The 192,839-nt window shown below is 64.3% G+C and carries 156 protein-coding genes; 76 read left to right on the forward strand and 80 right to left on the reverse strand.

The window, feature by feature from the left end:
* Nucleotides 1-59 precede the first annotated feature (59 nt).
* From Q4610_RS10590 to Q4610_RS10610, 5 genes are all read left to right on the forward strand, one after another.
* The gene (locus Q4610_RS10590; protein WP_304535915.1) at nucleotides 60-899 is read left to right on the forward strand and encodes an alpha/beta fold hydrolase; all 840 of its coding nucleotides are present in this window, start codon (nucleotides 60-62) and stop codon (nucleotides 897-899) included.
* A gap of 146 nt (nucleotides 900-1,045) precedes the next feature.
* Nucleotides 1,046-1,375, forward strand: coding sequence for a hypothetical protein (locus Q4610_RS10595; RefSeq protein WP_304535916.1), 330 nt, complete (start codon nucleotides 1,046-1,048; stop codon nucleotides 1,373-1,375).
* Nucleotides 1,376-1,433: 58 nt separating this feature from the next.
* The gene (locus Q4610_RS10600; RefSeq protein ID WP_304535917.1) at nucleotides 1,434-2,678 is read left to right on the forward strand and encodes a TolC family protein; all 1,245 of its coding nucleotides are present in this window, start codon (nucleotides 1,434-1,436) and stop codon (nucleotides 2,676-2,678) included.
* Nucleotides 2,675-3,820, forward strand: coding sequence for an efflux RND transporter periplasmic adaptor subunit (locus Q4610_RS10605; protein ID WP_304535918.1), 1,146 nt, complete (start codon nucleotides 2,675-2,677; stop codon nucleotides 3,818-3,820). The genes Q4610_RS10600 and Q4610_RS10605 overlap by 4 nt, the downstream gene beginning before the upstream one ends.
* A 3-nt stretch (nucleotides 3,821-3,823) precedes the next feature.
* Nucleotides 3,824-7,036, forward strand: a complete 3,213-nt coding sequence (locus Q4610_RS10610) for an efflux RND transporter permease subunit (protein WP_304535919.1) — start codon at nucleotides 3,824-3,826, stop codon at nucleotides 7,034-7,036.
* Between the two features lie 36 nt (nucleotides 7,037-7,072).
* On the opposite strand, the gene Q4610_RS10615 is transcribed toward Q4610_RS10610, so the two are convergent.
* Genes Q4610_RS10615 through Q4610_RS10625 form a run of 3 tightly spaced genes read right to left on the reverse strand, consistent with a single transcriptional unit; the run spans nucleotide 7,073 to nucleotide 10,171 of the window.
* The gene (locus Q4610_RS10615) at nucleotides 7,073-7,834 is read right to left on the reverse strand and encodes an SDR family NAD(P)-dependent oxidoreductase (RefSeq protein WP_304535920.1); all 762 of its coding nucleotides are present in this window, start codon (nucleotides 7,832-7,834) and stop codon (nucleotides 7,073-7,075) included.
* Between the two features lie 13 nt (nucleotides 7,835-7,847).
* The gene (locus tag Q4610_RS10620; RefSeq protein ID WP_304536070.1) at nucleotides 7,848-9,032 is read right to left on the reverse strand and encodes an acetyl-CoA C-acyltransferase; all 1,185 of its coding nucleotides are present in this window, start codon (nucleotides 9,030-9,032) and stop codon (nucleotides 7,848-7,850) included.
* Nucleotides 9,033-9,046: 14 nt separating this feature from the next.
* Nucleotides 9,047-10,171: an acyl-CoA dehydrogenase family protein gene (locus Q4610_RS10625; RefSeq protein ID WP_304535921.1), complete on the reverse strand. Its 1,125-nt coding sequence runs from the start codon at nucleotides 10,169-10,171 to the stop codon at nucleotides 9,047-9,049.
* Between the two features lie 70 nt (nucleotides 10,172-10,241).
* On the opposite strand from Q4610_RS10625, the gene Q4610_RS10630 reads away from it, so the two are divergent.
* Nucleotides 10,242-10,880, forward strand: a complete 639-nt coding sequence (locus Q4610_RS10630; RefSeq protein WP_304535922.1) for a TetR/AcrR family transcriptional regulator — start codon at nucleotides 10,242-10,244, stop codon at nucleotides 10,878-10,880.
* Between the two features lie 241 nt (nucleotides 10,881-11,121).
* On the opposite strand, the gene Q4610_RS10635 is transcribed toward Q4610_RS10630, so the two are convergent.
* The 4 genes from Q4610_RS10635 to Q4610_RS10650 form a co-directional block, all read right to left on the reverse strand.
* On the reverse strand, nucleotides 11,122-12,402 hold the full coding sequence (locus Q4610_RS10635; protein WP_304535923.1) for an alginate export family protein: 1,281 nt from the start codon (nucleotides 12,400-12,402) through the stop codon (nucleotides 11,122-11,124).
* A gap of 94 nt (nucleotides 12,403-12,496) precedes the next feature.
* Nucleotides 12,497-13,300, reverse strand: coding sequence for an ABC transporter ATP-binding protein (locus tag Q4610_RS10640; protein ID WP_304535924.1), 804 nt, complete (start codon nucleotides 13,298-13,300; stop codon nucleotides 12,497-12,499).
* Between the two features lie 17 nt (nucleotides 13,301-13,317).
* Entirely contained in the window at nucleotides 13,318-14,274 is a 957-nt protein-coding gene (ntrB, locus tag Q4610_RS10645) for a nitrate ABC transporter permease (protein WP_304535925.1), read from the reverse strand.
* A gap of 18 nt (nucleotides 14,275-14,292) precedes the next feature.
* Nucleotides 14,293-15,573 (reverse strand): CmpA/NrtA family ABC transporter substrate-binding protein, encoded by a 1,281-nt coding sequence (locus Q4610_RS10650; RefSeq protein ID WP_304535926.1) that lies wholly within the window; start codon nucleotides 15,571-15,573, stop codon nucleotides 14,293-14,295.
* A gap of 473 nt (nucleotides 15,574-16,046) precedes the next feature.
* On the opposite strand from Q4610_RS10650, the gene Q4610_RS10655 reads away from it, so the two are divergent.
* The 16 genes from Q4610_RS10655 (at nucleotide 16,047) to Q4610_RS10730 (ending at nucleotide 34,636) form a co-directional block, all read left to right on the forward strand.
* Nucleotides 16,047-17,003 (forward strand): chromate resistance protein ChrB domain-containing protein, encoded by a 957-nt coding sequence (locus Q4610_RS10655; protein WP_304535927.1) that lies wholly within the window; start codon nucleotides 16,047-16,049, stop codon nucleotides 17,001-17,003.
* Entirely contained in the window at nucleotides 17,000-18,382 is a 1,383-nt protein-coding gene (chrA, locus tag Q4610_RS10660) for a chromate efflux transporter (RefSeq protein WP_304535928.1), read from the forward strand. Before Q4610_RS10655 ends, chrA begins: the two co-directional genes overlap by 4 nt.
* Nucleotides 18,383-18,501: 119 nt before the next feature.
* Nucleotides 18,502-19,413 (forward strand): methylenetetrahydrofolate reductase, encoded by a 912-nt coding sequence (locus Q4610_RS10665; protein WP_304535929.1) that lies wholly within the window; start codon nucleotides 18,502-18,504, stop codon nucleotides 19,411-19,413.
* Between the two features lie 26 nt (nucleotides 19,414-19,439).
* Nucleotides 19,440-20,294 carry a formyltetrahydrofolate deformylase gene (purU, locus tag Q4610_RS10670; RefSeq protein ID WP_304535930.1) on the forward strand — a complete coding sequence of 285 codons (855 nt, stop codon included), beginning with the start codon at nucleotides 19,440-19,442 and terminating at the stop codon, nucleotides 20,292-20,294.
* Between the two features lie 125 nt (nucleotides 20,295-20,419).
* A complete protein-coding gene (locus tag Q4610_RS10675) occupies nucleotides 20,420-20,764 on the forward strand; it encodes a dihydroneopterin aldolase (protein ID WP_304535931.1) in 345 nt (114 codons plus the stop codon).
* Between the two features lie 120 nt (nucleotides 20,765-20,884).
* The gene (locus tag Q4610_RS10680) at nucleotides 20,885-21,538 is read left to right on the forward strand and encodes a TetR/AcrR family transcriptional regulator (RefSeq protein WP_304535932.1); all 654 of its coding nucleotides are present in this window, start codon (nucleotides 20,885-20,887) and stop codon (nucleotides 21,536-21,538) included.
* A gap of 209 nt (nucleotides 21,539-21,747) precedes the next feature.
* A complete protein-coding gene (locus Q4610_RS10685) occupies nucleotides 21,748-22,746 on the forward strand; it encodes an alpha/beta hydrolase (RefSeq protein WP_304535933.1) in 999 nt (332 codons plus the stop codon).
* Complete coding sequence (locus tag Q4610_RS10690; protein ID WP_304535934.1) at nucleotides 22,746-24,350, forward strand: carboxylesterase/lipase family protein; 1,605 nt, start codon at nucleotides 22,746-22,748, stop codon at nucleotides 24,348-24,350. Before Q4610_RS10685 ends, Q4610_RS10690 begins: the two co-directional genes overlap by 1 nt.
* Before the next feature lie 5 nt (nucleotides 24,351-24,355).
* Nucleotides 24,356-24,880 carry a DUF3237 domain-containing protein gene (locus tag Q4610_RS10695; RefSeq protein ID WP_304535935.1) on the forward strand — a complete coding sequence of 175 codons (525 nt, stop codon included), beginning with the start codon at nucleotides 24,356-24,358 and terminating at the stop codon, nucleotides 24,878-24,880.
* Between the two features lie 250 nt (nucleotides 24,881-25,130).
* Complete coding sequence (locus Q4610_RS10700) at nucleotides 25,131-25,598, forward strand: type II 3-dehydroquinate dehydratase (protein ID WP_304535936.1); 468 nt, start codon at nucleotides 25,131-25,133, stop codon at nucleotides 25,596-25,598.
* Entirely contained in the window at nucleotides 25,595-26,887 is a 1,293-nt protein-coding gene (locus tag Q4610_RS10705) for an MFS transporter (RefSeq protein ID WP_304535937.1), read from the forward strand. Before Q4610_RS10700 ends, Q4610_RS10705 begins: the two co-directional genes overlap by 4 nt.
* A 67-nt stretch (nucleotides 26,888-26,954) precedes the next feature.
* Nucleotides 26,955-29,894 (forward strand): TonB-dependent receptor domain-containing protein, encoded by a 2,940-nt coding sequence (locus Q4610_RS10710; RefSeq protein WP_304535938.1) that lies wholly within the window; start codon nucleotides 26,955-26,957, stop codon nucleotides 29,892-29,894.
* Nucleotides 29,895-29,960: 66 nt separating this feature from the next.
* On the forward strand, nucleotides 29,961-30,827 hold the full coding sequence (locus Q4610_RS10715; protein ID WP_304535939.1) for a shikimate dehydrogenase: 867 nt from the start codon (nucleotides 29,961-29,963) through the stop codon (nucleotides 30,825-30,827).
* A gap of 13 nt (nucleotides 30,828-30,840) precedes the next feature.
* Nucleotides 30,841-32,694: a bifunctional sugar phosphate isomerase/epimerase/4-hydroxyphenylpyruvate dioxygenase family protein gene (locus Q4610_RS10720; RefSeq protein WP_304535940.1), complete on the forward strand. Its 1,854-nt coding sequence runs from the start codon at nucleotides 30,841-30,843 to the stop codon at nucleotides 32,692-32,694.
* Between the two features lie 95 nt (nucleotides 32,695-32,789).
* Nucleotides 32,790-33,683 carry a dienelactone hydrolase family protein gene (locus Q4610_RS10725; protein WP_304535941.1) on the forward strand — a complete coding sequence of 298 codons (894 nt, stop codon included), beginning with the start codon at nucleotides 32,790-32,792 and terminating at the stop codon, nucleotides 33,681-33,683.
* Between the two features lie 278 nt (nucleotides 33,684-33,961).
* A complete protein-coding gene (locus Q4610_RS10730) occupies nucleotides 33,962-34,636 on the forward strand; it encodes a Ros/MucR family transcriptional regulator (RefSeq protein WP_304535942.1) in 675 nt (224 codons plus the stop codon).
* A gap of 125 nt (nucleotides 34,637-34,761) precedes the next feature.
* Here the strand turns inward: Q4610_RS10730 and Q4610_RS10735 are convergent, their stop codons facing one another.
* Nucleotides 34,762-37,191, reverse strand: a complete 2,430-nt coding sequence (locus tag Q4610_RS10735) for a TonB-dependent receptor (protein WP_304535943.1) — start codon at nucleotides 37,189-37,191, stop codon at nucleotides 34,762-34,764.
* Nucleotides 37,192-37,552: 361 nt separating this feature from the next.
* On the opposite strand from Q4610_RS10735, the gene Q4610_RS10740 reads away from it, so the two are divergent.
* On the forward strand, nucleotides 37,553-38,776 hold the full coding sequence (locus Q4610_RS10740; protein ID WP_304535944.1) for an acyl-CoA dehydrogenase family protein: 1,224 nt from the start codon (nucleotides 37,553-37,555) through the stop codon (nucleotides 38,774-38,776).
* Between the two features lie 39 nt (nucleotides 38,777-38,815).
* Here Q4610_RS10740 and Q4610_RS10745 read toward each other — a convergent pair whose 3' ends face one another.
* Entirely contained in the window at nucleotides 38,816-39,757 is a 942-nt protein-coding gene (locus tag Q4610_RS10745) for a LysR family transcriptional regulator (protein ID WP_304535945.1), read from the reverse strand.
* A gap of 182 nt (nucleotides 39,758-39,939) precedes the next feature.
* Here Q4610_RS10745 and Q4610_RS10750 point away from each other — a divergent pair, with 182 nt between their 5' ends.
* Both Q4610_RS10750 and Q4610_RS10755 read left to right on the forward strand, forming a co-directional pair.
* Nucleotides 39,940-41,337, forward strand: a complete 1,398-nt coding sequence (locus tag Q4610_RS10750; protein ID WP_304535946.1) for an aminotransferase — start codon at nucleotides 39,940-39,942, stop codon at nucleotides 41,335-41,337.
* Between the two features lie 57 nt (nucleotides 41,338-41,394).
* Nucleotides 41,395-42,582 (forward strand): MFS transporter, encoded by a 1,188-nt coding sequence (locus Q4610_RS10755; RefSeq protein WP_304535947.1) that lies wholly within the window; start codon nucleotides 41,395-41,397, stop codon nucleotides 42,580-42,582.
* A gap of 104 nt (nucleotides 42,583-42,686) precedes the next feature.
* Here the strand turns inward: Q4610_RS10755 and Q4610_RS10760 are convergent, their stop codons facing one another.
* On the reverse strand, nucleotides 42,687-43,490 hold the full coding sequence (locus Q4610_RS10760; protein WP_304535948.1) for an SDR family NAD(P)-dependent oxidoreductase: 804 nt from the start codon (nucleotides 43,488-43,490) through the stop codon (nucleotides 42,687-42,689).
* A gap of 13 nt (nucleotides 43,491-43,503) precedes the next feature.
* On the reverse strand, nucleotides 43,504-44,256 hold the full coding sequence (locus Q4610_RS10765) for a 2-keto-4-pentenoate hydratase (protein ID WP_304536071.1): 753 nt from the start codon (nucleotides 44,254-44,256) through the stop codon (nucleotides 43,504-43,506).
* 180 nt (nucleotides 44,257-44,436) lie between these two features.
* Between Q4610_RS10765 and Q4610_RS10770 the strand changes: the two genes are divergently transcribed.
* The 15 genes from Q4610_RS10770 (at nucleotide 44,437) to Q4610_RS10840 (ending at nucleotide 58,457) form a co-directional block, all read left to right on the forward strand.
* Nucleotides 44,437-45,939, forward strand: a complete 1,503-nt coding sequence (locus Q4610_RS10770; RefSeq protein ID WP_304535949.1) for an aldehyde dehydrogenase family protein — start codon at nucleotides 44,437-44,439, stop codon at nucleotides 45,937-45,939.
* Between the two features lie 34 nt (nucleotides 45,940-45,973).
* The gene (locus tag Q4610_RS10775; RefSeq protein ID WP_304535950.1) at nucleotides 45,974-47,008 is read left to right on the forward strand and encodes a WD40/YVTN/BNR-like repeat-containing protein; all 1,035 of its coding nucleotides are present in this window, start codon (nucleotides 45,974-45,976) and stop codon (nucleotides 47,006-47,008) included.
* Nucleotides 46,995-47,489: a VOC family protein gene (locus tag Q4610_RS10780; protein ID WP_304535951.1), complete on the forward strand. Its 495-nt coding sequence runs from the start codon at nucleotides 46,995-46,997 to the stop codon at nucleotides 47,487-47,489. The genes Q4610_RS10775 and Q4610_RS10780 overlap by 14 nt, the downstream gene beginning before the upstream one ends.
* A 71-nt stretch (nucleotides 47,490-47,560) precedes the next feature.
* Nucleotides 47,561-48,166, forward strand: a complete 606-nt coding sequence (locus Q4610_RS10785) for an amino acid synthesis family protein (RefSeq protein ID WP_304535952.1) — start codon at nucleotides 47,561-47,563, stop codon at nucleotides 48,164-48,166.
* A 19-nt stretch (nucleotides 48,167-48,185) separates the two neighbouring features.
* A complete protein-coding gene (locus tag Q4610_RS10790; RefSeq protein WP_304535953.1) occupies nucleotides 48,186-49,097 on the forward strand; it encodes an alpha/beta fold hydrolase in 912 nt (303 codons plus the stop codon).
* A gap of 20 nt (nucleotides 49,098-49,117) precedes the next feature.
* Nucleotides 49,118-50,683 (forward strand): acetolactate synthase large subunit, encoded by a 1,566-nt coding sequence (locus Q4610_RS10795; protein ID WP_304535954.1) that lies wholly within the window; start codon nucleotides 49,118-49,120, stop codon nucleotides 50,681-50,683.
* Nucleotides 50,680-51,465, forward strand: a complete 786-nt coding sequence (locus Q4610_RS10800) for an SDR family NAD(P)-dependent oxidoreductase (RefSeq protein ID WP_304535955.1) — start codon at nucleotides 50,680-50,682, stop codon at nucleotides 51,463-51,465. Before Q4610_RS10795 ends, Q4610_RS10800 begins: the two co-directional genes overlap by 4 nt.
* A 12-nt stretch (nucleotides 51,466-51,477) precedes the next feature.
* Nucleotides 51,478-52,035: a cytochrome b gene (locus Q4610_RS10805; protein ID WP_304535956.1), complete on the forward strand. Its 558-nt coding sequence runs from the start codon at nucleotides 51,478-51,480 to the stop codon at nucleotides 52,033-52,035.
* Between the two features lie 20 nt (nucleotides 52,036-52,055).
* Nucleotides 52,056-53,483 (forward strand): NAD-dependent succinate-semialdehyde dehydrogenase, encoded by a 1,428-nt coding sequence (locus tag Q4610_RS10810; RefSeq protein ID WP_304535957.1) that lies wholly within the window; start codon nucleotides 52,056-52,058, stop codon nucleotides 53,481-53,483.
* 290 nt (nucleotides 53,484-53,773) lie between these two features.
* Nucleotides 53,774-54,136, forward strand: a complete 363-nt coding sequence (locus Q4610_RS10815) for a DUF6152 family protein (RefSeq protein ID WP_304535958.1) — start codon at nucleotides 53,774-53,776, stop codon at nucleotides 54,134-54,136.
* Between the two features lie 168 nt (nucleotides 54,137-54,304).
* The gene (locus tag Q4610_RS10820; RefSeq protein WP_304535959.1) at nucleotides 54,305-55,138 is read left to right on the forward strand and encodes a hypothetical protein; all 834 of its coding nucleotides are present in this window, start codon (nucleotides 54,305-54,307) and stop codon (nucleotides 55,136-55,138) included.
* 97 nt (nucleotides 55,139-55,235) lie between these two features.
* The gene (locus Q4610_RS10825) at nucleotides 55,236-56,558 is read left to right on the forward strand and encodes a hypothetical protein (protein ID WP_304535960.1); all 1,323 of its coding nucleotides are present in this window, start codon (nucleotides 55,236-55,238) and stop codon (nucleotides 56,556-56,558) included.
* 128 nt (nucleotides 56,559-56,686) lie between these two features.
* Nucleotides 56,687-57,160: a hypothetical protein gene (locus Q4610_RS10830; protein ID WP_304535961.1), complete on the forward strand. Its 474-nt coding sequence runs from the start codon at nucleotides 56,687-56,689 to the stop codon at nucleotides 57,158-57,160.
* Nucleotides 57,157-57,846 carry a HupE/UreJ family protein gene (locus Q4610_RS10835; RefSeq protein WP_304535962.1) on the forward strand — a complete coding sequence of 230 codons (690 nt, stop codon included), beginning with the start codon at nucleotides 57,157-57,159 and terminating at the stop codon, nucleotides 57,844-57,846. The genes Q4610_RS10830 and Q4610_RS10835 overlap by 4 nt, the downstream gene beginning before the upstream one ends.
* The gene (locus tag Q4610_RS10840) at nucleotides 57,843-58,457 is read left to right on the forward strand and encodes a hypothetical protein (RefSeq protein ID WP_304535963.1); all 615 of its coding nucleotides are present in this window, start codon (nucleotides 57,843-57,845) and stop codon (nucleotides 58,455-58,457) included. Before Q4610_RS10835 ends, Q4610_RS10840 begins: the two co-directional genes overlap by 4 nt.
* Nucleotides 58,458-58,635: 178 nt before the next feature.
* On the opposite strand, the gene Q4610_RS10845 is transcribed toward Q4610_RS10840, so the two are convergent.
* Nucleotides 58,636-61,047: a TonB-dependent receptor gene (locus Q4610_RS10845; RefSeq protein WP_304535964.1), complete on the reverse strand. Its 2,412-nt coding sequence runs from the start codon at nucleotides 61,045-61,047 to the stop codon at nucleotides 58,636-58,638.
* 425 nt (nucleotides 61,048-61,472) lie between these two features.
* Here Q4610_RS10845 and Q4610_RS10850 point away from each other — a divergent pair, with 425 nt between their 5' ends.
* The 4 genes from Q4610_RS10850 (at nucleotide 61,473) to Q4610_RS10865 (ending at nucleotide 66,116) form a co-directional block, all read left to right on the forward strand.
* Nucleotides 61,473-62,756, forward strand: a complete 1,284-nt coding sequence (locus Q4610_RS10850; protein ID WP_304535965.1) for a hypothetical protein — start codon at nucleotides 61,473-61,475, stop codon at nucleotides 62,754-62,756.
* A gap of 111 nt (nucleotides 62,757-62,867) precedes the next feature.
* Nucleotides 62,868-65,171, forward strand: a complete 2,304-nt coding sequence (locus tag Q4610_RS10855; RefSeq protein ID WP_304535966.1) for a bifunctional salicylyl-CoA 5-hydroxylase/oxidoreductase — start codon at nucleotides 62,868-62,870, stop codon at nucleotides 65,169-65,171.
* A 40-nt stretch (nucleotides 65,172-65,211) separates the two neighbouring features.
* A complete protein-coding gene (locus Q4610_RS10860) occupies nucleotides 65,212-65,700 on the forward strand; it encodes a MarR family winged helix-turn-helix transcriptional regulator (RefSeq protein ID WP_304535967.1) in 489 nt (162 codons plus the stop codon).
* Entirely contained in the window at nucleotides 65,697-66,116 is a 420-nt protein-coding gene (locus Q4610_RS10865) for an acyl-CoA thioesterase (RefSeq protein ID WP_304535968.1), read from the forward strand. Before Q4610_RS10860 ends, Q4610_RS10865 begins: the two co-directional genes overlap by 4 nt.
* A gap of 77 nt (nucleotides 66,117-66,193) precedes the next feature.
* Here Q4610_RS10865 and Q4610_RS10870 read toward each other — a convergent pair whose 3' ends face one another.
* Together Q4610_RS10870 and Q4610_RS10875 are read right to left on the reverse strand one after the other, a co-directional pair.
* Nucleotides 66,194-67,108, reverse strand: coding sequence for a fumarylacetoacetate hydrolase family protein (locus Q4610_RS10870; RefSeq protein WP_304535969.1), 915 nt, complete (start codon nucleotides 67,106-67,108; stop codon nucleotides 66,194-66,196).
* Nucleotides 67,109-67,125: 17 nt separating this feature from the next.
* A complete protein-coding gene (locus tag Q4610_RS10875; RefSeq protein ID WP_304535970.1) occupies nucleotides 67,126-68,250 on the reverse strand; it encodes a cupin domain-containing protein in 1,125 nt (374 codons plus the stop codon).
* A gap of 115 nt (nucleotides 68,251-68,365) precedes the next feature.
* Here Q4610_RS10875 and Q4610_RS10880 point away from each other — a divergent pair, with 115 nt between their 5' ends.
* On the forward strand, nucleotides 68,366-69,304 hold the full coding sequence (locus tag Q4610_RS10880) for a carbon-nitrogen hydrolase family protein (RefSeq protein WP_304535971.1): 939 nt from the start codon (nucleotides 68,366-68,368) through the stop codon (nucleotides 69,302-69,304).
* A gap of 7 nt (nucleotides 69,305-69,311) precedes the next feature.
* Nucleotides 69,312-69,947, forward strand: a complete 636-nt coding sequence (locus Q4610_RS10885; protein WP_304535972.1) for a flavin reductase family protein — start codon at nucleotides 69,312-69,314, stop codon at nucleotides 69,945-69,947.
* A gap of 44 nt (nucleotides 69,948-69,991) precedes the next feature.
* Here the strand turns inward: Q4610_RS10885 and Q4610_RS10890 are convergent, their stop codons facing one another.
* The gene (locus tag Q4610_RS10890) at nucleotides 69,992-71,395 is read right to left on the reverse strand and encodes a serine hydrolase domain-containing protein (RefSeq protein WP_304535973.1); all 1,404 of its coding nucleotides are present in this window, start codon (nucleotides 71,393-71,395) and stop codon (nucleotides 69,992-69,994) included.
* A gap of 143 nt (nucleotides 71,396-71,538) precedes the next feature.
* On the reverse strand, nucleotides 71,539-72,945 hold the full coding sequence (locus tag Q4610_RS10895) for a hypothetical protein (RefSeq protein WP_304535974.1): 1,407 nt from the start codon (nucleotides 72,943-72,945) through the stop codon (nucleotides 71,539-71,541).
* Between the two features lie 271 nt (nucleotides 72,946-73,216).
* Between Q4610_RS10895 and Q4610_RS10900 the strand changes: the two genes are divergently transcribed.
* From Q4610_RS10900 to Q4610_RS10910, 3 genes are read left to right on the forward strand one after another with little or no spacing between them, the layout of a single operon-like run.
* Nucleotides 73,217-73,702, forward strand: a complete 486-nt coding sequence (locus Q4610_RS10900) for a DUF6644 family protein (RefSeq protein ID WP_304535975.1) — start codon at nucleotides 73,217-73,219, stop codon at nucleotides 73,700-73,702.
* Between the two features lie 40 nt (nucleotides 73,703-73,742).
* Nucleotides 73,743-74,243 carry a DUF6644 family protein gene (locus Q4610_RS10905; protein ID WP_304535976.1) on the forward strand — a complete coding sequence of 167 codons (501 nt, stop codon included), beginning with the start codon at nucleotides 73,743-73,745 and terminating at the stop codon, nucleotides 74,241-74,243.
* A 47-nt stretch (nucleotides 74,244-74,290) separates the two neighbouring features.
* Entirely contained in the window at nucleotides 74,291-74,881 is a 591-nt protein-coding gene (locus Q4610_RS10910) for a hypothetical protein (protein WP_304535977.1), read from the forward strand.
* A 57-nt stretch (nucleotides 74,882-74,938) separates the two neighbouring features.
* Here the strand turns inward: Q4610_RS10910 and Q4610_RS10915 are convergent, their stop codons facing one another.
* Nucleotides 74,939-76,009, reverse strand: a complete 1,071-nt coding sequence (locus tag Q4610_RS10915; protein ID WP_304535978.1) for an AraC family transcriptional regulator — start codon at nucleotides 76,007-76,009, stop codon at nucleotides 74,939-74,941.
* A 350-nt stretch (nucleotides 76,010-76,359) separates the two neighbouring features.
* Between Q4610_RS10915 and Q4610_RS10920 the strand changes: the two genes are divergently transcribed.
* The 3 genes from Q4610_RS10920 to Q4610_RS10930 are packed head-to-tail and all read left to right on the forward strand — an operon-like array spanning nucleotide 76,360 to nucleotide 79,384.
* Nucleotides 76,360-77,574, forward strand: a complete 1,215-nt coding sequence (locus Q4610_RS10920) for an ornithine cyclodeaminase family protein (RefSeq protein ID WP_304535979.1) — start codon at nucleotides 76,360-76,362, stop codon at nucleotides 77,572-77,574.
* A 53-nt stretch (nucleotides 77,575-77,627) separates the two neighbouring features.
* Nucleotides 77,628-78,050, forward strand: coding sequence for a Rid family hydrolase (locus Q4610_RS10925; RefSeq protein ID WP_304535980.1), 423 nt, complete (start codon nucleotides 77,628-77,630; stop codon nucleotides 78,048-78,050).
* A 41-nt stretch (nucleotides 78,051-78,091) separates the two neighbouring features.
* On the forward strand, nucleotides 78,092-79,384 hold the full coding sequence (locus tag Q4610_RS10930) for an NAD(P)/FAD-dependent oxidoreductase (protein ID WP_304535981.1): 1,293 nt from the start codon (nucleotides 78,092-78,094) through the stop codon (nucleotides 79,382-79,384).
* A gap of 84 nt (nucleotides 79,385-79,468) precedes the next feature.
* Here Q4610_RS10930 and Q4610_RS10935 read toward each other — a convergent pair whose 3' ends face one another.
* The 9 genes from Q4610_RS10935 to Q4610_RS10975 form a co-directional block, all read right to left on the reverse strand.
* The gene (locus tag Q4610_RS10935; protein WP_304535982.1) at nucleotides 79,469-81,010 is read right to left on the reverse strand and encodes an aldehyde dehydrogenase family protein; all 1,542 of its coding nucleotides are present in this window, start codon (nucleotides 81,008-81,010) and stop codon (nucleotides 79,469-79,471) included.
* 18 nt (nucleotides 81,011-81,028) lie between these two features.
* Nucleotides 81,029-82,519: an APC family permease gene (locus tag Q4610_RS10940; protein WP_304535983.1), complete on the reverse strand. Its 1,491-nt coding sequence runs from the start codon at nucleotides 82,517-82,519 to the stop codon at nucleotides 81,029-81,031.
* 146 nt (nucleotides 82,520-82,665) lie between these two features.
* Nucleotides 82,666-83,457, reverse strand: coding sequence for a cyclase family protein (locus Q4610_RS10945; RefSeq protein WP_304535984.1), 792 nt, complete (start codon nucleotides 83,455-83,457; stop codon nucleotides 82,666-82,668).
* A complete protein-coding gene (locus Q4610_RS10950; RefSeq protein WP_304535985.1) occupies nucleotides 83,454-84,644 on the reverse strand; it encodes an SDR family NAD(P)-dependent oxidoreductase in 1,191 nt (396 codons plus the stop codon). The genes Q4610_RS10945 and Q4610_RS10950 overlap by 4 nt, the downstream gene beginning before the upstream one ends.
* Entirely contained in the window at nucleotides 84,641-85,810 is a 1,170-nt protein-coding gene (locus Q4610_RS10955) for a thiolase family protein (protein ID WP_304535986.1), read from the reverse strand. Before Q4610_RS10955 ends, Q4610_RS10950 begins: the two co-directional genes overlap by 4 nt.
* A complete protein-coding gene (locus Q4610_RS10960; protein WP_304535987.1) occupies nucleotides 85,810-87,423 on the reverse strand; it encodes an AMP-binding protein in 1,614 nt (537 codons plus the stop codon). Before Q4610_RS10960 ends, Q4610_RS10955 begins: the two co-directional genes overlap by 1 nt.
* Nucleotides 87,424-87,565: 142 nt before the next feature.
* Nucleotides 87,566-88,048 carry a MarR family winged helix-turn-helix transcriptional regulator gene (locus tag Q4610_RS10965; RefSeq protein WP_304535988.1) on the reverse strand — a complete coding sequence of 161 codons (483 nt, stop codon included), beginning with the start codon at nucleotides 88,046-88,048 and terminating at the stop codon, nucleotides 87,566-87,568.
* Between the two features lie 83 nt (nucleotides 88,049-88,131).
* On the reverse strand, nucleotides 88,132-89,694 hold the full coding sequence (locus Q4610_RS10970; RefSeq protein ID WP_304535989.1) for an indolepyruvate oxidoreductase subunit beta family protein: 1,563 nt from the start codon (nucleotides 89,692-89,694) through the stop codon (nucleotides 88,132-88,134).
* Nucleotides 89,694-91,865, reverse strand: a complete 2,172-nt coding sequence (locus Q4610_RS10975) for a thiamine pyrophosphate-dependent enzyme (protein WP_304535990.1) — start codon at nucleotides 91,863-91,865, stop codon at nucleotides 89,694-89,696. The genes Q4610_RS10970 and Q4610_RS10975 overlap by 1 nt, the downstream gene beginning before the upstream one ends.
* Nucleotides 91,866-92,184: 319 nt before the next feature.
* Between Q4610_RS10975 and Q4610_RS10980 the strand changes: the two genes are divergently transcribed.
* From Q4610_RS10980 to Q4610_RS10990, 3 genes are all read left to right on the forward strand, one after another.
* Complete coding sequence (locus Q4610_RS10980) at nucleotides 92,185-94,158, forward strand: TonB-dependent receptor (RefSeq protein WP_304536072.1); 1,974 nt, start codon at nucleotides 92,185-92,187, stop codon at nucleotides 94,156-94,158.
* 121 nt (nucleotides 94,159-94,279) lie between these two features.
* A complete protein-coding gene (locus Q4610_RS10985; protein WP_304535991.1) occupies nucleotides 94,280-94,840 on the forward strand; it encodes a YybH family protein in 561 nt (186 codons plus the stop codon).
* Between the two features lie 76 nt (nucleotides 94,841-94,916).
* A complete protein-coding gene (locus tag Q4610_RS10990; protein WP_304535992.1) occupies nucleotides 94,917-96,203 on the forward strand; it encodes a PQQ-dependent sugar dehydrogenase in 1,287 nt (428 codons plus the stop codon).
* A gap of 55 nt (nucleotides 96,204-96,258) precedes the next feature.
* Here Q4610_RS10990 and Q4610_RS10995 read toward each other — a convergent pair whose 3' ends face one another.
* The 3 genes from Q4610_RS10995 to Q4610_RS11005 form a co-directional block, all read right to left on the reverse strand.
* Nucleotides 96,259-98,475, reverse strand: coding sequence for a TonB-dependent receptor (locus Q4610_RS10995; RefSeq protein ID WP_304535993.1), 2,217 nt, complete (start codon nucleotides 98,473-98,475; stop codon nucleotides 96,259-96,261).
* A 28-nt stretch (nucleotides 98,476-98,503) separates the two neighbouring features.
* Complete coding sequence (locus tag Q4610_RS11000) at nucleotides 98,504-99,703, reverse strand: serine hydrolase domain-containing protein (RefSeq protein WP_304535994.1); 1,200 nt, start codon at nucleotides 99,701-99,703, stop codon at nucleotides 98,504-98,506.
* A gap of 161 nt (nucleotides 99,704-99,864) precedes the next feature.
* Nucleotides 99,865-101,010, reverse strand: coding sequence for a helix-turn-helix transcriptional regulator (locus Q4610_RS11005; RefSeq protein WP_304535995.1), 1,146 nt, complete (start codon nucleotides 101,008-101,010; stop codon nucleotides 99,865-99,867).
* A gap of 249 nt (nucleotides 101,011-101,259) precedes the next feature.
* On the opposite strand from Q4610_RS11005, the gene Q4610_RS11010 reads away from it, so the two are divergent.
* From Q4610_RS11010 to Q4610_RS11025, 4 genes are all read left to right on the forward strand, one after another.
* Nucleotides 101,260-102,576 (forward strand): PepSY-associated TM helix domain-containing protein, encoded by a 1,317-nt coding sequence (locus Q4610_RS11010; RefSeq protein ID WP_304535996.1) that lies wholly within the window; start codon nucleotides 101,260-101,262, stop codon nucleotides 102,574-102,576.
* A gap of 386 nt (nucleotides 102,577-102,962) precedes the next feature.
* A complete protein-coding gene (locus tag Q4610_RS11015) occupies nucleotides 102,963-104,066 on the forward strand; it encodes an endonuclease/exonuclease/phosphatase family protein (protein ID WP_304535997.1) in 1,104 nt (367 codons plus the stop codon).
* A complete protein-coding gene (locus Q4610_RS11020; RefSeq protein ID WP_304535998.1) occupies nucleotides 104,066-105,238 on the forward strand; it encodes a TonB-dependent receptor domain-containing protein in 1,173 nt (390 codons plus the stop codon). Before Q4610_RS11015 ends, Q4610_RS11020 begins: the two co-directional genes overlap by 1 nt.
* 58 nt (nucleotides 105,239-105,296) lie before the next feature.
* A complete protein-coding gene (locus Q4610_RS11025; protein WP_304535999.1) occupies nucleotides 105,297-106,112 on the forward strand; it encodes a YncE family protein in 816 nt (271 codons plus the stop codon).
* Nucleotides 106,113-106,124: 12 nt separating this feature from the next.
* Here the strand turns inward: Q4610_RS11025 and Q4610_RS11030 are convergent, their stop codons facing one another.
* From Q4610_RS11030 to Q4610_RS11045, 4 genes are all read right to left on the reverse strand, one after another.
* Entirely contained in the window at nucleotides 106,125-107,297 is a 1,173-nt protein-coding gene (locus Q4610_RS11030) for a glycosyltransferase (RefSeq protein ID WP_304536000.1), read from the reverse strand.
* Between the two features lie 2 nt (nucleotides 107,298-107,299).
* On the reverse strand, nucleotides 107,300-107,821 hold the full coding sequence (locus Q4610_RS11035; protein WP_304536001.1) for a DUF2141 domain-containing protein: 522 nt from the start codon (nucleotides 107,819-107,821) through the stop codon (nucleotides 107,300-107,302).
* Nucleotides 107,818-108,762 carry a hypothetical protein gene (locus Q4610_RS11040; protein ID WP_304536002.1) on the reverse strand — a complete coding sequence of 315 codons (945 nt, stop codon included), beginning with the start codon at nucleotides 108,760-108,762 and terminating at the stop codon, nucleotides 107,818-107,820. Before Q4610_RS11040 ends, Q4610_RS11035 begins: the two co-directional genes overlap by 4 nt.
* Before the next feature lie 100 nt (nucleotides 108,763-108,862).
* On the reverse strand, nucleotides 108,863-109,600 hold the full coding sequence (locus Q4610_RS11045; protein ID WP_304536003.1) for a polysaccharide deacetylase family protein: 738 nt from the start codon (nucleotides 109,598-109,600) through the stop codon (nucleotides 108,863-108,865).
* Nucleotides 109,601-109,877: 277 nt separating this feature from the next.
* On the opposite strand from Q4610_RS11045, the gene Q4610_RS11050 reads away from it, so the two are divergent.
* A complete protein-coding gene (locus tag Q4610_RS11050) occupies nucleotides 109,878-111,467 on the forward strand; it encodes a S10 family serine carboxypeptidase-like protein (protein ID WP_304536004.1) in 1,590 nt (529 codons plus the stop codon).
* 62 nt (nucleotides 111,468-111,529) lie between these two features.
* Nucleotides 111,530-113,044, forward strand: a complete 1,515-nt coding sequence (locus Q4610_RS11055) for a S10 family serine carboxypeptidase-like protein (protein ID WP_304536005.1) — start codon at nucleotides 111,530-111,532, stop codon at nucleotides 113,042-113,044.
* 23 nt (nucleotides 113,045-113,067) lie between these two features.
* Here Q4610_RS11055 and Q4610_RS11060 read toward each other — a convergent pair whose 3' ends face one another.
* The 11 genes from Q4610_RS11060 to Q4610_RS11110 form a co-directional block, all read right to left on the reverse strand.
* Nucleotides 113,068-114,375: a spinster family MFS transporter gene (locus tag Q4610_RS11060; protein WP_304536006.1), complete on the reverse strand. Its 1,308-nt coding sequence runs from the start codon at nucleotides 114,373-114,375 to the stop codon at nucleotides 113,068-113,070.
* 61 nt (nucleotides 114,376-114,436) lie between these two features.
* Nucleotides 114,437-115,015 carry a TetR/AcrR family transcriptional regulator gene (locus Q4610_RS11065; RefSeq protein WP_304536007.1) on the reverse strand — a complete coding sequence of 193 codons (579 nt, stop codon included), beginning with the start codon at nucleotides 115,013-115,015 and terminating at the stop codon, nucleotides 114,437-114,439.
* A 100-nt stretch (nucleotides 115,016-115,115) separates the two neighbouring features.
* Complete coding sequence (locus Q4610_RS11070; RefSeq protein ID WP_304536008.1) at nucleotides 115,116-116,369, reverse strand: aromatic ring-hydroxylating oxygenase subunit alpha; 1,254 nt, start codon at nucleotides 116,367-116,369, stop codon at nucleotides 115,116-115,118.
* 100 nt (nucleotides 116,370-116,469) lie between these two features.
* Nucleotides 116,470-118,764: a TonB-dependent receptor gene (locus tag Q4610_RS11075; RefSeq protein ID WP_304536009.1), complete on the reverse strand. Its 2,295-nt coding sequence runs from the start codon at nucleotides 118,762-118,764 to the stop codon at nucleotides 116,470-116,472.
* Between the two features lie 70 nt (nucleotides 118,765-118,834).
* Nucleotides 118,835-119,017, reverse strand: a complete 183-nt coding sequence (locus Q4610_RS11080; protein WP_304536010.1) for a hypothetical protein — start codon at nucleotides 119,015-119,017, stop codon at nucleotides 118,835-118,837.
* 114 nt (nucleotides 119,018-119,131) lie between these two features.
* Nucleotides 119,132-120,130, reverse strand: a complete 999-nt coding sequence (locus Q4610_RS11085) for a dipeptidase (RefSeq protein ID WP_304536011.1) — start codon at nucleotides 120,128-120,130, stop codon at nucleotides 119,132-119,134.
* A 114-nt stretch (nucleotides 120,131-120,244) separates the two neighbouring features.
* On the reverse strand, nucleotides 120,245-121,117 hold the full coding sequence (purU, locus tag Q4610_RS11090; RefSeq protein WP_304536012.1) for a formyltetrahydrofolate deformylase: 873 nt from the start codon (nucleotides 121,115-121,117) through the stop codon (nucleotides 120,245-120,247).
* The gene (locus Q4610_RS11095; RefSeq protein ID WP_304536013.1) at nucleotides 121,114-121,665 is read right to left on the reverse strand and encodes a sarcosine oxidase subunit gamma; all 552 of its coding nucleotides are present in this window, start codon (nucleotides 121,663-121,665) and stop codon (nucleotides 121,114-121,116) included. The genes purU (Q4610_RS11090) and Q4610_RS11095 overlap by 4 nt, the downstream gene beginning before the upstream one ends.
* Nucleotides 121,658-124,633, reverse strand: a complete 2,976-nt coding sequence (locus tag Q4610_RS11100; protein ID WP_304536014.1) for a sarcosine oxidase subunit alpha family protein — start codon at nucleotides 124,631-124,633, stop codon at nucleotides 121,658-121,660. The genes Q4610_RS11095 and Q4610_RS11100 overlap by 8 nt, the downstream gene beginning before the upstream one ends.
* Entirely contained in the window at nucleotides 124,630-124,926 is a 297-nt protein-coding gene (locus Q4610_RS11105; protein WP_304536015.1) for a sarcosine oxidase subunit delta, read from the reverse strand. Before Q4610_RS11105 ends, Q4610_RS11100 begins: the two co-directional genes overlap by 4 nt.
* 11 nt (nucleotides 124,927-124,937) lie before the next feature.
* Nucleotides 124,938-126,194 (reverse strand): sarcosine oxidase subunit beta family protein, encoded by a 1,257-nt coding sequence (locus Q4610_RS11110; protein WP_304536016.1) that lies wholly within the window; start codon nucleotides 126,192-126,194, stop codon nucleotides 124,938-124,940.
* Between the two features lie 245 nt (nucleotides 126,195-126,439).
* Between Q4610_RS11110 and Q4610_RS11115 the strand changes: the two genes are divergently transcribed.
* Nucleotides 126,440-128,854, forward strand: a complete 2,415-nt coding sequence (locus Q4610_RS11115; RefSeq protein WP_304536017.1) for a GcvT family protein — start codon at nucleotides 126,440-126,442, stop codon at nucleotides 128,852-128,854.
* A gap of 45 nt (nucleotides 128,855-128,899) precedes the next feature.
* Nucleotides 128,900-130,237: a CapA family protein gene (locus Q4610_RS11120; RefSeq protein ID WP_304536018.1), complete on the forward strand. Its 1,338-nt coding sequence runs from the start codon at nucleotides 128,900-128,902 to the stop codon at nucleotides 130,235-130,237.
* 90 nt (nucleotides 130,238-130,327) lie between these two features.
* Here the strand turns inward: Q4610_RS11120 and Q4610_RS11125 are convergent, their stop codons facing one another.
* Entirely contained in the window at nucleotides 130,328-131,965 is a 1,638-nt protein-coding gene (locus Q4610_RS11125; protein ID WP_304536019.1) for a S10 family serine carboxypeptidase-like protein, read from the reverse strand.
* A 302-nt stretch (nucleotides 131,966-132,267) separates the two neighbouring features.
* On the opposite strand from Q4610_RS11125, the gene Q4610_RS11130 reads away from it, so the two are divergent.
* Both Q4610_RS11130 and Q4610_RS11135 read left to right on the forward strand, forming a co-directional pair.
* Nucleotides 132,268-133,566, forward strand: a complete 1,299-nt coding sequence (locus Q4610_RS11130; RefSeq protein ID WP_304536020.1) for a spinster family MFS transporter — start codon at nucleotides 132,268-132,270, stop codon at nucleotides 133,564-133,566.
* A gap of 31 nt (nucleotides 133,567-133,597) precedes the next feature.
* Entirely contained in the window at nucleotides 133,598-134,086 is a 489-nt protein-coding gene (locus tag Q4610_RS11135; RefSeq protein ID WP_304536021.1) for a hypothetical protein, read from the forward strand.
* A gap of 16 nt (nucleotides 134,087-134,102) precedes the next feature.
* On the opposite strand, the gene Q4610_RS11140 is transcribed toward Q4610_RS11135, so the two are convergent.
* The 3 genes from Q4610_RS11140 to Q4610_RS11150 form a co-directional block, all read right to left on the reverse strand.
* Nucleotides 134,103-136,424 carry a putative bifunctional diguanylate cyclase/phosphodiesterase gene (locus Q4610_RS11140; protein WP_304536022.1) on the reverse strand — a complete coding sequence of 774 codons (2,322 nt, stop codon included), beginning with the start codon at nucleotides 136,422-136,424 and terminating at the stop codon, nucleotides 134,103-134,105.
* The gene (locus Q4610_RS11145) at nucleotides 136,424-137,014 is read right to left on the reverse strand and encodes a cupredoxin domain-containing protein (RefSeq protein ID WP_304536023.1); all 591 of its coding nucleotides are present in this window, start codon (nucleotides 137,012-137,014) and stop codon (nucleotides 136,424-136,426) included. Before Q4610_RS11145 ends, Q4610_RS11140 begins: the two co-directional genes overlap by 1 nt.
* A 401-nt stretch (nucleotides 137,015-137,415) precedes the next feature.
* A complete protein-coding gene (locus Q4610_RS11150) occupies nucleotides 137,416-138,282 on the reverse strand; it encodes a LysR substrate-binding domain-containing protein (protein WP_304536024.1) in 867 nt (288 codons plus the stop codon).
* A gap of 297 nt (nucleotides 138,283-138,579) precedes the next feature.
* Between Q4610_RS11150 and Q4610_RS11155 the strand changes: the two genes are divergently transcribed.
* From Q4610_RS11155 to Q4610_RS11175, 5 genes are all read left to right on the forward strand, one after another.
* Nucleotides 138,580-140,259 carry an ABC transporter transmembrane domain-containing protein gene (locus Q4610_RS11155; RefSeq protein WP_304536025.1) on the forward strand — a complete coding sequence of 560 codons (1,680 nt, stop codon included), beginning with the start codon at nucleotides 138,580-138,582 and terminating at the stop codon, nucleotides 140,257-140,259.
* A complete protein-coding gene (locus Q4610_RS11160) occupies nucleotides 140,243-141,355 on the forward strand; it encodes an efflux RND transporter periplasmic adaptor subunit (protein WP_304536026.1) in 1,113 nt (370 codons plus the stop codon). The genes Q4610_RS11155 and Q4610_RS11160 overlap by 17 nt, the downstream gene beginning before the upstream one ends.
* Nucleotides 141,345-142,781 (forward strand): TolC family protein, encoded by a 1,437-nt coding sequence (locus Q4610_RS11165; protein ID WP_304536027.1) that lies wholly within the window; start codon nucleotides 141,345-141,347, stop codon nucleotides 142,779-142,781. Before Q4610_RS11160 ends, Q4610_RS11165 begins: the two co-directional genes overlap by 11 nt.
* Nucleotides 142,782-142,904: 123 nt before the next feature.
* On the forward strand, nucleotides 142,905-143,777 hold the full coding sequence (locus tag Q4610_RS11170; RefSeq protein ID WP_304536028.1) for a DUF3034 family protein: 873 nt from the start codon (nucleotides 142,905-142,907) through the stop codon (nucleotides 143,775-143,777).
* A gap of 19 nt (nucleotides 143,778-143,796) precedes the next feature.
* Entirely contained in the window at nucleotides 143,797-144,282 is a 486-nt protein-coding gene (locus Q4610_RS11175) for a group I truncated hemoglobin (RefSeq protein ID WP_304536029.1), read from the forward strand.
* Between the two features lie 287 nt (nucleotides 144,283-144,569).
* On the opposite strand, the gene Q4610_RS11180 is transcribed toward Q4610_RS11175, so the two are convergent.
* From Q4610_RS11180 to Q4610_RS11205, 6 genes are read right to left on the reverse strand one after another with little or no spacing between them, the layout of a single operon-like run.
* Nucleotides 144,570-145,313, reverse strand: coding sequence for an SDR family NAD(P)-dependent oxidoreductase (locus Q4610_RS11180; RefSeq protein WP_304536030.1), 744 nt, complete (start codon nucleotides 145,311-145,313; stop codon nucleotides 144,570-144,572).
* Nucleotides 145,310-146,644, reverse strand: a complete 1,335-nt coding sequence (locus Q4610_RS11185; RefSeq protein WP_304536031.1) for a DUF1254 domain-containing protein — start codon at nucleotides 146,642-146,644, stop codon at nucleotides 145,310-145,312. The genes Q4610_RS11180 and Q4610_RS11185 overlap by 4 nt, the downstream gene beginning before the upstream one ends.
* Nucleotides 146,645-146,647: 3 nt before the next feature.
* Nucleotides 146,648-148,768: a molybdopterin-containing oxidoreductase family protein gene (locus tag Q4610_RS11190; protein WP_336622867.1), complete on the reverse strand. Its 2,121-nt coding sequence runs from the start codon at nucleotides 148,766-148,768 to the stop codon at nucleotides 146,648-146,650.
* The gene (locus Q4610_RS11195; protein WP_304536032.1) at nucleotides 148,765-149,541 is read right to left on the reverse strand and encodes an SDR family NAD(P)-dependent oxidoreductase; all 777 of its coding nucleotides are present in this window, start codon (nucleotides 149,539-149,541) and stop codon (nucleotides 148,765-148,767) included. Before Q4610_RS11195 ends, Q4610_RS11190 begins: the two co-directional genes overlap by 4 nt.
* Nucleotides 149,541-150,797, reverse strand: coding sequence for a sulfotransferase family protein (locus Q4610_RS11200; protein WP_304536033.1), 1,257 nt, complete (start codon nucleotides 150,795-150,797; stop codon nucleotides 149,541-149,543). Before Q4610_RS11200 ends, Q4610_RS11195 begins: the two co-directional genes overlap by 1 nt.
* A gap of 57 nt (nucleotides 150,798-150,854) precedes the next feature.
* Entirely contained in the window at nucleotides 150,855-152,102 is a 1,248-nt protein-coding gene (locus Q4610_RS11205) for a cytochrome P450 (protein ID WP_304536034.1), read from the reverse strand.
* A gap of 100 nt (nucleotides 152,103-152,202) precedes the next feature.
* On the opposite strand from Q4610_RS11205, the gene Q4610_RS11210 reads away from it, so the two are divergent.
* A complete protein-coding gene (locus Q4610_RS11210; RefSeq protein WP_304536035.1) occupies nucleotides 152,203-153,300 on the forward strand; it encodes a helix-turn-helix transcriptional regulator in 1,098 nt (365 codons plus the stop codon).
* 115 nt (nucleotides 153,301-153,415) lie between these two features.
* Here the strand turns inward: Q4610_RS11210 and Q4610_RS11215 are convergent, their stop codons facing one another.
* Nucleotides 153,416-155,026: a DHA2 family efflux MFS transporter permease subunit gene (locus Q4610_RS11215; protein ID WP_304536036.1), complete on the reverse strand. Its 1,611-nt coding sequence runs from the start codon at nucleotides 155,024-155,026 to the stop codon at nucleotides 153,416-153,418.
* A 143-nt stretch (nucleotides 155,027-155,169) separates the two neighbouring features.
* Here Q4610_RS11215 and Q4610_RS11220 point away from each other — a divergent pair, with 143 nt between their 5' ends.
* Together Q4610_RS11220 and Q4610_RS11225 are read left to right on the forward strand one after the other, a co-directional pair.
* Entirely contained in the window at nucleotides 155,170-156,210 is a 1,041-nt protein-coding gene (locus Q4610_RS11220; protein WP_304536074.1) for a type III polyketide synthase, read from the forward strand.
* Nucleotides 156,207-156,713 (forward strand): isoprenylcysteine carboxyl methyltransferase family protein, encoded by a 507-nt coding sequence (locus Q4610_RS11225; RefSeq protein WP_304536037.1) that lies wholly within the window; start codon nucleotides 156,207-156,209, stop codon nucleotides 156,711-156,713. Before Q4610_RS11220 ends, Q4610_RS11225 begins: the two co-directional genes overlap by 4 nt.
* Nucleotides 156,714-156,803: 90 nt before the next feature.
* Here the strand turns inward: Q4610_RS11225 and Q4610_RS11230 are convergent, their stop codons facing one another.
* Together Q4610_RS11230 and Q4610_RS11235 are read right to left on the reverse strand one after the other, a co-directional pair.
* Nucleotides 156,804-158,261 carry an alginate export family protein gene (locus Q4610_RS11230; RefSeq protein WP_304536038.1) on the reverse strand — a complete coding sequence of 486 codons (1,458 nt, stop codon included), beginning with the start codon at nucleotides 158,259-158,261 and terminating at the stop codon, nucleotides 156,804-156,806.
* Nucleotides 158,262-158,328: 67 nt separating this feature from the next.
* The gene (locus Q4610_RS11235; RefSeq protein ID WP_304536039.1) at nucleotides 158,329-159,675 is read right to left on the reverse strand and encodes a dicarboxylate/amino acid:cation symporter; all 1,347 of its coding nucleotides are present in this window, start codon (nucleotides 159,673-159,675) and stop codon (nucleotides 158,329-158,331) included.
* A 211-nt stretch (nucleotides 159,676-159,886) separates the two neighbouring features.
* On the opposite strand from Q4610_RS11235, the gene Q4610_RS11240 reads away from it, so the two are divergent.
* The gene (locus Q4610_RS11240) at nucleotides 159,887-161,656 is read left to right on the forward strand and encodes a sensor histidine kinase (RefSeq protein WP_304536040.1); all 1,770 of its coding nucleotides are present in this window, start codon (nucleotides 159,887-159,889) and stop codon (nucleotides 161,654-161,656) included.
* The gene (locus tag Q4610_RS11245; RefSeq protein ID WP_304536041.1) at nucleotides 161,653-162,978 is read left to right on the forward strand and encodes a sigma-54-dependent transcriptional regulator; all 1,326 of its coding nucleotides are present in this window, start codon (nucleotides 161,653-161,655) and stop codon (nucleotides 162,976-162,978) included. Before Q4610_RS11240 ends, Q4610_RS11245 begins: the two co-directional genes overlap by 4 nt.
* A gap of 15 nt (nucleotides 162,979-162,993) precedes the next feature.
* On the opposite strand, the gene Q4610_RS11250 is transcribed toward Q4610_RS11245, so the two are convergent.
* The 8 genes from Q4610_RS11250 to Q4610_RS11285 form a co-directional block, all read right to left on the reverse strand.
* Complete coding sequence (locus tag Q4610_RS11250) at nucleotides 162,994-164,187, reverse strand: MFS transporter (RefSeq protein ID WP_304536042.1); 1,194 nt, start codon at nucleotides 164,185-164,187, stop codon at nucleotides 162,994-162,996.
* 14 nt (nucleotides 164,188-164,201) lie between these two features.
* A complete protein-coding gene (locus tag Q4610_RS11255; RefSeq protein WP_304536043.1) occupies nucleotides 164,202-164,732 on the reverse strand; it encodes a DUF3237 family protein in 531 nt (176 codons plus the stop codon).
* Nucleotides 164,733-164,797: 65 nt separating this feature from the next.
* Nucleotides 164,798-167,167, reverse strand: a complete 2,370-nt coding sequence (locus tag Q4610_RS11260; protein WP_304536044.1) for a TonB-dependent receptor — start codon at nucleotides 167,165-167,167, stop codon at nucleotides 164,798-164,800.
* Between the two features lie 68 nt (nucleotides 167,168-167,235).
* Nucleotides 167,236-168,486: an SGNH/GDSL hydrolase family protein gene (locus Q4610_RS11265; RefSeq protein WP_304536045.1), complete on the reverse strand. Its 1,251-nt coding sequence runs from the start codon at nucleotides 168,484-168,486 to the stop codon at nucleotides 167,236-167,238.
* Entirely contained in the window at nucleotides 168,474-170,228 is a 1,755-nt protein-coding gene (locus tag Q4610_RS11270; RefSeq protein ID WP_304536046.1) for a tannase/feruloyl esterase family alpha/beta hydrolase, read from the reverse strand. The genes Q4610_RS11265 and Q4610_RS11270 overlap by 13 nt, the downstream gene beginning before the upstream one ends.
* On the reverse strand, nucleotides 170,225-171,139 hold the full coding sequence (locus Q4610_RS11275) for an ROK family protein (protein WP_304536047.1): 915 nt from the start codon (nucleotides 171,137-171,139) through the stop codon (nucleotides 170,225-170,227). Before Q4610_RS11275 ends, Q4610_RS11270 begins: the two co-directional genes overlap by 4 nt.
* On the reverse strand, nucleotides 171,127-172,251 hold the full coding sequence (locus Q4610_RS11280; RefSeq protein ID WP_304536048.1) for a glycoside hydrolase family 68 protein: 1,125 nt from the start codon (nucleotides 172,249-172,251) through the stop codon (nucleotides 171,127-171,129). Before Q4610_RS11280 ends, Q4610_RS11275 begins: the two co-directional genes overlap by 13 nt.
* A 470-nt stretch (nucleotides 172,252-172,721) precedes the next feature.
* On the reverse strand, nucleotides 172,722-173,606 hold the full coding sequence (locus tag Q4610_RS11285; protein ID WP_304536049.1) for a LysR family transcriptional regulator: 885 nt from the start codon (nucleotides 173,604-173,606) through the stop codon (nucleotides 172,722-172,724).
* Between the two features lie 182 nt (nucleotides 173,607-173,788).
* Between Q4610_RS11285 and Q4610_RS11290 the strand changes: the two genes are divergently transcribed.
* A complete protein-coding gene (locus tag Q4610_RS11290) occupies nucleotides 173,789-174,913 on the forward strand; it encodes an MFS transporter (protein ID WP_304536050.1) in 1,125 nt (374 codons plus the stop codon).
* A 67-nt stretch (nucleotides 174,914-174,980) separates the two neighbouring features.
* Here the strand turns inward: Q4610_RS11290 and lldD are convergent, their stop codons facing one another.
* From lldD to Q4610_RS11365, 15 genes are all read right to left on the reverse strand, one after another.
* Nucleotides 174,981-176,114 (reverse strand): FMN-dependent L-lactate dehydrogenase LldD, encoded by a 1,134-nt coding sequence (gene lldD / locus Q4610_RS11295; RefSeq protein WP_304536051.1) that lies wholly within the window; start codon nucleotides 176,112-176,114, stop codon nucleotides 174,981-174,983.
* 16 nt (nucleotides 176,115-176,130) lie between these two features.
* Nucleotides 176,131-176,910: an FCD domain-containing protein gene (locus Q4610_RS11300; RefSeq protein WP_304536052.1), complete on the reverse strand. Its 780-nt coding sequence runs from the start codon at nucleotides 176,908-176,910 to the stop codon at nucleotides 176,131-176,133.
* Between the two features lie 405 nt (nucleotides 176,911-177,315).
* Nucleotides 177,316-178,953 (reverse strand): arylsulfatase, encoded by a 1,638-nt coding sequence (locus Q4610_RS11305; RefSeq protein ID WP_304536053.1) that lies wholly within the window; start codon nucleotides 178,951-178,953, stop codon nucleotides 177,316-177,318.
* Nucleotides 178,954-179,040: 87 nt separating this feature from the next.
* On the reverse strand, nucleotides 179,041-179,883 hold the full coding sequence (locus tag Q4610_RS11310) for a TauD/TfdA dioxygenase family protein (RefSeq protein ID WP_304536054.1): 843 nt from the start codon (nucleotides 179,881-179,883) through the stop codon (nucleotides 179,041-179,043).
* Between the two features lie 31 nt (nucleotides 179,884-179,914).
* Complete coding sequence (locus Q4610_RS11315; protein ID WP_304536055.1) at nucleotides 179,915-180,844, reverse strand: TauD/TfdA dioxygenase family protein; 930 nt, start codon at nucleotides 180,842-180,844, stop codon at nucleotides 179,915-179,917.
* A 49-nt stretch (nucleotides 180,845-180,893) separates the two neighbouring features.
* Nucleotides 180,894-181,658: an ABC transporter ATP-binding protein gene (locus Q4610_RS11320; protein WP_304536056.1), complete on the reverse strand. Its 765-nt coding sequence runs from the start codon at nucleotides 181,656-181,658 to the stop codon at nucleotides 180,894-180,896.
* A gap of 12 nt (nucleotides 181,659-181,670) precedes the next feature.
* Entirely contained in the window at nucleotides 181,671-182,507 is an 837-nt protein-coding gene (locus Q4610_RS11325) for an ABC transporter permease (protein WP_304536057.1), read from the reverse strand.
* The gene (locus Q4610_RS11330) at nucleotides 182,504-183,505 is read right to left on the reverse strand and encodes an ABC transporter substrate-binding protein (RefSeq protein WP_304536075.1); all 1,002 of its coding nucleotides are present in this window, start codon (nucleotides 183,503-183,505) and stop codon (nucleotides 182,504-182,506) included. Before Q4610_RS11330 ends, Q4610_RS11325 begins: the two co-directional genes overlap by 4 nt.
* Nucleotides 183,506-183,507: 2 nt before the next feature.
* A complete protein-coding gene (locus tag Q4610_RS11335) occupies nucleotides 183,508-185,838 on the reverse strand; it encodes a TonB-dependent receptor (RefSeq protein ID WP_304536058.1) in 2,331 nt (776 codons plus the stop codon).
* 614 nt (nucleotides 185,839-186,452) lie between these two features.
* On the reverse strand, nucleotides 186,453-187,550 hold the full coding sequence (locus tag Q4610_RS11340; protein WP_304536059.1) for a PLP-dependent cysteine synthase family protein: 1,098 nt from the start codon (nucleotides 187,548-187,550) through the stop codon (nucleotides 186,453-186,455).
* Nucleotides 187,547-189,568, reverse strand: coding sequence for a M3 family metallopeptidase (locus tag Q4610_RS11345; RefSeq protein WP_304536060.1), 2,022 nt, complete (start codon nucleotides 189,566-189,568; stop codon nucleotides 187,547-187,549). The genes Q4610_RS11340 and Q4610_RS11345 overlap by 4 nt, the downstream gene beginning before the upstream one ends.
* Nucleotides 189,569-189,579: 11 nt before the next feature.
* Complete coding sequence (locus Q4610_RS11350; RefSeq protein WP_304536061.1) at nucleotides 189,580-190,455, reverse strand: hypothetical protein; 876 nt, start codon at nucleotides 190,453-190,455, stop codon at nucleotides 189,580-189,582.
* Nucleotides 190,455-190,817 (reverse strand): thioredoxin, encoded by a 363-nt coding sequence (gene trxA / locus Q4610_RS11355; RefSeq protein ID WP_304536062.1) that lies wholly within the window; start codon nucleotides 190,815-190,817, stop codon nucleotides 190,455-190,457. The genes Q4610_RS11350 and trxA overlap by 1 nt, the downstream gene beginning before the upstream one ends.
* A gap of 4 nt (nucleotides 190,818-190,821) precedes the next feature.
* On the reverse strand, nucleotides 190,822-192,282 hold the full coding sequence (locus tag Q4610_RS11360; protein WP_304536063.1) for a metallopeptidase TldD-related protein: 1,461 nt from the start codon (nucleotides 192,280-192,282) through the stop codon (nucleotides 190,822-190,824).
* Entirely contained in the window at nucleotides 192,279-192,767 is a 489-nt protein-coding gene (locus Q4610_RS11365) for a metallopeptidase TldD-related protein (RefSeq protein ID WP_304536064.1), read from the reverse strand. Before Q4610_RS11365 ends, Q4610_RS11360 begins: the two co-directional genes overlap by 4 nt.
* Nucleotides 192,768-192,839: the final 72 nt, after the last annotated feature.

Genomic DNA, 192,839 nt, shown 5'->3' on the forward strand with positions numbered 1-192,839 from the left:
GCCTAAAGCCTGTTTCAGGGCCGGACGCAGACGGCATCATCCAACGACAGGAGCAGACCATGACCCAGTTCATCACCACCCCCGACGGCGTTGACATTTTTTACAAGGATTGGGGCAGCAAGGACGCCCAGCCGATCATGTTCCATCATGGCTGGCCCTTGTCGTCGGACGACTGGGATGCGCAGATGCTGTTTTTCCTGGCAAAAGGCTATCGTGTCATCGCCCATGACCGGCGCGGCCACGGGCGGTCGGCACAGGTCGATTCCGGCCATGACATGGCCCATTATGCCGCCGATGCGGCGGCGGTGGCCGATCATCTGGACCTGCGCGACGCGATCCATGTCGGCCATTCCACCGGCGGCGGCGAAGTGGCCGCCTATGTCGCCCGCCATGGCCTGCCCCAGGGTCGTGTCGCCAAGGCGGTGCTGGTCAGCGCGGTGCCGCCGATCATGCTGAAAACGGAACGCTATCCCGGCGGCCTGCCGATGGACGTGTTCGACGGGCTGCGCGCCGGGCTTGCCGCCAATCGCGCCAGCTTCTTCCATGATGTCGCGAGCGGTCCCTTCTACGGCTTCAATCGCGCGGGCGCGGACGTGAAGCCGGCGATCGTCGACAACTGGGTGCGGCAGGGCATGATGGGCAGCGCGCTGGCCCATTATGAAGGGATCAAGGCTTTTTCCGAAACCGACCAGACCGATGACCTCAAGGCGATCAGCGTGCCGACGCTGGTGTTGCACGGCGATGATGATCAGGTGGTGCCGTACGGGAATGCCGCCATTTTGCAGGCGGACCTGCTGCCCGACGCCACGCTGAAAATCTATGAAGGCTATTCGCACGGGATGCTGACCGTGAATGCCGATGTGCTGAACGCCGACATATTGGCCTTCATCCAGGCCTGACCGGCGCTGTCCGCGCGGGACGGGTGACGGATCAAGCGTCGCCCGTCCCGTCTGGCGGAGTACCGACAGCGGCATGGCCCCCGGCCGCTGCCTTAAAGCTGTCAGGGGCGTGACAGAAGGGTGCGGCTTCACTATGGTGCCGGTCCATGTTCCGCCACGCCGCCCTGCTGATCGCCCTGCTGATGATGGCGCTGACCAATGCGTCGGCCGTCCATGCGCAGGAACTGGCGGGCGCGATCGGCCTGGAATGTTCGGGCTATGTGCATAGCGATGGCGACGCCGACCAGACGCAGGGCGACGCGGATCGCGCCGCGCCGCATCATCATGGCGGATGCCAGGGCGGGGTGTCGCTGCTGCCGGCCAGGCCTGCCCAACCGCCTCTGCGCGCCACATCGGGCGCGCGGCTGACCTTTGCGCAGGCCAATGCGCTGGGGCGCTGGTCGCCCGGACCCGCGCTGCGCCCGCCCATCGCCTGACCGACACGTCACCGGCGGCCCGATGGCCGTCTGATGTCCTTCGATCAGGATTGCCTTCATGTTCAGGATCATTGCGGCCCTATGCGCCGCCACGTCCTGCGTCGTCGTGGCGCAGGCGCAAACCACCATCGTCACGCTGGAACAGGCGGTCGCGGCCGCCGGCGGCAGCGCGCCCGCCCGTGACGCCGCGCAGGCGGAGATCGACGCGGCGCAGGCGGCGCGCGCCGTCGCGGGCCTGCGTCCCAATCCCCAATTGCAGACGCAGATAGAGAATATCGCCGGCACCGGTCCCTATGGCGGCTTCGACCAGGCCGAAACCACGGTCGGGCTGGCCATCCCGATCGAGCTGGGCGGCAAGCGCGCCGCCCGGATCGGGCTGGCCGATGCCCAGAGCGGGCGGGCGCAGGTCGCCGCCGCGGTGGCCGAGGCCGATATCCGGCTGCAAGTCACCCAGCTTTATGTCGAGGCGGTCGCGGCGGAGCGGCGGCTGGCGACCGCGCGCGACCAGGACCGGATCGCGCAGGCGGCACGGCGCGCGGCCCAAATCCGGGTGCAGGCGGGGCGCGCATCGCCGATTGAGGAACAGCGCGCCGAAGTCGCTGCGCTGACCGCCGCGAACGGCATCGCGCAGGCGCAGCGACTGGCGATGGCGGCGCGCGCCAACCTAGCGCGGCGGGTGGGCCTGCCCGCTGACGCGATGCTGGACGATGCCGCGCTCGACCGCCTGCCGCCCGATCGCCATGGGCCGGCGGCTGTGACCGGGGCCGGGACTTTGGCGCTGGCGGCGGCGGACGCCGATCTTGGCATCGCCGACGCCGGCGTGACGCTGGCCCGGTCGCAGCGTGTGCCGGACCTGAATGTCGGGCCGGGCATCCGGCGGCTGGAAGCGAGCAATGATACCGCCGCCGTGTTCAGCCTGTCGGTGCCGATCCCGCTGTTCAACGCCGGTCGCGCCGCCGTGACGCAGGCGCGCGCCGAACGCCGCCGGGCGGAGGCGCAGCGGCGCATGACCGCGCTGGATGTCGAACAGGCGATCACCGACGCGCAGGCGCAGGCGGACAATGCCGCGGCGACCGCGCGCATGGCCAGCGGCCCGGCGCTGGCCGCCGCGCAGGAAGCCGCCCGCATCGCGCGGATCGGCTATCGCGAGGGCAAGTTCGGCCAGATCGACCTGCTGGATGCCGAACGCACGCTGGCCGACACCCGCATTGCCGCGATCGACGCACTCGCTGCCTATCATAACGCCAGGGCCAGACTGGAGCGCCTGACCGCGCCCGCGCCCGAACAGGGGAAATTCCAATGACGAGACTGACGATGATCGCGGCGACGCTGCCGCTGGCCCTGCTCCTGTCCGCCTGCGGCGACGCGGGCAAGGAGGCGGCGCCCACCGAAGCCCATGAAGAGGGCGAAGCGGACCATGCGCAAGAGGATATCGTGACCCTGTCGGCCGACCAGATCGCCGCCGCCGGCATCCAGATCGGCCGCCCCACGCTGGGCGGATCAGGCACGATCGAACTGCCCGCGACGATCGAGGGCGACCCGCAGGGGATGCAGATCGTATCCGCCGCGATCGGCGGGCGAATCGTGGCGCTGACCCGCAATCTGGGCGAGCGCGTGGACCGCGGCCAGACGCTGGCGGTGATCGAAAGCCGCGAGGCGGCGCTGCTGAAGGGCGAGGTGGAGGCGTCCCGCGCCCGGCTGGCGCTGGCCAACAGCAACCTGGCCCGCGAACAGCGGCTGTTCGCGCAGAAAGTGTCGCCGGAACAGGATCTGGTCGCCGCGCGCACCGCCGCGACCGAGGCACGGATCGCCTATCAGCAGGCGCAGGGCCAGATCGCGGCGGCGGGCGGCGGTGGCGGCGGCCTCAACCGGCTGGGCGTCATCGCGCCGCTGTCGGGGCAGGTGATCGGGCGCAGCGTCGTGCTGGGGCAGATGGTGGCGGCCGACGCGGAACTCTATCGCATCGCCAACCTGTCCACCGTGTCGCTGTCGATCAACCTGCAACCCGCCGACGCCGGCCGGGTGAAGCCGGGCAACAGCGTGACCGTGCGTGCGGCCGGGCGCGCGCGGGTGGCGCAGATCCGCTTCGTGTCGCCCGCGCTGGACGCGCAGACCCGGCTGGTGCCGGCGATCGCCACGCTCGACAATCGCGACGGCCAGTGGCGCGTCGGCGAACCCGTCACCGCATCGGTGCAACTGAACGGCAGCGACGACAAGGCGGTGCGCGTCCCCGCCACCGCCGTCCAGACGGTGGAGGGCAAGCCCGTCGTGTTCGTCCGCACCGCCACCGGCTTCCGCGCGACTCCGGTGACGCTGGGCGACAATGCCGATGGCGGCATCGTCCTGCGATCGGGCCTGAAGGGCGACGAGACGATCGCCACCACCAACAGCTTCACGCTCAAGGCCGAACTGGGCAAGGGCGAAGCCACCCATGAGGACCATTGAGCCATGATCGCCCCTATCGTGAACTGGGCGGTCGACCGGCGCTGGCTGGTCCTGACCCTCACCCTGATCGCCGCCCTGATCGGCGGCGTCGCCCTGTACCGGCTGCCGATCGACGCGGTGCCGGACATCACCAACAACCAGGTGCAGATCAACGTCCGCGCCCCGGCCCTGTCGCCCGAACTGGTCGAAAAACAGGTCGCCTTCCCGATCGAAACCGCGCTGGCGGGGATTGAGGGGCTGGACCATACGCGCTCGCTCAACCGCAACGGCTTCGCCCAGATCACGGCGGTTTTCGATGAAAGCACCGACATTTATTTCGCGCGCCAGCAGGTGGGCGAACGGCTGAGTGGGGTCGCGCAAAGCCTGCCCGATGGCGTCAGTCCCGAAATGGGGCCGATCGCGACGGGCCTGGGCGAAGTCTATATGTGGACCGTCCGGCTGGAACATCGCAAGGATGACCGGCATCTGCCCGGCGAACCGGGGATGCAGCCCGACGGCAGCTACATCACGCCCGAAGGCGAACGGCTGACCAGCGAAACCGACAAGGCGACCTATCTGCGCACCGCGCAGGACTGGATCGTAGCCCCCCTGCTCAAGACCGTGCCGGGGGTCGCCGGGATCGATTCGATCGGCGGCTTCGCCAAACAATATCAGGTCGTGCCCGATGTGCAGCGGATGGCCGCGTTGGGCATCAGCCTGACCGACCTTGCCACCGCGCTGGAGCGCAACAACAGCAGCGTGGGCGGCGGCTTTGTCGATCGCAATGGCGAAGGGCTGGCGGTGCGGTCCGACGCGCTGATCCGCAATGCCGACGAACTGGCGCGCATCGTCGTCGCGACGCGCGAAGGCGTGCCGATCATACTGGCCCAGGTGGCGAGCGTGAAGCTGGGCCAGGCGGTGCGGATGGGATCGGCGTCGGAAAATGGCACGGAGGTCGTGGTTGGCACCGCGATCATGCGAATCGGCCAGAACAGCCGCACGGTGGCAACCGCAGTGGCCGATCGTCTTGCGTCCATCAACGCATCGCTGCCGCCTGACGTTATCGTGCAGCCGGTGCTGGACCGCACCGCCCTGGTCAACGCGACGATCGCGACGGTGGCGAAGAATCTGGGCGAAGGCGCGCTGCTGGTCATCGTCGTGCTGTTCGCGCTGCTGGGCAATGTCCGCGCCGCGCTGATCGCGGCTCTGGTCATTCCCGTCACCATGTTGCTGACCGGATTCGGCATGGCGCAGGCGGGCGTGTCCGCCAACCTCATGAGCCTGGGCGCGCTCGATTTCGGGCTGATCGTCGATGGCGCGGTCATCATCGTGGAAAATGCGCTGCGGCGCATGGCGGAGCGGCAGCATCAGGTCGGGCGGACGCTCACGCGGGCGGAGCGGCTGGACACGGTCGCCGCCGCCGCGCGGGAGATGATCCGGCCGTCCGTCTATGGGCAGGCGATCATCATCCTGGTCTATGTGCCGCTGCTGATGCTGACGGGCGTGGAGGGCAAGACCTTCGTGCCGATGGCGATGACGGTCATCATCGCGCTGGCCTTTGCGTTCGTGCTGTCGCTGACCGCCGTGCCCGCCGCAATCGCGCTCTGGCTGTCCAACCGGATCGAGGAGAAGGACGGGCGGATCATGACCTGGCTCAAGGCCCGCTACGAGCCGGGGCTGGACCGGGCCATGGCGCGACCCAGGCTGACCATCGGCTTTGGCATCGGCGGCTTTGCCGTGGCGGTGCTCGCCTTCCTGTCGCTGGGGCAGGTGTTCCTGCCGCAACTGGACGAAGGCGACCTGCTGATCCAGGCGCTGCGCATTCCGGCAACATCGGTGCAGCAGAGCCAGGCGATGCAGGCGCCGATCGAAAAGATGGTGGCGCGCCAGCCCGAAGTGCGGTTCGTCTTTTCCAAGACCGGCACGGCGGACCTCGCATCCGACCCGATGCCGCCCAATGCGACCGACATGTTCGTGATCCTGAAACCGCGCGACCAGTGGCCCGACCCGTCGATCGGCAAGGCCGGGCTGGTCGAACGGCTGGAGCATGCACTCAATGCCATTCCCGGCAACGCCTATGAAATCACCCAGCCGATCCAGATGCGCTTCAACGAACTGATCGCGGGCGTGCGCGGCGACGTGGCGGTCAAGATTTTCGGCGACGACTTCACCGCCATGAACGCCACGGCGGAACGGATCGCCGGGGTGCTGCGCCGCACGCCGGGGGCGGTGGACGTGAAGGTCGAGCAGACCAGCGGCCTGCCGATGCTGGACATTCGCGTCAATCGCGACGCGATGGCGCGGCTGGGCGTCACCGCGCAGGATGTGCAGGATGTGGTATCGGCGACGATCGGCGGGCGGACGGCGGGCATGATCTTCGAAGGCGACCGGCGTTTCCCGGTGGTTATCCGCCTGTCCGAAGCGCAGCGCGCCGACTTCGCGCAATTGCACCAGATACAGGTGCCGGTCGCGGGCGGCGGCTTCGTCCCGCTCGCCAGCGTGGCGGAGCTGCGGATCGTGGATGGTCCCAACCAGATCAGCCGCGAAAATGGCAAGCGCCGCGTCGTCGTGCAGGCCAATGTGCGCGGGCGCGACATTGCCGGCGTGGTCGCCGATGCGCAGGCCGCCATCGCCGCCGATGTGCGCCTGCCCGCCGGCGTGTACCTCACATGGGGCGGGCAGTTCGAAAATCTCGCCTCCGCGCGGGCGACGCTGCAATATGTCGTGCCCGCCTGTTTCCTGCTGATCCTGTTGCTGCTGTACGGCGCGCTGCAATCGGTGCGGGACGCGGCGATCGTCTTTACCGGCGTGCCGCTGGCGCTGGTCGGCGGAGTGCTGGCGCTGTTCCTGCGGGGGATGGATTTTTCCATTTCCGCTGCGGTCGGCTTCATCGCCTTGTCGGGCATCGCGGTGCTGAACGGACTGGTGATGCTGTCGTCGATCCAGCAACTGATGCAGAGCGGCCTCGATCGCGCCGCCGCCGCGCGGGCGGGCGCGGTGCAGCGGTTGCGGCCCGTCGCCATGACGGCGCTGGTGGCCAGCCTCGGCTTCGTGCCGATGGCGCTGGGCAGCGGCGCGGGCGCGGAGGTGCAGAAGCCGCTGGCGACGGTGGTGATCGGCGGGCTGGTGTCGGCGACCTTGCTGACCCTGTTCCTGCTGCCGACCCTCTATGCGCGCTATGGCGGGAAGCGGCGGGTGCTGCAGGCGGAAGAGGCGCCGCCGCTGCTTGCCCACTGATCCGGGCGGGGCGGCCCTTGCGCCGCCCCATTCCGGTCAGCGCGGGGCCATGCGGATCGCGCCATCCAGACGGATGACCTCGCCGTTCAGCATCGGGTTGCGGATGATCGCTTCGACCAGTTGGGCATATTCGGCCGGTTTCCCCAGACGGCTGGGATGGGGCACCTGCGCGCCCAGCGCATCCTGCACATGATGGGGAAAGGATTGGACCATCGGCGTCAGGAAGATGCCCGGCGCAATCGTCATGACGCGGATCTTGTGGCTCGCCAGGTCGCGCGCGACCGGCAGGGTCATGCCGACCACGCCGCCCTTCGACGCGGCATAGGCCGCCTGCCCGATCTGCCCGTCATAGGCCGCGACCGACGCTGTGTTGACGATGACGCCACGTTCGCCGTCCACCGCATCGGCGGCGGCCAGGCGCGCGGCGAATTGCGCTATCATGGTGAACGTGCCGACCAGATTGACCGCAATGGTCTTTGCGAACATGTCGGCCGGATGCGGCGCATTGTCCTTGCCCACCGTCTTGGCCGCGGGCGCAATGCCCGCGCAGTTGACCAGGATGCGGGCGACGCCATGCGCCGCCTGCGCCGCGTCCAGCCCGGCCGCGACGCTGGCGTCGTCGGCGACGTTGACCGGGACATGGAGGCCGCCCAGTTCTTTCGCCGTCGCCTGGCCCGCCGCTTCATTCAGGTCGAAGATCGCGACCCTGGCGCCCTGCGCCGCCAGCATGGTTGCGGTCGCCTGCCCCAACCCCGAAGCACCGCCGGTAACGATGGCCGATAACCCATCGATATGCATATGTTTTTCCTTTTCAGATCAGTTCGATCGCCATCGCCGTCGCTTCGCCGCCGCCGATGCAGAGGCTGGCGACCCCGCGCCTCATGCCGCGCGTTTCCAGCGCGCCGATCAGCGTCGCCAGGATGCGCGCGCCCGACGCGCCGATCGGATGGCCGAGCGCGGTCGCGCCGCCATTGACGTTGATCCTGTCGTCCGGGATGGCCAGGTCGCGCGCCGCGATCATCGCGACCACGGCAAAGGCTTCATTGACTTCGAACAGGTCGACATCCTCGACCGTCCAGCCCGCCTTGGCCAGCGCCTTGCGCATCGCCGGGACCGGCGCGGTGGTGAATCTGGACGGTTCATGGGCGTGGCCGGCACTCGCCACCACCCGCGCCACGCTCTTGAGGCCCAGGCGCGCCGCGACGCTGGCGCGGGTCATGACCAGCGCCGCCGCGCCATCGGAAATGGAGGAGGCGTTGGCGGCGGTGATCGTGCCATCCTTGACGAAGGCGGGTTTCAGGCCCGCAATCTTCTCCGGCCTGGCCTTGCCCGGCTGTTCATCGGTGTCCACGATCATGTCGCCACCCCGGCCACTGACCGTCACCGGCACGATTTCGCGGACGAAGGCGCCACTGGCGATCGCCGCATTGGCGCGGGCGAGCGAGCGGATGGCGTAGGCGTCCTGCTCCTCGCGCGTGAACTGATAGTCGCGCACCGCCTCTTCGGCAAAGACGCCCATCGCCTTGCCAGGTTCATAGGCGTCCTCCAGCCCGTCCATCATCATCGTGTCGATGATGCGGTCATGGCCGATACGCGCGCCGGAACGATGCTTGGGCAGGGCATAGGGGGCGTTGGTCATGCTTTCCATGCCGCCCGCGATCACCACGTCCGCACCGCCGCTGGCCAGCGCCTCATAGGCCATGATCGCCGCCTGCATCCCCGATCCGCACATCTTGTTGACGGTCGTGGCCTGCGTCTGGAGGCCCAGCCCCGCGCCCAGCGCCGCCTGCCGCGCGGGCGCCTGGCCCAGCCCCGCAGGCAGGACGCAGCCCATATAGATGCGGTCGACGGCATCGGCGGGCAGGCCCGCCCGCGCGACCGCCGCCCTGACCGCCGCCGCGCCCAGTTCTGTGGCCTTGAGCGGCGAGAAGATGCCCTGGAAACCGCCCATCGGCGTGCGGGCATAGGATGCGATTACAACAGGATCATCCTGCATCTTCATATTCCTTCCTAAAGACTGCGCGCGATGACCATGCGCTGGATATCCGACGTGCCTTCGTAAATCTGGCAGACGCGCACGTCGCGGTAGATTTTCGCGACGCCATATTCCTCCAGATAGCCATAGCCGCCCAGGGTCTGCATCGCGCCCGACACGATCGCCTCGGCCGCTTCGGACGCGAACAGCTTGGCCATCGACGCTTGCGCCAGGCAGGGCGCGCCGGCATCCTTCGTCCGGGCAGCATGCAGGACCAGTTGCCGCGCCGCCTCCAGCCGGGTGGCAAGGTCGGCAAGGCGAAAGCCGACCGCCTGATGATCGATGATCGCCTTGCCAAAGCTCCGCCGGTCCTTGGCATAGGCGACCGCGATCTCCAGCGCGGCCTGCGCCATGCCCACGCACTGGGCGGCGATGCCGATCCGGCCCGTCTCCAGATTGGCGAGGGCGATGGCATAGCCCTGGCCCGGCTGGCCGATCAGCAGATCATCCTCCACGAACATGTCGTCGAAACGCAGCGCGCAGGTGTCCGACGCGCCCTGCCCCATCTTGTGTTCGACCTTATCGACGGCATAGCCGGGCCGGTCGGTGGGCACGATGAAGGCGGACAGCCCCTTCTTGCCCGCATCGGGATCGGTCAGGGCGATGATCATCGCCAGACCCGCGATCTTGCCGGAGGTGATGAACTGTTTCGCGCCGCTGATCCGCCAGCCGCCGTCGACCCTGATCGCACGGGTGCGGATGGCGGCGGCGTCGGAACCGGCATCGGCTTCCGTCAGGGCAAAGGCGCCGATGGTGCGCCCGCCGATCAGGTAGGGCAGGAAGCGCGCTTTCTGCGCGTCGCTCCCATCCTTGAGCAGGCCGGAAACGAGGATCGAATTCTGGATCGACACGATGGTCGAAAGGGCGCCGTCGCCCGCCGCCAGTTCCATCAGCGCCAGCGCATAGGACACCGAATCGGCCTCCGCCCCGCCAAAGGCTTCCGGCGCGGTCATGCCCCACAGGCCAAGGCCCGCCATGTCCTGGAACAGGGCGGACGGATAGCCGCCCTCCGCCTCGTAACGGGCGCTGTTGGGGCGGATGCTGTCCTGCACGAAAGCACGCACGGTATCGCGGATCGCCACCTGGATATCGGTCAGCACAAACCTCTCCGTCTAAATATTACTCACCAGTAACTTGCATCCCAATGCGTTTCTTGTCAAGAATGAACCCATGACCGCCGCCTTGCCCGACAACCATGTCCCGTCCCCTTTCCGCACGCGCGAACAGCGCAGTGCGGAGCGCGCGGAAAAGCGCGAAGCCGTGCTGCGCGCGGCGGTGCGGATGTTCAATGCGCGCGGTTTCCATGCAACGTCGCTGGATGATGTCGCCGCCAGCCTGGGGATCAGCAAGCCGACCATCTATCATTATCTGGGCAACAAGGAGCAGGTGCTGATCGAATGCGTCACCCGTGGCCTGGAATTGCTGAGCGTGGCGGCCGAAGAGGTGCGCGCCGCGCCGGGTGACGGCCTGACCCGGCTGCGCGCTTTCCTGCACCGTTATGCGCGATTGATGATGGACGATTATTGCCGCTGCGTGGTGCGGACGGGGGACGAATCCCTTTCGCCCGAAGGCGCGGCGCTGTTCCGCGCGCGCAAGCGGGGGATTGACCAGTCGCTGCGCGCGCTGATCGCCGATGGCGTCGCCGACGGATCGATCGCGCCGGTCGATGTGCGGATGGCGGCCTTCATGCTGGCGGGCGCGCTCAACTGGCCGGGGCGCTGGCACGATCCCGCCGGGCCGATGTCCCCCGAAGCGATCGCCGACGCGCTGGTCGATCTGCTGATCCGGGGGCTTGCGCCGCGCGCCTAGGCGCGGCCTTGCAGAAGGTGACCGGGCAAAAGGTGGCCGGGCAGAAAAATGCCCTCAGGATGGTCAAATCCCAAGGGCATAGTCACCCAGCATCCGGCATGAGGGTCATGCGGGATTTCTGGAGCGCGCTGCGTTTAACCGGACACAGGCCGCGCGCTCCGTTTTTCTGTTTTCGCATCGTTTCTGGCGGGGCCGGCGGCCAGCGCAGCTAAAAGCGGCTCCCCCTGTTCCGCACGATGCCCTAAAAGGCGTAGTCGATCTGCGCCCAGACTTTCCGCGTGTCGGCGTCGCCTGCGAAGCTGGCCGCGCCCTTGCGCTGATAGTCGGCATATTTGACCAGCGCGCTCAGCCGCTTGTTCAGCTTGAGCGTCACTTGCGCATTATATTCGTCGCCATAATGGATCGAAAGCCGGTCGCTGCTGAACCGATGATAGATGAAGGAGGCGACCAGCGGCCCCGCCTTGCCGACCTTGGGCAAAGTATAGGCGGCGGCGGCATAATAGTCCTGGATGCCGGTGCCCGGCGTGGTCAGGAACTTGTCGGCCCAGCCGTTGAACTTGTGCAAGGTGGCAAAGGGCGTCTGGAAGGCGAAGCCGCCCGCCACCCCGGTCGCCCCGCCATCCGACCCCAGCAGTTCATAGCCGCCGGTCAGCCTGAAGGCGGCCACGTCCAGCGCCAGTTCCGCCGTGGCGAAATCGGCCGAATAGTCGACCGGGCTGGTCGCATGGTCGCTTTGCCGCGCATAGCTGGCCAGATAGCTGAGCTTCACCTTTTTGGCCAAAGGCATCGCCCCGGCGAAGCGCAGGCCATAGGTCTGGCTGCTGTTGCGGCGCAGCGCGGGCACCGCTTCATCCTCGTCGATGACATAGGCAAAGCCGGTCAGCGTGCCATATCTGGTCTTGTAGGCGATGTTGGCGAACAGATCGTCGCCGTCGATCCGGGCCGGCCGGTTGGCCGCGCCGAACTTGCCGCCGTCCACGCCCCAGATGGTGTGGGCGGCAATGGCGTAGGTCAGGTCGATCTTCAGATTCTGGATGCCCATATATTCGACCCGGACCGCATCGAACGTCTGTTCATTCTGGCGCCAGGCGACCGACCCGACAAAGCGCTGGTCGTCCAGGTTGATGCGCTGGCGCCCCAGGGTCACGACCAGCGGCTTGGTGCGATATTGCAACTGGATGCGATTGAGTTCGACCGTTTCCGGGTCGGCGACGATCGGATAGAGCCCCTTGCCGTTGACGCCGCTATTATAGCTTTCGTCCAGCGCCAGCGTGCCTTCGCCTTCGACCAGCAGGGCAAATGCGCCCTTCGACACTTCGCCCCCCGCGCGCAGCCGCATGGTCACGGCATGGGCGTCGCGGTCGCTGGTCAGCGGCGCCGGCCCCGCCTGGTCGACCCCTTCGTAGCGCAGCCGCGCTTCGACGATTGGCTTGAATATGACATCCTGTGCCTGTGCCTGTGCCGGTATCAGTGCCGGCGTGATGATGGCTGCGGTCGACGCCAGCCAGTAAGTGATACGCATGGTCCCCCCTTTGCTCCCGATGGCTTTGCGCCTTTCAGGGCATCCTCTGTGATCGTGACTGGATGGGCCGGGTCTTTGCGCGCCGGCCCGGTTTTCAGGCGGCGAGCGTCGCCGGATTGCGGTAGCGCTCGTGCAGGAAATGGATGACGGCGGAGCGCGCACCGGCATAATCGGGCTGGTCGATCGCCTCCAGCCGGTTGCGCGGGCGCGCCAGATCGACCGTGCGATCCTCGCCGATGCGCGCCGCCGGCCCGTTGGTCATCATCACCACCCGGTCGGCCAGCAGCACGGCTTCATCGACATCATGGGTGATCATCAGCACGGTGTTGTTGAGCCGCGCCTGCAAATCCATGACCACATCCTGCAACGCCGCGCGAGTCAGCGCGTCCAGAGCGCCGAACGGCTCGTCCATCAACAGCACGCGCGGGTTCATGGCGATGGCGCGGGCGATGCCGACACGCTGCTTCATGCCGCCGGACAGTTCGCCCGGCCGCTTGGCGGCGGCATGGCCCATCTGGACGAGATCCAGATTGTGCATGACCCACTCCCTGCGTTCGGCCCTGCTCTTGCCCCCGGCGGTCTTGTCCACCGCCAGGCGGACATTTTCCTCCACCGTCAGCCAGGGCAGCAGGCTGTGGTCCTGGAACACCACCGCCCGGTCCGGTCCCGGCGCATCGACCACGTCGCCGTCCAGGAAGATGACGCCCCGGCTGGGCCTGACCAGCCCGGCGACGGCGTTGAGCAGGGTCGACTTGCCGCACCCCGAATGGCCGATCAGCGCCACGAACTGGCCCTTTTCGATCGACAGGTCGATGCGGTCGAGCGCGCAGAAGGGACCGGCCCTGGTCGGGAATTCGACGGTCACGCCCTCCAGCGCGAGATAGCTGCGATGTTTCATGCGCCTGTCCTTTCCTGTCAGGCCGTGCGGCCGATGATGCGGCCCGCAAGGGCGACGATGCGGTCGAGGGTGAAGCCGACCAGGCCGATCCAGACGAGGGCGACGATCGTGTCGGTCAGGAGCGCGCTGTTATAGCTGTCCCAGATGAAGAAGCCGACGCCGGTGCCGCCCTGCACCATTTCCGCCGCGACGATCGCCAGCCAGCTCATGCCCACGCCGATGCGCAGGCCGGTGAACATGTGCGGCACCGTGGCGGGCAGCATGATGCGGGTGAAATATTCGATCGGGTTGAGCGCCAGCACCCTGGCGACGTTGCGATAGGCGACCGGGATGGTCTGCACGCCGGCCGCCGTGTTCAGGATGACCGGCCAGATCGCGGTGATGAAGATCAGGAAGATCGCCGATGGCTGCGCCTGCTGGAAGATGGCGAGGCTGATCGGCAGCCAGGCGAGCGGCGGCACCGTGCGCAATATCTGGAACAGCGGGTCGAGCGCGCGGAAGGCAAAGACGCTCTGGCCGATCAATATGCCCAGCGCCACGCCGACCACCGCGGCCATGCCATAACCGATCAGCACACGGCTCAGGCTGGTCAGGATATGGCCGGCAATGCCGACATCGCCCGATTGCGCGATGCTGAAATGGGTAAGGCCCATGTCCACGCCCTTGAACGGATGGACGATCACCTCATGGCTTTGGGTCCATACCATGAGGGGGCTGGGGAAGGCCGCGTCGGGCGCGCTGCACAGCCATTGCCAGATGGCGAGCAGCGCGACGACCATCGCCAGCGTCGGCAACATATTGGCCGCCACGGCGCGGGCCTTGCGCGCCAGCGGGTGCACGGGCGCCGCGACAGGGGCAAAGCTGCGGCGCGCGATCGCCTCCTGGGGATAGGGCAGGATGACCCCCAGTTCGGGGGCAGCGCCGCCGGTCCTGGCCGGCGGTCCCTTCATGCTGCTGGATGATGGAGATGCCATGGGTCCGCTCCTTGCGTGTCAGACGCGCTTGATCGCCAGGCTGGCGAGATAGGCTTTGGGGTTGGACGGGTCGAAGCGCTTGCCGTCGAAGAATGTCTCGACCCCGCGACTGTCGCCCGCCGGTCCCTTGCCGCCCAGCATCGCGGCGGCCTTGCGCCAGATGTCGGCGCGGTTGACCTTGGCGATCAGCCCCCTGGTGTCGAGCGACATGGGCAGCTTGCCCCAGCGCTGGTTCTCCGTGAGGAACCACAGGTCATGGCTTTTGTAGGGGAAGGACGCATAATTGGCGAAGAACTTCATCCTGAAGGCGGCTTTGGGGAATGTGCGCCCGTCGCCCATGGTGAAATTGCCCTGCAGACGGTCGGCAATGTCGGTGACGGGGCATTTGAGATAATCGCGCCCCGCGATCGTGCTGGCCAGTTGCGTGGTGTTGGCCGGATTGTCGGCCCAGCGCTGCGCTTCGATGATGGCGGCGGTGATCGCGGCGGCCGCGCGCGGATATCTGGCCACCCAGTCGGCGCGCATCGCAAAGCTTTTTTCCGGGTGGTTCATCCACATCTGGCCGGTCGATACGGCGGTATAGCCCAGTTGCTGCGCGACGAGCTGGTCGTTCCACGGTTCGCCCACGCAAAAGGCGTCCATCGTGTCGGCCTTCATGTTCGCGACCATCTGCGGCGGCGGCACGGTGATGAGTTCGACATCCTTGTCCGGGTCGATCCCGCCCGACGCCAGCCAGTAGCGCAGCCACAGATCATGGGTGCCGCCCGGAAAGGTCATGGCCATGCTGATCTTCTTGCCCGCGCCCTTGCGCTGGGCGATCACCCCTTTCATCTTCGCGGCGTTGAGGTCGGCCTTGGCGCCCAGATATTCCTTCGACACCGAAATCGCCTGGCCGTTGACGTTCAGCCGGGCCAGGATGGACATGGGCGTCGCCTTGCCGATCGCGCCCAGGGTCAGCAGATAGGGCATAGGCGTCAGGATATGCGCGCCGTCGATGCCGCCGCCGCCCGCGCCCAGCACCAGATTGTCGCGGGTCGCCCCCCAGCTCGCCTGTTTCAGCACTTCGACGTCGGGCATCCCGTGCTTGGCGAAGAAGCCCAGTTCCTTGGCGATGATGAGCGGCGCGGCGTCGGTCAGCGCGATGAAGCCGAGCTTGGCGCCCTTGACTTCCGGCCCCGACCCGGCCGCGAACGCACCCGACGGAAAAGCCTGCTGCACTGCCGCGAAGATTGCCGCCGTGCCTGTGGTCCTGATCAGACCGCGCCGGCTGACGCCGTTATGATTGTCCCCCTCAGCCATGATATATGCTCCCCATGATTGATTTCAGGCGTGGCGGCAGGGCGCAAAGGCCCGCCGCCGGAAACGCCATTCCCGCGTATCGGATGTGAAGATGAAAGCCGCGCGCGACAGCCTTGCCACGGCGAAAAACCAATAAAAAAGCCGCCTGAACGAAGGTCTTTCGGACCTGTCCGGGCGGCGTCATTGCCTAGCGATCTTGTCGATCTGTGATGCCGCCTGCCACCATCGGCCGACTGCATCGAAAATGCCGAAGCGCCCCTGCTTCGACACAGGCAAAGCTGTCATCGATTCATCCGAGTCGCAAGCGAAATCTTTTGCAACGCACAAATTACCTGATGCCTATCCGCGCCCTGATGGCTGTTGCGCGTGCCCCTCGCCCTCCCGCACGCGCTGCCGGGCGGCAAAGGACAGAAGGGATTTCTTATCATGATATATATGTTTCCATGTTATGATTCATAAGATACATATGCATCATGGAATCGGCCGACCCCACCCCATGGCTTGCCCTGCTGCACCAGCTACCGGCGAAACCGCCCTATCTGCGCGTCAAGATCTGGCGGCGGTTGCAGGCGATCGGGGCGGTGCCGCTCAAACATGCGGTGCATGTGCTGCCGCAGTCGCCGGAAACGGAGGCGGCGTTTCGCGATCTGCTGGGAGAGATCGTCGCCAGCGGCGGGGACGCGACATTGATCGAGGCGCGATTGCTGGTCGGCCAGTCCGATGCGGACGTGCGCCTGCTGTTCGATGCCGCGCGCGACGCCGATTATGAGGAGATCGCCCAGGCCGCCCGCCGCCTGCTGGACACCGGGCCGGCAAGCGGCGCCGATATCGCGAAGCTCCAGAAGCGGATGCAGGATGTGGGCCGGCTCGATTTCTTCGGCGCGCATGGCCGGCAGGCGGCCGAAGCCGCGCTCGCCGACCTCGACCGCCAGCGCTACCGCCATCCCGATGTCGGTCGCACCGCACCTGCGGACCCGTCCGAACCGATCGACCTGACGGGCCGCATCTGGGTGACGCGCCGTGGCGTCCATGTCGATCGCATCGCCTGCGCCTGGCTGATCCGGCGCTTCATCGACCCGGCCGCGCGGTTCAGATTCGTCGACGGTCGCCATCATGATCCGGCCGACGGGGAATGCCGGTTCGACATGGCGGATGCCGAATTCACCCATGAAGGGGATCGGTGCAGTTTCGAAACGCTGCTGCTGCGTGCCGGACTGACCGATGATCCCGCGCTCGTCGCGATCGGCGAAATCATCCACGAACTGGATATTGGCGACGGCCTGTTCGCCCGGCCGGAAACGGCGGGTGTGGGCGCGATCCTGTCGGGCGTCTGCGCCTCGACCGACGACGACCTTGCGCGCATCGCCATGGCGAGCGACGCGCTGAACCAGTTCCATGCCTTTTTCAGCAACAGAAAGGTCGATCGATGAGTGCTGACCAGGCATCCACCGCGCCCGCCCATGGCATCCCCCTGCATGAAGCCACCCGCGTCTGGGCGCGGATCGCGGCGCTCAGCTTCGGCGGCCCGGCGGGCCAGATCGCGGTCATGCACCGCATCCTGGTCGAAGAAAAACGCTGGATCGGGGAAGAGCGGTTCCTGCACGCGCTCAATTACTGCATGCTGTTGCCCGGCCCGGAAGCGCAGCAACTGGCGGTCTATATCGGCTGGCTGCTGCACCGGACGAAGGGTGGGCTGATCGCCGGTGCGCTGTTCGTGCTGCCCGGTTTCCTCGCCATATTGGCGCTGAGCTATCTCTATGTCCTGCTTGGCCATGCGCCGCTGATCGCGGGCCTGTTCTTCGGCCTCAAGGCCGCGGTGCTGGCGGTGGTGGTGCAGGCCGTGGTCCGCGTGGGATCGCGCGCGCTGCGCAACCATGTGATGCGCGGCATCGCCGCCGCCGCCTTCGTCGCCATTTTTGTCCTCGACGCGCCTTTCCCGCTGATCATCCTGGCGGCCGGGCTGATCGGCTATGTCGGCGGGCGCAGCGGCCTGCCGTACTTCAGGGGCGGCGGTGGCCATGGCGCGGCGAGCGGCGCCATCGTCCATGATCGCGACACCGCCCTGGGCGAAGGGCTGCCCGACCATGCCCGGCCCAATCCGGCCTGGTCGCTGCGCATCTGCACGGTCCTGCTGCTGCTCTGGCTCGCCCCGGTGCTGGCGCTGTTCCTGACCTTGGGACCGGACGATGTGTTCACCCGCATCGCCACCTTCTTCAGCCAGATGGCGGTGGTGACGTTCGGGGGCGCCTATGCCGTGCTGGCCTATGTCGCGCAGGAGGCGGTCGGCAGCTTCGGCTGGTTGCGGCCGGGGGAAATGCTCGACGGCCTCGGCATGGCCGAAACGACGCCCGGCCCCCTGATCATGGTGACGCAGTTCGTCGGCTTCCTCGCCGCCTTTCGCGATGCCGGGCCGCTGGCGCCCCTGCTGGCGGCGACGCTGGGGGCGATCCTCACGACATGGGTGACGTTCGTGCCCTGTTTCCTGTGGATCTTCGCCGGCGCACCCTTCATCGAGCGGCTGCGGGGCAACCAGGCGCTGTCGTCGGCGCTGTCCGCGATCACGGCGGCAGTGGTGGGCGTGATCCTGAACCTCGCCCTCTGGTTCGCCATCCATACGCTGTTCGGACAGGTCAGGCCGGCCGCCACGCCCACCGGCGCGATCGACCTGCCCGTGCTGGCATCGATCCATGTTCCGGCGGCCCTGCTGTCGGCCGCCGCCCTGGTCGCCGTCTTTCGCTTCAGGGTCGGGGTGCTGCCGGTACTGGCTGCATCCGCCGCGATCGGCGCGGCCTATATAATATTGCGATAGGGCCACAGCCGCCCTGCCGGCCCGTTCGCACAGACGCACCGGCCCCCTGCACGCGCATCCATCTGCGCGCTTATCCATGAAAATTCATATCTATGAATTTTTCATCTATGCGAATTTTCATGGATGGGGTAGGAACAGGTGCGAACGACAATGCAGGGGAAGGCCATATGCCCGTCATCCACCCGAACTGGGAACGACCGCCCATCACCATGGTGGACGGCTACTCGCTGGAGATGACCGCAAAGGATATCGCGTCGCTGCAATCGGCCGCCGCCGCGATCGCGCCTGAAACGCCGATCGCCGTCACATTCCTGCCGGGCGAAGAAACGGCCGCCCGGATCGCCGCCACCCGCCTCGTGCGCCGCCTGGGCTTTGAACCCATGCCCCATTTTTCCGCGCGCCGGATCGGCTCGACCGACCAGTTCGAGGCGTATCTGGCCGCCGCCGTCGCGCAGGCCGGCGTGAAGCGCTGCTTCGTCATCGCCGGCGACCCGTCCGAACCCGAAGGCCCCTATTGCGACAGCAGCGCCCTGATCGCCAGCGGCGCGTTCGAACGGGCGGGGATCAGCGCGATCGGCATTGGCGGCCACCCGGAAGGCCATCCCAACATGGCAAGGGACCAGTGCTGGGCCGTGCTGGAGGACAAATGCGCGCAGATCGAACGCCGCGGCATGGCGCCGCTGATCGTGACCCAGTTCGTCTTTGACGCTGACGTGGTGCTCGACTGGCTGGTCGATCTGCGCGCACGCGGCATCGCCGCGCCGGTGCGGATCGGCGTGCCCGGACCGGCGGGGATCAAGACGCTGATGCGCTTCGCCGCCCGCTGCGGCGTCGGCGCGTCCGCCTCCGTGCTGGCCAAATATGGCATTTCGGTCGGCCGCCTGCTCGGATCGGCGGGGCCGGACCGGCTGGTCGAGCGGTTCGCGCGCGGCTTGGGCCCGGAGCATGGCCGGGTACGGCTGCATTTCTATCCCTTTGGCGGCCTGGAAAAAACGGTTGCCTGGATCAATGATTATGCCCACGCGCATTGACGCGAAGGGCCATGGGGAGGATTGACGTGACGACGACCATCTATGTTTTGCGACTGCAATGCGACGACAGGCCGGGGTTGGTGGCCAAGGTGTCGGGCTATCTGGCGGCGCAGGGCTGCAATATCGTCGATGCACAGCAATTCGACGATGCGATGAACAACCGCTTCTTCATGCGGGTCGCCTTCAAGCCTGGCGCGCCGCTCGCCGACCTGCAACAGGGGTTCGCGCCGATCGCGCGGGACGCGGGCATGGACTGGTCGATGACCGATCAGGCCCAGCCCAAGAAAGTCGTGCTGATGGTATCCCGATGGGATCATTGCCTGGGCGACCTGCTCTATCGCCAGCGGATCGGCGAACTGCCGATGGATATCGTCGCGATCATCTCCAACCACCCGCGCGAAAAGCTGCACACGTCGCTGATCGGCGACATGCCCTATCATCATTTCCCGATCACCAGGGATACAAAGGCGCAGCAGGAAGCGCGGATCAAGCAGGTCGTGACGGACACCGGCGCCGATCTGGTGGTGCTGGCGCGCTATATGCAGATATTGAGCGACGACCTGGCCGCTTTCCTGTCGGGTCGCTGCATCAATATCCATCACAGCTTCCTGCCCGGATTCAAGGGCGCGAAACCCTATCACCAGGCCTATGAGCGCGGCGTGAAGATGATCGGCGCGACCGCCCATTATGTCACCGCCGACCTCGATGAAGGGCCGATCATCCATCAGGATGTCGAAGTAATCGGCCATGCCGACGTGCCCGACGAGCTGGTACGGCGCGGCCGCGACATAGAAAGGCGGGTATTGGCGGAGGCGGTGCGGCTGCACTTGCAGGATCGCGTGTTCATGAATCAGTCGCGCACCGTTGTTTTCCGGGGCTGAACCGTGCGCGTCGGGATCGACACGCCGAACGATGCTCCATGCGGGCAGGCCATGTTGCCGCCACGGCCGCCCGGCCACATCGACCGGCAACCGGGTGCCGACCGTGGAAAGGATGGCGGACTGAGATGACGGTCATCACCAAGGTACGGGTCAAGGATCTGCCGCTGCTCGCCGATATCGGCATCAATCCCGACGAAATCGGCCGGCGCCAGCCGCTGGTCATCACGGTGCAATTGCTGCTGGAGGGCGGCGCGGTGGAAGCGATCGGCGAGACGATCGATTATCGCCGCATCGTGCGCGCCGCCGAAACCGTGTCGCAAGTGCATATCCCGCTGATCGAAACATTCGCGCATCGGCTGGGCATGGAATGCCTGGCCTGGCCGGGTGTGGTGGAAGCCTGCGTCACCATCGACAAGCCCTTCGCCCTGACGCGCGGGCTGGCGGGGGTGGAGGTGACGGTGCGGCGCTGAGCTGAGCTGAGCTGAGCCAGGCTTATACGATCCTGTTCGTTCGCTGGTCTTTTTCCTTTCCCCGACGCCTGTGCCGGCGCTAAAGCTGTCGTGCGGGTAACGGGATGAGAGGATCAAGGGGTGGCCAAGACGGTGCCGACCGGCAAAGAGAGTGCGGGACGCGCATCGGAGGCGGAGGAAACCCGGCTCAACATATTGGACGTGGCCACCGCCGAATTTGCCGACAAGGGGCTGAGCGGCGCGCGCATCGACGAAATCGCCGAACGGACCAATGCGTCCAAACGCATGATCTATTATTATTTCGGCGGCAAGGAAGGCCTGTATCGCGCCGTGCTGGAACGCGCCTATACCGCTGTCCGCGCGATGGACACCCATCATGGGCGTGACGGGCTGGCCCCGGACGCAGCGCTCCGCGATGTCATCGGCGCGACCTTCGACTATCATAACCAGCATCCCGAATTCGTCCGGCTGGTGATGAACGAGAATATATTGCGCGGCGCGCATGTCGGCGAAATTCCCGGTATCCGCGAACGCAACCGGGCCGTGGTCGAACATCTGCGCGGCATCCTGGCGCGCGGCGTCGCCAGCGGTCATTTCCGCGAAGGGATCGATCCGGTCGAACTGCATATGACGATCAGCGCGCTCTGCTTCTACAATGTGTCGAACCGCTACACCTTCTCCTATGGCTTCGAACGCGACATGAGTTCGCCCAAGGCGCTGGCGCGGCGGCGCATGGGGGTGATCGACGTGATCGAAAGCTGGTGCCGGCGGTAACGGCGCTCTGAAAGGCGCTCTGAAAGGCGCTCTGAAAGGCGCTCTGAAAGGCGCTCTGAAAGGCGCTCTGAAAGGCGCTCTGAAAGGCGCTCTGAAAGGCGCTCTGAAAGGCGCTCTGAAAGGCGCTCAGGCACCTTGCCCGATGATTGCAGCCTGTCTATATATGTACGAAATAGTTAGCTCATTAGATGGCAGGTCGGGAGAGAGAGATGGCGAAGCAGGCGCGCGCAATGATTTTAGCTGTCACTTTCGCTGTATCGCTTTGCGGTCCGGGCAGCGGTGCGATGGCGCAGATTGCCGCCCTCGCCACCGGCCCGGAACCCGCGCTGGGCGACCCCATGCCCGAACGCATCCTGACCCTTCGCCATGGTGTCAGGGTCAGCGCCGACATCCCCTTTTCCACCATCGCCGGTTATCGGCCGATCACGCTGGACCTCTATCGCCCGGCCAAGGCGGCAAGGCCGCTCCCGCTTGTCATCTATGTCCATGGCGGCGGCTGGATGGGCGGACATACCCGTCAGTCCGGTGCGTTCAGCGACTTCACCGCCGTCCTCGCCGACCTGTCGGCCCGCGGCTATGTCGTCGCGTCGCTGGAATATCGGCTGTCGGGCGAAGCGCCCTTCCCCGCCGCGATCGACGATGTGCGCAGCGCCATCCGCTTCCTGAAGGCCCATGCCGGGCGCTATGGCATCCACCCCGGCCATGTCGCCATCTGGGGCGGGTCGGCGGGCGGGCAATTGTCCGCGCTGGCCGCGCTCGATTGCGGCCGCGCGCCGACCGGGGCGGACCAGAATAATGCGGGGCAGAGCGACTGCGTACAGGCGGCGGTCGGCTGGTATGGCGTCTATGATTTCGCGACCATGCCGCCAGCCGCCATCCCGCGCGCCGAGAACCAGTATCTGGACTGCATGAAGGACGCCTGCCCGCCTGATCGCATCGCCGCCGCCAGCCCGGCCGCCCATGTCGACGCCAAAGACCCGCCGATGCTGCTGATCCACGGCACCGACGACCGGACCGTGCCGGTCACGCAGTCGCAGGAGCTGGCGGGCAAGCTGGTCGCGGCAAAGGTGCCGGTGACGCTGGAGATCATCCCGGCTGTCGGCCATAGCTGGATCGGCGCGGATGCCGCCGCGACACGTGCGGCGAGCCTGCGCGCGCTGGACCTGACCTTCCGCTTCTTCGACACGCATCTAAAGGGCGACCAGTGATGCGCCGGACCGGCCTGGCGCTGGGCCTGCTGGCGATGGCATCGGCGTTGCCGGCGCAGGTGGCGGACCGGCCGGCAGGGCAGCCGGTCCGCACCGACACGGGGCTGGTGGCGGGCAAGATGCTGACATCGGGCGTGCGCGCCTGGCTGGGCGTGCCGTTCGCCGCGCCGCCGGTGCGCGACCTGCGCTGGCGCGACCCGCAGCCCCGTGCGGCATGGCAAGGGGTATGGAATGCGGATCGCCCCGCGCCCGAATGCATCCAGCCGCTGCGGGGCCGCAGCATCAACCATTATTTCGGGGAGGAGGCGACCAGCGAGGATTGCCTCTACCTCAATATCTGGGCGCCGGCCACGCCGCCGCCTGTGGGCAAGCCCTATCCGGTGATCGCCTGGATCCATGGCGGCGGCTTTACTGTCGGGTCGGCCTCCATGGCCAATTATGCGGGCGAGGCGCTCGCGGCCAAGGGCGTTGTCTATGTCGCGGTCGCCTATCGCGTCGGGCCGCTCGGTTTCCTGGCGCATCCCGCATTGACGAAGGAGGGACAGGGCCATGCGGGCAATTACGGGCTGAAGGACCAGATCGCCGCGCTGCGCTGGGTCCAGCGCAATATCGCGGGTTTCGGCGGCGATCGCGCCAACGTCACGATCGCCGGCCAGTCGGCCGGGTCGATGTCGGTGTCGCTGTTGCAGGCCAGCCCGGCGGCGAGAGGGCTGTTCCACCGCGTCGTCGGCATGAGCGGCAGCGCGCTGGGCGGGCCGATGGCCCCTGCCCCGCTTGCCGAGGCCGAGGCGGAGGGCGTCGCGCTGCAACAGGCGCTGGGTGCGGCATCGATCGAGGCGATGCGCGACATGCCCGCCGACCGGCTGATGGCGCTGGCCGCGCCGGTCAAGCGCCGCCCGATCGTGATCGACGGGCAGGTGGTGACGCAGGCCCCCGATACCGTCTTTGCCGCCGGGCGACAGGCCGACGTGCCAATGATGATCGGCTTCACCAGGGACGAATATTTCCGGTCGCTGGGCCAGGTCGCCAGCGTCACTGATTATGAGACAGCGGTGCGGGCGGCCTTCCCCGCGACGGCCCCGGCAGTGCTGAATGCCTATCCGGCGCGCACGGTCGAAGCGGCGCGGCGCGCGGCGCGGGATGTGGCGCGGGATTCGACGCTGGGGGTGCAGATGGCGGATTGGGCGGGCGCGCAGTCGGCGCGGGGCAAGGCGCCGGTCTATGCCTATCATTTCACGCGGACCCAGCCCTACCGGCCCGGCGTCACCTTTGCCGATCATGATCCGGCGACTGCGGGCGCCTATCATACCGCCGACGTGCCCTATTGGCTGGGCACGCTGGAGAGCCTGAACCTGTTCCGGGTGACGCGCGACTGGACCGCCTATGACCGGCAATTGTCCGCTGAGATGATGGACCGGCTGGTCGCCTTTGCCCGCGACGGCAGGCCAGGGCGCGACTGGCCGGCCTGGACGGCGTCGAAGCCGCAGGTGCATGTTTTTGGCGAGGGTGGCGGCATGGCCGCGTGGCCGCACATCAGGGACTTGCCGCTGTTCAGGGACGCCGCGCCGGTTGTCCCTGCGGACCGGCCACGGATCAGGGATTGAACGCCATGGTCGATCTGGACAGACGTGGCCTGCTGGCCGCGGGTGTCGTGCTGGTGGCGTGGACGAGTGGCGCGGCGCGGGCCGTAGCGACCGACGCGCCGGGGCTGGCGTTCGTCTATGAGGCGATCGTCACGCTGGAACCGACGGTCGAGATCGGCCGGACGCCGATCGGCACCAGGCGGCGGGTGCCGATCACCGGCGGCCATTTCGCAGGGCCGCATATCCGGGGCAAGGTGCTGGGCGGCGGGGCGGACTGGCAGTTGCAGCGAGCCGACAACTGGACCGTGATCGAGGCCGATTACATGATGCAGGCCGATGACGGCGCGCTGATCCACGTCCGCAATGCCGGGCTGACCAACAGCCGGGTGCCCGATGCGCCGCAGCCCTACCTGCGCACCGTGCCCAGTTTCGAGGCGCCGGTGGGACCGCATGACTGGCTGAACCAGGCGATCTTCATCGGCACGATCGGCGCGCCGCCACCGGACGCACCCAGGCCCGCCGTCCGCATCCGCGTCTATCGCGTGACATGAGGCGGGCGGCGCTTTTGTTGGCGGTGCCGCTGCAAAAGTGACAGCGAGTGGTACAGCTAAATCGATTGTGCCATGCGGCTTCGCCTGAGGGATCGGCGCCTGCCAGGCCGGCCGGATCGCCGCCTGCCCTTGCTGTAAAATTGTATGAACTAGTTAGTACATTTTTCTTGCGGACCAGGTCGCGGCCGGGTAAGGACGAGTCTGCAAGATCGGGAGGCTTATCCCGGCGCGCAGCGGGAGGATGAGGCCAGTGGGCCAGCGTTTCATTCATGTCCTCAATGGACCCAATCTCGACCATCTGGGCGTACGCGAGCCGCATATCTATGGCCACCAGACGCTGGCCGATGTCGAGGCGGCGTGCCGGCGCGCACTGGACGGATCGGGCATCGGCCTGATCTTTCGCCAGACCAATGCCGAACATGAGATGATCGGCTGGCTGCACGAGGCAAGAACCGGCGCCATGGGGATCGTCATCAATCCGGCGGCCTTCTCCTATGCCGGCTATCCGGTGCTGGACGCGCTCAAAATGTGCGACTGCCCGGTCATCGAGGTGCATATCTCCAACATCCACCGGCGCGACGAGGCATGGCGGTCACACTCCATCATGAGCCGGTCGGTGACGGCGATGCTGTCGGGCATGGGCATTGACGGCTATGCGCTGGCGGTGCGCCACCTGCTCCAGATCGCCAGCCAGAACAGCCGGCGGACCGCGGCATGACGGCGGTCGCGACCCTGCTGCGCCCGACCAGGGCACGGCTTGGCGTGCTGGCGCTGATCAGCGTCGCCACCCTGCTCAACTATATGGACCGGGCGGTGATGGGCGTCGCCGCCCCGTCGCTGACGGCCGAACTCAAGATTTCGCCGGAGATGATGGGCTTCATCTTCTCCGCCTTTTCCTGGACCTATGCGGCGGCGCAGATACCGGGCGGGCTGCTGCTCGATCGCCTGGGCACGCGCATCACCTATGCCGGATCGCTGATCCTCTGGTCCTTCTTCACCCTGCTCCACGGCATAGCCGGAAATGTGGCAATGTTGTTCGGCTTCCGCCTTGCGCTGGGCGTGGCGGAGGCACCTTGCTACCCGTGCAACAGCCGCATTCTCAGCAGTTGGTTCCCGCAGGATGAACGGGCGCGGGCCAATTCGGTCTATGCCGTGGGGCAATATGCGGGGCTGGCCTTTTTCAGCCCGGTCCTCTTCTGGGTGGTGGGCAGTTTCGGCTGGCGCGCCCTGTTCCTGATCGCCGGCGCGATCGGCATGCTGTTCGGCCTGGTCATGTATGCCCGCTATCGCGATCCGGGCGAGAGTGTCCGCGTGAACGCCGCCGAACTGGACCATATCCGCGCCGGTGGCGGGCTGGCCGCGACCGGGCCGGGCGAGGCCGTCCCCTTTTCCTGGGCGAATGTCCGCAAGCTGATGGGCAAGCGGCAGATATTGGGCGCATCGATCGGGCAGTTCTGCGGCAATTCAACGCTGGTCTTTTTCCTGACCTGGTTCCCGACCTATCTGGCGACGGAGCGGGGGATGGACTGGCTCAAGTCCGGGACGTTCGCGGTGCTGCCCTATATCGCCGCGTCGGCCGGGGTGCTGCTGGGCGGGCAGGTTTCGGACCTGCTGATCCGCCGCACCGGATCCGCCAATATCGGCCGCAAGCTGCCGATCGTTGCCGGGCTGCTGCTGGCGTCGACCATCATCGCGGCCAATTATGTCCAGAGCAACATGCTGGTCATCGCCATCATGTCGATCGCCTTTTTCGGCCAGGGCATGGTCAATCTGGGCTGGACGCTGATTTCCGACGTGGCGCCGCGCCAGTTCATTGGCCTGACCGGGGGCGTGTTCAATCTGTGCGCCAACCTGGCCGGCATCGTGACGCCGATCGTGGTCGGCCTGATCGTGGGGCAGACCGGCTCCTTCTATGGCGCGCTGGCCTTTATCGGGGTGCTCGCGCTGGTCGGGGCGGCGGCCTATGTCTTTGTCGTGGGAGATGTGCGGCGGGTCGAGCTGGACTGAACAGCCACTTTCCGTCCGTCGCATGCAGAATAATGAACGAAACAGTTCGTGATAAAGGGAGGATCGGATGAAAACAGGTTTCCACATGCAGCTTCGTCTGGGCGGATCGCTGGCCGCGATGGCGCTGAGCGCCTGCATCAGCCCGCTCTGGGCGCAGGACCAGGCGACACCGGCCGAACAGGCCGCTGACGCCGCGACGGAACAGCCCCCCGTCGCCGATATCGTCGTCACCGGATCCCTCATCGCGCGGCCCAACAATGTCGCGGTCAGCCCGATCGTCACCGTATCCGACGAACTGGTGCAGCAGAGCGGGCAGATCACGCTGGAGGATTCGCTCAACCAGTTGCCCGGCTTCACCCCATCGGGCAATGCCGGCACCGGCGGCCAGGGCGGCGGCGGTCGCGCCACGCTGAACCTGCGCGCGCTTGGTTCCAACCGCAACCTCGTGCTGCTCGACGGCCGCCGCCTGCCGCTGTCGGATATCAACGGCAATGTCGATATCAACATCCTGCCGGAATCGATCATCGGATCGGTCGATGTCATCACCGGCGGCGCGTCGGCCATCTACGGGTCGGATGCGATGTCGGGCGTGGTCAATTTCAAGACCGGCACATATTTCGACGGCGTCCGCGCCGACATTCAGAATGGCAACAGCTTCCGCGGCGATTATGGCAAGTTCAACGCCTCGCTGGCGCTGGGCACCAGATTCGCCGATGATCGCGGCCGGCTGATGCTGGCGCTGAGCTATGGCCAGCGCGATCCGCTGTCGGGCGCGCAGCGCAGCTTCTTTGCCGACAAGGTGCCTTCCTCCTTCATCGGCACCGGCGCCTTCGTGCCCAATGCGCTGAACCTGCCGAGCCAGGCGGCGCTGAACGGCGTGTTCGCGCAATATGGCGTCACCAGCCCGATCAACCGCACGCTGAACCTGGGCTTCAACAATGACGGCACGCTGTTCGTCCAGACCGGCGCGATCAATTATCGCGGCCCCCGGACGGATGGCTATGCGGTGGTCGGCGGCAATGTGCGCATGCCGGTGGGGCCGCAGCTCCAGATCCTCAATGCCTTCGAACGCAAGTCGGCCTTTGCCAAGGGCGAGTTCGACCTGACCGAATCGCTGACCGCCTATGGCCAGTTCCTCTACGTCGATTCCACCGTCACGACCGAGAGCGGCGGCAGCCTGACGCAGTTTGCGCCCTTCACCACCATTCCCGTCACCAATCCCTTCATCCCGGCCGACCTGCGCACATTGCTTGGCTCCCGCGCCGATCCGGCCGCGCCGTTCCGCTGGAGCGCCCGCTATGTCGGCGTCGGCGACAAGGGATGGGACGAAAATTACAGGGTGCAGCAATATCTGGGCGGGCTGAAGGGCACGCTGGCGGGATCGTGGAAGTTCGACGCCTTCGCCGCCTATGACGAGACGGTCCACAACCAGTCGATGTTCAACGCGGTGCTCAAGTCGCGGGTGCAGACATTGCTCAACGCGGCCGATGGCGGCGCGTCGCTTTGCGCGGGGGGCTTCAATCCCTTCGGCATCGCCAATGCGACCCGCCTGTCGCAGGCATGCCAGGATTATATCACCGCCACGGTGCAGAGCCGCGAGCGGCTGACCCAGACGCAGGTGCAGGGCCAGGTCAACGGCCCGCTGTTCGATCTGCCCGCCGGGCCGGTGCAACTGGCGCTGCTCGCCGGCTATCGCAAGAACAGCTATGCCTTTGATCCCAGCCCCGACCTGGTGAACAACAATGTCGAGGCGGTGGTCGGGTCCAATCCGGCGCGCGGGCAGATCAGCGTCAAGGAATTCGCCGCGCAGATCGACGTGCCCCTGCTGTCGGACACGCCCTTCTTCCATGAACTGGGCGTGGGCGCGGCATTCCGTTATTCGGATTACAAGCCGACCGGCAGCGTGAAAAGCTATGAATTCGATGCGCGCTGGCAGCCGGTGGACGCGCTGCTGATCCGGGGCAGTTACCAGCGGGCGGTGCGTGCGCCCAATATCGGCGAGCTGTTCTCCCCCGTCACCGGATCGCAACTGGCGATCGGCACCCCGCCGGCCGCGATCGGCGATCCGTGCGACATCCGATCGACCGCGCGGACCGGCGCCAATGGCGCGAAGGTGCGCGACCTGTGCCTGGCCCAGGGGATACCGGCCGCCGCGATCGACGCCTATCAGTTCGCCACCACCGCGACCGGGGGCAATATTCAGGGCAATCGCGGGCTGACCCCGGAGAAGGCGAACACGTTCAATGTCGGTTTCGTGCTGAACCCGAAATTTTCGACCCCGTGGCTGTCCGGCTTTTCCCTGTCCGTCGACTATTACAACATCAAGATCCGCAATGTCATATCGACCATCAACGGCCTGACCGTGCTGGCGAAATGCTATAATCTGGACGGGTCCAACAGCAGCTATTCCAACAGCAACGAATTCTGCCAGTTGGTGCAGCGCGACCCGACCGGGCAACTGGTCGCCATCGCCCAGCCCTATCTGAACCTGGGCGCGCTCGACACCGATGGCGTCGATGTGCAGGTCAACTGGTCGCTACGCCTGTCGGAAGCCGGGATCGGCGACGGGTCGGGCAAGATCTACGCCTCTTCCGCGATCGGCTGGCTGAACCATTACAAGGTCCAGACCCTGCCGGGTTCGGCGGCGCAGGACTTCGTCGGCACCAGCACGCCGGGCCGTCCGCTGCCCAAGTGGAAGGCGCTGACCACCATCGGCTACAGTTCCGACATGTTCGGCATCGGCCTGCGCTGGCGCTACCAGGGCAAGCTGCGCGATATCAGCGCGATCACGACGCCGGCGGCCGAACAGGTGGGGGTGAAGCCCTATAATCTGTTCGATGTCTTTTCGACCGTCGACGTGACGAAGAATGTCCAGTTGCGTGCAGGCGTCACCAACCTGTTCGACAAGGCCATTCCCTTCGTCGCCAGTTCGCAGAACGGCACCGATGCGGGCACCTACGACATGGTCGGACGGTCCTTCTATGTCGGCGCGAAGTTCGATTTCTGACCTTTCCCCCTGCCGTCTCCGCCTGAACGGGCGGAGGCGGCCCCTTTCATCTTGGATCATGCGGCCTTGACCCAGTTTCGCTATCTTACCGGCCTTATCGGACGCGACATTCAGGCGTCGCTGTCGCCCATGCTGCATGAAAGCGAAGGCGATGCGCAGGGGTTGCGGCTGGTCTATCGCCTGTTCGACCTGGCGGCGGACGACATGGATGCGGGCGACCTGCCCCGCCTGCTCGACGCGCTGCACCTGGCCGGGTTCGCCGGGGTCAACATCACCCACCCCTACAAGCAGGCGGTGACGGCCCATCTGGATGAATTGTCGGCGCAGGCCGCGCGGATCGGGTCGGTCAATACGGTGGTGTTCAGTGAGGGCCGGCGGATCGGCCATAATACCGACATTCAGGGTTTCGCGGAAAATCTCCGCACAGGGCTGCCTTCCGGGTCGCAATTCGGGAAGGTCGTGCAGATGGGCGGTGGCGGCGCGGGGGCCGCCACCGCCCACGCCCTGATGGGCATGGGCGTGGGCATGGTGACGATTTTCGATCCCGACAGGATGCGGGCGCAGGAATTGTGCGCGACGCTTTGTACCCTGTATGGCGAGGGGCGCGCCATGGTGGGTCAGGGACTGTCCGACGCGCTGGTCGATGCGGACGGCGTGGTCAATGCCACGCCGGTCGGCATGGCGGGCTATCCTGGGTCCGCCATTCCCAAGGCGCTGCTGCGGCCCGATTTCTGGGTGACGGACATCGTCTATTTCCCGCTGGAAACCCAGTTGCTGCGCGAGGCGAAGGCGGCGGGCTGCGTCACGCTGGACGGCAGCGGCATGACCGTCCACCAGGCCGCCGGGGCGTTCGAACATTTCACCGGGCGCAAGGCGGATGCCGCGCGCATGGCCGCCAGTTTCCGGGCGGCGCTGACGGGAGACAGGCGGTGACGGGAGACAGGCGGTGACGGCCTTTGGCATCGCGACCGTGTCGCTGAGCGGCACGCTGGAGGAAAAGCTGCGCGCTGCGGCCGCCGCCGGCTATGACGGAGTGGAGATTTTCGAGAATGACCTGATCGCGTCGCCGCTGCGCCCGCGCGCGGTGCGGGCGATGCTGGACGATCTGGGCCTGGCCTGCATGCTCTACCAGCCGTTTCGCGATTTCGAAGGGATGCCGGGCGCGCTGCGGCAAAGGGCGATGGACCGGGCGGAGGCGAAGTTCGACCTGATGGGCGAACTGGGCGCGGACCGCATCCTCGTCTGCTCCAACTGTTCGCCGGCCGCACTGGGCGAGCGCAACCGGATCGTCGCAGACCTGCATGAACTGGGCGAGCGGGCGGCGGCGCACGGCATCATCGTGGGCTATGAGGCGCTGGCCTGGGGCCGGCATATATTCGACCATCGCGATGCATGGGCAATCGTGGAAGCGGTCGATCACCCCAATATCGGGATCATCCTCGACAGTTTTCATTCCTTGTCACGCGGCATAGCCAGTGACAGCATCCGCGCGATACCGGGCGACAAGATCGCCTTCGTCCAATTGGCCGACGCACCCCGGCTGGACATGGACCTGCTTTATTGGAGTCGCCATTTCCGCAACTTTCCGGGGCAGGGCGGCCTGCCGGTCAGCGACTATGTGGCGGAAATAGCGCGGACCGGCTATAACGGGCCGCTGTCGCTGGAAATTTTCAACGACCGTTTTCGTGGCTGGTCGCCCGACCTGATCGCCGCCGATGGCCTGCGGTCGCTGCGCCATGTCGAGGATGCGGCCGAACGGCTGCTGGGCCGCACCCCCGCCGTGCCGGCGCCGCCCGCCACGGTGCGGCCGGAATTCGTGGAATTCGCGGTCGGTGCGGCGGACGTGCCCGCGCTGGAGCAGATGTTCCGGTCGATCGGCTTCGCCCGGACCGGCGTGCATCGCGCCAAGGCGGTGACGCGCTGGCAGGCGGGGTCGGTCAATCTGGTCATCAACGCCGAACCGGCCGGTTTTGGCCATGATTTCGCGCAGAAACATGGCGCGTCGATTTGTGCCGTCGGACTGGCCGTGCCGGATCGCGATGCCGTTGCGGCACGCGCGACCTATCTGGGCATCGACAGCGTGGATGCGGACGAAGCGCCTGGCAATCTTGCCCTGCCCACGTTGCGCGGTATCGGCGGCAGCCTGATCTATCTGATGAACGAAGCGGAAATATCCGCCGTCTGGGACATGGAATTTGTGCCCGGCGACGCGGCGGTCGATGCCGAACCGCTCTGTATCGACCATCTGGCCGCCGTGGTACGGACCGACGAATATCTGTCCTGGCAGCTTTATTGGCGGTCGCTGTTCGGGCTGGAACAAAGCCTGCAATCGGACGTGATCGACCCGTCGGGACTGGTGCTGAGCCAGCCGCTGAAATCCGCCGATGGCGCATTGCGGGTGACGCTCAACGCATCGGATGCGGCGGGCACGCTGTCGGCGCGCTTTGTCGACCATAATGTCGGCGGCGGGTATCAGCATATCGCGCTGGCGACCGGCAATCTGGTCGACAAGGCCGCCCGCCTGGCTGCGACCGGCGCGGACATGCTGCCGATCGGCGACAATTATTATGACGATCTGGCCGCCCGCTTCGGCCTGGACCCGGCGACGCGCGACCAGTTGCGCGCCGCGCATATCCTGTACGACGCCGACGCGCAGGGCGAATATCGCCAGCTTTACAGCCGCGCCTTCCACAAGCGTTTCTTTTTCGAATTTGTCGAGCGCTGTGCCTATGAAGGCTATGGCGCGGCCAATGCCGGGGTGCGGCTGGCATCGCAGGAACGGTTCAGGACAGCGCAATAGTCGCGCGATATGGGGTGTCACCGGCATACTGGGGTTGGCATATCCTTGCGTTCATTCGATAAGCTGGCATCGACCATGGCAGCAAGGAGTGCGATGTGGCCAAGGATGCAAGCACGACCAGCTATCCCCGTGCGGTGCTGGACCTGTTCGACGCCTATGTGCATGGCGCGATCGACCGGCGCGGTTTCATCCAGCAATGCGCGCTGCATGTCGGTGGCGCGACGGCCGCGACCGCGACCCTGACCGCGCTCAGCCCGGATTTCGCGCGCGGGCAGGTGATCGCCCCCGACGACAGCCGGCTGACGACCCATCCTGTCGATATCGCTTCGCCGCACGGCCACGGCACGATCCGTGCCTATGTCGCGCGCGCCGCAGCCAGGGCGGGCCAGGCGCTGCCGGTCATCATCGTCGCTCATGAAAATCGCGGATTGAACCCGCATATCGAGGATATTGCACGACGGCTGGCGCTGGAAGGCTTTCTGGCGGTGGCGCCCGATGCGCTGACGACGCTGGGCGGCTATCCCGGTGACGAGGATAAGGCCCGCGCCGCCTTCGCCACATTGGACCGGGCCAAGATCGGCGAGGATTTCGTGGCCGCCGCCACATATGCGCGCACGATGGCGGGGAGCAATGGCAAGATCGGCGCAATCGGATTCTGCTTTGGTGGCGGCATCGCCAATATGCTGGCGACGCGCCTGCCCGACCTGCGCGCCGCCATCCCCTTTTATGGCAGCCCGCCCGTGCTGGCGGACGTGCCCAGGATCAAGGCGGAGCTGCTGATCCATTATGGCGGCAACGACGCCCGCACAAACGCCGCCTGGCCGGATTATGAAGCGGCGCTGAAACAGGCGGGCATCCGTTACCATGCCTGTATCTATGACGGCGCGGAGCATGGATTCAACAACGACACGACGCCGCGTTTCAACAAGGCCGCGGCCGAACTGGCCTGGGGACGCAGCCTGGCGCTGTTCCGGCGGACGCTGGGCTGATTGCGCAGGGCATGGCCGGTGCGGCAATTGCATCATGCCGGTGCAGAGACTGCCGGTTGGATGCCGATGACTGGTGCCGGACATATCGGCGGGGCCGACAGGGACCGAATATTGTTATCATGCATGGAACCGATGCTGTGCACCCGCCGGAAGGCCGGCCGGCGGGTGCACAGTTCCGCTTTGACATTATGTACAGGTGGATGCAGATAATCGCTTTGCATAATGCAAAAAAGCGCGACTAAGGCCCCATTTCCATCCCGATTTTGAAGGAACGCCCCATGGCCGACACTGATCAGCCCGATTATACGACTTTGACCGTCCAGTTGCTGAGCGCCTATGTCGCCAATAATAGCGTGGACAGTGGCGATCTGGCCGGGTTGATCCAGTCGACGCGGGCAGCCCTGATCGGTGAAACAGCGACAGTCGAGCCGGAAACCCCGCAATATGCCCCCGCGGTCAGCATTCGCAAGAGCCTGGCATCCAGCGACCATATTCTCAGCCTGATCGATGGCCGCCCCTACAAGACGCTGAAGCGGCATCTGGCGGCAAATGGCCTGACACCCGATGAATATCGCGCCCGATACGCCCTGCCCAAAAGCTATCCGATGGTTGCCCCCGCTTATGCCGACATGCGGCGCGCGGTGGCGCAGCGCACGGGGCTGGGCCAGCGGCCCGTAACGCCTGCGCCCGCTGCCGGAGCCGAGGCACCGCCGCCGGCGGCCAAGGCCAGGCCGGGTCGCAAGCCGCGGGCGACGCCTGCGCCGGACAAGGCATCAGCACCCGCCAAGGAGAGCGCAGTGGCAGAAACCGTCGCCGCCGCAGTCACGAAAAAAGCGAAAGCCGCGCCCCGCGCCGCCCGGAAACAAGCGGATGCGCCATCGGCATCGGCCGATGCCCCGAAAGGGGCTGCCCCCAAAAGGGGACGCAGGAAGCTGGGCATCAAGACGATCTGATCGCCCCTCTGCGCTGTTTCGATGACGGGAAGCGGCGACCGATCTGACCCGGTTCCGCCCCCCACCATGGCCGCATGCAGCAGCGTTCCGCCGGATGGCGTTCGCTGCTGCATGCGGTATGTGCATCAGCGACGCCCGAACGGGATGCGCACGGTCGCGCCATAGGTTGCGGGCGGCGCATAGATGGAGGTCGTGCCCAGGATGCCCAGATTGAGGACATAGGCACGGAACGCCTTGTTGAACACATTCTTCGCCCAGGCCGTGACCGCAATGCCGGTGGCATTGTCCGTATAGCTGAGCGAGGCGTTCGTGACATTATACGCCTTTTGCAGCGAGGACGGCCCGTTGGTCACTTCCAGATACTGGTCGTCATACCATACGCCATCGACCTGCGCGGCGAGATTGCCCCCGCCGATGTCGACATTATAGCGCAGCAGATAGTTCAGGCTGAAACGCGGCGCATTGGGCAATTTGGCGTTGTCGATCGACTTTTGCGGGAAATCGCAAAGGAAGAAGCCGCCCTGGTTGGTGCAATATTGCGAATTGGGTGCGCCGGGGAAGAATTCCGGTCCCAATTGCGTGCCGGTGGCGGGCACGCTCTTGACCTTCGATACCTGCCACGTCGCGCCCAGAACGGCATCGAAGCGCGGTGAAGGGGACCAGAAGGTTTCCAGTTCCGCACCCGTCGATGTCGCATCGCTGTTATAGATGTGCGGCACGCCGCCCGCGAGCGAGAATGCCTGATAGTCATCATACAGATAATGGAACAGCGTGCCGTTGAGCCGCAATGTCCGGCCAAGCAGCGAAGTTTTGAAACCCGCTTCGAAGCTGTTGAGCGTTTCGGGCCGATGTTTGAAGTCGGCCGGATTGATGTTCGAGGACAGCGACCAGTTGCCGCCCTTTATACCCCGGTTCCACGACCCGAACAGCAATGTGTCGGCCGTCGCCTGATAATTGAGCGATACCCGCGCCGCCCAGTCCTTGTACACGTCGCGATTGACGCCGGGCAGCGCCTGCGCCAGCGCATCGTCGGTGAACAATGTCACGGCGTTGGGATTGATCGTCGGATCGGTCAGGATCGCGGCATAGTCGATCGACTTGTGATCCACCGAGTAACGCCCGCCCAGCGTCAGGCTGAGTTGATCGGTCAGCGTGATATCGCCCTGGGCGAATACGGACCAGTTGCGCGACCGGATGCGATAGGGCTGATCGACCGCGGGCGAATCGAATGCGCCGTTGGTGGCGATCGCCAGATCGATGACCGGCGCGCCCGTGACCTGATGATTGCCGTCATACAGCATGTTGAGATAATAGCCGCCGACCTGCCATTTGAGGCCAGGCATTTCCCCCGACAGGCGCAGTTCCTGGGAGAATTGGTGGAAGTCCATGCCGGTATCGACATTGGCGGTCAGGAAGGGGGTGGCGTCGCCATCCTCGTCATAATCCTTCTTGAGCGTCAGATAATTGGTGATCGATGTCAGCGCGAGCTTATCCGACAGTTTCCAGTTCAGTTCGCCCTGATAACTGTTGACGACTCGGTCAAGATTACCCTTGCGCTCGCCGAAATGTTCCCAGGGCGACGCGCGTTCGCCGGTGATGCCATTGACGACGCCACCGGTCCCGTCGCTCAGCCCCGCAGCATTGGTATGGCAATAGCCGTTGGCTTCGAATTCGCAATTTTCGAATACATAGCCGCCGGTCGCGACATGATTATCCTCGGCATGCTTGTACCACAGGCTGATGGTCGCATCGGGTGACACGTCATATTGCAGGTTGATGCGGCCCGACCATCCGTTGCGGCCACCCAGATCCTGACCGCTGCCCGGCAGGACCGAGCCGTCGGGAAGCACCGTGTCGCGCGACTTGATATAGCCGTCGGCCTTTTCGATGCGCGCGGCCGCGCGCACCCGCAGGCCCGGCGCGATCGCGCCGCCCATGGCGCCTTCGATCGACCAGGCGTTGAAGCGTCCATAGTCGCCCTGGACATAACCGTTCAGATCATCGTCGCTGGCGTCGTTGCTGAGATAGTGGATGAGGCCGCCGGTGGCGTTGCGCCCGAACAGCGTGCCTTGCGGGCCGCGCAGCACCTCGACACGCTTGATATCGAACAACTGGCCCGACAGCGCGTTCATCGACGCGACATAGGCATTGTCCTGATAGACGGCGACCGGCGCTTCCAGATTGTCGGTGAAATTATTCTGCGAAATGCCACGCAGGCTGAAGATGGTGAGGTTGGGCGACCAGGCATTGAAGTGCAGCGCCGGAATCTGCTGCGTGATCTGCGTGGTGTCGCGAATGCCCAGATGCGCGATCTGCTCGCCGGAAAAGGCACTGACCGAAATCGGCACTTTTTGCAGGCTTTCGCCACGCTTGTTCGCGGTGACGACGATTTCGCCCATGACATTGCCGTCCTGCGCGGGTTGCGCGCGGGCAGCGGCGTCGGTTGCGGCCGGATCGGTCGCGGATTGCGCCCAGGCCTGCGATCCCGCCGATGAGGCGACGCCGACCAGCGCCAAAGTCAGCAAACTGACCCTAGATTTTTGAAACCCCGTCACTTTTGTCTCTCCCCAAGAACTGAACGATAGCCAAGGATGCGCTGTGCTTCGTTCCTGCCTGCCCCGTTCGCCCGCCTCGATGAGGTCTATTTATGCAAACGATAATTAGTTATTTAGGCTTATTGTTGCATTTGATCAACTAAAAAATCGGCCGCCGGATTTTCGATATAGTTTAAGCCTAAACTTGTTTCCGGTTGCGGATTTTTCCGATCAACATATTGTTTATATGCTATTTTCCGAGAATGAGAGCTGCAAACCTACTGTTCCTTTCAGGAAACAATACTGCCTCAATGGTCATATTGTGCCGCGACTGTAACATGTGTATAGACGAATCATAAGATGGCAGACCGATGGAGATTTCATGCTGGAGAATGTCATGCACGCCGCAGCGCCGGTCGCCCCCGTCCCGACACCGGACATCCCGACACCCGCCATGCTGCTCGACCGCGCGCGGTCACTCGTCCCCATATTGCGCGAGCGGGAAGCAGCGGCAGGGCTTGCGCGGCAGGTGTCGGCGGAAACGATCCGGGACTTCACCGACGCCGGATTTTTCCGCGTCCTGCAACCCGCCCGCTTTGGCGGTTATGAGATGGACCCGGCCGTATATTGCGGCATCGCGCGCATCCTGGCCGAAGGCTGCATGAGCAGCGCCTGGGTCTATGGCGTGGTCGCCGTCCATAACTGGCAACTCGCGCTCTTCCCCCCCCAGGCCGCCGAGGATGTATGGGGGACGGACAGCGATGTGCGCATCAGTTCATCCTACATGCCGTGCGGCAAAGTCACCCGCGTGGAAGGCGGATATCGCCTGAGCGGCCGCTGGGCCTTTTCCAGCGGATCGGCCCATTGCGACTGGGCGATCCTGGGCGTGCACATTCCCGCGGCCGATGGCGGCGCGCCCGACCCGTGCAATTTCCTGGTGCCGCGCAGCGATTACACGATCATCGATACCTGGGACGTGATGGGCCTGTGCGCGACCGGCAGCAACGACATAATGGTCGAGGACGCATTCGTCCCCGATCACCGGATCATCCGGGAAATGGACATGTTCGCCATCAATTGCCCCGGCCATGCCGTCCATCAGTCAAGCCTGTACCAGATTCCGTTCGCGCAACTGTTCAACCGCACCGTGTCGACCACCTCGCTCGGCAGCCTCAAGCGCGCGCTGGACGTGTTTGTCGAAGGGATGCGCACCAAGCGCGCGACCTATACCGGGGTGAAGCTGGCCAACGACAGCGCCATACAGGAAGCGGTGGCCGATGTGGTGATGACGCTGGACGACCTGGACATGCGACTGGCGCGCGACCTGGCCGAATTGTCCGACCGGGCGCAACGGCGCGACTGGAGCGATGAGCGGCGCGCGGCGCTGGGCCTGTCCACCACATCGATGGTCAGCCGCTGCGTGACCGCGATCGACCAGATCATGCTGTTCAGCGGCGGCAAGGCGATCTATCGCGGCAATGTCGTGCAGCGCGCGTTTCTCGACATTCATTGCGCGCGCGCGCATGTCGCGAACAATCCCTATCCTTATGCACGCAATTTCGGCGCGATGGCGTTCGGCGCGGCGAACGACTGCTACGACATATAAGCGGCGGGACCGGGAGCAGGGCGGGTCATCCGCCCTGCTTCATACGGCGGCCAGGCCAATCCGCTTCTGCGCCGAAGGCTCCTTTTCATCATGGATTTCCTTCGTCAGGAAATCCACGAAGGCACGAACCTTGGCGAGTGCATAATTTCCCTTGGGAAACATCAGGTAGAGCGGGATCTGTTCGGTCACAAGATCGGGCAGCACGACCTGCAAGCGGTTGGCGGCAATATCTTCCTCCACCAGGAACAGCGGCAGATAGCTGATCCCCAGCCCCGCCAGCGTGGCTTCCCGCGCGATGCGTACCGAGTTGGATGTCAACGGACCGCGATTGACCGCCACGGTGACATCCCCCGACAGTTTCCATTCGCCCACCCGCGACAAATGGGTTTCGAGGATGCAGGTATGATCCTTCAGCTCGCTCGCGACGGTCGGGTGCCCCTTTTCCGCGAGATAGGAACTGGCCCCCACCAGCACCATCGGATAGTTGCGCAGCCGCACCGCATCCAGGCTGCTGTCATAGGGTTCGCCCATCCAGAAGGCGACATCGAACCGGCCCTTGAGCAGATCGGCCCTGCTGTCCGACAGGTTCACGAACAGGCGCACATCGGGATAGGTCTGAAGGAAGCGCGGAATGATCTTCGTCAGGTCAAACAGCGACGACACGACCGGCGCATTGACCTTCAACTCGCCGCGCGGGCGCGATGTCATGCCGGTGACGATGGTGTTGGCCTCGTTCACCTCATCCACGATGCGCGAGCAGCGCACATACATTTCCCGACCCGCCGAGGTCAGGGACACGGTACGGGTCGTCCGGTCGAGCAGCTTGACACCCAGGCTGGCCTCAAGACGCGCGATCTGGCGGCTCACCGCCGCCTTGGAATAGCCCAGCGCGGTCGCGGCGGACGAAAATCCGCCAGTGCTGACCACGGCCGCGAACGACATCATCGCGATGACATTGTTGATTTCCGGTTTTTCATCCATGCGGTTCCATCCCGTTTGTTGCGCCTTCTGTCAATAAGGGGGATTGCGTGGGCATGGCCCGGACGGGGTGAAAACGTCGCTGCAAATTGTTTACTATTGACAACCATATCACGATAAATAAGGGTACTGTTACCAAATGTAGCATTTTGCCATGCAACGTCTCCCGATGGCGGCGACGGGTGGTGGCCGATTTTTTCGCGATCGAACAGGAGAGCCCGATGATCACCGACGCCGCCGAGCTTGAACGGCTGGACCAGAAGTCCCAATTCCACCCCTTCACCAGCATCGCCGACCTGGCCAAGGAAGGCCCGACGGTCATGACATCCGGCCAGGGCGTGCGCGTGCGCGACGCCCATGGCCGCGACTATCTGGACGGCATGGCCGGCCTGTGGTGCGTCAACCTGGGCTATGGCCGGACGGAAATCACCGAAGCCATCACGCGCCAGAGCGAGCGGCTGTCCTTCTTCCACACGTTCAACGGCATGACTTCCGACGTGGTGGCCGAATGCGCCGACGCGCTGCTCAAGCGCGCGCCGGTGCCCATGTCGCGCGTGTTCTTCGGCGCGTCGGGCAGCGACGCCAATGAAACCCAGCTCAAGCTGATCTGGTATTACAACAACCTGCGCGGCAAGCCGGAAAAGAAGAAGATCATCGCCCGCTGGAACAGCTATCATGGATCGGGCGTGGCGACCGCCAGCCTGACCGGCCTGCCGGGGATGCACAATTATTTCGATCTGCCCAAGGGGCCGATCCTGCATGTCAGCGCCCCCTATTATTATCGCGACGCGCCCGAAGGCATGAGCGAGCGCGATTTTTCGCGCAAGCTGGCCAGGGAACTGGAAGAGGTGATCGAACGCGAGGGCGCGGACACGATCGCGGCCTTCTTCGCCGAAGCGGTGATGGGCGCAGGCGGCCTGATCCCGCCGCCCGAAGGCTATTTCGACGAGATTTCGGCGATCCTGAAAAAGCATGACATCCTGCTGGTCGCGGATGAAGTGGTGTCGGGCTTTGGCCGTCTGGGCACCTATTGGGGTTCGCAGACTTATGGCTATGAGCCGGATCTCATCACTTCGGCCAAGGGCGTGACCAGCGGTTATTTCCCCATGTCGGTCTGCTTCATTTCCCCCAAAGTGTGGGACGTGATCGAAGGCGCGGCGGCACAGACCGGCATTTTCGGCCATGGCTACACCTATTCCGCCCATCCGGTCGGCGCAGCGGCGGCGCTGGCCGCGCTCAAGCTGATCGACGAGCTGGAGGTGGTCAAGAATGTGGCCGATGTCGGCCCGCATCTGATGAACGGGCTGCGCGACCGCCTGGGCCAGCATCCCCATGTCGGCGACATTCGCGGCCAGGGCCTGATGGTTGGCATCGAACTGGCCAAGGACCGCGCGACCAAGGAGGGCTTCCCGCCCGCCAACCGCACCGGCCGCGAAGTGTTGAAGGCGGCGGCGAAGCGCGGCCTGATCACCCGCGCGCTGGGCGACACGCTGGTGTTCGCGCCGCCGCTGGTCATCAACCGCGCGGAAGTCGACGAACTGGTCGACAAATTCGCACTGGCGGTGGGCGACGTGCTGGGCTGAACAACGTCCGGCAGATACAAGCATAACCGGCGCGTACATATAAAGTAGAGGATCCGCATGGAAACGTCATCGCCGGTTGATGCGCTGTCGCATTTTGCCACCCATGCCCCCCGCCTGCGGACGGGGGGCCTTGTCAGCGCCATCATCATCGGCATCATCGGCGCGATGATCATCTTCGTCACGCCCGGCTTCCTGGCCGTCGTGGCGGCGCAGGCGGGACTGGACGACGCCCATCTGGGCTATATCGCTGCCTGCGACATCAACGCCATGGCCGTGACCATCGCCATCAGCGCCTTCATGCTGACCCGTTGCGACTGGCGCGTGGCCGTGGGTGTCGCGCTGGCGCTGGTGACGGTGGGGAATTTCGGGACGGCGATGGCTTCCGGCTTTACCGGCATCGCATTGTCGCGCGTCGTTGCGGGTGCAGGCGAAGGCATCGCGGTCGGCTTTGCCTTTGCCGCACTGGGACGCGCGAAAAATCCTGACCGGGCCTTTGCCATCTATCTGGTGTCGGGCGCGCTTTTCAGTTCGCTCATTCTCTACACCATCCCCTATCTGCTGGTGCATATGACGCCCAGCGGCATCTTCATCGGCAACGGCCTGCTCGCCGTCGGGGCGGGGTTGAGCCTGTTTCACTTCCCCGATGGCAGTTGCGAGGATGATATGTTCGCGGCCGGGGGCAGGATCGATCGGCGGCTGGCTTTCCTGGCGCTGGCCACCGTATTCCTCTATTTTTTCGCGACCGGCGCGATGTGGAGCTATGTCGAGCGGATCGGCATGGCCAGTGGCCTCAGCCCCTCTGTCATCGCCAACGGATTGTCGCTGGGGACACTCGCGGGGGTGGCGGGCGCGGGCCTTGCCGGGCTGGTGCCGCAACGCTGGGGCCGCGCCCTGCCGCTGATCGCCAGCGGCGTGATTTCGGTCGCGAGTTTCCAGATGCTGCTGGGCCATGTTCCGGCGGCCAGCTTCGTGATCGCGGCGGTGCTGCTGCTGTTCGGATGGAATTTCGCGCAGCCCCTGCTGTCGGGCATCTGCGCCGAAGCGGACCGATGCGGCCGGGTCGTGTGCGCGATGGGATCGATCCAGACCTTCGGCACCGGGCTGGGCCCGGCGGCGGCGGGCGCGACATTGCGCGGCGGCGATTTCAGCGTCGCCATCTGGGCGAGCTGTGCGATACTGGTCGTGAGCCTTGGGATCGTGGTATTCGCCATTCGCGGGGCGGGCAGACACGCTTTGCCGGGCTGATGCGCTATAGACTCTTGACCTGTCTCGTCACCGGATTCCAGGCAGATAGTCCAGGCAATAAAAAGGGGCCGATGGCATGATGCCATCGGCCCCTTTTTCAAGGATCAGAGGAATATGGCGCGGGACAGGCCGCCATCGACGGCGATGGATTCGCCGGTGATGCCGCTGCCCATATTCGATGCGAGCATGACGATGGGGTCGGCCACCTCGCCCACTTCCAGCATACGCTTGAGCGCGGCGGGGGCGCCGGCTTCGCGTTCGACGATCGCGTCGAAGGTGGTGCCTTCTTCCGCCGCCATTTCCGCGAACCATTCCTCGATATGTTCGGTGCGGGTCACGCCCGGATGGATGATGTTGACGGTGATGCCGTCGCGACCGACTTCATCCGACAGCGTCTTGGTGAAATGCACCAGCGCGGTGTTGCGCATCCCGCTCAGGGCTTCGGTGCAGCGCGCGGTCAGGCCGCCGACATTGACGATGCGGCCCCAGCCCGCCTTGCGCATGTGCGGCACGCATGCCTTGCTGGTGCGGAAATAGCCGAACAATTTGGTGTTGAGGTCCAGCATCAGCATGTCCTCATCCGCTTCCTCGATCGCGTTGCGCACCAGGCCACCCGGCGCGGCGGCGCAGTTGACGAGGATGTGGACGCCGCCGAACAGTGCGACCGTGCGATCCACCAGCGCCTGCACCGACGCCATGCTGGTCGTGTCGACCGCGATGGGCACGACAGTGCCGCCGGTCGCGGCGACCAGTTCGGCCGCGGCGGATTCCAGCTTGGACATGGTGCGCGCGGCGATGACCACCTTCGCCCCCTCCAGCGCCAGCTTGCGCGCGGTTTCCTTGCCGATGCCGACGCCGCCGCCGGTCACGATGGCGACCCTGTCCTTCAAACCCAATTCGATGCTCATCCCATCCTCCATTTCATGATCCTGCGGTAAATTCCATGGCGGCGCCACCCAGGCCGCCCATGTCGACCACGACGCGATCGCCGGGCATGACCAGGGTGACGCCGGTGCATGTGCCGCTGCTGACGATCTGCCCCGCGTCGAGCAACAGCCCCTGCCCGGCCAGCCAGTTGGCAAGCCAGGTGACGGCGAGCAGCGGGCTGCCCATGACGGCGGCGGTCGATCCCCTGGCCGACTGGTTGCCCGGTCCGTCCAGCGTCACCGCCATGTTCGCGAAGCGATCGTCCCAGCCGTCGGCAACCTTGTCCCCCACCAGCAGCCGGTCGGCCATGCAATTGTCGGCCACCAGAAGGCCCAGCGGCAGATCGTCGGATTCGAAACGGGACGTGACCAGTTCGATGCCGGCATGCAGCGCGCCGACAGCGGCGGCCACCTGATCCGGGGTGAAGGGCGCATCCTGGGGTGGCAGCGCGCGCGACATGGAAAACAGCAGTTCGGCTTCGACATAATAGTCGCCCGGTCCGATGAGCGCGACGGCCGGACTGCGCAGGATGTCGGCCTGGGCCAGGCGGCCGGCGGCCGGCGCGTCGGCGCCCAGGGCGATGCGGATGCCTTCGCCCGTCAGGCCGATCTTCCATCCGGCGATCGGCTGGCGGCGATCGGCAAAAGCGTTCGCCTGCACGCGATAGGCCCTGTCGAGCGCCATGTCGGGCGTGAGTGGCACAGGATTGCCGGTCCTGCGCGCCATGTCGAGTGCCGCTGCGATCATTGCCGTCACGGGGTTCCTAACTCCTGTCGCCATTCTTCCCATTCCCCATGCCGCTATTGTCTATTTAACGCAACAGATAATCGTTTAAAGTTTCTATTGTTCGAAATATGAAGATGCGCTACGACTCGTTCAAGACAGATGCCGCAGGCGATCGCCGCGGCGTGGAGGAGACCCAAGATTATGTCGCAAGATGCCTATGCCGTAGCCGACAGGCTTTCGTCCGAACTGGCGTCCGCTCCGCGCAAGCTGATCATCGATGGCAAGGCGGTGCCGGCCCTGTCCGGCAAGACCTTCGCGACGATCAACCCCGCGACGGGCGAGGAAATCGCACAGGTCGCGCAGGGTGGCGCGGACGATATCGCCCTGGCGGTCGCCGCCGCGCGGCGTGCGTTCGAAAATCCGGCCTGGCGGCGGATGAGCGCGGTCGACCGCTCCAACCTGCTGCTCAGGCTGGCGGACCTGATCGAACGCGATGCCGAGGAACTGGCCGTCCTGGAATGCATGGACAATGGCAAGCCCGCCAGCATGACGCGCTGGGTGGAAATCGAGGGATCGATCCGCACCTTCCGCTATTTCGCGGGCTGGCCCACCAAGTTCGGTGGCGAAACCCTGCCGGTGTCGCCGCGCAGCGGCGCCCATATCCTGAATTACACGACGCGCGAGCCGGTGGGCGTCGCCGGCCTGATCGTGCCATGGAACTATCCGATGTCGATGGCGGCCTGGAAGGTCGCACCCGCCTTGGCCGCGGGCTGCGCCGTCATCCTCAAGCCCGCCGAACAGACGCCGCTGACCGCGCTGCGCCTGGGCGAACTGGCGCTGGAAGCGGGCTTCCCCGCCGGCGTGCTGAACGTTGTCCCCGGTTTCGGCGATGCGGGCGCGGCGCTGGTCGATCATCCCGATGTCGACAAGGTGGCCTTCACCGGATCGACCGAAGTGGGCAAGCTGATCGTGCGCGGGTCGACCGTCAACCTCAAGAAGGTCAGCCTGGAACTGGGCGGCAAGTCGCCGCAGATCGTGCTGCCCGACGCCGATCTGGACGCGGCGGCAGCCTCCATCGCCAGCGGCATCTTCTTCAACCAGGGGCAGACCTGCACGGCGGGATCGCGGCTTTATGCCCATGCCTCGATCCATGACAGCCTGCTCGAAAAGATCGCGGCGCAGGCGGCCGCGCTCAAGATCGGCAACGGACTTGACCCGCAGACCACCTTCGGCCCGCTGGTGTCGGAAGAACAATGGGATCGCGTCAGTTCCTATGTCGAGATCGGCCGCAAGGAAGGCGCCGATGTCGTGGCCGGCGGCAAGCGTCCGTCAGGACAGGACAAGGGCTTCTTCTTCGAGCCGACGATCCTGGCCGGTGCGACGGCATCGATGCGGGTGGTGCGCGAAGAGATTTTCGGCCCGGTGCTGAGCGCGCTGTCATGGACCGACCCGGACGATCTGGTGCGGCAGGCCAATGACAGCGATTTCGGCCTGTCGGCCGGCATCTGGACCAATGATGTCAAGCAGGCCCATCGGCTGGCCGGAGCGGTGCGCGCCGGGACGGTGTGGGTCAATTGTTTCAACATGGTCGACAATGCGACGCCGTTCGGCGGGTTCAAGCAATCGGGCTGGGGCCGTGAACATGGCCGCAACGCCATGGAACTCTACAGCGAAATCAAGAGCGTGTGGATCAACCTGAGCTGAATGACGGTCCACGGGCAAGGGAAGGATAGCAGACATGAGCAACGAACGGACGCTTCTGGTCGCGACCGATGGCCAGGCCGTCATCCGCAGCCATGACGATGGCAAGAATTGGTACAGGATCAACATCGGCCAGGATCTGGAGTTCGATGACCGGGTGCGTTGCCTGCTGATCGATCCGGCCAATCCGCGCGCGGTTTTTGCGGGCGCCGAGCGTGGCCTGTTTCGCAGCGACGATTGCGGATCGCGCTGGGACCGGGTCGATTGCGAACTCAACGACTATGCCGTGTGGAAGCTGGCGGCGAGCGAAAGCGACCCTTCGGTCCTGTATGCGGGCACCGGATCGCCCACCCGTTCGATCCTGTTCCGGTCGCGCGATGGCGGCAAGAGCTGGCAGCGCACGCCGCTGGAAATGCCCGAACGCTGCGCCGGCGTCAGCCGCCCGCGCATGCTGGCGATCGCGGTCGACCCGGACGATGCGAATGACGTGATGGTCGGCGTGGAAGAAGGCGGTTATTTCCGTTCACGCGATGGCGGGGACAATTGGGAACGGATCGACACGCAATGGGCGGATCATCCGGGCAATTCCGACATTCATGACATCGTGATCCTGCGCGGCGACCCCAAGGTGATCCTGGTGCTGACGGTGGTGTCGCTCTATCGTTCGACCGACGACGGCAAGAGCTGGACCCATGTGAGCGCCCGCGAAGCGTGGGGCCTGCGCTATTCGCGCGTGCTGCAACGCAAGCCCGGCAGCAATACCGAACTGGCGCTGGGGATCGGCGATGGCACGCCCGGCACCAAGGCGGCGGTGTTGCTGTCGCACGATGCCGGCGCCACCTGGACGCCCAGCACATTGTCGCAGCCGGCCAATAGCTGCATCTGGGCATTTGGCAGCAATGCCGCCAATCCCGAATTCCTGTTGACCGCGACCAAGTTCGGCAATCTGTATCGCAGCGAGGATGGCGGGCGTCGCTGGGAAAAGGAATGGCGCGAATTCAATGAAATCACCGATCTGACATGGATCGACGCCGTGCCGAACAATATGGAGTTGCCCCATGTCACAGGCTGACATCTCCCCCGTCCGTGTCGCGGCGATCGCGCATATCGTCCTGTTCGTGAAGGATCCTGAGGCGTCCGCGCGCTGGTATTGCGACATCCTCAACATGACGATCACCGCGCGCGCGGGCGACGGGCCGTACAAGGGCGGCATCTTTTTGAGCTTTGGCGTGCATGATCATGACATCGCCCTGTTCAAGAGCGAGAATGCGGACGACAAGGGCCGCGAGTTCGAACATGTCGGGCTGCGGCTGGCGACGGACAGCGCCGATGACCTGCGGCGCATCTACGCCTTCTTCCTCGACAAGGGCGTGAACATCGCCGAGGTGCTGGACCATGGCGTGTCCACCGGCATCTATTTCCACGATCCCGATGGCCATATGCTGGAGGTGTTTCACCAGCGCGTGTCGCCCGACAAGGGCGCGGCCATCGCCGAACTGCGCAGCAATGAAGGGCAGGCCGACCCGGTCGTGCTCGATCCGCTGCGCGGCTGAACAGCATCCATTTCCGATCGCGCCGGCCGCCCCATGGCCGCGCGATCCCTATATCTTCAAGGGGACATGTTATGAGCGACAAGACAGGCCTGGGCGCATTCAAGATCCGGCGCTGGTTCAGCCAGATTCAGGAAATTTGCAGCGGCGAAACCGGCGCGGCCGCCGATGGCGAACCTGTGTTCAAATATCTGGTCGCCGCCTGCGTCCAGAACCCCTATGCGGGACGCTATGAAGAGGATCTGAGCGCCTGGATCGATGCGTCGCCCGCGATCGGCGTGGAAATCGGCCGCCGCCTGAACGCACTGACCGGCGGACGCCCGGTGGAAAGCTATGGCAAGGCGATCCTGGTCGGGCTGGACGGCGAATATGAACATGGCAATGCGTTGCTGACCAACCCGGCCGCCAACCCGGTGCGGGACGCCGTGGGCGGGGGCAAGTCCTGGGTGCCGTCCACCGGCAAGCGCGGCGTGCCGGGCACGATCCTGGACATTCCGCTGGCGCACAAGGACGCGCTGTATGTGCGGTCGCATTATGACACGATGAGCGTGTCGTTCGATGATGCGCCCAATCGCGATGAAGTGATCGTCTGCTGGGCCTTTGCCACGCGCGGCCGATTGAATGCGCGCCTTGGCGGGCTGAAGGCCGCCGACGTGCAAGGCCAGGACGGGCTGGTTTAACAATATGGATGCGACGGTCGTGACCCAGGCATCCCCCCCTGCCCCAGTGCAAAAGGCGCCGGGGGAGCGGGAAGGCTTCATCCAGAGCCATGATGGCCTGTCGCTGCGGGTGCGCGAATGGGGGCCGCAGGACGGCGACCCCATCGTGCTGCTGCACGGCCTGCGCGGCTATTCGGGCACATGGCGCGGCCTGGCCGCCGCGCTGCCCGATCGCCGCCTGATCGCGATCGACCAGCGGGGGCGGGGCGAAAGTAGCTGGGACCCGGCCTGCAACTATTATACCGACGCCTATCTGGCCGATCTGGAAACGGTGGTGGCGCAGCTTGGGCTGGATCGGTTCACGCTGATCGGCCATTCGATGGGCGGGACCACCGCCTATGTCTATGCCGCGCACAATCCCGACCGGCTGGACGCGGTAATCATCGAGGATATCGCGCCGGGTTCTTCGGCCAGTGGCGCGGGGGCGGAGCGGATCAAGGCGGAAATGGCCGCCCTGCCGACCGACTTTGCCGACTGGGCGGAAGGGCGCGCCTATTGGCGCAACGCCCGGCCCAGCGTCAGCGAGGCGGCACGGGAAGAACGGCTGGCCGAAAGCCTGCGCGAAACCGCCGATGGGCGGATCGGCTGGCGTTACGACGCGGCGGGGATCAGCCGCACCCGGCTCGATCCCGATCCCGCGCGGGTCGTGGATTTGTGGCCGGTGGTGGACGCCATCCGCACGCCCGCCTTCATCATCCGTGGTGGCAGGTCGGATTTCTGCCGGTTGGACACGGTGCTGGAGATGGAGCGGCGCAACCCGCGCTTCACGCATGCGACCGTGGCGGCGGCGAGCCACTATGTGCATGATGATGCACCGGATATTTTCAATGCGCTGGTCGAAGGCTGGCTGGCGGGTGTCCGTTCGGCCGTGGCCGGCGGCGCGTCCATATAAACGATAAAGGGGTGGGACAGATGCAGAGCCAGCGTGGAAACGGAGCCGTTGCTCTCTTGAAGGCGCTGCGCGCGGGTGGTGCGCGCATCTGCTTCGCCAATCCGGGCACGACCGAACTGACGCTGGTGGACGCACTGGCCGAAGTGCCGGAAATCCGGTCGGTCCTGTCGCTGTTCGAAGGCGTGTGCACCGGCGCGGCGGACGGCTTTGCCCGCGTGTCGGGCGAAGTGCCGCTGACGCTGCTGCATCTGGGACCGGGTTTTGCCAACGGCATCGCCAATCTGCACAATGCCCGGCGCGCCCATTCGGGCATCGTCAACATCATCGGCGATCATGCGCAATGGCATCTGGCCTATGACGCGCCGCTGACATCGGACATTCGCTCGCTGGCTTCGCCTGTATCTCGGGCAGTCGTCTATATGGACGATGTCGCGCGGATCGGCGCGGATGCGGCCAGCGTGCTGGAAGCGGCCGCCGGCGCGCCGGGTGGACCCGCGACGCTGATCGTGCCGACCGATATCATGGACGCAAAGGTCGATGCGCCGCCGGTGCCGGTGATCGCCCCGGCCCGGCGCCGGACGGTCGAAGCGGACCGGATCGCAGATGGCGCGCAGGCGCTGCGCGATGCGTCCGACATCATCCTGCTGCTGGGCGGTGATGCGCTGGTCGAAGCGGGGCAGCGCGCGGCCGCCGCGATCGTCGGCAAGGTCGGCGGGCGGGTGCTGATGGAACCGTATCCCGCCATCGTGCCGCTGGGCGGCGACCTGCCCCCGATCGAGCGGCAAGCCTATTTCCCCGACGATGTGCTGCGCCAGATGGGCGACGCCCTGGTCGTCACCGCCGGAGCGCGCGTGCCGATCAGCTATTTCGGCTATGAAGGCTATCCCAGCCAGTTGGTGCCCGACGACCGGCTGTTCACGCTGAGCGACCTGGACGAGGATGGCGTGGCCGCGCTGGAGGCGCTGGCCGCCCATCTGGACGCCGCGCCCGGCATCGCCGCGCCGCCGGTCAAGCCGGTCACGCCGCCGGTTGCGGAGAACACCGCCCTGACCCCGATGCTGATCGTGGAATCGGTGATCGAACGGCTGCCCGAAAACGCCATCGTGTCGATGGAAGGATCGACACTGGGCGGCCCGTGGCTGCGGGAGGCGCATCGGGCGCGTCGGCACCGGGTGATGACCAATACCGGCGGCGCGATCGGCCAGGGCCTGCCCTGCGCGACCGGCGCCGCGCTGGCCGCGCCCGGCACCCGTGTCGTGGCGCTCCAGTCGGACGGCAGCGGCCATTATACGCTCCAGGCGCTATGGACCATGGCGCGCGAAAAGTTGCCGGTGACGATCGTGATCGCCGCCAACCATCGCTATGGCATCTTGCAGACCGAACTCAACCGCGTCGATGCCCCGCTGGAGGATCCGGTGATCGCATCGCTCACCCGGCTCGACAATCCGCGTGCGGACTGGACGGCGCTGGCGGCGGGCTATGGCGTGGAGGCCGTGCGCGTCACCACGGTCGGCGATTTCAATGCGGCGCTGGAACGCAGCCTGGCGAGCGACCTGCCCCTGCTGATCCAGGCGGAACTGCCTTGAGCGCGGGACAAAAGCCTGTCGCCGTCATAACAGGGGGCAGCGGCGGACTGGCGCCCGGCATCGCGCAATCGCTGCTGGATCAGGGATATCATGTCGTGCTGGTGGCGCGGGACACAGACCGCCTGCGCCACGCCGCCGACGCCCTGATGCGGGGCAGCGCCATGGTCGACAGGATCGGTTGCGACGTGCGCCAGAGCAGTTCGGTCAAGGCGATGACGCTGGCGGTGCTCGATCGGCTGGGCCGCATCGACCTGCTGGTCAATGCCGCCGCGAGCAGCAACCCCATCGGTGGCGCGATCGAAACGGTCGATGTCGGCCTGGTGATCGGCGATCTGGATACCAAGGTGGGCGGATATCTGCGCTGCATCCAGGCGGTCGCGCCGGTGATGAAGCGGCAGGGCGCTGGCCGGATCATCAATATCGGCGGCCTGACCGGCCGGTCCAGCGACACGCTGAGCGGCCTCCGCAACGCCGCCGTCACGCATTTGACCAAGGTTCTGTCCGACCAGCTTGGTCCCTTCGGCATCACGGTCAACGCCGTGCATCCCGGCATCACGCGCACGCCGCATCTGGACGAGCTGTTTGCGGACATGGCAGCCGAAAAGGGCGTCGCCAGCGCGGATATAGAACATGATTTCATCAGCGAAATCCCGACCCGGCGCCTGTGCCTGCCCGAAGAGATCGGCCATGCCATCGCGTTTCTGGCGGGGCCGCAGGGCGGGTCCATCAACGGCCAGTCGATCACCGTCGATGGCGGCTATTCACGCGGCGTCTATCTGTAAAAGGGAATGACCATGAGCGATGCACCCGTTGGCGCCAACCGTTATCCGCTGTCCCTGCGCATCCTGCACTGGATCAGGGCGATCCTGATCCTGGGGCTGATCGCCCTGGGCTTTGTCATGACATCCATGCCCGAAGACGCGACCATCACCTATGAATGGTTCTATCCGGTGCACAAGGAATTTGGCGTCCTGGTTTTCTTCATCGCGCTGGTGCAGTTGCTGATCCGGTCGCGATCGACCCTGCCCGCGCTGCCGCCCGGCCTTGCCCGGTGGGAAGTCATCCTGTCCAAGACGGTGCATCATGCGATGCTGGTCCTGATCGTGGTCGTGCCGCTGATGGGCTATTCCATGTCGAGCAGCTTCACGCAGAGCGACGGCGTGCCTTTCTTCTTCATGGAAATGCCCGAATTGCTGCCCAAGAATGACAAGGCCTTCGCCATATTCGACGCGCTGCACACCTATCTGGCCTATACCTTGCTGGGGCTGATCGTCCTGCATGTGGCAGGCGTGGTGAAGCACCGTTTCCTCGACAAGGGCGGCGACACCGACGTGCTGCCGCGCATGCTTTAACCCTTTTCGAAAGACGCATCATGACGATTGAGACACTGGCGCTGGTCAGCGACTATCTGCGCGCCGATGGCGCGATCGTGGTGGAAAATCCCGCCACCGGCGCTGTCCTGGGGCGCATCGCCAGTCATGACGCAGACGCCGTTTCCGCGATCATCGACAAGGCCGATGCCGCCCGGATCGCATGGGCGCAGCACAGCGCGCAGGCGCGATCCAACCTGCTGCGCGCGTGGCACGGGCTGATCCTGGCCCATGCCGACGATCTGGCGCGGATCATCACGCTGGAAAGCGGCAAGCCGCTGGCCGAAGCCAAAGGCGAGGTCGCCTATGGCGCATCCTATGTCGAATGGTTCGCCGAAGAGGGCAAGCGCGCCTATGGCGAGACGATACCGGGCTTTTCGCCGCGCAGCCGCATCCTGACAATCCGCCAGCCGATCGGCACCTGCGCCGCGATCACGCCATGGAACTTCCCGCTGGCGATGATCACGCGCAAGGTCGCGCCGGCACTGGCGGCTGGCTGTTCGATCGTGGTGAAACCGGCCGAAGCGACGCCGCTGACGGCGCTGGCGCTGGAAAAGCTCGCCCATGAAGCCGGCATTCCCGCAGACCTGTTCCGCGTGACCGCGACCAAAAGCTCCTCCGCGATCGGCGCGCTGTTCTGCACCCATCCGCTGGTGCGCAAGCTCAGCTTCACCGGGTCGACCCGCGTGGGCCAGATATTGATGGCGCAGGCCGCCCAGCAGGTGACGCGCCTCAGCCTGGAACTGGGCGGCAATGCGCCCTTCATCGTGTTCGACGACGCCGATCTGGATGCGGCGGTCGAAGGGGTGCTGGCATCCAAATATCGCAACGCCGGGCAAACCTGCGTCTGCGCCAATCGCCTGCTGGTGCAGGACGGCGTGCATGACGCCTTCGTCGCCAGGCTGGTTGCGCGGGTCGGGCAATTGCGCATGGGCGACGGGATGGCGGACGGGACAACGCTGGGTCCGCTGATCGACGCGCGCGAAGCCGCGCGGGTCGCCGCGCTGGTGGAGGACGCCCGGACCGCCGGATGCGCGATCAAGATCGGCGGCACCGGATCGGACGGCGCCTTTCATCCCGCGACCATCATGACCGGCGTGACCCAGGACATGCCGATCGCGCAGGACGAGATTTTCGGTCCGGTCGCGCCGGTCATCCGGTTCACCGACGAAGCCGATGCGATCCGCATCGCCAACGACACCATCTACGGGCTGGCCGCCTATCTCTACAGCCGTGACATCGGCCGCGTCTGGCGCGTGATGGAAGCCCTGGAATATGGCATGGTCGCGGTGAATGAGGGGATATTGTCCACCGAAACCGCGCCCTTTGGCGGCGTCAAGCAATCCGGCATGGGCCGTGAAGGCTCCAGCCACGGTTTGGCGGATTATATGGAAATCAAATATGCGCTGATGGGCGGCATGGCCGGCTGACATGCCCGGCCGTGATGATCGGCCGACGGTCCAAGCATAACCGCAAATCAGCGCCATCGCCCCGCAGCAACCGCGACGCGGACGCTGTAACGGTTTCAAAACTGTAATCGGCTTCGATGGCGCAGGCGTGATGATAGGCTTGTCCCTGTACCGCATGAAGCCGGCCAGGGCGGACAAGGCCGGATTTTCAGAAAGTCCGGCTGCGGCACAATATTCCCGGCACCCCGGCATGGGGTCGGCGGAAAATCAGGATGCAAGGCCATTATATTGGCCCCGGATGGAGTTGGATAATGCGTACGAGTGGAAAGACGTTACTGGCCCTGGCACTGGGCATGATCGCGCTGGCGACACCGGCGGTTGCGCATCATAGCTTTGCGATGTTCGACCAGACCAAGATCCAGCAGGCGACAGGTTCGGTCAGCATGTTCCGCTGGACCAATCCGCACAGTTTCGTGGTGGTCGAGGTCAAGGGCACCAAATATGTCCTGGAATGCAACAGCACCAACATGATGAGCCGTTCGGGGTGGAAGGTGAATACGCTCAAGGCCGGGGACAAGGTGAATATCGCCTTCTATCCCCTGCGCACCGGCCAGCCTGGCGGCATGCTCAAGACGATCACCCTGCCCAGCGGCCAGACGCTCAAGGCGTGGTGAGCGGATGCGGCCGATGGCCGCGCGACAAGGCTGTGCCCATTATAGCATGAATGGCCGCCGTGCTCATGCGGCTGGCGCGAATGACCGACATGTCCTGAGCCTGGCAAGGCAGGTAGCCGCGTCGCTACCCGCCTTGCGGCCCGGACATGCGGCTGTGGAGGATCCAAGATGACATATATGAAATGGGCGCTGATGACCGCCGCTGCGCTGGTGGCGATGCCTGCGGCCCCTGTCCTTGCGCAGGCCGCCAAGACCGCGACGCCCGCGGCCAGGACCGCGGAACCCGACATCACCGGCGTCTGGGAAATCTATCCCGATCCGTTCGCCGGCGATGAAAACACCTTCCTGGAACTGCCGGTGCCCAATGGCGGTCCCAGGCTCAAGGAACCCTATGCCAGCCAGTGGAAAGCCCGGCGCGCCGACCGCGATGCCAAGCTGAAGGCCGGCACGCCGCTGGCCGACCCCAGCACGCTGTGCCAGCCTGAAGGCATGCCTTCCATCATGGGCGCGATCTTCCCGCTGCAAATCCTCCAGACGCCCGGACAGGTCACGATCCTGGCCGAATTCCTGACGCAGACGCGCCGCATCCTGCTGAACAAGACGATGCCGCCCGATGATGAGCTTTCGCCCAATTATTATGGCTATTCGGTGGGCCATTGGGAAGGCGACACGCTGGTCGTGACCACGCGGGGGGTCCGGGAAGACGTGCAATTTTTCGAAATTCCGCACAGCGCCAGGATGCAGATCACCGAGCGTATCCGCGTCACCGCGCCGGACATGATCGAAAACCAGATCGTCATCGAAGATCCCGACACGCTGGTCGAGCCCTATCGCGTCACCTATGGGTACAAGCGCAACGACGCATACGAGATCAAGGAATATCTCTGCGATCGGGAAGACCCGCTGTTCAAGGTCGGCGCCGACGGCACCGTGTCGATGAAAACCGACGCCGGGGACGCCGCCGCACCTTCCGACAAGGCGACAGACAAGAAACCGAAATAAGGCGCGGCGTCCCTTCACAGACTGTCGATCCGGGTGCGTGCCTGCCACGGGCGGGCGCGCACCTGTCATTTTTGGCCAGCAGGAAAAGACCGCACCCATGACCAGCCGACGCGACATGTTGAAACAGGGCCTGTTGCTTGGCGTGGCCGCCACCTGCGCGCCCTTCGCGGCACAGGCGGCGCGATCGCGCTCAAGCGCCGTCATCGGCGTGGAGCGCAAGGATGACACCATCCTGCGGCTGGGCGGGCTGGGCGACGGGTACAAGATGACATGGACCGCCGACGGGCGGCAGTTGGTGGCGGTCAATGACGGCATCGGCTGGGCCGATCCGCCCAAGGCTTTTTACAACAGCCGCTTATGGTCCATCACGGGTCCGGTCGAACGTCCCCTGTTTCAGGACGTGCCGGGCTATCCCGACCTCAACATGTCGACCCGGCCGGAAGATGCGCCCCATTATCATGGCCATGGGCTGATCGCGGTGCGCGGCCGGCTGGTCCAGTTTCTGAGCACATTGGATCGGGCCGAGGATCGCCCGCGCCACTGGACCGGCGCAAAACTCATCTATTCCGACGATCAGGGCAAAAGCTGGCACAATCAGGATGGCAGCAGCCCCGTCCGCTTCGAGGACTGGACGGAGCAGTCGCGCGAAAGCCTGACCTTCTTCCAGGAGCCGGACGGCTGCTTTTCACTGCTGGCGCTGCTTCAGATGGGCCGCGACTACAGCGCCAATCGCGACGGCTATATCTATGGCTATGGCCTCAACGGCAATGTCGATGGCCTGATGAACCAACTGGTGATGTTCCGCGTGCCCATCGCAAAGATCCGTGACCGCAGCGCCTATCGCTTCTTCGGTGGCCATCGGGGCCATGGCGGCGCGCTTTGGGTCAGGGATATCGAGGCCCGCGCCGTGGTGCATGAATTTCCGCGCGGATGGGTGAATGGCGTCAACCTGTTTCCCGGTGATCTGGTGGTCGAATCCTGGCTGCCCAGCATCGTCTATAATGACGCGCTCGGCCTCTACATGATGGCGAGCGCAGGCATTGGCTGCGCGCCCGACGGCACGGAATTCGGCAAGCCCAGCTATCTGGGCGTCTGGGTATCGGACCAGCCCTGGGGACCATGGCGACAGGTGCATGAGGACAAGGCATGGACGCCGGGCGGCGACATGGATGCGCGCGCCTACGCGCCGCAGATCGCGCCGGGCTGGATCAGCAGGGACGGCAGATCGGTCTGGATCGTCTGGGCGGACCTGAACGGGATACGTGCCTTTGGCCAGGATGAAGCATTGCTGGGCAAGGCGCTGGAATCGGCATCGGGGCCGGAAGCGCATAGCGCGATCGAAGCGGCATTCCTGCGACGCTATATGCCGCGCTTCGCCATGAACGCCCAGCGGATCGACCTGACCGTCACCCAGGCATGATGGCGAGTGGTGTAACGATGATGTAACGTCGCAGTTACCGCAATTGGCTTCACCGCCTGCATCAAAAATGCGACCCCGGATGCGACCAAAGGGGGATGAGGATGATGCATCGACATTCAGGATTGCGCATGGCCTGTGCGATGGCGGCATTGCTGTTGCATGGCTGCGGCCGGGATCAGCCTGTGCCTGCGGCCGATGTCCGCACGCTGATGCTGGAACAGGTGCAACCTGTAGCCCAGACCTATTGGGATTCGGTCCAATATGTCAGCGACAGCAGCGGCAGCCACGAGATATTTCCCCGCAACGATGCCGAATGGCAACGTGTCGAGACGGCGGCGAAGCGCCTGGGCGCGCTGGGTGAAGCGTTGAAAACGCCAGCCTATGCCAACGGACGGAATGCGGACTGGCAGGATTTCGCGCAAGGGCTGATCGATGTGTCGAAACTGGCGGCGCAGGCGGCGGCCGAGAAGAATCGCGACAGGATTTTCGAGGTCGGCGGCACCATCTACAATGTCTGCGCCGCCTGTCATCAGACCTACCTGCCCAAAACCGCCACGCCGCCACCCCCGCCATCCGGCGCGAACGCAGCGACAGCGCGATGAGGCATGTCGCAGCGCCCGTCCGGCTCATGCTGCTGGCGGCGCTGGCGCTGTCGTCCACCATGGTTCTGGCCCATGACGTGTCGGCGGGGGACCGCGCCTTTGTCCAGACGATCGACGGCCCGGCCTTCATCCCGTTCCTGTATCTGGGCGCCAAACATATGGTCACGGGCTATGACCATATCCTCTTCCTGATCGGTGTCGTCTTTTACCTCCGCCGCCTGCGCGACGTGGCGCTTTACGTGTCGATGTTCACCATCGGCCATTCGACCACCCTGTTGGTCGGCGTCCTGCTGGGCGTGGGGGCCAACGCCCATATCGTCGATGCCATCATCGCTGTGTCGGTCGTGTATAAGGGGCTGGAGAATGTCGGCGCGTTGCGCAAGGTCGGGCTGGCGTTCGATCCGAAGGTCGCCGTGCTGGTCTTTGGCCTGTTCCACGGGCTGGGCCTGGCGACCAAGCTGATGGACCTGTCCCTGTCGCGCGACGGATTGCTGCCCAACCTGATCGGCTTCAACCTGGGGGTCGAGATCGGGCAGATCATCGTCCTCGCGCTGGTCGTGTCGCTGCTCAGCCTGTGGCGCGACCACCCCGGTTTTCGTCGCGGCGCTTTGGCCGCGAACATCCTGTTGATCCTGGCGGGCATGATTTTGACCGTCCATCAGTTACAAGGATATAGGACATCATGACCGATACACCACCCTCCCCCGCGTCACGGCGACGCCTGTTGATCGGTGGCGCCGCCGCGCTGACGCTGGGCGCCGCCATCATGGTGCTGGCCGTGCTGCCGGCTGAATATGGCATCGACCCGACCGGCTTCGGGCGCATGACCGGCCTGGCCGATATGGCGCAGCCCGCCACAAATCCCTATCTGGAAAAGGGGCTGAAACGTCAGGGCGTCCTTACCATCAGCGAAACGCCGCTCGCCCCGGAACCGGGTGTCCGGGATCACTGGACATTCGATATCGGTCCCTATGAGGGGATCGAGCTGAAATATGTCGTCGCGCAGGGCAAGCCGATCCGTTTCCACTGGTCCGCCACCGGCCCGCTCGATTACGACATGCACGCCCATCCGTTCGATGGCGGAACAGACCTGACCGAAAGCTACAGCATCGCCAAGGCGGATCATCTGGGCGGGCGCTATGTCGCGCCCTTTACCGGCATCCATGGCTGGTACTGGCAGAATCGCGGGCTGGCCACCGTGCGCCTGACGCTCGACGCTTCGGGCGCGATCACCGGATCGAAGATTTTCGATACGCGCGGGGAGCATGACCGGGCACTGACCCCGCCCGCGCGCTGATCGATCAGGGACCGGACGACAAAAGGCCGGAGGGTATGCACCCTCCGGCCTTTTGTCTTTTTGCGGCAACAGCATGTGGAGCGCGCTGCGTGTCATCGAACGCAGGTCGCGCGCTCCAGTTTTTGTGTCCGCACCGTTCTTCGCGGGGAAACGGATTCCCGCTTCCCCGCACGATGCTCTAGCGGCGCAGCGTCAGCGTCAACCCGGCGGTGCGCGGACGGAAGGTGCCGGCGCGGAACCAGGTCGAATCCAGCGTGTCGTGGAACAGGCCCTGGATCGGGTGGCTGTTGGTCACATTGTTGACGAACAGGCTGAAGTCGGCATCATTGTCCGCCCCGACGCTGAACCGTCCGCCGACACGCAGGTTAAGCTGCGAACTGGCCGGTGCGCGCGGTATGGCCGGGTCCACCAGTGGCGAGTCGAGATTGAGCGGCGTGTCGTTATGGCTGGTATAGGTGTAGTCGGCGCGGCCATACAGCTCTCCGTCACCCACCGGCTGGGCATATTCGCCGTTCAACTGCACCGACCAGGGGGCAACCGCCAGCGGTTCACCCGCGCGACGAATGACCGTGCCTTCCGGTCCCGGAATGGCGGTGGTATAGCGCGCCTTGGTATAGGATACCGATGCGCCCAGCGTCAGGCCGGTCACGGGCCGTGCGGTCAGCGCCAGGTCAAAGCCTTCGATCCTGGCATTGCCAAGGTTCAGCATGACCTGTTGCTGGCAGCCCGGCAGGGCCAGAATCGTCTGCACATTCTTCCAGTTGATGCGATAGACCGACGCATCGACCTGCAACAGGCCGCCGAACAGCCGGTTCTTGCTGCCCAATTCGTAGCTCCAGATCGAGTCAGGATTGACCGCGCTGGAAACGAGCGGGTTGAAACCGATCGCCTCGCCATCCGCCGCGCAGGTCGCACCAACGGCGGGCGACACGCCCGGCCCCCGAACGCCCTTTGCCGCATTGGCGTAGAAGAAATTATTCTGGTCCGCCTGATAGGACAGGCCCAGCTTCGGCGTGAAGTCCTTGCTGGTGGCCTTCAGGCTGTCCGACTGGCCATCGGTCGTGAACAGCGGACCGGCGGTGAAGGCATCGAAGCGATATTTGGCGATCGTGTAGCGGCCGCCCAGCGTGACCTTCAGCCCATCGACGATTTCATAGTCGGCCTGTGCATAGACCGCCTTCTGGTCGTCATTGTGGATGTTGCGCTGAAGCACCGAATAACGGCCCTGATACAGTTCCGTGCCAAAGATTTCGGTCAGCGATCCGAACGGTTCCTCACCCTCCGGCAACCCGACATTGATGACATCGAGCAGGCGCGCATCTTCGCCGGCATATTGGTCACGCACCTTCGCCTTCTGGTAGAACAGGCCGACGATCCAGTTGAAGCGATCATTGGAATTGTTATTCTGCAAGCGCAGTTCCTGCGTGAACGCCTTCTGGCTGGTCGCGCTGCGGGTCGTGGGCGTATAATCCTCGAACCCCGGCAGGAAGCCGCCGGTCACGCCGGCGAAAATGGCCAGGCTGAGCGATGCGTCGTCGCTGCGGGTGCGGGTGCGGCGGGTGAAGTAGGACGAATCCGACACCAGCGACATGGTGCCCAGGTCCAGTTCCATCTTGAGCGCGGGCAGGTAGAAGCGGTCGCGGCGGCTTTCCGGGCTTTTGTTGAGGCTCAGATTATAGCGCGCCTTCTTGGGATCGGAGGTCGCCAGTTCGAAACGCGACCCATCTTCGATGAACTGATTCTGGTAGAAGATGGACGGCGTGATCGTCAGCGTCTCGCTCGCTTTCCAGCCCAGCGCGAAGCGGGCGGAGAAAACATCCTGTCCGTTGATATCGCGATCGACCAGCTTTTTCGTGTAACGGTCCAGACGGTCGATATAGCCGCCGTCCCGGCGCGTCCACACGCTGGCGCGGAAGCCCAGCTTGTCCTCGACCAGCGGCGCGCCGCCGGCCAGGCCCAGCTCGAAGCTCGGCGCGCCATTCTGGGTCGCGGCGATTTCAGCGCGGCTGTAGATGCTGACATCCTGATATTCCGGCTTGGGCGAAATGAAGCGGATCGCGCCGCCGACCGAACCGCTGCCGAACAGCGTGCCCTGCGGACCGCGCAACACTTCGACGCGATCCAGGTCGAACACCTGCGGATAGGGATTGCTGAGCGAAGGGCTGACGCCCTGGCGCGTCTGCACCGGCGTATCGTCGATATAGACGCCGGTGGTGGGGATGCCCGAACCGGAATCGACGCCGCGGATGGAGATGCTGCTCTGGCCGGTGCCATAATAGGTCGTGCTCTGGCCAAAGGTGATGCCCGGCGTCAATCGGGCGACATCGCCGATCGAACGGACGCCCTGCTTGTCCAGTTCCAACTGGGTCTTGGCGACGACACTGATCGGCACGCGGCTCAGAAGCTGGGACTGGCGCGTGGCGGTGACGACGATTTCGCCGGCATCGTTCTGGCTGGGCTGTTCGGCCGGCGCGTTCGCCTGATCCTGGGCGTAAGCCGGCGCGGCCATCAGGCAAAGCGGCATACATGCGGTCGTCACCAGGCTTAGACGGTGCAGCGAAAGCCCGACTCCCCACCTCTGCTTGTTCATTATATTCTCCCTTTGACTTCAATTCCATGACAGCTTGCCTGGGGCGATCGGCCTGTGGCGAAGCAGCCGGACATCGGCCTTGTCATATATGTGGCGGCATCCGGTCCCTGATGGACAGGCCCCTGTTCATGTCGCACCGGCCTGAGGCCAGGCTAACCGCTTGAGCGGAATGACGAACAGCGGCCACGCGACTCTGTGAATGCAAAGGTTGCGTAACACATATGGGCATAACTGCTAGCGTTGTTACCTAAATTAAACAGTTTCGGACAGTTACATCAGCCATTGTTACGGGCGAATATGCGCGCTTTCCCATTGCGCATGCCGCTGATGCCGCTACGCTTGCCAGCATAATATGCGCATGCCAGAGCGTGAGGCAGGACCAGGATATTTGAAAAACATGCAGTCATTGACCGGATCGGGATGCTATGGACGCCACGCACGCGGCTGACCCATCCGACCCTGCATCGGCCTTCGCGCAGGAGGCGGCGAATTTTCGCGAGCTTCTGTCGGCCGGCCGGTCGCCGGTGTTCCTGCAATTGTTCGATTTCCTCCTGTCCCGGTCCCAGGACGAGCGTGCGCCCAAGGAGGTCGAGATCGCCCTGGCGGTGTTCGGCAAGGACGGCGCGGAAGGGGCGGTCGGCGATTCCGCCGTGCGTGTCTATGTCCACAGGCTGCGCAAGCGGCTGGACGATCATTATGCCGGACGGGCGGGCCATCGCCTGCACATTCCCAAGGGCGAATATCGCATCCTGCTGTCGGCGCAGACGGCGGCCGCCATGCCGGATACAACCGTGCGCTGGCCGGGCCTGCCACGCTGGCGCGTTTCGACCTATATCGGCGTGATCGCGTTGCTGCTGGCCGCCAACATCGCCATCTGGTGGCTGGTCGCGCCCGCCCGGCCACCGGGCGACCCGGCGCTGCAATTGCGCTCGACCAGCTTCTGGCATCCGCTGGCGCTCGACAAGCCATCGCTGGTCGTCACCGGCGACGCCTTCCTGCTGGCGGAGGCGGAACAGCAGAAGGATATAAAACGCCTGATCCTGGACCCGGCCATCCGGTCACGATCCGATTTCGGCAGCTACCTGACCAATCATCCCGATGCTTTCTACAGCCTGTATGATCTGGACCTGCATTACACGCCGGTCGGAACCGCGGTGGCGACATGGTCGATATTGCCAGTGGTCCATGCCCTGCACAGCGCCCGCGGATCGGAACCGTTGCTGGTTCCTTCCTCCCGGCTGCGGCCCGCGGCGCTGGAAAGCAACGACATCGTCTATGTGGGGCGCCTGTCGAGCCTGGGCCTTGTGGCCCCACCCCTGTTCCAGGCATCGGGTTTCACCTGGGATCAGGCGGACGGCATCCTGAAAGACCGACGATCGGGCAAAGCCTATAGCGATGTGCCGCCATCCGGCCAGGAATCCCAGTTGCGCCGCGACTATGGCTATATCGCCAGCTTTTCCGTGCCGTCGGGCAGGCATATATTGGTGATTGCGGGCCTGGGCGACCGGGGCGTGGAAAGCATGGCGCAACTCGTCACCAATCCGGTGGAGATCGGCCAGCTTGCCGGGCAACGGGCCGCAACCCGATCGTTCGAGGCGCTGTACGAGGTCAAGTCGATGGACAATGTCGCGCTCGATCGCACCTTGTTGCTGGTACGCCCCCTGCGCTCCGCCGCGCCCATGCCGGCCCGTCCCCGGTCAGGGCGATAGACCGCAGGCCGCATCCCGCCAGTTGCCCGATTGCGGACACCGGACAATCTTTATCCTTGCGCGGGTGGATCGAACCGATATACTTTATGCTTAAAGTAATTGGAGATCGTGATGCGCATCGCCTGCCTGGGCGCCGGACCTGCCGGCATATATTTCGCCATCTCGATGAAATTGCGCGATCCCGCGCATGACATACATGTGTTCGAACGCAATCGCAGTGGGGACACGTTCGGCTGGGGCGTGGTATTTTCAGACCAGACACTGGGCAATCTGACCGCCAACGATCCGGCCAGCGCCGCGACCATCGCCGACAGCTTCGCCCATTGGGACGACATCACCGTCGCGCTGGGGGAACGGGCAATCACATCGTCCGGCCATGGCTTCATCGGGATCGGCCGCAAGCGCCTGCTCCAGATCCTTCAGGATCGCGCCCGCGACCTGGGCGTGCAGATGCATTTCGAAACGGAATTCAGTGCCGACCTGTCGGATTTTGCCGATTTCGACCTGATCGTCGCGGCCGATGGCGTCAACAGCCAGGTTCGCACGGCCCATGCGGACAGGTTTGCCGTCGACATCCAGACCCGGCGCAACAGATTCAGTTGGCTGGGCACGACGAAATTGTTCGACAGCTTCGCCTTCCTGTTCGAAAAAACCGATGCGGGCTGGGTCTGGGCCCATGCCTATCGCTTCGACGAAAACCATTCGACCTTCATCGTGGAATGTGCGCCCGAAACATGGGCGGCATTGGGCTTCGACCAGTTGGAGCAGGCGGAATCGATCGCCCTGTGCGAACGGATTTTCGCGCGGCATCTGGATGGCCATCCGCTGATATCCAATGCGACGCATCTGCGCGGGTCTGCGGCCTGGATCAATTTCCGGCGGGTGCTGTGCGGCAACTGGTCGTTCGACAATGTGGTGCTGCTGGGCGACGCTGCGCACACAGCGCATTTTTCGATCGGATCGGGCACCAAATTGGCGCTGGAGGACGCGATCAGCCTGGCACAGGTGCTCGATCGTCCCGGCCTGTCCGATCGGTCGGCCCTGTCCCGCGCGCTTGCCGACTATCAGGCCGAACGGCAGGTCGCGGTGCTCAAGATTCAGAACAGCGCACGCAATTCGACCGAATGGTTCGAAACGCTCGACCGCTATATCCATTTCGATCTGCCGCAATTCGCCTATTCGCTGATGACGCGGAGCCAGCGCGTCAGCCACGAAAATCTGCGGCTGCGCGACGCGGCCTGGCTGGAAGGGGTGGAACGCTGGTTCTGGACCGGCAATGATGCGCGGCACAGCCCGGTGCAGCCGATGTTCACGCCCTTCACGCTGCGGGACATGACGCTGGCCAATCGCGTGGTGGTGCCGCCGATGCTCACCTACGCCGCCGATATGGACGGCATGGCGGGCGAATTTCACACCGTCCATTATGGCGCACGGGCCCTGGGCGGGGCCGGGCTGATCATGACCGAGATGCTGGCCGTGTCGCCGGAAGGCCGGGCGACGCCCGCCTGTCCCGGCCTCTATGACGATGCGCAGATCGAAAGCTGGGCCGCGATCAACGCCTTTGCCCATCGCCACAGCGCGTCGCGGACCTGCGCGCAGATCGGCCATGCGGGCGCGCGCGCGTCGTGCCAGGTGCCGGAAAGGGCGGGCTATGACGTGCCCCTCGATGCGCCATGGGCCGTGCTTTCCGCCTCTGCCGCACCGTGGAAGGCCGGTGGCCTGACGCCGCGCGCGATGGACGACGCCGATATGCAACGGGTGCGGGACGCCTTCGTCGCTGCCGCCCGGCGTGCCGATGCCGCCGGTTTCGACATGCTGGAAGTGCAGGCCGGGCATGGCTTCCTGCTGTCCAGCTTCATCACCCCGGTCATGAACCATCGGCAGGACAGCTATGGCGGATCGCTCGACAATCGCTTGCGCTGGCCGCTTGCGCTGCTGTCCGCCGTCCGCGCCGCATGGCCCGCCGCCAAGCCCATGGCGGTGCGCCTGTCCGCGCATGACTGGGTAGGGCAGGCCGGCATCACGCCCGGCGAAGCAGCCGAGATCGCACGGCGGCTCAAGGGCGTGGGCGTCGACCTGATCGACGTGTCGGCCGGGGAAACCGCGCCGGATGCCCGGCCCGTCTATGGCCGCATGTTCCAGACCCCCTTTGCCGACCAGATCCGCAACGAAGCGAAGGTGCCGGTCATCGCCGTTGGCAATATCAGCGACGCGGATCAGGTCAATTCGATCCTGATGGCCGGACGCGCCGACCTGGTCGCCCTGGGCCGTCCGCATCTGGCCGATCCGGTCTGGACGCTGCGCGCGGCGGCGCAGGCGGGCGACGACACGCAGTTCGTTCCGCCCGCCTATCGCCTGGGCCAGGCGCAAGCCGTGCGCAACGCACGGACGCAGGCCGATATTGGCCAGGCCTGACGCCCTTCCCTTCGGTCAACCGGATGCATAAGGACACAGCATGGATGACAGCGACGACCTGGAACCGGACAATCGGGCGGCACCAGCCGGAGCCATCGACCTGCGCCTGTGGGTTCGGCTGCTGGGGTGCGCGAAGATCATCGAAAAGCGATTGCGGCGCAATTTTCAGGAACAGTTCGATACGACGCTGCCGCGCTTCGATGTCATGGCCGCGCTGGATCGCGCCGCCGATGGCCTCAACATGGGGGCATTGTCGCGCGCGCTGCTGGTGTCCAACGGCAATGTCACGGCCATCGTGCGCCAGTTGCAGGACCAGAATTTCCTGGCGTCACGCCCCGACCCGCAGGACCGGCGATCGGCCATCGTCGCGCTGACACCCGCGGGCAAGGCCCATTTCGCGACGCTGGCGAGCGCCCATCGTCAATGGGTGGCCGATGCGCTGCATGATTTTCCACGCGATGACCAGAATCAGTTGCTCATGCTTTTGACTCGCCTCAAGGCATCGCTTTCCAAGGATGACGTCTCTTGAGTTTTGAAACCGGCACACAGGTCCGCTTCGCCCATGTCGATGCGGCGGGCATCGTTTTCTATCCGCGCTATTTCGAAATGCTCAATGGCGCGGTCGAGGACTGGTTCGACCAGTCGCTGGGCCTGAGCTTCAAGGCGATGCATATGGACCGGCATATCGGCGTGCCGACCGTGAAGCTGGAGGTAACATTCCTGTCGCCCAGTCAATTGGGCGACGACCTGCTGATCCGCATCACCCCGCGCCAGATCGGGCGGACCAGTTGCACCATCGACATCATCTTCACCGGCGAAGGCCGCGATCGGCTGAAGGCGCAGGTGGTGCTGGTGTGCATGGACGTGGACGCGCGGCGTGCCGTTCCATGGCCCGACGCCGTGCGCGAAAAGCTGATGGAACAGCTTGTCCCGCAAGAGGACTGAGACGAGCAGGCTCGGCACAGGAAAAGGGCGGCGGAAGGATGGTCCGCCGCCCTTTTCCGTCATGCTATCATGTGCGTTCAGGCGGCTGCGACGACCGGGTGGCGCAACGTGCCGATGCCGTCCACGCCGGCGACGATCACGTCGCCCGGCCACACCCATTCCTGCGGGTCCATGCCCGCGCCGACGCCCGCCGGGGTGCCGGTGGCGATGATGTCACCCGGTTCCAGCGTGATCCCCTGCGAAATGTCGGCGATCAGTTCATCCACCTTGAACAGCATGAAGGCGGTGTTGCTGCGCTGCTTTTCCACGCCATTGACGGTCAGCCACAGGTCGAGCGACTGCGGATCGGGCATTTCGTCGGCGGTGACGACCACCGGACCCATCGGCGCGAAACTGTCCTGCCCCTTGGAATAGATCCACTGCCCGGCCCGCCGGCAATCGCGGGCGCTCATGTCGATCAGCACGGTATAGCCAAAGACGTGCGACAGCGCGTTTTCGCGCGTCACGCCCTTTGCCGTCGTGCCCATGATGGCGGCCAGTTCGACTTCCCAATCGAGCTGCTGCGTGATGGCCTTGTTATGCAGGATGGGTTCGTCCGGCCCGATGACGCTGGTGGGCGGCTTGGAGAAGATGACCGGCTGGCGCGGCAGTTCCGGCGACGTGTCGAGCGACTTGGCGCTTTCGGCGACATGTTCGGTATAGTTGAGGCCGATGCCGAAAATATTCTTGCGCGGACGCGGAATGGGCGCCAGCAGCCTGGCATTGCCCAGGGGAATGGTGGTGCCGATCGGGAACAACCCGTCACATTCGGCCAGCAATCTGGTCGCGATCGCCACGGCCTGCGGCCCCAGGTCGATGAATTCCAGCATCGACGCGGGGAAAGGCACGCCCTTGACCTGGCCGAAACGCTCCAGATCGACGATGATGCCATCGACGACGGCGCCCAGCCGGGCCTCCGCCTCAACCGTGGCGCGATAGGTCACTAAACGCATGATATGTCCCTTGTCCTTCAGGAAAGAATGGATTGATGCCCGCCATTTTCGCCCAGCGCTTCCTCGCGATAGAGGCCAAGCGCGCGCATGGCGGGCAGGTCGTGGAAACTGAACAGGCACGCATCGTCGCTGTCCGACGCATTGGCATGTTCATGATACATCCAGGCCGGCACGACGAAGATGTCGCGTTCCTGCCAGTCGAACCGCTGGCCGTTGATGATCGACCAGCCTTTGCCCTTGGCGCATTGATAGACGAAGCTGCCGGTCTGGCGGTGGGCCCTGGTGCGCTCGCCAGGGCGCAGCAACTGCATCGACGCGCCGATCGTCTGCATCACCGGGCCGCCCGTGTCGGGATTGACATAATCCATGATGATCCCGTCATAGGGCGATCCATCGGTGACGCGGGCATAGCGGGTCAGCGCGTCATAGGTCGGCGCCCATTCATATTTGAGCAGCGGCGAATAACGCTTCGTCCACTGCACCCCCGCCGGGCGCAGGCCCGCGCCCGCCCAGGTCGCCGTGCTGTCGTCCACCGCGTAGGAGATGGCCTGCTGCAAATCGGGATGCACTTCGTAGAAATTGGCCTCCAGCGCATTCATCAACGGAATGTCCAGCCCGTCCTGCCAGATGCAGATCGTCCCGTCCTCCGCCACGCCATGTTCGTGCCAGGTGCCGTTGGGGGTCAGGACGAAATCATTCGCGCCCAGCGTCATCTTGTGCCCGTCCACATTGGTGAACGCGCCCTTCCCTTCCATGATGAAGCGCAGGGCCGACGCGCTGTGGCGGTGGCTGGAGGCGCATTCGCCCGGCGCCATCACCTGCAAGCCGGAATAGAGCCAGCCGACCGCCGCCACCACATCGGCGCGGCCCTTGTTTTCCAGATAGACGACACGGCGGCCCGCCTGTTCGGGCGTCACCAGGTCCAGCGCGCGCAGCACGTCGGCGCGCAGGTCGTTATAGCGCCAGAGCATGGGCACCGACGTGGACACAGGCTCCCACGGTTCGATCTTGTTCGCGACGGTCCACAAGGCCCCGGTGCCAAGACTTTCGAGGCGCTTGTAATAAGCCAGCAAATCCGGCGTATCGGCGACATTGGCGCGGCCGATCATCTCCTCGCGATACTGGTCATAGCTATGCGCCATCCATGCCTCCATCAAATGCTATAGGCTTAAAATAAATTGAATTATATGCAAATGCAACTATTATAATATCGGTTTCTGCGCCATGGTGCGTGCTGATTTCCGGGAAAGGATTGATATGGCCCAGACGTTCAAGGCCGCCGTGGTTCAGGCTGCCTCTTCCCCTTATGATTCCCAGGCGTCCGCGCGCAAGGCGGCCGATCTGGTGCGGACCGCCGCTGCGGGTGGTGCCCGGCTGATCGTGTTCCCCGAAGCCTTTCTGGGCGGCTATCCCAAGGGCGCGTCCTTCGGCACCCCGGTCGGGATGCGCAGGCCCCAGGGGCGCGAGGATTTTCGCGCCTATCATGAGGCCGCGATCGACCTGGACGGGCCTGAGGTGGAATTACTGGCAGAAGCGACGCGCGACACCGGCACCTTCGTCGTGATCGGCGTGATCGAGCGCGACGGCGGCACCGTCTATTGCACCGCCCTGTTCCTCGACGGCGAAAAGGGACTGGTCGCCAAGCATCGCAAGCTGATGCCGACCGGGGCCGAACGGCTGATCTGGGGCTTTGGCGATGGATCGACGATGCCGGTGATCGACACGTCGCTCGGCCGGATCGGCGCGGTCATCTGCTGGGAAAATTACATGCCGATGATGCGCATGGCGATGTATGACCAGGGCGTCACCCTCTATTGCGCGCCGACCGCCGACGATCGCGACGGCTGGGCCTCCTCCATGCAGCATATCGCGCTGGAAGGACGCTGTTTCGTGCTGTCCGCCTGCCAGCACATCACCCGCGCCGCCTACCCGCAGGATTATGACTGCGCCCTGGGCGATGATCCCGACACGGTGCTGCTGCGTGGCGGGTCGATGATCGTGGCGCCGCTGGGCGCCGTGCTTGCCGGTCCCGATTATAGCGGGGAGACGATCCTCTATGCCGACATCGATACGGACGAAGTGATCCGCGGCAAATATGATTTCGATGTTGCGGGCCATTATGCCCGGCCCGACATCTTCAGCCTGTCTGTGAATGTCGCGCCCCAGCGCGCGGTCAAACGGGAAGGGGCGGAGTAAGCGGATCATGGATTTCGATTTCGCGCAGATGGCCGGACCGGACCGCTACAAGCTGATGAGCGCGGCGATCACGCCCCGCCCCATCGCCTGGCTGACCACCCAGTCGCACGATGGTGTGCGCAACGCCGCGCCCTACAGTTTTTTCAACATGATGGGGGCGGAACCGCCGCTGGTGTCGATCGGGCTGATGCGGCGGCCCGATGGCAGTTACAAGGACAGCGCCCGCAATATCCTGGATACAGGGGAGTTCGTCGTCAATCTGGTGGGCGAACAGGATGCCGTGGCGATGAACTTCACCTGCATCGACGCGCCGCCCGCATTTGACGAGATCGCGGCCGCCGGGATCGCGGTGACGCCTTCGCTGTCCGTCACCCCGCCCCGCATCGTTTCAGCGCCGGTGTCGATGGAATGCCGGCTTGTCCATCAGTTCGAGGCGGGCAAGAGCCTGATCGTCATCGGCGAAGTCGTGCGTTTCCACATCGCCGACGCGCTGGTGGACGCCGACCGCCTGCATGTCGACACACTGGCCATGAACCTGATCGCGCGGATGCATGGCGCGGGATGGTACACGCGCTGCACCGACCTGTTCCAGATGACCCGTCCGGTTTTCGCCGACGGGGACGAGGCGACGATACGAAACTGACCGGGCGGGGGCGGGGAGGCGTTTCCCCCCGCCCCCTGCACGGTTCATTCGACCAGGGGCGTGTCCCAACGGTCGATCGGCATGATTTCGATACCGCCGATCCTGCCATTGGGCGCGTAGCTCAACCGCATTTCCAGCATGCCCGTATCGTAACGCGCGCGATAGACATGCACATCATCGTCGCCGCGCGGCATGCGGCCGAACAGGGCGATGGCGCGCCGCGTCCCCAGCGGCTGCACGATCGCCTGATATTCCGCCTGCATCTCGGTAAAATCCAGCTTCGCCATGTCGGTAAAGTCGCCATGGGCCGCCTGCCCCCGCGCGATCGCGTCCAGCAGGCTGCCGGCCCGATCGGTCATGCCCGGCGCGGCATCCTGGATCGGCAGGGCGGGCGCCTGTTTCAGCACGGGTTCGACCATGCCGGCGATGTGGCGCGCGATCAGGCCGGGATCGCTCTTGTCGCTGTTCGCCAGCACCACGACGGTCAATCCTGCGGGCATATAGCGGATGATGAACGTCCTGAATCCCTGCCAACTGCCGCCATGCCGCCAGATCGTCTGCCCCGCTGCCGCTTCCTGAAACCAGCCGAAGCCATAGGGATAGGTCTTGCCACTGGCGATGCCGGCAGGGTTGGCGATGGCCGCCCAGGATCGGGGCTGCACGATCCTGCCCGCGGCGACGCCCGCATCCCATGCCGCATAATCGAGCGCGGACAGATAGAGCGATCCGTCAGCGGTGGAATTGGCGGTCGGCGATACCCATTCGGCATTGCGCGCCATGCCATCGCGCATTTCATAACCGGCGGCACGGTTGGGCACGACCGCCAGTTCGTCGATCGGCCGCGCGCTGTTCATCCCCAGCGGCCTGAACAGGCGGCGCGTCAGCAGGTCGCCATAATATTCGCCACTGACCTTTCGAATGACGAAGCCCAGGACGATATAGTTGGTATAGCTGAACCGCCAGCGCGTGCCCGCCGCAAAATTAATGTCCTGCCGGAAGATGATGTCGAGCAGTTCGTCATCGCTGTAATCGGTGCGGAATTCGCCATTGGGCGTCGCGGGCAGGCCGGACGTGTGATTGAGCAACTGGCGGATCGTGACCCGTTTCCAGCTCGGCGGCGCCTTGGGCAGATAGCGGGTGACGGGATCATCCAGCGCGATCTTGCCATCCTCCACCAGCAGCATCGTGGCCATGGCGGTGAACTGCATCCCGACCGCGCCGGTCTTGAACAGCGTATCGGGATGGACCGGGATATGATGTTCCAGATTGGCGAAGCCATAGCCCTGCGTCCGCACGACCTGTCCGTGCCGCATGACCGCCAGAGACAGGCCCGGAATATGCTGCCGCGCCATTTCCGCACCGATATAATCGTCGATCGGGTCGGCCATGGCCCCGGAAGAAACCCCAAGGGCCAGGAAAAGCGCGGATATTCTGATCATCAAACGCATGGGCGGCCGTTCTTTCGCGTTGCAGCCGGCCAGTGCAAGGCCGTCTCAGCCCTTATGCTGCCACCGGGCGCCGCCAGCCATAATGGCCGAAACGGCCAGCATGTTTCCAAAGATGGCCAGCGCCATAGCACCCATGCCCCGGATCATGGATCGACATGGCCTTCCCCTTCATAATCATCATGGGGAAAGCGCTGGCTGGGGGTGGAGCGGTCCCAGATACCGCGCGACCGCAACGGTCGCGTGACCAGCAACTGCCCGCTGATGTTGAGATTGCCCATGGCGCGCACCTGGTACAGGGATTCGAAACCGCGCGCATCGGCGGTCGCCTTCCGGTCCATCGCGTTGAGTTGCACAGGCTCGCTCGCAAATTCCGCCATCTGCCGCAAGGCGGCGTCGCGCGCGCCCGCGATGATGACGATATGGTTGCCCGATGGCCCCGGCAGCCTGGCCATATAGCCAAAATCCCGCCGCGCCACCCGCTCGTCCGCCAGCAACTGCCCGCCATCGGCCTGATAACGCCGCCGCGAAACCGTGTCGATCAGCTCGTCATAGGTCGTGCCGACCCTGAAACCGGACGCCTGGAACAGGGGGTTGCGCAGCATCGCGCCCAGTCCGCTGATCTGCCCGACATAGACGATGTCGGATGATTTGAGGAGGTCGGCCGTCAGTTGCGAAACCGGGATCATGCTGATGCGGCGGCCGGACTGGCCCTTTATCGCGCGCAGCGCATCGAACAGGTCGCCCAGCGACATGACCGCGCTCGACGGCACATAGCGCATGTCCAGGTCGCGAATGCGCGCCCGTTCCTGCGGCCGCGCCATCAGGTAGATATCCAGATCCTCCCGCGCGTTGATCGACGGGTCACGGACAAGGCGCGGCGGGCCCATGTCCACCGCCTGCCCTTTCGCGGTTTCCGCGAACAGATAATAATCGCCCAGCACGATGGTGATCGGCCGATCATCCTGCGCGATCGGCCGCCAGAGCGCCGTTTGCGCCAGCGCCGACGGCGTGCTTTCCGACCAGCGCGGAAAAAACAGCCACCAGCCCGCAATGTTCGCCAGCAGCAGGAGCGCCAGCACCGCACCGATCATGGCAGGACGTTGCCGGCGGCCATCGCTGTCATCGGCACCGTCATATTCCTCGCTCGCCGCGATGGCCGGCGCATCGGCATCATCCGCCAGCATCAGGGCATATTCGCCCTTGGGAATGAACAGCTTGCGCCCCGGCATGTCCGCCTGCGCCTGTTCAAGCAGCTTGCGCAGGCGGTGGACATAGACGCGCACGGTCGCGTCCTGCGGCGTATCGATCGTCTGCCCGATCGAAAAGGCTTCGTTGGCGATGTCGATTTCGGACGGGGAGCGTCCTTCCAGCGTGCGTTCCAGCAGGAAATCGAAAAGGCGCAGCAGCTTGTCCGATCGCTTCGACCCGATCATGGCCCGCACGCGCCGGGCCTGGTCGATCAACTGCTGACGCGGCGTATCCGGCCCATCGTCGATCAGGCGATCTGTTCCGGCATCGCTGTCGGAAGGCGGCGGTGAATCATCAGGCATATTGTTGCGTATCATGGACAATCAAAGGGTTCACCCGTCTTTTGGACGTAAAGACAGTTCACCCGCGCCGACAAGGGCGTAATCGGGTGCAGCAGCAGTTTCTTTCGCAAATGTTGCCGTATCGAACCGTTTCAAAATATCCCCGATCCGTCTTTCCGCCTAAGGCAACAGCCAACGGCACCGGCGGCGCACGCCCTGTGGCCGGGCCTGGCCGACGCCGGGACCGGCCATTCGCAACGCCGCTCGCACCATCCATCGAAAGACTCCATCCATGTCCCTCGAAACCTTCGGAAACTGGTTGTACGACACGCAGGTCAGCACGTTTCTGCGCGAAGTCAGTTGGATCATTCCCACCGTCCAGAGCATCCATATCCTGGCGATTTCCATCGTCGTCGGCTCCGCCCTGATTTCCGACCTTCGCCTGGCGGGCGTGCTGGCGACGGATGAAAAGCCCGCGGCCATCGTGCGCCGCTATTTGCCCTGGATGTGGACCGCGCTGGTCATCCTGTTGCTGACAGGCATCGTGATGCTGCTCGCCGAACCGGGCCGGACGCTCAACAACAGCATCTTCTGGACGAAGATGGCGCTGGTTCTGGTGGCCTTTGCCCTCACCCTCTTTTTCCGCAAGCCATTGCTCGACCCGGAATTTCGCCTGGATCACGCGCGCTGGGCAACGATGGTCAAGCCTGCCGCATGGATATCGCTGCTCGTCTGGGTCGGCGTCATCTTCTGCGGCCGCTGGATCGCCTATACCTGACCTGATCCTCCCGACAACCATATAGAAAAGAGGGGCTGCCATGTCCTTGGATACCCTGTTCCAGACGCTTTACGATTCCCAGCTCGCAACGACCATCCGGGAAAATACAAGCGCCTTCCCCTGGATTGAATCCGTGCATGTCCTGGCGATCACGCTGGTGTTCGGCACCATCTGCATCGTCGATCTGCGCCTGCTGGGCTATGCGTCCCACCGGCGCAGCGCGCGCACGCTGATCGCGGAACTGTTGCCCTATACTTGGGTCGCCTTCGCATTCGCGGTCGTCACCGGCGCGCTGCTGTTCACGTCCAACGCGGTCGCCTATGCCCATAATGCGCAATTCCAGTGGAAGATGATCGCCATCGCCGCCGCTGGCATCAACATGGGCATTTTCCACCTGACCGCCCACCGGCGCATCGTCGACTGGGATGACGCCCTGCCCCCGCCGCTGACCGCGCGGATCGCGGGCGCCTCGTCGCTCTTGCTGTGGACATTGGTGATCGTTTTCGGGCGCTGGATCGGCTTTACCCTGTCGATTTTCTGATCGATGCCAATCCTGCCGCCGCTGTCCCCTGGTGCGAGCATGAACCCATGACATCCCCCGTTACACTGCGCCGCGCCTCGCTCGCCCTGTTGCTTCCCGTGCTGCTGCAAGGCTGCGGGACGCAAGCGCCCAGGGGTGACACGGATCGCAAGGGTCAGCCGATGCTGGCGGCCGCACCGCTGCACGTCACCGCCTCGATCAAGGAATTGATGGATTCCACCATCGATCCGGCGGCGGACGGCCTGTGGGATTCGGTCGGAACGATCGTCACCACGGCCGGGATCGACACGCACCAGCCGCGCACCGACGAGGAATGGCACGCCGTTCGCCGGCACGCCCTGACCCTGATCGAAGCCATGAACCTGGTGGTGATGGACGGCCGCCATGCCGCGCCGCGCGGCACGAAAGCGGGCTTGGGCGAACTGTCGCCGCAACAGATGGACGCGAAGATCGCCGCCAACCGGGCCGAATTCAACCTGTTCGCGCAGGCGGTCCATGACGAAGGGCTAAAGGCGCTGGCCGCGATCGACCGGAAAGACCCCGAAGCGCTGTCCAGCATCGGCAGCGACCTGGACGAGCGGTGCGAAGCCTGCCACGTCACCTTCTGGTATCCCAATTCGGCCCGGCCCACCGCCTGACGATGGCCCCCTTGCCGCCGCCCCCTTGCCTGCGTCCTCTTGCCCGCCGTCCTCTTGTCAGTCCGGCTTTCTGGCAAAGCGGCCGGGCGACACGCCGGTCCAGTCCTTGAACGCGCGGGAAAAGGTCGCCGTATCGGAATAGCCAAGCTGTTCGGCGGCAACCGAGAGGGGAACATCGGGCGCTTCCAGGATGACGCGGGCGCGTATCTGCCTTGCCCGTTGCAACAGGTTGCGAAAGGATGTCCCCTCCTCCATCAGGCGGCGCCGGAACGAGCGCCCCGATAAATTAAGCTCCGCCGCCACGGAATCGCAATCGACATGGGTGCGCCCCAGCCGCCGCATGATCACATCCTCCGCCTGCGCCACGAAACTTTTCATCGTCATGCTTTCCGGTCCCATCAGGTCCAGCAGATGACATTCCAGGATGCTCTTGAGCTTGCTGTCCTCCTGCGGCGCGGCGCTCACGAACGGGCGATCCAGGTCCTTGTTCAATATGACCAGCTTGTTGGCGACCTGACTGCCCATCACGCGCGACCGGAAAAATTGCGCCAGCCGCTCTTCCCGGCCGACGATGGAATGTTCGAAATGCGCCTCTACCGGAAACCATCTGGCCGATGTCAACTGGCGCACGATGGTCACGATTCCGGCGACCGCGAATTCCGCATCCTGCCGCCGGGGCCAGATTTTCGGATCCTCGATCCGGTAGCTGTAGGTGGTGCAGTCCGCATCGACCGTCATGTCCAGCATGGTGCGCGTCTGCCAGCGGCTCTGGAACCGCGCCATGGATTCCAGCGCGGAACGCAGCGTTCCGGCCGCCCGCAACAGGGCGTGGAAAGGACCAAGATCGGGCAGGCCAAAGCGGGTGCCCATTTCCAGCCCCAGAAACGGCCGGTTCAGCTTTTCCGACGCATTTTCCACCAGGGCGATATAACGGTGCAGCGGGGCGCGTTCATAGGGCGTGCCCAGTTGCGACCGGAAAAATCCATGTTCCCGCAGCAAAGGTTCCATCCGGCCATCCGCAACATCCGGCAGGGCGTTGAAGAAGGCGTTCAGGAACAACAAACGGATCGTCGCCTGTTCTTCCCCACCCCTCCCATCATGCGGAAGGGAAACAGTTTCCTTGTCCACTTCTACCGACCTTTCCCACTGGCCGACTTTGCAAAACCACTTACCAGCTCTGCAATTTACGCCGATTGCCTATTCTAAGAAACCCATATCCGCGCTTGGCTCGATCTTGATCCTCTCCGGGATCATGCTCTTGCTCAGACCTGCGCTACAGGACCGGAGAGGGTCATATTGAGCTACAGCATCGTCGCTCTGGCTGCAACATGGCAGCCGGGGCATCATCCCCGAAAAACCCCCATTGTCCCCTCCCGCGGAAGGTGGGCGGGCGCGATGACCGTTCCTCTGCCCTGACATCTGCGAAGGCATAATGCTTCCGCAATCCCCATTATATATGTGCAAACGGACATAATATCATGAGTCTGACCGACAATCCTGTTCAGGACAGCGGCACCACCCCTGTGCGGTCCGCCAGGGCCGGCGCAGCCGATGGCGCGACCGCATCGACCAGGATCGACTTTCTCTACCTGTCGGAACCGGACATGATCCGCGCCGGCGTGACCGACATGCCCGCCTGCGTCGATGCGATGGAGGAGATGTTCGCGCTGCTCCACCATGGCGACTATCGCATGGCCGGCGCGAACAATAATTCGCACGGCGCGATCGTGATGTTCCCCGATGAATCGCCCTTCCCCGATATGCCCAAGTCCACGGTCGATCGCCGGTTCATGGCCATGCCCGCCTATCTGGGCGGCAGTTTCCGCACGGCGGGCATGAAATGGTACGGGTCGAACATCGAAAATCGCGACAAGGGCCTGCCCCGTTCCATCCTGACCTTCGTGCTGAACGATGCCGACACCGGCGCGCCGCTGGCCTTCATGTCGGCGAACCTCCTGTCGGCCTATCGCACCGGCGCGGTGCCGGGGGTTGGCGCCCGCCATCTGGCGCGCAAGGATTCCAGGGTGGTCGGCATTCTCGGCCCCGGCGTCATGGCGCGCACGTCGCTGTCGGCCTTCATGGCGGTGTGCCCGCGGATCGACACGGTGAAGGTGATGGGCCGGGGCAAGGCCAATCTGGACGCCTTCATCGGCTGGGTCGGGGAAACATTCCCGCAGATCACGGTACAGACCGTCGATACGGCCGAAGCGGTGGTGCGCGATTCCGACATCGTCACCTTCTGCGCCTCGGTCGCGACCGGCGATCCGTCCATCTACCCGACCGTCAGGCGCGAATGGGTGCGGCCCGGCACCTTCCTGTCGATGCCGGCCCCCTGCAATATCGATGAAGGCATGGAAGGGGACGACATCCGCAAGGTGCTCGACAATACCGGCCTGTACGAATCCTATCTGGAAGAACTCCCCGCTCCGGCGCATCGCTTCGTGCCCGCCGTGGGCGTCCGCTTCCTCGATCTGGTCGCGGAGGGGCGGCTGGACAAGGCGACGCTGGAGGATCTGGGCGGGATCGTCGCTGGCGATACGCCGGGCCGGCGGAATGACGAGGAGATCATCATCCTGTCCGTGGGCGGCATGGCCGTGGAGGATGTTGCCTGGGGCACCATCGTGTACCGCAACGCCCTGCGCGACGGGATCGGCGTGAAACTCAACCTCTGGGACGCACCGGCGCTGCGCTGATCTGGCCTGCCGCTCCCAAATCTTCCTATTCTTGCACACAAGTGGATATTTCCATGACCGACATCATCAAAGTCAAGACCGGCAACAAGTTCGAGGACCATGGCAGCTATTCGCGCCTGGTCGCCGTCGACAATCTGATCTTCGTGTCCAATACTGCCGGCCGCAACCCGAAAACCAAGCTGATCCCCGATGATCTGGTCGAACAGACGCTTCAGGTGCTCAGCAACATCGAAGCGGCCCTCGCTTCTGTCGATGCGGTTCTGGAAGATGTCGTTGCCGCCCGCGTGTTCGTGCAATTCCCCGAACATGTCGAGACGGTGATGACCGCTTATGGACAGCGGATGCGCGGCATCAACCCGACATTGACCATGACCTGCCCGCCGCTGGGATCGACCGACTATAAGGTCGAGATCGAAGTCACCGCCTATCGCGGCGCGTCGAAGGCCAATGTGCGCGAACTCCGCATCACCCTCTGATCGTGAACCCGCCTGCCCCCTCCTCTTTCCAGAACGGCATCATGGCCCCAGTCATCACCCCGGTTACAACGTCGCCCACCATGCCCGCATCCACGACGGTGGTGATCATCGGCGGCGGCATCGTCGGCCTGACGACGGCGCTCAACCTCGCCGAGCGGGGGATCCCTGTCACCGTGCTGGAAAAGGGGCGGATCGCGGGCGAACAGTCGTCGCGCAACCTGGGCTGGGTGCGCAAGACATCGCGGGGCGGGGCAGACCTGCCACTGGCGCAGCTATCCGACCGGCTCTGGGCGCAGATGCGCCAGCGGGTGGGCGCGGATGTCGGCTATAGTCAGGCGGGCATCATGTATGTCGCGCGTACCCAGGCCCAGATGGCGGCGCATGAAGCCTGGCTGGAGTCCGTGCGCGATTTCGGCCTCGACAGTCGCTTGCTGTCGGCGCGGGACATCGACCGGATCGCCCCTGGTGGCGTGGGCCGCTGGGTCGGCGGCATCCATACCCCGTCCGATGGCCGGGCCGAACCGACATTGGCATCCAGTGCGATCGCCACGGCCGCCATGGCCAGGGGCGCGATCATCGTTGAAAATTGCGCCGTCCGCGCCCTGTCCCTGTCGGCCGGCGCGGTCAGCGGCGTCGTCACCGAACGGGGCGAGATCAAGTGCGATCAGGTGCTGCTGGCAGGCGGCGTATGGTCGCGGCGCTTCCTGGGCAATTATGGCGTGCCGTTGCTGACATTGCCGCTGGTCGCTTCCGTATTCAGGACAGCGCCGATGGAAGGGCCGACCGATATCGCGCTGGGCGGCCCGGACTTTTCCTTCCGCAAGCGGCTGGACGGCGGCTATACCATTACCCAGCGCGGCGCGCTGTTTGCCCCGCTGATGCTCGACCACCTGTTGATCGGCCTGAAATATCTGCCCGTGCTGCGCAAGGAATGGGCGAATTTGCGGGTGTCCTTTGGCAGGGATTTCTTCGATGATCTGGCGCTGGGCCGCCGGTCGCGCGGCGACCGGGTATCGCCGTTCGAAAAATTGCGCACCATCGACCCGCCGGTCAACCCAGGGTTGAACGAGGAAGCGATGCGCAACCTGGTCGCCGCCTGGCCAGCGTTCAGCCAGGCCGTGGTCGCCCAAAGCTGGGCCGGGATGATCGACGTGACGCCGGATTCGCATCCGGTCATCGCGCCGGTCGCGAAAATCCCCGGCCTGACGCTGGCGTCGGGCTTTTCGGGCCATGGTTTCGGGACCGCGCCGGGCGCCGGGCATCTGGCCGCCGACATCATCACCGGCGCGCGGCCGATCATCGATCCGTCGCCTTATCGCTTCGATCGCTTCTGACGGGAAAAGGGCGCGGCCCATGATCCAGGATCATGGACCGCGCCCAGGACTACCGACCCCCCCGGATCGGCAGGGGCACCCCGCTCAACGAGCCGCGGCCACCGGATCGAGCCGCATGCAGACCGCCTTCGGCTCGGTGAAGGCGTTGATCGCCTCATGGCCGAACTCGCGGCCGATGCCGGACAATTTGTTGCCGCCAAAGGGCATGGCAAGGTCCAGCACATTATGCGTGTTGAGCCAGACCGTCCCGGCATCGATCCGGTCCGCCAGCATATGCGCGCGATCCAGATTGCGGGTCCAGATGCTCGCGGCCAGACCAAAGGGCGTATCGTTGGCCAGCTTCACCAGATCGTCGCCATCATCCACCCGCATCGCACAGACGACCGGACCGAAAATCTCCTCGCGCATCACGCTCATCTGGCTGGCGACGCCGCCCAATATCGTCGGGCGATAGAACCAGCCATCGCCGTCGACCGCTTCGCCCCCGGCGAGCGCGATCGCACCTTCGGCCAGGCCGTTATTGACGATACCGCCGACACGATCCCGCTGGCGCGCGGAAATCAGCGGCCCGACCTGCGTGGCAGGATCGAAGGCGGAACCCAGTTTCAGCGTGCGCGCAATGTCCGACACGCCCTCGATCACCTGATCATAGAGCGGCGCTTCGACCAGCAGGCGCGACCCGGCGGTGCAAATCTGCCCGGAGTTGGAGAAGATCGCGGCCGCCGCGCCGGGAATGGCGCGTTCCAGATCGGCATCGGCCAGGATGATCGTCGGCGACTTGCCACCCAGTTCCAGCGTCACCCGCTTCATCGTGACGGCGGATGCCGCCAATATGCGCTGGCCGGTCGCGGTCGATCCGGTGAAGGCGATCTTGCGCACCATCGGATGATCCACCAGCGCCGCGCCCGCTTCCTGTCCGAAGCCGGTGACGATATTGACCGCACCGGCGGGGAAGCCCGCTTCGAGGATCAGTTCGCCCAGCCGCAGCGTCGTCAGCGACGTTTCCTCCGATGGCTTGAGCACGACGGTACAGCCAAAGGCGATGGCGGGCGCGATCTTCTGGATCGCCTGCCCGATCGGGAAGTTCCAGGGCGTGATGCCGCCGACCACGCCGACCGGGCGGCGCTCGGTATAGGCGCGGTAGATCGCATCTTCGGGCACCAGCGGGTTGAGCGCCACATATTGCCCGGCGATCTTCGAACTCCAGCCCGCGAAGTAGCGCAGCCCGTCGATGGTGAATTGCAGGTCGATCGCCCGCGTCACGCCGATCAGCTTGCCACTGTCGAGCGATTCCAGCATCGCCAGTTCGTCGGCATGATCCTCGACCAGCAGCGCCAGCCGCTCCAGCAACCGGCCCCGGTCGATCGGGCGCATCGATTGCCAGGCCCGGCTTTCGAAACAGCGCTGCGCCGCCTGCACCGCGCGATCGACATCGGCGGCGCTACAGGCGGGAAAGGCCATGATGGTGCGGCCGGTCGACGGGTCGATCGCGTCGATCATCCTGTCGCCCTGCAAGGGTTCGACCAACTGCCCGTCCAGCAGCAGCAACCCCTTGGGCAGCCGCACGGCAGGATGGGGGGCATGGGCCGCATCGGCCGATGCGCGGGTTTCGTCGATCATGGTCATGCGTATCTCCTGGCGATATCAGACGCTTGCCGGGGCGGCGTCGGCATGGACGCGCGCGGCGATGGCGGGTTTTTCTTCCACCTGCGTGGACCCTACCTGCGCATAGGTGCGGGGACGGAAGCGTTTGAGGTAAAGACCATGCCCCAGCCCGATCAGCGCCAGCGGCACGAACAGGTAGGGCAGCTTGTTGACGACCGCCAATGTCGTGCCGGTCAGCGCCGAATAATTGTCCAGCGACAAATAGGTGGCGATCGCGATCAGCACGCCCCCGACAAAGGGCGACACCGTCTTGCCCAGCGAATATTCCCCCCGCCGCGCAAAGAAGATCGGCACCGACAGCGATGTGGCGGTCAGCAGCAGCAGCAGCCCGACCGCGCCCATGGACGACAGGCTGGTGGCCAGGTTCAGCAGCGGGTCAAGGCCCGCGATCGCGAACAGCCCCACCACCACCGACAGGATCAGCGTCAGCAGGATGCACGCGACGCTGGGCGATCCATGGACCGGATGCACCTTGCCCAGCGGCGCAGGCAACAGACCGTCGCGCGCCATGGCGAACATATAGCGGGTGATATTGTTGAAAAAGCCCAGCACGGCGGCAAAAAGGCTGGTGATCGTCAGCAGGCTGAGCACATCGCGCCCGACGATGCCCATATAGCGCTGCGCGACACCGCTCACCAGGCGGCCGGGGTCTGCCGCCGCAACGGATTTCACGTCGCCCGGCGCGATGCTCAGCACCAGGCACCAGGACGACAGCACATAGAAGCTGCCCAGGATCAGCACCGCGCCATAGGTCGCCCGCGGGATGGTGACATCCCGGTTGCGCGCTTCTTCCTGATAGATGGCGGTCGCTTCGAACCCGATACAGCCGTTGATCGCATAGATGACGGAAATGCCAAGGCCCGGCGCAAAGATCGCGGCCGGCGTGAAGCTGTGGAAATTGATGCCCGACACGCCCTTGTCGATCAGGATCAATATGTCGAGCAACAGGATCACCGCGACTTCGGCCAGCAGCGCCACCGTCAGCACCTTGGCCGCCATCGTGATCTTGCGCAGGCCAAGCCAGGAAATGAGCGCGATGCACAGCGCTGCCCAGATTTCCCAGCGGGTCGATATGCCCGCCGTCTGCTGGATGAAGTCCGACAGGAAATAGCACATCGCGCCCAGCACGGACGTAGCCGAACAGATATAGGCCGTCACCGCGACATAGGCGGCGGCGATGCCCGCCTCCTTGCTGATGCTGGAGGCGATATAGGCGTAGAAAGCCCCCGCATTGCGCACATGCGGGATCATCCGCACATAGCCGACGGCGAACAGCAGGATCACGAAGCACATGCCCAGCAAGGTGCCCGGCATGCCCGCGCCATTGCCGAAGGCGAGCGCAAGCGGCACGATGCCCGCCAGCACGCCCATCGGCGCGGCGCAGGCGAGGATCATGAAAATGATGTCGCCGGTTCCGAGCATACCGGGAAACAGGCCGCCGGACTCCGAATGCTGCTCAACGCTTGCCATGCTCTTCGCGCATCCCCTCATATGATGTCGTTCGATCGGTCGATGCGCCATCGACATTGACCCTTCGGGCCATGGGACGTGATTGCGCTTCCGACCGGCTTATTGATATTTTCGGCCACCATGCGGCGCGGGCCGCGGCCGATGCCCTACAGGCCCGGTTTCAGCGCGATCACCCGCAACGGGCTGCCCGAACCGCCCTGGATCTTGAGCGGCGTCGCGACGATCACGGCGCCACGCACCGGCAACTGGTCGAGATTGGTCAGGCATTGCAGGCCGTAACGGCCATTGCCATGCAGCACCGAATGGGCGGGCAGCGGTTCTTCGAAATGCGCCGCCTGCCCCGCGTCGGTGCCGACCGTTTCCACGCCCAGGCCGATGCAAGCGCGCTCATGCACCAGGAACCGCATCGCTTCCGCATCGGGACCGGGCGAATGCGCGCCGTCCTCTTTCAGGTTGAGATAGGCGAGCGTGCCGACACGCTTGTACCAGTCGGTGCGCAACAATATCCAGTGGCGGGGGGGAATGGGGCCATGGCTGGCTTCCCACGCCTCCAGGAACGCGCGCGTCAGGATGAAATCCTCGTCCGCGGCGGCCTGCGCGCTGATGTCGATCACGACGGCGGGATGGATGAAATCGGCGGGTGGCAGCCTGTCGACGGTGCCGTTCGGCACGTCCTTCCCCGTGATCCAGTGCGCGGGCGCATCGAAATGCGTGCCCGTATGCTCGTTCATGGAAATATTGTTCCAATACCAGGCCGGACCGTCGCCATCATAGCGGGACACGGTTTCCATCCTGAACGGTTCGCATTGTCCGAATTCGGCGGGCAGGACGATGACCGGGAAGTCCGGGGACAGGGTGTTGGTCAGGTCGACGACCGCGATCCCCCCGGATGCGATCCCTGAGGTCAGGCCGGAAAGCACGGTTTCCACGGCGGTCATAGGTTCTTCTCCCTGATGTAAAGCGCCGGATCGTCGGACCAGCGGGCCATGGCGTCCACAGCGGCATCCCCGACGCAAAGCTGTTCCCGGCCGCCTTCCAGCGCGTCGACCACGCCCTTGGCGATGCGCGACGGCGCGACCTTGGGCATCGGCACGGACTGATGATCTTCATCATCGACCGGCCCGGTGAACAGCGTCATGACCCGCACGCCCGATCCGCGCATCTGGTGGCGAAAGCTCTGGAGCAGGGACAGGTGCGCCGCCTGCGCCGCCGAAAATGCGGGGAAACCGGCATCGGGCGCCAATGCGGCCGACGACACGATATCCACGAACGCGCCCGACGGCCGCCCCTGCAACATCGGCGCGCAGCCCTGCGTCAGGCGCAACAGGCCCAGAACGGTCACGTCCAGCGCGTGCTTCTGGTCGATCAGCCCGTCGCCCCGCCGCACGAAGCGGGCCGTGTTGACGACGATGTCGAGCGGACCGGCAATGTCGGTCAGACATTCCGACACGGACCGCGTATCGGTCAGGTCCAGCGGCACGATGCGCACGCCCGTCAGCCCGGCAAGCGCCGCAGGTGGCTGGGCCGGCGCGGGCAGGCCGACGACGACCGACGCCGCGCCCGCCGCCTGCAATGCGGCGACCACCGCCTGGCCGACAGCCCCCCGTCCATCCGTGACCAATATGGTGCGATCACGCACCGGCACGACGAATTCCCGCCACTGTTTGTCGCTCATGTCAGGTTCTTCTCCGGCCGCCATGGCAAAGAGCGCGGCATTGCCGCCCTTGTCGATCATCAGGCGCACGTCGGCCCTGCCCCCGACTGTCAGATTGCGCGACAGATGCGCCAGCGCCACCGGCCCCGCATCCAGCGCGATCGTGCCCATGCGCCAGGGCATATGCGCCCGGAAATACAGGTCGGTCGTCACCCTGACGGTCGTTTCCGCCAGCAGCGTCGCGCCCTGCACCTGATCGCGCCAGGCCAGTTCGCCCCAGCAGACGGGGCAGATGTCGCGTGGCGGATAGGTGACGGCGCTGCATTCGACACATTGCTGAAGCACGAAACGGCCCTGCGCGGCGCGTGCCGACATGGCGTGCATCGCCCGGCTGCGCAGGCCGGCGGGAACATGCCGTTCGACCTTGCGCTGCAATGGATCGCGCTTTTCGGGACGGGGGCGCAACGTCATGCGACAGCCTCCAGCACGGCGGCGGCGGTGCAGATGCCGCGATCATAATTGACCAGGCCAAAGCCGGATATGGCCGCGATCCGGGCGTCGGGCACCTGATCGCCAAGCGGTTGCCGCAATATCTGGCGCATCCCTTCGGTGACATTCTGAAAACCGCCCGCAGCCCCCGCCTGTCCCGCCGACAATTGGCCACCATTCGTATTCAGCGGCAAATCGCCCGTAATCGTGAAGTCGGTGCGCCGGATGAAGTCGGCGACTTCGCCGGGCGGGCAGAAACCGAGATTGTCGATCTGCATCGCGACGATGACGGGATAATCGTCATAGACCTGCAGGACATCGACATCCTGCGGCCCGACCCCCGCCATGGCCCACAGATCATCGACATCCATCGTCCAGCCGCCCCGCCACTGCACCTTGTCCTGCGGATGGGCATTATGTCGCTCGATGGTCGAAAGGATGCGCACCATGCGCAGGCCCAGCCGCTGCGCCACTTCCGGCGTCGTCACGATATAGGCGTCCGCACCGGCACAGGGCATGACGCAATCATAAAGATGCACCGGATCGCTGATCGGCCGCGCGTTCAGATAGGCGTCCAGCGTCAGCACGCCGCGTTGCAGCGCCAGCGGGTTGCTGCGCGCATTGTCACGCTGCGCGACGCACAGCTTGCCGAACGCTTCGCGCCCGATGCCGAATGTGCGCATATAATGATCGGTGATCAGGGCGAAGGTCGCATTGGGCCCGCCCGATCCATATGGATAGACAGCGTCCTGCGAAAAGCGGGAAAAGCCCGCCACCGTCTGGCGAAAACTGTCGAGATGATTGGTGTCCGCCGCGACGCAGGCGACGATCTGCGCATCGCCACACTGCACCGCGCGGGCGGCGCGGCGCATCGCCATCACGCCGCTCGCGCCGCCGGTCGGAATATGGTCGAGCCAGCGGGGGCTGAGGCCCAGATGCTGCACCATGCCGACGGCCGTGTCGGGACCGGCCGAAAAGCTGGAAAAGCAGAAACCGTCGAAATCCCGTGGGCCAAGGCCCGTCACATCGGCCAGCACGCGCAGGGCGCGCCCCGCCCACCAATGGGCCGACTGGCTGGAATAGCGTTCATAGGGCACCGTGACCGGCGCGCACAGAACCACATCGTCATAGCGCAGCCGGCCGCGCATCACACCTGCCGCCGCTTGAGCGCGCGCAGATCGAAAAATGCGTCCTTGCCCATCCTGTCCGCCACCTGATCCTTCAACGCCGCGCGCAAAATCTTCTGCGTCGGCGTCAAGGGTAGCGCATCGACAAAGGCAATCCAGCCCGGCACCTTATAATAAGCCATCTGATCGAGGCACCAGCGCGCGATCGCCTCCGCCGTGCCGGCATCGGCCGGCGCATCGCGCAGCACGACCAGCGCGGCGACTTCATCCCCCCGCACGGCGTCAGGGGTTGCGGCAATGCCCACCTGCTCCACCAGCGGGTGCTTCGACACGATCGCCTCGACCTCGACCGCCGCGATATTCTCGCCCGACCGGCGGATGACATTCTTCTTGCGATCGACGAAATGCAGGTCGCCATCCTCGTCGCGCGATACGATGTCGCCGGTGTGGAACCAGCCCCCGGCCCAGGCTTCATCGGTCGCTGCGGGATTTTTCAGATATTCCTTGAAAAATCCGTAGCGCGGATTCGCCCCGGCCCGGTGCACCAGCAATTCCCCCGGCGCCGGGTCCGTCACGTCCTGCCCCGCGTCATCGACGATACGGATCGCCACATCGGCGGACGGGCGGCCAAAGCAGCTCGTCCCGGTCTTGCGCGGTTCGGCGGTGGCCGCGATCACGCCGCCGCTGCCGGTTTCGGTCATCGCCCAGGCTTCGATCAGCGGAAAGCCGAACCGGGCTTCGAACGGATCGTGCAATTCGCGCGTCACGCCCGCCCCGAAGCCGAAACGGACGGCGTGCAGCTTGTCGGACGCATCGGGCGCGGCGCCCATCAGCATGGACGGCATGACGCCCAGATAGTGCAGACATGTCGCCCCGCTGCGGCGCACGCTGTCCCACCAGGTGCCGGGATGAAAACGGTCGAGGATGATGAGGCAGCCACCGACCGTGACCATCGCCATCACCGACACCGCCATCGCGTTCATGTGAAAGGTCGGGAGCGGCGTCAGCATCCGCTCCTGCCCCGGCCGCAGGTCGATCAGCCCGCCCACATCGCGATACCAGTCGCCCGAATGGAGGAAATAGTCGTTGGTCAGCACACAGCCCTTGGGCTGGCCCGTCGTGCCGGACGTATAGAGCAGCGCGGCTTCCGCGTCCGACCCTGCCGGCGCGGCGGCGGGCACGGGCCGGGCGAGCGGCACGATCGCTTCACCGGGCACCATGACCGGCATGGCGTTGCCGATATTGCGCGCCGCCGCCATGATTTCATCGCGCCGTTCGGGCAGGACGAAGGCCGCATCCATTTCGGAATGGCCGACAATATATTCCAGCTCGCTCAGGCGCAGGTCCGGGTTGATCGGCACCACCGATGCGCCCAGCCCGTTGAGGGCGAACCATATTTCAAGGAACACAGGACGGTTCTGCAACAGCAGCCCGACACGAACGCCCGCGCCGAACCCGGCATCCCGCAACAACGCCTGCCAGCGCGACACCCGTTGCAGCATCGCGCCATAGGAAATGGTGCCCGTCTCGATACCATAAATGGCGGCGGTTTCGGGCAGGATGTGCAGGAACGCATGATCGCGATAGGCCGCGGCCGTCGATGCGAACCTTGAAAAGACCGTTTCGCTACTCACGATTCCCCACATGCAAAGCTGATATCGAAAACAGGCAGGGATGGCCGCTCCGGCCCATCCTTCCTATAAGTATGCATATACATATTTTTAAGTCTATAGCAAATCGAAAGGGCGCGGCCTGCGCGCCCATCCGCATCCGCCCTTATGTGTCCTGACGCTTCACATTGTCGATCATGCGCAACAGCACGTTGCGGCAGATATCGATCTCATGCTGGTCGATGCCGCTGGTCAGCATCGAAAAATGATCTTCCACCAGCGGCCAGCAGCTATGGAGCAGGTCGCTGCCCGCCTGCGTCAGCGCCAACAGCCGCTGCCGCTGGTCGCTTTGCGACACCCGCCGCTCGACCAGGCCGGCCGTCACCATGGCGTCGATCGCCCGGCTGGCCGTCGACTGTTCGGCAAAGGCGCGCGCCGCAATCTCGTTCACCGTCAACCGGCCATGGATATGCAGGATCGAAAGCGCGCGCAGGGTCACGACATTGACCCCGCTCCCGCTCAGTTTCCTGTTCTGCACCGCCTGCCCCAGACTGGATATCCGGTTGACGAGGTAGGGGAGATATTGGTCCAGCGCATCCTGCGTCTGTGGCGGGACACAGGGGTCAACGCGGTCCTTCTTGCCTGCCATCGCTTTCTCCATTGCCCGTTCCCCACCGCCGTTCGCGCGCGCCTGGCGTCCTGTCAAGCGCACTGACGCGCCCCCAGGCCGCATCAGGCGAAGGACCGGATCGTCTGGATCAGGCCGTCCAGCCCGCCTGTCTCGGCATCCTTGATCGCGGTTTCGCGCAAGCGCCGCGCCCAATCGGCCGCATCCGGGCGGCGCTGCACATGGCGGATTTCGGCCATCACCCGGTCGAATTTCGACAGGCCGCGCGCATGGGTGTCGGAATAGCCCTTGATCAGGCGGCGACATTTCAGCACCTCGACACCCAGCGCATAATTGCCCCGCGCCAGCGCCTTCGCATCCGCCAGCCAGGCATCGCGATGGGCGACCTCCTCCGCATGACGCAGCGAACCGCGCCGCCATCCCCGCATCCCGCCCAGCACATAGAGCATCAGGAACCAGCGCAGCGAATAGGTCCGCACCCGCCGCCCCTTGCTCACCCGCCGGTCGAGCCAGGCATAAAGGCCCCCGCTCTGCTTGATCCAGCGGCCCAGTCCCGCCGGCAGCATCCCCGTCACTTCCTCCATGCGGGGATGCATATATTCGGTCGTGTGCAGGATCTGGTCGGTCTTGAGGCCCATTTCCCTGGCGATCCGGTCGCGCCGCGCCGCGCGGGTCTTGAGGTCGGCGACACGGATCACATCGTCATAGGTCATCGCATTGGCGAGATATTTGGCGCCATTGGTGGTGAAGGCATAATTCTGGCTGCCGCCGTCCAGCGCCCGGTCCACGGCGTGGAGGTCGGCCAGCAGGTCGAGATATTCCCGGCCATAGGCAATATCCTGATAATCCACGACCTTCTGCAATCCGGCATAGGCCATCGCCCGGACCATGTCGGGCAGCGCATGGATGTGCGCCAGCAGCGGCGCCAGGCGCGCATCGGCCGAATGGGTCGGCACCACCGGCACCGCCAGCGTGCCGCCAGACGGCTCCGCCAGCGCATCGGGCTTCGCCTGCGTGCGGTCGAAGGCCGCGTCGAATGTCCTGATGCTGGCGGCCACGCCCTTGCCATCGCCCTGGATGACGGCGTGATACGCCTCTTTCCCGAAAGGCAAGGCGCCTGACCCGGCGAGCGCGCCGAACATGGCGGCCGAAATGACGCTGTCATTGCGCACCGCCAGCGCATCCATGTCGAACATGATCTGCTGCCGCGCCGTCACGCCGATCGCATCCGCGACGGCGGGACTGTCGGCGATCCCCTTGCCCGGCGCGCTCTTCTCGCCGATGGTGAGCGACCGATGGGTCGAGGCGATCAGCGTGGTGCGGTCGGGCGTCACGATGCCGCGCAGGATGGACCGGCCCGCCTCCATGAATTCCGACGCCATCACGATATCCACGTCGCCGGGCGTGGGCATCTGCGCCAGGATCGGCTTGCGCCCGTTGGACGCGCGCATCATCTCGACATAATAGATGGTCGCGCCGGTCCGCTGCGCCACGCCGGGCACGGATGTCGATTGCGCGATCCAGCCTGCATTTTCGGCGAGCTTGACGATCCAGCCGGTCAGCACGCCACCGCCCTGCCCGCCCATGGCGACAATCGCGACCGTGATCGGCCGTTCCGTGGCTTCGCCAACGGGCGCCAGTGGCAGTTTCAGCCTGTCCGCCAGCATCACGCCGCCTCCATCGCCACGCGACGGGTATCGCGCCGGCCCTGCAACATGCGGATGATGCCCATCGCCAGTTTTTCCTTGAAGCGGTCCCAGCCGGTGGGGTTGTGGATGACTTCGGCCCGGTAGAAGGACGGGCACAGCGCCGCCGCCTCCGACACTTCGCCGCAATTGCCGCACGCGACGCAGCTATTGTCGATCGTCGCGACCGGATCGTCGCGCAGGGGATCGTCCAGTTGCTTGACCGACAGCGAAGGACAGCCCGACAGGCGGATGCAGGCATGGTCGCCGGTGCAGACATCCTCGTCCACGCCGAACCGTTCCTTGACCGTGCGCTTGCCATCCTTGATCCGCCTGGCGACCTGCGGTTTCACCCGGCGCTGCTTGTTCAGCATGCATTCGGATGAGGCGATGATGATCTTCGGCCCCTCCTGCGTCGTCGTCAGCGCCTCTTTCAACGTCGCGCGCATCTTGCCGACATCATAGGTGCGGTCGACTTCCCGCACCCATTTCGCGCCCACGCCCTTCACCGCATCGATGATCGGATTGTTGGTGCTGCGATCCTTGTTCTCCGCCCGCGACGACAGGATATCCTGCCCCCCGGTCGCCGAGGAATAGAAATTGTCGACGATCAGAAACACGCCGTCATGCTTGTTATAGACCGCGTTGCCGATGCCGCTGGTCAGGCCATTATGCCAGAAACCGCCATCGCCCATCACCGCGATCGACCGCTTGTTGCCCTTCCCGCCGAACGCCGATGTGGAGGCCGGGCCAAGGCCAAAGCCCATCGTCGTGGCCCCCAGGTTGAAGGGCGGCAGGATGGAAAACAGGTGGCAACCGATATCGGCGGACACATGATGCTCGCCCAGTTCCTCATGCACCAGTTTCATCGCGGCGAAGATCGGCCGTTCGGGGCAGCCCGTGCACAGGCCCGGCGGGCGGCCGGGCACCACGGACTTCAATTTTTCGACGCGGGGATCGGAGAGGATATCCGCCGCGTCGGGCACCGGCGGGCGATTGCCCAGCAGGCGCGAATCATGGTCCTCCAGGAATGTCTGGATGCCCTTCATGATGACATGGGCGGTATAGTCCCCACCCATGGGCAGCACATCCTTGCCCCGCACCCTGGCGTTGATGTCGCGGCGGCGCAGCACGGTGTTGAGCGCCTGTTCCAGATATTCCGGCTGCCCTTCCTCGACCATCAGCACCGCGTCCTTGCCCGCGGCGAAGGCGGCGACTTCGGTATCGATCATCGGATAGGCGACGTTCATGACATAGAGCGGCACCTGCGTATTGCCATAGGCGTCCGACAGGCCCAGATATTGCAGCGCGCGGATGACATTATTGTACATGCCGCCCTGCAGGACGATGCCGACCTTGCCGGCTTCGGGACCGAAAAATTCATTGAGCTTGTGGTCGCGCACGAAATCGATCGCGGCGGGCATCCGGCGGGTGATCTTTTCCTGTTCCTGCTCATAGGCGGCGGGCGGCAGGACGATACGGCTGAGGTCGCGCCTGGGGTTGTTCAGCGCGTCGCCGATCGTGAAGGCGGGCTTCACATTGTCCTTGCAGGTGAAGCTGCCATGCATGTGACAGGTGCGCACGCGGACCTGGAGCATCACCGGCGTGTTCGACGCCTCGGAAAGCTGGAAGCCCTTTTCGATGAGATCGACGATCGCGCCATGGTCGGGGCGCGGGTCGAGCAGCCACATTTGCGACTTCATGGCAAAGGCGTGGGTGCGCTCCTGCATGATGGAGGAACCTTCGCCATAATCCTCGCCCACGATCACCATCGCACCGCCGGTCACACCGCCCGACGCCAGGTTAGCCAGCGCATCGGACGCGACATTGGTGCCGACCGTGGATTTCCACGCGACCGCGCCCCGCAGCGGGTACATGACCGATGCCGACAGCATCGCGGCTGCCGTCGATTCATTGGCGGAACTCTGGAAATTGACGCCCAGCTCATCCAGCACATCCTTGGCGTCCGACAACACATCCATCAGGTGCGAGATCGGCGATCCCTGATAGCCGCCGACATAGGATACGCCCGATTGCAGCAGTCCCTTGGTGATGGCCAAAATGGCCTCACCCTTGAAGACATCGCCCTCTCCCAGCCGCAAATGCTCGACTTCCCGCGCGAAGGACCGTTCCGCCATGATCACCCACCTCATCTATAATATGCATTTGCATATATTTAGGTATGAAGCATGTCAACGCCTTTGGCGCGGCGCGGTCGCCATGCCCTGTCCGATGCCGCCCTGTCCGATGCCGGCACATGAAACGTGACGCCTGCGTATCAGTCACGTAGGGACGGGGCGTTACGGACTGTAACGATACCGTCATCGGCGTGACTTCGCCGCCCGCACAGCGGAAAAACGGGTCATCCCTGTCCATTGAAAAAGGCGCGTGCAATTGTCACTTTCGTTGTCTCCTTTCCTGCGCGCCAGCGCGATCGCCCTGGCCGCCACCAGCCTGTCACCCACCACCGCCATGGCAACGGATGCGCCGTCGGATGACAGCAGCGCGGACATGCCGGCCCCGGATGTGAACATCATCGTGTTCGGCCGGGGCGAGGACAAGATCGGCGTCGCGGGCGCGGCGAGCGAAGGCAGCGTGGCGGGATCGGATCTGTTGATCCGCCCCCTGTTGCGCGTGGCCGAACTGCTCGAAGCGGTGCCCGGCATGATCGCCGCGCAACATTCAGGCAGCGGCAAGGCCAATCAATATTTCCTGCGCGGCTTCAATCTCGACCATGGATCGGACTTCACCACCTCTGTCGACGGCGTGCAGATGAACCTGCGCTCCCACGGCCATGGCCAGGGCTATCTCGACCTGAACGGCCTGATCCCCGAAATCGTGGATCGCGAAGATTATCGCAAGGGGCCGTATCGCGCCGATGGCGGCGATTTCGCGCTGGCGGGCGCCGCCTCCATCGCGACCATATCGGCGTTCAAGGCGCCCTGGGTTTCGGCGGAGGCCGGCAGCTATGGCTGGCGGCGCTTGGCGGCGGGCGGCACCATTGCCGCGCCGGGCGACGACGCCATGCTGACGCTGGCGGGCCAGTTCAAGGTCTATGACGGTCCCTGGCAACAGCCCGAACGGCTGCGCCACTATTCCGGCTTCGCCAAATATGCAGCCACCACTGGCGCTGGGCGCTTCACCCTCTCGCTTCAGGGCTATCACGGCACCTGGAACCCGACCGAACAGATCCCCGAACGGGCGGTCGGCACGCCGCGCTGCCCCACCGTCTTTTGCTCACCCGATCCCAGCGCGCGGGGACGGACCGACCGCTATATCCTGACCGCCGGACTGGAAGGCGACGACTGGAACGCCACGGCCTATGCCCAATATTATAAATGGCGGATGAGTTCGAACCCCACCTACGCCAATGCCGACGGCAGCAGCGCGCAGATCGAACAGTTCGACCGCCGCTGGGTGCTGGGCGGATCGCTGCGTAAACGCTGGACGCTGGCCGATTGGGCGGACCTGGGCATCGGCGCGGAAACCCGGTATGACGCGATCGGCAATGTCGGCGTCTATCACACCGACCGCCGCCGGTTCATCGCCTCGCTTGGCGAATATCGGGTCGATGAAGGCTCGCTCGCGGGCTTTGGCGAACTGACCCTGCGCCCGTTGCCGGGCCTGCGTGTCATCGGCGGGCTGCGCGGCGATCATTACTGGTATGACGTGCGGGCAAAGGATGCGCAGGCTTTGGCGCTGGGCCAGGGGGACGGCGCCAGCAGCCTGCTCTCGCCCAAGGCGGCGATCGCCTGGTCGCCCTCGCCCGCCTTCGAATTCTACGCCAATTGGGGCCGCGGCTTTCATTCCAACGATGTGCGCGGCGCCGTCAACCGGGCCAGCCCGGTGCCGGTCCTGGTGCGCGGCACGGGGAAGGAACTGGGCGTCCGCTTCCAGCGCCCCGGCATCAGCCTGACCGCCACCTATTTCTGGCTGGACGTGGCCAGCGAGTTGCGCTTCGTCGGCGATTCCAATGCGGTGGAGCCGACCGGGGCAAGCCAGCGGCGCGGCTATGAACTGGTCGCCTTCTGGCGGCCCGTGCCCTGGCTGGCGCTCGACGCCACCTATACCGCCAGCCGGTCGCGCTACGACAATGGCGACCGCATCCCCAATGCGTTCGAAAATGCCGCCTCCGCCGGTGCGTCGGTGATATTGAACGACTGGTCCTTCAGCGCGCGGGTTCGTCATCTTGGCCCCTATCCGCTGATCGAGGACAACAGCGTGCGCGACAAGGGCAGCACCATCGTCAACACCCGCGCCGCGCGGACAATGGGCCGGTTCGAACTCTATGGCGAAATACTCAACATGTTCCAGAGCCGGGACAAGGACATCGCCTATTTCTACGAAGCCTATCTGCCGGGGGTGGATGCAGCGCCGGTGGAGGGCCGGTTGAGCCGGGTGGTGGAACCGCGCACCGTCCGCGTCGGGGTGAAGCTGACCTATTGACCGATGGCATGGTCCATGGCCGAAACCGCACAGAAGCAGGCCTGAAATGAAATAGAGCAGGCGCACCCCTGCCCTATGCTATCCTCACGAAAATATGATCCTGGCGAAAGGGAAAAGACCGATGATCGCATCCATCACCAGCGCCTGGCGGCGCGCGCGTGCCGGTCACATGGCGGGAACGGACGGCGCCGGCGACCTTGATCTGACGCGCTCGGCCTTCCTGCGCGTCGCCGCCGCCGGGATCGTCACCGCCGGGATCGGGATGGCGGCGGGCAGGGCGATCGCGGCAAGCCGGCACGGCATCGCGCCCGTAACCGATGTCGAAAAACTCTACGACGCCTGGCAGGAACGGTTCAACGCGGCGGACCTCGACGCGATGATGGACCTGTACCTGCCCGACGTGGCCTTCATCAGCCCGCAGGGCAAGACGCTGACCACCCCGGCCGCGATCCGCGCGGATTTTGCCGAAGCCTTCGCCCTCAAGCCCGTGATCGACATTCATGATCGCCGGCATATCCGCTATCGCGACATCGTGCTGACCACCAACCACTGGTCGATGACGCTGACCGGCCCGGACGGCAAGCCGGAACAACTGACCGGCGGCGGCATCGAAGTGCTGCAAAAACAGTCCGACGGCGGCTGGCGCTTCATCATCGATGATGCCTCGCGATCGGCGTCCTGATCGCCCTGTCGCTCCGCGCGGCGCAAGGAACGCGCCCGCCGCCATGCTGCCCCTTGTCCAGACGGGAACCTGTTACATGACACTGTCCACCCTGATGTCGCGTGGAAACCCTGTTCGTCATGCGGTCGCGCTTGCGGCCTTGCCGCTATTGGCCTGCGCCCTTGCCCTCCCCGCCCATGGCGCGGAACAGAAGGAAGTGGGCATCACCCCCGTGACGGTCGGTGCAGGCCCGTTCCTGTCCGATACGGCGGAACAGCATAACGTGCGCGTCGACATTCTGGTGCGGGGCCTGGCGCATGGCTATGCCCTGGCCTTCCTGCCCAACAACGACGCCCTGATCGTCGAGCGGGGCGCGCGGCTGCGGCTGCTGCGCAACGCCACGGGGGCAAAGCCGGAACTGGTCGATGCGCCGATCGCGGGCGCCCCCAATTACAGTCAGCAGGACCATATCCTGCCTGACGATGTGCTGGGCATCCAGGATGTCGCCCCGCACCCCGATTTCGCCACCAACAATCTTGTCTATTTCACCTATAACAAGCCTGTCGGCTATGATGCCACGGCCAAGCGGCTCACTGTCGCCACGGTACTGGCGCGGGCCAGGCTGCGGGACATGCGGCTGGTCGATGCGCAGGATCTGTTTACGGGCGAAACCGTCATCGGCGCGGGCGGATCGCGCATCCTCTTCGGACGCGACGGCATGATGTTCGTCACGGTCGGCGCGCTCAGCACCGGCGATATCGACTCCGCCCAGCGCACCGACAATATCTATGGCAAGGTGCTGCGGATCAGGACCGATGGCACGATTCCCGACGACAATCCTTTCGTGAAGGTGAAGGGCGCGCGCCGGGAAATATACAGCTATGGCCATCGCGACCCGCTGGGCCTGACCTTCGACGGCCAGGGCAATATCATCGCGTCCGAACATGGCCCGCTGGGCGGCGACGAACTCAATCGCATCCTGCCCGGCCGCAATTATGGCTGGCCCCACTATAGCTATGGCACGGAATATGGTGGATCGCCCCTGCCCGCCACCCCTGTCGGCCCCGGCACCACCGCCCCGTTGATGATATGGATGCCGGGCATCGCGCCCACCGGCGTCGCCTTCTACACTGGCGACAGGTTCCCGGACTGGAAGGGCAATCTGTTCATCGCCAGCGCCCGCCGGGGGGAAATCAACGGCACGGGATCACTGATCCGGGTGGTGCTGAACGACAAGTTGCAGGAATTGCGCCAGGAATCGTTGCTGGGCGACCTGCATCAACGGTTCAAGGATGTCCGGCAAGGCCCCGACGGCCTGCTCTACGCATTGACGGACGAGGATGACAGCGTGCTCCTGCGGATCAGTCCGGCGCCACGCCCCTGACAGGGGATGATCGTGCGATGCGGCTGGCTGCACCGCAGCCAGCCGCATCGTCATGTCAGAAGGTGAAGCCTGCACGAATGCCATATTCGCGGGGCGCGCCGTAAAATTCGCGCAGGCCGAACTGGCCGCTGACATAGCGCTTGCCGGTCAGGTTGGTGCCATAGGCTTCGATATGGAAGTCGCCCGTGCGCAATGTCACCAGGCCCGACACCAGGCCATAGCCTGCGATCCGGTCCGATACCGGCGAATAGGCCAGATAGGTGAAGCGCGGCCCGACATAGGCATAGTTGACGCGCGGCGTCAGTGTCGCGTCACCCCCCAACGGAATCTCGTAGGACGCGCTCGCCCCATAGGTCCATTTGGGCGAATAGAGGTTCGGCCCCCCGTTCGTCGTGACGATCGCGGACGAATAATCGAAGCAGACCGGCGGTGCGGACGGCACTCCGGCCGGGCATTGCGGCCCCAGCGTGCTCGACGGAATCAGCCGGGTATTCACAAAGGTCAGCCCCGACAGTTTCGAATGCACATAGGCAATGTTCGCATCGAAACTGAACCCGCCGAAACGGCTTTGCAACTGGGCCTCGATCCCCTTGATCTTGCCCTTGGAGATATTCTCCACGCCATTGAAGCCGGTGCTGGGTTCCACCACTTCGAACTGGAAGTCGGAATAGTCATTGTAGAAAGCCGACACCTGTGTGCGGACATGCTTGTCGAACAGGCTCGCCTTCCAGCCGATCTCGTAGTTCCAGACCATTTCGGGCCGGAATTCGGAATCGACGGCGTTGAAACCGCCCGGCTTGTACCCCCGCGCCGCGAAGGCATAGAGCAGGTGATTGTCATCGACGGTCCAGTTGACGGCGGCCTTGCCCGTGACGCGGCCATCCTGATGCGATCCGGCAAGGTCAGCGACCGGCACGCCGGTCGGCGGGAAGCCGGGGATGCCCGCGCCGATCCGCACTTCGCCAACGCCGCTGGCCTTGTAATGGGAATAGCGCGCGCCCAGTTGCAATTGCACGTCCGGCGTGATGCGATAGCTGCCCTGGGCGAAAATCCCCAGCGTCGTGCGTTCATTGTCGGGGTTGATGTCGGTGGGGAATCCGGCCTGAAGCTGGCCGATCCGCACCTTGATCTCGTTGCGCTGGAAATAGCCGCCCACGATCCATTCCAGTGTCTCGCCGGTTGGGGAAATCAGGTTGATTTCCTGGCTGTACTGGCGTTCGCGGGCATAATAATTTTCACTGATCTCGCCCCCGACCACGACGGGGGGTAGCTGTGCAAAATCCAGGAAGGGCGCTTGCGATGCGTCGATGTCGTTCACGCCCTTGATGCTCTTGCTCTGATAGCCGCTGAGCGACCGCAGCACGATGCCGCTGGCAAATTCCTGCCGCAGTTCCAGACTGGTGATGAACGCCTTTTCACGTATGGCGACAGGCGTGTCATAGCTCAGCGTATAGATGTCGCCCACGCGATAGGCGCCAAATTCGGTGCCCGCGATGGGACGATAGGCATAACCGCCGATATCGCGGTCATTATATTGTACCTTGAGCAGCGCACGAAAATCGCCCGGCTGCCACAATATGCCCAGGCGACCGCCCTTCTCGTCCAGCTTGCCCGCCTTGTTGTTGAACGGGCCGACATCGGTGAAATAGCTGTCATGCCCGCGATAAAAGCCCGCGCCGCGCACCGCAAGGGTAGAGGACAAGGGCAGGTTCAGCGCCCCTTCCAGGCCGAAATTGCCGCGATTGCCGGCATTCCCCTCGGCATAGCCGCTCACGCCCTTCAGGTCGGGGTTGCGCGAATTGATGAAGATCGCGCCGCCGGTCGAATTGCTGCCGACCAGCGTGCCCTGCGGGCCGCGCAGCACTTCCACGCTGGCCAGATCGTAAAAGCTGTTGGCCTGCACGATCGGCGGCTGGAACAGGCCATCGATATAGGTCGCCACGCCCGCCGTCACATTGGGCGAATTGCTCGCCAGCCCGATACCGCGAATATTGATGGCAGAAGTAATGCCCGCATCCGATATGGACAGCGCCGGCGTCGCATTTTGCAGATCGTTCAGCCGGACGATCGCATTGGCCTTGAGGTCGTTCGCGTCGAGTGCGCTCGCCGCGATCGGCACCTTCTGCAAATTCTCGGTCCGCCGCTGGGCGGTCACGACGATCTCGCCCAGGGTATTTTGCGCGGCCGCCTGCTGGGCACTCTCCTGCGCCCATGCCGGCGTTACCCACAATGTGGCTATGGCAGTCGATCCTGCCAGCAGCTTGCGATTCATATGTCTCTCCCTGATATGTTTTTTGTGTTTATCGCGGTGTCCAGGCCGATACGGCCTGAAGGAATGCGCCGGTTTCGGCTGTCGCCGTTTCGTCCCCCGGCGGGAAATAGCTGATCTTGACGACCACGGTGCGCGATGGCGGATCGACATAGATATACTGGCCTTGCAGGCCGAGCGCGGAATAGGCGCCCTTGTCGTTGAGCAGCCACCATTGCATCCCGTAGCCGGTGGGCAGGCCCGGCGCTTTGGGGTCAGCGGGCGTGGACGGCGCGGTGGAGGTGCGTACCCAGTCAGCGGGAACGACCTGCCGGCCGTTGGCGCGACCGCCATCCAGCATCATCTGGCCGATGCGTGCGAAATCGCGCAGCGTGGCATTGAAGCCGGCCCCGCTGAATTCACGCCCAACCCCCGGCTGGCCGTCCATGATGTAGAATCCGTCCTGCTCCGCCCCCAAAGGCTCCCACAATTTCTGCGTGGTATAGGCCGCAACGCTCGTGCCGCTGACCCGTTCGATCAGCCAGCCCAGAACCGCGGTATCCAGCGTCTTGTACTGGAATGTGCTGCCGGGCTGATGCAGCCGCCTGATCGTCCGCGCCGCATCCGCGAAGCGCGCGACATTCTTCACCAGTGCATCGACATGGTTGCGTGCCGCGATGCCGGGATTGGCAAAATCATAGCGTTCCTCATAATCGACGCCCGAACGCATCTGCAGGATCTGCCGGATGGTGACGCCGGCATAGCCGCTGCCTTTGAGTTCGGGCAGATAGACGATGATATCGTCATCCAGCGATGCGATCCGGCCTTCGGCCAGGGCGCATCCCACCAGCAGCGACGTGATCGACTTGGTCATGGACCAGGCGATGAAGCGGCTGTTTTCGTCACTGTTGTTGCGATAGATTTCACTGACGATCTTGCCGTCCTTCATCACCAGCAGGGCATTGGTGTAGGTGCGGTCGAGGAAATCCTGCGATGTATAGTTCTTCCCACCGAAATTATAGGTGAAGTCCAGCGGCGCATCGGCCCGCGGCAACCGCCACGGCGTGCCCGCATGGGCCACCGTCCGGGTCGTGAACAATCGGTCCATGCTGCGAAAGGTCAGGGCATTGATGTCGCCGTCCAGCATGTGCCAGCGCGCGATCTGGATGGCGGTCGGCACGCTGGATGATGGCCCGTCGGTCAGCACCGGCGGCAGGGTTTGCTGCGCGCTCGCCGGCTGTGTGACCGCCAATATGGCCCCCATGGTGAAAGTCGTCAAAATCGTCGGCCGCTTGCGCACACCCATCCCCTCTGTTCTGCGGCCAAGCGATGGTCGTCAGCCTTATGGCGCAACTCTAGGCCAGACCGCACGGACAAGCGGCTCCCATATGGGATATGCCGGCCGGGCCACCGTCAATGCAGGCCGGCATTCACCTGGGCGATGACGGAATTGCAGAGCTTGCCGACCAGGTCGGCCTGACGGCGACTGTCGGTTTTCGCCAATATGCGCTTCATCTGGATACGCACGGTGCCAACAGATATGCCTTTGCGCATCGCATATTGATCAAGCGACAGGCCCTGACACAGGGCGATGGACAATTGCGCTTCGGCGCATGTCAGGCCGAACAGGGACATGACGTGCGGCAACGACAGGAACGGCATATGCGCGCAATCGGTCAGGATCACTATCCTCTCCTCCCGCGTGTCGCGCCAGCCATCCTCCGCCATGCACAGTGCGTCTGCGGGCAAGGCGATGGCCTGAATGGCGCCGCCATCCGACTGACAAAACCGCGCGGCCGCCACCTCATCCACGCCAGACGGGGACAACAACCCTGTCAAGCGGTTGCGATTGTCGGGTGAACATCCCCGCAACCAGCCATTGCCCACCGTCAACGCCGCGCCCCTGCCCAGCATTTTGTCGGCCGCGCGATTATGCCAACGCACCTGGCCGGCGGCGGTGCAGGACACAATGCCGACGCGAAGCTGGTCCATGATGGCGGTCAGCATGTTTTCGGTCGCACAGGCCGTGCGCAGCTTTGCCGAAATGCGCGCAAGGGACAGTAAATGGGGACCGATATCGCCCAAAAAGGCCGCATCCAGCCTGTCCTGATCGGCCTTGTCATCGATATGGCGATGGAGAATGAGGCTGAAATAGTGGGATGGCGCAAATTCCATCAATATGCCCGTGCCGCCCTTCAGCCCGATCTGTGCCAGACGCTGGCGGGTTTCCTGCAACTCCGGGGAGCCGGGGACAAAGCGTTCCTTGTCCGTCAGGACCGAAGGCATCTCTTTCGGCAAAATGGAAGGGTTGACAAGCAGCCGGGGATTATCCGGGTTGTTGATCCACCGATCATGCTGTGAGGCGTGCGCATGGGAGTAGGAATCCCGTTCCTGCCAGCGGATGGAGAGATATCCGCCATCCTGCCGGTATATTTGCACCGCCGCGCTGCGCGCGCCAAGTTCGGTGCATATTCGGTCGAGAAGCGGGCGCCAGTTGCCCGGATGCTCGCAGCATCCATAAAGCTCTGGCAGAATCTGCGTGCCCAGACCCGTCTCCATATCCTGTCCCTTTGCATTGGGGCACGCCGTTACATGCCCATGACAGCCAGCCTATAGCCTATTGCCACCATTGTTAATCGATCGCCGGTCCATGGACGAAATTTTTCGGATCATCCGATATTGGCCGAAATTGCAACCTATCGAAGCGTCGGGGCAATTTTGTCTGGCGGCGGACATGGCATTTGCATCCCTCGATCATGGTGATAGGCGTCGATTGCCCGTCGGCGCGGCACGCTCTGGAGATGGCCGTTGAGCAACGCGACGCGATTTCACACCCTGTCTGTCAAGGTGCATCGCTATCTCGGTCTTTTGCTCGCCATCTTTCTGATTCTGATTGCGGGGACTGGCAGCATCATCGCCTTTTACGATGATCTGGAACGCAGCTTCAACGCCCGGATGCGTGTCGTCACACCACAGGCAGGCGGCTGGACGATCCACGATGCCCTTGCCATACGCGAAAAGCTGGAAGCACAAGACCCCCGATCCCACCTGTTTTCGCTGCAATTCCCGCAAAAAGCCGATGAATCCCTGTTCTCCCGCGTGATGCCCGCGATCAACCCGGACAGCGGGGAACCCTATGCCATCGACTATGACGAAGTTTTCGCCAACCCCTATACCGGCGAACGGCTGGGGCAGCGAATCATCGGCGAAGCGACGTTGCAATCTTCCGGCCTGTTCTCCTTCATCTATTACCTCCATTACGCCCTGATATTGCCGCTTGGCCTGGGAACATTGCTGATGGGATCATTGGGGCTGGCCTGGGCACTGGAAAGCATGGTGGGTTTCTACCTGACCCTTCCGGCCAAGGTGAAGCCAGCAAAAACAGGCAGAAAGCCCCGGTCCTTTGTCCGGCGCTGGTCCACATCCTGGAAAATCAGCGCAGGCGCGCATGGGGCCAGACGGATGCTCGATATCCATCGCGCGTCGGGGCTATGGCTATGGCCATTGCTGCTCATTTTTGCGGTCAGCGGTTTCGCTCTCAATCTTGGCGGCCCCTATGCCGGCTTTGTCAGCCGGTTTGTCGATTATGTCCACTTCCAGGAAAAGCCGCCACGCGATCCGCTGGCGCAACCGCTGGTGCGACCACCCATCGACTGGTTCAAGGCGGCGGAACTGGGGCAAAGCTATTTCCGCCAGCAAGCCAAGGCGCAGGGCTTCACTCTGGGCAAGCCCGCCTCCATCGATTATCGGCGCGACCTGGGCCTGTATTTCTTCTCGATGCACACGTCGCGCGACCTGCTCGATGCGCAGGGCAATCCTACCGAAACCAATTCGCCCGCAACCACGGCGACCATCGCCATCGACGCGCGCGACGGTCGCTTCCTTGGCCTGCAACTGCCGACCGGACAACGGGCAGGCAATACGATGACCAGTTGGCTGATGGCCCTGCATGTCACCGCGATCGGCGGACGCCCATGGCAGATTGCGGTTTCCGCCTTCGGCCTGCTGGTCGTGACCCTGTCGTCGACCGGGCTTCTGCTATGGTGGCGCAGGCATAACGCCCGCCGGCCCGGATCGCGAACGGCGCGGTCCCCGTCCGGCGCCGGCAGCAGGCCAGCCGCCTGAACGCAGGGCAGAGCAAGGGGCGTCATTGCTGGCGCCTGGGTCTGGTCGCGCGTGGCAGGATCGGCAACCATATTTTTTACGCGAAGGCAGGCCGGCCCGATTTGCCCTTGAAGCCTGCCATCATGCACAGAATTCTGCCGGCATCCGCGCCCGAACTTTCGGTCTGGGGCATCAGATTGACGGATGCCGCCCAATCGAGCGCGATCGGCAAGAATCCGCGTCCGGACAGCGATTTGGCAACAGTCACCGAAATGCCCGATTAATCCCGCCAGATCATTTCCCGCAGCGCAAGCACGGGGCGCTTATTTAATGCAATTGCAATCCAATCGACATGCGCCGGACCCGAAGCCGCAGTAACGCCCCGTCAGGGAAAGCGGGGGGAATTCATGATGAACAGGCGTTTGCGCGTCCTGATGGTCGCCGTCATGGCTGCCTTTGCGACATCGGGCGCAGGACGGCAGGACAATCAGGTCCAGTTGCATGACGGGGCCATGTCGCCCGCCCTTGCGGGCAGCCATGGGCTGACGGTCATGACCTATAATATAAAGGGGTTGCCCTGGCCGATCGCCTTTGACCGCGGGGCGGCTGTAGAACGGATCGGCGACCGGCTCGCGCGGATGCGCCGTGCCGGGCAGCACCCCCGGCTGGTCCTGTTGCAGGAGGCTTTTTCGGCAGACGCCATGACGCTGGCCCAACGGGCAGGCTATCGCCATGTCGCGATGGGACCGGACGCCGATCTGCGCACCCCCGTCACGCCCAACGCCGCAGACACCGCCTTCCTGCGGACCGCCCGCTGGGACCGGGGCGAACAGATGGGCAAGTCCATGGGCAGCGGGTTGATGATCCTGTCCGACTATCCGATCCGTCGCACCGACCGCCTGGCCTTCCCCGATTTCGCCTGCGCCGGTTTCGATTGCCTGGCGAACAAGGGCGTGTTGATCGCCCATATCGACATTCCGGGCATGGGACCGACCAGCATCGTCAACGCCCATCTGAATGCCCGGACCGCTTCGGGCGTACCCGTCATCCGGTCGCAACAGGCCTATCGCCGGCAAATCGAACTGATGGCCGGCAGCATCAGGCGCCATGTCCAGCCCCACGAAGCGCTGGTTCTGGGCGGCGACATGAACCTGGGCCGGGACAGACAGCGGGGCCGCGCCTTTTTCGGCACCTTCGCGCAGGCCGGGCTGGCTTTCGTCACGCCCGGCCTGGGCGGCGCGCAGCAGGTGCTGGCGCGCAGGGTGGGCGCGACCGGATCATGGCACGATCTCACCCACGCCGTCCGGCATGGCAAGGACTGGCTGTTCGCCCGCAACGCCGGCGGCGCGCCGATGACCGTGCTGCGCGCGCAGGTGCCGTTCGGCACCGAAGCCGATGGCGCGCCACTATCCGACCATTTCGGCTATATGGTCCACTATGCCGCGCAACCAGGGCCTAAACCGATCGCGTTCGCCAGCAGCAATCCGATGCCCAAATTGGCTGGACGCTGATGATGCGCCTTCCGCCCTATTGCGCGGCACTCGCGTTGCTGCCGGTCTGCCAAAGCGCACATGCGCAGGACGCAATATTGGATCAATCGCTGCGCTTCACCCTGAAGCGCGAATCGCGCGCATGGTCGCTGCGGCCTGCCGTCACATTGGAGGCACCGTCGCGCGCGCGCATGGCCCGGCTGTCTCCCGTCGTGACCAATGATCGCGTCCATGCCCTGAACATCACATTCCAGCGACAGAGGCACAGACTGTTTCGGACAGCGCCTGCGCAGAGCATCGACCTTCGCCCGTTCGTTTCACGCAGCCATAGCCTGCTGATGACAGTGGAGGATCGCCTGTCGCTGAGCGATACGCTGGCGGTAACAGCCGGTCTGCAAGGGGTAAATGCCGCCAATCGCAACGCGAACGTCACCGCGACCGGGGGCAAGGAGCGGATCGGCGCCCGCGACTGGCTCCTGCCCCGCATCGCCATCACCTTTCGCCCGAACACAGATGCCGGCCTTCGCCTGGCCTATCGCGAAAATATGCATAGCTTCGGCGAGACCGGGCGGATCGGCCCGATGGGACTGGCGCACGAAACCTATCGCGCGATGGCACAGAATCTGCGGCCCGAAACCCACCGCCTGCTGCACCTGGATGCGGACTGGACACCCACAGCCGAAGCGACCTTGGGTATCGCTGCCTTTCAGGGCAGGGTAAGGGAGCGCCTGTCCTTTGTCGATCATGGCTATCAACCGTTCAACAGCGGTTCGGCCCGGTTGCAGGGCGTGCGCCTGACCATGCACCATCGCCCGTCCCGCCATTGGCGCTGGTCGGTGCACTATATGGCGGCACGGCTCGATCTGGCGCGCGATGGTCATGCGCGGGAACACAGCCTGGCATTGGAGTCCTGCTGGTCACATGGCCCCTGGGCCGCCACCATCAACGGTGCGCTGCGCAGCCGGCCCGCGCTGGATGCGGGCAGCCACGCCGGCAATGGCGGCGTCCGGTTCGAAGGCGCATTGCGTTACAACCTGTCCGATTCAGCCTCCATGCCTGCCTATGTCTCGCTCAGCCTGAGCGACCCCGATCCACTGGCCAGCGCCGCCCTCCTGCGCGATCAGACCGCAGGACCAGTCCATGCCGCCGATCGCGCGCGCGGCATCATGCTGGGCGTTGGATTACGCTGGTAGCCCCGCCATCGCCCGGTCGTAATAACGACTGATGATCTGCCGACCGAAAGGGAAAGATATGAAGTGGCCCCTTAAGCTGGCTGGATTGCTGCCAGCCCTGTTCAGCCCGGCACAGGTCCGGGCAGGGGTGGATGCACCCGTCATCGCGCCCGTGTCGTTGCGCCTGTCCGCGCCGGAGGCAAGGCAGGGCGCGGCATCCGATGGCGTCCATATCTTCGTTATCGACAATGACCGGATCGGCAAATACCGGATCGCCACTGGCCAGCGTATCGCCCAGTGGCAGGGCGAACGGCGATTGTTTCCGCACATGAACAGTTGCACCGTGGCCGGGCGCGATCTGGTGTGCGCCGCGTCCAACTATCCCGCCGTGCCGCAGACCAGCGCGGTGGAATTTTTCGATGCCCGGACCTTGCGGCATGTGCGGACGGTCAGCCTCGGCTTTGGTCCCGGATCGCTCACCGTGCTCGATCGACACGCGGGCAAATGGTGGGCGGTGTTCGCCAATTATGCGGGCAAGGGCGGGGAACCTGGCCGTGACCATCGCTACACGCTGCTGGTACGGATGGACGACGCCTTCCGGCAGGAGGCAGCCTGGACCTTCCCGCCCGAACTGATCGATCGTTTCGCGCCGTTCAGTTGTTCCGGCGCAAGCTGGAGCGCGGATGGCCGGCTGTTCGTGACCGGCCATGACCGGCCGGAACTCTATGAAGTCGCGCTGCCGGCCGCGGGGTCGCAACTCGAACTGCGCCGCACCATCGGCCTGGCGACGCCGGGGCAGGCGATCGACTGGGATCCTGTCCTGCCCCGTCGGCTCTGGTCGATCGACCGGGCCAGCGGGGATGTCGTCGCCAGCGAAATCCTGGATCGTCCCTGATACGCCCGCGCCTCAGGCAGCCTGTCGCCGGTCGGCGACGATGCGCGCATAAGTGGCGAACAGGCGGTCGAAATGATCGTCCATCGTCATGACCGATGGCGCCAGCGCCGTGGCGATGGCCCGTTGCCGTGCAGGATCATCCTTTGCAAAAGCGATGATCGCAGCGGCCAGGCTATCGGCCTGTCCCGCGCGGTAGAGCAGGCCGCCGCCGCTGCGCGCCTGATCGGATGCGCCACCGTCGTCCGGGACGATCACCGGCAGCCCGCTGGCCCGTGCTTCCGCCGCGACCATGCAGAATGTCTCCGCCTCGCAACCATGGACCAGCGCGTCGGCGCTGGCCAGCAGTTCGGCGAGTATGGCGCGGTCATGGACGGGTGCCAGCAACTGGATATGGGGATTATTGGCGGCGGCGCGGCGGACGCGCGCCCGTTCCCGTCCGTCCCCGACCAGCACCAGGCCCACCGGCGTCGCAAAACCCGCTGACGTGACGGCATCGATCACCATCGGCCAGCGCTTTTCGGGCGCATGGCGGCCGACCCCAAGCAACAGCGTCGCATCGGCCGGCAGACCGCAGCGTTCCAGCAACCGGGCACGCAGCCGCTCGTTGCGGTGCGCGGGACTGAAATGGCCCGGCGCCACCCCCATCGGCAGGGTCATGACACGCTGCAACCGGCCCGCTTCCAGCCGCTGCGTCAGGCTGTCACTGGCGCTGACAACCAGGTCGAAGCTCTGGTCCAGCCGCCGCAGATGGCGCCAGAACCAGTCGAACCCCCGGTCGATCGCGCTGCGGCTCAGCACAGAACCGAACCAGCGATAGGCATAGGCCGACAGCGGATCGGCGTGCATGATAAGGGCGCGCGGCACCCCGCCCCGCCAGCGGGCGACCATCGCCGCGCTGGCCCAAGGCGAAGAGGCCTCCACCAGATCGGGTTGCAGCCGGTCGAGCAGCGCGTGGAGCGACGGTTCATCGTCGAAATAGGAATAGCGCCGGTCGAGGGGAAAGCGGCGTGCGGGCATCATCACGATCCTGCCACCGCCGGCCTCCACCACCCGATCATGATCGGACGGGGCCAGGATGATGATTTCATGCCCGGCCATCGTGCCGGCGTGCAGCTTGCGTTCGACATAGGTTTTCACCCCGCCGCCGCCGGGCGCGTAGAAGGCGCAGACATCAACGATGCGCATGGCTATTTCTCCACCGGACCCACGGACAGCAGGCCCCGGCGATAATTGAGGATGATGCGGATATGTGCGGGGTCGTTGCCCACCGGCGCGCTGGCCGTCGCCGCCGATGGCTTGGCCCAGCCCAATCTGGGATTGCCCGCAAAGCCGATGCCATCCACCGACACGGCAAAACGCCGATTGGCGTCGCGATCGTGCAGCAGGCTGAGCGCGTAAACCCCAGGCGCTGGCGCGCGGATACATAATTCCACCGGACCGGCGGGCGGCACGGGCACCTCGACCCGCCGGAATGCTTTGCCGGCTGCGACCAGGATATTGTCGTCCGCAAGGAAATCCACGTCGTTCGCCGGATAGAGTTCCAGCTTCAACCGGCCACGGCGATCCTTCAATCCCTGTACCTCCACCCAGTAGGCCGGGCCATTTTCCTGGACGCGGCACTGCCCTTGCGCCTTGCCCAGGTCGGGCGTGGATGCGATCGCTGCGCCTGTGACGAGGTGCGCGAGCAGAAACAGCAAAGGCGCGCTCATCGTGTCTGGCCTTCCCGCAACAGACCGACCGCGCCCAATGTCATACCGACGATCAGATGGGCGACCAGGATCAGCGACGCCATCAGCGCCATGGCGGACACGATCTCGCTGTCGCGCCCGATCAGAAAGGCGGCCATGCCGGCAAACACGACATCCTTGTTCGGCAGGAAGGGCAGACGCGATACCAGTTGCCGCAGCGTGCCAAGCAGCATCCACCAGCTCAGCGCTATGCCGGGCAGCAGCATGTGCCACATCGCCGCCGCCAGCATCGTGGTCGCGACGATGCGCAGCAGATGAATGGCCGCGACGATCCGAAGCTCCCTGCGCGGCAGGGTGAACAGCCGCTTGCGCAGCAGCATCACGACCAGCGAGGTCGCCAGTACGAACAGGATCGATCCGCCCATTTCCCATGTGTTGAGCCGCGCATCGACCGCATGCAGCAACGGCAGGGCAAGGGCGACCATCACCAGGGTCACGCCATTGCCGACCAGCGCGGACAGGATCGTCACGTCCTTGATCGCGCCGAAGGGGGCGGTCGTGATCCGTGCATGGCGCCGTGCCCAGGCGTAGAAATAGACCTCTCCCAGATAGCCGAGCAGGATTTCGTTGCTGACCAGTTTGCGCAGCAGTGCAACGAAGCCGTCGGCGGGGATCGACCAGAGGCGGCGAAAGATCGCCCATTCAGACAAGGGGCCAGCCAGATAATAGAGTGTGAAAGCAGCCCAGAAGGCGATGCCACCCGGCACCAGCGCCCACAGGCTGGCAGGATCCATATCGCGAAACTGGTGCAGTGCGACCACAAGGGTCAGCACCGACACCAGCGGGCCGACCCAGCGGGTCCAGTTGCGGCCGGACCGGATCAGCGGTTCAGGGTCGAGCGTCACCGGATCGAGCGACATGATTGGCGCAGGACGCAGGCCAGTTGAGCTGTTGCCGGTCATGAAGCACTCTTCATTATGGACTGGGAGAGCGGAAAAGTGGGGGCAAACCGCGCTATCCCGCACGGCGTGAAACTGTGGAGGCGGATCGGGATGCGCATGGTCAATCGGCCAACAGATCGCCATAGCGCACCGGCCGGTGCGTGCGGCCCAGCCGCCGCAACACCTGATCGATGCTGGCCAGCAAGGCCGGGACATGGGCATCCCCCGGATGCACCGCCACCCGCGCGACCGGCGCATAACGTGACAACGAAAGTAACAACTGCGCTGCCATCAGGGAGGACGCGATCCGCATCGGCGAACGACTGGCCCAGGTGATGACCGGCCCCCGCGCCAGCACCCGGCGGGAAGGCGGATGCCACACTTTCAGATGATCCTCCGCCAGCGCGAAACCGCATGCGCCCAGCGCCTCGATCGCGGGTGCGCCATACAGCCATGCAGGCGCGACAAACCCGGCGACCGGCCGCCCGGTAATCTGTTCGATCAGATCGCGTCCTTCCGTCATGCGCCGCATTGCGGTTGCGCTGTCCAGGCCCAGAAATTCGCCTTCCCCCGCCGTCATGTGGCGCGCCTTAAGCCGGGTCATGGCATGGGTGTGGACGGCCCTGTCCTGATGGAACCAGCCATGGACGAACATGCTGACCCCGCTTTCAGTCCAGGACCGCAGCCGCGACGCGAAACGCGATCCCGCGACCAGCGGATGCAGCCCCCAATGGTCTGGCACCACCAGCATGGCCATGGCATGCAATTCCACATGCGCCGACAGGCGATCCAGCAGCAGGTCTATTTCCGGCTCGAACCGCGGGCCGACATCATGAACGGAAAGAAGAAGTCGCCTCATAAATGGTCCGTCTCCGACCATGTGCACCTATGGGCGCCCCTATGATGCCAGGTGATGACTTGTCCGTGACAACCGGGCAACAAAGGGCGGTTCCCGCTTTCCCATCCCTGTCGCAACAGCATTGCCCGCGGAAATCCGCGCCGACTGGCGCAGGGTGGAGGCACCGACGCCGCCGGGAGGGCAGCGGCCCACAGGCCCATAAGGGGCTTTCCTTTTTGCGCAGCCTGTAACATACACTAGTGTATCGACCATGGACGGCAGCAAAAGGGAGAAAGCAATGAGCGTCGGAATCCGCAATCTTGCATGTGCGCTGATCGCGCCACTGCTTCTGGCAAGCCCGCAGCCGGCCTTTGCGCAAACGGCGCCGACCGGGCAGGCCGTCCCCCCGCACGGCGACACGGTCATCGCCACCCGGCACCAGATCAAATTTGGCAATGGCACCCTGCATTATACCGCGCATGCCGGGCTGCTGCCGATCTATGTCAACGACACGGGCGAGCGGATGGCGAGCATCTTCTTCATCGCCTATATCGCCGACACCAAAGTACCGCGCGACAAGCGGCCCATCACCTTCCTGTGGAATGGCGGGCCGGGTTCCAATTCCGCACAGGTCCATGTCGCCGGCTTTGGGCCGCGCCGGGTCGTCACCGCCGACACGATGCCCGATTATGCCGCTGGCGGGCAGACCGCAATGGCCGATCATGAGGAAACGCTGCTCGGATCGAGCGACCTTGTGTTCATCGACCCTGTGGGAACGGGTTTCAGCCGCGCCACGTCGCAAACATATCGCGACATCCTCTATACCGCGCGTGGCGACGCAGAGGCCGTGGCCGAAGCGATCCGAATCTTCATGAACCGCTATGATCGATGGCAGTCGCCTCTGTATATCGGTGGCGAAAGCTACGGCACGATCCGGGCCGGGCTGGTCGCCGACATGCTGGAAACGCGACGCGAACATGTGAGCGGCGTGCTCATGATATCGGGCGCGCTTGATCTGGGGCCGCCCGTCCCGCCCAATCTGGCCCATGCGCTCACGCTGGTCGACCTGGCGGCGCCCGCTTATTATCATCGGACGATGGCGGCCGACCTGCTCGCGCTGCCGCAGGACGATGCGCTGAAACAGGCCGAGCAATGGGCGCGCACGGTCTATGCCCCCGCGCTCGACCGGATCGCGTCGCTGTCTCCCGATGAGCGCGCGCAGATTGTTGCGGGCATCAGACGCTTCCTGGGTGTCAGGCCGCAATTGATCGATCCCAAGACACTGCTTGTCGATCCAACCGCCTTTTCGGACAATCTGCTTGCCGACCAGGGGCTGGAACTGGGCCGTTACGACAGCCGGATGAAGCTCCCCCGCCGCGCGCCCGGCGCGACCTGGATGCCGTGGGCCGATCCCAGCCTGCTACCGATGGTCGACCTGCTGGAAGGCACGTCGCCGCTGTTCAACGCTTATGTCCGCAACGATCTCGGGTTCAGGAGCGACCTCTTCTACCGTGGCCCGTTCGGCAAATCATTCCATCCCGAACCGATCAAGGCCGATCCCGAAACCGGCTATGGCAGTGACTGGATGGCCATGATGTTCAAATGGGATGCGGCAGGTTTCGCACCGCGCGAGGAACAGCCGCTGCGCCGCGCCATGCGCGCCAACCCCAGGCTGCGTGTCTATAACATGCTGGGTCTGTATGACGGCAATTGCGCTGGCCGCGCGCAGGAGATCGCACAGATCGCCGACGACCTGCGCCCGCGCGTGTCGTCGGCCTGCTATGTCGGCGGCCATATGTTCTACAGCGACCGCAAGACACGCCAGCAGGTCCAGCGTGACTTTGCCGACTTTGTCGCCGCCAGCACCACCCCGGACACGGATCGGTAAGCCAGATGGATATCACAACCTCGCGACGCGCCCTCTTCGCCGGAGCCACATGGATAGGTGGCATGGCACTTGCCGGCACGGCACGCGCGTCCGATATTCCCGTTGCCGACCGACCCAGGATCACCGATCCGCTGGACGATGCCGCGCGCGACCGTTTCGCCGCATCGCTATGTGGTGAAGGCCAGCGGCGCGTCTATCGATCCGTCACTGTCCGCGGGGAAAGGATCGATTATGAACTGACGCTTGGCGCAATCCTGCTGCATGACGCGCAGCGGCAACCCAGGGCGCGTTTCGTCTATTTCGCCTACCGGCGCCGCAATGCCGGATCGCAGCCACGCCCGGTCACTTTCGCCTGGGGCGGCGGTCCCAGCGGTCCCGCGACCAGTTATCACTTCGGCTGCCTGGGACCGCAATTGCAGGTCGAAGGCAATGACATGGCATGGCGCGACAATCCCGAAAGCATCCTTGACCAGAGCGACCTCGTCTTTGTCGATCCGGTGGGGACGGGATGGAGCGTCCCGGCGGGCCGCTATACCCTTGGCGACTTCTACAGCGTGGCGAAGGATGCCGGTTCGGTCGCCGACTTCATCCTGGCCTATCTGCGCGAGACGGGACGCTCCACCGCGCCGATCTATCTGACCGGACGGAGTTACGGGACGTTGCGGTTGCCGGCGGTCGTCGCGACATTGCAGGCGAAGGCCGTCAAGGTGGCGGGGATTTTCCCGGTATCGGCGGCCATGGATGGCAACGCCTTCTGGGAGGGGTCGGGCAACATGGCCGCCTTCTACCTGATGCTGCCAAACTATGCCGCGATCGCCTGGCATCACAAACGCCAGAGCCAGCCTGCGGCCACGGTTGACGCTGCCGTGGCGGAAGCAGCCGAATTCGCGCTGGGCGACTATATCTCCGCCCTGATGCGCTGGCCCGACCTGCCCGCATCGCAACGCAGCGCGGTGCTCGACCGATTGCATGACTTGACCGGGATCAGCCAGGACGTGTGGGCGCGATACCGCCTGCGGATAAACGGCAATGCGTTCGCCCAGGAATTTCTGAAACCCCAGGGCAAACTGCTCAACAGCGGCGATGGCAGACGATCCCGTCCGGTCCGGCAGGATGCGCCCGGCGTTTCCACGCTTGCGCCGCCAACCCTGTCTGTCACCGATCATTATGCCCGGCAGATGTTCGGGTTGACCAACGCGCCCGGCTATCGCGGACTGGCGCCGGGCGTCTATACCGATGACTGGAAGCCGGGGCCGCTGGGATGGGATATGACCGATCATCGCGCCTTCCATGACGCAGGCGGGCTGCTCGTGCCATGCTACCCCAATTATCTCGATGACATCGCGGCAGCGCTGTCGTTCAATCCCATGATGCGGGTCCAGCAGCATAACGGCCATTACGACCTGCAATGCAGCTCTTTTCCGGGCATGTGGTCGCTCGCGCGCATGAACATTCCCGCAGAGGCCGCCGGCAATGTGAAAGCCTATAGCTATGCGTCCGGCCATGGCCTGTATGACAGTGACGCGACGCGATCGGCATTTCTGGAGAATGTGCGCACGATCTTCGCACCCGGCTGATCACGCCCGACGGGTTCTGGCCCCTATGCTGCCCGCGCTTCCGGTAACGACCGGCCCTGTCCATCGGCGGGATGCGATGGCAGCAACACGCCCGCTCGCCAGAAATGCCAGGCGCCCCAGAAGCCTGTGAAGGACGAACAGAGCAGGGCGACGCCCAGCGACGCGCCGGCATCGGTCAGATGCGGGCCGATCAGGTCCGACATCACGCCTATGAGTATTGGCGCGACAACCAGATTGGCGACATTCGCCACGAACAGGATGAAGGCGCAGATGAGCGAACGCATCGAGGCCGGCACGAGATTCTGCGCGATGGCCAGCGTAGGGCCAATATAGAGATAGGTTATCGGGACAAAGATCCAGAGCATCGCCAGCACGGCTTGGTCGGATTTCAGAACATGCGCCAGGATGGAAGGGACAGTGCCGATGATCGTGGTGATGGCGACAAGCCATGCCTGGTAACGCGGCTGCCGGTCGGCCAGCAGGTGCATGACCCATGCCGTGCCCAGCGTGACCGCCGATCCGCCCGCCGCATGCATCCAGCCCAGATGCGCGCCGCTTGTCGACAGCGACATGCCGTGGCTGCGCAACAGGAAGGTCGGCGTCCACCAGACCAGCCCCCAGCCCCAGAAGGTCACGACAGCCGCACCCGCCAGGACATGGATCAACGCCGGACAATGGGCGACGAACCGGAGCGCTTCTGAAACAGCGACACGTTCCATTTGGGGTGCCGCGGCATCGTCAAGCACGCCCCGGCGCGGTTCCCGCACCGTCAGGGCCACGACCGCCGCAAGCGGCAATCCCATCGCCCCGAACACGACAAGGACCGTGCGCCAGCCATGCGCATCGTTGATCCAGCCGCCCAGCGAAGCCCCCAGCGCCGCCCCCGCCGCAGCGCCGACGGCATAGAGGGACATCGCCAGGCCACGTTGCCTGGGCGGAAATTTGTCGCACAGAAGCGACTGTGACGGCGGCGTGCCGCCCGCTTCACCGATGCCGACAAAAATCCTGGCGACAAGCAATTCCAGGAAATTGCGCGACAGGCCGCACAAGGCCGTCAATGCGGACCAAAGCGCCAGCGAGGCGACGATCATCCTTTTCCTGTTGCCCCTGTCCGCCAGAATGCCGAGCGGAATCCCGGCCGAGACGTAGAAGATCGCCATGGCGGCGCCCGTCAGCATCGCGACCTGGCCATCGGAAAGCTGAAATTCGCGCTGGATCGGATCGATCAGCGTGGAAACGACAAAGCGATCCGCAATGTTGATCGTATAGACGAGCGTGAGCGCCAGCAGGACGTACCAGCGATCCGCGGGCAGAGCCGACCTGTCGTTCACACCTGTTGCCTCCCCGTGCGATGGCACCGACCGCCATCCGCCATGACACGCGCCGGCATCGTCAGTTGAAGCCGGTCAGCACATTGAAATAAATCGGGCTTAACTGGCGCCGCCTTTCAGCGGACTGTTTGACGCCAAGCGCATAATAGCCGATCTGATGATAATAAGTGACGCGGGCGCGCACCAGCGCCTCATCCTCACCATAGCCATAGTCGAGGAAGAGACGGCGCAATGCGTCGATCCGCACCGAATCCACGGTGTGGACGACCGCCGCGACGCTTGGCGAGGTGGATGCCCAACTGCGGATGGCCGCGTCATATTCGGGCCGGAACTCTTTTTCGTCGATCCACAGTTCCATAAGCGCATGATATCGCTCCGACGGCGTTCCGGGGCCGGTAATGGTCGACACGAAGGATACCGTGTTGCACGAGCGCCAGTCGTCCAGAAGCTGGTCCAGAAGATCCTGCCGACTCTTGAAGCGCCAGTAGAATCCGCCACGGGTGACGCCCGCGGCCTTGGCCAGGCGATCGATCTTGACCGCGTCGATTCCTTCCCGGATCAGGGTTTCGCGCGCGATATCCAGCCAGTCCTGGGTTGAAAGATTGGGACTTCCGTCATCCGTCTTGATCTGGCTCGCCACACATTATCCTCATGATATCCCCTTCTGTACCCGGATGCCGGCAAGGTCAGGGGTCAGAAAAATCGAAGAGCATTTTCTCCGCCCTCGCCCGAAAGTCAATTCAGCCCTGCATCACCGGTTCTTCTGTCAAAAGACCGCGCATGACAGCCATATAGTCCGCAACGAAATTGGCGGTCTGTTCTTCCAGCACGGTATAGGGTCCGGGCCGGTAGGCGGGTGATCGGACGCCTGCGGCATTGGCTTCGATGATCTTCTTGTCCTGCACGGTCGTCACGTCCCAAAGGAAGGTGAGCGCATCGATGTCGATCGTGGACAGGTCCGCATCCTGATCGACGAGCCAGGTCACGATCACGTCCGTCTCCTGCACGGATACAGGATTGAACTGGAATATCACCGCATGATCATTGTAGCCGCCGACAAAGCTCAACCGACCGACATGCATGCCCGTTTCGCCACCGTCATAGTCATCGAACAGGCCCATAAGCGGCGCCACGGGCTGTCCCGACTTTGAATGGGTGCGGCGGTCGAGGCCGATGGGCTGGCGATAGACCGAATGTTTCAGGGTCGTGATCGACCCCGGATCACGCACCTGCGCCAGACGCACGCCATCCTTCAAGGACTGGTTCCAATCTGCGACTGTGGCCTGCCAGTCCTGCGCGCCCTGCTCGTCCCGCATCGCGGTGACTTTGACATGGCCGTTCATGCTGAAATATTCAGGATGCGACGGACGGCAATGATAGCATTCGAAGAAGTTTTCGAGCACCAGCTTCCAGTTGGCAAGGGTGGGATAATGCCGTCGCACCGCGATCCTGGCCCGATCGATGCCATGCAGACGCAGCGCTGGCAGCAATGCTTCCTCGACGGGCGCGACATCCGGCAGGCGCGCTTCGTCCAGGCCGCACAGGATCAGCCCCCCCACTTCCTTGAGCGGCACCGGCCGCAGTCCGAGTTCGGAAGGATCGACGCCTTCAGGAAGCTCCCGCGTCGTCTGCAGCTCCCCGCTCAGGCGGAACGACCATGCATGATAGGGGCATACCAGCAGCGGCGCCTGTCCGTCCTGCTTGCATATCTGCGACCCCCTGTGCGTGCAGACATTGTGATAGGCGCGCAGGCCCGCGTCGCCGGCATTGACGATGATGATCGAGCAGTCGAACAATTGCCGCACGATATGGCTGCCCTTGCGGGGCACTTCAGACCTGTGGCCAACAACCATCCACTGGGCCGAAAACCATTTTTCCCGTTCGACATCAAAGAGGTCGGCATCGAGATAAAAGGGCCGGGCCAGCGACCAGCCCGATTTCTGGTCCGCCAGCAGAGCCAGTATCCGGTCTGAACGGGTGTTCGTCATCATCATGATCCATCATCTGGTCGTTGGACATATCATTACGGGCTGCCGGCCTGCGCTCCGCACTATGATGGGGCTGGCCGCACTGTGCGGCCAGCCCCATGGCCGGTCAGAAACGCAGGCTGGCCGTCATGCCGATCGTCCGCGGCGTGACCAGGGTGATCTGCGGCACCTGGGTGCCGTTGCGCGAATCCACGCTGGTAATGCCCTTCTTGTCGAAGAGATTGCGCACATAGAAATTCACGTCGATCCCGTTCGACAAGCCCAGACCTGCGCGCAGGTCCACCAGCGTGTAGCCGGGCAACTTCGCCCGCTCGAAACGGGCAGTCGTGGAATTCTGGTTGAGCAGGCCATAACGGTTGCCGATGTAATTGACATTGAAGCCGACATAGCCGGTGCCGGACGCTGATATCGCAAAATCCTGCTGCACACCGAAATTGCCGGTGAAGCGGGCGGAATAGGGCAGACGATCGCCCTTTCGACCCAGCAGGCGTTGCACGTAAGGGATCGTCGGATCATCGGAAATGATCGTCGGATCAAGCGTTTTCGTCAATTCCGCGTCGGTGATCGCCGTATTGGCGGTGATCGTCAGCCCAGGCAGAGGCGTAAGCGTCGCTTGTGCCTCCAGACCGCGACTGCGCGCCTTCTCGCCATTTTCGAAGAAAACGAACTGCGAAGGGATGGACGTATTCTGAAGCTGGATATTCTTCCAGTCTATCACGAATGCCGCCATGTCGAATGTCAGCATCCGGTCCAGCACCGTGCCTTTAAGGCCCAGTTCGTAATTGATCACAGTGTCCGCCGCGAAGGTCGGGGCAGCGCCGGGCGTTTCCGTGTTGGGACCACCTGGACGATAGCCCTTGGCGATGCGGGCATAGGCCATCAGGTCGGGGGTGAATTTATAGGAGGGCGAGAACAGCCAGGTGAATGCATTCTCCTTTGAACGGAAGAGATGATTTTCGCCGGGGCCAAAAATCGGCTGCGCCGCCGCGTCGATCACGCTGGCCACCAGATAATCCTGTTGGTTCGCCGCGTAACGACCGCCCACCTGCACATCGAACTTGTCGGTCAGATGCACCGTGACATCACCGAAAACGGCCTTTTCCTCATAGGTCGAATCGTTGGTGCCACTATAGACAGTCAGTTGCGGCGCGGCGCCCTCCCGCTGGATCGCCTGGGCAAGGCTGGACCGTTCGTTCGTGTAGAAAGCGCCGACCAGCCAGTCGAACGCCGTTGCCGTACCCGACAGCCGCAATTCCTGCGTGAACTTGTTGGTCAGCAGCGGCTGCGAGAAGATGTAGGTGCCGCCGGCGGGATAGATCCCGATGGCGTCGAGAAAGCCGAAACGCGACGTCGCGTCGATCACATTGTCCTGCCGGTTGCGTCCCCACGCAGTCAACGACACCAGTTGCATGTCGTCCAGGTCGAGCGCGATCTTGGCGCTGTAGAGATAGAGTTCGTTTTGGATCGCCGTGACGGCCGCCCTGGCCGTGCGAACATCAGGCACCCCGCGCGGATCGTAAGAGATGGTGGTGCCAGAGGGGCTGGTCGTCGAGCATGTCGAGCAGACCGGGATCGGATTGGCGCCTGCGCTATCCTGTTTCTGGTACAGCGCCGCCAGCGTCACGCTGAGCGTGTCGGTGGGCTTGAAAAGCAGTGCGGCGCGGCCGCCCCATACAATATTCTTGTTGGCGTCCTTCGCCGTCGCACCGGACGGGGAGACAATGCTGTCGATATAGCGCGGGTCATCGCGGTAGAAGGCGCTGAGCATGACGCCGATCCTGTCGCTGACCAGGGGCGCGTTCACCGATCCGCGCAATGACCAGCCTTCGCCGCCGTCCTTGACGGTATTGACGCCCGCTTCCACCCGACCGCTGAAATCCGTGAGGCTCGGCGCTTTGGTCACATATTTGATCAGACCGCCAAGGCTCGACGCGCCATAGAGCGTGCCCTGCGGCCCGCGCAGGACTTCCACGCGCTCGATCGTCGCCGGATCGAGATCCGGGATGGGCGGCCGACCCAGATAGGTGGACGAACCGACCTGAATGTCATCGATCAGGATCGACACGGTGGGATTGGTCGCGCCACCGGCATTGATGCCGCGCACCGAAATATCCTGCGTATTGTTGCCGGAAAGCTGGATGCCGGGAATGCGGGTGTAGAAATCGCGGATGGAAACAAGGTTTTGCTGTGTCAGCGCCTGGGAAGATACCGCCGACACCGAAACCGGCACATCAAGCAGACGCTCTTCCCGCTTTTGCGCGGTGACTATGATCTCATTGCCTCTGGCGCCGTCTTCAGCGACGGCCTGCGCCCAGGCAGGCGTCGTTGCCGTGAGACCGGCAATCGCACAACCGGCGAACAATGTAACGCTTAGCGGAACCCCTTTGAATGCTTCCCTCATTTTACCCTCCATGCGCGTCCTTAACTGCGCTGGCAGGAAATGTAGCATACATACATGTATCGTCAATCAGTCAAATTTTCGTCATTCCTGTGAAATTTTCAGTGCCATCCGCAGGATTTTCCAGCTTTTCCTTGATTATCCGTACCTTGCAACGGCGCCCCCGGATCGAGCCGGGGCAGTCCCAAAGTTCAGTGCTGTACTTTCCTTTTTCCAAGGCGTGCAACAAATGGCTGACCCAAAGGGGATGACGCATCGCACCTGCTGATTCGTGCGGATGCCCGGTGCAAATCCGCGCCATCGCCGGAAACGAAAATGGCCGAAGGCGGCCCCGCCTCCGACAAAACACCTATGTCTTGTGGCAGGAAAATCAGACCGTCTGCCGGGTCGGCTTCCACACCTGGCGCGCGATGCGCAGGAGGTTGCCACCCAATATCGCCTGCACATCTGCATCGGCATATCCGCGCGCCAGCAGCAGGTCCACGATTTCGGGCAGTTGTTCGGGTGGCAGCATCCCGATGCCTTGGTCGTAACCGAAACCCGCGGGGAAAGTATGCGCCATCTTCTTCACATAGGCATCCACCTCGGCGCGATCGAAAGCATAGTCCAGTGCCAGCGAGACATGCTGCGGACCGATGAGGGACACCGCATAATCGATGTGCCGCACGAAATTTGCGGAACTGATGTCGTTATCGCCCAGAAATATGCCGATCCCGTTGATACCGACGACTCCGCCGGTGCGGGCGCAGGCCAGCATCATCTCATCCGATATGTTGCGCGGATGGGCCGCCGCGCCACGCGGGTTGGAGTGCGAAAAAATCACCGGGTTGCGGGCATAGTCCAGCATTTCGCGGACGGACCGTTCACCCGTGTGGGACAGGCACAGGACCATGCCGACGCGCTCCATCTCGTCCACCACCTGCTTGCCGAAAGCGGTGAAACCGCAATCCTCATCCTGGCACCCGCCGGCAGCACGCGAATTGCGATTATAGGCCAGCAACATCCAGCGCACGCCCAGGTCATAATAGAGCTGGACGAGACTGGGCTGATCGTCGATCGCGTTCGCTCCCTCGATATTGAAGCCGACCGCCAGGCGCCCGGTCGAGCGGGCACGCTCGATATCGGCCACTGTATCAATGAGCACATATTGGTCGCCATGGACGCTGATCCACTGGCGAAAATTCGCGATGAGCCGGATATGCTCCTCAATAGTCTGCGTCCCGAACCCGATGTTGAGCATCACGACATCGAAACCGGCTTCCTTGTGCCGCGACAATTGCGGAAGGAAACTCTGGTCATGCGGCCGGAAAGGCATTGCGGCATGATTGTCCCATACCAACGAACGCGAAAGTAAGTTGCTGCCAGTCATGTCCGGTCCTTTTCCTGAAGCCACGCCAGGATATAATGCCCTGGGGGCAGGCTATTGCCCCCACGCAACAGGTGCAATGATGCCTGCTCTGAAATCACGAGTTGACGCCGCGCGTCATTGAGTGGCGAACACAACGGTTTTCTGCCCGTTCATGATGACCCGACGTTCGGCATGCCACGCCACCGCGCGCGCCAGGACCGCGCATTCGACATCCCGCCCGACATTGACGAGTTGCTCCGCAGTCAGGGCATGCGACACGCGCATCGCGTCCTGTTCGATGATGGGGCCTTCGTCGAGGTCGGTGGTGACATAATGGGCCGTCGCGCCGATCATCTTGACGCCGCGCATATGTGCCTGATGATAGGGCTTGGCGCCCTTGAAACTGGGCAGGAAGGAATGGTGGATGTTGATACAGCGTCCGGCCAGGAAGCGGCACATTTCTTCCGACAGGATTTGCATATAGCGCGCCAGCACAACCAAATCGACATTATGTTCGTCCACCAGTGCGCGGATACGCGCTTCCTGTTCCGCCCTGCTGTCCTTCGTCACCGGCAGATGATGATAGTCCAGGCCGTTCCATTCGACGAACGAGCGCATATCTTCATGATTGGACACGACGCCTGCGATCTCGACGGGCAGCAAGCCCGCCTTCCAGCGATGCAGCAGATCGTGCAGGCAATGGCCGAATTTCGAAACCGCGATCAGCAGGCGGGGCTTCACGCTGTCGTCATGAATTTCCCAATCCATGTCGAAATGCCGCGCGATCATGTCAAAACCGTCTTTCCAGACGTCGATCGGCCGCGCCGCCGCATTTTCATCCACAAAGACCGTGCGCATGTAGAACAGGTTCGTGGCATTGTCCTTGTAATGATTGGATTCGGCGATCGAGGCGCCATTTTCGTAAAGATAGCCTGACAGCTTTGCGACGATGCCATTGCGGTCCTTGCACCTGGCAAGGTGGACATATCTTTTCGGTTCGGGATTCATGACGTCAGATGATCCTGCCTGTTGAATTCAAGGGCGGCGTCGCTGAACCAGTCGCGCAGGTACGCCTGATAGCTACGGTCAGCATAGATGCGGAAAGTCGGCCCATCGTCGAGGCGCGCAACCAGGACGCCGACCTGGACGAACAGGGTGCGCACGCAATGATCCACGCCAAAGGCGCGCGGATGAAAATCGATGCTGGTCCCCTTGGCCAGCAGATCCCGCGCGACGCTGCCCGATATCTCGAAGATGGTGCGGGCGGCGGCCATGTCGGCATAATGTCTGGAACCGCCAAGAGCCTGGACATGATCGATGACTATTGCAGGCGGCACCCCTTCGATCATCCATTCGCATGGGGAAAGCCAGAATAGGCGGCGATCCTGCCCGACCATGATGTTGGGCTGCTGGGGCAGGGCGTGTCCCAGGATGGACATATATCCTTCCCGTTCCGTCCCCTGCGGACGGCCAAGCCGCAATATGCCCAGAAACGCCGGATGCACCTGTGTCACGGACAGCCCCGGCATCTCGATCCGCCAGTCCAGATCAGTCATTCAGACGCTCCCCGCTGGGGTCATAGGACGCCAGTTCAACGATCCGGGCCGGCCGTTCCCCCGCCGCGCACAATATCGTCACAGCTTCGCCAAGCCGCTTATGCCCGCCATGAATCATGGCCAGCGCAACGCCCCGCCCCAATGTCGGACTGAATACACTCGACGACACATAGCCATCGCTGCCATCCCCCCTTCCCGCGAGCCGCAAATGGCTCCCGACCGGCAGATGGTCAGGCCCGTCCATGGCCTCCAGCCCGACAAGCTGGAGGCGATCGGGAGCCTGATCAGCCGGGCGCAAAAGCGAGCGCTTGCCGATGAAATCGACCTTTTTGCCAAGCACCCGCGCCCAGCCGACATCCAGCGGATTGGTGGTGCCATCGGTGTCCACGCCGATGTGCAGATATCCCTTCTCGGTGCGCAGGATCATCCATGCTTCCACCCCGACCGGAACGATGCCCATATCCGCGCCGGCGGCCATCAACGCCTGATACAGGGCATCGACCCGATCGGCGGGGACGTTGATCTCGAACGACATTTCTCCGGTGAAGCTGACCCGCATCACCCGCGCCGGAATATCGGCCACATATCCGTCCCTGACACTCATGTGCGGGAATGCCGCCGCATCGATCGGAATGTCGGTCCCGGCCCTGGCAAGCACGGCGCGCGCCTGCGGGCCGCTGAGCGTAAGGACGCCCCATTGCGCGGTCACAGGCGCGATCACGACGTCCAGGTCGACCCATTCGCACTGCAACCATTCTTCCAGCCAGGCGGCGATGCGGTCCGCCCCCGCGCTGGTGGTGCCCACCAGGAAATGATCCTCGCCAAGGCGCGCTGCCACCCCGTCATCGATGATCACACCCTGTTCATTGAGCATCAGCCCGTAGCGACAGCGGCCGACCTTCAGCGTCGACAGGGTGTTGGCATAGACCAGGTCGAGGAAGCGGGCCGCATCCGGCCCCTTGACCTCGATCTTGCCGAGCGGTGAACCTTCGAACAGTCCCACCGCACGCCGAACCTGGGCGGCTTCGCGCTGTTCGGCGGCATGGGGCGTCTCACCGGGACGCAGATAGCATGAAGGCCGCTGCCAACCGCCATATTCCTCGAACACGGCCCCCAGCGCCGCATGGCATGCATGGCCCGGCATCCGCCGGACAGGCCGGAACAACGGGCCTGTCGCAGACCCGCGCAATGCGCCCAGCGGCACCGGCGTGAAGGGAAACCGATAGGTCGTCGTCCCGGTGGCGTCGATCGACTGGCCGGATAGCGATGCCATGATGGCCAGCGCGTTCACGCCGGACGTCTTGCCCTGATCAGGGGCCATCCCCAGCGTCGTATAGCGTTTGAGATGCTCGACCGAGACGAAATTCTCCCGATGCGCCTGCCCGATGTCGGCAAGAGTCACATCGTTCTGAAAATCGACAAAGGCCTTGGACTTGCCCCCCGCAACCGACCATAGCGGGGTGATGGTCGCTGTGCGTGACGCCTGTGCGCGCGGCGCAGGAATGGCGGCCGGCATTTGCCCCATCCCCTCCAGCGCGCGCATCGCCGCCGCATGCGCCTCCTCCAGCGCCGGACCAAGCGCCAAAGTGCCGTTGGCGCCTCCGGCCACCTCCATCGCCTGCACGGCAGGACCGGGGCGAAGCAGCGCCTGCTCCTCGTCATAGCGCAGCCGCCCGCCCGACTGGCAGAACAGATGCGCAGTCGGATTGGCGCCGCCCGACATGCCCAGCAGGTCGCAGTCAATCCATCCCATGCGCCCTGACGCATCCCGAAGCCTGACAGCTTTCAGGCCCTTATAGCCCCGTGTGTCGCATATGACGCTCATGTCATGCAGGGCGATGCCCCGCCCGCGCAATTGGGCGGCGAGATCCTCCGGCGCCTTGCGCGCATCGACCAGGGCGGCGACTTCGACGCCCGCGTCGGCCAGGCAAAAGGCGGTGGTGTAGGCATCGTCATTATTGGTGAAGATCACCGCGCGGCGACCGGGGGCGACCCCATAACGGTTGACATATTGCCGCAACGCCGAAGCCAGCATGACCCCCGGCCGATCATTGCCCCCAAATACGAGCGGGCGCTCGATCGCGCCCGTGGCCAGTATCACCCGCCCGGCCCGTACTTGCCAGAAACGACAGGCCGCCTGCCCCGGCGTGGCCAGACGGGCAGGGTCCCATTCGACCCGTTCCAGCAGCGCGACCAGATTATGATCGAAATAGCCGACGGCCGCGGTGTTGCGAAGAATCCGGGTTTCAGGCGCTTGCGCGAGTTCACGCTCGGCCGACCTGATCCAGGCCGGAGCGCCAAGCCCGTCGATCATCGCATCGTCATGGTTCAGCCGGCCGCCCAGGACCGCATCCTGCTCCACCAGCAGGACGCGCGCGCCCGATCGCGCCGCGGCGCGCGCCGCGGCGATGCCAGCCGGGCCACCGCCGATCACCAGCACGTCGCAATGCGCAAAACAGGTTTCGTAGCGATGCGGATCGGGCAGATTTTCAACCTTGCCAAGACCGGCAGCCTTGCGGATGAAGCCTTCGAACAGGTGCCAGTCCGGCCACATGAAGGTCTTGTAGTAAAAGCCTGCGCTCAGGAAGCGTGAAAAGACATTGTTGATCGCGCCGATGTCGAACCCGACGCCGGGCCAGCAATTGACCGGCGCTGCAACCAGTCCATCATATAGGGGCACTTCAGTTGCCCGCAGGTTCGGCACCGCCCAGGCGCCCTCGCCCACCGTCACCAGCACATTGGGTTCTTCGGCGCCGGCCCCCAACAGCCCGCGCGGGCGGTGATATTTGAACGAACGACCCAGCACCCGGACGCCATTGGCCAGCAGGGCGGATGCCAGCGTGTCACCCGCATAGCCGGTATATCGGCGCCCGGCGAAGGTGAACCGCAACGGCCGGTCCCGATCGATCAGGCCGCCTGTCGGCAGACGATGGGGCTGGGAACGGAGGGGCTGGGAACGGAGGTTCATGCCACTGAATCGCTTTGTACCATGTCTGGAACGGGTTCGGTCATCGCATAGACGGCCAGGATATGGTGCGTGGTCGTGTCCCGCAGGACGTTAAACCAGCGCCCGCACCCAAAGCTGTGGTGCCAGCGCTCCGCATGATGGCCACGCGGATTGATGCGATCGAACAGATAGCTACCCCAGCTTGCGTCCGAAACCGCCTCGGCCGGGCCGGGACGCTGGATGTGGCTCTGTCCGCCACAGTGAAACTCTCGCTCGTCACGGGGACCACAGAATGGACATGATAGTCGTAGCATGATGTGCGTCCCTAGTGCGCGATGCCGGACGCACCGGCCTCATCGATCAGCGCGCCGGTGCTGAAGCGATCAAGCGAGAATGGCGCGGCCAGCGGGTGCGGATCGCCGGTGGCGATATGATGCGCCAGCAGCGTGCCGCCGGCCGGAATCGCCTTGAACCCCCCGGTTCCCCACCCGCAATTGATGAACAGACCAGGGACCGGCGTGCGTCCGAGAATGGGGCTGGAATCGGCCACGACATCGACGATCCCGGCCCACTGCCGCAGCAGCCGCACCCGCGCCAGTGCCGGGAACTGTTCCGCCAGCGCGCCCAGCACATTGCCGGCGACCGGCAGATTGCCCCGCTGCGCATAGGACAGGTAATGATCCAGCCCGCCCCCCACGACAAGACCGCCCTTGTCCGACTGGCTCACATACATGCCGGTCGCGAGCGACAGGACGACGGTGTCGATCACCGGCTTGATCGGCTCTGAAACAAATGCCTGAAGGGCGTAGCTCGACACCGGCAGGCGAAAACCGGCGAGGTCCGCAAGGGTGGTCGAACTGCCGGCCACCGCCAGACCGACCCGACCGCAGGCGATGGTGCCGCGCGTGGTTTCAACGCCCGCGATCGCGCCATCCGCACTCCTCATGAAGCCGGTAACGGCGCAATTCTGGATGATGTCGACGCCCAGCCGGTCCGCAGCGCGCGCATAGCCCCAAACGACCGCATCGTGACGCGCCGTACCGGCCTTTTCCTGCGCGAAGCCACCCAGCACGGGATAGCGCGCGTCGGCCGACATATCGAGAAACGGCACAGCGCGGGCAATATCGGCGCGCGTCAGCATCCGGGTGGCGACACCATTGGCGTTCATCGCCCCGACCCATTTGACCGCGGCCTCCATGTCGTGACGCGAATGCGCCAGGGTTATCATCCCGCGCTGGCTGAACATGATGTTGTAGTTCAGTTCGCTGTGCAATTTTTCGTAGAGATCGACCGAAAAATCATACAGCCGGGCACTGGCGGGATAATAATAGTTGGATCGCACGACCGTGGTGTTGCGTCCGCTATTGCCCCCGCCGATCCAGCCTTTCTCGATCACCGCGACATTGCGGATGCCATGATTCTTGGCGAGATAATAGGCGCAGGCCAGCCCGTGTCCGCCGCCGCCAACGATCACCACATCATAGGCCGGTCCGGGCGCGGCATCGCGCCAGGCCGCCCCCCACGCGGGCGCGGATTTCAGTCCTTCACGCATGAGCGCCCAAAGGGAATAGCGACTTGTCATTCCAACCCCGATAGTTTGGATACATATGTGTATCGAAATATCGGCTGCGATGGCAAGCCCTATCTTGCACCCTGCGCAAGGTCATTGCTGGCACGTCACTGGTGCGCGCCGGCAATGAATATGTCCGCGCCGCAGAGATTTCCTTGCATGTACGATACATTTGTGCATCGTACATCCTAGTGACTCCCTGTTGCGGGGAACGCCATCGGACAAGATGGCGATATCGAGGATGAGAGGTTCTAAACATGAAGTCGCATGTTCGCGTGGCCGTAATCGGCGGTGGTGTGGTCGGTTGCAGCATCCTCTACCACCTGACGAAACTGGGTTGGTCGGATGTCGCCCTGATCGAACGGAAAGAGCTTACTTCAGGGTCGAGCTGGCACGCGGCAGGCGGGTTCCACGCGCTCAACAGCGATCCGGGCATCGCCAAACTGCAATCCTACACGATCGAACTATATCGCGAGATAGAGGCACTTTCGGAACATAGCGTGGGTATCCATATGACCGGCGGCATCAATATCGCCGCCACCGACGCGCGCTGGGAATTCCTGCGCGCCGACCATGCCCGTCACCGCGTTCTTGGCCTTGAAACCCATCTGCTCACCCCGTCCGAGATCCGGGATATATGTCCGCTGATCGACGTCACGGACGTGCGCGGCGCCTTGTTCGACAGCCATGAAGGCCATGTCGATCCCTCCGGCGCAACCTATGCCTATGCGAAGGCAGCCAAAAAGGCGGGCGCGGACATTTATCGCCATACCCGCGTGATGGACCTGAAGCCTACCGGCCGTGGCACCTGGCGCGTTATCACCGATCAGGGCGAGATCGAGGCCGAACATGTCGTCAACGCCGCGGGTCTGTGGGCGCGCGAGATGGGCGCGATGGTCGGCGTGCAGTTGCCGCTGATCCCGATGGAACATCATTATCTGATCACGGAGGACATCCCGGAGATCGTCGCCGCGGCGCGGGAATTGCCGCTGATTCTGGATCTGGATGCTGAAATCTACATGCGGCAGGAACGGGGCGGCATGCTGGTGGGCGTTTATGAAAAGGACGCAAAGCCGTGGGCCGTCAACGGCACCCCATGGGATTATGGCGAAACCGAATTGCTGCCGCCCCAGCTCGATCGCCTCGCCGATGCGCTCATCAAGGGCTATGAACGGTTCCCGGCCGTGGCCGAAGCGGGGATCAGGCGCATCATCAACGGGCCGTTCACTTTCTCGCCGGATGGCAATCCGCTGATCGGCCCGGTTCCGGGCGTACCCAATTACTGGTCCGCATGCGGCGTGATGGCCGGTTTCGCGCAGGGCGGCGGCGTGGGCCTGTCGATCGCGCAGTGGATCATCGACGGGGAACCGAGCGAAGATATTTTCGCCATGGATGTGGCCCGGTTCGGCCCCTATGCCACGCCCGGCTACACAACGGAGAAGGCAAGGGAATTTTATGCCAATCGTTTCCTGCTGGCATACCCGAACGAATATTGGCCCGCCGGCCGCGATATGCAGCATGATGCCCTGTTCGATTCGCTGAAAGCCCGAAACGCGGTGTTCGGCGTCAGCTATGGCCTGGAAATCCCGCTCTACTTTGCCGCAGAGGGTGAAGAGGCCGTCGAAACCCCGTCATTGCGCCGGTCGAACGCCTTCCCCAATGTCGCACGCGAAGTGAAAGCCGTGCAGGAGGGCGTGGGCATATTGGACGCATCCTCCTTCGCCAAATATGAGGTGAGCGGGCCGAACGCCGCCGCCGCCCTCGATCGGCTGATCGCGAACCGGCTGCCCGGCACGGGACGCATTCGCCTGGCCCCCCTGCTGGCGCCCAGCGGCAGGCTGATGGGCGACCTGACGGTCATGCGTCTTGCCGAGGATCGCTTCTTCCTGTTCGGATCCGGCTATCTCCAGGCCTGGCACGGCCGCTGGTTCGACACGCACCTCAAAGCCGAAGGCGTGACGATCCGTAACCGCACACAGGAGTATCAGGGCATCCACCTTGCCGGCCCCAATGCCCGCACATTGCTGGAACGGCTGACGTCTTGCGACGTATCGGACAAGGCCCTGCCGTTCATGGGCGTGCGCGAAATGGAGGTGGGCCTGGCCCCGGCCATGGTCGCGCGCCTCTCGCTGACCGGCGAGCTGACATATGAGATATATATGCCCGCACAGTGCCTGCGCGCGGCCTATCTCAAGGCGATCGCACTCGGCCAGGATCTGGGCGTGGTCGATTTCGGCTTCCACGCCCTGGCGTCCATGCGTCTGGAAAAAAGCTATGGCATCTGGTCGCGTGAATTCAGCCGGGACTATACGCCGGGCATGGCGGGCCTTGGCCGCTTCATCGACTTCAGCAAGGACTTCATCGGCAAGGATGCCGCCCTGGCCGAACGGGACACGCCCGCCGATCGCACATTGGTGACTTTGGCCGTCGAGGCGACGGATGCCGATGCGTCCGGTTACGAGCCGGTATGGCATGACGGGAACTATGTCGGCTTCGTGACGTCGGGTGGTTATGGCCACCGGGTAGGCACCAGCATCGTGATGGCCTATATCGACCGGGCGGTCGCCGACGCACCGAATGGCTTTGCAGTATCGATCCTGGGCGAGAAGCGCCCCGCGCAAATCGCACGAGAAGCCCTGTATGATCCCGCCTCCGTCCGCCCGCGCAGTTAAGCAGGCCATGGCGACACGCTTTCCAGATGCTGGGGAAATAGCACCATGATTCGCACCGTCCTTGCCACCCTGGCCCTGCTCGCGTCATCCACCGCGCTGGCATCCGCAACGCCTGCCGTTACACCGACACGAACAGCTATGACGGGGGATTTCACGCTGCTCGTAGGGGGCGACTTGCTCGGCCCCTACGACACGTCCATCGATCCGGTTCCACCGCGTTTCCAACCTGTGGCCGACCTGATCCGCAAGGCCGACGTGTCTTTCGCCAATCAGGAAGGCAATAGTTTCGACCTCAGCAGCTTCACAGGTTCCATCGCGGCGGAAAATGGCGGCGGCTATCCGATCCATACACCCGCCACCATGCGTGGCCTGCGCGCGATCGGTATCAACCTGCTTTCGCGCGCCAACAACCATTCCCTGGACTGGGGAGAAGCCGGGTTGCTGGCGTCCGACGTGGCGCTGGATGCCATCGGCTTCATGCATGCCGGGACGGGTCGGAGCCTGACGGAGGCGCGTGAACCGGCGGTGATCGACACCGGCCGTGGCCGCGTCGCCCTGATTGCGACCGCCTCGACCTTTCCCGGCATATCGCCCGCGGGCAATGCAGCGCGGGGCGCCGGACCGCGACCGGGCATGAACCCGCTGCATGTCGAACCTGTCCATCTCGTCAATGGCAAGGAGATGGAGGCGCTCGTGTCGATCACGCGCCGGGGCGGCTGGCAGGGTTATGACCTGCCGGACGCGGATCGCCCGGCCAAAGAAGTGCATCTGGCCGGAACGCTGTACCGCGCATCCGACACACCCGGCCTCCATTATGATGTCAGCGCCGCCGACAGGCGCGCACTGCTGGAGTCGGTCGCATCGGCCGCGACAGGTTCGGACCTCGTTCTCTTTTCGATCCATGCCCACGAAACCCTGTCGGGCGCCTATGAAGACCCCGCACCCGCCGATTTCCTGCCCCCGCTATTCCATGACGCCATCGACAAGGGCGCGGCGCTGGTTGTTCGCCACGGCCCGCACGCCACGCAGGGCATAGAGATCTACAAGGGCAAGCCGATCTTCTATGGCACCGGGCATTTCTTCTTCGAACTGCCACGCACGCTCACCATAGCGGGAGACGGACCGAACAGGCAGACGGTCACTTTCCCGGATAGCTGGTGGGAATCCACGCTGGCAACAGTGCACTATCATGATGGCAAGCTCGTCCGCATCCGCATTTACCCGATCGCCATCATCGACGCCGACGGCCCCGAAAAGGGCGTGCCCACACTGGCGCGCGGCGCGCAGGCGAAAGCGATACTTGAGCGGGTGGCGGAGCGTTCGAAGGCGTTCGGCACCCGCATGAGGATTGAGGGTGAAACGGCTGTGATCGATCATTTCTGAGACTGGAGCGGGGCGATCCGATTGCATGGGATCGCCCCGCTCCAGCTTTTCCGTGAGGGGCGGCAGGCGGCCTTGCCCGCGCCGGGCCTTTCAGCGGGCGGGCGCACCTTCGGGCAGGGCGGCGTCCCGAACGGGCTGGCCGGTGACGAAGGCCCGTATGTCCGCCGTCAATGCCTTGAGGCCAGGCAAGTCCGAATAGAGCATGTGCCCGCCGGGATAATAGGTCAGATTCACACGCCCCTTCCCATGGGGCAGTTGCGATACCAGATATTCGGTCGCGCCCAGCGACGATGTGGCGTCAAACACGCCAAAGGTCATCATGACGCGCAAGGCCGGATCAAGCGCCAGTTGTTCGTCCAGGACGACATCCAGCCCCGGACCGGGCGGCGCGATATAGCGCCAGCTATCTTCGAACCCGTAGGGGTCGGGCACAATGGATCGATATGCAGGCAGGCCCGTCTGTCCGAACATACCGGCGACATAGGCCTCCATCGCATGGGTAATCCCGGCAGACGCGCGGGTCCAGTCCCTGTCCCGATCCACGGGCGTACCGTTCAACGGCTCGGTTTCCCGGCCATCGAACTGGCCCAACGCCAGCCCGCGACTGGCAAGCAGGTCGCGGCGGACGCTGCCCATGCGCAGATCATGCGCCAGGAAATAGGCGGCCGGCAGGCCGATAATCTGTTCCAGCCTCGACGCCACACCCGCCCGTTCCGCCTGGCTGAGCCTGTTGCCCCGCAAGAGGGCCGAGGCGTAATCGCCATAGGCATAGTCACGCGCCTTGTGCACCGCCTGTTCCAGCGTCTGGGTCCGGTTGTCGATCAGGCCATGATACCATGCGAGCGGCACGGCGTCGGGCAGGCGCACGATGCTGCGCGCGGGATCAGGCAGCCCCCTGACCGCCCGGTCGGGCGGACCATTATAGGTCAACGCCTGTGAAACGAGAACCAGCCCGGCGACCTTGACCTGGGGGCTGGCGTTACGCAGGTCGCGCGCCAGCATGACGGCGCGATGGGTGCCATAGCTTTCCCCCACCAGATAGACGGGCGACGCGATGCGGCCATGGCGGACGAGCCAGTGGAGGATGGTCTGTGCAGCGGCATGGGAATCGCCATCGCTCGACCGGAAGGTCAACGGATCGGCGCCATCGACGGGGCGCCCATATCCGGTTTCCGGTGGATCATAGAAGAGGAGGTCCGCCACATCCAGGATGGTGTCGTCATTGGCCACGACCGGCGTTGCCGGGTCAGCCATCGCGGCGGTTGTGAGAGACACCATGCGCCGTGGTCCCAGCGCCCCGAACATCAGCATGTTCGATGCGGCACCCGGCCCGCCGTTGAACACGATCACCACGGGACGGTCACTGGCGGCCTTGCCATCGGCGACGAAGGCGGTGGTAAAGACGCTGCTGGCGTCCCTGCCCTGCCGGTCCCTGACGATGACTTCGTCCAGCAGGACATGATAGCGGACGCGCCTGGCATTGAACGTTCCGCTCTGAACCTTCGAGAAATGCCGTGGCCCGCTGATGGCGCGATCGGATGGTGCGGGCCAGGTGGACACCGAAGCAGCGGGCTGTGACGGGGCGGGCTGCGACGGGGCGGGCTGGGCCAGGACAGGCCGTGCCAGGGCGGCCGCGCAGCAGGACAGGAGCAGGAGAGCCGCACCATATTGCCGCCATCGCGCCTGGATGGCATGTTCACCGGAAAAGGTCGCTTGCGATCTCGACATGCCGATACTCCCTATGAATACAGGAATGTATTCATAACTTGCATCCCCGCGTCAAGGCCGCAGGAATGGCATCGGAACCTCCGCCTTCATTCAGGCGCGGCGGACGATTGCAGGGCGTTGATTGCAGGGCGTCAGCGTCAAAAAATCATCGATGAAGAACGATACACTATTGTCTTGACACTTTCCTGTCATTCTTCATGTTCTGGCCGACGATGTGGGACGCCCGATTGACCGAAAGGGACAGGCACGGCCGACCATTGCGCGGACTGGATACCGCACGACGCGCTAGAGAAGGAGCCGCAATGACTGCAATGCTTGCGCAAGCCGGGGCAAGTACCGGCTCCAGAGGCAGACTGGCGCTTGGAATCCTCGCCCTCGTGCTGTTCGTGAACTATCTCGATCGCTATGCGCTCTCGGTCCTGCTCGAAGGCATCAAGGCCGATCTCCGGCTGTCGGACACGCAGGTCGGCCTGCTGACCGGCGCGGCCTTCGCCCTTCTCTACGCCACCCTGGCGATGCCGGTCGCCCGGATCGCCGAACATAAGAACCGGGTCATGGTCCTGACCATCGCGATCCTGCTCTGGAGCGCAGGCACCTTCCTGTGCGGGCTTGCCGGTTCCTATGCCATGCTGTTCCTTGCACGGATGCTGGTGGGAACGGGCGAATCCGGGGTCATGCCCACGTCGCACTCCATCGTCGGCGACAGCTATCCGATGGCGCGGCGCGGCACGGCCCTTGCAATCCTGAGTTGCGGCGGTGCGCTGGGAACGGCGCTCGCCCCGGCGATCGCAGGCTATCTGGAAGACAGGCTGGGGTGGCGCGGCACGTTCATGGCCTTGGGCTTGCTTGGGTTGCCGGTGGCGCTGGCCCTGGCATGGGTCGTGAAAGATCCCGCGCGGGGCCTGTCGGACGGTCGCCCCGCGGGCGATGCGCCCCCCTTCATCGTCGCCTTGAAGCGCCTGCTGTCGCGCCCCGCATTCGTCCTGATGGCCCCCGCCATGGTCATTACAGGGCTTGCGGAATACAGCCTCTTCCTCTGGCTGCCATCCTATCTGTCCCGCACCTATGGCGGAAGCGCGGCCAGCGTGGGCGCGATGCTGACCCTGTTCCAGGGGCTGCCGCTGTTCGCGGGCACATTGGCGGGCGGCATGATCATCGACCGGCTGGTCAGGCGCGACCCGCGCTGGCTCGCCAGGGTTCCTGCGATCGCCTGCCTGCTGGCCGCGCCCAGCATCCTCCTCATCTTCATCAGTCCATCGCTGGAAATCGCGCTGGCCATGATGATCATCCCTTCACTGGCCCTGGGTCTTTATCTCGCCCCTTGCTACACATTGCTCCAGTCGGTGGCCGGTGCACGGTCGCGGGCGACGGCGGTGGCGCTCATGACCTTTCTGGTCAACGTGATTGGCCTGGGCTTTGGCCCGGTTCTGATCGGTGGCCTCAGCGACATTCTGAAAGCGGCCCATGGCGCGGACTCGCTACGCCTTGCCTTCTTCGTCGTGCCGCCATTATATCTGACGGCAGGCGCGACCTATTTGCTGATCGCGCGTTTCGTGCCGTCCGCCATGGCCGCGGCAAGCCAGGAATCCGTGGCGGACTGAACGCCCCTTCCCATCCATGCAGGCATGTTCCGTGAGAGACGACCCGTTCCAGACCGCGATACTGGCCGCATGGCATGGTGAAATCTTCGGGGCCGAACTGGGCCGTCTTGGCCCAATGCTGCTGGCGGACGGGATCAGCCACACAGACAGTTTCGCGCAGATCGGCCAGGTGGAGGCATTGATGGCGCAGATACTCTATCCTGCGCTGACCCCGTCGCCCGACATCAGCGCAGCCCACAAGGCCGCCAGCGACCGGGCAACGTCTCTGCTGAAAGACTGCGGGAACTGGCAGGGCTTCCTTGCCCGTTCCACCGCATCCTTCCCCGCGGCCCTTGAACGCTTCAGGCAGATCGTGCGTATCGCCCCTGCAAGGCATCGGCCGCTGGCCGAACTGCTGCTCGCGCATGAAATCGCGCTGATCGATTTCATGGACAGGGACGCGCATCGCGTCCCCATGCCGTCAGGCAATGCGCTTGCACATTTCGTGGAAAAGGCGGCAGCCCTCGCACCGCGATCCTGATAGCAGGCCGGGAGGGCTATGCCGCGCGCCGATCCTGATCCAGCTTTTGCAGCAACTGGGCCACATCCCCGGCCGGGATCGGCTTGCTGAAGAAGTATCCCTGAATCTGCCCGCAGCCTTGCGCGCGCAGAATGTCAAGCTGGTCGCTATTCTCCACGCCTTCGGCGGTCGTTTCCATGCCCAGCGCATCGGCGAGCGTGGTGATCGCGCGGATGATCGCCGTCGCCCCTTCATGCGCGAGCAGGTCGACGATGAAGCTGCGATCGATCTTCAGCTTGTCGAAGGGGAAGCTGCGCAGATAGCTGAGCGAGGAATAGCCGGTGCCAAAATCGTCCAGCGCCACGCGCACGCCCAGCGTGCGAAGCGAATGGAGCGAGGCCAATGTCGCTTCCACATTGTCGATGAACAGGCTTTCGGTGATCTCCAGTTCCAGTCGCTGCGGGTCCAGGCCCGATCGGGCCAGCCCTTGCAGCACGATGCTGTTGAGGGTGGAACTGCGGAACTGCACCGGCGACACGTTCACCGCAATGCGGATATGGTCGGGCCAGCTTGCCGCGACCCGGCAGGCTTCATGTATCACCCATTCGCCGATCGGGATGATAAGGCCCGTTTCCTCCGCCAGTGGAATGAACTGCAACGGCGACACCATGCCGCGAACAGGATGATTCCAGCGCAGCAACGCCTCGAAAGCCGTCACCCGATTTTGCGACAGGCCAAACAGGGGCTGGAAATGCAGTTCCAGTTCGCCATTGCGCAGCGCGTCGTGCAAATCGACTTCCATTGCCCGGCGTGCCTGCGCCTCCGCATCCATCGCCGGTTCGAAGAAGCGATGACTGCCCTTCCCGTCCTGCTTGGCACGATACAGGGCAAGATCGGCATTTTTCAGCAACATGGTCGCATCCGCGCCATCCTGCGGCGCCAGCGCGATGCCGACGCTGGCGCCCGCCACGATGCGATGGCCGTTGACGTGAAAGGGCTGGGCCAGGCTGTTGACGATGGCGCGGCCGATCTGGTCGGCATGACCGGCGCCATCATCCACCAGCAGGGCGAATTCGTCGCCCCCCAGCCGCGCCACGAACCCGGCAGGACAGGTCTGCGCCAGCCGGGCCGCGACATCGCACAACAGCGCATCGCCCACCGGATGACCCAGCGTGTCGTTCACCGCCTTGAAATTGTCGAGGTCGAGGCAGAACAGCGCAAAGCCTTCCTTGCCCGCGCGCTGATGATACAGGGCGATCTGTTCCCGCAACAAGGTGCGGTTGGCAAGGCCGGTCAGGCCGTCATGGAAAGCCATGTGCGCGATCTGGCGCTCGCGCATCTCCACCGCGTTGACCATGCGGTTGAAACTGCGCGCCAGTCGCCCGATTTCGTCGCGCGTCTCCACCTTCACCTGGGCATGTTCGCCCGAACTGACCTTGCGTGCGGCGCTTTCCAGCGCGATGATGGGCCGGGCCAGGTTGCGCGACATGACAAAGGCGCCCCACAGCGCCAGCAAGGTGCCGATCAGGCCGAACGCCAGAAGCGCGTTCAGGATCGGCGCATAGGCCGCCATCGCATCGGTCAGGCTATATTCCAGCACCAGCATCCGGGGCGCGGAGGGCACCAGATTTTCCACGGGCCGGGCCTGGACCAGCATATCGTCCGATCCGCGCCGCCATTCGCGCGTGGTGATATCATCGCTTTTCGTCGTGCGCAGGCCAGCGGGCAAGGCAGCGACGGGCAGCAGCCGGGGGTTGAGGTCGACCGCGGACAATTGCGCCAACTGCGCCAGTTCCTTCGGCCCCATATTCCTGGAAAAGACCACCCAGCCGGTCAACATCGGCGCCCGCACAGGTGCAGCCGCGACCATGTGGCTCTGCCCGCGCCAGCCGACGATGCCCTGTCGCCGCCCGCTGTCCAGCGCGTCGTAGAGTTGACTGGATTCGGTTTCGGTCAACATGTCCGTATCGCCGGCGAGCGCGCCATCGACCGAGACGAACAGGGCATGGTCGATGCCGAAACGGCGCTTGAGACTGTCCAGTGCCGATGCGATGGTGGGCGCATCACTGGTTCCGACAGCCGTGCGAAAGCCAAAGTCGCTGGCCAGCACCGTGGCGCTCTGGTCGAGCTGGCGGAACTGCAACGTCGCCATGCGCGCAAACAGGGCGCTGCCTATCGCCATTTCCTGGCGCACCGTCCTGTCGGCATAATGATCGATCGCGTTGCGCGTGGCATAAAGCGACATGCCCATGATCGCGACGAACAGCGCGCCATAGAGCAACGTCATCTTGACGGTCAGGGCCGATCGCATGTGCCGCAACCCGCGCCGCAACCGCCGCCTGAAAAGAGCGCCTTTCATCAGGGGCTCGTGCGCAGCGCCACGGAGATGTTCCGACTCACGGAGCCGTTGCCGGGCACCGGCACCAGCAGCAATTGTTCATTGTTTCTGGCCTTCATCAGAGGGTGCCAGATGGTGACTTGTGCCGTGCCGGCCGCCAGGCGCGGTATCCGCACCTGTCCATCCGCGCCGCTCTTGGCCGCGAAGGGGGTATCGACGACCTTGATGAAACCGCTCATCTGGTCATGGATGTTGCAACCCAGCGCCACCGCACCCGCCGTCTTGAAGGTGTAACTGCGTGTTTCATCCTTGCCGAACAGCTTGATTTCGAACCTGGCCGGCTTGGAGAAGGAATAGACGTGATGCCGTACCTTGTCATGATTGGGGAAGCGCACCGTTGCCCCGACAGGAACGATCAGCACATGGGGCGAAAAGGCCACATTTTCTTGCACCATCGTCGTGCCCCAGGGAAAGCGGATCGGCCCGTCCGGCACGCCACCGGCCGGTCGCACGGTGACAACGGCATTGCTGACGGGCCGGCCCGCCGCATCCACGATCTTGAGATCGATATCCCCGGCATGGCTCGCCGGGCTGCCGAGCAGCGTAGCCATGCCCGCGAGAATCAGGAAAGAAAGGTTCCGCATGAGGGGCCGACATAAAGAACAAGGATAAATAAATGCTTAGTCCAGTTTGGTGCATATTGTCCCCTGCCGCGACCACAAAGGCAATCGTGGGCCACCCAGGATGCGGACTGGCGCGGCGCACTGCCCGAACCGGCAAAACATGCATCCATGGCGGCCTGTCGAAGGGGATGGCGATGGCCGCCACGAACGGATCGCGCCGGGTTCGACCTGACGCACGCCTTGAACGACATTGCGCGGGCGGACCGGACCGGGTCCGGCGACACTGTCTTGCAAGCGCGATACTGTCTTGCAAGAGAATGCCAGTGTCCGATCGCACAGGCTTGCTTCGTCCTGGCAAGCGCAGCGGGCCAATCTGATGTCATCCCGCCCTAATAGGTTCCCGGCTCCAAAGCCTGGACGATATGCTGGGCAAGCAGATGCCCCGTGTCGGAGATGGAACGCCCTTCGATCAGGGCAATTTCGGTATCCGGCAATTTGGGCAGCCATTGGGTTGCGGCTATGGGCACGAGAAACGGAGGCACCATTTTCTTGGGCAGAACCGAAATGCCCAGACCCGCTCTGACGGCGGCCTGCGCGCCCGCAAGGCTGGTGGAGGTATAGGCGATCCGCCACGTCCTGCCGCCCGCATCCAGTGCGTCGGTGGCGCGCTTGCGATACACACAGGGATCGGGCGATACGACCAGCGGGATCACCTCATTCCCGTCGACCGCTTCCTGGTCGCGGGCCACCCAGACCAGTGGCTCGCGCCAGACGCGCACGCCCTGGGGCGCGGCGGCCGGCTCGCGCTTGACGAGGACGAGATCGAACCCACCGGCATGGAAACGGTCAAGCAGGTTGAGCGTCAGGTCGCATGTGACTTCCAGTTCGACCAGAGGATGCGCGTCGGTAAACAGGGCGAGGATGTCGGGAAGATGCGCGGTGGCGAAATCTTCGGGCACGCCCAGCCGCACGACGCCCCTGACCTCCGGCTCCGTCAGTTCCGCGATGATCTTGTCGTTCATGTGCAGGATTTTGCGGGCCGAACCAAGCAGCACTTGTCCCTCGATCGTCAACCGCACGGACCGGGCCGTCCGTTCGAACAGGGTTCGGCCGACCAGAGCCTCCAGACGCTTGATCTGCAAACTGACGGTCGACTGGGTCCGCCCCAGCCGCGCACCGGCTTCGGTGAAGCTGCCCAGATCGGCGATGGTGACGAAGGTGCGGAGAAGGTCGATGTCGAGGTTGCGCACAGTCATCGGAACGTCCCCTGCAAATCATTGAGAATGCCAATCCATAGGATTGTCATAACTCATTTTGCAAATGGACGAAGATGCAGGAAGGGCGGCCTGTGATCGACATGACCCCGAACGAAGCAAAGTGAAACGAACCGCTGCCGCCGGTTGCAGCGATCATTCCGTTATCGCTATGATTGGTAATCATCTCTTCGTACAGCGACACGCGCGATGGCCGCAAGATATGGCCTGCGCATCGCCGTGAACCAGCACAGGACCGCAATGATGGCTGCCCAAGGGCATGAACGGGTTGATTGGAGAATGTTTGCGGGCTGGGCGCGGGCGGCGCTTGGCTCCGATCGTCCGTTTCTGACGATGGCGCTGATCTATGGCGCGGCGATCGGCTTCCTGTCGCTGGCGACGCCGATTTCGGTGCAGATGCTGATCAATTCGGTCGCCAACACCGCCTTGCCCGCGCCGCTGTTCACGCTGGCGGGGGTGCTGCTCGCCCTGCTGCTCCTGTGGGCGTTTCTGGGCGCGATGCGCATCTATGTCATGGAGATGTTCCGGCGGCGTGTGTTCGCGCGGATCGTGGCGGAAATCACGTTGCAGGCGGTCCATGCGCAGAACCCCTTCTTTCAGGATGACCGGCGCGGCGACCTGTTCAACCGCTTCTTCGAAGTGATGAACATACAAAAAGCGATCCCTTCCCTGCTGGTCGGGGGATTTTCGATTTTCTTCCAGGCGATGGTCGGCTTCATCGTCACCGCCTTCTATCATCCGGTGTTCCTGGGCTTCAACCTGCTCTTCATCTTCACGGTCTGGCTGATCTGGAAGCTGTGGGCGCGGCGCGCGATGGAGAGCGGCATTGCGCTCAGCCACCGCAAATATGAAGCGGCGCACTGGCTGGAAAGCGTCGGCGCGTCGAACGGTTTCTACAAGTCCAGCCGCCATCTGGACTATGCCATGGACATGTCGGAAAACCGGACCGCCGCCTATGTGGCGGCTCACCAGGCCCATTTCCGCGCGACCTTCCCGCAGGCGGTCGCCCTGCTGCTGCTCTATGCCATCGCCAGCGCGGCATTGCTGGCGCTGGGCGGCTGGCTCGTCATCCAGGGGCAGTTGTCGATCGGCCAACTGGTCGCTGCCGAACTGATCCTGTCCAGCATATTCTATGGCGCGGCGCAGCTTGGCCCCTATCTCGACACATTTTACGATCTGGTCGCCGCCGTCGAGGAACTGTCGCTGTTCCGCGCGATCCCGCTGGAGGACATGCCGGTCGAGCCCCAGGACAGCGCAAGGCCGCGTGACGGGGCGCTGGCGCTGCGACAGGTGCGGATCGCGGCCGATGGCGACGAGGCAGCGTTCGATCTGGTCGTGCCGGCGGGCACCCATGTCGTGGCCGCGGCCGACCCTGGCGTCGATCGGCTGCTGGCCCGCCTGCTCAAACGCCATTATCGCCCGGATGCCGGGATCGTCAGCCTGGGCGGCGCGGACATCAGCGCGCTCAACATCTACCAGCTTCGCAGCGATGTCATCGTCCTCGATCGCCCGACCATCGTGGAAAGCAGCATTCGCGACTATCTGCGCCTGGCCGATCCGACCGCCAGTTCCGCGCAGGTGCTCGACGCGCTGGAATCGGTGGGCCTGGGCGAGCGGATCGCCCGGTTGCCGCAGGGGCTGGACAGCCTGCTTTCCTCGACCGGCTGGCCGCTGTCGGTGGCCGACACGATGCGGCTGAAGCTGGCCGGGGCCATTCTGGCGCGGCCCCGGCTGCTTATCCTGTCCAACCTGTTCGACATGCTGCCGTCGCAGGAACTGCGCGCGGCCTTGCGTCCGCTCGACGGCGGGGAAGGAAGCACGATCATTGTCTTTACGGTTCGGCCCGACGCGCTTGGCTTTGACCATATGCTCTGGCTGGGCCGGACGCGCCAGGTGCTGACGCAGGACCCCATCGCCTTTGCAGTAGCCCGTGGAGGCGACGATGCCGTTTCGCGCTGATCACATCACCCATTTCAAGACATTGGCAAGCCTGCGCCCGCCGCGCCCGGCACGCATGTTCGGCTGGATGTTGCTCGCCGCCATGGCGGCATCCATCGCCTTCCTGCTGTTCGTCCCCTGGGTGCAGACCTCCACCGGCATGGGGCAGGTCATTGCCCTCGATCCGCGCGACCGGGTGCAGAACATCACCGCGCTCGTCCCCGGCCGGGTCGAACAATGGTATGTGACCGACGGCGAAATGGTGAAGAAGGGCGATCCCATCGCGCGCATCGCCGACAACGACCCCGACCTGCTCAGCCGCCTGCGCGCCGAACGGGCACAGGCCGATGCCGAAATCGCCGCCACGCAGCAGGCCATGGCCGTGGCCCAGCGCGACGTTGGCCGGATGCAGCAACTCTATGCCGAAGGGCTGTCGCCGCGCCGCGACCTGGAATTGGCGCAGATCAAGGTCGCCGATTACGGGGCCAAGGTGGCCAAGAGCCTGGCCGACCGGAACCGGCTCGACATCAACATCAATCGCCAGTCGGTCCAGATCGTGCGCGCGCCGCGCACGGGCCGCGTCCTGCGCATCCTGGGCGGGGACAATGCGACGATGGTGAAGGAGGGCGACATCATCGCCACCTTCGCCCCGGAACAGGCGGTGCGGGTGGTGGAACTATATGTCGACGGGCGCGACGTGCCGCTCATCTATCCGGGCCGCCCGGTCCGGCTGGAATTTGAAGGCTGGCCCGCCATCCAGTTCAGCGGCTGGCCATCGGTGGCGGTCGGCATGTTCGACGGCCAGGTCCGCGCCATCGACCTGTCCGCCTCGCCCAACGGCCTGTTCCGCGTGCTGGTGGAGCAGAAGGCGGGCGCGCGTCCCTGGCCCCAGGAGCCGTTCGTGCGACTGGGCGCCAAGGTGCGCGGCTGGGTGATGATGGACACGGTATCGACCGGCTATGAACTCTGGCGGCTGCTCAACGACTTCCCGCTGCAATATCCCGCAGGTGCGCTCGACCAGCAGACCGGCCAGAGCATGTCGACGCGCGCGCCGACGGGCGCATCCTACGGCCAGGCTGCCGGTGGCGGCGGCAAGGATGGCGGCAATGGCAAATAGGATCGGGTGCATCCTGCTGGCGCTCGCCGCAGGGATGGCCGCTCCGCCGCTCGCCGCGCAGGATGTTGCGCCGCTGCCGCAGGTCGCGTCGGTCGATGCGCCAACCCTGACCATCGACGCGCTGCTGGCCAATTCCGCACGGCAATCGCCCCAGATTCTGGAGGCATTGGCCAGGACGCGCGCCGCCGATGCGAAGCGGCTGACGGCCGAAGGCGCGTTCGACACCGTCTTTTCGGCCGAAGGCGGATCGCGGCTGATCGGCTATTATGGCGGGACATATGCCGACGCGAAGGTCGCGCGCCCGATCGAGGATTGGGGCGGGCAGCTCTATGGCGGCTATCGCGTCTCGAACGGGCGCTTCCCCGTCTATGAGGACAAGAATTACACCAACACATTGGGCGAAATCCGCGCCGGCGCGGTCTTTTCCCTGTTGCGGGACCGGATGATCGACGAGCGGCGTTTTGGCCGGGTCAGCGCGCAGGCGGATCAGGCGATGGCCGATGCGGAGCGGCAGATGGTCGCCATCGGCGTGCAGCGCAAGGCGCTCGACGCCTATCTCTCCTGGATCGCGGCGGGGCAGCGCCTGGCGATCTACCAGCAACTCCTGTCGCTGGCGCAGGAGCGGCAGCGCGGCCTGCGCCGCACGTTCGAGGCAGGGCTGCGGCCCCGCATCATCCTGACCGAAAATGAGCAGCAGTTGCTGCGTCGCGAGGCGATGGTGGTGCAATCGCAACAGGCGCTTGCCGCCGCCGCCAACAGCCTGTCGCTCTACTGGCGCGATGCAGAGGGGCGGCCGACCATCCCGCGCCCCGAACAACTGCCGCGGTCCCTGCCCGAACCTGTCACGACAACACGCCCGGACGCGGTGCAGCGGCCCGACCTGATGGTCGCGCAATTGCGGCAGCGGCTGGTGCAGGACCGGCTGGCGCTGGACCGCAACGCGCTGCTCCCGCGCCTCGACCTTCAGATGGAGGTGGCGCGCGACATGGGGGATATCGGGCCGGGCGGCATCTCGCGCAGCGGCAATGATGTGCGGCTCGGTGTCAAATTCTCCGTCCCGCTGGAGCAGCGCACGGCGCGCGGCAAGCTGATGCAAACGCAGGCGGAACTGGATGCCAACCGCACCCGTGCCCAGTGGCTGGACGAGCAGATCCGCGCCGAAATAGAGGGCATCGCCATCACGCTGGACGCGACCGCGCGCCTTATCAGCCTGTCCGAACAGGAAAAACAGCGCGCCGACGACATGGCCGTGGCGGAACGCCGCCGCTTCGACATGGGCGCAAGCGACCTGTTCCTGGTCAACACGCGGGAGGACAGTGCCGCCAATGTCGCCTTGTCGTTGCTGGACATGCGGCTGCGGCGCATCATCGCCGGGGCAGATCTCGCCGCGGCATCCGGGGATGCGGAAAAACTGGGGCTTCAGTAAGGCGTCGTGCGGTAAAGTGGCGGCGTGACGCTGAACCTCCGCGCGCCCACATGGACCTGCGGGGCGTGATCATCGCAGGCTGGCCTAACGGCACATTAACCTTGCTACGCTAAGGCGGCGGGTATGAGCTTCACCCGATTCACCCTGATCGCCGCGCTGGCGTTCACCAGTTTCGCCCCGGAAATCGGCGAGGCGCGACCGCTCCGCAATGGCGGCAAATTGCTGCTGACCAATGGCATATCCTCGCTGGAAGGCGCCAGCGGCGGTGGCATGACACCCTGGGCGGTCATCGCAGGGAATGAAACCAGTGACGGCATTGGCCTGTCGGTCCATGGCACCATGGTCGAGGTCAAGGATTATGATTATCAAAGCGCCGGCGCCGCAATCGGCTGGCGCGACCGGATCGAGATCAGCTACGCGCATCAGGATTTCAACACCAACGAGATCGGGGTGGCACTGGGCCTGGGCAAGGATTATGCTTTTTCCCAGGATATCATCGGCGCAAAGCTGAAAGTCGCGGGCGATCTGGTCTATGACAGGCTGCCCGCCATTGCCGTGGGCGCCCAGTACAAGAAGAACAATAACGCAACCATCGTCCGCGCGATCGGTGCGCAGGATGATGAGGGGGTCGATTATTATGCATCGATCAGCCGCCTTTTCCTGTCCCGTTCCATCCTGCTGTCCGGCACGGCGCGGCTGACCAAGGCAAACCAGCTTGGCATATTGGGCTTTGGCGGCGACAGACATGACAGTTACAGTGTGCAGTTCGAAGGATCTGCGGCATGGCAATTGTCACGGCGGCTGGCGATCGGCGGAGAATATCGGGCCAAGCCGGACAATCTGGCCATAGCGCGGGAAGATGACTGGTTCGACGCTTTCGCGGCCTATGCCGTCAACCGCCACCTGACGGCGTCCATCGCCTATGTCGATCTCGGCTCCATCGCGACGGTGAAAAAGCAGCGCGGTGTGTTTTTCCAGCTCCAGGCCGCCTTCTGATTTCCGGGGAAAAGCTTCCATGTCCTTCCTGTTCTCGCTCCTCCTGCTCCAGGGCGCGCCGGTCGCAGCCCCGCATGCCATGCCCGGCGAAGAGACTGTAGCGCCCTATGCGGTCGATGATCGCAACGCCGGCGCAGCCCCCTTTGTCGGCGACGGGATGGCGAAAGCCTTCCACGGACAGGATGGCATCCGCCGCATCGTGGACAATATGGTCGAGTTCAGCTTCGCCGATGCCGTGATCGGCGAAATCTTCGCCAATCAGGACAAGGTCCGGCTGAAGCGGACGCTCTTCGAACAGTTCTGCTATATATTGAACGCCGGCTGCACCTACACCGGCCGCGACATGGCGAGTGCGCATAAGGATATGGGCATACAGAAAGCCGATATGAACCGGCTGGTCGAGGTGCTGCAACGCGCCATGACCGCCGAAGGCGTCGATTTCCAGGCCCAGAACCGCTTCCTGTCGAAACTGGCGCCGATGCGGCGGGCGGTGCTACAGAAATGATACGGATCTGCGCTGGTCACGGCCGATGGGCGACCGGCGCGGACGCCCCCCAGAGCGGTGGCGCCTGCCCTGGCGCGCCGGCGACCGTGAGCGCGCGCCCTTCCTTGCATCCATGAGCGCGAGGGGATGGACAGGAAATGCAGCGCCGCGTCATGAAGGCCGGGCGTGTCGAGCGATGATGCCGCTCCCGGCATCAGGCAAAGCCCGGATGCCCCTGACCGATCGAGCGACGCGCCATGCCCATCCTATCGCAAATCGACGCGCATCCCCCTTCTGCATCCGGGACATTATCGCATCAATATCGTGCCACCGTTGACCGATATCGTTTGTCCGGTGATCCAACGACCACCTTCCCCCAGCAGCCATTCAACGGCTGAAACAATGTCGACGCTGCGGCCGACATCGCGCAGCAGGGTTTGCCCAGCAGCCCCGTCAACCATCTGGCTGGCGTCGCCATACCCCCCGGCATCGAAAAACTCCGTGTCGGCCACGAAGCCGGGCGCGATGGTGTTGACCGTTATCTGGCGCGGTGCGGTGCGGCGCGCCAGATCGCGCCCATAGCCATGCAGCGCGGCCTTCGCAGTCGCATAAGGACCACCCTGGCCATCGAGGCCCGCGGTGGAACCTATCAGGATGATTCGCCCCCCATTTTCGACCCGGTCCATCGCCGCCTCGATCAGGAGAATGGCGGTCAGCAGGTTCTTGCGCAGGGCATCCAGCCAGGCCGCCTCGGCCGCCGCCGCATTGCTGCCACCGGCCTTGAAATCGCCTTGTCCGCCCGCTGCGGCGATAATGCCGCAAAGCGGCTGCGCACCGATCCGGGCCAGCACCGCCTCGACCCCTTCTACCTGGCCAAGATCGCCGCTTGCTACCAGCGCCAGCGCGGGATCGGGTGCCAGTGCCCTCGTTTCCTCAAGGGCTTCCGGCCTGCGCCCGACCAGGATGACGTTGCGCCCCTTGTGCAGCAGCGACAGCGCAACGGCCCGCCCCATGCCGCTTCCTGCGCCGGTGACAACGACCGCGCCCTTCATGCCGCCAAAACCCTGGTTCGGATGACGGGGGCAGGAATATATCTGCCCTCGACCACGTCCCTGAAGGGTATGTACAGGCGCAGGACGATCAGCAGCGGGCACGCAGGCACCGGAAGCCAGTTGGCCATCCGGTCGGCCAGTGGCGCCCCATGCTGGAGATGGATGCGGATCTTGCCATCCGGGTCGACGATGAGCGGATCGCGGTCGCCCAGCGCATAGCGATCGATCGCGTTGGGCACCAGAAACTGCGTATCCGCCGCATAGACCGTGACCGACCAGAAGCCGCTGACCGGGATCGGCGGCTCCAGGGTCAGCACATAGTCCGCCACAGAAGCGTCGATCACGGAGCCATCGGCCTCATGCTCGGTCGGCAGATAGACGCATTCTTCCAGGTCGGTGCCGTAGATGCCGACGCGCGCCTGGACGGCGCGGGTGAAGCGCTTTTCGGATGAACCGGACAAAAGATCGCGATCGCCACGGATACGCGGCACCAGATACCATCCGTTCACGACCTTGCCTGGACTGGCCGCACGCGCACGGATACGGTCGAACGCCGCCTGTGCGCCGTCGCGGATCGCCTGCTGCACCGGGGGGGCAAAGGCTTCGATGTCGAAATTCTTGCCCCAGCCGATATGGATGCGGGCGAAGTCAACGAACAGGTCGCGCTCGTCCTCGCGCGGTTCAAGGAAACGTAGCAGATAGTTGAAATAGCTGTAGATATCGATGCTGCTGAACATCGTCTTGGAGGGCCACATCCACGCCGGGTCTGGTGCGGGGGGCGGTGCTTCGACACCCAGGAAAGCGGACAACGGTTCCAGTTTGAACTGGTCCTGGATGGCGTTGACCGCCGGTTCGTCGTCCTTGCCCCGGCACAGGATGCGGATGATGAAATAGGAAATCGCCGTGTCGCAAGGGATCACCGCGTCCACCCCATCAGGCGTCTCGCCCGACCAGTCCGGCCCTGCAAGAAGATAGCGGCCACCGCCCTGCCCGGTCGTCCTTGTGCCAAGCCAGGCATAATTGTGCATGTAGAAGTCGGAAAACTGCACGCTGAAGTAGCGATCGGGGAAAGCGGGCACGGTCAGGACGAGCGGTTCGCGCCGCATGTCGAAGGGGACCAGGGTGTAGAGCGTGTCCAGATTGATCTGGACTTCCTTGTTCAGGTCATCCGCCGGATCGATAATGTGGCGATAATGATCGAGACGATTGAAGCCGCCCTTGCGCACGCCCAGCCAGTGGATGGCGCGATAGCCATGCACGATCGGATAGGCATAGATGAATGCCTCCTCGGCTATCGCGCGGGCCGCTTGCGGCGTCAGGGTTTCGGTCATGCTCTATCCTCTTGCTTCGATCCGGATGGGTATCGCCGTCATGCGCGGCATGGCGTTGATGGGTTCGCAATCCCTGACGGCGTCGATCAGTTGGTTGGGATTGGCGCCCGCTTCCCGGACATCTTCCGGGTCGTCCGGCAGTCCGCCAAATCCATGGGTCATCGCAACCGCGCCGCGCCGGACCGCCGCATCCGCACCAAGGACGGCGGGAACCCGTCCAAAGCTTGAGACTATGTCGACAATATCGTCCTCTGCAAAACCGGCGTCTCGCAAATCGTCCGGGTGGCACCATGCCCGATTGGTCGCCATGCGCTGCCGGATCTTCGGCAACAGGCGATATTGTCCATTATAGGTTTCCCGCACGCGATGCGCGATCAGGCGCAATGGAAATTCGGCCGACCGGGCATGGTCGCTTTCCCGTGCGACGCCAGCCAGTTCTTCGGCCACATCGGTTGGCATCACTTCAAAACGGGCATCGCGATCAGACGCTTCCACGCGCTGCTCAGCCACGTCGAACAGGTGGCCGGACGGGTAGCGGGCGATGGTGTCCAGCGGCACTTGCGACCGATCGAGCAGCATCGCCAGCAAGGCTTCCGAGGTCGGCGCCCGCTCCATGTCCAGATCCATACCGTTGAATCGGTAAGGAACGCCCAGCCGCCGGCTGATGTCCCACAAATAGCGCCAGTCATCCTGCGTTTCCGGCGGGGCGGGCACGACAGCGGGGGTATATTGGGCAAATGGCATCGGGAAAAAATAGGTTTCGACGTTCAGCAGCGGAACCGCAGGCACTTCGTACAAGAGGCGGGCAGGCAGGATGAAGTCCGCCAGGCGCGCCGTTTCATTGAAGGTCGGATCGACAAGAACCAGCAGGTCGAGCGCCCGCAGCGCATCGACCATGCGGCGCTGGTCCGGCATGGAACTGGCGGGATTGCCGCCCACGACGAACAGGCTGCGGACCCGGTCCGCGTCCGGTGCCATGATCTCCTCGGCCAGCGTGCCCGCCATCATCTCCCCCTGCATCGGGCCGATGCCGCGCACCCGGCTGGGCCGGCCCTTCGTCCATCGGCGGCGGGGCGGCGCCACTTGCGCGCGGCGCGGGGTGCGCGGGCTCATCACGCCGGGATTGCCCACAACGTCACCCGCGCGGGGGAAACGGCCACAGATGACGTTCAGGCATTCGTACAGATGCTCGGCCAGGTTGGAATGCGGCCCCATGTCCGGCCCGGTCCCGGTCTGCACGCACCCCTTCGGCCCGGCCGCGAAGATATGTGCAGCCTCGACCAACATATCGCGATCCACCCCGGCCCGGCGCGCCACGGCGTCCGGCGTGAAGGGGGCGACGGCGGCGCGCAATGCATCCATCCCGGCGACGAACTGCTCGCAAAACATCTTGTCCTCGCGCCCCTCGCGCAGGATGACGTGCAGCAGGCCCGCCGCCAGCGTCACATCCTCTCCGGGCCGGAGCGCCAGATGGAGGTCGGCCATCTCGGCGGTCTGCGTGCGCCGGGGATCGACGACGATCAGCTTCATCCCGCGTTCTTTAAGCGCCTTCAGCGTCTTTTGCGGATTGAAGGACAGCGCGCCCGCGGACACCGACACCAGCGGATTATTGCCCACCAGCATCCAGACATCGGATTCCGTGGCCATGTGGCGTCCCGCCGCCCACACGCCGATCCGTTCCATCGCCACCCATTTGGCGGACTGGTCGATCGTCATGCTGGAATAGAACTGGTCGCTGCCCAGCGATGCCAGCCAGCCGGGAAGGGCATAATGGCTGAGCGTCTGGAACCAGGGATTGGTCCCGCGCCAGCCCGCCACGCTGCGCGGCCCATGCGCTTCGATGATCCCCTTGAGCCGCTCGGCAATCTCGTCCAGGGCCTCGTCCACCGGCACGGGCACATGCGCGCCGTCCTTCTGCCGCCGCAGCGCCTGCGTCACCCGGTCCGGCCCATGCAGCATGTCGGGCGCCTGAAGCCCCTTCATGCAGGCATAGCCACGGGTCAGCGGATGCGCCTTGTCCCCCCGGATCGCGACGATGCGATCATCCTCTATGTCAAGCATCACGCCGCAACTGCCAGAGCAGATGCGGCAGAAGCTGTGGGCAGTCCGACGCTCGCCCATCATCGCCCCGATGGCAGATTGCCCAGCGTCAGGCCCCCGTCCACCGACAGGACAGAACCGTTGCAGTAGGACGAGGCATTGCTGGCCAGGAACAGGGCCGCCGAAGCGATCTCGCTCTGTTCGGCAAAGCGCCGGCTCGGCAGGAAGTCGCGCAACGCCTGAAGGACGGCACCGCCGCCCGCCTGTTCCGCTTCCGCCACGGATTCGCCATTGATGAAGCCGGACGCGATGCAGTTGGCCCGGATGCCATAGCGCGACAGGTCCATGGCCATGGCTTTGGTCAGCGTCACCATGCCGCCCTTCGACGCGCAATAATCGGCATTGTTGGGAAAACCGACCACGCCGGCGGTGGATGCAATACCCACGATGGACCCCCCGATCCTGGCGTCCACCATCGCCTGCGCCGCGGCCTGGGCCGTGACGAAATAGCCTTTCAGATTGGTGTCTAGCATCTGGTCCCAATGCGCTTCATCGATCTTCAGAAAGGCGCGCTGGTGCATATAGGCCGCGTTGTAGATCAGGGCGTCGACCCGTCCGAAACGTTCGACCGCGCTGGTGATGATGGCGCGCGCCTGCTGCGCGTCCGCCATGTCCGCCGTCACGGCCAGTGCCTGCCGCCCCCGTGCCTCGATCTCGCCCGCCACGGCCTGAATGGCAGAGGCGCTGCGCGCGGCGACCACCAGATTCGCGCCGGCATCCGCCGCCGCCAGGGCGATGACACGTCCGGTATTCTTGCTGGCGCCAGCGACCACCACGATCTTGTCGGTCAGATTCATCACTTGTCCTCCGCAGGAATGCCATATTTTTCGACATAATCGGCGAACAGGGCGTCGATCCCTTCCGCGCTGAGGCCAAAATCTTCCAGCCGGTATTTATGGCCACCGTGACGCGCATCCCTGTCTTCCGAAGCAGCGTTGAGGGCGGCACGGGCTTCGGGCGTGAACGGGATGCCGATGAAGTCGTAGATGCGCTGCATCTGCTGCGCCCAGTCGGCATTGATGTCCGCGTAACGCATGTCCAACTGCTGGTCGGCCGGAACGATGGTCCGCCGCTCCTGTTCGACTTTGGCAATCTGGCTGTGCACTTTTTCGGCGATATAATGGCCCAGCGCGTGGGGATCATTGTCATCGGACCCCAGGATCGAAATGTTCCAGAACATCGAACAGGTCGATGCCACCGTCTTGCGCGGATCACGGTGCATGAAAACGATTTTCGCGTCGGGGAAAACCTGCATCAACGCATCGATATCCTGCATGTGCTGCGGCGATTTGAACACCCAGGGCCGATCGGGATCATCCTTGCGGAACCAGGCGACAAGCTGGATCAGCTTCTTCATATAGGCATAGGCCGCGTGCTGGTTCGTCCGCAGGCAATAGCGGCCATAGGTCGGCACGAATCGCTGCACCTCGATCATGAGCGAGGAGAAGCTCATGCTCAAAAGCCCGATTTCTTCCTCTGGCGCTTCGGCATCGAGCGTATGGATATGCGCATTTTCCGGATTCATCGCCAGGAACGCGGCGTGCGCGCCCTTGGCGCGTCCGATGCGCGGATCGGGGCCGTCGCCAAAACTCGCCGGCATCGGCACCGGGAAATTGATCTCCCAGTCGCGCAGATACAGAAAGCGTGGATCACGCGCCAGCAGCCGATGCGCCCTGGTCGTGCCGGACCGTGCCGACCCGACGATGAACGTCATCGGCCCCAGCTTCGTCTCCAATATTTCCGGGTGGCGATCGAACAGATCCTGCGCGCGCAGCCGGTCGGCAAGGCGCGCGATCAGGAACTGCCGCGCCATCACCCGCCCGAACGGGTTGAGCTTTGCTTCATCTTCGATAGACCGGATCAGGACGCGCAAATTAGTGCGAAACGGATCGTCCCCGAAGAAATGCAGGCCGGTCTGCTTGCGGGCGGCAGCGATGATCGCCGCTTCCGAAAAATCGGCGTCGGGCGGCACCACCGGACGCCGCACCGTCTGCACCCGATCACCCAGCGCGATTTGGGCATCCTCAAATGCCGGAGCCGCTCTATCTGCCATTGATATTCTCTCTCCACCTTTTCTTTTATCTTTTCCGGCACGCCCTGGCCGTGGGCGTTACCAACTGACCGGCATGTAGTTGCGGCCCCAGTTCATCCAGGGATGGATGCGCCGCGTCTCGCCCGTCGTCATGCGCAGGGTCGGCACCCGCCGGATCAGAGCGGCGATGCCGATGCGCGCGTCGAGCCGGGCGAGCGGCGCGCCGATGCACAGATGAGAACCCCAGCCGAACGACAGATGCTTCATCGCCTCGCCAAGCGGGCGATCGAGACTGAAGCTGTCGGGATCATGGAAGATGCCGGGATCGCGGTTGGCCCCGGCGATCGAAAAGAACAGGCGCCCCTTGGGCGGGATCGTCGCGCCGTGCATCTCCACTTCACGGGTCGCCGCGCGACACTGGCCCAGGACCGGCGGATCGAAGCGCAGGCTTTCTTCAATGGCGATCTTCACCAGATCGGGATTGGCGACCACCCGTTCCCAGCGCGTCTCACGCTCCTGCTGGAGCCGCCAGACGCAGTTCATGATGAGCGAGGTCGAAGTCTCCTGCCCCGCAGTCAGGAAGGTCGCGCACATATTGGCGATTTCCGCATCGGTGAGCGGCCGCCCGTCGATCCGCGCCGCCAGCATCCGCGACAGGAAATCGTCGGACAGGATCGTGCCGACATGTTCGTCGGTCGGTTCCGACACCCCCGCCTTTGCGGCAAGGTCGCGCCGTTCATTGACCATGGCGATGAAATGTTCGGCAAATTCGGGATAGACGGCGCGATCGCGGCCGGATTCGGGATCGTCATAGATCCCCATCATCAGCTCGTCGCCCCAATGCTTGTACAATTTGTAATTCTCGCGCGGCGCGCCGAGCATGATGCACATCACCTGCCCGGTGAGCGGCAGCGCGAAATCATCATGCAGTTCTGCCTCGCCGCCCTTGGCGAGCATGGCGTCGATGATCTCTTCGGCCAGGTCCTTGATGACCGGATCGAGCGACTTGAGCGTCGGCTGCACGACCGCCGGCATCAGGAAGGAACGCCATTTGTCATGCTCCGGCGTATCCGTCACGATGCCGGTATTATGCGCATAGGTGCGCAGGGAATTGCCATATTTGAACGTCCAGTCCCCGACCGTCCTGTCGTTCAGTATTTCATTCTTGATCTGCCCATAATCGCTGAGCATCCAGAAATCATATTTCGCGCCCTCGCGGTGATAGAAGGGGCAGGCGGCGCGCAGTTCGGAATAGAATTTTCCGGGGTCCGCCTTGGCCTCCGCGCTCATCGGGTCGAACTTGCTGCCGGGCAATGCATCCGTCATGGACGTCCTCTCAACTAAATGCTTTGAGATGGGCTATCCCTGCCGGATCGTCCTGCCATCCACCAGTTGGTGTATCAGGCGCATAATTTGGACCTGACGAATGCGTGACCTGCCCGACCTTCGCGACGCCATCTACAACGCACCGCTCGACATGCGCCCATGGAAGGAAGCCCTGGCCCTTTTCCGCCAGGCGTTGGACGCGCGCTTTGTCTATATGTCGTTCCGGCCGGTTCATGAAGGCGCCGTGGGCATCGGCATTTCCGCCGCCGATACGGACGTTTCCACCATGCGGCGGGACTATGCCGAGCGGTTCCAGCACATCAATCCCATGGCCTTTGATCGCATGGAACTGGGCAAGGTATATTCCATCCGCGACTTTGCCGCCGAGGATCATCCCTTCTGGACCGACTATCTGAACCCGTCGGGCATCGGCAACGCCTATGGTTTCAGCATCAGCAACGGCGATTTCCATGCCGTGATCCACCTCGTCAGGGCTGCCGAAAAGGGCGATCTGACGGGAGATCAGGTGCGGTGGTGGGAATCGCACGCGCCCGCATTTTCAAGCGCTGTCCGGGTGTTCGGTGAAATGCGTCTCCGCCACTTCGTGACCGGGCTTCAGTCCCAGGTGCTGGATCGCATGTCATTGGGCATGATGATACTCGATGCCAATGCGCATCTGCTCTTTGCCAATATGGCCGCGCATGAGATCCTGGCGAGCCAGAGGCATTTTGGCCTGTCGGACGACCTTCGCCTGCGCTTCGCGCGCCCGGATCACCAGAAAGTCCTGCTGCAAAGTTGCGCGGCGTCCGGCGATGGGGGCAACCGGCTGCTGTGCTGTTCGGACGGCGATTATGCTGACCGCGTGATCGAGATACTGCTGTCATCGGTCGAACCCGATCATGATTTCGGGCTTGCCAGCGCCCCGGCACTGGTTGTCTATCTTCACAATCGCGCGGCCTCCGCGGCCCCGGCCCCCGAATTGCTGGCAACCCTGTTCGGCCTCACCCAGGCCGAAGCGAAAGTTCTGGCCACCCTTGCCGCTGGCAGCACCATTGCAGAGGCCGCCATTCTCCTTGGCCTGAGCGAAAATACCGTTCGGACACAGACCAAGCGCATTCTCTCCAAGGTCGGTGTCTCGCGCCAGACCGACTTGATCCGTCTCGCGATAGGCAGCCTGGCCAACCTCGTCGGCAAATAAGCATCCCCCCTTGCCAGGCGTCTGAAGGAAAGCCGCGCCTTGCCTCATCGGTTGGGCCGGGCGCAGATGCCGATCGCGCCGTCCGCCCAAGGGTTTCACCGCGCTGGAGGCGCGCTCAACCTGCCAGATGCGGGACCGCAGGTGACGGGTCGGATGCCGGATCGTCGTCGGGCAAGGACACAGGGCGCGCTTGTTTCACGAACCACAAGGTGAGCAGGATAAGGGCTGTCAGCACCCCGCACAAAAGCCATGCCGCATTGACGGCGGGAACCAGTGCGGCCTTTTCCACCAAGGGCCGGATCATCTCTGTTGCATATTCGTCCAGCGGCTGGCCGCGTTGTTCCAGAAAGACATCCCTTGGTATGCCGATCTCCACGGCTGTCGCCACATCGCCGGCGCGCAGTTTCCCGGCGATCCGGGCAGATTCCGTTGCGGCCCTGCTGAAGATGGTGGTGTCGATCAGCGCCAGGCCGACTGCACCGCCCAGGTTGCGCATGAGGTTGAACAACCCGCTGCCGTCCGCCACCATGGCCGCCGGCAACCGCCCCAGCGCCATCCGCGTGGGCGGCAGCAGGCAGAACATGATCGCCGCCCCCCGCACCATCTGGGGTATCAGCATGTCGGCAAAATCGGTCTGCGCGGTCTGGCGGGCGCTCAACAACAGCCCGATCGCAAAAAGCGCGAAGCCGAACGCCGTCAGCCACCGGGGATCGACCCGGCGTTCGGCCCAGACCGCCAGCGGGGCCGTCGCCAGTTGAGTCAGCCCCGTCACCAGCATGATCTCACCGATGCGCAGCGGCCCATGATCCCGCACCAGGCCAAGGAAGAAAGGCATCAGATAGGTCGATCCGAACAGGCCGAAACCCAGCACGAAACTGAGCATGCAACCGATGGTGAAATGGCGGTCGGCAAAGCAGCGCAGTTGCACCAGGGGCGCAGCCGACACCCATGTGCGTCCTGTGAACGCCGCCGCGCATACCGCCGACACACCCAGCAGCACCAGCACCTGGGGCGCGCTCCAGCCCAGCGAGGGCGCATCTTTCAACCCGATTTGAAGCGTGATCAGACTGGTCGCGAGCAATATAAGCGCAAGGATGTCGATCGCCCTTGCCGCATGCCGTTCGGCCACCTGCCCGCGCAGGAATAGCGCGACACCCACCGCAGCGACGATACCGGGCAGGATGTTCACCCGGAACAGCCAGTGCCAGGAATAGGACTGGGTGATCCACCCTCCGACGATCGGGCCAATCGTGGGGGCCAGCACGGCGGCGACGCCCGCGATCGTCGTAGCCAGCGCCTGCGCGCGCGGTGGGAACAGCAGGAACACAGCCGCGAACACGGCCGGGATCAGCGTGCCACCGGAAAATCCCTGCACGATGCGCCATGCAATCAGTTGGCCAAAGCCCGTGCTGATCGCGCAACCGAAGGAAGCGATCGTGAAGAGGCTGACCGCGCCCACGAACAGCCAGCGCATCCCAATTCTGGCCATCAGATATCCGGTCAACGGTATGGCCACGATCTCGGCCGTCAGATAGGCCGTCTGCACCCAGATCATCCGGTCGGGCGCTATCCCCAGCGCGGCCTGGATGGTGGGCAGCGATGTGGCGACGATCTGGATGTCGAGGATGGCCATGAACATCCCCAGGCACATCAGGATGAAGCCCGTCCATGCACGATAGCCGGCCGCCTGTGTTCCGCGACCATTCAGGTCAGACCCATCATCCATCGTCGCACCCGCCCCCGTCTTGCCACGCTTGCCATAGCCCTGTGGCTATCGGATACAAGGAACTACCGGAGGTCGAAGTCGTTGCGCAGAAGAAGCTTTTTTGCCGGTCCGCCGGTCACGTCAGGCGGTCCTTCTTGAAATCGGTGTCCATTCTTTCATTGGTGACGGAAACCGCGCCACATCGCCTGTCGCAAATGGAGGCGCTCGACACGGCCCGTGCGCTGATCGCCGGCAATTTCAGCGATTTTGAACGTCTGTCGGCGGTATATGCCAATGCCGGGGTCGCATTCCGGCAACTTGCCATGCCGGTCGACTGGTATCGCAGCCCACGCTCTTTCCCCGAACGGACCGCCGCCTATCTCGACGTTGCGCTCGACATGTTCGTCGCGGCCGCGCAGAAAGCGATCGCGCAGGCTGACCTTCGGCCACAGCAGGTGGATATGATCGTCACCGTGTCGTCAACAGGTATCGCGACGCCAAGCCTGGAAGCGCGCGCCATGGCACGGCTGCCCTTCCGCAACGATGTCCACCGCGTCCCGATATTTGGGCTTGGCTGCGCGGGTGGCGCGACGGGCCTTGGCCTGGCGAGCAGGCTGGCCCGCGCGACACCCGGATCAACCGTGCTGCTCGTCACGGTCGAGCTGTGCAGCCTTGCCCTGCGGACCGACAATGCGGACAAGGCGGACATCATTTCGACCGCCCTGTTCGGCGATGGCGCGGCCGCCTGCATATTGCGTGCGGGAGAAGATGGCTTCGTGCAGATTACCGGCAGCGCCGAAAAGACCTGGAGCGATACGCTGGACATAATGGGCTGGCGGGCGGAACCGACCGGACTGGGCGTGGTGCTCAATCGCGCGATCCCGGCCTTCGCGCGGCGGGAAATGCGGCAGGCGATGACGGAAATGCTTGCGCCCCAGGGGCTTGGTATCGATGATGTCGACCAGTTCATCTGCCACCCCGGCGGCGCGAAAGTGGTCGATGCGCTTGAAGGCGCACTGTCGCTGAACCAGGGCGCCCTGGTCAATGAACGGACCATATTGCGCGATCATGGCAACATGTCCGCGCCAACCCTCTTCTTCGTGCTGGACCGCTACCGCCAGGCAGGATTGCCGCCCCTGTCGGTCCTCAATGCGCTGGGGCCAGGCTTCACCGCCTCCTCTTTGACGTTGCGGTGCGCAGCATGACCCTGCCTTACGCGATCATGCTGTTCGTCACGGTGCAACGGCTGAGCGAGCTGGTGATTGCGCGCCGGAACACCAGCCGGCTGCTGGCGGCTGGCGCCCGTGAAGTCGGGGCGAAACATTATCCGGTCATGGTCGCGATGCATGCGGCCTGGATCGCCACTTTATGGTTCACGGTCGGGGGCCGCACTGTCCATATGGCATTGCTGCTCGTTTTCGCTGTTCTGCAACTCCTGCGGCTATGGGTGCTGGCGACACTTGGACCCCGGTGGACCACCCGGATCATCGTGGCGCACGATGCGCCATTGGTGAACAGGGGGCCTTTCCGCTTCCTTCGCCATCCCAATTATGCCGTGGTCACTGCCGAAATCGCCGTCCTGCCGCTGGCCTTTGGCCTGACATGGATTGCGGTCCTGTTCACCCTGCTCAACGCGGCGATGCTGCATGTGCGGATCGGCGCCGAAAATCGCGCGCTCTATGACCGGCGCCGGGATATCCCCGCATAGCCTTCCCGCGTGCGGCTTCCCCCTGGCCCAGGGGGGCTGATGGATGGAAAAACATCCCGCCAGATGCACCTGATGCTATCTCCCGCCCTGTCAGAATCGAAAGCTCAGCCAGGTCGCCAGAAAGGCTGAGTTGCGATAACCGGCCGCCGTCAACGCCGCCTGCGCCTGGAGATATTCGGCTCGCGTGGTCAGGGTCAGCCGGGGCGAGATCGCGTAAACGATCTGCGCGCGGGCGAGCCGCGCCACCGCCTTGCCCGCTACCCGCTCTGTGCCGACATAGGGCGTGTAGTTGGCGCGATAGACCGCATCGCGCTCGTCATCGCGCCAGGTAAACTGATATTCCAGGCTGGCGCGCACGCCCTTCACCGGCTGGAAGGAGACATTGGGCGCGACCGCGATCAGGTTGGTGGCGGTCAGGAACAGGCCGTAGCTGAAATAGATATTGTTGCCGAACGGGGCATAGGCATTGCGCAGCGTCCCCTTGTCATAACCACCCCCGCCGCTGCCATAATCGACGTGAATGCCGACCCGCGGGGCGCTCTTGTCCGCGCCCAGCCGGACCGTCTGCGCGGCAAAGGCCTGCCAGGCGCTGATCGGTCGGTCGCCAAAATTGCCATATTGGTGCGCCAGCGTCCAGTCCAGCGCGACTGGGCCAATGTCGCCCCACAGCCGCGCGCCGGCATAATAGCGCACGGCGGGCGACACGACGCCACCCCATGTCCCCACGCGATTGCGCCGTCGCCAGAAAAAGGGATCGAAATAGAGGCTCGATCCGCCCAGCCATCGGGTCGGCAGCACGAAGCCCGCCGACACGCCGCTGAAGCGCCGGTTCTTGTCCGGCACATCGTCGCCCAGACCGCCATTGCCAAGGTCGGTCGTTTCGAAATCGAACAGGGTCGCGCGCATGGTGGGGGTCCGCGCCCAGGCACGGGTGCCGTTCAGGACGAAGCGGATCGTGTTGTTGTCGCGCTGGGATATCAGCAGGTTGGGACCGTCGGTAAATTCCTGCCGCCCATGGCGAATGCCCAGATCAACGTCGCCAATGCGGCCCCTGGCCTCGGCGAAATATTGCTGACGGACGAAATTGTTGCGCAGCGATCCCGATGGCGTTCCGACATTCTTGCCTGACAACCGGCCATGGGCGATCTCGCCATAGAAGCGCAGATGTTCGCCGACATGCAAATCGGCGCCACCCACCAGACGCAGGATATCCTGTCGTTGCTCCGGCCCTTCGATCAGTTGCGGGTTGCTGGTCAGGTTCATGCGCAACCGCGCTTCACCACTGAGCGTCAGATAGATGTCGCCATCATCGTCGAGTGGCAGATATTTCAGGCGGTCGAGAATGTCGTCGCGCCTGGCCGGGTCGCGATAGACGCGCCAGTCCTCCGCCCAGCGGGACAGGTTGTAGCCCTTCGTCGTGGCGCCATCGCCCTGGGCGGCGGCAGGATAGGACGGGGTAGCGGCGGACGGGGTAGCGGCGGTCTGGGCAGCAGCGGGCATCGCACAGGCGAGCGCCAGCGCGCCGCATAGCAGGCGGGTGGTGGACATGGGTTGGGGACCGATCTGGTAACGGGGCGCGGCCGGTAAGAGGCACGCGCCGTCCGTGAAAAGGATGTCAGGCGGCGGTCAGCACGGCCTGCGGAGACGCTTCGGCAACCACCGGCGCCGGCAGTCGCCCGTCAAGCGCGGCGTTCAGCATCTCGCGGTCGAGGCCGCCTTCCCAGCGGGCGACGACGATGGTGGCGACAGCATTGCCGATGAAGTTGGTCAGGCTGCGGCATTCGCTCATGAAGCGGTCCACGCCCAGGATCAGCGCCATGCCCGCCAGCGGCACCGTCGGCACGATGGACAGCGTCGCCGCCAGCGTGATGAAGCCCGCGCCGGTGACACCCGCCGCCCCCTTGGACGAGAGCATCGCGACACCCAGCAGCAGCAGTTCCTGCCCCAGCGTCAGTTCCACCCCGGTCGCCTGCGCGATGAACAGCGCGGCCAGCGTCATGTAGATATTGGTGCCGTCCAGGTTGAAGCTGTAGCCGGTGGGCACGACCAGCCCGACGATGGACTTTTCACATCCCGCCCGCTCCATCTTCTCGATAAGGTTGGGCAGCGCGGCTTCGGACGAGGATGTGCCGAGCACCAGGAGCAGTTCGGCTTTCAGGTAACGCAGCAGCTTGAAGATGGAAAAGCCGGTCAGTCGCGCGACGCTTCCCAGCACCACGATCACGAACAGCAAAGATGTCAGGTAGAAGGTCGCGACCAGCGCACCCAGATTGGCGAGGCTGCCGACACCATATTTGCCGATGGTGAAGGCGATCGCCCCGAACGCGCCGACGGGGGCGGCGCGCATCAGGATCGACACCAGCTTGAAGACGATCAGGCTCAGCCGCTCCAGGAAGCGGATCACCGGGGCAGCAGGTTCGCCGACCATGCTGATGGCGATGCCGAACAGGATCGCGACCAGCAGGATCTGCAATATGTTGCCGTCGGTAAAGGCGCTGACCAGCGTGGTGGGAATGACACCCAGCAGGAAGCCTGTCAGCGTCGATTCATGCGCCTTGGCCGCATAGTCGGCGACCGCGCCGCCATCCAGCGTGGCAGGATCGATATTCATGCCCGCGCCCGGCTGGACGACATTGGCGACGATCAGGCCGACGACCAGCGCCAGCGTGGAGAAGGTGAGGAAATAGGCGAACGCCTTGCTCGCCACGCGGCCGACCGCCCCCAGTTCCTTCATGCCTGCTATGCCGGTCACGATGGTCAGGAAAATGACCGGGGCGATGATCATCTTCACCAGCTTGATGAAGCCGTCGCCCAGCGGCTTCATCGCTTCGCCATAGGCTGGCCAGAAATGACCAAGGAGCGCGCCGAGCATGATCGCGACCAGCACCTGCACATAAAGCTGCGAGGCAAGGCCCTTGCGCCGTGGTGGCGACGCGGCTGCCGGATAAGTCGGGTTGATCATGGCGGTTGTTCCATCTCCTTAGCCGCCGCTGGCTTGGTCTTTGCGGCACAGGGATGGTGCGACGGAATGGAGCCGGTGCCAAACAGGGGACGGAAAATATAATAACATATTGATATTGTTTTTATTTTCCTGTTTCTGGCGGCAAATATCGACAATCCCGATGTGGATTACCGCATCGCCCCGGCATGGATTGTGTGATAATCCACACAGGATGAGCCGTTTCACCGCCATCGCCGGTCCTATCCGTCGCTTCGCGCCCCTGCTGCTGGCGATCTTGGCGATCGGCACGGCATCGATCCTGTTTGCCGACCGCTATCACCGCATCCTGCGCGCTCAGGCGATCGCCACGGAACGTGCCGAAACCACCCAGCAAACCCGCGCCGTGATGCGCCTGCTGGAATCGGAATTGCAGAGGTTTCGCCTGCTGCCTGTGGTGCTGAGCGAATATCCCGATCTGCGCGCGGCGTTGCGATCGGGACAGGTGGACATGGCGTTGAACGACAAGCTGGCCGTGCTGAAGGCCAAGACCGGCGCGGGCGCGATCTTCGCGCTCGACCGGGCTGGCCGCACGATCGCGGCGTCCAACGCCCGCCTGCCCAGCAGTTTCGTGGGGCAGGATTACAGCTTTCGTCCCTATTATCGCCTGGGCTGGACAAAGGGCGGTGGCGAATATTTCGCGCTCGGCACCGTCAGTCGTCGTCCCGGCCTCTATCTGTCCCGCCGGATCGAGGACAGCGACGGTCCGATCGGGGTGATCGTGGTCAAGGTCGAATTCGACGCAATCGAACGGACATGGCAGGACCGCCGCGCCCTGAGCTTCGTGGCCGATGCCAATGGCGTGCTGCTGCTCAGCAGCGATCCCGTGCTGCGCTTTCGCACGCTGCGGGCGATCGACCCGGCGCGCAAGGCGCAGATCAAGCAAGCGCTGCAATTCGGCGGCGCGCCGCTGACGCCGCTGGGTATCGCGATCGGCACCGATGGCCTGACCCGGATGCGCGACGGGTCGCAGGCGATGACGGCGACGCTCGCCGTGCCTGTTCCAGGCTGGCGGCTTTACCATATCGAACCACTGGATGGCGCGTTGCAGGGGGTGCGACAGCGGGCGGAGATCGCCGCCATCCTGTTCGCCATCCTGCTGTCATTGCTGCTCGCGGCCAGCGGCTGGGCGATCATCCGTCGACGCCGGGCCATCAATGCGCGCATTGTCCTGGAACGGGAGGTCGCCTTGCGCACCGATGATCTGGCGCGCGAGATGGAGGCGCGCACTATCGCCGACCAACGCTATCGCCAGGCGCGCGAGGAACTGGCCCATGCCAATCGCCTGGGCACGCTGGGCACGATTTCCGCCGGGGTGGCGCATGAAATCAATCAGCCGGTCGCAACGATCCGTACCTTTGCCGAAAATGCCACCGCCTTTCTGAGCCGCGGCCAGCCCGAACAGGCGACGGCCAACCTGCGCGAAATCGTGGCGATGACCGACCGCATCGGCAGCATCACCGCGCAATTGCGGCGCTATGCGCGGCGTGGGGCCGGCACGATCGGCCCTGTATCGCTGGCACAGGCGATCGATGGCGTGCGTCTGCTGGTAGGCGACCGTTTCCACAGCGCGGGTGTGATGCTGTCCCTGCCTGCGCCTGATCCGGCCCTGAAAGTGCGGGCCGGGCGCGTGCGGCTGGAACAGGTGCTGGTCAACCTGCTCACCAATGCGCTGGAGGCGGTACAGGATCGGCCCGACCCGTGGGTCATGGTCACGCTGACGCAATCGGACGGGCGCGTCATCCTGGATGTGCGTGACAGTGGTGCGGGGATCGACCCCGCCATCGCGGACCAGTTGTTCATGCCCTTCGCCACCACGAAGGCCGGCGGCCTGGGGCTTGGCCTGCACATCGCCCGCGACATCATGGTGGAGTTTGGCGGCGCGCTCGACCATGTGACCGACGACGACCATAGCCTGTTCCGCATGACATTGGATGCCCTATGACCGAAACGCCGATCCTTCTTGTCGATGATGATGATGCGCTGCGCAATGCGCTGGTCCAGTCCTTTCAGTTGGCGGATATGGCGGTGGAGGCGTTTGCCGACGGCGCGGCGGCCCTGTCGCGGCTGGACGCGGGTTTTGACGGGGCGATCATATCGGACATTCGGATGCCGCGCATGGACGGCATGGCATTGTTCAACCGGGTTGCCGCGATCGACCATGAAATCCCCGTCATCCTGATGACCGGCCATGGCGACGTGCCCATGGCGGTGGCGGCGCTCAGGACCGGGGCGTTCGATTTCATCGCCAAGCCCTTTGCCACCGACCATCTGATCGCATCGGCCCGCCGCGCGCTGGAAATGCGGCGGCTGGTGCTCGACAATCGCCGCCTGAGAGCGGCCGCCGATGAAAGCGCGGGTGGCGAACCGTTGATCGGCGAGACGCCGGCCATGATCCGCCTGCGCGAAAATATGCGGCAGGTCGCCGATGCCGATGTCGATATCCTGATCGAAGGGGAAACAGGCACCGGCAAGGAACTGGTCGCAACCCTGCTGCATCGGTGGAGCCGCAGGCGCGGGCGTCCCTTCGTCGCCATCAACTGCGCGGCCCTGCCCGATGCCATTGCGGAAGCGGACCTGTTCGGCCAGGAAACCGGCCGGGCCGCGCACAGCCGAACGACCCAGCCAGGCCGGATCGCCCGCGCCGACAAGGGTTCGCTGTTCCTGGACGAAATAGAGAGTAGCCCGGCCTGGTTACAGGGGGCATTGTTGCGCGTGCTGGAGGAACGGGAAATCCTGCCGGTCGGCGCAGAGCAGCCCCAGATGGTGGACCTGCGCGTGATCGCTGCGGCCAAGCCGGGGATAGAGGCCAGCGTCGCCGACGGGCGTTTTCGTGCCGACCTGCTCTATCGGCTCGACATGGTGCGCTTGCGCATCCCGCCCCTGCGCGAACGGCGCGCCGATGTGCCCTTGCTGTTCGGTTATCTGCTGCACCAGGCCGCGGATCGGATGAAGCGGGACGTGCCTCGCATCGGCCCGGATATTCAAGCCTATCTGGCGGACCATGACTGGCCCGGCAATGTGCGTGAACTGACCAATTTCGCCAAGCGGGTCGTGTTGGGCATGACCATGGATGGCCCGGTCGACGACCATCTCCTCTCGCTCGCCCATCAGGTCGAACGCTTCGAAGCGGGCGTGATCCGCCAGGTGCTGGAACGTGTCCAGGGCGATGCCCGGTCCGCCATGGCCGAACTGCAACTGCCCCGGAAAACCTTTTACGACAAACTCAACCGGCACAATATCGACATTGATCGCTATCGCCCCTGAGCCGCATATAGGCCATCAGTAATCGGCCTGACCGCGCCGGAGGAGTTCGGCCTGCGAGGGATCAAAAATCCGGTTGAGCAGCAATCCTGCGGCCAGGATGGCTGCAAATCCGGTGGCAAGATGGAAACCGTAGAGGGCATCGCCCAGATATTCGCCGATCAATCCCATCATCAAGGGCGCCGCGACGGCGCTGACGCAGGTGAAGAAAAGGATGATGCCGGAAATCGCGCCATGCTGCGTCTTGGGAAAACAACTGATCCCCTTGGAATTCAAGGTTGGATAGATGACCGACATGAACAGGCCCGACAGCGGCAGGGTGATGACGGCCACAGGCCGACCGCCGACAATCGCGCCGATGAAACAGAACAGGATGGCCATACCGCAACAGGCGAGCACGCCGGTCCAGTCATAGCGCTCCAGCAACCAGAATCCGCCGAACCGGCCAATGACGCGCAGGATGAAGAAGATCGACAGCGCATAGACGGCCCATTGCCGGCCCGGTCCGTCATAGCCCGCCAGCAGGGTCGGCATCCAGACATAGATGGCCGTTTCCACGCCTACATAGAGCATGATCCCCGTGCTGAACGCCAGCGCATGCCGATTGCGCAGCATGGCGAGCATGTCGGCCAGCGGCGCGCCATCCGGGGCCGCGACACGCCTCTGTGGATAGGGCGCGCGCCAGGCGACGATCATCAGCAGGCCGCAGAAGATCGCGGCGATCAGGTAAAGCCATTTCCACGAAGCGTCATGCGACAGCAGATAGGCGACGATGGCCGGGCCGATGATCGCGCCGATGCCGAAAAACCCCTCCACCACGTTCATCGTCGCGGTATGGGCGCGGGTGGATGTGGATATGTCGCCGATCAGGGCCAATGCGGCGGTCTTGAAGATGCCCACGGCAATGCCGCCGACGAACAGCAGGACAAGGAACAGGCCAAAGCTGCTGACCCAGGCAAAGAGCGAAGCGCTGAGGCCGAACAGGCCCAGGCCGATCAGGATCGTCGCCTTGCGCCCCAGGCGATCGGCCAGCGAGCCGAGCAGCACGCCGCCCAGCGCGATCCCGCTCATCGTCGCATAATGGAACGCACCGCCCGCAGTCATGCCCAGGTTGAATTCGCGGATCACCGACGGGATGATGACGCCGACCGATTCCGATGTCATCGCGAACATCAGGAACATGAGATAGGTGAGCCAGCGGATGCGCGCCATCGTGCCTAAATCCTTCAAACCAGCTTATACATGCGGATGCGCACGGCGGGCGTTTGCATTTCGGGGACCGGACCCACGGTTCCGGCGAACATGGCTTCGTTCAGCCAGCCATGGGGACCGTTGGGGACTTCGAAGGTCGCGGTGGTTTTGGCATAGCCTTTGCCGGCGATCCCCTTGTTGCGTATCTGGATGACGGTGCCATCGGTTTCGCGCATCAGATAGACGGCCTCCAGTTCGGTGAAGCCGTCGGCGCGGACCAGTTGCCAGTCCATGCCTTCGGGAAAGATCGTGCCGCTGATCCGTGGCCCCTTGAACGTGCCGCCGGTGATGGGGATGCGGACGCGCTGGCCGTGCGGGGTCATGCCGATCTCTTCTGCCGGTCCCAGCGTGACGATGGCCTCATAGACGAACGCGGCCAGTGGCGCGTCGTCGACGGGGGGCTGCGCGGCGATGCCCGGCATGTCGATCAGGCCGGTCGCCAATGCGCCTGCCGCCAGCAGCACACCCCTGCGCGATGGCAGGATATTGTCGCGTTGGTCCGCCATGCCGATGCCCTCTCCAGACATGGAGCGCGCCCTTTGCAAACGGCGCGCTCCACATGTGATTGTTGTCAGAATTGCATGCCCAGCCGCACGCCATAGGTGCGCGGCGGATCGTAATTGGCGGTCGTGCTGCTCCACACCGTGACCAGATTATTGGCCACCCGCTTGTTTTCCAGATTGTTGACAAAGCCGGTGACGGACAATTGCCCATTGTCGGTTTCATAACGCAGGTTGAGATCGGTCTTGGTGTAGGAAGCCCGGCGGCTCTGCGCATAATTCTGGATATCGCTGAAGGTGCGCGACTGGACGTAGAAATCGACGCTGGGCGTCAGGCTGCCCGCGCCGCCCAGGTCGAAGATATGGGCGTAGCTGGCGCGGGCGCTCCATTTGGGGGCGTTGGGCAATTCGTTGCCGGACACGTCGCGGATGACGGTGCCGGGCAATGGCAGATTGCCGAACGCCGCCGTGATTGCGTTATAATTGCCGCTGGCCGAATTGAGATTGTCCGACGCGGTCGGGAAGGAGCGGATCTTCGCATCCAGATAGGAGACAAAGCCGCTGATCCGGTCGGCGCGGGTCGGGCGGATGACCGCTTCCAGTTCGATGCCGCGCAGGCGCGCCGTGGCGGCGTTGGTCGTCACCGCCGACACCTGATTGGTCAGCGGATTGAGGACGATGCTGGATACCTGAAGATCCTTATAGTCCATGTTGAACGCGGTGGCCGACAGATAGAGCTTGCCGCCCATCAGCGAGCTGCGCACGCCCGCTTCGTAATTGGTCACGGTTTCGGGCTGATACTGGCGATATTGGGGCGCATTGCCGCTGGCTTCCAGACCGCCGCCACGGAAACCCGTGCCGACGCTGGCATAGACCAGGGTTTCGGGCGTCACTTCGTAATTCACGCCCGCCTTCCAACTGACGTTCGAGAATTTGGCTTCCGGCCGGTTGGTATCGTCGGACAGGGCATAGACGAAGGGAATGCCGGGGCAGGTCGTGGGCGTGATGTTCGCCAGCGTGATCGTGTCGCCGGGGCAGACCAGTTCGATGTTGCGCTGGTTGACCTGTTCCCATGTCGAACGCACGCCACCCAGGATTTTCAGGCCCGGCGCGAGTTCGAACGTGCCCTGACCGAACACGGCCTGCGACTTGGTGCCCTGCCCGCGATAGGATGTGACGACATCGACGCCGCTGATGGTCGAGATATTGGTGCCGGTGCCGGCGACCTTGGCGATGCCGGCCGCGTTGAAGATGCTGTTGAACGGCGCGGGGGCGGTGTCGCCGGCATGGAGCAGGCGGGTGCCGGACGGCTGCTTGTCCTGATAGAGATAGCCGCCCAGGACCAGATTGAACGCGCCGGAATTGAAATTGACGTTGAGTTCATGGGAGCGGGTTTCGGTGCGGCGGTCGATATTCTGCTGCGTGAACACGCCGGTGGCGGCATCGACGCCATTATTCTTGAGCAGCGAATAGCCGGCCAGATAGGTGAAAGACAGCGCATCGCTCGCCTGCCAGGTCAGGCGTGAGCGGGCGGCATAATATTTGATGTCGATCCGGTTGTCGGTGACAAGATCCTGCCCCGGATTGACGACCTCATCATAGATCGTCTGGATCGGGCCGAAGGTGCCAGCGGCGATGTTCGCATTGGGATAGACATTGCGGCTGCGCATATAGGTGAGCGGGATCGTGCCCTTATTCTCCCCGTAATTGAGCGACAGGCGCCAGGTCAGGCTGTCGCCCAGACGCAGGATGGAATTGACGCGCAGGCCGGCCTGGTCGGTCCTGTTGTAATTCTGGCGCGCGCCATATCGGCCTTCAAACCCGTCATCGACCTGACGATAGGCGGACACGCGCAGGGCGAAGGCGTCACTGACGGGAAGGTCCACGGCGGCGCGGGCGCGGATTTCGTTGAAGCGGCCATATTGGATGTCGGCGGCAAAGCCCATCGTCCTGCCCGGATCGGCGGTGTTGATGTTGACGACGCCCGCGGTCGCGTTGCGGCCATAGACCGTGCCCTGCGGCCCGCGCAGAACCTCGACCGATCCCAGGTCGAACAGGCCGAGCGTCAGGACGGCGGCGGACGGATCGTAGATGCCGTCGATCTGGGTGGCGACGGTGGAATAGCCGCTGAAACTGTTGTTGCTGCCGATGCCACGGATGGCAAAGCCGTTCTGGCTGGATTGCAGGCCGGGCACCGTGCTGGTCAGTGCGGCGGCGGAATCGACGCCCTGCCGGTTGAGGCTGTCCTGCGTCACGACACTGACCGCGACCGGCGCCTTGGACAATTTCTCCGACGTTTTCTGTGCGGTGACGACGATATCGCCCGCATAATCGTCTGGCGCGTTCGTCCCCGCCTGCACGGGCGCGGCATCCTGCGCGATGGCGGGGCAGGACAAGGCGACGACGCTGGCGCCGACGAAAAGAAATGACAGTCTGTGCATGACACTCTCCCTTTTGCTGCCCGGACCGGCTTGCTCGCTCTGATCCGGGCATGTGTTTTCATGTGCTTTCAGAAGCGGAAATGATCCCGCGCCGCCTTTGCCATCGCGGCATAGCCCGCATCGGACGGGTGGAGCTTGTCGCCGCAATCATAGGCCGCAAGGATATGGTCGGGGGCGGCCGGGTCGCGCACGGTCGCGTCGAAATCGATCACGCCGTCAAACGCCCCGCTGGTGCGGATCCACTGGTTGACGGCCTGGCGGATTTTTTCCTTTTCGACCGTGGCATAGCCGGGGAACGTCGATCCCAGAAAGGGCGTCAGCGTCGCGCCATGCACCTTGATCGCCCTGGACCGCGCCCGCTGGATGAGTTGGCGATAGCCCGCGATCAGATCATCGGCGCCGATCACGGGATGGTCGCCTTCGCCGCGCGGATTTTTCAGGCCGCTCAGGCCCAGGTCGTTGATCCCCTCCAGCAGGACGATGTCGGTGACGCCCGGCACGGCCAGGGCATCCCGGTCGAACCGCGCAAGCGCGCTTGGCCCCACTTCGTCCCGCAGGACACGGTTGCCGCCGATGCCGGCATTGGCAATGCCGATATTGGCGATCCCCCTGTCGGTCAGCATCCGCGCCAACTGCCCCGGCCAGCCGCGCAGCAAGGGATCCTTCGCGCCGAAGCCATCGGTGATGGAATCGCCGAAGGTGACGATCGTGCGCGCCTTCCGGTCCGACAGGACCAGCACCGACGAAATGATTTCGCGGGCGGAAACGGATGTTGCGTCGGTCAGCGTCGGGGACGCGGTCTGGTCAGCGCCGGGCGCCCATTGCGCCACATGATTGGGGTCGGACTGGGGCAATATGACCTTGGCCGGCAGATAGACACTGACGATGGCAACGGCACCCGGCTTCACCGCCAGCGCGAGCGGATCGGACAGCAGGGGCGCGCCCGTCGGCAGGCGCGCCGATCGTGCGCCGGAAAAGGTCAGCGGGCGGATGGTGGCGGCGTCGACACCGCCCTGCGCATCGGCCAGCGCGATGGTCGCCCCGCCGATCGTCACATCCTGCACCTGCGTTTCGCCCGACAGGCGCACCTGCACCTGCGTACCGCCCGCGCTCAGACGCATATGATAGCGGATGGTGCCCTGCACCTGTGGCGCGGGCTGCCAGAAATCATAGGGCAGTTTCTCAATGGGCCGGGAGGGGCTGGACGCCCAACTGGCGATCCAGCGGCCCTTGTCCGCCGCGAACGCCTGTATCGGCAACATCGCGGCATGGAGCGCGACGACTGCAAGGGCGCACCGGCCCAACCTCATCCTGCGCATTGGAAGCTTTCCTCCTTTTCGATGTCGCCCCGGCCCTTGTATCGGGCATATTGGGGGTATTTGCAGATCGGGCGGGTGCGGCCCGGCCAGGGGCTGGCCGCCGATGCGACGCCATGGAGGCGGTCTGGCGCGCGGCCCTGTTCGACCCAGGCAACCAGCGCGGCGAAGGCGTCATGGCGGTCGGTCGCCGGCCCGCCCTCGCAATGGTTCATGCCCGGCACGGGAAACACGCGCGCGCTGTCGGCCGCCGCGCCATGGTAGCGGGCGTCCATTTCGCGATACCATTGCAGCGTGTCGTTCAGCGAAAAGACCGGATCGGCCGCGCCATGCGGGACGATCAGCTTGCCACCGGCCGCGCGAAAGGCGTCGATGTCGGGCGACCGGGCCGACAACATGGTCCAGCCGGATTCGGTAAAGGGCGCGACGGTGCGATAAATGGCGGCGGCATCGGCATCGAAATCATAGGCCATCTGCCATTGCAGCAGGTGCTGCGGATCGGTGGACGCCACTGTCGGGGGCGTCTGAAAGATGGTCGGCAGGGCGGCCCCGCCGATCAGGATGTTGAGCGCGGGCACGCCCTCCTTCGCCAGCCCCAATTTCCACACGGCCCAGCCGGGCGCGCCGATGCCGCCGTCCCAGGGGAAGCTGGCATAGAGGGGCGACCCATCGCGCGTGCGCGGGCCTGACAGGGATTGCGCCAGCGCGTCGATCTGGGCGCGGGACAGGCACTGGCCATTGCGGTCGCCCTTGCAGGTCAGCGCGCGCAGGACCGGCAGGACGGCCGCATGGGTGCATTGGCCGATGCGCATGACCAGCCCGTCGACCAGACCGTCCCTGCCATCGCAGGCTTTCAGGACGGCGCGGCGTATCAGGCCGAGTTCGGCGGTGGTATAAAGGCTGGAAAGCCGGGCGAACGGGCGCGCGCCGCTGGCGTCGGGATGGATCAGCCGCCCGAATATCTGCGCGTCCCATGTCTGGGCCAGTCCGGCGCGGGGGAGCGACATGCCCGGCGCGGCGGCGACGATGCCGTCGAACGCATCGGGGTAGCGATGCGCCAGCGCCAGCCCTTCCTGGCCGCCCTTGGAACAGCCCGCAAAATAGGAATAGCGCGGCGCGTGACCGTAGAAGCGGGTGATGGCCGCCTTGGCAGCGGCGGTGACGGCGCCGAGCGAGGCATAGGCGTAATTGCGGCGTGCTTCCGGGTCGAACCCGAAAGCGACCGCCCCGCCCTTTGCCGGGTCGCTGTTGACCGCATTGTCATGGCCCGAATCCTGGCTGACGACCGCATAGCCCTGCGCAAGGGCCGGTGTGAACAGGCCCGCGCCCGCCGTCGCGCCCAGCGCATTGCCGACATCGCCATTGGTGCCGCCGCCGCCCTGAAAGAGGAAGCGGCCATTCCAGTCGAGCGGCAGGCGCAGGTGGAATGTGATGGCATAGCGCTGGCCATCCACGCCCTTGCGTTCGGCCATGACGGCGCGCATGGCGCAATGCGCCCTGAGCGGCGTGATGGCGTCATATTGGAAACCGCGCGGATCGGGCCGGGACGCTGGTCCCTGAGGCACGAAATCGGCGCTGGTGACGCGGGTGGAGGCATCGGGCCAGTGGCCGCGCATGATGGTGGCGAAGGCGGCGCAGCGCCCATCATCCGCCGCGACAGGCGGGGCGGGGGTGGCCGCGAACGCAGGCACGGATGCGGCGATGACGGGGGCAAGGGCGGATGCCGTGAACCAGTGGCGGGTCATGGCCGGGCCTGTCGCAACGCGCTCTGGCCGATGACGATCGCGCCCAGCGGTCCGGCATCGCGCCCCAGCGCGGGTGGCACGACAAGGCTTTGCAGGGCGGCAAGGTCCAGCCCCGCCAGATAACCGCCCAGATTGTCGGCAACGGCGCCGCGCACGCGGCCTAGCAGGGCGGGCCGATGGTCCAGCACGCCGCCGCCGATCACCAGACGCTGGGGCGAAAGGCACAGGATCAGCATCGCCACCCATTCGCCCAGTTCCGCCGCGACCCGTTGCCAAATGCTGTCATCGTCCGGCACATCGGCCAGGGCACGGCCGGCCCGCGCCGCCAGCGCGGGGCCACCCACCAGCCCTTCCAGGCAATCGCCATGGGCGGGACAGGCCCCCGAAAAGCCATCGCCGGGCGTCCGGCGGATGCGCATATGGCCTGCTTCGGGATGGAGGCGGCCATGCACGGCCTTGCCATCCATGACGATGCCCAGGCCGACGCCGGTGCCGATGGTGGCGTAGGCATGGACCGCGCAGCCGGTCGATGCGCCCCACACACCCTCCGCCAGCGCCGCGCCGGTGACATCGGTATCGATGCCCACCGGCACAGCGAAGCGGCGGGCGAAATGGCCATGGACATCCACGCCCGCCCAGCCGGGCTTCGGCGTGTTTTCCATATGCCCGAAATGCCCGTTGGCCCGGTCCAGGCACAGCGGCCCGAAACTGCCGATGCCGATCGCCGCAAAGGGGGTTTGCGCATGCCAGCGGTCCAGCGCCGCGGCAATATGGTCGAGCGTTTCCGGCCCCTGCGTCGGCCAGCGGCTCTGGTGCAGGATCGTTCGGCCCCGCGCCAAAGTGGCGATGCATTTGGTGCCGCCCAGCTCCACGCCGGCGATCAGGGGGTCATTGTCAGTCAGGCCAGCCATGCGCGTTCTCCGTCCAGCATGATCCGCAGTTCGGGTGCGGGGGTGCCCCCGAAATGCGCGCGTGCCTGGGCTACATGACAGGGCGGCTGCGTCAAACCGGCCAGATCGACGAAACTCTGTACACACAGGTCAGGCAGGACCAGCCAGCTATAGGCCTGACAGGGTGCGGCTGGCGGGTTGCCGAAGACCAGGCCCGACCCGTTCAAGGGCCGCCACGGGCCGAACAGCGTGTCGGCGACCATGCCATAAAGGCCCGTCGGACCAGCGGGACCGGATGGCGCGAACACTTTCGCCTGGGTGGACCAGAAAAGATAATAGAGGCCGTCCCGCACGATGACATGCGGACGTTCCAGTTCGTTGTTCAGGCCATCCGCATCGACCAGCGGTGGCAATATCTGCCAGTCATTGCCAGCCGTGCGCCGCGCGATGCCGATGGCGCCGTTCCATGGCGACCGGGATCGGGCCAGTGACCCGGCGAACAGAATATAGTCCGCGCCATTGGCCGGGTCGTGAAAAAAGGCGGGATCGCGAAACGCCTTGATCGATCCGATCGCGCCGCCGCCCGTCATCTCGCTGGTATAATGAACGTCATCCGGCCTGAGAAATTCCGTCGGCTTCGTCCACCCGGACACTATAATGGTGCCATGCTCCACCGACAGGGCCGCACGGGTCTGGAACAGCCTCTGGACGAAGCTGATTTCCGCCTCGTCGCGAAACCCGGCGGCGGTATAATAGAGGGTGATCATGGCGCCATCGGGCGATATGATCGCCGAGCCGGACCATTGCCGGCTGCCGGGCGACAGACCATCGGGCAGCGCCGGTCCCAGATCGCGCCAGTCCGTCCCCACGCGATGCAACAGGCGCAACCGGGCCACGGCATGGCGGGCATCCGGGTCGGGCAGGACCGGCGCGGACAACGCGATGAACAGGGTGCCGCCCATGATCTCCGCCGGATGGCCATCCGTCCGCTGGACCGGCCAATAGTCCCACAGGTCCAGAGTATCGATGATCCGGCGCTGGACAGGAATGACGGGAGCACTGGATGCCGATGCCGCATCGATGCGCGCCACATGGTCGGCCGTCCAGCGCGTGGTGGGGGCACCTTCCCTCATGCCGGACCGCTCCGCAATGCCGCGACCTTCGCCAAGGCGTGCAGTCCCTGGCGAAGGCCCGGCTTGCGCCGCGCCAGGCATGCCGCGCGCGACCCATCCGTCCTGAAAGAATGTGCGGGCGCGACACCGGCCATGCGCCGCGCGAAAATGCCGGCAGGCACGAACCCGGCGTCCGGGCCGCGACACCACCGCGCCTTATATGCAGCATATGCAGCAATCGGTGAAAAACGCGCCGCCTGCACAATCATCCTCATCTCTCATTGTCTTGTTGCGCCACTGTTATAAGCCATAGCAAACGTTTGCAAGAGAAAAAGCAAACGTTCGCCTAAAGGGTTTCCTGCAACGGGAGGCTGCGTCTGCGGCGACGGGTCAGTGGCGGGATACAGATCGCGCGAAATGCGATTCAGGTGTCACTATCGTTGTTCCACTTTGCCACCCTGTCCTGCCCGCCCTTCCTGGCGATCAGCCGGCTAGCGCGGGAATCGGGCTATCAGGTGACTCTTCAGGGCAGCGATGAAATGCCGCACTTTGGGCGGAACGAACCGCGTGGTGGGATAGATCGCCCAGATCTGGAGCGGTTCGGCCAGGCCTTCCCGCATGGGAAGCGGTTCGAGCAGACCGGCGGCCACATCGTCGCTCGCATCCCAATCGGACAGCAAGGCAATGCCCATGGCGTGAATGGCCGCCTGGTGCAACGCCTCGACGGAGTTTGCGGAAAAGACGCCGCGCACCCGCTGACGCTGGCTGTTCGGACCAAAGCACCAGTGGGTCGTTCCCGATCGGACCAGACAGGCGTGGGATGCCAGCTCTTCGATCGCCTGCGGCCGTCCCATCCGGTCAAGATAAGCGGGTGCGGCATAAAGTCCGCGAGGATTGCCGGATATGGCCTGCGCAATCAGGCGGCTGTCCTCCAGCACGCCGATCCTGATCGCACAGTCGATCCCCTGATTGACGATGTCGACGACCCCGTCCTGCAGTTGAAGATCAATCCGCAGATCGGGATGCTGCTGAAGAAACGCGCCGATAAAGGGGGTCAGGATCTTGCGCCCGAACGGAACGGAAGCGGTTATCCGAAGCAGGCCGGATAGGGATGGCGTCGAAGGTGCAAGCGCCTGGCGCAAAGCCTGCTCTCCTTCGACCAGGCCCTGCGCATAGGGCAGCAATGTTTCGCCATCGCCCGTGAGCGACAAGCCCCGCGTCGTGCGATGAAGCAGCCTGACCCCCAGTTCGGCTTCCAGCGCCGCCAGCCTGCGCGATGCTGTCATGGCGGGAATCTTTAGCCTGCGCGCGGCACCGGCGAGACTGCCGACGTTCACGGTTTCCACGAAGATGGCAAGGTCCGCCAGACTCATCATATCATTTTACGTTATACCGATTGAACATGAACGCAAACTACCGCGATATTCCAACATGGGCCATCTGCGGGAAGCCCAATCACAGGAGCTTCCTCATGAACATCAATCCCGTTGCAACAGCGGATCGGGGCGGCGGCATGTCACGCTCCCAAACCCGTCGCCAGCATTTGTTGACCCTTGCCATGTCCCTCGCGGCCGGCGTCGCAGTCGCCAACATCTACTATAACCAGCCGATGATCGGGATCATGGAGCATGACGTGCCTGATCCCGTCACCCGACTGATACCGACCGCAACACAGCTTGGCTATGCCGCCGGACTCTTCCTCCTCGTGCCGATGGGCGATCTGTTGGAGCGCAAGCGCCTCATCGTCGGCCAGTTCCTGCTTCTGGCGCTGGCGCTGGTCGGGGCGGCGATGGCTCCCAGCGCGTCCATGCTGCTGCTCGCATCGCTGGCGGTCGGGGCCATGGCGACGGTCGCGCAGCAGATCGTGCCATTTGCGGCACATCTCGCCTCTCCTGATCGCCGTGGTCATGCGGTCGGCATCGTCATGGCAGGCCTGTTATGCGGCATCCTGCTCAGCCGGACGCTGGCGGGCTTTGTCGCCACCCATGCGGGATGGCGTGACATGTTCTGGATCGGCGTTCCGCTGGCGCTTGGCGCAGGCTTGCTGATGGCGTGGCGGCTGCCCGTCAGCCGGCCTGAAACGGACCTGCGCTACCGCCAACTGCTCGGTTCGATTGCAGGCTTGTGGCGGCAATTTCCCGCACTCCGGCTCGCATCCCTGACGCAAGGCCTCCTCTTCGCCGCCTTCACCATCTTCTGGACCGTCCTTGCCCTGCGCCTTCAGCAGCCATCTTTCGGGCTTGGCGCTGACACGACCGGCCTTTTTGGGATCATCGGCGCCGTCGGCATTCTCGCCGCGCCCGTGGCCGGCCGGATCGCGGACAAGCGCGGCCCCCATCAGGTCATTGTGCTTGGCGCCATTCTGACCCTGGCATCCTGGGTCGTTTTCGGCCTGTGGCTCTCACTGGCCGGGCTGATCGTCGGCGTGCTCATGCTCGATTTTGCGGTTCAGAGCGCCCTCGTATCCAACCAGCATATCGTTTACGCGCTGCACCCGGAGGCAAGGGCACGGCTGAACACCATTTTCATGGGATCGATGTTTCTGGGCGGCGCTTTCGGCTCGGCGCTTGCCATGGCGGCATGGACCTGTTTGGGATGGGCTGGCGTCGTGCTGCTTGGCCTCATGCTTGCCCTGGCTGCCACGCTTGTCCAGGTCCGCGGTATCGCGCGCCATGCCAGATAAGCGGAGCGACCGGACGCGCCGCGCCGATCCGGCTCCCCCGTCCCGCATCGGGGGGCTTCGTGCACGATCAGGCGGCCAGGATGCTGCGGTCGATCCGGGCGATCGACCGCACGCCGGTCAGCGCCATGGCGACACGCATTTCCTTGGCGAACAGGTCGAGCAGATTGGCGACCCCCGCCTCGCCAGCAGTCGCCAGCGCATAGATGAAGGCGCGGCCCAGAAGCACCGCATCCGCACCCAGCGCCAGCATCCGCACCACGTCCAGCCCCGAACGAATGCCCGAATCCGCCAGGATCGACACTTGCCCCTTCACCGCATCCGCAATGGCGGGCAAGGCGCGCGCCGACGACAGCACGCCGTCGAGTTGCCGCCCGCCATGGTTGGACACGACGATACCGTCCGCGCCAAAGCTGACCGCGTCCCGTGCATCCTCGACATCCAATATGCCCTTGATGACGATCGACCCCTTCCAGAAGTCCCGGATCCATTCCAGGTCGCGCCAGCCGATGGACGGATCGAAATTGTCGCCCAGCCAGCCGATATAGTCGGCCAGCCCGGTCGCCGCACCGCGATAGGCGGAGATATTGCCCAGATCGTGGGGCCGTCCCATGACCCCCACGTCCCACGCCCAGCGCGGATGCGTGATCGCCTGCACCATGCGGCGGAATGCGGCATTGGGACCGGACATGCCCGAATGCGCGTCGCGGTAGCGGGCGCCCGGCACCGGCATGTCGACAGTGAACACCAAAGTCTGCACCCCGGCCGCCTGCGCCCGCTCCAGCGCATCGCGCATGAAACCCCGATCCTTGAGCACATAGAGCTGGAACCAGATTGGCGCGCTCGACTGGCGCTGGACCTCGTCGATCGCGCAGACGGACACGGTGGACAAAGTGAAGGGGACGCCCTTGCTTGCCGCCGCGCGCGCCGCCTGCACCTCGCCCCGGCGCGCATACATGCCGGTCAGCCCGACCGGCGCCAGCACGACCGGCATGGCCAGCGGCTGCCCGAACACCATCGTTTCCAGGCTGAGGTCCGCGACATTGCGCAGGACGCGCTGGCGCAGCGCCACATCGGACAGGTCCGACATGTTGCGGCCCATCGTATGTTCGGCATAGGCGCCGCCATCGATGTAATGGAACAGGAAGGGCGGCAGGCGACGGCGCGCCGCTTCGCGATAGTCTGTGGTGGCAGAAATAATCATCGGATCGGTCCTGTGGCTATGCCATGGGTTCGGCGTTGCGCGCGATGGCGGCGCGCGCCTGCCGGGCGATATCTTCCTCGACTTGCTGCACGGAGGTGCGCACGAAGCGCAGATGCACGTTGGCGGCATCGCGCGCACCATCGGCATCCCCCGCCAATATCCGGTCCATCATCAGTCGATGCTGTGCGGAAAGGGCTTCGAAGGTGCGCGGCACCGCATAGAGCTTCTCGCGACTGCGGGAGATGCTGGCGTGCAGCAGGTTGAACAGGCTCGACATCACATGCGCCAGCACCGCGTTGTGCGATGCATGTGCAATGGCCAGGTGGAAGGCGGCGTCGGCATGCGCCTGCTCCGCGCCATCGCCCTTCACATGCAACGCCTCCATCGTGTCGAACCGGCGGCGGATACGATCCTTGTCCGCCCCGTCGGCACGCAGGGCGGCATGATAGGCGGCCGTGGCATCCAGCGATTCGCGCACTTCGAAAATATCGTGACCATAGCCGGGATTGACCGCGACCAGCGGGGCGAGTGGCGCCGATATCGCCTGCTCGGTCCATTGTGCCGCAGGCTGGGCCAGCACGATCCCGGTGCGGCGCACCATGAGCCGTCCATGGGCAGCCATCCTGCCAACCGCCTCCCGCAGGCTCGCTCGCGACACGCCCAGCGCCTGGGCCAGCGCACGTTCGGAGGGCAGGCGCGCGCCCGGCAACAGCTTGCGCCGGGCGATCAGCGCCTCGATCTCAGCCTCGATCCGCTCGGACACGCGGGGCGTTGCGTCGGCTGCGGGGCTGCTCACGGGATCATCCGGGACAACGGACAGGCCAGGACCATGACGGTCGCATAGATCGGCATGGCCGCGGTCAGGCTCGACCGCCAGATATTGCCCGAAGGATCGTGATTTGTGCCCACAGCGCCATAATGCCTTATCCGCCCATGGTCTGACCAAGGCTGATTATTCCGCCATGATCCCAGTCACAAGCTGGGCGGTCAAGCGCACCCGTGCGATATTCGGCCTTTTATGGTCAGACCACTCAGGGCGGCACTCCCTGACTGTCTGGAATAGCGTGGACAATTCCGCCATGGCTGCGCCAGCACCATGGAAGTGGTTCGAAAGCCAGCAAAAGATGGTGATTCCATGGCGTTCACGCCAGTCGGTGGATGACATGCCAATATCGACCAACCGGGCAGAATCCATAGCCCCTTACGCGACCGACGCCTGCTCGGAAGCGAAGTCCATCTCAAAGATCGTTATGGGCTGATGCAGAACGCCATTTTCACGGCGATAGTCATCCCACAAGGCGATCAGCGTCGCGAGCCGTTCGGGTTCGTCCCTGGCCAGGTCATGAATCTCACCAGGATCCTGCGCCAGGTCATACAGCGCCCATGACGGCGCGGCGCCCGGTTCATGCGCCATATAGACCGCCTTCCACTGGCCCTGACGCAATGCCCTGCGGCCGAATAACTCCCATCCGGTGGGATGATCGATATCGTGAACCGCGGCCGCTTTGCCTTCCAGCAAAGGCAGCAATGAAGCGCCCTTGATCGGCGCGACAACCCGGTCGTGGAACCGCCCGCCATGGTCCGGTGCGCCCGCTACGTCCAACAGGGTTGGCATTATGTCCATCACGGTGGAAAAGGCGTGGCTGATCGCGCCATCCACATGGCCCGGCCATGACAGGAAGGCCGGCACGCGGATGCCGCCCTGGGTCGTAAACATCTTGTTGAGCCGCGACGGCGCCGTCGCCGCCTGCGCCCATCGGGGACCGTACCAGACATAGGATCGTGGCCGTCCGACATTGTCGAGGCTGTTATCGCAATGGTCGGCGATCATCCGGGTGAAGAACGGGCCAAGCAGCGGCATCGCCTCCACGATCGCGCCTTCCGCGCCATTGTCCGACAGGAACAGAATAAGGGTGTTGTCGAAACGCCCTTCTGCTTTCAACTGCGTGATGACCCGGCCGATGTTCCAGTCCATCCGTTCCACCATGGCGGCATAGGCCTCCATCGTGCGCGCCGACAGCGCCCGCGCGTCGGGTGTCAGCGCATCCCAGTCGGGCGTATCGGCGACCACCGGATGCGGCACGACATTCCGGGGGACAAGGCCCAAATCCTTGAGCGCGTCGAGGCGCCGTTGGCGCAAGATGTCCGGCCCGTCGCCATATCGCCCCCGCACGCGCGCCAGATTTTCGTCCGGGGCCTGCAACGGCCAATGCGGCGCGGAAAAGGGAAGATAGGCGAAGAAAGGCGTGTCCCTGTCCCGCTCGCCAAGATAGTCGAGCAGGCGATCGGTGAAATAGTCGGACGAATAAAAGTCGGCGGGCAGATCATCGACGAAATGGTCATCCTCCACATAGAGCGTGCCGCCGCCGTTCGCGCCTTTCATCAGATTGCGCCCGAAATGGTCATGTCCGCCCTGAAGCAGCGCGAACGACCTGTCGAAACCCCGTGACACCGGCGCGGTCGCGATCGTTTCGCCCAGATGCCATTTGCCCGACATGAAGGTCTGGTATCCCGCTTCGCGCAGCAGTTCGGGCAAAGCCACCACCCGGTCGTTGAGATAGCCTTCATAGCCGGGCGCACCTGTAAAACCGGGGCGTGCGACTTCCAGCATCGTGCCGATCCCAGCGACATGATGGTCGGTGCCGGTCATCAGCATCGCGCGCGTGGGTGAACAGGCTGACGCGGAATGGAAATCGGTGAAGCGCACGCCGTCAAACGCCAGTGCATCCAGTGCCGGGGTCGCGATTTCCGAGCCGAATGCGCCAATATCCGAAAAGCCAAGATCGTCAGCAACGATCAGCAGGATATCGGGACGGGCGCCCTTGAGCTTGGATGACATGAAACCTTATCCTTCCGATCCAATAGCATATCATGCATGAACCCTCCCGGTGGCGAAACCGCGCACCTGCCGGGAGGACAGCAGCCGTCACGCCGCAGGCGGCGGACCGGCAAGAACGATGCGCTCGAAATAGCGATAATGATCGCCATAATCGCCGACGCCATGATGCTGCACCGCGCGATTGTCCCAGAAGGCGATCGATCCCGGCTGCCATTGGAAGCGCACCTGATATTCCGGGTAGGTGAAGCGATATTTGAGGTCCGCGAGCAGCGCATCCGCTTCCGGTCCCTCAATCTCGACAAAGCGCTTGGCAAAGCCGTTCGACACATAGAGCAGCTTTTCCCCGCTATGGGGATGGCGGATCACGACGGGATGGACGGCGCCGCTGAACTTGTCGAGATAGGCGTCCCGTTCCGCATCGGTCTTGAACAGGGCATTGGCCTTGCCCTCGCCGGTATGGACGGCATGCAGCCCCTCGATCCGCTGCCTGAGTTCAGGCTCCAGGCCGTCATAGGCCGCCTTCGCGCTGGAAAAGAGCGTGTCGCCACCCAGCGGCGGCACTTCATGCGCGAGCAGGATCGAGGCAAAGAAAGGATTGTCGCGATAGGTGGCATCGGCATGCCAGGCGGCCCGGACATAGTCGCCGCCGATGCCGGACCGGACCGGCTGGATTTCGGCATGAGTGCCAACAGTCTTGGCATCGACCACGGGATCGCCGAACGCCCGCGCAAAGGCGAGATGCTGGTCACGATCGAGGAACTGGTCGCGAAAGAAGATCACATGATGGTCGAGCAACGCCTGCCAGATCGCATCGCGATCAGCCTGCGACAGGGGTTGCGTGAGGTCGACCCCGGCAATCTCTGCCCCGATATTGGGCTGGAGACGACGGATCGAGAGGGTGGATGCGGGACGGTCGAGAACGGCGGCCATGTCGATATTCCTTTGGCAGGCAATGGAGGGGTCAGGCGGCAGCGGCGATCTGTTCGGTCGGGGACAGCGCCCGGCTGCGGCGTCCGTCAATCGAAACGGGCACGGGGCCGTCCAGCGTCACGCGGCGGACGATGCGCGCCTGCTGGCCGAAATCGGCGACCGCGCGATGCTGGGTGGCGCGATTGTCCCAGATCACGACATCGCCGACATTCCAGCGCCAGCGCACGACATTTTCCGGCTTGGTCACATGCTCCTGAAGGATCGCGAACAGCCGCGCCGAATCCGCGCTGGACAACCCGATGATCCGCTTGAGGAAATGGCCCAGCACCAGGCTGCGCTCGCCCGTTTCGGGATGGACGCGGACCAGCGGATGCTCCGTCTCATACACGGTCGAGGCAAAGACATTCTGAAACTGTTCGCGCTCTTCGTCGGTGGCGTCGTCATAGATGGTCGCATAGTCATAGTCATTGCTGTGCACTGCCCAGGCGCGATCCACAAAGTCCCGCAACAGGTCGGGCAGGTCCTGGTAGGCGGTCACGGTGTTGGCAAAGGCGGTGTCGCCTCCTGCCTCCGGGATGACCACGCCGCGCAGGATCGATGCTTCGGGATAGGCGGGCACAAAGGTCACGTCGGTATGCCAGCTACTGGCGGCGCGGCCATTGCGCGATTCGATCTCCAATATGGACCGCGTGCCCGGCCGGATCGGCACCGTGGGATGGGCGACGGTGCGGCCCAGCCGCGCGGCGAAATCTTCCTGTCCCGCATCGTCGAGATGATGCTGCCCCCGGAAGAACAGTACCTTGTGCCGCGCCAGCGCCTGACGGATCGCGGCGATGTCACCATCCGACAGGGTCGCGCCCAGCGTCACGCCGCGCACTTCGCCGCCGATCCGGCCGGTGACGGGGGTGATGTCCAGCGGCGAGGCGGGATCGGCGGCGTTGATGTAACGAAGATCGGTCATGATGGTCCTCCTTCTTGGATTCAGGGTCTGGGCAGGGGCCGGCATGGGGTCACACCCCCGCAGCGACCCCCAATTCGGCAAGCAGGTCGGTGCGCAGCGCGTCGAAGGCGGCGCCTCCGGTACGGCGTGGGCGGGGCAGGTCGATGCGGCGATCCACGGCAATCGCGCCATCGCGCAGCAACAGCACCCGGTCGGCCAGCAGCAGCGCTTCGTCCACATCATGGGTGACGATCAGCGTCGCAGGCCCATGCGCCTCGCACAGCGACGCGATCAGTCGCTGCATCTTGATCCGGGTGAGTGCGTCCAGCGCAGCGAACGGTTCATCCAGCAACAGCAGGCGCGGTTCACGCACCAGCGCGCGGGCCAGCGCCGCCCGCTGCGCCTCCCCGCCCGACAACGTTGCCGGCCATGCGTCGGCGCGATGCGACAGGCCGACTTCCGCCAGCGCGGCAACGGCACGGTCCCGGCGCGCCGCCGCGCCGTCAAGACCGAGCACGACATTGCGCCAGACGGTGCGGGACGGAATGAGGCGCGGTTCCTGGAACACGACCGTGCGCGCCCTGGGCGTCCATGCCTCGCCATGGTCGGGCGCGTCCAGCCCGGCCAGGATCCGCAACAGCGTTGTCTTGCCGCTGCCGCTCGCGCCCAGCAGGGCAACGAATTCGCCGGCATGGATGGAAAGATCCAGTCCATCAAGGACGGGGCGACCGCCAAAATGTCGGGTAAGCCGCTCTGCCCGAACCGATACCGGGGCAAGCGTCGCGGCGGATGCAGATGCCTTGCGCCAGCTTTGCGGGGCTACGACGTTCAACATGATCTTTCTCTCCTATCTGGCCGCAATGCCGGTGCGCCACGGCATCAGCACCCGTTCGAGCGCCCGGACGCCCAGGTCGGCGGCGAGGCCGAGCAGCGCGTAGATGACGATGCAGATCAGGATGACATCGACCTGCTGGTATATCTGCGCATTGTTGAGCAGGTAGCCCAGGCCGGCGGATGCGTTGATCTGCTCCGCCGCGATCAGCACCAGCACCGACACGCCCAGCGAGAAGCGCAAGCCCGTCATGAGCGACGGCAGCGCCAGCGGCAGCACGACTTCCCGGATCAGGCGCGGTCCTGCCAGCCCGAAACTGCGCGCCGCTTCGATCACCTTGCGATCGACATTGCGCACGCCCGCCGATGCGTTGAGATACATGGGAAAGCAGGTGGCAAGCGCGATCAGCAGCAGCTTGGGCAATTCGCCGATGCCCAGCCACACGATGAACAGCGGGACGAGCGCGAGAAACGGCACGGTGCGCAGCATCTGGATGAGCGCGTCGAACAATTCCTCACCCAGCCGCGACAGCCCCGCCGCCGTGCCCAGCGCCAGACCGATCGCCATGCCGATCGCGCCGCCCGTAAGCGCACGGGCCAGCGACACGCCCACCTGCCAGAGCAGATCCTGCTCCGTCCACAGCCGCACGAATCCTTCGCCCAGTCCGGCGGGGGAAGGCAGGACCGACGGATCGACCCATCCCAGGCCGGTCGTCAGCCCCCACAGGAGGGCAATGGCGACCGGGCCGATGGCGCGGCGCGCAAAGGAGAGGCGGCGCGCCGGGATGACGATGGTCCGGCCGCTCGCGGGGATCAGCGGGCCGGGGTCGGCAATGGACGATAGCTGGGTCATGACGGGATATTCTCCTGTTCCCGCACGAGCGCATCGTAGCGATGGTCGAACAGCCGGGCGGCATCATTGGGTTTGCGGATCAGGCCGATCTTCAGGAATGTGTCGCCCAGCACCTGCTGGTCGGCGACCACGGCCTTGTCGATCGGGGCGAGGCGTGCAGGGGCACGCCGCAGATATTGGCCGATCACCGGGGCCGGAAGGTTCAATGCTTTGGTATAGACCGGCACGGCCTTGTCCGGGTCCGCCTGCCGTGCACGCAGCGCTCGCCCGATCCGCGCGATGAGATCGCCAATCGCTTTGGCCCGTGCCGGGTCGGCCAGCGCCTTGTCGGACGCAACCACATATTGCAGATCGGGCGTGAGGGGCGCGCCGCCACTCGCCAGCACCCGCGCCTTGCCCGACAGCAGCATTTGCGACAGATAGGGATCGACCGTGACCGCCGCGTCGATCGTGCCATTGTCCAGCATCGCTGGCGACACGCTGCCCAGCGTGACCGGGCGGATGTCGGACAGGGACAAGCCTTCGCGCTCCAGCAGCCGGACCACCAGATATTGCGTCACCGTGCCGGGCATCAGGCCGACCTTGCGGCCGCGCAGATCCCTGACCGACCGGATCGACGAGTCCGGCCGCACCACCAGCGCGACGGACGACGCGCCCGGCGTCACCGGCCGTGCCGCCGCGACCACTTTTACCGGGCTGCCGGCGGCCTGCGCGAACACCAGTGGTGTTTCATACATCCAGCCGACATCGACCGACCCGCCGGTCTGCGCCGCAATGACGGCGGGGCCGCCCAGAAAGTTCGACCATTCGATGCGATAGCCGGTCGGCCTGTCCTCGCCCGTCGCCTTCAGCAGCGTTTCAAGGCCATGCACCTGGTCGCCGATGCGCAGCACCGTCTGCTGCGCATCGCCGCCCCCTGCCCCACAGCCACCCAGCGTCAGCATCAAGCCGACAAGCAGCAAACGGATTTTCCCGCGATGCGACGGCGACAGGGCCATGGTCACAAGCTCGTCCTTATGGTCGCACCCCAGGTGCGCGGATCACCGACGATCCCTGTCACCAGCCCCGTGTCGGCGGGCGTCAGGATCTGGAAATAATTTTTGTCGAACAGGTTGCGCGCCCATAGCGACACGTCCCAGCGGCTGTCGCTGCTGCGCAATCCTGCGCGCAGATTGACGAGGGCATAGCCCGGCACTTTCGAATAGCGGCTGTTGTTGACGGCGGTGTAATAGTTGGACCTGTAACTATAGTCGGCACGGCCATAGGCGCTGATCCGGTCGGTGATCGGCGCGCTATAATCCGCGCCCAGCGCCGCCGCGTAACGGGACGACCCCGCCACCCGCTGCCCGCCAAGGTCGCAGACGCGGCTTGGCAGGTTGGGCGCTTCCTGCGGACAGGGCGCATTCTTGAAGTCACGATAGGTGATATCGACAAAGGTGCCCGACCCGGTGAGTATCAGGCCGGCGACAGGCTCGACCCGCAGGTCCGCCTCCAGCCCGCGGCTGCGCACCTTGTCGGCATTGGCGATATATTGACGGAAGCCAAAGGTGGAATCGGTCGTCGTCACCGCCGTCTGATACCCCTTCACATCGGTCCAGAAGGCCGCGAGGTTGAGGGTGACGCGCCGGTCAAACCATTCGCTCTTGAAGCCAAGCTCATAATGATCGACCCGTTCGGGCTTCACTTCCGGGTCCACCCCTGCCGGCAGGGCGGTAAGGTTGAGGCCGCCCGACTTGTTGCCGCGCGCATAGGTGGCATAGGCGAGCGCCGCGTCGGACAGCGCGTAGGCGACGTTCAGCGTCCCCGACAGGCTGTTGTCGGCCAGCGCCGTGCCATAGTCGATCGCGCGGGCAAAGGCGGCGCGCGTCCCCTGGATCGTCGATTCCTGGGCAGGGGTGAAACCTGTCGGTGTCGGCCCGAACGGGGTCTGCACGAAGCGGCCGCGCTTCTTCTCATGCGTGTAGCGCAGGCCCGCCGTGACGCTGAGCCGATCATCGGCGTGCCAGGTCGCCTGCCCGAACGCGGCATAACTGTTGGTGACGGGATTGGAAAAGGTGCGTGCGCCAAAACCATTCAGAGTCGCATTGCTGACCGGCGTGCTGGCTCCCAGAAACCAGGACGGCGCGGCGCTGCCATAACGGGTTTCCCCGGTGCCCACATTCTTCTGCCAGAAATAATAGACGCCCGCGACATAGTCGATCGGGCGATCGCCCGTCGATGCGATGCGCAGTTCCTGGCTGAACTGGCGCTGGTCATTATTCGTGTGGGCGGCGTCGAGCACGGGAATGCCCAGCCAGTCGGCATCATTGCGCGGTTCCCACGTCCACTTGCGATAGGCGGTGACGGAGGTGATCAGGTTGCCCGGAATGGTCCAGTCGAGGATGGCGGTCGCGCCCCACTGGCTCATCTTGATCTGATAGAAGCCGTCGGCGTCCGCCTGTCGCGCGAAGGGATCGACCGTGGGCAGCGTATAGCCCAGCCGCTGGGCACGCTGGACCACATTGTTGGCAATCGGCGCGCCGTTATCCAGCGTCGTGAAAATGCCGGCGATCGGCTGCACGATGCCACGCTGATGCAGCCGTGCCCAGTCGCCGATGACCCGGAGCGAGACATCAGGCGTGGGCTTGAACAGGATCTGGCCGCGCAGCGAACTGCTGTCATTATCCTGCGCGCGCAGGCCCTGTCGGATGTTGCGCACGAAACCGTCGCGATGCGTGTCGGAACCCGAAAGGCGCACCGCCAGCACATCGTCGATCAGGCCGCCGGTCACGGAGGCCCGCACCTGATGATAGCCATAATTACCCGCCGACAGTTCACCCTCGAAACCGGGATCGAAGCCTGGCGCGCGGCTCGTGATATTGATCGCGCCTGCCGTCGTATTCTTGCCGAACAGCGTACCTTGCGGCCCGCGCAGCACCTCTATCTGTTGCAGGTCGACAAGGTCGAAAGCGGACAGGCCGACGCGGCCGAGATAGACCTGATCGACATAGACCCCCACGCCATTGTCCAGCCCGTCCACCGACGTCGCCACGTTGGAGCCAAGTCCCCGGATATTGATATTCGTATTGCGGGGATTGAGCGCAAACACCTGAAGGCTCGGCGCGAGTTGCTGAAACTGGGTCAATGTATAGTTGCCGGATTTTACGATATCATCCGCCCCGATCGCGGTGAGCGCGATCGGCACATCCTGCGCGCTTTCCTCCCGGCGCCGGGCGGTAACGACGATCGGGGAGGCTTCGCCCTCTTCCGGCATGGAGGCGGCAGTCCCATCGGAGGCAGTGCCTGCCTGGGCGACCTGGGCGACAGTCGAAATGCCGGCGAGCAGCAGCATGCGTATCGACCAGGCTGTGATGTGAATCTTGTCATGCCTTGAAATCATCGTCGGATACTTTTCCTGGGATCATTGGAGCCACGCATTGGGTGCGCACGCAGTAGCGCATCGCGAACGGCGCGGCACCGTAGCGAAGGGTGATTGCAGGATCGCGCCCGCCTCATCAGGTGCGAGGCGTGGAACGGACGATCAAAGACCGTGAATGACTGCCATCAGTGGCTCGTCATCAGGCTGCGCATGAGAGAATGGTGGTTTCGTTCATCGCTTCACACTCCATTGGTGGAGGGAACACGATCCTGGCGTGGTCGCCTTGGCATCGCGCGCTTTAGCTGTTGGTCACGCGGCGCAAGCTGCTTCCCGATCAAAAACCGCGGGCTGTGCCGGATGATGACATCCCGATGCGACAAGCCAATCGCACCGCCAAGACATTTTCTACATATCAGGTAGAGTTATTGGCGCAATATAGTTTTTATTTCACATCAGGGCATCTGGCCTATGGAGATCAAGACCGCCGACCGCCTGTGCCGACGCCTATCTCCGCTTCATGCCCGTCGATACGCCATGACCTGACGGCATCGCCTGCCGCTGCAAGGAAACAAGCGCATATCCCCGGCTCACGTCCCAGTGGGCATCGATGAAGCCAGGGCGCGGCGCACCTTTTCGCTGCTCTCTTGCCACGCAATGGCGCGGTCGGACAACCAGGCGTCCTTGTAATAGGTGCAGGCATAGCGTTCGCCGCCATCGCACAGCAGCGTCACGACGCTGCCCGTCATGTCGGCGCGTGCCATTTCCTCGATGATCCTGAGGCACGCCCAGAGGTTCGTGCCGGTCGATCCTCCCACTGTGCGACCAAGCGAACTGGAAAGGGCGCGCATGGCGCCGATGCTGTCGCCGTCGGCAACCGGAATCATCCGATCGACCACGCCCGGAATGAAACTCGGCTCGACGCGGGGGCGGCCAATCCCCTCAATGCTGCTGGCAAGGCCCGCAGGCAGGGCGGTTATCGCCTTGTCCGCAAAATGGCGGTGGAACACCGAATGCTCCGGGTCGGCGACGCATAGTCGCGTATCATGGCGCCGATAGCGCAGGAAACGACCGATCGTGGCGGACGTGCCACCCGTGCCCGCCCCGCACACGATCCAGGAAGGAATGGGAAAACGCTCCTGCGCCATCTGGCTGAAGATGCTCTCCGCAATATTATTGTTGCCGCGCCAGTCGGTCGCACGCTCAGCGAAGGTGAATTGATCAAGATAATGGCCGCCCGTCTCGGCCGCCAGGCGATGCGCGACCTCATACACCGAGCGTGGATCGTCCACGGCATGGATTTCGCCGCCCTGGAACCGGATCGCATCCACTTTGGGCGCGGCGGTCGCCGCAGGTACGACCGCAATGAAGCGTAGCCCCAGCATGCGCGCGAAATAGGCTTCGCTAACCGCTGTCGACCCCGATGACGCTTCGATCAAGGTGGTGTCAGGCCCGATCCAGCCATTGCATAGGGCGTAGAGGAACAGCGAACGTGCCAGCCGGTGTTTGAGGCTTCCGGTCGGGTGGCTGCTTTCATCCTTCAGATAGAGGTCGATGCCGGGATAGAGCGGCAACGGCAGGTGAATGAGGTGCGTGTCGGAGGAGCGGTTGAAGTCCGCCTCGATCCGCTGCACCGCGTCTTCCAGCCACAGGCGGGGCGGCAGGGCGTTGATCCTCTTTCCTGTCATGCCAGCCCGTGCCGCCGCATCAATGCCTGCGGGTCTGCATCGCGCCCGCGAAACGCCCGGAAGCTGACCGCCGCCGGCCGACTGGCACCGCGTGACAGCACTTCCTCGCGAAAGAGCGTCGCGGTATCCCGGTCGAGCAGGCCTGCCTCGGCAAATTGCTGGAAACCGTCCGCCGCCAGGATTTCTCCCCACAGATAGCCATAATAGCCGGCGACATAGCCGCCCGAAAATATATGGGTGAAGGCATGGGGAAAACGGTGCCAGTGGGGCGGCCGCACGACCGCGACTTCCTTCCGTACCGTCTCGATCACGCGCATCGGGTCATCGTCCGGCTCGCCCGCATGCAGCAGCAGGTCGAACTGCGCGAACTCGATCTGCCGCACCAATGCCATGCCGGACAGGAAGTGGCGGGCGGCAAGCAGTTTGTCGAACAGCGCGCCCGGCAGCGTCTCACCCGTCTGATGATGGCCCGACATGCCGGTCAGGATATCGCGATCCCACGCGAAATCCTCCATCAACTGGCTGGGCAGCTCGATCGCATCCCATTCGAACCCGTTGGTCCCGGCAATGTCGGGCCGATCGACGCGGGTGAACAGGTGATGCAGGCAATGGCCCGTCTCGTGCAGCAATGTCTGCACATCCTTGTGACTAAGCAGACATGGACTGCCTTCCATCAGCGGCGCGAAATTGCAGACCAGATAGGCAACCGGGCCGCGTTGCACAGCGCCATCGCTGATCCGGGGACGCGCCTGCGCCATCCAGGCACCGCCACGCTTCCCCTGCCGGGCATGCAGGTCGAGATAGACGCCGGCAAAGACAGTCCCACCCTCATCCAGCACATCATAATAGCATATGTCAGGGTGATAGACGGCAATGTCCGGCCGTGCGACCAGATGGATGCCAAAAAGGCGCTCCAGCAGCATGCGCCATCCGGCCAGCACGCGATCGACCGGGAAATAGGCCCGCACTTCCTGCTCATCGACGCTATATCTGGCTTGGCGCAACCGTTCCGCGACAATGCCGATGTCCCATGGTTCAAGGCTCTCCAGCCCCAATGCTTGCTCTGCAAACGCACGCAGGCTGTCCAGATCGCGCTGCGCGGCGGTTCGCGCCTTATCACCCAGATCACGCAGGAAGGTGAGCACCTGCGCCGGGTTTGCCGCCATCTTGGTGGCCAGCGACCACTCCGCCGCGTCCGCAAAGCCCAGGAGCCGCGCTGCTTCCGCCCGCAACTGGAGAATATGGGACATACGCTGGCTATTGTCGAAACGGCCCGCCTGTGGTCCCTGATCGGACGCCCGCGTACCCGATGCGGTATAGACCCGCTCGCGCAGTGCGCGCGAGTCGGCAAAGCCCAGCACGGCGCTGACGCTAGGCTGGTGCAATGTCACCACCCAGCCTGTCAGGCCGCGCTTGTGCGCTTCCTGTGCGAACATCGCGCGGTCGGCGGCGGGGATACCTGCCAGCATCGCCTCATCCTCGACATGTTCGAACCAGGCGTCCGTCGCATCCAGCACGGCATTGCCAAAGGCGGTGGATAGCGCCGACAGCTCAAGGCGGATTTCGGCGTATCGAGCGCGATCAGCCGGTGGCAATGCCACGCCCGCCAGCCTGAAATCACGCAGGGCGCGATCCACGACCGCGCGGTCGGCGTCTGCCAGATGCCGGAAGCCATCGGCCGCACGAAGGTCGGCCAGCACGGCGTATAACGCCTCATTCTGCATGACTTTGCTGTTGTGCGCTATCAGCCGCGCCTGACCGGCAGCATAGGCGGCGCGCAACTCTGGCGTGTCGGCCACCCCGCACAGATGGGAAACCACCGACCAGACCGCCGATATGGCGACATCCGCCCGCTCCAGGGGCATCCATGCCAGGTCGAAGCGTTGCGGCCTGCTGCCGACGATGTGGCGGACGACCGCCTCATGATCGGCAAGCACCCGGTCGAGCGCCGGTTCGATATCAGCCGGGTCGATGCGGTCGAAATGCGGCAAGGCATGACAATCGAGCAAGGGATTCATGGTATTGCTGCTTACCTTGAAGCGACCGGAACCGGCGCGCGGGAGAAAAGGTCGAGGATTTCCGCACCGGCCGACCGATACACATGGCCCAGTTTTTCGAACTGATCGAGCCGTTGGCGGAAGCGGCCCGCAAGCTGGGGATTGTCGGCATCGAGAAGCCCCAGCACACGGTCCAGCCCCGATAGTTCAGCCATGCGGCCGTCAATTTCGGCTTGTTCGCGAATATGAAAGACCTGGCTTTCTTCCTCGTCCGTCCAGCCGATCTCCTGCATGAGTTGCTTCAGTTCGAGCCGTCCCGATGCTCCCAGCACATCGTGCAGAACAGTGCGCATCGTGCCGGGCCAGGCGGCCGCCTCGACAACCGTTCCGGCACATCGCACGAGCGGATCCTTCGCTTGGTCGCTGGCAGTGACGGCGGCCAGGCGCACGACTTTCCATGCCTTTCGCTCCGGCGCATCGCCCTGCAAGGCACGGCGATGCAGGGCAAGGATCGCCTGTCGCGCGGTTTCGATGCCCGCATGGCCACGCGCATGCGCCACCAGTTCGGGCCGTTCCAGCAAGAAGATGATGGCTTGCGATACAATGTCCGAAAGGTCTGCCCCCACCGGCGTCCTGTCGAGCCAGCTTTGGGCATATTCCGCCGCCAGAGGGGTGGTCGAATAGGCGTTGACGATGGAATCGAGCGCCGTGACGAGCGCGATGGGGTAGCCCAGATGGTCCGCATAGGCCTGCTGGTCGCCCGATTGGATGATCGCCCCGATGACATTGGCGGCTCCATCTTCCCAGGCGGGATAGAATATGAAGCGTTTGGCATCGATATGCCCGCGCAAACGGGCCTGGGCGTCCACCTTGATCGCAGGGTCCGCATGAAAGGCGATGTCAGGCATCAATTGTCGTCCACATGCGCGTCGACGAAAGCATCCAGCCGGCTGCGCGAAATGGTGCCGGCCGTCCGCCCCTTCTCCTCCCCATTGTGGACAATCATCAGCATGGGAATGCCGCGAACGCCAAAGCGGCTGGCAAGCGCCGGATTTTCATCGATATCGACCTTTACCACATCGATTTCGTCGGCATATTCCCTGGCCAGTTCCTCCAGCGTCGGGGCCAGCGCTTTGCACGGCGCGCACCAAGGGGCCCAGAAATCGACCAGCACAGGCTTTTCATTCTTCATGACGACCTCTTCAAAGTCGTGCTCATTCGCATTTTTCATTTTTTGAAGTTCCTCTGAAATCCTGATCGGGATGGGCAAAGCGTCAGCCGCCCTGCCCGCCAACGGTCATATGATCGATCCGCAACGTCGGCTGTCCGACACTGACAGGCAGTGTCTGTCCCTGCTTTCCGCACGTCGCCATGCCGCTGTCGAAGGCAAGGTCGTTGCCGACCAGGGAGACATGCTTGAGCGCTTCATGTCCGACGCCGATCAATGTTGCGCCCTGTACCGGAGCGACCAGCTTGCCCTTTTCCACCAGCCATGCCTGGGCCGTGGAAAAGTTGAACCGTCCGCTGACGATATCGACCTGCCCCCCGCTGAGCGCCGTGGCGTAGATCCCCCGGTCGATCGAGGCGATAATCTCGCCCGGATCGCACGCGCCATTGGCAAGGAAAGTGTTGGTCATGCGCGGCATCGGCAGATGCGCATAGGATTGCCGGCGCCCATTGCCGGTGGACCGGCCGTTCATCAGCGCGGCGTTCAGGCGATCCTGCATCAGCCCCTTCAAAACGCCGTCCTCCACCAGCATGGTCCGGTCGGGACATGTGCCTTCGTCATCCACGCCCAGCGACCCCAGCCGGTCGGCAAGCCCGCCATCGTCTATCACGGTCACGCCGCGCGGCGCGATCCGCTCGCCGATCCTGCCATCGAAGGCGGACAGCCGCTTGCGATGATGATCCCCCTCCAGGCCGTGGCCGACCGCCTCGTGAAACAGCACGCCAGGATAGCCAGGCCCCAGCACAACGGGCATTTCGCCCACCGGCGCGGGGATGGCCTCCAGGTTGATCAGCGCCATCTGCACCGCCTCGGACACCATCGCCTGGATGGCGGCCTCGTCAAAACCATCGACGGCGGCGCGGCGGCCCAGTCCAGCCTGGCCATGCGCCCGACGCCCCTTATGTTCCGCCACCACCATCATCGAAACGATCGAGAGCGGGCGAATATCGGCAGCGCTGTTGCCATCGGCCTGCGCCACGCACATCAGCGAATCGCTGGCCCGCACAGTCGCATCCACACGCACGATCCGACTGTCGGCCGCGCGGGCCATGGCATCGATCCGCTCCAGAACGGCAATCCAGGCGGCTGCGTCAACCGCCGTTACAGCCTCTGCCGGGGGGTAAAGCGCATGCGTCGGAGCGAGCCGGTCCAGCGCGAGGCCAGCGGGATGCCGCGCGGCATCGCCATGACGTGCCAGGGACCGAACGGCATGAGCCAAATCGAGGAGTCCTGTTTCGCGAATGTCGGCGGAATGGGCGAAGCTGACCTGCCCGCCATGCGCCGCCCGCGCGCCCACCCCCTGTCGCAAGGAAAAATTGCCGTGAATGACGCGGCCGCCCTCCAATACCCAACTGCGCCTGCGCACCGTCTCAAAATATAGTTCGGCAAGGTCGGCGCCACCGCCGGCCAGTTCGCCCAGCGCCCGTTCGATCGCCGCCTGGCTGAGACCGGCCGGACCGAACAATTGCGCCTGCACGCGCGCCAGCGCGATCTCGCCACCGTTCATGCGCCGCCCCCCACTTGCATGTCATCGATCAGGATCGATCCGGTGCGGATCGCATCATGCCGCTCCACATCGTCGCCAATGGCGCGGATATTCTGGAGCATGACCGGCATCGATCCGGCCAGAGTGACATCCGTTACTGCATGCGCAACCGCTCCACCTTCCACCCAGAAGCCCCTGACCGCGCGTGTCCAGGTGCCGGTGGCAGGATCGGTCGAACCGCCAAGAAAGTCAGTGACGAACAGGCCGCAATCCAGCCGTCGCAGCATCGCCTGCAAGTCGCCCGCTGCGGCATCACTGCAAAGCCGCAGATTGTAAAAACCGTCAGCGTTGCCCGTGGATCGCAGTCCCAGCTTGCGCGCAGACTGGCACGACAGGAACAGGCCCTCCACGATCCCGCCACCCACAACCGAGCGTGCCGACCCGGCGACACCCTCTGTCAACGGCGGAGCAAAAGTCGGCCATTCGGCGGCGTAAAACCAGGCCATCGTGTTACATGCCGGGGGGAGTGGCGTGAGGGCGTAGCCCGAGGGCCACTCCCCCCGGCATTGGTGTAATTT

The organism is Sphingobium cyanobacteriorum, from assembly GCF_030580935.1.
Lineage (GTDB): Bacteria > Pseudomonadota > Alphaproteobacteria > Sphingomonadales > Sphingomonadaceae > Sphingobium > Sphingobium cyanobacteriorum.

Excerpts from the sequence above, each read along its gene's own strand:
- Q4610_RS10590 (WP_304535915.1), top strand. The coding sequence starts at position 60 with ATGACCCAGTTCATCACCACCCCCGACGGCGTTGACATTTTTTACAAG.
- Q4610_RS10595 (WP_304535916.1), top strand. The coding sequence starts at position 1,046 with ATGTTCCGCCACGCCGCCCTGCTGATCGCCCTGCTGATGATGGCGCTG.
- Q4610_RS10600 (WP_304535917.1), top strand. The coding sequence starts at position 1,434 with ATGTTCAGGATCATTGCGGCCCTATGCGCCGCCACGTCCTGCGTCGTC.
- Q4610_RS10605 (WP_304535918.1), top strand. The coding sequence starts at position 2,675 with ATGACGAGACTGACGATGATCGCGGCGACGCTGCCGCTGGCCCTGCTC.
- Q4610_RS10610 (WP_304535919.1), top strand. The coding sequence starts at position 3,824 with ATGATCGCCCCTATCGTGAACTGGGCGGTCGACCGGCGCTGGCTGGTC.
- Q4610_RS10615 (WP_304535920.1), bottom strand. The coding sequence starts at position 7,834 with ATGCATATCGATGGGTTATCGGCCATCGTTACCGGCGGTGCTTCGGGG.
- Q4610_RS10620 (WP_304536070.1), bottom strand. The coding sequence starts at position 9,032 with ATGCAGGATGATCCTGTTGTAATCGCATCCTATGCCCGCACGCCGATG.
- Q4610_RS10630 (WP_304535922.1), top strand. The coding sequence starts at position 10,242 with ATGACCGCCGCCTTGCCCGACAACCATGTCCCGTCCCCTTTCCGCACG.
- Q4610_RS10635 (WP_304535923.1), bottom strand. The coding sequence starts at position 12,402 with ATGCGTATCACTTACTGGCTGGCGTCGACCGCAGCCATCATCACGCCG.
- Q4610_RS10640 (WP_304535924.1), bottom strand. The coding sequence starts at position 13,300 with ATGAAACATCGCAGCTATCTCGCGCTGGAGGGCGTGACCGTCGAATTC.
- ntrB (WP_304535925.1), bottom strand. The coding sequence starts at position 14,274 with ATGGCATCTCCATCATCCAGCAGCATGAAGGGACCGCCGGCCAGGACC.
- Q4610_RS10650 (WP_304535926.1), bottom strand. The coding sequence starts at position 15,573 with ATGGCTGAGGGGGACAATCATAACGGCGTCAGCCGGCGCGGTCTGATC.
- Q4610_RS10655 (WP_304535927.1), top strand. The coding sequence starts at position 16,047 with ATGGAATCGGCCGACCCCACCCCATGGCTTGCCCTGCTGCACCAGCTA.
- chrA (WP_304535928.1), top strand. The coding sequence starts at position 17,000 with ATGAGTGCTGACCAGGCATCCACCGCGCCCGCCCATGGCATCCCCCTG.
- Q4610_RS10665 (WP_304535929.1), top strand. The coding sequence starts at position 18,502 with ATGGATGGGGTAGGAACAGGTGCGAACGACAATGCAGGGGAAGGCCAT.
- Q4610_RS10675 (WP_304535931.1), top strand. The coding sequence starts at position 20,420 with ATGACGGTCATCACCAAGGTACGGGTCAAGGATCTGCCGCTGCTCGCC.
- Q4610_RS10685 (WP_304535933.1), top strand. The coding sequence starts at position 21,748 with ATGGCGAAGCAGGCGCGCGCAATGATTTTAGCTGTCACTTTCGCTGTA.
- Q4610_RS10690 (WP_304535934.1), top strand. The coding sequence starts at position 22,746 with ATGCGCCGGACCGGCCTGGCGCTGGGCCTGCTGGCGATGGCATCGGCG.
- Q4610_RS10695 (WP_304535935.1), top strand. The coding sequence starts at position 24,356 with ATGGTCGATCTGGACAGACGTGGCCTGCTGGCCGCGGGTGTCGTGCTG.
- Q4610_RS10705 (WP_304535937.1), top strand. The coding sequence starts at position 25,595 with ATGACGGCGGTCGCGACCCTGCTGCGCCCGACCAGGGCACGGCTTGGC.
- Q4610_RS10710 (WP_304535938.1), top strand. The coding sequence starts at position 26,955 with ATGAAAACAGGTTTCCACATGCAGCTTCGTCTGGGCGGATCGCTGGCC.
- Q4610_RS10730 (WP_304535942.1), top strand. The coding sequence starts at position 33,962 with ATGGCCGACACTGATCAGCCCGATTATACGACTTTGACCGTCCAGTTG.
- Q4610_RS10740 (WP_304535944.1), top strand. The coding sequence starts at position 37,553 with ATGCTGGAGAATGTCATGCACGCCGCAGCGCCGGTCGCCCCCGTCCCG.
- Q4610_RS10745 (WP_304535945.1), bottom strand. The coding sequence starts at position 39,757 with ATGGATGAAAAACCGGAAATCAACAATGTCATCGCGATGATGTCGTTC.
- Q4610_RS10755 (WP_304535947.1), top strand. The coding sequence starts at position 41,395 with ATGGAAACGTCATCGCCGGTTGATGCGCTGTCGCATTTTGCCACCCAT.
- Q4610_RS10760 (WP_304535948.1), bottom strand. The coding sequence starts at position 43,490 with ATGAGCATCGAATTGGGTTTGAAGGACAGGGTCGCCATCGTGACCGGC.
- Q4610_RS10765 (WP_304536071.1), bottom strand. The coding sequence starts at position 44,256 with ATGATCGCAGCGGCACTCGACATGGCGCGCAGGACCGGCAATCCTGTG.
- Q4610_RS10770 (WP_304535949.1), top strand. The coding sequence starts at position 44,437 with ATGTCGCAAGATGCCTATGCCGTAGCCGACAGGCTTTCGTCCGAACTG.
- Q4610_RS10775 (WP_304535950.1), top strand. The coding sequence starts at position 45,974 with ATGAGCAACGAACGGACGCTTCTGGTCGCGACCGATGGCCAGGCCGTC.
- Q4610_RS10780 (WP_304535951.1), top strand. The coding sequence starts at position 46,995 with ATGTCACAGGCTGACATCTCCCCCGTCCGTGTCGCGGCGATCGCGCAT.
- Q4610_RS10785 (WP_304535952.1), top strand. The coding sequence starts at position 47,561 with ATGAGCGACAAGACAGGCCTGGGCGCATTCAAGATCCGGCGCTGGTTC.
- Q4610_RS10795 (WP_304535954.1), top strand. The coding sequence starts at position 49,118 with ATGCAGAGCCAGCGTGGAAACGGAGCCGTTGCTCTCTTGAAGGCGCTG.
- Q4610_RS10805 (WP_304535956.1), top strand. The coding sequence starts at position 51,478 with ATGAGCGATGCACCCGTTGGCGCCAACCGTTATCCGCTGTCCCTGCGC.
- Q4610_RS10810 (WP_304535957.1), top strand. The coding sequence starts at position 52,056 with ATGACGATTGAGACACTGGCGCTGGTCAGCGACTATCTGCGCGCCGAT.
- Q4610_RS10815 (WP_304535958.1), top strand. The coding sequence starts at position 53,774 with ATGCGTACGAGTGGAAAGACGTTACTGGCCCTGGCACTGGGCATGATC.
- Q4610_RS10820 (WP_304535959.1), top strand. The coding sequence starts at position 54,305 with ATGACATATATGAAATGGGCGCTGATGACCGCCGCTGCGCTGGTGGCG.
- Q4610_RS10825 (WP_304535960.1), top strand. The coding sequence starts at position 55,236 with ATGACCAGCCGACGCGACATGTTGAAACAGGGCCTGTTGCTTGGCGTG.
- Q4610_RS10830 (WP_304535961.1), top strand. The coding sequence starts at position 56,687 with ATGGCCTGTGCGATGGCGGCATTGCTGTTGCATGGCTGCGGCCGGGAT.
- Q4610_RS10835 (WP_304535962.1), top strand. The coding sequence starts at position 57,157 with ATGAGGCATGTCGCAGCGCCCGTCCGGCTCATGCTGCTGGCGGCGCTG.
- Q4610_RS10840 (WP_304535963.1), top strand. The coding sequence starts at position 57,843 with ATGACCGATACACCACCCTCCCCCGCGTCACGGCGACGCCTGTTGATC.
- Q4610_RS10845 (WP_304535964.1), bottom strand. The coding sequence starts at position 61,047 with ATGAACAAGCAGAGGTGGGGAGTCGGGCTTTCGCTGCACCGTCTAAGC.
- Q4610_RS10850 (WP_304535965.1), top strand. The coding sequence starts at position 61,473 with ATGGACGCCACGCACGCGGCTGACCCATCCGACCCTGCATCGGCCTTC.
- Q4610_RS10855 (WP_304535966.1), top strand. The coding sequence starts at position 62,868 with ATGCGCATCGCCTGCCTGGGCGCCGGACCTGCCGGCATATATTTCGCC.
- Q4610_RS10860 (WP_304535967.1), top strand. The coding sequence starts at position 65,212 with ATGGATGACAGCGACGACCTGGAACCGGACAATCGGGCGGCACCAGCC.
- Q4610_RS10870 (WP_304535969.1), bottom strand. The coding sequence starts at position 67,108 with ATGCGTTTAGTGACCTATCGCGCCACGGTTGAGGCGGAGGCCCGGCTG.
- Q4610_RS10875 (WP_304535970.1), bottom strand. The coding sequence starts at position 68,250 with ATGGCGCATAGCTATGACCAGTATCGCGAGGAGATGATCGGCCGCGCC.
- Q4610_RS10880 (WP_304535971.1), top strand. The coding sequence starts at position 68,366 with ATGGCCCAGACGTTCAAGGCCGCCGTGGTTCAGGCTGCCTCTTCCCCT.
- Q4610_RS10885 (WP_304535972.1), top strand. The coding sequence starts at position 69,312 with ATGGATTTCGATTTCGCGCAGATGGCCGGACCGGACCGCTACAAGCTG.
- Q4610_RS10890 (WP_304535973.1), bottom strand. The coding sequence starts at position 71,395 with ATGCGTTTGATGATCAGAATATCCGCGCTTTTCCTGGCCCTTGGGGTT.
- Q4610_RS10895 (WP_304535974.1), bottom strand. The coding sequence starts at position 72,945 with ATGCCTGATGATTCACCGCCGCCTTCCGACAGCGATGCCGGAACAGAT.
- Q4610_RS10900 (WP_304535975.1), top strand. The coding sequence starts at position 73,217 with ATGTCCCTCGAAACCTTCGGAAACTGGTTGTACGACACGCAGGTCAGC.
- Q4610_RS10905 (WP_304535976.1), top strand. The coding sequence starts at position 73,743 with ATGTCCTTGGATACCCTGTTCCAGACGCTTTACGATTCCCAGCTCGCA.
- Q4610_RS10910 (WP_304535977.1), top strand. The coding sequence starts at position 74,291 with ATGACATCCCCCGTTACACTGCGCCGCGCCTCGCTCGCCCTGTTGCTT.
- Q4610_RS10920 (WP_304535979.1), top strand. The coding sequence starts at position 76,360 with ATGAGTCTGACCGACAATCCTGTTCAGGACAGCGGCACCACCCCTGTG.
- Q4610_RS10925 (WP_304535980.1), top strand. The coding sequence starts at position 77,628 with ATGACCGACATCATCAAAGTCAAGACCGGCAACAAGTTCGAGGACCAT.
- Q4610_RS10930 (WP_304535981.1), top strand. The coding sequence starts at position 78,092 with ATGGCCCCAGTCATCACCCCGGTTACAACGTCGCCCACCATGCCCGCA.
- Q4610_RS10935 (WP_304535982.1), bottom strand. The coding sequence starts at position 81,010 with ATGACCATGATCGACGAAACCCGCGCATCGGCCGATGCGGCCCATGCC.
- Q4610_RS10940 (WP_304535983.1), bottom strand. The coding sequence starts at position 82,519 with ATGGCAAGCGTTGAGCAGCATTCGGAGTCCGGCGGCCTGTTTCCCGGT.
- Q4610_RS10945 (WP_304535984.1), bottom strand. The coding sequence starts at position 83,457 with ATGACCGCCGTGGAAACCGTGCTTTCCGGCCTGACCTCAGGGATCGCA.
- Q4610_RS10950 (WP_304535985.1), bottom strand. The coding sequence starts at position 84,644 with ATGACGTTGCGCCCCCGTCCCGAAAAGCGCGATCCATTGCAGCGCAAG.
- Q4610_RS10955 (WP_304535986.1), bottom strand. The coding sequence starts at position 85,810 with ATGCGCGGCCGGCTGCGCTATGACGATGTGGTTCTGTGCGCGCCGGTC.
- Q4610_RS10965 (WP_304535988.1), bottom strand. The coding sequence starts at position 88,048 with ATGGCAGGCAAGAAGGACCGCGTTGACCCCTGTGTCCCGCCACAGACG.
- Q4610_RS10970 (WP_304535989.1), bottom strand. The coding sequence starts at position 89,694 with ATGCTGGCGGACAGGCTGAAACTGCCACTGGCGCCCGTTGGCGAAGCC.
- Q4610_RS10975 (WP_304535990.1), bottom strand. The coding sequence starts at position 91,865 with ATGAGGTGGGTGATCATGGCGGAACGGTCCTTCGCGCGGGAAGTCGAG.
- Q4610_RS10980 (WP_304536072.1), top strand. The coding sequence starts at position 92,185 with ATGGCAACGGATGCGCCGTCGGATGACAGCAGCGCGGACATGCCGGCC.
- Q4610_RS10985 (WP_304535991.1), top strand. The coding sequence starts at position 94,280 with ATGATCGCATCCATCACCAGCGCCTGGCGGCGCGCGCGTGCCGGTCAC.
- Q4610_RS10990 (WP_304535992.1), top strand. The coding sequence starts at position 94,917 with ATGACACTGTCCACCCTGATGTCGCGTGGAAACCCTGTTCGTCATGCG.
- Q4610_RS10995 (WP_304535993.1), bottom strand. The coding sequence starts at position 98,475 with ATGAATCGCAAGCTGCTGGCAGGATCGACTGCCATAGCCACATTGTGG.
- Q4610_RS11005 (WP_304535995.1), bottom strand. The coding sequence starts at position 101,010 with ATGGAGACGGGTCTGGGCACGCAGATTCTGCCAGAGCTTTATGGATGC.
- Q4610_RS11015 (WP_304535997.1), top strand. The coding sequence starts at position 102,963 with ATGATGAACAGGCGTTTGCGCGTCCTGATGGTCGCCGTCATGGCTGCC.
- Q4610_RS11020 (WP_304535998.1), top strand. The coding sequence starts at position 104,066 with ATGATGCGCCTTCCGCCCTATTGCGCGGCACTCGCGTTGCTGCCGGTC.
- Q4610_RS11025 (WP_304535999.1), top strand. The coding sequence starts at position 105,297 with ATGAAGTGGCCCCTTAAGCTGGCTGGATTGCTGCCAGCCCTGTTCAGC.
- Q4610_RS11030 (WP_304536000.1), bottom strand. The coding sequence starts at position 107,297 with ATGCGCATCGTTGATGTCTGCGCCTTCTACGCGCCCGGCGGCGGCGGG.
- Q4610_RS11035 (WP_304536001.1), bottom strand. The coding sequence starts at position 107,821 with ATGAGCGCGCCTTTGCTGTTTCTGCTCGCGCACCTCGTCACAGGCGCA.
- Q4610_RS11040 (WP_304536002.1), bottom strand. The coding sequence starts at position 108,762 with ATGACCGGCAACAGCTCAACTGGCCTGCGTCCTGCGCCAATCATGTCG.
- Q4610_RS11045 (WP_304536003.1), bottom strand. The coding sequence starts at position 109,600 with ATGAGGCGACTTCTTCTTTCCGTTCATGATGTCGGCCCGCGGTTCGAG.
- Q4610_RS11050 (WP_304536004.1), top strand. The coding sequence starts at position 109,878 with ATGAGCGTCGGAATCCGCAATCTTGCATGTGCGCTGATCGCGCCACTG.
- Q4610_RS11055 (WP_304536005.1), top strand. The coding sequence starts at position 111,530 with ATGGCACTTGCCGGCACGGCACGCGCGTCCGATATTCCCGTTGCCGAC.
- Q4610_RS11070 (WP_304536008.1), bottom strand. The coding sequence starts at position 116,369 with ATGATGATGACGAACACCCGTTCAGACCGGATACTGGCTCTGCTGGCG.
- Q4610_RS11075 (WP_304536009.1), bottom strand. The coding sequence starts at position 118,764 with ATGAGGGAAGCATTCAAAGGGGTTCCGCTAAGCGTTACATTGTTCGCC.
- Q4610_RS11080 (WP_304536010.1), bottom strand. The coding sequence starts at position 119,017 with ATGCGTCATCCCCTTTGGGTCAGCCATTTGTTGCACGCCTTGGAAAAA.
- Q4610_RS11085 (WP_304536011.1), bottom strand. The coding sequence starts at position 120,130 with ATGACTGGCAGCAACTTACTTTCGCGTTCGTTGGTATGGGACAATCAT.
- purU (WP_304536012.1), bottom strand. The coding sequence starts at position 121,117 with ATGAATCCCGAACCGAAAAGATATGTCCACCTTGCCAGGTGCAAGGAC.
- Q4610_RS11095 (WP_304536013.1), bottom strand. The coding sequence starts at position 121,665 with ATGACTGATCTGGACTGGCGGATCGAGATGCCGGGGCTGTCCGTGACA.
- Q4610_RS11100 (WP_304536014.1), bottom strand. The coding sequence starts at position 124,633 with ATGAACCTCCGTTCCCAGCCCCTCCGTTCCCAGCCCCATCGTCTGCCG.
- Q4610_RS11105 (WP_304536015.1), bottom strand. The coding sequence starts at position 124,926 with ATGCTACGACTATCATGTCCATTCTGTGGTCCCCGTGACGAGCGAGAG.
- Q4610_RS11110 (WP_304536016.1), bottom strand. The coding sequence starts at position 126,194 with ATGACAAGTCGCTATTCCCTTTGGGCGCTCATGCGTGAAGGACTGAAA.
- Q4610_RS11115 (WP_304536017.1), top strand. The coding sequence starts at position 126,440 with ATGAAGTCGCATGTTCGCGTGGCCGTAATCGGCGGTGGTGTGGTCGGT.
- Q4610_RS11120 (WP_304536018.1), top strand. The coding sequence starts at position 128,900 with ATGATTCGCACCGTCCTTGCCACCCTGGCCCTGCTCGCGTCATCCACC.
- Q4610_RS11125 (WP_304536019.1), bottom strand. The coding sequence starts at position 131,965 with ATGTCGAGATCGCAAGCGACCTTTTCCGGTGAACATGCCATCCAGGCG.
- Q4610_RS11130 (WP_304536020.1), top strand. The coding sequence starts at position 132,268 with ATGACTGCAATGCTTGCGCAAGCCGGGGCAAGTACCGGCTCCAGAGGC.
- Q4610_RS11140 (WP_304536022.1), bottom strand. The coding sequence starts at position 136,424 with ATGAAAGGCGCTCTTTTCAGGCGGCGGTTGCGGCGCGGGTTGCGGCAC.
- Q4610_RS11145 (WP_304536023.1), bottom strand. The coding sequence starts at position 137,014 with ATGGCTACGCTGCTCGGCAGCCCGGCGAGCCATGCCGGGGATATCGAT.
- Q4610_RS11150 (WP_304536024.1), bottom strand. The coding sequence starts at position 138,282 with ATGACTGTGCGCAACCTCGACATCGACCTTCTCCGCACCTTCGTCACC.
- Q4610_RS11155 (WP_304536025.1), top strand. The coding sequence starts at position 138,580 with ATGTTTGCGGGCTGGGCGCGGGCGGCGCTTGGCTCCGATCGTCCGTTT.
- Q4610_RS11160 (WP_304536026.1), top strand. The coding sequence starts at position 140,243 with ATGCCGTTTCGCGCTGATCACATCACCCATTTCAAGACATTGGCAAGC.
- Q4610_RS11165 (WP_304536027.1), top strand. The coding sequence starts at position 141,345 with ATGGCAAATAGGATCGGGTGCATCCTGCTGGCGCTCGCCGCAGGGATG.
- Q4610_RS11170 (WP_304536028.1), top strand. The coding sequence starts at position 142,905 with ATGAGCTTCACCCGATTCACCCTGATCGCCGCGCTGGCGTTCACCAGT.
- Q4610_RS11175 (WP_304536029.1), top strand. The coding sequence starts at position 143,797 with ATGTCCTTCCTGTTCTCGCTCCTCCTGCTCCAGGGCGCGCCGGTCGCA.
- Q4610_RS11180 (WP_304536030.1), bottom strand. The coding sequence starts at position 145,313 with ATGAAGGGCGCGGTCGTTGTCACCGGCGCAGGAAGCGGCATGGGGCGG.
- Q4610_RS11185 (WP_304536031.1), bottom strand. The coding sequence starts at position 146,644 with ATGACCGAAACCCTGACGCCGCAAGCGGCCCGCGCGATAGCCGAGGAG.
- Q4610_RS11190 (WP_336622867.1), bottom strand. The coding sequence starts at position 148,768 with ATGATGGGCGAGCGTCGGACTGCCCACAGCTTCTGCCGCATCTGCTCT.
- Q4610_RS11195 (WP_304536032.1), bottom strand. The coding sequence starts at position 149,541 with ATGAATCTGACCGACAAGATCGTGGTGGTCGCTGGCGCCAGCAAGAAT.
- Q4610_RS11200 (WP_304536033.1), bottom strand. The coding sequence starts at position 150,797 with ATGGCAGATAGAGCGGCTCCGGCATTTGAGGATGCCCAAATCGCGCTG.
- Q4610_RS11205 (WP_304536034.1), bottom strand. The coding sequence starts at position 152,102 with ATGACGGATGCATTGCCCGGCAGCAAGTTCGACCCGATGAGCGCGGAG.
- Q4610_RS11210 (WP_304536035.1), top strand. The coding sequence starts at position 152,203 with ATGCGTGACCTGCCCGACCTTCGCGACGCCATCTACAACGCACCGCTC.
- Q4610_RS11215 (WP_304536036.1), bottom strand. The coding sequence starts at position 155,026 with ATGGATGATGGGTCTGACCTGAATGGTCGCGGAACACAGGCGGCCGGC.
- Q4610_RS11225 (WP_304536037.1), top strand. The coding sequence starts at position 156,207 with ATGACCCTGCCTTACGCGATCATGCTGTTCGTCACGGTGCAACGGCTG.
- Q4610_RS11230 (WP_304536038.1), bottom strand. The coding sequence starts at position 158,261 with ATGTCCACCACCCGCCTGCTATGCGGCGCGCTGGCGCTCGCCTGTGCG.
- Q4610_RS11235 (WP_304536039.1), bottom strand. The coding sequence starts at position 159,675 with ATGATCAACCCGACTTATCCGGCAGCCGCGTCGCCACCACGGCGCAAG.
- Q4610_RS11240 (WP_304536040.1), top strand. The coding sequence starts at position 159,887 with ATGAGCCGTTTCACCGCCATCGCCGGTCCTATCCGTCGCTTCGCGCCC.
- Q4610_RS11245 (WP_304536041.1), top strand. The coding sequence starts at position 161,653 with ATGACCGAAACGCCGATCCTTCTTGTCGATGATGATGATGCGCTGCGC.
- Q4610_RS11250 (WP_304536042.1), bottom strand. The coding sequence starts at position 164,187 with ATGGCGCGCATCCGCTGGCTCACCTATCTCATGTTCCTGATGTTCGCG.
- Q4610_RS11255 (WP_304536043.1), bottom strand. The coding sequence starts at position 164,732 with ATGGCGGACCAACGCGACAATATCCTGCCATCGCGCAGGGGTGTGCTG.
- Q4610_RS11260 (WP_304536044.1), bottom strand. The coding sequence starts at position 167,167 with ATGCACAGACTGTCATTTCTTTTCGTCGGCGCCAGCGTCGTCGCCTTG.
- Q4610_RS11265 (WP_304536045.1), bottom strand. The coding sequence starts at position 168,486 with ATGCGCAGGATGAGGTTGGGCCGGTGCGCCCTTGCAGTCGTCGCGCTC.
- Q4610_RS11270 (WP_304536046.1), bottom strand. The coding sequence starts at position 170,228 with ATGACCCGCCACTGGTTCACGGCATCCGCCCTTGCCCCCGTCATCGCC.
- Q4610_RS11275 (WP_304536047.1), bottom strand. The coding sequence starts at position 171,139 with ATGGCTGGCCTGACTGACAATGACCCCCTGATCGCCGGCGTGGAGCTG.
- Q4610_RS11280 (WP_304536048.1), bottom strand. The coding sequence starts at position 172,251 with ATGAGGGAAGGTGCCCCCACCACGCGCTGGACGGCCGACCATGTGGCG.
- Q4610_RS11285 (WP_304536049.1), bottom strand. The coding sequence starts at position 173,606 with ATGATGAGTCTGGCGGACCTTGCCATCTTCGTGGAAACCGTGAACGTC.
- Q4610_RS11290 (WP_304536050.1), top strand. The coding sequence starts at position 173,789 with ATGTCCCTCGCGGCCGGCGTCGCAGTCGCCAACATCTACTATAACCAG.
- lldD (WP_304536051.1), bottom strand. The coding sequence starts at position 176,114 with ATGATTATTTCTGCCACCACAGACTATCGCGAAGCGGCGCGCCGTCGC.
- Q4610_RS11305 (WP_304536053.1), bottom strand. The coding sequence starts at position 178,953 with ATGTCATCCAAGCTCAAGGGCGCCCGTCCCGATATCCTGCTGATCGTT.
- Q4610_RS11310 (WP_304536054.1), bottom strand. The coding sequence starts at position 179,883 with ATGGCCGCCGTTCTCGACCGTCCCGCATCCACCCTCTCGATCCGTCGT.
- Q4610_RS11315 (WP_304536055.1), bottom strand. The coding sequence starts at position 180,844 with ATGACCGATCTTCGTTACATCAACGCCGCCGATCCCGCCTCGCCGCTG.
- Q4610_RS11320 (WP_304536056.1), bottom strand. The coding sequence starts at position 181,658 with ATGTTGAACGTCGTAGCCCCGCAAAGCTGGCGCAAGGCATCTGCATCC.
- Q4610_RS11325 (WP_304536057.1), bottom strand. The coding sequence starts at position 182,507 with ATGACCCAGCTATCGTCCATTGCCGACCCCGGCCCGCTGATCCCCGCG.
- Q4610_RS11330 (WP_304536075.1), bottom strand. The coding sequence starts at position 183,505 with ATGGCCCTGTCGCCGTCGCATCGCGGGAAAATCCGTTTGCTGCTTGTC.
- Q4610_RS11335 (WP_304536058.1), bottom strand. The coding sequence starts at position 185,838 with ATGCTGCTGCTCGCCGGCATTTCGACTGTCGCCCAGGTCGCCCAGGCA.
- Q4610_RS11340 (WP_304536059.1), bottom strand. The coding sequence starts at position 187,550 with ATGACAGGAAAGAGGATCAACGCCCTGCCGCCCCGCCTGTGGCTGGAA.
- Q4610_RS11345 (WP_304536060.1), bottom strand. The coding sequence starts at position 189,568 with ATGAATCCCTTGCTCGATTGTCATGCCTTGCCGCATTTCGACCGCATC.
- Q4610_RS11350 (WP_304536061.1), bottom strand. The coding sequence starts at position 190,455 with ATGCCTGACATCGCCTTTCATGCGGACCCTGCGATCAAGGTGGACGCC.
- Q4610_RS11360 (WP_304536063.1), bottom strand. The coding sequence starts at position 192,282 with ATGAACGGTGGCGAGATCGCGCTGGCGCGCGTGCAGGCGCAATTGTTC.
- Q4610_RS11365 (WP_304536064.1), bottom strand. The coding sequence starts at position 192,767 with ATGGCCTGGTTTTACGCCGCCGAATGGCCGACTTTTGCTCCGCCGTTG.